At 63.3% G+C, this 225,633-nt stretch carries 220 protein-coding genes, 1 tRNA gene and 3 riboswitches (2 of these 224 only partly in view); of the genes, 131 read left to right on the top strand and 90 right to left on the bottom strand.

Going from position 1 to position 225,633, the window contains the following annotated elements:
- The 3 genes from QCE73_RS30695 to QCE73_RS30685 all read left to right on the top strand — a co-directional run.
- Positions 1–93, top strand: partial view of an IclR family transcriptional regulator gene (locus QCE73_RS30695; protein ID WP_309884865.1) — the 3' end only. Its footprint begins 690 nt before the window's first position; only the last 93 of its 783 coding nucleotides appear in the window; the start codon falls outside the window, past its left edge; it ends in the stop codon at positions 91–93.
- 818 nt (positions 94–911) lie between these two features.
- Positions 912–2,591, top strand: coding sequence for an FAD-dependent oxidoreductase (locus tag QCE73_RS30690; RefSeq protein WP_309884864.1), 1,680 nt, complete (start codon positions 912–914; stop codon positions 2,589–2,591).
- Positions 2,591–2,800: a DUF2783 domain-containing protein gene (locus QCE73_RS30685; protein WP_035503765.1), complete on the top strand. Its 210-nt coding sequence runs from the start codon at positions 2,591–2,593 to the stop codon at positions 2,798–2,800. The genes QCE73_RS30690 and QCE73_RS30685 overlap by 1 nt, the downstream gene beginning before the upstream one ends.
- Here QCE73_RS30685 and mobB read toward each other — a convergent pair.
- The gene (gene mobB / locus QCE73_RS30680) at positions 2,779–3,321 is read right to left on the bottom strand and encodes a molybdopterin-guanine dinucleotide biosynthesis protein B (protein WP_309884863.1); all 543 of its coding nucleotides are present in this window, start codon (positions 3,319–3,321) and stop codon (positions 2,779–2,781) included. The genes QCE73_RS30685 and mobB overlap by 22 nt on opposite strands.
- Before the next feature lie 172 nt (positions 3,322–3,493).
- On the opposite strand from mobB, the gene QCE73_RS30675 reads away from it, so the two are divergent.
- Positions 3,494–6,016, top strand: a complete 2,523-nt coding sequence (locus QCE73_RS30675; RefSeq protein ID WP_309884862.1) for an adenosylcobalamin-dependent ribonucleoside-diphosphate reductase — start codon at positions 3,494–3,496, stop codon at positions 6,014–6,016.
- A gap of 48 nt (positions 6,017–6,064) precedes the next feature.
- Here the strand turns inward: QCE73_RS30675 and QCE73_RS30670 are convergent, their stop codons facing one another.
- The 4 genes from QCE73_RS30670 to QCE73_RS30655 form a co-directional block, all read right to left on the bottom strand.
- Positions 6,065–6,214, bottom strand: a complete 150-nt coding sequence (locus QCE73_RS30670; RefSeq protein ID WP_187606148.1) for a hypothetical protein — start codon at positions 6,212–6,214, stop codon at positions 6,065–6,067.
- A gap of 33 nt (positions 6,215–6,247) precedes the next feature.
- Positions 6,248–6,619 carry a DUF4148 domain-containing protein gene (locus QCE73_RS30665; RefSeq protein WP_035503716.1) on the bottom strand — a complete coding sequence of 124 codons (372 nt, stop codon included), beginning with the start codon at positions 6,617–6,619 and terminating at the stop codon, positions 6,248–6,250.
- 188 nt (positions 6,620–6,807) lie between these two features.
- Positions 6,808–7,338 (bottom strand): GNAT family N-acetyltransferase, encoded by a 531-nt coding sequence (locus QCE73_RS30660; RefSeq protein ID WP_309884861.1) that lies wholly within the window; start codon positions 7,336–7,338, stop codon positions 6,808–6,810.
- Positions 7,339–7,359: 21 nt separating this feature from the next.
- Positions 7,360–8,370, bottom strand: coding sequence for a LysR family transcriptional regulator (locus QCE73_RS30655; protein ID WP_035503712.1), 1,011 nt, complete (start codon positions 8,368–8,370; stop codon positions 7,360–7,362).
- Between the two features lie 219 nt (positions 8,371–8,589).
- On the opposite strand from QCE73_RS30655, the gene QCE73_RS30650 reads away from it, so the two are divergent.
- From QCE73_RS30650 to QCE73_RS30630, 5 genes are all read left to right on the top strand, one after another.
- Positions 8,590–9,408 (top strand): alpha/beta hydrolase, encoded by an 819-nt coding sequence (locus QCE73_RS30650; RefSeq protein ID WP_035503710.1) that lies wholly within the window; start codon positions 8,590–8,592, stop codon positions 9,406–9,408.
- Positions 9,409–9,489: 81 nt separating this feature from the next.
- A complete protein-coding gene (locus QCE73_RS30645; RefSeq protein WP_309884860.1) occupies positions 9,490–10,692 on the top strand; it encodes an efflux RND transporter periplasmic adaptor subunit in 1,203 nt (400 codons plus the stop codon).
- Positions 10,693–10,723: 31 nt separating this feature from the next.
- The gene (locus QCE73_RS30640; protein WP_309884859.1) at positions 10,724–13,924 is read left to right on the top strand and encodes an efflux RND transporter permease subunit; all 3,201 of its coding nucleotides are present in this window, start codon (positions 10,724–10,726) and stop codon (positions 13,922–13,924) included.
- A 5-nt stretch (positions 13,925–13,929) separates the two neighbouring features.
- Complete coding sequence (locus tag QCE73_RS30635; protein WP_404989826.1) at positions 13,930–15,429, top strand: efflux transporter outer membrane subunit; 1,500 nt, start codon at positions 13,930–13,932, stop codon at positions 15,427–15,429.
- 174 nt (positions 15,430–15,603) lie between these two features.
- Positions 15,604–15,828 carry a hypothetical protein gene (locus tag QCE73_RS30630; protein WP_035503703.1) on the top strand — a complete coding sequence of 75 codons (225 nt, stop codon included), beginning with the start codon at positions 15,604–15,606 and terminating at the stop codon, positions 15,826–15,828.
- A 21-nt stretch (positions 15,829–15,849) separates the two neighbouring features.
- Here QCE73_RS30630 and ppk2 read toward each other — a convergent pair whose 3' ends face one another.
- The gene (gene ppk2 / locus QCE73_RS30625; RefSeq protein WP_035503701.1) at positions 15,850–16,746 is read right to left on the bottom strand and encodes a polyphosphate kinase 2; all 897 of its coding nucleotides are present in this window, start codon (positions 16,744–16,746) and stop codon (positions 15,850–15,852) included.
- A 256-nt stretch (positions 16,747–17,002) separates the two neighbouring features.
- On the opposite strand from ppk2, the gene lhpI reads away from it, so the two are divergent.
- Both lhpI and QCE73_RS30615 read left to right on the top strand, forming a co-directional pair.
- Positions 17,003–17,932, top strand: a complete 930-nt coding sequence (gene lhpI / locus QCE73_RS30620; protein ID WP_309884857.1) for a bifunctional Delta(1)-pyrroline-2-carboxylate/Delta(1)-piperideine-2-carboxylate reductase — start codon at positions 17,003–17,005, stop codon at positions 17,930–17,932.
- 115 nt (positions 17,933–18,047) lie between these two features.
- Complete coding sequence (locus QCE73_RS30615) at positions 18,048–18,359, top strand: hypothetical protein (RefSeq protein WP_035503697.1); 312 nt, start codon at positions 18,048–18,050, stop codon at positions 18,357–18,359.
- A 108-nt stretch (positions 18,360–18,467) separates the two neighbouring features.
- Here the strand turns inward: QCE73_RS30615 and QCE73_RS30610 are convergent, their stop codons facing one another.
- From QCE73_RS30610 to QCE73_RS30600, 3 genes are all read right to left on the bottom strand, one after another.
- On the bottom strand, positions 18,468–18,782 hold the full coding sequence (locus QCE73_RS30610) for an antibiotic biosynthesis monooxygenase (RefSeq protein WP_035503695.1): 315 nt from the start codon (positions 18,780–18,782) through the stop codon (positions 18,468–18,470).
- Positions 18,783–18,824: 42 nt separating this feature from the next.
- The gene (locus QCE73_RS30605) at positions 18,825–19,196 is read right to left on the bottom strand and encodes a DUF1428 domain-containing protein (RefSeq protein WP_035503693.1); all 372 of its coding nucleotides are present in this window, start codon (positions 19,194–19,196) and stop codon (positions 18,825–18,827) included.
- 79 nt (positions 19,197–19,275) lie between these two features.
- Positions 19,276–19,851 (bottom strand): histidine phosphatase family protein, encoded by a 576-nt coding sequence (locus QCE73_RS30600; protein ID WP_309884856.1) that lies wholly within the window; start codon positions 19,849–19,851, stop codon positions 19,276–19,278.
- Positions 19,852–19,898: 47 nt separating this feature from the next.
- Positions 19,899–20,025, top strand: a riboswitch (cobalamin riboswitch).
- 28 nt (positions 20,026–20,053) lie between these two features.
- On the opposite strand from QCE73_RS30600, the gene QCE73_RS30595 reads away from it, so the two are divergent.
- On the top strand, positions 20,054–20,287 hold the full coding sequence (locus QCE73_RS30595; RefSeq protein ID WP_035503688.1) for a CbtB-domain containing protein: 234 nt from the start codon (positions 20,054–20,056) through the stop codon (positions 20,285–20,287).
- 9 nt (positions 20,288–20,296) lie between these two features.
- A complete protein-coding gene (locus QCE73_RS30590; RefSeq protein WP_309884855.1) occupies positions 20,297–21,088 on the top strand; it encodes a CbtA family protein in 792 nt (263 codons plus the stop codon).
- A 27-nt stretch (positions 21,089–21,115) separates the two neighbouring features.
- On the opposite strand, the gene QCE73_RS30585 is transcribed toward QCE73_RS30590, so the two are convergent.
- The 5 genes from QCE73_RS30585 to QCE73_RS30565 form a co-directional block, all read right to left on the bottom strand.
- Positions 21,116–21,358 (bottom strand): DUF1289 domain-containing protein, encoded by a 243-nt coding sequence (locus tag QCE73_RS30585; protein WP_075583875.1) that lies wholly within the window; start codon positions 21,356–21,358, stop codon positions 21,116–21,118.
- Positions 21,355–22,653 carry a cobyrinate a,c-diamide synthase gene (locus QCE73_RS30580; RefSeq protein WP_309884854.1) on the bottom strand — a complete coding sequence of 433 codons (1,299 nt, stop codon included), beginning with the start codon at positions 22,651–22,653 and terminating at the stop codon, positions 21,355–21,357. Before QCE73_RS30580 ends, QCE73_RS30585 begins: the two co-directional genes overlap by 4 nt.
- A 5-nt stretch (positions 22,654–22,658) precedes the next feature.
- The gene (cobO, locus tag QCE73_RS30575) at positions 22,659–23,261 is read right to left on the bottom strand and encodes a cob(I)yrinic acid a,c-diamide adenosyltransferase (RefSeq protein ID WP_309884853.1); all 603 of its coding nucleotides are present in this window, start codon (positions 23,259–23,261) and stop codon (positions 22,659–22,661) included.
- 117 nt (positions 23,262–23,378) lie between these two features.
- Positions 23,379–23,579 (bottom strand): hypothetical protein, encoded by a 201-nt coding sequence (locus QCE73_RS30570; RefSeq protein ID WP_309884852.1) that lies wholly within the window; start codon positions 23,577–23,579, stop codon positions 23,379–23,381.
- Complete coding sequence (locus QCE73_RS30565; protein ID WP_309884851.1) at positions 23,554–23,979, bottom strand: cobalamin biosynthesis protein; 426 nt, start codon at positions 23,977–23,979, stop codon at positions 23,554–23,556. The genes QCE73_RS30570 and QCE73_RS30565 overlap by 26 nt, the downstream gene beginning before the upstream one ends.
- Positions 23,980–24,068: 89 nt before the next feature.
- A riboswitch (cobalamin riboswitch) is annotated at positions 24,069–24,325 on the top strand.
- Between the two features lie 119 nt (positions 24,326–24,444).
- On the opposite strand from QCE73_RS30565, the gene cobW reads away from it, so the two are divergent.
- From cobW to QCE73_RS30545, 4 genes are all read left to right on the top strand, one after another.
- Positions 24,445–25,530 carry a cobalamin biosynthesis protein CobW gene (gene cobW, locus QCE73_RS30560; RefSeq protein WP_309884850.1) on the top strand — a complete coding sequence of 362 codons (1,086 nt, stop codon included), beginning with the start codon at positions 24,445–24,447 and terminating at the stop codon, positions 25,528–25,530.
- A gap of 6 nt (positions 25,531–25,536) precedes the next feature.
- Positions 25,537–29,313, top strand: coding sequence for a cobaltochelatase subunit CobN (gene cobN / locus QCE73_RS30555; RefSeq protein ID WP_309884849.1), 3,777 nt, complete (start codon positions 25,537–25,539; stop codon positions 29,311–29,313).
- Positions 29,310–30,305, top strand: coding sequence for an AAA family ATPase (locus tag QCE73_RS30550; RefSeq protein ID WP_309884848.1), 996 nt, complete (start codon positions 29,310–29,312; stop codon positions 30,303–30,305). The genes cobN and QCE73_RS30550 overlap by 4 nt, the downstream gene beginning before the upstream one ends.
- Positions 30,306–30,424: 119 nt before the next feature.
- The gene (locus QCE73_RS30545) at positions 30,425–31,012 is read left to right on the top strand and encodes a VWA domain-containing protein (RefSeq protein ID WP_309885285.1); all 588 of its coding nucleotides are present in this window, start codon (positions 30,425–30,427) and stop codon (positions 31,010–31,012) included.
- Here the strand turns inward: QCE73_RS30545 and cobJ are convergent.
- The 4 genes from cobJ to cobG are packed head-to-tail and all read right to left on the bottom strand — an operon-like array spanning position 30,988 to position 35,240.
- Positions 30,988–32,640, bottom strand: a complete 1,653-nt coding sequence (cobJ, locus tag QCE73_RS30540; RefSeq protein WP_309884847.1) for a precorrin-3B C(17)-methyltransferase — start codon at positions 32,638–32,640, stop codon at positions 30,988–30,990. The genes QCE73_RS30545 and cobJ overlap by 25 nt on opposite strands.
- Positions 32,628–33,356, bottom strand: coding sequence for a precorrin-2 C(20)-methyltransferase (locus QCE73_RS30535; protein ID WP_238295252.1), 729 nt, complete (start codon positions 33,354–33,356; stop codon positions 32,628–32,630). Before QCE73_RS30535 ends, cobJ begins: the two co-directional genes overlap by 13 nt.
- On the bottom strand, positions 33,353–33,979 hold the full coding sequence (locus tag QCE73_RS30530) for a precorrin-8X methylmutase (RefSeq protein ID WP_309884846.1): 627 nt from the start codon (positions 33,977–33,979) through the stop codon (positions 33,353–33,355). The genes QCE73_RS30535 and QCE73_RS30530 overlap by 4 nt, the downstream gene beginning before the upstream one ends.
- Entirely contained in the window at positions 33,972–35,240 is a 1,269-nt protein-coding gene (gene cobG, locus QCE73_RS30525; RefSeq protein ID WP_309884845.1) for a precorrin-3B synthase, read from the bottom strand. The genes QCE73_RS30530 and cobG overlap by 8 nt, the downstream gene beginning before the upstream one ends.
- A gap of 63 nt (positions 35,241–35,303) precedes the next feature.
- Positions 35,304–35,493, bottom strand: a riboswitch (cobalamin riboswitch).
- 76 nt (positions 35,494–35,569) lie between these two features.
- Here cobG and cbiE point away from each other — a divergent pair.
- From cbiE to QCE73_RS30500, 5 genes are all read left to right on the top strand, one after another.
- Positions 35,570–36,781: a precorrin-6y C5,15-methyltransferase (decarboxylating) subunit CbiE gene (gene cbiE, locus QCE73_RS30520; protein WP_309884844.1), complete on the top strand. Its 1,212-nt coding sequence runs from the start codon at positions 35,570–35,572 to the stop codon at positions 36,779–36,781.
- Positions 36,782–36,787: 6 nt separating this feature from the next.
- The gene (locus QCE73_RS30515; protein ID WP_309884843.1) at positions 36,788–37,558 is read left to right on the top strand and encodes a cobalt-precorrin-6A reductase; all 771 of its coding nucleotides are present in this window, start codon (positions 36,788–36,790) and stop codon (positions 37,556–37,558) included.
- On the top strand, positions 37,555–38,280 hold the full coding sequence (gene cobM / locus QCE73_RS30510; protein ID WP_035503674.1) for a precorrin-4 C(11)-methyltransferase: 726 nt from the start codon (positions 37,555–37,557) through the stop codon (positions 38,278–38,280). Before QCE73_RS30515 ends, cobM begins: the two co-directional genes overlap by 4 nt.
- 7 nt (positions 38,281–38,287) lie before the next feature.
- On the top strand, positions 38,288–38,692 hold the full coding sequence (locus QCE73_RS30505; RefSeq protein WP_035503672.1) for a DUF4186 domain-containing protein: 405 nt from the start codon (positions 38,288–38,290) through the stop codon (positions 38,690–38,692).
- A gap of 162 nt (positions 38,693–38,854) precedes the next feature.
- Positions 38,855–40,897: an alkyl sulfatase dimerization domain-containing protein gene (locus tag QCE73_RS30500; RefSeq protein ID WP_309884842.1), complete on the top strand. Its 2,043-nt coding sequence runs from the start codon at positions 38,855–38,857 to the stop codon at positions 40,895–40,897.
- Positions 40,898–41,001: 104 nt separating this feature from the next.
- On the opposite strand, the gene QCE73_RS30495 is transcribed toward QCE73_RS30500, so the two are convergent.
- Positions 41,002–41,766 carry a TerC family protein gene (locus QCE73_RS30495; protein ID WP_309884841.1) on the bottom strand — a complete coding sequence of 255 codons (765 nt, stop codon included), beginning with the start codon at positions 41,764–41,766 and terminating at the stop codon, positions 41,002–41,004.
- A gap of 286 nt (positions 41,767–42,052) precedes the next feature.
- On the opposite strand from QCE73_RS30495, the gene QCE73_RS30490 reads away from it, so the two are divergent.
- From QCE73_RS30490 to QCE73_RS30480, 3 genes are all read left to right on the top strand, one after another.
- Positions 42,053–43,207 carry an OpgC domain-containing protein gene (locus QCE73_RS30490; RefSeq protein WP_309884840.1) on the top strand — a complete coding sequence of 385 codons (1,155 nt, stop codon included), beginning with the start codon at positions 42,053–42,055 and terminating at the stop codon, positions 43,205–43,207.
- 142 nt (positions 43,208–43,349) lie between these two features.
- Positions 43,350–43,523, top strand: coding sequence for a DUF1328 domain-containing protein (locus QCE73_RS30485; protein WP_035503665.1), 174 nt, complete (start codon positions 43,350–43,352; stop codon positions 43,521–43,523).
- Between the two features lie 116 nt (positions 43,524–43,639).
- The gene (locus QCE73_RS30480) at positions 43,640–45,502 is read left to right on the top strand and encodes a sigma-54-dependent Fis family transcriptional regulator (protein ID WP_309884839.1); all 1,863 of its coding nucleotides are present in this window, start codon (positions 43,640–43,642) and stop codon (positions 45,500–45,502) included.
- A 633-nt stretch (positions 45,503–46,135) separates the two neighbouring features.
- Here QCE73_RS30480 and eutC read toward each other — a convergent pair.
- Together eutC and QCE73_RS30470 are read right to left on the bottom strand one after the other, a co-directional pair.
- Entirely contained in the window at positions 46,136–46,906 is a 771-nt protein-coding gene (gene eutC, locus QCE73_RS30475; RefSeq protein ID WP_309884838.1) for an ethanolamine ammonia-lyase subunit EutC, read from the bottom strand.
- Positions 46,903–48,279 carry an ethanolamine ammonia-lyase subunit EutB gene (locus QCE73_RS30470; protein ID WP_309885284.1) on the bottom strand — a complete coding sequence of 459 codons (1,377 nt, stop codon included), beginning with the start codon at positions 48,277–48,279 and terminating at the stop codon, positions 46,903–46,905. Before QCE73_RS30470 ends, eutC begins: the two co-directional genes overlap by 4 nt.
- 140 nt (positions 48,280–48,419) lie before the next feature.
- Here QCE73_RS30470 and mnmH point away from each other — a divergent pair, with 140 nt between their 5' ends.
- On the top strand, positions 48,420–49,487 hold the full coding sequence (mnmH, locus tag QCE73_RS30465) for a tRNA 2-selenouridine(34) synthase MnmH (protein WP_309884837.1): 1,068 nt from the start codon (positions 48,420–48,422) through the stop codon (positions 49,485–49,487).
- 29 nt (positions 49,488–49,516) lie between these two features.
- A complete protein-coding gene (locus tag QCE73_RS30460) occupies positions 49,517–50,566 on the top strand; it encodes a permease (RefSeq protein WP_309884835.1) in 1,050 nt (349 codons plus the stop codon).
- 18 nt (positions 50,567–50,584) lie between these two features.
- Here the strand turns inward: QCE73_RS30460 and QCE73_RS30455 are convergent, their stop codons facing one another.
- The 3 genes from QCE73_RS30455 to QCE73_RS30445 are packed head-to-tail and all read right to left on the bottom strand — an operon-like array spanning position 50,585 to position 53,103.
- Positions 50,585–50,722, bottom strand: coding sequence for a hypothetical protein (locus QCE73_RS30455; RefSeq protein ID WP_187606183.1), 138 nt, complete (start codon positions 50,720–50,722; stop codon positions 50,585–50,587).
- Positions 50,700–51,701, bottom strand: a complete 1,002-nt coding sequence (cydB, locus tag QCE73_RS30450) for a cytochrome d ubiquinol oxidase subunit II (RefSeq protein ID WP_309884834.1) — start codon at positions 51,699–51,701, stop codon at positions 50,700–50,702. The genes QCE73_RS30455 and cydB overlap by 23 nt, the downstream gene beginning before the upstream one ends.
- Before the next feature lie 4 nt (positions 51,702–51,705).
- Positions 51,706–53,103: a cytochrome ubiquinol oxidase subunit I gene (locus tag QCE73_RS30445; protein WP_035503653.1), complete on the bottom strand. Its 1,398-nt coding sequence runs from the start codon at positions 53,101–53,103 to the stop codon at positions 51,706–51,708.
- A 350-nt stretch (positions 53,104–53,453) separates the two neighbouring features.
- On the opposite strand from QCE73_RS30445, the gene QCE73_RS30440 reads away from it, so the two are divergent.
- The gene (locus tag QCE73_RS30440) at positions 53,454–54,326 is read left to right on the top strand and encodes a neutral zinc metallopeptidase (RefSeq protein WP_309884833.1); all 873 of its coding nucleotides are present in this window, start codon (positions 53,454–53,456) and stop codon (positions 54,324–54,326) included.
- Between the two features lie 199 nt (positions 54,327–54,525).
- The gene (locus tag QCE73_RS30435; protein ID WP_309884832.1) at positions 54,526–55,428 is read left to right on the top strand and encodes a flagellar brake protein; all 903 of its coding nucleotides are present in this window, start codon (positions 54,526–54,528) and stop codon (positions 55,426–55,428) included.
- Positions 55,429–55,457: 29 nt separating this feature from the next.
- Here QCE73_RS30435 and QCE73_RS30430 read toward each other — a convergent pair whose 3' ends face one another.
- A complete protein-coding gene (locus QCE73_RS30430; protein WP_035503647.1) occupies positions 55,458–56,111 on the bottom strand; it encodes a DsbA family protein in 654 nt (217 codons plus the stop codon).
- Between the two features lie 65 nt (positions 56,112–56,176).
- The gene (locus QCE73_RS30425; RefSeq protein ID WP_309884830.1) at positions 56,177–57,517 is read right to left on the bottom strand and encodes an FAD-binding oxidoreductase; all 1,341 of its coding nucleotides are present in this window, start codon (positions 57,515–57,517) and stop codon (positions 56,177–56,179) included.
- A gap of 288 nt (positions 57,518–57,805) precedes the next feature.
- Between QCE73_RS30425 and QCE73_RS30420 the strand changes: the two genes are divergently transcribed.
- Positions 57,806–58,237 carry an OsmC family protein gene (locus tag QCE73_RS30420; protein WP_035503645.1) on the top strand — a complete coding sequence of 144 codons (432 nt, stop codon included), beginning with the start codon at positions 57,806–57,808 and terminating at the stop codon, positions 58,235–58,237.
- 39 nt (positions 58,238–58,276) lie between these two features.
- Here QCE73_RS30420 and QCE73_RS30415 read toward each other — a convergent pair whose 3' ends face one another.
- Complete coding sequence (locus tag QCE73_RS30415) at positions 58,277–59,215, bottom strand: LysR family transcriptional regulator (RefSeq protein WP_035503644.1); 939 nt, start codon at positions 59,213–59,215, stop codon at positions 58,277–58,279.
- Positions 59,216–59,347: 132 nt separating this feature from the next.
- Here QCE73_RS30415 and QCE73_RS30410 point away from each other — a divergent pair, with 132 nt between their 5' ends.
- The 11 genes from QCE73_RS30410 (at position 59,348) to QCE73_RS30360 (ending at position 68,318) form a co-directional block, all read left to right on the top strand.
- Complete coding sequence (locus QCE73_RS30410) at positions 59,348–60,193, top strand: fumarylacetoacetate hydrolase family protein (protein WP_309884829.1); 846 nt, start codon at positions 59,348–59,350, stop codon at positions 60,191–60,193.
- On the top strand, positions 60,190–60,933 hold the full coding sequence (locus tag QCE73_RS30405) for an SDR family NAD(P)-dependent oxidoreductase (RefSeq protein ID WP_309884828.1): 744 nt from the start codon (positions 60,190–60,192) through the stop codon (positions 60,931–60,933). The genes QCE73_RS30410 and QCE73_RS30405 overlap by 4 nt, the downstream gene beginning before the upstream one ends.
- 34 nt (positions 60,934–60,967) lie before the next feature.
- Positions 60,968–62,284: an MFS transporter gene (locus tag QCE73_RS30400; protein WP_309884827.1), complete on the top strand. Its 1,317-nt coding sequence runs from the start codon at positions 60,968–60,970 to the stop codon at positions 62,282–62,284.
- 282 nt (positions 62,285–62,566) lie between these two features.
- A complete protein-coding gene (locus QCE73_RS30395; protein ID WP_035503638.1) occupies positions 62,567–63,661 on the top strand; it encodes a calcium:proton antiporter in 1,095 nt (364 codons plus the stop codon).
- Between the two features lie 102 nt (positions 63,662–63,763).
- Positions 63,764–64,552, top strand: a complete 789-nt coding sequence (locus tag QCE73_RS30390) for an ABC transporter substrate-binding protein (protein ID WP_309884826.1) — start codon at positions 63,764–63,766, stop codon at positions 64,550–64,552.
- 73 nt (positions 64,553–64,625) lie between these two features.
- Positions 64,626–65,747: a M14 family metallopeptidase gene (locus QCE73_RS30385; RefSeq protein WP_309885283.1), complete on the top strand. Its 1,122-nt coding sequence runs from the start codon at positions 64,626–64,628 to the stop codon at positions 65,745–65,747.
- Between the two features lie 60 nt (positions 65,748–65,807).
- Complete coding sequence (locus QCE73_RS30380; RefSeq protein ID WP_035503632.1) at positions 65,808–66,275, top strand: RbsD/FucU family protein; 468 nt, start codon at positions 65,808–65,810, stop codon at positions 66,273–66,275.
- Between the two features lie 108 nt (positions 66,276–66,383).
- On the top strand, positions 66,384–66,533 hold the full coding sequence (locus QCE73_RS30375) for a hypothetical protein (protein WP_160147434.1): 150 nt from the start codon (positions 66,384–66,386) through the stop codon (positions 66,531–66,533).
- A gap of 140 nt (positions 66,534–66,673) precedes the next feature.
- Positions 66,674–66,997: a metalloregulator ArsR/SmtB family transcription factor gene (locus QCE73_RS30370; RefSeq protein WP_309884825.1), complete on the top strand. Its 324-nt coding sequence runs from the start codon at positions 66,674–66,676 to the stop codon at positions 66,995–66,997.
- Complete coding sequence (locus QCE73_RS30365) at positions 66,990–67,427, top strand: SRPBCC family protein (protein WP_309884824.1); 438 nt, start codon at positions 66,990–66,992, stop codon at positions 67,425–67,427. The genes QCE73_RS30370 and QCE73_RS30365 overlap by 8 nt, the downstream gene beginning before the upstream one ends.
- A 168-nt stretch (positions 67,428–67,595) precedes the next feature.
- A complete protein-coding gene (locus tag QCE73_RS30360; protein ID WP_309884823.1) occupies positions 67,596–68,318 on the top strand; it encodes a hypothetical protein in 723 nt (240 codons plus the stop codon).
- Positions 68,319–68,410: 92 nt separating this feature from the next.
- On the opposite strand, the gene QCE73_RS30355 is transcribed toward QCE73_RS30360, so the two are convergent.
- From QCE73_RS30355 to QCE73_RS30345, 3 genes are all read right to left on the bottom strand, one after another.
- Entirely contained in the window at positions 68,411–69,817 is a 1,407-nt protein-coding gene (locus QCE73_RS30355) for an NCS2 family permease (protein ID WP_035503626.1), read from the bottom strand.
- Positions 69,818–70,149: 332 nt separating this feature from the next.
- Entirely contained in the window at positions 70,150–71,883 is a 1,734-nt protein-coding gene (gene ggt / locus QCE73_RS30350) for a gamma-glutamyltransferase (protein ID WP_309884822.1), read from the bottom strand.
- A gap of 74 nt (positions 71,884–71,957) precedes the next feature.
- A complete protein-coding gene (locus QCE73_RS30345; protein ID WP_309884821.1) occupies positions 71,958–72,719 on the bottom strand; it encodes a glucose 1-dehydrogenase in 762 nt (253 codons plus the stop codon).
- 206 nt (positions 72,720–72,925) lie between these two features.
- Here QCE73_RS30345 and QCE73_RS30340 point away from each other — a divergent pair, with 206 nt between their 5' ends.
- Entirely contained in the window at positions 72,926–73,393 is a 468-nt protein-coding gene (locus QCE73_RS30340) for a VOC family protein (protein ID WP_309884820.1), read from the top strand.
- Between the two features lie 15 nt (positions 73,394–73,408).
- On the opposite strand, the gene QCE73_RS30335 is transcribed toward QCE73_RS30340, so the two are convergent.
- Entirely contained in the window at positions 73,409–74,308 is a 900-nt protein-coding gene (locus QCE73_RS30335; RefSeq protein WP_309884819.1) for a LysR substrate-binding domain-containing protein, read from the bottom strand.
- Positions 74,309–74,782: 474 nt separating this feature from the next.
- Here QCE73_RS30335 and QCE73_RS30330 point away from each other — a divergent pair, with 474 nt between their 5' ends.
- From QCE73_RS30330 to oxlT, 7 genes are all read left to right on the top strand, one after another.
- Positions 74,783–76,420 carry a peptide ABC transporter substrate-binding protein gene (locus QCE73_RS30330; RefSeq protein ID WP_051626934.1) on the top strand — a complete coding sequence of 546 codons (1,638 nt, stop codon included), beginning with the start codon at positions 74,783–74,785 and terminating at the stop codon, positions 76,418–76,420.
- A 19-nt stretch (positions 76,421–76,439) separates the two neighbouring features.
- The gene (oppB, locus tag QCE73_RS30325; RefSeq protein ID WP_035503621.1) at positions 76,440–77,360 is read left to right on the top strand and encodes an oligopeptide ABC transporter permease OppB; all 921 of its coding nucleotides are present in this window, start codon (positions 76,440–76,442) and stop codon (positions 77,358–77,360) included.
- A 10-nt stretch (positions 77,361–77,370) separates the two neighbouring features.
- Positions 77,371–78,261 (top strand): ABC transporter permease subunit, encoded by an 891-nt coding sequence (locus tag QCE73_RS30320; protein ID WP_404989825.1) that lies wholly within the window; start codon positions 77,371–77,373, stop codon positions 78,259–78,261.
- Positions 78,262–78,264: 3 nt separating this feature from the next.
- Complete coding sequence (locus QCE73_RS30315; protein ID WP_035503619.1) at positions 78,265–79,251, top strand: ABC transporter ATP-binding protein; 987 nt, start codon at positions 78,265–78,267, stop codon at positions 79,249–79,251.
- On the top strand, positions 79,244–80,227 hold the full coding sequence (gene oppF, locus QCE73_RS30310) for a murein tripeptide/oligopeptide ABC transporter ATP binding protein OppF (RefSeq protein WP_309884818.1): 984 nt from the start codon (positions 79,244–79,246) through the stop codon (positions 80,225–80,227). The genes QCE73_RS30315 and oppF overlap by 8 nt, the downstream gene beginning before the upstream one ends.
- 224 nt (positions 80,228–80,451) lie before the next feature.
- Complete coding sequence (locus QCE73_RS30305; protein WP_309884817.1) at positions 80,452–81,852, top strand: OprD family outer membrane porin; 1,401 nt, start codon at positions 80,452–80,454, stop codon at positions 81,850–81,852.
- Positions 81,853–82,195: 343 nt separating this feature from the next.
- On the top strand, positions 82,196–83,509 hold the full coding sequence (gene oxlT / locus QCE73_RS30300; RefSeq protein ID WP_238291339.1) for an oxalate/formate MFS antiporter: 1,314 nt from the start codon (positions 82,196–82,198) through the stop codon (positions 83,507–83,509).
- A 220-nt stretch (positions 83,510–83,729) separates the two neighbouring features.
- Here the strand turns inward: oxlT and QCE73_RS30295 are convergent, their stop codons facing one another.
- From QCE73_RS30295 to hmpA, 7 genes are all read right to left on the bottom strand, one after another.
- Positions 83,730–83,906: a hypothetical protein gene (locus QCE73_RS30295; RefSeq protein ID WP_309884816.1), complete on the bottom strand. Its 177-nt coding sequence runs from the start codon at positions 83,904–83,906 to the stop codon at positions 83,730–83,732.
- A gap of 158 nt (positions 83,907–84,064) precedes the next feature.
- A complete protein-coding gene (locus QCE73_RS30290) occupies positions 84,065–84,274 on the bottom strand; it encodes a hypothetical protein (RefSeq protein ID WP_309885314.1) in 210 nt (69 codons plus the stop codon).
- Positions 84,275–84,284: 10 nt separating this feature from the next.
- On the bottom strand, positions 84,285–85,514 hold the full coding sequence (locus QCE73_RS30285; RefSeq protein ID WP_309884815.1) for an NnrS family protein: 1,230 nt from the start codon (positions 85,512–85,514) through the stop codon (positions 84,285–84,287).
- Positions 85,515–85,521: 7 nt separating this feature from the next.
- Positions 85,522–86,466, bottom strand: coding sequence for a dicarboxylate transporter/tellurite-resistance protein TehA (gene tehA / locus QCE73_RS30280; protein WP_309884814.1), 945 nt, complete (start codon positions 86,464–86,466; stop codon positions 85,522–85,524).
- Between the two features lie 16 nt (positions 86,467–86,482).
- A complete protein-coding gene (locus QCE73_RS30275; RefSeq protein WP_309884813.1) occupies positions 86,483–86,893 on the bottom strand; it encodes a cupin domain-containing protein in 411 nt (136 codons plus the stop codon).
- A gap of 10 nt (positions 86,894–86,903) precedes the next feature.
- Entirely contained in the window at positions 86,904–87,341 is a 438-nt protein-coding gene (locus QCE73_RS30270) for a carboxymuconolactone decarboxylase family protein (RefSeq protein ID WP_035503614.1), read from the bottom strand.
- 204 nt (positions 87,342–87,545) lie between these two features.
- Entirely contained in the window at positions 87,546–88,727 is a 1,182-nt protein-coding gene (gene hmpA, locus QCE73_RS30265; protein ID WP_035503613.1) for an NO-inducible flavohemoprotein, read from the bottom strand.
- Positions 88,728–88,853: 126 nt separating this feature from the next.
- Between hmpA and norR the strand changes: the two genes are divergently transcribed.
- From norR to QCE73_RS30215, 10 genes are all read left to right on the top strand, one after another.
- The gene (norR, locus tag QCE73_RS30260; RefSeq protein ID WP_309884812.1) at positions 88,854–90,455 is read left to right on the top strand and encodes a nitric oxide reductase transcriptional regulator NorR; all 1,602 of its coding nucleotides are present in this window, start codon (positions 88,854–88,856) and stop codon (positions 90,453–90,455) included.
- Positions 90,452–90,619: a hypothetical protein gene (locus QCE73_RS30255; RefSeq protein WP_309884811.1), complete on the top strand. Its 168-nt coding sequence runs from the start codon at positions 90,452–90,454 to the stop codon at positions 90,617–90,619. The genes norR and QCE73_RS30255 overlap by 4 nt, the downstream gene beginning before the upstream one ends.
- Before the next feature lie 271 nt (positions 90,620–90,890).
- Complete coding sequence (locus QCE73_RS30250) at positions 90,891–91,502, top strand: c-type cytochrome (protein ID WP_051626938.1); 612 nt, start codon at positions 90,891–90,893, stop codon at positions 91,500–91,502.
- 12 nt (positions 91,503–91,514) lie between these two features.
- Complete coding sequence (locus tag QCE73_RS30245; protein ID WP_035503610.1) at positions 91,515–92,777, top strand: cytochrome c; 1,263 nt, start codon at positions 91,515–91,517, stop codon at positions 92,775–92,777.
- Positions 92,778–92,791: 14 nt separating this feature from the next.
- The gene (locus QCE73_RS30240; RefSeq protein WP_309884810.1) at positions 92,792–92,962 is read left to right on the top strand and encodes a hypothetical protein; all 171 of its coding nucleotides are present in this window, start codon (positions 92,792–92,794) and stop codon (positions 92,960–92,962) included.
- Positions 92,963–92,989: 27 nt separating this feature from the next.
- Positions 92,990–93,556, top strand: a complete 567-nt coding sequence (locus tag QCE73_RS30235) for a cupredoxin domain-containing protein (protein ID WP_035503609.1) — start codon at positions 92,990–92,992, stop codon at positions 93,554–93,556.
- Positions 93,546–95,171 (top strand): b(o/a)3-type cytochrome-c oxidase subunit 1, encoded by a 1,626-nt coding sequence (locus tag QCE73_RS30230; RefSeq protein WP_035503608.1) that lies wholly within the window; start codon positions 93,546–93,548, stop codon positions 95,169–95,171. Before QCE73_RS30235 ends, QCE73_RS30230 begins: the two co-directional genes overlap by 11 nt.
- Positions 95,168–95,977, top strand: a complete 810-nt coding sequence (locus QCE73_RS30225) for a c-type cytochrome (RefSeq protein WP_309884809.1) — start codon at positions 95,168–95,170, stop codon at positions 95,975–95,977. The genes QCE73_RS30230 and QCE73_RS30225 overlap by 4 nt, the downstream gene beginning before the upstream one ends.
- A 751-nt stretch (positions 95,978–96,728) precedes the next feature.
- Entirely contained in the window at positions 96,729–97,784 is a 1,056-nt protein-coding gene (locus QCE73_RS30220) for an NAD(P)/FAD-dependent oxidoreductase (protein ID WP_309884808.1), read from the top strand.
- Between the two features lie 2 nt (positions 97,785–97,786).
- A complete protein-coding gene (locus QCE73_RS30215; protein ID WP_309885281.1) occupies positions 97,787–98,491 on the top strand; it encodes an extensin family protein in 705 nt (234 codons plus the stop codon).
- A gap of 1 nt (position 98,492) precedes the next feature.
- Here the strand turns inward: QCE73_RS30215 and QCE73_RS30210 are convergent, their stop codons facing one another.
- On the bottom strand, positions 98,493–99,182 hold the full coding sequence (locus QCE73_RS30210) for an HD domain-containing protein (RefSeq protein ID WP_187606222.1): 690 nt from the start codon (positions 99,180–99,182) through the stop codon (positions 98,493–98,495).
- Positions 99,183–99,368: 186 nt separating this feature from the next.
- Here QCE73_RS30210 and QCE73_RS30205 point away from each other — a divergent pair, with 186 nt between their 5' ends.
- Together QCE73_RS30205 and QCE73_RS30200 are read left to right on the top strand one after the other, a co-directional pair.
- Positions 99,369–100,337 (top strand): DJ-1/PfpI family protein, encoded by a 969-nt coding sequence (locus QCE73_RS30205; protein WP_309884807.1) that lies wholly within the window; start codon positions 99,369–99,371, stop codon positions 100,335–100,337.
- A 138-nt stretch (positions 100,338–100,475) separates the two neighbouring features.
- Positions 100,476–100,982 (top strand): hypothetical protein, encoded by a 507-nt coding sequence (locus QCE73_RS30200; RefSeq protein ID WP_309884806.1) that lies wholly within the window; start codon positions 100,476–100,478, stop codon positions 100,980–100,982.
- 2 nt (positions 100,983–100,984) lie between these two features.
- Here the strand turns inward: QCE73_RS30200 and QCE73_RS30195 are convergent, their stop codons facing one another.
- A complete protein-coding gene (locus tag QCE73_RS30195; RefSeq protein WP_309884805.1) occupies positions 100,985–101,278 on the bottom strand; it encodes a hypothetical protein in 294 nt (97 codons plus the stop codon).
- Positions 101,279–101,507: 229 nt separating this feature from the next.
- On the opposite strand from QCE73_RS30195, the gene QCE73_RS30190 reads away from it, so the two are divergent.
- From QCE73_RS30190 to QCE73_RS30180, 3 genes are all read left to right on the top strand, one after another.
- A complete protein-coding gene (locus QCE73_RS30190; protein WP_309885280.1) occupies positions 101,508–102,125 on the top strand; it encodes an OmpW family outer membrane protein in 618 nt (205 codons plus the stop codon).
- A 203-nt stretch (positions 102,126–102,328) separates the two neighbouring features.
- Complete coding sequence (locus QCE73_RS30185) at positions 102,329–102,889, top strand: hypothetical protein (protein WP_035503603.1); 561 nt, start codon at positions 102,329–102,331, stop codon at positions 102,887–102,889.
- A gap of 16 nt (positions 102,890–102,905) precedes the next feature.
- Positions 102,906–103,304, top strand: coding sequence for a GFA family protein (locus tag QCE73_RS30180; RefSeq protein ID WP_309884804.1), 399 nt, complete (start codon positions 102,906–102,908; stop codon positions 103,302–103,304).
- Between the two features lie 8 nt (positions 103,305–103,312).
- Here QCE73_RS30180 and QCE73_RS30175 read toward each other — a convergent pair whose 3' ends face one another.
- On the bottom strand, positions 103,313–104,323 hold the full coding sequence (locus QCE73_RS30175; RefSeq protein WP_035503599.1) for a zinc-binding alcohol dehydrogenase family protein: 1,011 nt from the start codon (positions 104,321–104,323) through the stop codon (positions 103,313–103,315).
- 135 nt (positions 104,324–104,458) lie between these two features.
- On the opposite strand from QCE73_RS30175, the gene QCE73_RS30170 reads away from it, so the two are divergent.
- Positions 104,459–105,337: an NAD-dependent protein deacetylase gene (locus QCE73_RS30170; protein WP_404989841.1), complete on the top strand. Its 879-nt coding sequence runs from the start codon at positions 104,459–104,461 to the stop codon at positions 105,335–105,337.
- Between the two features lie 3 nt (positions 105,338–105,340).
- Here the strand turns inward: QCE73_RS30170 and QCE73_RS30165 are convergent, their stop codons facing one another.
- Positions 105,341–106,597 carry an aminotransferase class V-fold PLP-dependent enzyme gene (locus QCE73_RS30165; protein WP_309884802.1) on the bottom strand — a complete coding sequence of 419 codons (1,257 nt, stop codon included), beginning with the start codon at positions 106,595–106,597 and terminating at the stop codon, positions 105,341–105,343.
- A gap of 209 nt (positions 106,598–106,806) precedes the next feature.
- Here QCE73_RS30165 and QCE73_RS30160 point away from each other — a divergent pair, with 209 nt between their 5' ends.
- Positions 106,807–108,495, top strand: coding sequence for a methyl-accepting chemotaxis protein (locus QCE73_RS30160; RefSeq protein ID WP_309884801.1), 1,689 nt, complete (start codon positions 106,807–106,809; stop codon positions 108,493–108,495).
- Between the two features lie 7 nt (positions 108,496–108,502).
- Here QCE73_RS30160 and QCE73_RS30155 read toward each other — a convergent pair whose 3' ends face one another.
- The 5 genes from QCE73_RS30155 to QCE73_RS30135 all read right to left on the bottom strand — a co-directional run bounded on the left by QCE73_RS30155 (position 108,503) and on the right by QCE73_RS30135 (position 111,783).
- Positions 108,503–109,498: an MDR family oxidoreductase gene (locus QCE73_RS30155; protein ID WP_309884800.1), complete on the bottom strand. Its 996-nt coding sequence runs from the start codon at positions 109,496–109,498 to the stop codon at positions 108,503–108,505.
- Between the two features lie 59 nt (positions 109,499–109,557).
- On the bottom strand, positions 109,558–109,995 hold the full coding sequence (locus QCE73_RS30150; RefSeq protein ID WP_035503589.1) for a PRC-barrel domain-containing protein: 438 nt from the start codon (positions 109,993–109,995) through the stop codon (positions 109,558–109,560).
- Between the two features lie 169 nt (positions 109,996–110,164).
- Positions 110,165–110,380, bottom strand: coding sequence for a DUF2945 domain-containing protein (locus QCE73_RS30145; protein ID WP_309884799.1), 216 nt, complete (start codon positions 110,378–110,380; stop codon positions 110,165–110,167).
- A 55-nt stretch (positions 110,381–110,435) separates the two neighbouring features.
- On the bottom strand, positions 110,436–110,858 hold the full coding sequence (locus QCE73_RS30140; protein WP_309884798.1) for a DUF1810 domain-containing protein: 423 nt from the start codon (positions 110,856–110,858) through the stop codon (positions 110,436–110,438).
- A 10-nt stretch (positions 110,859–110,868) separates the two neighbouring features.
- Positions 110,869–111,783 (bottom strand): aldo/keto reductase, encoded by a 915-nt coding sequence (locus QCE73_RS30135; protein ID WP_309884797.1) that lies wholly within the window; start codon positions 111,781–111,783, stop codon positions 110,869–110,871.
- 227 nt (positions 111,784–112,010) lie between these two features.
- On the opposite strand from QCE73_RS30135, the gene QCE73_RS30130 reads away from it, so the two are divergent.
- Entirely contained in the window at positions 112,011–113,267 is a 1,257-nt protein-coding gene (locus QCE73_RS30130) for a glycosyltransferase family 9 protein (RefSeq protein WP_309884796.1), read from the top strand.
- On the opposite strand, the gene QCE73_RS30125 is transcribed toward QCE73_RS30130, so the two are convergent.
- The 3 genes from QCE73_RS30125 to QCE73_RS30115 are packed head-to-tail and all read right to left on the bottom strand — an operon-like array spanning position 113,227 to position 116,606.
- Positions 113,227–114,996 (bottom strand): chloride channel protein, encoded by a 1,770-nt coding sequence (locus tag QCE73_RS30125; RefSeq protein WP_404989824.1) that lies wholly within the window; start codon positions 114,994–114,996, stop codon positions 113,227–113,229. The two genes, QCE73_RS30130 and QCE73_RS30125, sit on opposite strands and share 41 nt — an antisense overlap.
- A gap of 19 nt (positions 114,997–115,015) precedes the next feature.
- A complete protein-coding gene (locus QCE73_RS30120; protein WP_309884795.1) occupies positions 115,016–115,426 on the bottom strand; it encodes a MarR family transcriptional regulator in 411 nt (136 codons plus the stop codon).
- Positions 115,427–115,451: 25 nt separating this feature from the next.
- A complete protein-coding gene (locus tag QCE73_RS30115) occupies positions 115,452–116,606 on the bottom strand; it encodes an HPP family protein (RefSeq protein WP_309884794.1) in 1,155 nt (384 codons plus the stop codon).
- A 208-nt stretch (positions 116,607–116,814) separates the two neighbouring features.
- On the opposite strand from QCE73_RS30115, the gene QCE73_RS30110 reads away from it, so the two are divergent.
- Positions 116,815–118,686 (top strand): DUF3857 and transglutaminase domain-containing protein, encoded by a 1,872-nt coding sequence (locus QCE73_RS30110; protein ID WP_309884793.1) that lies wholly within the window; start codon positions 116,815–116,817, stop codon positions 118,684–118,686.
- A gap of 3 nt (positions 118,687–118,689) precedes the next feature.
- Here the strand turns inward: QCE73_RS30110 and QCE73_RS30105 are convergent, their stop codons facing one another.
- Positions 118,690–120,642: an SUMF1/EgtB/PvdO family nonheme iron enzyme gene (locus tag QCE73_RS30105; protein ID WP_309884792.1), complete on the bottom strand. Its 1,953-nt coding sequence runs from the start codon at positions 120,640–120,642 to the stop codon at positions 118,690–118,692.
- A gap of 339 nt (positions 120,643–120,981) precedes the next feature.
- On the opposite strand from QCE73_RS30105, the gene QCE73_RS30100 reads away from it, so the two are divergent.
- The 11 genes from QCE73_RS30100 to QCE73_RS30050 all read left to right on the top strand — a co-directional run bounded on the left by QCE73_RS30100 (position 120,982) and on the right by QCE73_RS30050 (position 134,248).
- A complete protein-coding gene (locus QCE73_RS30100) occupies positions 120,982–121,422 on the top strand; it encodes a DUF4399 domain-containing protein (protein WP_035511122.1) in 441 nt (146 codons plus the stop codon).
- 39 nt (positions 121,423–121,461) lie between these two features.
- A complete protein-coding gene (locus QCE73_RS30095; protein ID WP_035511120.1) occupies positions 121,462–121,920 on the top strand; it encodes a DUF4399 domain-containing protein in 459 nt (152 codons plus the stop codon).
- Between the two features lie 331 nt (positions 121,921–122,251).
- Positions 122,252–122,551: a hypothetical protein gene (locus QCE73_RS30090; protein ID WP_035511118.1), complete on the top strand. Its 300-nt coding sequence runs from the start codon at positions 122,252–122,254 to the stop codon at positions 122,549–122,551.
- Positions 122,552–122,889: 338 nt separating this feature from the next.
- Positions 122,890–124,311, top strand: coding sequence for an efflux transporter outer membrane subunit (locus QCE73_RS30085; protein WP_081818359.1), 1,422 nt, complete (start codon positions 122,890–122,892; stop codon positions 124,309–124,311).
- 248 nt (positions 124,312–124,559) lie between these two features.
- The gene (locus QCE73_RS30080; protein WP_309884791.1) at positions 124,560–127,085 is read left to right on the top strand and encodes an FHA domain-containing protein; all 2,526 of its coding nucleotides are present in this window, start codon (positions 124,560–124,562) and stop codon (positions 127,083–127,085) included.
- The gene (locus QCE73_RS30075; protein ID WP_035511116.1) at positions 127,063–128,436 is read left to right on the top strand and encodes an HlyD family efflux transporter periplasmic adaptor subunit; all 1,374 of its coding nucleotides are present in this window, start codon (positions 127,063–127,065) and stop codon (positions 128,434–128,436) included. Before QCE73_RS30080 ends, QCE73_RS30075 begins: the two co-directional genes overlap by 23 nt.
- A gap of 73 nt (positions 128,437–128,509) precedes the next feature.
- Complete coding sequence (locus tag QCE73_RS30070; RefSeq protein ID WP_238213859.1) at positions 128,510–129,262, top strand: peptidylprolyl isomerase; 753 nt, start codon at positions 128,510–128,512, stop codon at positions 129,260–129,262.
- A 22-nt stretch (positions 129,263–129,284) separates the two neighbouring features.
- The gene (locus tag QCE73_RS30065; RefSeq protein WP_309884790.1) at positions 129,285–132,344 is read left to right on the top strand and encodes a peptidase domain-containing ABC transporter; all 3,060 of its coding nucleotides are present in this window, start codon (positions 129,285–129,287) and stop codon (positions 132,342–132,344) included.
- The gene (locus QCE73_RS30060; RefSeq protein ID WP_309884789.1) at positions 132,341–133,654 is read left to right on the top strand and encodes a sigma 54-interacting transcriptional regulator; all 1,314 of its coding nucleotides are present in this window, start codon (positions 132,341–132,343) and stop codon (positions 133,652–133,654) included. Before QCE73_RS30065 ends, QCE73_RS30060 begins: the two co-directional genes overlap by 4 nt.
- Positions 133,655–133,734: 80 nt before the next feature.
- Positions 133,735–134,013, top strand: a complete 279-nt coding sequence (locus QCE73_RS30055; protein ID WP_309884788.1) for a BrnT family toxin — start codon at positions 133,735–133,737, stop codon at positions 134,011–134,013.
- Complete coding sequence (locus tag QCE73_RS30050) at positions 133,991–134,248, top strand: BrnA antitoxin family protein (RefSeq protein ID WP_309884787.1); 258 nt, start codon at positions 133,991–133,993, stop codon at positions 134,246–134,248. The genes QCE73_RS30055 and QCE73_RS30050 overlap by 23 nt, the downstream gene beginning before the upstream one ends.
- A 6-nt stretch (positions 134,249–134,254) precedes the next feature.
- Here the strand turns inward: QCE73_RS30050 and QCE73_RS30045 are convergent, their stop codons facing one another.
- Together QCE73_RS30045 and QCE73_RS30040 are read right to left on the bottom strand one after the other, a co-directional pair.
- Complete coding sequence (locus QCE73_RS30045; protein WP_309884786.1) at positions 134,255–135,025, bottom strand: protein phosphatase 2C domain-containing protein; 771 nt, start codon at positions 135,023–135,025, stop codon at positions 134,255–134,257.
- A gap of 105 nt (positions 135,026–135,130) precedes the next feature.
- Entirely contained in the window at positions 135,131–135,460 is a 330-nt protein-coding gene (locus tag QCE73_RS30040; RefSeq protein ID WP_035511108.1) for a hypothetical protein, read from the bottom strand.
- Positions 135,461–135,905: 445 nt separating this feature from the next.
- Between QCE73_RS30040 and QCE73_RS30035 the strand changes: the two genes are divergently transcribed.
- From QCE73_RS30035 to QCE73_RS30025, 3 genes are all read left to right on the top strand, one after another.
- The gene (locus QCE73_RS30035; protein WP_309884785.1) at positions 135,906–136,406 is read left to right on the top strand and encodes a lecithin retinol acyltransferase family protein; all 501 of its coding nucleotides are present in this window, start codon (positions 135,906–135,908) and stop codon (positions 136,404–136,406) included.
- A gap of 37 nt (positions 136,407–136,443) precedes the next feature.
- Positions 136,444–136,692: a hypothetical protein gene (locus QCE73_RS30030; RefSeq protein ID WP_035511103.1), complete on the top strand. Its 249-nt coding sequence runs from the start codon at positions 136,444–136,446 to the stop codon at positions 136,690–136,692.
- Between the two features lie 189 nt (positions 136,693–136,881).
- Positions 136,882–137,976, top strand: a complete 1,095-nt coding sequence (locus QCE73_RS30025; protein WP_309884784.1) for a VOC family protein — start codon at positions 136,882–136,884, stop codon at positions 137,974–137,976.
- A gap of 33 nt (positions 137,977–138,009) precedes the next feature.
- Here QCE73_RS30025 and QCE73_RS30020 read toward each other — a convergent pair whose 3' ends face one another.
- Both QCE73_RS30020 and QCE73_RS30015 read right to left on the bottom strand, forming a co-directional pair.
- Positions 138,010–138,423 (bottom strand): cupredoxin family copper-binding protein, encoded by a 414-nt coding sequence (locus QCE73_RS30020; protein WP_035511099.1) that lies wholly within the window; start codon positions 138,421–138,423, stop codon positions 138,010–138,012.
- Positions 138,420–139,409 (bottom strand): metallophosphoesterase, encoded by a 990-nt coding sequence (locus QCE73_RS30015; protein WP_051627270.1) that lies wholly within the window; start codon positions 139,407–139,409, stop codon positions 138,420–138,422. Before QCE73_RS30015 ends, QCE73_RS30020 begins: the two co-directional genes overlap by 4 nt.
- Positions 139,410–139,717: 308 nt before the next feature.
- On the opposite strand from QCE73_RS30015, the gene QCE73_RS30010 reads away from it, so the two are divergent.
- The 9 genes from QCE73_RS30010 (at position 139,718) to QCE73_RS29970 (ending at position 152,776) form a co-directional block, all read left to right on the top strand.
- Positions 139,718–140,389, top strand: coding sequence for an RNA polymerase sigma factor (locus QCE73_RS30010; protein WP_187606250.1), 672 nt, complete (start codon positions 139,718–139,720; stop codon positions 140,387–140,389).
- Positions 140,379–141,119, top strand: a complete 741-nt coding sequence (locus QCE73_RS30005) for an anti-sigma factor (protein WP_309884783.1) — start codon at positions 140,379–140,381, stop codon at positions 141,117–141,119. Before QCE73_RS30010 ends, QCE73_RS30005 begins: the two co-directional genes overlap by 11 nt.
- A 417-nt stretch (positions 141,120–141,536) precedes the next feature.
- Positions 141,537–142,748, top strand: coding sequence for an ABC transporter substrate-binding protein (locus QCE73_RS30000; RefSeq protein WP_371882252.1), 1,212 nt, complete (start codon positions 141,537–141,539; stop codon positions 142,746–142,748).
- Positions 142,749–143,425: 677 nt separating this feature from the next.
- Positions 143,426–144,298 carry a branched-chain amino acid ABC transporter permease gene (locus QCE73_RS29995; RefSeq protein ID WP_035501820.1) on the top strand — a complete coding sequence of 291 codons (873 nt, stop codon included), beginning with the start codon at positions 143,426–143,428 and terminating at the stop codon, positions 144,296–144,298.
- Positions 144,299–144,308: 10 nt separating this feature from the next.
- Entirely contained in the window at positions 144,309–146,252 is a 1,944-nt protein-coding gene (locus QCE73_RS29990) for a branched-chain amino acid ABC transporter ATP-binding protein/permease (protein WP_309884782.1), read from the top strand.
- 691 nt (positions 146,253–146,943) lie between these two features.
- Positions 146,944–147,678, top strand: a complete 735-nt coding sequence (locus QCE73_RS29985; RefSeq protein ID WP_309884781.1) for an ABC transporter ATP-binding protein — start codon at positions 146,944–146,946, stop codon at positions 147,676–147,678.
- Between the two features lie 99 nt (positions 147,679–147,777).
- Positions 147,778–148,614 carry a shikimate dehydrogenase gene (locus QCE73_RS29980; RefSeq protein WP_035501823.1) on the top strand — a complete coding sequence of 279 codons (837 nt, stop codon included), beginning with the start codon at positions 147,778–147,780 and terminating at the stop codon, positions 148,612–148,614.
- A gap of 139 nt (positions 148,615–148,753) precedes the next feature.
- On the top strand, positions 148,754–150,679 hold the full coding sequence (locus tag QCE73_RS29975; protein ID WP_309884780.1) for a potassium transporter Kup: 1,926 nt from the start codon (positions 148,754–148,756) through the stop codon (positions 150,677–150,679).
- Positions 150,680–150,775: 96 nt separating this feature from the next.
- Positions 150,776–152,776, top strand: a complete 2,001-nt coding sequence (locus QCE73_RS29970; RefSeq protein ID WP_309884779.1) for an acyl CoA:acetate/3-ketoacid CoA transferase — start codon at positions 150,776–150,778, stop codon at positions 152,774–152,776.
- A 36-nt stretch (positions 152,777–152,812) separates the two neighbouring features.
- On the opposite strand, the gene QCE73_RS29965 is transcribed toward QCE73_RS29970, so the two are convergent.
- Positions 152,813–154,321: an amino acid permease gene (locus QCE73_RS29965; protein ID WP_309885278.1), complete on the bottom strand. Its 1,509-nt coding sequence runs from the start codon at positions 154,319–154,321 to the stop codon at positions 152,813–152,815.
- A gap of 444 nt (positions 154,322–154,765) precedes the next feature.
- Between QCE73_RS29965 and QCE73_RS29960 the strand changes: the two genes are divergently transcribed.
- On the top strand, positions 154,766–155,422 hold the full coding sequence (locus QCE73_RS29960; protein WP_035501829.1) for a peroxiredoxin: 657 nt from the start codon (positions 154,766–154,768) through the stop codon (positions 155,420–155,422).
- Between the two features lie 60 nt (positions 155,423–155,482).
- On the opposite strand, the gene QCE73_RS29955 is transcribed toward QCE73_RS29960, so the two are convergent.
- A complete protein-coding gene (locus tag QCE73_RS29955) occupies positions 155,483–155,956 on the bottom strand; it encodes a bacterioferritin (RefSeq protein WP_035501830.1) in 474 nt (157 codons plus the stop codon).
- 211 nt (positions 155,957–156,167) lie between these two features.
- Positions 156,168–156,878: a FadR/GntR family transcriptional regulator gene (locus QCE73_RS29950; RefSeq protein WP_035501832.1), complete on the bottom strand. Its 711-nt coding sequence runs from the start codon at positions 156,876–156,878 to the stop codon at positions 156,168–156,170.
- Positions 156,879–157,354: 476 nt separating this feature from the next.
- Between QCE73_RS29950 and QCE73_RS29945 the strand changes: the two genes are divergently transcribed.
- The 3 genes from QCE73_RS29945 (at position 157,355) to QCE73_RS29935 (ending at position 159,140) form a co-directional block, all read left to right on the top strand.
- A complete protein-coding gene (locus tag QCE73_RS29945; protein ID WP_309884778.1) occupies positions 157,355–158,248 on the top strand; it encodes a ketopantoate reductase family protein in 894 nt (297 codons plus the stop codon).
- A 106-nt stretch (positions 158,249–158,354) separates the two neighbouring features.
- Positions 158,355–158,669 carry a DUF4148 domain-containing protein gene (locus QCE73_RS29940; RefSeq protein ID WP_309884777.1) on the top strand — a complete coding sequence of 105 codons (315 nt, stop codon included), beginning with the start codon at positions 158,355–158,357 and terminating at the stop codon, positions 158,667–158,669.
- A 93-nt stretch (positions 158,670–158,762) separates the two neighbouring features.
- Positions 158,763–159,140, top strand: coding sequence for a DUF427 domain-containing protein (locus tag QCE73_RS29935; RefSeq protein ID WP_309884776.1), 378 nt, complete (start codon positions 158,763–158,765; stop codon positions 159,138–159,140).
- A 3-nt stretch (positions 159,141–159,143) separates the two neighbouring features.
- Here QCE73_RS29935 and QCE73_RS29930 read toward each other — a convergent pair whose 3' ends face one another.
- Positions 159,144–160,037 (bottom strand): LysR family transcriptional regulator ArgP, encoded by an 894-nt coding sequence (locus QCE73_RS29930; protein ID WP_309884775.1) that lies wholly within the window; start codon positions 160,035–160,037, stop codon positions 159,144–159,146.
- Between the two features lie 94 nt (positions 160,038–160,131).
- Between QCE73_RS29930 and QCE73_RS29925 the strand changes: the two genes are divergently transcribed.
- A complete protein-coding gene (locus QCE73_RS29925; protein ID WP_309884774.1) occupies positions 160,132–161,259 on the top strand; it encodes an aminotransferase class I/II-fold pyridoxal phosphate-dependent enzyme in 1,128 nt (375 codons plus the stop codon).
- On the opposite strand, the gene msrA is transcribed toward QCE73_RS29925, so the two are convergent.
- The 3 genes from msrA to msrB are packed head-to-tail and all read right to left on the bottom strand — an operon-like array spanning position 161,223 to position 164,324.
- Positions 161,223–161,936: a peptide-methionine (S)-S-oxide reductase MsrA gene (msrA, locus tag QCE73_RS29920; protein ID WP_309884773.1), complete on the bottom strand. Its 714-nt coding sequence runs from the start codon at positions 161,934–161,936 to the stop codon at positions 161,223–161,225. The genes QCE73_RS29925 and msrA overlap by 37 nt on opposite strands.
- Before the next feature lie 23 nt (positions 161,937–161,959).
- Positions 161,960–163,768 carry a cytochrome c biogenesis protein DipZ gene (locus tag QCE73_RS29915; RefSeq protein ID WP_309884772.1) on the bottom strand — a complete coding sequence of 603 codons (1,809 nt, stop codon included), beginning with the start codon at positions 163,766–163,768 and terminating at the stop codon, positions 161,960–161,962.
- 40 nt (positions 163,769–163,808) lie between these two features.
- Positions 163,809–164,324, bottom strand: a complete 516-nt coding sequence (gene msrB / locus QCE73_RS29910) for a peptide-methionine (R)-S-oxide reductase MsrB (protein ID WP_309884771.1) — start codon at positions 164,322–164,324, stop codon at positions 163,809–163,811.
- Positions 164,325–164,498: 174 nt separating this feature from the next.
- On the opposite strand from msrB, the gene QCE73_RS29905 reads away from it, so the two are divergent.
- From QCE73_RS29905 to QCE73_RS29895, 3 genes are all read left to right on the top strand, one after another.
- Positions 164,499–165,230, top strand: coding sequence for a response regulator transcription factor (locus tag QCE73_RS29905; protein ID WP_035501843.1), 732 nt, complete (start codon positions 164,499–164,501; stop codon positions 165,228–165,230).
- Positions 165,227–166,762 (top strand): HAMP domain-containing sensor histidine kinase, encoded by a 1,536-nt coding sequence (locus QCE73_RS29900; protein WP_309884770.1) that lies wholly within the window; start codon positions 165,227–165,229, stop codon positions 166,760–166,762. The genes QCE73_RS29905 and QCE73_RS29900 overlap by 4 nt, the downstream gene beginning before the upstream one ends.
- 976 nt (positions 166,763–167,738) lie before the next feature.
- Entirely contained in the window at positions 167,739–168,134 is a 396-nt protein-coding gene (locus tag QCE73_RS29895) for a hypothetical protein (RefSeq protein WP_309884769.1), read from the top strand.
- Between the two features lie 7 nt (positions 168,135–168,141).
- On the opposite strand, the gene QCE73_RS29890 is transcribed toward QCE73_RS29895, so the two are convergent.
- Positions 168,142–169,053, bottom strand: a complete 912-nt coding sequence (locus tag QCE73_RS29890) for a LysR substrate-binding domain-containing protein (protein ID WP_309884768.1) — start codon at positions 169,051–169,053, stop codon at positions 168,142–168,144.
- A gap of 120 nt (positions 169,054–169,173) precedes the next feature.
- On the opposite strand from QCE73_RS29890, the gene QCE73_RS29885 reads away from it, so the two are divergent.
- Positions 169,174–170,487: an MFS transporter gene (locus tag QCE73_RS29885; RefSeq protein ID WP_035501848.1), complete on the top strand. Its 1,314-nt coding sequence runs from the start codon at positions 169,174–169,176 to the stop codon at positions 170,485–170,487.
- Positions 170,488–170,540: 53 nt separating this feature from the next.
- Here QCE73_RS29885 and QCE73_RS29880 read toward each other — a convergent pair whose 3' ends face one another.
- Positions 170,541–171,233: a GntR family transcriptional regulator gene (locus QCE73_RS29880; RefSeq protein ID WP_309884767.1), complete on the bottom strand. Its 693-nt coding sequence runs from the start codon at positions 171,231–171,233 to the stop codon at positions 170,541–170,543.
- A 222-nt stretch (positions 171,234–171,455) separates the two neighbouring features.
- Between QCE73_RS29880 and QCE73_RS29875 the strand changes: the two genes are divergently transcribed.
- The 4 genes from QCE73_RS29875 (at position 171,456) to QCE73_RS29860 (ending at position 176,665) form a co-directional block, all read left to right on the top strand.
- Positions 171,456–173,000, top strand: a complete 1,545-nt coding sequence (locus QCE73_RS29875; RefSeq protein ID WP_309884766.1) for a Rieske 2Fe-2S domain-containing protein — start codon at positions 171,456–171,458, stop codon at positions 172,998–173,000.
- 66 nt (positions 173,001–173,066) lie between these two features.
- Positions 173,067–174,065 (top strand): PDR/VanB family oxidoreductase, encoded by a 999-nt coding sequence (locus QCE73_RS29870; RefSeq protein ID WP_309884765.1) that lies wholly within the window; start codon positions 173,067–173,069, stop codon positions 174,063–174,065.
- Positions 174,066–174,269: 204 nt separating this feature from the next.
- A complete protein-coding gene (locus QCE73_RS29865; RefSeq protein WP_309884764.1) occupies positions 174,270–176,075 on the top strand; it encodes an alpha/beta fold hydrolase in 1,806 nt (601 codons plus the stop codon).
- 164 nt (positions 176,076–176,239) lie between these two features.
- Positions 176,240–176,665: an organic hydroperoxide resistance protein gene (locus tag QCE73_RS29860; RefSeq protein WP_035501996.1), complete on the top strand. Its 426-nt coding sequence runs from the start codon at positions 176,240–176,242 to the stop codon at positions 176,663–176,665.
- 48 nt (positions 176,666–176,713) lie between these two features.
- Here QCE73_RS29860 and QCE73_RS29855 read toward each other — a convergent pair whose 3' ends face one another.
- A complete protein-coding gene (locus QCE73_RS29855) occupies positions 176,714–178,150 on the bottom strand; it encodes an aldehyde dehydrogenase family protein (protein WP_309884763.1) in 1,437 nt (478 codons plus the stop codon).
- 158 nt (positions 178,151–178,308) lie between these two features.
- Between QCE73_RS29855 and QCE73_RS29850 the strand changes: the two genes are divergently transcribed.
- The gene (locus tag QCE73_RS29850) at positions 178,309–178,710 is read left to right on the top strand and encodes a VOC family protein (RefSeq protein WP_309884762.1); all 402 of its coding nucleotides are present in this window, start codon (positions 178,309–178,311) and stop codon (positions 178,708–178,710) included.
- 65 nt (positions 178,711–178,775) lie between these two features.
- Here QCE73_RS29850 and QCE73_RS29845 read toward each other — a convergent pair whose 3' ends face one another.
- Positions 178,776–179,189: an H-NS family nucleoid-associated regulatory protein gene (locus QCE73_RS29845; protein WP_404989823.1), complete on the bottom strand. Its 414-nt coding sequence runs from the start codon at positions 179,187–179,189 to the stop codon at positions 178,776–178,778.
- A gap of 503 nt (positions 179,190–179,692) precedes the next feature.
- Here QCE73_RS29845 and QCE73_RS29840 point away from each other — a divergent pair.
- From QCE73_RS29840 to QCE73_RS29825, 4 genes are read left to right on the top strand one after another with little or no spacing between them, the layout of a single operon-like run.
- Positions 179,693–180,004, top strand: coding sequence for a DUF485 domain-containing protein (locus QCE73_RS29840; protein WP_309884760.1), 312 nt, complete (start codon positions 179,693–179,695; stop codon positions 180,002–180,004).
- Positions 180,001–181,674, top strand: coding sequence for a cation acetate symporter (locus QCE73_RS29835; protein ID WP_309884759.1), 1,674 nt, complete (start codon positions 180,001–180,003; stop codon positions 181,672–181,674). Before QCE73_RS29840 ends, QCE73_RS29835 begins: the two co-directional genes overlap by 4 nt.
- Positions 181,675–181,692: 18 nt before the next feature.
- Entirely contained in the window at positions 181,693–182,280 is a 588-nt protein-coding gene (locus tag QCE73_RS29830; protein ID WP_309884758.1) for a cytochrome b/b6 domain-containing protein, read from the top strand.
- A 3-nt stretch (positions 182,281–182,283) separates the two neighbouring features.
- Positions 182,284–183,249 (top strand): nitronate monooxygenase, encoded by a 966-nt coding sequence (locus tag QCE73_RS29825; RefSeq protein ID WP_309884757.1) that lies wholly within the window; start codon positions 182,284–182,286, stop codon positions 183,247–183,249.
- A gap of 48 nt (positions 183,250–183,297) precedes the next feature.
- Here QCE73_RS29825 and QCE73_RS29820 read toward each other — a convergent pair whose 3' ends face one another.
- The 4 genes from QCE73_RS29820 to QCE73_RS29805 all read right to left on the bottom strand — a co-directional run bounded on the left by QCE73_RS29820 (position 183,298) and on the right by QCE73_RS29805 (position 186,572).
- On the bottom strand, positions 183,298–184,230 hold the full coding sequence (locus QCE73_RS29820; RefSeq protein WP_309884756.1) for a LysR substrate-binding domain-containing protein: 933 nt from the start codon (positions 184,228–184,230) through the stop codon (positions 183,298–183,300).
- Positions 184,231–184,325: 95 nt separating this feature from the next.
- Entirely contained in the window at positions 184,326–184,664 is a 339-nt protein-coding gene (gene uraH, locus QCE73_RS29815) for a hydroxyisourate hydrolase (protein WP_035501861.1), read from the bottom strand.
- Positions 184,665–184,705: 41 nt separating this feature from the next.
- Complete coding sequence (locus tag QCE73_RS29810; RefSeq protein ID WP_309884755.1) at positions 184,706–185,230, bottom strand: hydroxyisourate hydrolase; 525 nt, start codon at positions 185,228–185,230, stop codon at positions 184,706–184,708.
- Between the two features lies 1 nt (position 185,231).
- Positions 185,232–186,572, bottom strand: coding sequence for an MFS transporter (locus QCE73_RS29805; RefSeq protein ID WP_309884754.1), 1,341 nt, complete (start codon positions 186,570–186,572; stop codon positions 185,232–185,234).
- Positions 186,573–186,860: 288 nt separating this feature from the next.
- Between QCE73_RS29805 and QCE73_RS29800 the strand changes: the two genes are divergently transcribed.
- A complete protein-coding gene (locus QCE73_RS29800) occupies positions 186,861–187,808 on the top strand; it encodes a LysR family transcriptional regulator (RefSeq protein WP_035501865.1) in 948 nt (315 codons plus the stop codon).
- A 109-nt stretch (positions 187,809–187,917) separates the two neighbouring features.
- Positions 187,918–188,451, top strand: coding sequence for a 2-oxo-4-hydroxy-4-carboxy-5-ureidoimidazoline decarboxylase (uraD, locus tag QCE73_RS29795; protein ID WP_309884753.1), 534 nt, complete (start codon positions 187,918–187,920; stop codon positions 188,449–188,451).
- 21 nt (positions 188,452–188,472) lie between these two features.
- On the opposite strand, the gene hpaC is transcribed toward uraD, so the two are convergent.
- Entirely contained in the window at positions 188,473–189,009 is a 537-nt protein-coding gene (gene hpaC, locus QCE73_RS29790) for a 4-hydroxyphenylacetate 3-monooxygenase, reductase component (RefSeq protein WP_035501867.1), read from the bottom strand.
- 292 nt (positions 189,010–189,301) lie between these two features.
- On the opposite strand from hpaC, the gene QCE73_RS29785 reads away from it, so the two are divergent.
- Positions 189,302–189,934 carry a response regulator gene (locus QCE73_RS29785; protein ID WP_309884752.1) on the top strand — a complete coding sequence of 211 codons (633 nt, stop codon included), beginning with the start codon at positions 189,302–189,304 and terminating at the stop codon, positions 189,932–189,934.
- Between the two features lie 8 nt (positions 189,935–189,942).
- On the opposite strand, the gene QCE73_RS29780 is transcribed toward QCE73_RS29785, so the two are convergent.
- The 5 genes from QCE73_RS29780 to QCE73_RS29760 are packed head-to-tail and all read right to left on the bottom strand — an operon-like array spanning position 189,943 to position 193,945.
- Entirely contained in the window at positions 189,943–190,686 is a 744-nt protein-coding gene (locus tag QCE73_RS29780; protein ID WP_309884751.1) for an SDR family oxidoreductase, read from the bottom strand.
- Positions 190,687–190,699: 13 nt separating this feature from the next.
- Positions 190,700–191,836: an amidase gene (locus QCE73_RS29775; RefSeq protein ID WP_309884750.1), complete on the bottom strand. Its 1,137-nt coding sequence runs from the start codon at positions 191,834–191,836 to the stop codon at positions 190,700–190,702.
- A complete protein-coding gene (locus tag QCE73_RS29770) occupies positions 191,833–192,351 on the bottom strand; it encodes a nuclear transport factor 2 family protein (protein WP_309884749.1) in 519 nt (172 codons plus the stop codon). The genes QCE73_RS29775 and QCE73_RS29770 overlap by 4 nt, the downstream gene beginning before the upstream one ends.
- Positions 192,352–192,355: 4 nt before the next feature.
- The gene (locus QCE73_RS29765) at positions 192,356–192,733 is read right to left on the bottom strand and encodes a hypothetical protein (RefSeq protein ID WP_309884748.1); all 378 of its coding nucleotides are present in this window, start codon (positions 192,731–192,733) and stop codon (positions 192,356–192,358) included.
- A 36-nt stretch (positions 192,734–192,769) separates the two neighbouring features.
- Positions 192,770–193,945: an acyl-CoA dehydrogenase family protein gene (locus QCE73_RS29760; protein ID WP_309884747.1), complete on the bottom strand. Its 1,176-nt coding sequence runs from the start codon at positions 193,943–193,945 to the stop codon at positions 192,770–192,772.
- Between the two features lie 187 nt (positions 193,946–194,132).
- Between QCE73_RS29760 and QCE73_RS29755 the strand changes: the two genes are divergently transcribed.
- The gene (locus QCE73_RS29755) at positions 194,133–195,599 is read left to right on the top strand and encodes an ATP-binding protein (protein ID WP_309884746.1); all 1,467 of its coding nucleotides are present in this window, start codon (positions 194,133–194,135) and stop codon (positions 195,597–195,599) included.
- 50 nt (positions 195,600–195,649) lie between these two features.
- Here QCE73_RS29755 and QCE73_RS29750 read toward each other — a convergent pair whose 3' ends face one another.
- Positions 195,650–196,150 carry an aromatic-ring-hydroxylating dioxygenase subunit beta gene (locus QCE73_RS29750; RefSeq protein ID WP_309884745.1) on the bottom strand — a complete coding sequence of 167 codons (501 nt, stop codon included), beginning with the start codon at positions 196,148–196,150 and terminating at the stop codon, positions 195,650–195,652.
- On the bottom strand, positions 196,147–197,430 hold the full coding sequence (locus QCE73_RS29745; protein ID WP_309884744.1) for an aromatic ring-hydroxylating dioxygenase subunit alpha: 1,284 nt from the start codon (positions 197,428–197,430) through the stop codon (positions 196,147–196,149). Before QCE73_RS29745 ends, QCE73_RS29750 begins: the two co-directional genes overlap by 4 nt.
- Before the next feature lie 159 nt (positions 197,431–197,589).
- Here QCE73_RS29745 and QCE73_RS29740 point away from each other — a divergent pair, with 159 nt between their 5' ends.
- A complete protein-coding gene (locus tag QCE73_RS29740) occupies positions 197,590–198,510 on the top strand; it encodes a LysR family transcriptional regulator (RefSeq protein ID WP_309884743.1) in 921 nt (306 codons plus the stop codon).
- A 2-nt stretch (positions 198,511–198,512) separates the two neighbouring features.
- On the opposite strand, the gene QCE73_RS29735 is transcribed toward QCE73_RS29740, so the two are convergent.
- From QCE73_RS29735 to QCE73_RS29725, 3 genes are all read right to left on the bottom strand, one after another.
- Positions 198,513–199,481, bottom strand: coding sequence for a PDR/VanB family oxidoreductase (locus tag QCE73_RS29735; protein ID WP_309884742.1), 969 nt, complete (start codon positions 199,479–199,481; stop codon positions 198,513–198,515).
- 110 nt (positions 199,482–199,591) lie between these two features.
- Positions 199,592–201,001 carry an MFS transporter gene (locus tag QCE73_RS29730; protein WP_309884741.1) on the bottom strand — a complete coding sequence of 470 codons (1,410 nt, stop codon included), beginning with the start codon at positions 200,999–201,001 and terminating at the stop codon, positions 199,592–199,594.
- A 102-nt stretch (positions 201,002–201,103) separates the two neighbouring features.
- Positions 201,104–202,411 carry an MFS transporter gene (locus QCE73_RS29725; RefSeq protein ID WP_309884740.1) on the bottom strand — a complete coding sequence of 436 codons (1,308 nt, stop codon included), beginning with the start codon at positions 202,409–202,411 and terminating at the stop codon, positions 201,104–201,106.
- A 436-nt stretch (positions 202,412–202,847) separates the two neighbouring features.
- Between QCE73_RS29725 and QCE73_RS29720 the strand changes: the two genes are divergently transcribed.
- From QCE73_RS29720 to QCE73_RS29670, 11 genes are all read left to right on the top strand, one after another.
- Positions 202,848–203,789, top strand: a complete 942-nt coding sequence (locus QCE73_RS29720; RefSeq protein WP_309884739.1) for a helix-turn-helix domain-containing protein — start codon at positions 202,848–202,850, stop codon at positions 203,787–203,789.
- A 263-nt stretch (positions 203,790–204,052) separates the two neighbouring features.
- Positions 204,053–205,183, top strand: a complete 1,131-nt coding sequence (locus QCE73_RS29715) for an amine dehydrogenase large subunit (protein ID WP_309884738.1) — start codon at positions 204,053–204,055, stop codon at positions 205,181–205,183.
- 9 nt (positions 205,184–205,192) lie between these two features.
- Entirely contained in the window at positions 205,193–205,750 is a 558-nt protein-coding gene (locus QCE73_RS29710; protein ID WP_309884737.1) for a MauE/DoxX family redox-associated membrane protein, read from the top strand.
- On the top strand, positions 205,747–206,391 hold the full coding sequence (gene mauD, locus QCE73_RS29705) for a methylamine dehydrogenase accessory protein MauD (protein ID WP_309884736.1): 645 nt from the start codon (positions 205,747–205,749) through the stop codon (positions 206,389–206,391). The genes QCE73_RS29710 and mauD overlap by 4 nt, the downstream gene beginning before the upstream one ends.
- A 39-nt stretch (positions 206,392–206,430) precedes the next feature.
- Positions 206,431–206,952 (top strand): methylamine dehydrogenase light chain, encoded by a 522-nt coding sequence (locus QCE73_RS29700; RefSeq protein ID WP_309884735.1) that lies wholly within the window; start codon positions 206,431–206,433, stop codon positions 206,950–206,952.
- Complete coding sequence (locus QCE73_RS29695; protein WP_035501899.1) at positions 206,949–207,434, top strand: cytochrome c; 486 nt, start codon at positions 206,949–206,951, stop codon at positions 207,432–207,434. Before QCE73_RS29700 ends, QCE73_RS29695 begins: the two co-directional genes overlap by 4 nt.
- The gene (locus QCE73_RS29690) at positions 207,431–207,895 is read left to right on the top strand and encodes a cytochrome c (RefSeq protein ID WP_309884734.1); all 465 of its coding nucleotides are present in this window, start codon (positions 207,431–207,433) and stop codon (positions 207,893–207,895) included. The genes QCE73_RS29695 and QCE73_RS29690 overlap by 4 nt, the downstream gene beginning before the upstream one ends.
- An 11-nt stretch (positions 207,896–207,906) precedes the next feature.
- Positions 207,907–209,412: an aldehyde dehydrogenase family protein gene (locus QCE73_RS29685; RefSeq protein ID WP_309884732.1), complete on the top strand. Its 1,506-nt coding sequence runs from the start codon at positions 207,907–207,909 to the stop codon at positions 209,410–209,412.
- A 10-nt stretch (positions 209,413–209,422) separates the two neighbouring features.
- Positions 209,423–210,637 (top strand): porin, encoded by a 1,215-nt coding sequence (locus QCE73_RS29680; protein ID WP_309884731.1) that lies wholly within the window; start codon positions 209,423–209,425, stop codon positions 210,635–210,637.
- A gap of 219 nt (positions 210,638–210,856) precedes the next feature.
- Positions 210,857–211,762, top strand: coding sequence for a catechol 1,2-dioxygenase (gene catA / locus QCE73_RS29675; RefSeq protein WP_309884730.1), 906 nt, complete (start codon positions 210,857–210,859; stop codon positions 211,760–211,762).
- A gap of 29 nt (positions 211,763–211,791) precedes the next feature.
- The gene (locus QCE73_RS29670) at positions 211,792–212,532 is read left to right on the top strand and encodes a DUF429 domain-containing protein (RefSeq protein ID WP_309884729.1); all 741 of its coding nucleotides are present in this window, start codon (positions 211,792–211,794) and stop codon (positions 212,530–212,532) included.
- On the opposite strand, the gene QCE73_RS29665 is transcribed toward QCE73_RS29670, so the two are convergent.
- A complete protein-coding gene (locus QCE73_RS29665) occupies positions 212,523–213,014 on the bottom strand; it encodes a nucleoside deaminase (RefSeq protein WP_309884728.1) in 492 nt (163 codons plus the stop codon). The genes QCE73_RS29670 and QCE73_RS29665 overlap by 10 nt on opposite strands.
- A gap of 44 nt (positions 213,015–213,058) precedes the next feature.
- Positions 213,059–213,967, bottom strand: a complete 909-nt coding sequence (locus QCE73_RS29660; protein WP_035501905.1) for a LysR family transcriptional regulator — start codon at positions 213,965–213,967, stop codon at positions 213,059–213,061.
- A gap of 135 nt (positions 213,968–214,102) precedes the next feature.
- On the opposite strand from QCE73_RS29660, the gene QCE73_RS29655 reads away from it, so the two are divergent.
- The 4 genes from QCE73_RS29655 (at position 214,103) to QCE73_RS29640 (ending at position 218,211) form a co-directional block, all read left to right on the top strand.
- Entirely contained in the window at positions 214,103–214,972 is an 870-nt protein-coding gene (locus QCE73_RS29655) for an NAD(P)-dependent oxidoreductase (RefSeq protein ID WP_309884727.1), read from the top strand.
- Between the two features lie 14 nt (positions 214,973–214,986).
- Positions 214,987–216,498, top strand: coding sequence for an aldehyde dehydrogenase family protein (locus tag QCE73_RS29650; protein WP_309884726.1), 1,512 nt, complete (start codon positions 214,987–214,989; stop codon positions 216,496–216,498).
- Between the two features lie 59 nt (positions 216,499–216,557).
- Positions 216,558–217,898, top strand: coding sequence for a DUF3100 domain-containing protein (locus tag QCE73_RS29645; protein ID WP_309884725.1), 1,341 nt, complete (start codon positions 216,558–216,560; stop codon positions 217,896–217,898).
- A gap of 94 nt (positions 217,899–217,992) precedes the next feature.
- Positions 217,993–218,211 (top strand): hypothetical protein, encoded by a 219-nt coding sequence (locus tag QCE73_RS29640; protein ID WP_035501909.1) that lies wholly within the window; start codon positions 217,993–217,995, stop codon positions 218,209–218,211.
- Between the two features lie 77 nt (positions 218,212–218,288).
- Here QCE73_RS29640 and QCE73_RS29635 read toward each other — a convergent pair.
- A tRNA-Val gene (locus QCE73_RS29635) sits at positions 218,289–218,365 on the bottom strand.
- Between the two features lie 279 nt (positions 218,366–218,644).
- On the opposite strand from QCE73_RS29635, the gene QCE73_RS29630 reads away from it, so the two are divergent.
- Positions 218,645–220,072, top strand: coding sequence for an ISNCY family transposase (locus QCE73_RS29630; protein ID WP_309884724.1), 1,428 nt, complete (start codon positions 218,645–218,647; stop codon positions 220,070–220,072).
- Positions 220,073–220,257: 185 nt separating this feature from the next.
- Here the strand turns inward: QCE73_RS29630 and QCE73_RS29625 are convergent, their stop codons facing one another.
- The 6 genes from QCE73_RS29625 to QCE73_RS29600 all read right to left on the bottom strand — a co-directional run bounded on the left by QCE73_RS29625 (position 220,258) and on the right by QCE73_RS29600 (position 225,001).
- Entirely contained in the window at positions 220,258–220,494 is a 237-nt protein-coding gene (locus QCE73_RS29625) for a hypothetical protein (RefSeq protein WP_035501910.1), read from the bottom strand.
- A gap of 61 nt (positions 220,495–220,555) precedes the next feature.
- Positions 220,556–220,804, bottom strand: coding sequence for a DUF1488 domain-containing protein (locus QCE73_RS29620; protein ID WP_309884723.1), 249 nt, complete (start codon positions 220,802–220,804; stop codon positions 220,556–220,558).
- A gap of 315 nt (positions 220,805–221,119) precedes the next feature.
- Positions 221,120–222,109 (bottom strand): dihydroxyacetone kinase subunit DhaK, encoded by a 990-nt coding sequence (dhaK, locus tag QCE73_RS29615; RefSeq protein WP_309884722.1) that lies wholly within the window; start codon positions 222,107–222,109, stop codon positions 221,120–221,122.
- Positions 222,110–222,130: 21 nt separating this feature from the next.
- A complete protein-coding gene (dhaL, locus tag QCE73_RS29610) occupies positions 222,131–222,760 on the bottom strand; it encodes a dihydroxyacetone kinase subunit DhaL (RefSeq protein WP_309884721.1) in 630 nt (209 codons plus the stop codon).
- 54 nt (positions 222,761–222,814) lie between these two features.
- The gene (locus QCE73_RS29605) at positions 222,815–224,665 is read right to left on the bottom strand and encodes a glycoside hydrolase family 15 protein (protein ID WP_309884720.1); all 1,851 of its coding nucleotides are present in this window, start codon (positions 224,663–224,665) and stop codon (positions 222,815–222,817) included.
- Between the two features lie 111 nt (positions 224,666–224,776).
- The gene (locus tag QCE73_RS29600) at positions 224,777–225,001 is read right to left on the bottom strand and encodes a hypothetical protein (RefSeq protein WP_309884719.1); all 225 of its coding nucleotides are present in this window, start codon (positions 224,999–225,001) and stop codon (positions 224,777–224,779) included.
- Positions 225,002–225,138: 137 nt separating this feature from the next.
- On the opposite strand from QCE73_RS29600, the gene QCE73_RS29595 reads away from it, so the two are divergent.
- Positions 225,139–225,633: the 5' portion of a Na+/H+ antiporter gene (locus QCE73_RS29595; RefSeq protein WP_309884718.1), read on the top strand. The gene runs 1,116 nt beyond the window's last position; only the first 495 of its 1,611 coding nucleotides appear in the window; the start codon lies at positions 225,139–225,141; its stop codon lies off the right edge, out of view.

Below are 225,633 nucleotides of genomic sequence, written 5' to 3'. Positions count from 1 at the left end.
TCGTTCGATGGTGCCTGGGATGGGGGCATCGCGAAGGCGCTGCACGCTTGTGCGCTGCGCGTGTCGAAGATGCTTGGGTTTGTTGCCGTTTGATTTTTGGCGAATTTTGAATGCGACTGTAGGTGTCGTGGGTTTGGTTTTCGCCGGATCCCGTGTTCGTGTCGGTCTATTGGCACTGCCCCTCCCCGGGGCGGGGGTCACTTTCTTTGCTGCTGCAAAGAAAGTAACCAAAGAAAGCAGCTCGTTCAGGCCCGCGGTCACACGCAGTTTGGCCATGCTTGCCAGCCCGCGGTGACACTCGCCTAAGTGTCGCCCTCGAAGGCCCTCCCGGGCTTGGCTCGCGCACGGTCTGACACATCGCACCGCTTCACTGACTGGTTCAGCACCAAATGGCTCCGGCCCGCTTCGCGGCCGACCGGTCAATCGGGTTTGCGCACGCTTCTTCGACGGTTTCCCTCGCATACCCCACGGCAGCGCGTAGCGCTGTGCCGATGCTCTTTCGTGCTGAACCAGCGCGCTGAAACGTTTCGGGCGGCAGACCGTGCGCGAGCCAAACCCGGTAAGTCCTTCGAGGGCGACACTTAGCCGAGGGCCATTGGCGGCTGGCAAGTGTGGCCAAACTGCGTGTGACCGCGGGCCTCGACGAGCTGTTTCTTTGGTTACTTTCTTTGCAGCAGCAAAGAAAGTGACTGCCGCCCCGCACAGGGGCAGAGCTAATAGACCGACACGAACCCGGGATCCGGCGAACCCACCTCAACCCGCAAACGAAACCACTCTACGGGTAAACCTAAATTCAACAATATAAAACCACTTGTACAATGATAAACAACTAACCCAGAGCGAAGAAATTCGCACCCGAGCTGAACGCGTCTTGCAAAGACGACAGAAGGCCCGACGATGGAGACGATCGAATGTCCGTGAACTACGCCAGTCTGCGTTTCGAATACGAGCGCGCACCCGAGCATGATGCGCCCGTGTCATCGCCATATCCTGTCGCCGTGATCGGCGCGGGCCCCGTCGGTCTTGCAACGGCGATCGAACTCGCGCAGCAAGGCGTGCGCACGGTGCTGCTCGACAACGACGACACGGTCTCGACCGGCTCCCGCGCCATCTGCTTCGCCAAGCGCACGCTGGAAATCTTCGATCGCCTCGGCTGCGGCGACAGGATGATCGAGAAGGGCGTGAGCTGGAATGTCGGCAAGGTCTTTCTGCATGACGATCTCGTCTACACGTTCAATCTCCTGCCGGAAACAGGGCATTCACGCCCCGCGTTCATCAACCTGCAGCAGTACTACGTCGAAGGCTTTCTCGCCGAACGCGCGATGGAGCTGGAGCAACTGCAATTGCGCTGGAAAAGCAATGTGACCGGCGTGACGCAGCATGAAGATCACGTCGAATTGCAGGTCGAAACGCCCGATGGCATCTATCCGCTCAAGGCACAGTACGTCGTGGCCGCCGATGGTGCCCGCAGCCCGATGCGCAAATGCCTCGGTCTCGACAGCCACGGCCGCACGTTCAAGGACCGCTTCCTCATCGCCGACGTGAAGATGAAGGCGCCGTTCCCGACCGAGCGCTGGTTCTGGTTCGACCCGCCGTTTCATCGGAATCAGTCGGTGCTGCTGCATCGTCAGCCGGATAACGTATGGCGCATAGATTTTCAGCTTGGCTGGGACGCGGACCCCGTCGCGGAGAAAGCGCCCGAGCGTGTGATTCCGCGCGTGAAGGCGCTGCTCGGCGAAGACGCCGAATTCGAACTGGAATGGGTGAGCGTGTACACGTTCTCGTGTCTGCGCATGGATAGCTTCAGGCATGGGCGCATCATTTTCGCGGGCGATTCTGCGCATGGCGTGTCGCCTTTCGGGGCGCGCGGCGCGAACAGCGGCGTGCAGGACGCGGACAATCTCGCGTGGAAGCTGAAACTCGTCGTGAACGGCGACGCGCCGCACACGCTGCTCGACACCTACGCATCGGAACGCGAATACGCCGCCGACGAAAACATCCTCAACTCGACACGCGCCACCGACTTCATCACGCCGAAGAGCGCCGTATCACGCCTCTTTCGCGACGCGACGCTCAATCTCGCGAAAGATTGCGCCTTCGCGCGGCGCATGGCGAACAGCGGACGTCTTTCGGTGCCGGCCGTGCTGCGCGACTCGCCGCTCAATACGCCCGATGCGGAAGGCGACACCTTCGATAGCGCGATGATTCCCGGCGCGCCGTGCGTGGATGCGCCCGTGCGCGTCGATGACCGCGATGCGTGGCTCTTGCCTCAGACCCACGGCGGCACGTTCACGGGCATCTATTTCTGCGGGCTGGGTCACGGCCCCGATGTCTGCGCGAAAAGCCTCGCCGCGTTAGCGAACGCGCCGTTGCCCGTGCGTGCGCTGATCGTCGTGCCGCGAGGCATGACCTGCAGCGTGCCGGGCGTGACCGTGATCGAGGATATGGAAGGCATGGTCGCGCATCGCTTCGATGCACGGCCCGGCACGTTCTATCTGCTGCGTCCCGATCAACACGTGTGCGCGCGCTGGCGCGCCTTCGATGCCGCATCGGTTACGGCCGCGGTAAAACGTGCAACCTGCAACGGATGATGAATCGTATGAAGCTCAATCTCGAACTGAATATCGCGGATCACGATGCGTTCTACGAGCGCCTCATCGATACGCACAACGGACTCTCCGACGAAGCGAGCCAGATGCTCAACGCAAAGCTCGTGCTGCTGCTCGCGAATCACATCGGCGATAACGATGTATTGAAGGAAGCGCTGGCGATGGCGCGTCACGGTCTCGCCGCGAGCTGATCCTTCAGCACGATGCCCACGCGTTCGCAGATGAACGCGCCGATGCTCGCGATGTCGTTCAGGTCGAGCATCGGCAAGCCCGACTCGATTGCGGCGGCATCGTCGGTTGCAATTGCAACGATCTCCACATCGGTCTTGTAGAGCGGATCGCGGCCCGCCGATGGACGCACGACTTCGAGCCGCGGCATCGCTTCACGCGCGAATCCTTCGACGATCACGAGGTCCGCGTGCGACAGGCGCGCAGCCAGCTCGGCAAGCGGCGGCTCCGCGTCGCCGTTCAACTCACGCACGATCGCATACCGGTACGGCGATGCGATCAACACTTCCCCAGCGCCCGCGCGGCGAAAACGCGCACTGTCCTTGCCCGGCGGCTCCAGTTCGATGGAATGATGACTGTGCTTGATGACGTTGACCGTGATGCCGCGAGCGCGCAGCCACGGCAACAGCGCTTCGATCAAGGTGGTCTTGCCCTGGCCCGAGCGGCCCGAAATGCCGAAGAGCGGCGGATGACGCGAGTTCATGCGTATGGTCGGCGGATTGCTTTGGTTTCGATCAGGCGAGTTTAACGGGTCGATGGCGAGCGCGGAGAATTCGCGCTATCGTCGGGCATTGCCTTTGCGGCACTTCACGCCGGCGCGCGCAACGCTTTTCCGACCCCATCGCGCGAGGCGCAGCAATCAAAGGATCTCCGACATGGCCGAAGACAATCCCAGCACCGCTCTCGCACCGCAGCAGTTCTCCATCGACGTGATGCTCGAAAAATATGCCAAGGGCGACGAGACGCGCGTCGAGGATATTTATCGCCGCGTGGCGCGCGGTGTCGCACTTGCCGAGCCGAAAGAGGCGCGCGCGAAGATCGAAGCGGAGTTCGTCGATAACTTCAAGCGCGGCGCGCTCGGCGCGGGGCGCATCATGAGCGCGGCCGGCGCGGGCATCGACGCGACGCTCATCAATTGCTTCGTGCAGCCCGTGGGCGATGCGATACAGAGCGTCGATGCCAACGGCTTGCCGGGCATCTACGTCGCGTTGCTGCAGGCGGCCGAGACGATGCGTCGCGGCGGCGGCGTCGGCTATAACTTTTCCGCGATCCGTCCGCGCGGCGCGCGCGTGCATTCGACGGGATCGGCGGCATCGGGTCCATGCAGCTACATGGACGTGTTCGATGCATCGTGCCGCACGGTCGAGAGCGCGGGCTCGCGGCGCGGCGCGCAAATGGGCATTCTCGATTGCTCGCATCCCGATCTGCTCGAATTCATCGCGGCAAAACATACGAAAGGGCGCTGGAACAATTTCAATGTGTCGGTCGCGGTGACCGACGAATTCATGCAGGCCGTCGCCGATGACGCCACCTGGCAACTCGTCCACAAGGCCGAGCCTTCGCCGGCGCAACGCGCGGCCGAGGACATGCATCAGCGCGAGGACGGTCTCTGGGTCTATCGCGAAGTGCGCGCGCGCGAAGTATGGAACACGATCATGCGCTCGACCTACGATGTCGCCGAGCCGGGCGTCGTGTTCATGTCGCGCATGAACGACGATAACAATCTGCGCGCGGTCGAATCGATCCGCGCGACCAATCCGTGCGGTGAACAACCGCTGCCCGCATACGGCTGCTGCAATCTCGGCCCGCTCAATCTCACGCGCTTCGTGCACGATCCGTTCGCGCAGATGCGCGGCGGCGCGCCGTCCTTCGACTGGGACGCACTCGCGCGCACGACGCGCACGCAAGTGCGCTTTCTCGACGACGTGCTCGACGTCACGCTCTGGCCGCTGGAGGAGCAGGCGCGCGAGGCGGCCGCGAAACGCCGCATCGGCGTGGGCTTCACCGGCCTCGGCGATACGCTCGTGATGCTCGGCCTGCGCTACGACGCGCAGGAAGGGCGCGACATCGCCATACGCGTCGCGCGCACGATGCGTGACGAGGCGTATCGCGCTTCGGTCGAACTCGCGAAAGAGCGCGGCAAGTTTCCGCTCTTCGATGCGAAGCGTTATCTGGAGGAGGGCACGTTCGCCTCGCGCCTACCTGATGACATCAAGAGCGCGATACGCGAGCACGGCATCCGCAACAGTCATCTGCTGTCGATCGCGCCGACAGGCACGGTGAGCCTCGCGTTCGCGGACAACGCATCGAATGGCATCGAGCCGGCGTTCTCGTGGACCTATCAACGCACGAAGCGCATGGCGGACGGCACGCGTCAGACCTTCCCCGTCGAAGATCATGCATACCGGCTCTATCGCGAGATGGGCGGCGACGTGAACGCGCTGCCCGACTACTTCGTCAGCGCACTGGAGATGTCCGCGCACGATCACATGGAGATGATGGCCGCGGTGCAACCGTTCGTCGATACGTCGATTTCGAAGACCGTGAACGTGCCCGCCGATTATCCGTTCGACAAGTTTCAGGATCTTTATTTCGAAGCATGGCGGCGCGGATTGAAGGGGCTCGCGACGTACCGGCCCAACGAGACCCTGGGCGCGGTGCTTTCCGTTACGCCCGCCGAAACGCCGAGCGATTCACCGGACCCCGAACTCGATCTCGATCCGTTGCGCATTGCGATCGATCATCGGCCGCGAGGGGAGTTGCCCGGCATCATCGAGAAGGTCGAGTATCTGACGCAGGCGGGAAAGAAGTCGCTTTATCTCGCGGTGTCGTTCATCGAAGTGACGGGGCGTATCGGCGGCGAGGATGTGACGATCGAGCGGCCCATCGAGTTCTTCATTCCCACGGGGCAGCGCGACGAATCGCAGCAATGGATCACGGCGACGATGCGTTCGCTCTCGCTCGCCGCGCGCGGCGGTTTCGCGGCGCGCACGCTGCAGGACATGCGCAAGGTGTCGTGGGATCGCGGGCAAGTGCGTCTCGGCGATGTCGAACGGCTCGACGGACATCGCAGTCCGCGCTGGCACGATTCGGAAGTCGCGGCGCTAGCGTATGCGATCCAGCAGATTCTTTATCGCCGCGGTTTTCTCGATGCAGAAGGAAACCAGGTACCGTCGCGCGTGCTTGCGCGCAAGCGTGCCGATAGCGCGCCGCATCCGGTAGCTGTAGCCGATGAACGCGAAGAGGTATCCGAGGGTATCGCGCGAAGCGAGATCGATTCGCATAGCCTTCCCCTGATGCACGGCCGGAAATGCGCGACGTGTGGTGCCAATGCAGTGATCCGCAAGGATGGCTGCGACTTCTGCACGGCATGCGGCGAAATCGGGGCGTGCGGTTGAGTTGAAGAAAAAAGGCGCGGACCTTTGTCCGCGCCTTTCATGTCACGCTCAGTGCGAGCGTTCAGTGCTCTCTTGCTTCGTCTCTTGCACAACCGCCGAGGTATGCGCGGTGTGTTGCGTGAACGGATGCCATACCGGCGTCAGTGCGGGAAGTTCGTCGAGAAGCGAGAACTGATCGAGTGATGTGTTTTCAAACATGATGACCTCTTGAATCTTCTTCTGACGGCGTGATCAGCGCGCCGTTACGTTGCCTTGCGTTGCCGAGCCGTTGGCATACTCGACGATCTCACGGTTGCGCGCTTCGGCCTGCGCGGCATCGCGTGCGCGTTGCTCGCTTTGCGCGGCGACGGCATCGCCCCACATGCTGCGTTCCGGATACGAGTTGCGGTTCAATGCCGGCAGAGAACCGTTCGAATAAGCGGCTACGAGTTCGGCGCGAACTTGTGCGCGCGTCTTCGGCGTATCGCTCGAAGTCGCTTGCGTTTGCGTCTGAACCTGATACGTGCCTGCGCGGCCGATGCCCTGGCCGCCTTCCGCGAACGCGGTTGTCGTGACAACAGCGGAAATGGCTGCGAGAGAGAACCCCGTGATGAGCTGCTTCATGCTTGCGACTCCTTTCATTCCGATGCGGCGTGCGGGCAAATGCGGATTGCAATTGGCGGATAAGCACGCTGCGTTAGGGATGAATGTAGTCGCGTGGCAGAGGCGGATAAATGCCGGATCAGCGAATAGATTTGTCGATTTCGGCGAATAATCGCGTGAAGGCTTGTGGGGCGGGCGTTTGCGGGCCGCTAAGCGAGTTGCTTATGGAAGAAAGTCGTGCCGCACAACGTGCCGTCGGGCATCAACGCATAGTTTGGTACGACGCCCACACGCTGCCATCCCGCGCGCTCGTAGAGGCGCTCGGCATCGCCGCCGGTAACGGTGTCGAGCACGAGAACCGACTTGCCCGCGGCGCGCGCCGCTTCGTCGGCGGCGATCAACAGATGCTGTGCAATGCCGCGTCGCCGTGCCCGACGCGCGACGAGCATCTTCGCAATATCCGCGCGATGCGGCTGATTCTCCGGCTGATCGGTGACGATCTGCACCGTGCCCAGCACATGCCCTTCGGCGTTCTCCGCAACGAGCAGGATACGTTCGTCACGCGCGACGCCGTGCATGACGCGTGTCCAGAAGTCGATAGCTGTCGCACGCGAGATCGGCAGCATGAAACTGATCGACGCGCCGCCCTCGACGCAATCGATCAGCACGTCCGCCAGCGCTTCCACATACCCCGATGCTTCATTCGCGCCGATGCGGCGCACGGTGATGTTTTCGTTCATCGTTGTTCTTGTTCAACGCCGCTACGCAATGACATCTTCGGTGCCCGCGACTTCCGGCGTGCCATGCCGCACGATCGTGGGCGATGCCGTGCTCGTCGGCAGGCAGCGCTCTTCCGCATCCTTCTGGCCTTGCAGAAGCGGGCAGCGTTCGAACAACTCGGCTGCCCAGTCGACGAACACGCGCACCTTCGGCGACAGATGCCGGTTATGCGGATACACCGCGGAAATGGGCATCGGCAGCGGATTCCATTGCGGCAGCACTTCGACGAGTTCGCCCGCGCGCAGATGCGGCAACGCCATGAAGCGCGGCACCTGAATGATGCCGACGCCCTTCAGCCCGCAACTCAGATACGCTTCGGCGTCGTTCACCGCGATCATGCCGCGCATCTTCACTTCGATGGTTTCATCGTCGATGACGAAGTCCATATCCATGACGCGTCCGGTGCGGCTCGAAAAATAATTCACCGCCGTGTGATTCTGCAAATCCTCGATCGTTTCCGGCGTGCCGTTGCGTTCGAGATATTGCGGAGCCGCCACCGTCACGCCCTGAAACACGCCGATGCGGCGCGCGACGAGACTCGAATCCTGCAGCGTGCCCACGCGAATCACGCAGTCGACGCCTTCCTGAATCAGATCCACCGGCTTGTCGCCGAAGCCCATCATCAGCTCGATTTCCGGGTAGCGCGTATGGAAATCGCATAGCTGCGGCATCACGATGAGCCGCCCGATCGCGCCCGGCATGTCCACGCGCAGCTTGCCGTGCGGACCCTTGCCGTTGTTCGAGAACGAGCCTTCCGCTTCCTCGATGTCCGCGAGGATGCGCACGCAGCGCTCGTAATACGCGGCGCCATCGGGCGTGAGATTGAGCCTGCGCGTCGTGCGCTGGAGCAGGCGCACGTTCAGATGCGCTTCCAGATTCTGGATGATGGTCGTGACGGAGGCGCGCGGCAGATTGAGCGTGTCCGCTGCGCGCGAAAAGCTGTTGGTGTCGACGACGCGGGTGAAGACCTGCATTGCTTGTAGCCGATCCATGTTCTCTCACCTTCTTTGCTTAGCGTCGCAACTATTTAAGCGAGCGCTAAAAAAATAGCCGGATAAACAATCGCAAGGGATAACCACGATTGTTCGGTGCGACCGAATTGTGTTGCCGGATTATAGGCATTTATTAAAAAAGGCGCGGACTCCAGAATTCGCAGCATCGCAACTCATGCGTGAAGGCCTTGCAGCACGGGCCATGCACCGAGAATAACCATGGCATCACTGTTGGATCTGGAGTCGAGCCCCCGTTTGTGCATCGAAGATGTGCACATCATGGGACACGCGCAGCCAATCACGCTGCGCAGCTATCGTCCCGCGTCGGATGGCACGGTGCTGCCCATCGTTCTTTACTTCCACGGCGGCGGTTTTATTCGCGGCGGACTCGATGACGCGGATACCGCCGCCGCAACGATCGCACGCGATACGCCCGCGTGGGTCGTATCGGTCGGCTATTCGCTCGCGCCGAAGTTTCCGTTTCCCGCCGCGCCCGAAGACGGCTATCGCGCGGCGCAATGGGCCGTCGCGAATGCCCGCGCGCAGCGCGCCGACCCGCAGCGTATCGGCGTCGCCGGTCACGACGCGGGCGGCAATCTCGCGACCTGCGTCGCGGCCATCGCACGTGATCGTGGCGATATTCGCATGTCCGCGCAAGCGCTGCTCGCACCGCTGCTCGATCCGAGCATGACGCGCCTCGCCGACGAACGCAAAGTGCTGTGCCCCGATTTCGAAGCGTGCGAATGCGCGCAATGGTATCGCGCGTATCTGCCGAATCCTTCGCAACGCCTGCATCCGTATGCCGCGCCGCTCGAATCGCGCCGTCTCGGTGGCCTGCCTCCCGCCATCATCGCGAGCGCCGAGCATGACTTGCTGCATATCGAAGCCGAGAAATACGCGGGCGAACTGATCGCCGCGGGCGTGCCGACCGAAGTCACGCGTCATGGCAAGACCTCGCATCAGGCGCTCGCGGCGCATCCCGATGCGCTCGCCGACGTCGTCGTGTTCTTCAGAAAACGGCTGGCGCGCGCGAAGTAAGCGCTGAACGTGAGCGCAAGAAACGGCACGCCACGCACGCACCACACAACAACAATCTCAAATCAACCGGAGCCTCTCACCATGTCTTTCACTCGCAAACGCATCTACGCCGCGCTAGGCGCGACGCTGATCATCGTTGGCGCGGGCGGATACACCGCCTGGCGCGGTCACGGCGATTCAGCGATGAACGAAGCCAAAGCCGCCGCCCACAGTCCGACCGCAACGGAAGTGGATGTAGCGGCCGTGGTGTCGAAGACCATCACCGACTGGCAGAGCTATTCGGGCCGTCTCGAGGCGGTCGATCACGTCGACATTCGCCCGCTCGTGCCGGGCACGATCGTCGCGGTGCATTTCAAGGATGGCCAGCTCGTGAAGAAGGGCGATGCGCTCTTCACGATCGACCCGCGTCCGTATGAAGCCGAAGTGGATCGCGCACAGGCGCAACTCGCGGCGGCGCAGGCGCGCAACGGCTATACGTCGACCGATGCGGCGCGGGCTGAACGGCTGCTCGCCGATAACGCGATCGCCAAGCGCGACTACGACGAGAAGCAGAACGCCGCGCGCGAGGCCGTCGCCAACCTGAAGGCCGCGCAGGCTGCGCTCGAAACCGCGAAGATCAATCTCGCCTACACGCATATCGTCGCGCCGGTCGCGGGCCGCGTGTCGCGCGCGGAACTCACGGTGGGCAACATCGTGTCGACGGGTGCGAATGCGCCGTTGCTGACGACGCTCGTGTCCGTGTCGCCGATCTACGCATCGTTCGATGTCGATGAACAGACGTACTTGCGTTATCTCGGCCGCGATGCGGGCAACGCGGTGCCGGTGTCGCTCGGTCTCGCGAACGAGGACGGCTATTCGCGCGAAGGTGTCGTCGATTCCGTCGATAACCGGCTCGATACGACCTCCGGCACGATCCGCGTGCGTGCGCGCTTCAACAACCCGGACGGCACGCTCGTGCCGGGACTCTATGCGCGCGTGAAAGTGGGCGGGGGCACGCCGCACCCGGCCGTGCTCGTGGAAGACGAAGCCATCGGCACCGATCAGGACAAAAAGTACGTGATGGTCGTCGACAAGGACAACCGCGTGCAGTACCGCGAAGTGACGATCGGTCAGACGCATGAAGGTCTGCGTGTCATTTCGAAGGGCCTGCAGCCGGGCGAGCGCATCGTCGTCAATGGCTTGCAACGCGTGCGTCCCAACGACGTGATCAAGGCCAACAACGTCGCGATGAACGATAGCGACGCTGCACCCGCGCCCGCCGTGAAGACGGCATCCACGCAGTGATGCGCGTCATCCGCAACAGACAGAATCCGTCATGAACATATCCAAATTTTTCATCGATCGTCCGATCTTCGCGGGCGTGCTATCGGTGGTCGTGCTGCTCGCGGGCATCATCGCGATGTTCAAGCTGCCGATCTCCGAGTATCCGGAAGTCGTGCCGCCTTCGGTCGTCGTGCATGCGCAGTATCCCGGCGCGAACCCGAAGGTGATCGCGGAGACTGTGGCCTCGCCGCTGGAAGAGCAGATCAACGGCGTCGAGGACATGCTCTACATGCAGTCGCAAGCCAATAGCGACGGCAACCTCACGACCACGGTCACGTTCAAGCTCGGCACCGATCCCGACAAGAACACGCAGCTCGTGCAGAACCGCGTGAACCAGGCATTGCCGCGTCTGCCGAAGGACGTGCAGCGTCTGGGCGTAACGACGATCAAGTCATCGCCGACATTGACGATGGTGGTTCACCTGAACTCGCCCAACGGCCGCTACGACATGACGTATCTGCGCAACTACGCGCTGATCAACGTGAAGGACCGGCTCGAACGTATCGCGGGCGTGGGTGAAGTGCAGTTGTGGGGATCGGGCGATTACTCGATGCGCGTATGGCTCGATCCGCAAAAGGTCGCGCAGCGTGGCATGACGGCGACCGATGTCGTCAACGCGATCCGCGAGCAGAACGTGCAGGTCGCGGCCGGCGTGATCGGCGGTTCGCCGACGCTGCCGAACGTGCCGCTGCAACTGAACGTGAATGCGCGCGGCCGCCTGCAGAACGAGTCGGAGTTCCGCGACATCGTGCTGAAGACGTCGCCGGATGGCGCGGTGACGCATCTCTCCGATGTGGCGCGCGTCGAACTCGCGGCATCGGAATATGGCTTGCGCTCGTTGCTCGACAACAAGTCGGCGGTGGCGATCGCGATCAATCAGCAGCCGGGCGCGAACTCGCTGCAGATCTCCGACGAAGTCCGCAAGACGATGAAGGAGCTGAAGGCCGACATGCCGGCGGGCCTCGAATATCAGATCGTCTATGACCCGACGCAGTTCGTGCGTTCGAGTATCGAAGCGGTGATCCACACGCTCGCGGAAGCGATCGCGCTGGTGGTGCTCGTGGTGATCGTGTTCCTGCAAACATGGCGCGCGTCGATCATTCCGTTGCTCGCGGTGCCGGTATCGATCGTCGGTACGTTCTCGCTGCTGCTCGCGTTCGGCTTCTCGATCAACGCGTTGTCATTGTTCGGGATGGTGCTCGCGATCGGTATCGTCGTCGACGATGCGATCGTGGTCGTCGAGAACGTGGAGCGCAACATCGAGTCGGGGTTATCGGCGAGAGACGCGACATATCAGGCGATGCGAGAGGTGAGCGGGCCGATCATCGCGATCGCGCTGACGCTGGTCGCCGTGTTCGTGCCGCTCGCGTTCATGTCGGGTCTCACTGGCCAGTTCTACAAGCAGTTCGCGATGACCATCGCCATCTCGACGGTGATCTCCGCATTCAACTCGCTGACGCTGTCGCCCGCACTCGCCGCCATGCTGCTGAAGGGCCACGACGAGCCGAAGGACTGGCTCACGCGAGGCATGGACCGCGTGTTCGGCGGCTTCTTCCGCGGCTTCAACAAGGTCTTCCATCGCGGCTCGGATGCGTACGGCAAGGGCGTGAAGAGCGTCATCAATCGCAAGGCAGTGATGATGGCCGTGTATGCCGTGCTCCTCGCCGGCGCCGTGCTGATGGGCAAGGTCGTGCCGGGCGGTTTCGTGCCCGCGCAGGACAAGGAGTATCTGATCAGCTTCGCGCAACTGCCGAACGGTGCATCGCTCGACCGCACCGAAGGCGTGATCCGTCAGATGTCGGATATCGCGCTCAAGCAGCCGGGCGTGGAAAGCGCCGTGGAGTTTCCGGGCTTGTCGGTGAACGGCTTCACCAACTCGTCGAGCGCGGGCATCGTGTTCGTCACGTTGAAGCCCTTCAAGGAGCGCGTGCATGACAAGGCGTTGTCCGCGAATGCCATCGCGGGCGCGCTGAATCAGAAATACGCGGGCATCAAGGGTTCGTTCATCGCCGTGTTCCCGCCGCCGCCGGTGCTGGGTCTCGGCACGCTCGGCGGCTTCAAGATGCAGCTCGAGGATCGCGGCGCGCTCGGCTATGCGGCACTCGCCGATGCAACCCAGGCGTTCATCAAGCGCGCATCGCAGACGCCCGAACTCGGACCGACGTTCTCCAGCTATCAGATCAACGTGCCGCAGTTGAATGTCGATCTGGATCGCGTGAAGGCGAAGCAACTCGGCGTCTCCGTGACCGACGTGTTCGACACGATGCAGGTCTATCTCGGCTCGCTCTACGTGAACGACTTCAATCGCTTTGGACGCGTGTATCAGGTGCGCGTGCAGGCGGATGCGCCGTTCCGTGCGAATCCGGAAGACATCGGCTTGCTGAAGACGCGCAACGCGAACGGCGACATGGTGCCTTTGTCGTCGCTCGTGAAGGTCACGCCGACGTATGGCCCCGAGATGGTCGTGCGCTACAACGGCTACACCGCGGCGGATATCAACGGCGGGCCGGCTCCGGGTTATTCGTCGGGGCAGGCGCAGGCGGCGGCGGAACGCATCGCGGCGGAAGTGCTGCCGCGCGGGATCAAGTTCGAATGGACCGATCTCACGTATCAGCAGATCCTCGCGGGCAACGCGGCGCTGTGGGTGTTCCCGATCAGCGTGCTGCTCGTGTTCCTCGTGCTCGCCGCGCTGTACGAAAGCCTGACGCTGCCGCTCGCGGTGATCATGATCGTGCCGATGAGCATTCTGTCCGCGCTGCTCGGCGTATGGCTCACCGATGGCGACAACAACATCTTCACGCAGATCGGTTTGATGGTGCTGGTGGGCTTGTCGGCGAAGAACGCGATCCTGATCGTCGAGTTCGCACGCGAGCTGGAGATGCAGGGACGCTCCATCGTGCAGGCCGCGATCGAAGCGAGCCGGCTGCGTCTGCGCCCGATTTTGATGACGTCCATCGCGTTCATCATGGGTGTGGTGCCGCTCGTGCTGTCGACGGGCGCGGGCTCGGAGATGCGTCACGCAATGGGCATCGCGGTGTTCTTCGGCATGCTGGGTGTGACGCTCTTCGGTCTGATGCTGACGCCGGTGTTCTACGTGATCCTGCGCAAGCTCTCTCGCACCGAGCACGTGACGGACAAGCACGGCTCGCATCCGCAGATGCGCGGTATCGGTGCCTCCTACGAGGCGCAATGAGGTCGATGATGAATAAGCTACATGTTTTATCGAGTCTGATGGCCACGCTGTTGCTGGTGGCGGGCTGCTCGCTCGCGCCCACTTACGAGAAGCCAGACGTCAACGCGCCGTCCGCATACAAGGAAACGCCGCAAAAGACGCTCGACGCATCGGAAGCGGGCACGTGGAAGACGGCACAGCCGTCGGAAGAGATGATGCGCGGCGAATGGTGGACGATCTTCGACGACGCCGCGCTCAACGATCTGGAAAAGCAGGCGCAGGACGCGAACCAGAACCTGAAGGCAGCGGCGGCGCGCGTGAAGGAAGCGCGCGCGATCAACCAGACGGCGCGCGCAGGTCTCTTCCCGACGCTCGATGCGGGCTTCGGCCCGACGCGCGAGAAGTTCTCGCCGGCGTCGCAATTCCTGCCCCCCGATGGCAACGTGCCCGCGCAGACGCTGTGGCGCGCGCAGGCGAGCGCATCGTATGAAGTGGATCTGTTCGGCCGCGTGGCGGACTCGGTGCGGGCCGCGAACGCCGACACGGAGCAGAGCGAAGCATTGTTCCGCTCGGTGCAGCTCGCGTTGCAGGCGGACGTCGCGCAGAACTACTTCAATCTGCGCGAACTCGATGCCGAGTCGGATGTCTTCACGCGCACCGTGCAGTTGCGCGAGGAAGCGCTGAAGCTCGTGCAACGCCGCTACACCGAAGGCGATATCAGCGAGCTCGATGTTGCGCGCGCGAAGTCGGAACTCGCGACGGCGCGCTCGGATGCGATGACGGTGCAACGTCTGCGCGCGGCATCGGAACATAGTCTCGCCGTGCTGCTCGGCAAGGCGCCCGCCGAGTTCTCGGTGGCCGCGAACCCGCTCAAGCCGGTGACGGTGCGCGTGCCGCCGGGGCTGCCATCGGCGCTGCTCGAACGTCGTCCCGATGTCGCGTCGGCGGAACGCGCGATGGCGGCGGCGAATTCGCGCATCGGCGTGGCGAAGGCGGCGTTCTTCCCGTCGCTGACGCTGACGGGCTCGGGCGGCTTCGAATCCGCGACGCTCGGCGATCTCTTCAAGTGGTCGAGCCGCACATTCCTGCTCGGGCCGTTCGCGGGCACGGCGCTGAATATCCCGATCTTCGATGGCGGCCGTCGCAAGGGCAATCTCGCGAATGCGCGTGCGGTGTATGAAGAGGACGTCGCGAGCTATCGTCAGCAGGTGTTGGTTGCGTTCCGCGAGGTCGAGGACAACCTGTCGGATCTGCGCATCCTCGAAGACCAGACGGCGACCCAGGACGATGCCGTGAAAGCGTCGGTGCGCGCCGCGCAGCTTTCGCGCACGCAGTACACCGAAGGCGCGGTGAATTACCTCGACGTGATCGACGCGGAGCGCACCGTGTTGCAGACGCAGCGCGCGTCGGTGCAGTTGCGAGGCACGCAGGCGGTATCGACGGTGAATCTGATCCGCGCATTGGGCGGCGGCTGGGGCGATGCGAAGCCTACGCCGGTGCCTGAGCCGAGTCTCGCTCAGAAGTGACGTGAACATGGCCCTGCACTGCGCAGGGCCTTTTCGTTAGTGCGCCCGCTGAAAAGAAAGCTCGACGAGACAAGCCCGATTGTTCGTCTCACGGAACATATGTCTTCACCTTCCGAGCGTTTATCCGCAGGGCTCCAATCCTTAAAATTCTATTCATGGGATAGGGAGCCGAAGATGAAAGACTTGATCGCAAAACAACTGTATCAGCCGGCGGTGGTGCTGCCACTGCTGCTGTTGACGCGCCTGATGGTCACGCTCGACTTCAATCTCGCGCAAGTGATGTTCGTGATGATGCTCAAGGGTTCGCAGCACGCATATCAATTCGCGCTGCGCCACACCGTGGCGCGTCAGCGCAGCAATGTCGCCGTGAAGCATGTCCCGTGCAACAACTGCTGCTGACGCACGCCGCGTCATCGAACCTCAATAGATTTCGGGAACGTACATTTCATCCGGCACCGGCTGGCGCAGATAATCGGGGTTGAACACGCGATCGGGCAGTTCGATAGGCTGGTGCTCGATCTCGTGATACGGCACCTGGCTCAACAGGTGATGAATGCAGTTCAGGCGCGCACGCTTCTTGTCGACGGCCTGCACGACCCACCACGGCGCTTCGGGAATGTGCGTGCGCTGGAGCATGACTTCCTTGGCCGCCGTGTACGCCTCCCAGCGGCGGCGGCTTTCCAGATCCATCGGGCTCAGCTTCCATTGCTTGAGCGGATCTTCGATACGCGCCTCGAAGCGCACTTCCTGTTCGTCGTCGGTGATCGAGAACCAGTACTTGACGATCTGGATGCCACTGCGCACCAGCATCTTCTCGAACTCGGGAACCGAGCGGAAAAATTCCTCATACTCTTCGTCGGTGCAGAAGTTCATCACGCGCTCGACGCCCGCGCGGTTGTACCAGCTTCGATCGAACAGCACGATTTCGCCCGCCGCGGGCAAGTGCGAGACATATCGCTGGAAATACCACTGCGTGCGTTCGCGATTGTTCGGCGCGGGGAGCGCCGCCACGCGGCACACGCGCGGATTCAACCGCTGCGTAATGCGCTTGATCGCGCCGCCTTTGCCCGCCGCGTCGCGTCCCTCGAACAGCACGACGAGTCGATGCCCCTTGTTCACGACCCAGTCCTGCAGCTTCACGAGTTCGCCCTGCAGACGGAACAGCTCGCGGAAATAGGTCTTGCGCAAGACCCGCTCTTCTTCCGAGAAGGTCGATTCGCCGTCCAGGAAGCGATCGTCGACCTCCATCTCGAACTCTTCGTCATAGCTGTCGATGATGTCGGCGTGGAAGCGGCGCTGTTTTTCCGTCTGATTCATGAAGGGCTCCGTGGGCGTTCTTGGGCTGCCGTCGTCATGATGACCGGTCGGCGTGGGCCGCGCGATTATGACGGTATTCGATGGCAGTCATATGACAACGGCCGATTCAGGCATTGTAGAAAGCGGCGCGCGCAGGCTCAAATCCGGTTGGCCGCTTTGTGACAAGGCGCCGCGCGCCGTTAGAATGTTCCGGCATTTCGATGGCATGCCGATGGCACAGTCAACCGCACCTCAACATCCACAGCGAGCGAACACGATGACCGCAACGATCCAGAGTTTCGACGAAGCCCAAACCGCGCGCCTCGTGCCTTATGACCGGCTCGTGGACACGCTCGCCGCGACGATGCTCGATTACGCGGCCGGCCGCATCGTGAGTCCGGAGCGCATGGTCGTGCCGATCGAGGGCGGCGTCATGCTGTCGATGCCCGCGAGCGCCGCCGATATCGCAATGCACAAGCTCGTGAACGTGTGCGCCGGCAATGGCGCGCGCGGCCTGCCGACGATTCACGGTCAGGTCACCGCATACGACGCCGCGACAGGCGTGCCGCAATTCATGCTCGACGGTCCCACCGTGACGGGGCGGCGCACGGCATCGGTGTCGATGCTCGCGATCCGCGCGCTTCACGCCGCCGCGCCGCGCGAAGTGCTCGTGATCGGCACGGGCAAGCAGGCGGCGTATCACGTCGAGGCGCTCGCCGCCGTTTATCCGGATGCGCGCATTCGCGTGCAGGGCTCGCGTCCCGGACGCGCGCGCGAGTTTTGCGCCGCGCACGCGTCGGCTTCGGGCAATCTCGCCGCGCTCGACGACGCCGCTATCCCCGATTCGATCGATATCGTCATCGCCGCGACCACGAGCAAGACGCCCGTCTACACGATGCCCGCGCGTGAGGGGCGGCTCGTGATCGGCGTGGGCGCCTTCACCGCCGATGCCGCCGAGATCGCCGCCGCGACCGTCCACGCGAGCGAGCTTTATGTCGATGACCTCGCGGGCGCGCGTCACGAAGCGGGAGACTTCATTCTCGCGGGCGTCGACTGGAACGCGGTGCATGCGCTCGCCGAAGCGCTCGCCGCGCCGAAGAAGGCCGAGCGTCCCGTAATGTTCAAATCGGTCGGCTGCGCGGCGTGGGATCTCGCGACATGTCGCGTCGCACGCGCGGTTTTGTCGGAGGAAAACGGCGCGCCCTGAAAGTTCGGTTGGAACGGTACTTGCTGACGGTTTGCTTAATGATAGAGGCGCAACGGCGTCACGAGATAAACGGCGCAGGCCATGCGCCAAAGCAATCGAGCCAGCGAACTGACCCATGAAAAGTCGATACGACAGCAAGTGGCACCCGTGGATTCCGGCGCACGACGACGGTGGCGAAGGTGCGGGCGCAAACCGAAAGGCGCTTCCGCACGCAAGCGCCTCGCCCCCCGCGGCTTACTTCATCTCCGTGCTGGAGCTTGCAACAGGCGAAAAACTCGGCAGCGACGAGCGGGTGCGCGCCGTCGCGATGCTCGAATCGCAATTCGGCGAGGGCCGGCCGCGCACGCTGAAAGAAGCGGTCCGTATTTGCGCCGCGGCGATCGATTCATCGACATTGCAGCGCATGGCGCGCGGCGCAAAGGCCTGAAAAAGGTCCGATAAAACGACGAATCCGAAGCGCGCTTTTTTCACACGCTTGTAAAACGCGCGTGTTCGCCGAAAAACGCGCGATCGTTCGAGCGCGCGCGTCGGCCTGTCATTTGACGGTCTGAATCACTTCGAAGCCTTCGAACTCCGGATGTCCGAGATAAAGCTGGCGTGTTTCGCCGCCGGCATTCCGATGCGCCGCGCGAAACGCGTCCGAGCGCGTCCAGTCCTCGAAAGCCGCCTGATTCGCCCAGATCGTATGGCTCGAATACAGGACGTGATCGTCCTTCACCGGGCCCTTGAGCAGATGAAACTCGACGAAACCCGGCACGTCCTTGAGATGCGTGTCGCGACTGGTCCAGAGGCGTTCGAAATCCGTCTCGGCGCCGGGCACGATCTTGAAGCGGTTCATGGCGATATACATGTCGATGCGTTTCCTTAACCGTAGAATCAAAAATTAAAACGATTAGCCGCGCTCCAGTTCGACGAGCGTCGTGAAGCCGCCGAAGAACATGCGCTGAGGGTCGAATGGCGGCTCGCCTGACTCCATCATCGACTTGAGGCGCGGGTCTTCCATCACTTTCGCATTGACGCTGTCGCGCTGCTCGCGCGACTCGTAGACGATATACGAGAACACGACGGTCTCGCCTTCCTTCTGTTGCACGCTCTGCGGAAACGACGTGAGCTTGCCGGGCTTGACGTCGTCGGCGATGGTCTCCACGAATTGCAGCGCGCCATGCTCCATCCAGATCTTGCCGGCGGCTTCGGCCATGGTGCGGTAGGCGTCGATCTTGTCGATCGGCACGGGTACGACGAATCCATCCACGTAGTGCGCCATCTGAGTCTCCTGAATCGGTTCGAAAGCGGACCGCGCATGCGATGCGCTGCTCGTTTGAGCGATTCGTAAGCAATGAAGTTCAGGCCGGCTGATGTGGCAATTCGGCCGTCCATGCTTCGGCCGCCGACGCGCGTTTGAGCACCGTGGTCGAGAGCGGCGCGAAGTTCATCCCGTACACGGATTCGAGCGGCATGCCGAGCGTATGCGCGAGCGCCACTTTCACGACGATCGCGTGCGTGACGACGATGCAGCGCTCGCACGCATTCAGGCCATCGATGAACTCCAGCCCCTGCGCGACGCGCACGGCGAGCATCGCGATGCTCTCGCCGCCATGCCCGCGCGCCTGCGGATCGGCGAGCCATGCGGCGACATGCTCCGGCTCGCGTTCGCCGGTTTCGCGTATCGACTGCCCGCGCCAGCGGCCATAGTCGAGGTCGTCGAACGCCGGAACGATGTCGAATGCATCCGCGAACCATGCTGCCGTCTGCCGTGCCACGGGCGCGGGGCCTGAAATCACGCGCGTATGGTCTTGCGGCCCCGCGAGGAGCGGCGCGAGCCGCGAGTGCCCGTCGTGCTCGGCGAGCTCGTCGCCGTTGGGAAAGTGGCCGGTTTTCATCGCACGCGTGGCCGCGTGACACAACAGAATGAGTTCCAAGGGATCGCCGGGCTATTCGGAATCGTTTTACTTTGCCGCCGATCATCATAGAATGGCAAGCTTGCAGTGCGAGGAAGCCGGTGCAAACCCGGCACGGTCGCGCCACTGTATGCGTTCGTCAGCGTGAAAGCGTTGCGCCGCGAGTCAGACCCCGCTGCAAGCTCTTCGTCAATCGGGACGCGCTTTTCCCTGGAGAACCATCATGAACGCTTCCAACACGCCGGTCTTTTCCGCTCCGGTTTCCCCGTCGCTCGACGCACCCGTGCCCATCCCGGTGCGCGAAGTGCTGCCGTGGGCCGTCTTCATCGGCCTTCTTTTGCTGATCGCCATTTATTTCGTCGGCGCGGAGCAGGGCGCAACGTCGATTTTCTCGGGCATGTACGTCCACGAATTCGTTCACGACGGCCGGCATCTGCTCGGCTTTCCGTGCCACTGAGGACGCGTCATGATTCGCACTTTGCTGATACGCGGCATGATCGCGGGGCTGGTCGCGGGCCTGATCGGCTTCGGCTTCGCGCGTGCGTTCGGCGAGCCGTCGGTGGCGCGCGCCATCGCGTTCGAGGAACAGCACGAGCATGCGCAAGCCGCGCATGAGCACGAACACGAGCAGGCCGACGCCGCGACTGGCGCCGCGCATTCGCACGATCACGGCGACGAGGAACTCGTCTCACGCGATACCCAAGCGGGCCTCGGCCTCCTGACGGGCGTGGCGGTGTTCGGCACCGCGCTGGGCGGTCTTTTCTCGCTCGTGTTCGCGTTCGCCTACGGGCGGCTCGGCGCATTGCGCGCGCGCGGCACGTCGGCGCTGCTGGCGTTGTTCGGCTTCGTGAGCGTCGCCATCGTGCCGTTCCTCAAGTATCCGCCGAATCCGCCGGCGGTCGGCAATGCCGAAACCATCGGGCCGCGCACGGCGCTCTTCTTCGGCATGGTGGCCATTTCCATCGCGGCGGCGGTGTTCGCCGTGTGGCTGCGGCGGCGCATGGCGGCGCAACATGACGGCTGGAACGCGACGCTCATCGCAGCGGCCGCGTATATCGTCGTGATCGTGGTGGCGCAGGTCGCGCTGCCGCGCATCGATGAAGTGCCTGCCGATTTCTCGGCTTCGCTCTTGTGGAACTTCCGGCTGGCCGCGATCGGCATTCAGGCGCTGATCTGGACGACGCTCGGTCTCGTGTTCGGCGCACTCGCCGCGCGTGAACTGGAGCGGCCGGCTATCAGGAGAATGGCCGCGGCTTGACCGGCTTATCCGGCCCGATCACGCGGCTCACTTCGCGCTTGCCGCACGCCGCGCGAGCAATGCGTCGAACAGATCGAGCTTCGCGGCATCGTCCATCGATCTGAAGGTCTTGATCTCTTCGCGGCTTCTGAAGCAGCCGAGGCATAAGCCCGTTTCGGGATCGAGCTTGCATACGTCGGTGCATGGCGAGCCGATCGGTTCCTGCGTCTTGGCGCGCTCGATCGTGAAGGCGAGATCGAGCGGCGTGCGGATGTCTTGCGTGGTCGTCATAGTGATTCGCCGCGAAAGAGCGCGGCGGCAGCGGCCGGATTCGACGGCCAGTAAGCGTGCATGTAGGTGGCCGTCACCGGACCGTGCCGATAAAGCGCTTCGCCCGATGTGCCTGTGGTCGCGTGCTTCGCTTCGAGGACGGCCTGCATCGGCGTGTGCAGCGTCGAGTAATGGAAGGTGTGGCCCGTCATCGCGCCGTGCATCGTGTCGATGCGCTGCATCGCGAGGCGCGACAGCTTGCGTTGCATCGCGGCATCGCCGGGGAGAATGCCGAGCATTGCGTGCCGCGTGCCTTCGATGTCCGTCAGCGTGTCGAGCAGATAGAGCATGCCGCCGCATTCCGCGACCACCGGTTTCTCTTTCGCGACATGCCCGCCGATCGACGCGCGCGTGCGCGCATTCATGGCGAGCGTCGCCGCATGCAGCTCGGGATAGCCGCCGGGAAGGTAGAGCGCATCGGCGTCGTGCGGTGCGGGTTCGTCGGCCAGCGGCGAAAACGTGCTGATGCGCGCGCCCATCGCGACGAGCAGATCGACGTTCGCAGGATAGACGAACGAGAACGCGGCATCGCGCGCAATCGCGATATGCATTCCGTCGAGCAGACGCGGAGGCGCAGGAAGGCTCGCATCGTCGAAATGAACGGACGGCGGCAATTCCGCGAGCGCGGTTTGCGCGATGGCATCGGCGGCGCGATCGAGCCGAGCGTCGAGGCCCGCGATTTCTTCCGGCTGCGTGAGGCCGAGATGACGCTCGGGCAGCGCGATATCGTCCGCATTCGACAGATGGCCGCAATAGCGCAGCCCGTCGGGAATGGTCTCCGACAGCATTTGCGCATGACGCGCCGACGCCACGCGATTCGCGAGCACGCCATGAAACGGCACGTCCGCGCGATAGCGCGCGAGCCCGAACGCGATCGCGCCGAAGGTCTGCGCCATGCCGTGCGCGCCGATCACCGCGAGCACGGGCACGTTGAACGCGACGGCGAGATCGGCGCTGCTGGGCGTGCCGTCGAAAAGACCCATCACGCCTTCGATGAGTATGAGATCGGCCTCGCGCGCGGCTTGTGCAAGCAATGCGCGGCACGCATCGAGCCCGACCATCGACAGATGCAGCGAATAGACGCGCGTGCCGCATGCGCGTTCGAGGATCATCGGATCGAGAAAATCCGGGCCGGTCTTGAACACGCGCACGTTCAGGCCACGGCGCGTGTGATGACGCGCGAGCGCGGCCGTCACCGTGGTCTTGCCTTGATGCGACGCGCTTGCGCCGATGAACAGAGCGGGGCAGTCGGGCATCGCGTTCAGAACTCGACGCCGCGTTGCGCCTTCACGCCCTGCTCGCGATAGGGGTGCTTGACGAGCCGCATCTCGGTGACGAGATCGGCGAGTTCGATCAGCGCATCGGGCGCGTGACGTCCCGTCACGACCACATGCAGCGTCGCGGGACGCGCCTTCAGCACGTCGAGCACTTCATCGAGCGGCAGATATTCGTACTTGAGCACGGCGTTCAGTTCATCGAGCACGACCATTTGATACTCGCCGCTTTCGATCATGCGCCGCGCCTCGTTCCAGCCTTTGCGCGCGGTGGCCATGTCGGCTTCGCGGTTCTGCGTGTTCCAGGTGTAGCCGTCGCCCATCGTGACGAAATCGCAATGAGCGATCGCGCCGAGGAAATCGCGCTCGGACGTATGCAGCGCGCCCTTGATGAACTGCACGACGCCGAGCTTCATGCCATGACCGAGCACGCGCACGGCCATACCGAACGCCGCCGTGGTCTTGCCCTTGCCGTTGCCGGTATTCACGATCAGAAGGCCCTTCTCGTGATCGGCGGCGGCCTGCTTTTTCTCGTGACCTTCCTTGCGACGTTGGGTCATGCGCAGATGCGATTCGGTATCGGTTTTCACATCGACTCCAGTGTGAACGGGATTGCGGCGGGTCTTTGCATGACGAAAGACGGCCGTATCGTACATCAGGTGGCGGCTGCGTTCGCGGCTTAATTCTGCGCTAACAGACGGTGGGCATCATGCACTCACGCACTCACCGACTTCAGGAGCAGAAAAATGGACGCGCTCTATCTCTATCTGGAACTCGTGGCGCTCATCGTTCTCGTCTGGCTCTGCCGCGACAAGTTCAGGCCCGTTGTCGCGAAGCCGCTCGCCGAAACCAAAGGCCCGCGGATGGCGACGAAGCCGGTATTCATGTTCCGTTCGCACCGGTTTCATGCGCCGCTGCGATCGCGACGGTTACGCCGCAATCGATCGTCTTTGGCACGATGAGCGTGCGCGCGTGGCCCGCAAGCAGCGCGCATGGCTCGCATACGCCATCGACGTGCAGATGCTTCGCTGCATGATGTGAAATCGCGGTGCGTGGCGCATGCGCGATTTCATCGGCGCTATAGAAGCGCAGCGGCAGGCCGTGACGCTCGCAGAACGCGAGCAAGCCCGCTTCATCCCTTTTCGCATCGATGCTCGCGACGATCGCGATCTCATCGAATCGATGCGTGCCCAGCGCAACACGCACCGCGTGTTCGATCGCGTCGACGCTCGTGCCTCGCCTGCAGCCGATACCGACCGCAAGCCGCATAGCGGCAGACGCATTCATGCGAGCAATGACGGATTCCATGTGCGATTCAAAGAAAGCGCGCCGCGCGGGCCAGCATTATGACACCGCGCGCGCCGCGTCATTTCTTGACGCTCGCGCCCGCCGCGCCTAGACTTTCACGCAGTTTTGGTGCTCGCGCGCGGATTCTCTCGCGCGCAGTTAAACGGGAAGCAGGGCGCGTTCCTTCGACCGATCGAGTGGACGTCAACCTGCGCTGCCCCCGCAACGGTAAGCGATTCCCCGTGCACGCGATGTTTCATCGCATGAACGGGAAGCCGGCTTCGAGGCCACTGCGCGTATTTACGCGCGGGAAGGCGAAGCGGCGCAATCGTCAGCCCGGATACCGGCCAGACTTTCACAGGGATCGCTGTCGCGGGGATGCGGCGCGGCCCATGATCCATCAAGCGTGCGTTTCCCATTTCATCCCGCGGCGTTGTCACGCATCGCGCGACACGAAGCGCTCGCACCTGAAGCCACGGAGCTACGATGCAAACCCGCAAGATCCCCGTCACGGTCGTGACCGGCTTTCTCGGCAGCGGCAAGACCACACTGATGCGGCATATCCTGTCCAACGCGCAAGGAAAGCGCATCGCGGTGATCGTCAACGAGTTCGGCGAGCTCGGCATCGACGGGGAAATCCTGAAGGGCTGCGGCATCGGCTGCGACGACGAAGCCGGGTCCAAAGACCGCAATCTGTACGAACTCGCGAACGGCTGCCTGTGCTGCACCGTGCAGGAAGAGTTCTATCCGGTGATGGAGCAGCTCGTCGAGCGGCGCGACAGCATCGATCACGTGCTGATCGAAACATCGGGTCTCGCATTGCCTAAGCCGCTCGTGCAGGCGTTCAACTGGCCGTCGATCAAGAACGCGTTCACGGTCGATGCGGTCGTCACCGTGGTCGATGGTCCCGCCGCCGCGAGCGGCCAGTTCGCGGCCAATCCCGTCGCCGTCGATGCGCAGCGCAAGGCCGATCCGAATCTCGATCACGAATCGCCGCTGCACGAGTTGTTCGAGGATCAGCTCGCGTCGGCGGATCTCGTCATCGTGAACAAGACCGATCTCATGGACGATGCAGCGCTGCAAAAAGTCGAGGCGCTCGTGCGTCCCGAGATTCCGCGCGAAGTGAAGATCGTGCCTGCGCAAATGGGCCGGCTCGATGTGCATACGCTGCTCGGTCTCGAAGCGGCATCGGAAGAGACGATTCATCTGCGCCACGATCATCACGGCTCGCCCGACGATGAAGGCCACGCCGATCACCATCACGACAAGTTCGATTCGTTCGTCGTTCAGGGCAAGGTCGAATCGCGCGAGCAGGCCATCGCGGCATTGCATGCGCTCGTCGAGCATCACACGATCTATCGCGTGAAGGGTTTCGCCGCGCTGCCGGGCGCTGCGATGCGGCTCGTCGTGCAGGGCGTCGGGCGTCGTTTCGACAGCTATTTCGATCGCCGCTGGCAAGCCGGTGAAGCGACGACGCAAAGCCGTTTCGTGCTGATCGGCGAAGACCTCGATCGCGACACGCTGCAACGCGCATTCGACGCGGCGCTCGCGAGCGCTGCCGTGCAGGCATAAGCAGCCATGCATCTGCTCCGCACGACACCGGGAGGCTTCGTCGACGATGCGCAAGGCGTCATGCGCATCGATCAGACACGCGCGCCGATCGTGGTGCTCAGTTCCGCCGACACGACGCTCGCGTTGCTCGCGAGCGTGTTTCCGCGTCTGGAAGCGGGCTTTCCCGAAGTGCGGCTCGCGAATCAATCGTTCCTGCGCCAGCCCGCGTCGGTCGATTTCTATATCGACGATGTGTTGCGTCACGCGAAGGTCGTGATCGTCGATCACCTTGGCGGCGAATCGTACTGGCCTTACGGCATCGAACGGCTCGTCGCGCTCGCGAACCAAGAGCAACAGATGCTCGCGATGTTTTCGGGCGATCTCACCGAGGACCCGAATCTCATCGGCAAAAGCACGGCGGATGCCCGGTTTTGCCGCGAGCTGTCGCGCTATCTGCGTGAAGGCGGCGCGCGCAATGCGGAAGAATTCCTGCGCACGATCGCGCATCACGCGTTCGGCTTCGGACGCGAGCCGCAGCCGCCGAGCCCGCTGCCTGCCGTCGCGATCTATCATCCCGAGCGCGATATCGCGACGATCGAAGACTGGCAGGCGCGCTGGACCGAAGGCGCGCCCGTCGCCGCTATTCTTTTTTATCGCGCGCATTTGCAGTCGGGCAATACCGCTGTATTCGATGCGCTCATCGAAGCGCTCGAAAAGGAAGGCATTAATCCGCTGCCGATCGCGATCTCGTCGTTGAAAGAGAGCATGAGCCGCGAAGTCGTGGACCGTTTATGCGCGGAGCATCGCGCATCGCTCGTATTGAACACGACGGCTTTCGCGGCGAGCGTGATCGGTGAAGACGAAGTATTCGAAGTGGCGGGCGATGCGCCCGTGCTGCAAGTCATCCTGAGCGGCGGCAATCGCGACGACTGGCAAAAGGACAATCACGGCTTGAATTCGCGCGATGTCGCGATGCACGTGGCGCTGCCCGAAGTCGATGGCCGCATCATCACGCGCGCGATCAGTTTCAAGGGTCTCGCGTATTACTGCAAGCACACGCAAGTGGACGTGGTGCGCTATCAGGCCGATGCGGAGCGCGTGCGCTTCGTCGCGGAACTGAGCCGCCGCTGGTGCAGGCTGCGTCATACGCCGAATGCGCAGAAGCGCATCGCGCTCGTGCTCGCTAACTATCCGGCGAACGAGGGGCGCATCGGCAACGGCGTGGGACTCGACACGCCCGCATCGGCCATCGGCATTCTGTCGATGCTCGCGCGCGAAGGCTATCGCGTGGGCGACATTCCCGCGAACGGCGATGCGCTCATCGCCGCGCTGACCGAAGGCGTGACCAACGATCCCATCGTGCGCGACTTGCGTCCCGCGCTGCAGAGTCTCGCGCTCGATGACTATCTCGACGCGTATCGCACGTTGCCCGCCGATGCGCGGGCCGCGCTGGAAAAGACCTGGGGCACGCCCGAAGACGATCCCACCATAAGACGCGGCCGCTTCATGATCGCGGGCTATCGTTGCGGCGAAGTCTTCATCGGCATTCAGCCTTCGCGCTCGCGCGAACGCCACGATTACGCGAGCTATCACGATGCCGAACTCGTTCCGCCGCATTCGTATCTCGCGTTCTATGTCTGGTTGCGTCTGCGCTTTCAGATGGATGCGATCGTGCATGTCGGCAAGCATGGCAACCTCGAATGGCTGCCGGGCAAGAGCGTCGCGTTGTCGTCGTCGTGCTGGCCCGATGCGATTCTCGGACCGATGCCGCATCTCTATCCGTTCATCGTCAACGATCCGGGCGAAGGCAGTCAGGCGAAGCGTCGCGCGCAGGCCGTCATCATCGATCATCTGATGCCGCCGCTCACGCGCGCCGAGAACTACGGGCCGTTGCAGGATCTGGAGCGTCAGGTCGACGAATACTACGAAGCGCTGATGGTCGATGCGCGGCGCGCGAAGCTGTTGCGCCGGTCGATCCTCGCGAACATCGTCGAGAACAGGCTGCACGAAGAACTCGGTCTCGATGCGCCGCGCGATGCCGTAGGCGAAGATGCCTTGCTCACGCGCGCCGACGCGTATCTCTGCGAGCTGAAGGAAGCGCAGATTCGCGATGGCCTGCATGTGTTCGGCGTCTCGCCGCAAGGCGTGCAGCGCCGCGATACGCTGCTCGCGCTCGGCCGCTTTCCGATCGGCGACGGGCAGGGCGCGAACGCGGGCCTCATCACGGCGATCGCGCGCGATCTGCAACTGCCCGCCGATTTCGATCCGCTCGATGCCGACTGGGCTGCGCCGTGGAACGGGCCGTGTCCGCGTGCGCTACTGGAAGTCAGCGATGCGCCGTGGCGTCATCAAGGCGATACGCGCGAGCGCCTCGAAGCGTTAGCGATGCAACTTTTGTCGGACGACGATGCCGCCGCGCCCGGTCCGCATGCATCGCTCGTGCTCGAACGTCTGCGCGGCGATGTGCTCGCGCGTCTGGATGCATGCGGCCCGCAAGAGCTTTTGCAATTGAAGCGCGGCCTCGAAGGTCGTTTCGTGCCGCCGGGTCCGAGCGGTTCGCCGTCGCGCGGCAGGCCCGACGTGCTGCCCACGGGCCGCAACTTCTATTCCGTCGATACACGCGCATTGCCGACGCAGGCGGCCTGGTCGCTCGGACTCAAGTCGGCGAACGCACTGGTCGAACGTCATGTGCAGGACCACGGCGATTTTCCGCGCGCCATCGGCCTGTCCGTGTGGGGCACGGCGACGATGCGCACCGGCGGCGACGATATCGCGCAGGCGTTCGCGCTCATCGGCGTGCGGCCGAAGTGGGCGGCGGGCAGCCATCGTGTGACCGACTTCGAGATTCTGCCGATATCGATCTTCAACCGGCCGCGTATCGACGTGACGCTGCGCGTATCGGGCTTTTTCCGCGATGCGTTCGCGAACCTCATCCATCTCTTCGATGCGGCCGTGCAGGCCGTCGCCGAACTCGACGACGAACCCGACGATATCAACCCGATCCGCACACGCATCCTGCGCGAACGCGACGAACTGATCGCGCGCGGCATCGAAGCGAAGGAAGCGCGGCGGCGCGCGGGCTGGCGCGTGTTCAGCACGAAGCCGGGCGCATACGGCGCGGGCTTGCAGGAGCTGATCGACGCAAGACAATGGCAGTCCGACGCCGATCTCTCCGCTGCCTATCAAAGCACGGGCGGTTACGCCTACTCGCAGACGGGCGATGGCGTCGAAGCGCGCGCGAGCTTCGGCACGCGGCTTTCGACGCTCGATGTCGTGCTGCAGAATCAGGACAATCGCGAACACGATCTGCTCGATTCGAACGACTATCACCAGTTTCAAGGCGGCATGGTCGCGGCCGTGCGCTATCTGTCGGGCGTGCAGCCGCACGCGTATAACGCCGATCACAGCAATCCCGCCGCGCCGCGCGTGCGCACGTTGAACGAAGAGATCGCGCGTGTGGTGCGTTCGCGCGTCGTCAATCCGAAGTGGATCGATGGCGTGAAGCGGCATGGCTACAAGGGCGCGTCCGAACTCGCCGCCACCGTCGATTATCTTTTCGGCTACGACGCCACCGCGCGCGTCGTGTCGGATCATCAATACGCGCTCGTCACCGATGCCTATGTGAACGACGCCGACACGCGCGAGTTCATCACGCAACACAATCCGCACGCGCTGCAATCTATCTGCGAGCGCCTGCTCGAAGCGATGCAGCGTGGCCTGTGGCAGGAACCCGCGGGCTATCGCGAGCAGGTCGAACGGCATCTGCTCGATGTCGAACAGTGCATCGAGGGCCGACAACATTGAATCAGAACACTTTCCCCTTTACCGCGCTCGTTGCGCAAGCGCCCTTGCAGCAAGCGCTTTTGCTCGCGGCAGTCGATCCATCGATCGGCGGCGTGCTCGTCAGCGGGCCGCGCGGCACGGCGAAATCCACGGCGGCGCGCGCACTCGCGGAGCTGTTGCCCGAGGGAAAGCTCGTGACTTTGCCGCTCGGCGCGAGCGAGGAACAACTGATCGGCACGCTCGATATTCAAAGCGCATTGCGCGATGGCGGCGTGAAGTTTTCGCCGGGGCTGCTCGCGAAGGCGCATCTCGGCGTGCTGTATGTCGATGAAGTGAATCTTCTGCCGAATCCGCTCGTCGATCAGTTGCTCGATGTCGCGGCGAGCGGCGTGAACATCATCGAGCGCGATGGCATTTCGCATCGGCATGACGCGCGCTTCGTGCTGATCGGCACGATGAATCCGGAAGAAGGCGAGCTGCGTCCGCAATTGCTCGATCGTTTCGGTCTCGCCGTGGAGATGAGCAATTGCTTCGATGCAGACGTGCGCCAACGCATCGTGAAGTCCCGGCTCGCATTCGATACGGATCCCGAAGCATTTCGGGCGCGCCACGAAAGCGAACAGACGTCGCTGGGCCAGCGCATTCATGCGGCGCGCGCGGCGCTCTCGTCATTCGATTTCGACGATACGGTTCATGCGCGCGTGAGCGAGCTTTGCATCGACGCGCATGTGGACGGCTTGCGCGCCGATATCGTGATGCTGCGCGCGGCGCGGGCGCTCGCTGCACTGGAAGGTGCAGCGAACGTGGCGGTCACGCATGTCGAGCGCGTCGCCGATGCGGTGCTGAAGCATCGACGGCGAGAGAGTCAATCGCCTTCGCGTGAACCCGCCTCGCGTGAATCCACGCCGCGCGATGCAGGCTCGGGTGAATCGGACTGGGGCGCGATGCCGCCGGAGCCGACGGGCATCGCGAAGGTCAAGCAAGTGAGGCCGCTCGCCGCAAAAAAAGCCTGAACCATCGAAGGCGCGACGCGGATGCCTTCGACGTGGGGCATCGCCTTCGATGGAACGAGTCGCGCACGAAAGGCCGCTACGTTGTGCGCGAGGGTGAAGAGAGCGCGTCGATCGACTGGATGTCGACGCTGCGTGCGAAGCGCTCGATGCGTCTCGACGCCCGGCATCTTCGCTATCGGCGCACGCAGGGCGAGGGCGCGGTGCTGCATTGCTTTCTGCTCGATTGCTCCGGTTCGATGCTCGCGGGCGAGCGGCTCGCGCGCGCGAAGGGGATGCTCGTTGCGTTGTTCGACCGGGCCTATCGCGAACGCGCGACGATCGCGCTCGTGTGTTTCGGTGGCGGACGCGCTGAAGTGCGCCGGCAACCGGGCGCGGCGCATTGGTTCAACGAGCGCTGGATCGCGCCGATCGGCGGCGGTGGCGGCACGCCGCTCGCGCTCGGGTTATCGAGCGCCGCCACGGTGCTCGAACGCGCGGCCAGGCACAGGCCGTCGCAGCGGCGCTGGTTGTGGGTGCTGACCGACGGGCGCACGAACGAGAAGCCGCAAGCGCCCGCGTCGGCCGACGAAATCGTCGTCGTGGATTTCGAAGAGGGTTCGATTCGTGCGGGACGCGGCAAGGCGCTCGCCCTCGATTGGGGCGCGCGATACATCACCGCCGATGCGCTGAGCGAAGGCGGCGATCACTCATACCATCGCGGCGTATAAACCCAGTCTCCCACCACACGCGTCGTCGATGAACCTACGATCACCATCGTCCGCATATCGACGTGTTCGCTTTTCAGTTCGCCCAGCGTGACGATGCGCAACGCTTCAGCCGGTCGCCCGATGTCTCTTCCCAACACGACGGGCGTGTGCGGATCGCGATAGCGCTTCACGATGTCGATCGCCCGGTCGAATTGCCAAGGCCGCGCTTTCGACAGCGGGTTATAGAACGCCATCACGAGATCGGCTTCACCCGCGTGTGCGATGCGTTTCTCGATCACGTCCCACGGCTTCAGGTTATCCGATAGCGACAGCACGCAAAAATCGTGGCCGAGCGGCGCGCCGGCACGCGCGGCCGTCGCGAGCGATGCCGATACGCCCGGCACGATCGCGAGATTCACCGCGCTCCATTCGGGATGCGCCGCGCGCCCTTCGTCGAGCGCTTCGAGCACGGCGGCGGCCATCGCGAACACGCCCGGATCGCCCGAGGATACGACGACCACGCGCCGTCCCTCGCTCGCGAGTTCGAAAGCGTGCCGCGCGCGCTGCAGTTCCTCGCGGTTGTCGGTCATGTGCACGCGCTGATCGTCGCGAAACGGTCCGGCCATGCGCACATAGGTTTCGTAGCCGAGCACGTCTTGCGCAGCGATGAGCGCGGCGCGCGCGGCCGGCGTCATCAGTTCCGCGCTGCCGGGGCCGAGCCCGATCACGGTCAGCGCGCCGCGCGCACGGCCGATCGATTGCGCATCGATGGGCGTATCGCTCACGTGCAATGCGATGCCTTGCGTATCGGCGTCGAACGGCGCGGCATCGCAAAAGCGCAGCGGTACGTTCAGCGCACGCGCGGCGTCTTCGAGCGAACGCCATGTCATGTAACGCACAGGCGCTGCCAACGCCGCGAGCGCAAGCGGCGATAACGCCTGCGCGCTCATCGCGGCACGTATGCGTTCGGCGACATCATCGTCATCGGACGATACTTCCGCGATCCACGCGAGCACGCAGCGCGGATGAATCACGAGACTGTCTTCGTCGTGCGTGGCGAGTGGCGTGATGCGCACGGCAAGACGTGCATCGTCGGCGCGGGGCAGGTCGGCATCGTCGAGCCAGGGCGCGTGGCCCTCGATGCGCGTGCTTTCGCCCGCGAGCAAATCCGACACGAAGCGCTTGCCCCGCTCGATATCCGCGAGCGCATAACCTTCGGGCGGCGCGAGCAGACATTGACCGAAGCGCAACTCGCCGCTCGTCGTGATCGCGGGCGCGATGGCGAGCGCATCGCCGATCTCGCGCGCCAGCACGTTCACGCCGCTCATCCCGCCGAGCAGCGGCACGACCGCGCTGCCATCCTGCGCGATGGCGAGCACGGGCGGTTCGGCGATCTTGTCGGCAAGCGATGACGCGAGCGCGCGAATCACGATGCCCGCCGAGCACAGCGCGACGATCGGCGTGCCCGACGCATACAACGCGCGCACGTGCGCGCCGAAATCGTCATACGCGATGTCCGCATTCACGCGGCTGGCGAGGCCATGAATGCGCGATTGTTCGAAGTTCGCCTGAATGCGCCGCGCCGTATCGAGCGCGCCCGCACCGAGGATGACGATCGCCATCGGCATGGAAGCACTCACGCGCGCCATTTTTTCCCCGGCACGACGAGCAGCGAGAAATACGGCGAGGCCATCGGATCGACTTCATCGAGCGGCACGATGCGCTGATTCGCCATCGTCGCGCGCTCGACATAGAGCGCGCGTTCATCGAGCCCGAGTTCGCCGAGCACGCGCCGCACTTTCTCGAAGTTGCGGCCGAGCTTCATGATGACGGCCGCATCCGCCGCTTCGAGACGGCGCTTCAGATCGTCTTCGGGCAATACGCCCGACAGCACCGACAGGCTCTGATTGCGATACACGAGCGGCACGCCCAGCACCGCGACGCCGCCGAGCATCGAGCACACGCCCGGCACGACATGCGCATCGAAGCGCGCAGCGAGACGGTCGTGCAGATACATGTACGAGCCGTAAAAGAACGGATCGCCTTCGCAGATCACCGCGACGTCGCGCCCGGCTTCGAGATGCCCGGAGATCGTGAGCGCGGCTTCGTCGTAGAACGCGCTGATGATCGTCTCGTAGCAGAGCGGCGGTTCGAGCGCCTCGGTCGTTACCGGATAGACGAGCGGCAGCCGCGTCTGGGTATCGTCGAGATGCGATTCGATGATGCCGAACGCATTGCCCTTCTTGCCCTTCGCGACGAAATAAGCGACCACCGGCGCGGCCTTGAGCAAGCGTAGCGCCTTCAGCGTGATGAGCTCCGGATCGCCCGGACCGACGCCCAGTCCATAAAGCCGCCCGCGCATCATTCGGCCTCCGAAGCAAGTGCGTTCACTGCCGCCGCCGCCATCGCGCTGCCGCCGCGCCGGCCGAGCAGGGCGACGAAGGGCACGCCGCGGCTATCGGCGGCGAGCATCGCCTTGGATTCCGCCGCACCGATGAATCCGACCGGAAAGCCGAGGATGAGCGCGGGCTTCGGTGCGCCCGCATCGAGCATGTCGAGCAGATGAAAGAGCGCGGTCGGCGCATTGCCGATCGCGACGATCGCGCCTTCGAGATGCGGCCGCCACAGTTCGAGCGCGGCCGCCGAGCGCGTGTTGTTCATCGCGCGGGCGCGTTCGGGAATCGATGGATCGTTCAATGTGCAGACGACACGGTTATCGGCGGGCAGCCGCGCGCGCGTGATGCCTTCCGCGACCATGCGCGCATCGCACAGAATCGGCGCGCCTGCCGCGAGCGCTTGCCGGCCGGCGATGCCAGCGCCGGAAGAAAAGCGCAGATCGCTCACGATATCGACCATGCCGCATGCATGGATCAGGCGCACCGCGAGCTTTTCCAGATCGGCGGGAAGGGCGGCGAGGTCGGCTTCGGCGCGGATCGTCGCAAAGGACTGACGATAAATCTCCGCGCCGTCGCGGATGTAGTCAAGCATCGGCATGGCTCCGGGCGAGCCGTTCGGCCGCCTCTTCGATGGTCAGATTGCTCGCGACGATGCGTGCGCCGCGATGCAGGTCATATCGTCCCGGCGCGACTGCATAGAGCGTCACGGGGACCGGATGCGCCGCCGCGCACGAACGCTCGCAGCCGCTTAAGTGCACCGCGCTTTCATCATGCGAGGGCAGCAGCGAAGCGAGGCGATGCGCGTCGGCTTTGGTATCGGCATGGCTTTTCGCGCAGCCATCGGAACCCGCGCACGCGATGAGGCGCGCGAGCGGATCGCGCGGGTCGGTCGCGAGGCCCAGCGCGTGAAGACGTTGCAGCACGTCATGCGCGTGATGCGCGGCGATGCCCGGTATCAGCACGCTTTGCCACGGTGTCATCGCGAGAAGGCCTTCGGCTTGCGTGTCGGCGATATCGGCGAGGGCTTCGAGCGTGGCCGCGTCGAGACGACCGAGGGGCGTTTGCGCGCCCGCGTACCACGTCGCGCGATACGGTTCGGCGTGAGCGCCGAGGCGCAAGGATGCATCGGCGGGTGCGCGTCGCCAGTGCTTAATGGCTGCGTCGAAATCGAATGTTTCGAGAAAGCGCGCGATGCCGACACGCGCGAGCAGATCGCGCATACGATGTTCGTCAGGCGTGGCCAGCGCGAGAAACCTGCGCAGCACGCCCGACACGAATGTCACTAGTTCGCTGCGATGAATCGCGCCGAGCGGACACTGTCGCATCGTTCCCGCGAAGCCGAATGCGAAACGCGCGCCATCGTCGATTGCAGAGAGCCACAGGTCGTGCGGATGATCGAGCATCGCGAGGCGCTCGCCGGCGTCGAGTTGGAGCGCGAATTTGGGCGACAGCGCATGCAGCGACGCGTCGGCCTGCATCGCGTCGATGATTTGTGCGGCGAGCGCACGCGTGGCGTCGCTTGCGAGCGGACTGAGCATCACGTTGCGGATGTCGTCGCCGCCTGAGCTCGACGGACCGAGGCCCGCGTCGAGCGCGATGTCGATCAACGCGGCGTGGGCATCGTCGCGGATGCCGCGCAACTGGAGATTCGCACGATTGGTCACCTCGATCACGCCCGAGCCGCAGTCACGCGCCGCCCGCGCGACGGCCCGCGCCGCGTGCGCGCTCAACACGCCGCCCGCAAGCCGCAGGCGCGCGAGCCCGCCATCGCGCGCGGGCACGATGCGCATCAAACCCGGGCACGCGGATGCGCGCGGCGCGGCGTTGAGCGATGAGCGGTTCAATGAAGTCAAAAGCGTGACCCGTTGGGCTTCGCGCGTAATGAGCGAACCGGTACACCCCGCCCGGTCGGCGTCGCGCGAATGCGATGAGTCGGCAGGTCTCTTGGCTGGCAGGTCTTCATTCGCGCCGGCCTTCCCGGTAAAAACCAGTGGCAGTGGAGCGCGGACTCGCTGCGTACAATTGCGGGGGCAGCCACAGTTTTCTGTGTTCCCTCTTAGGCCCTGGGTCTCTTCGACCCCGGGCACCGACGGACCTGTATTATGCCCGCTTTTATCGACCATCCAGGCGCTTCGGGGCAGCATCCTGAAGCGCATTACGAATCACGTGAAGGAGGCGGCGCATGTCGAACTGGCTGACCGTAGTGGGGATCGGTGAAGACGGCTGGCACGGGCTGTCCCGCGTCGCGCGCCGCGCGCTGCTCGACGCCCAGTCGATTCACGGCGGCGAGCGCCATCTCGCGTTCCTGCCGGCGCGCATCGCCGCGAGCCGCGTGCCGTGGCCGAAACCCTTTTCGCTCGATGCCGTGCTCGCCGGGCGCGGCGACGGCAAGACGCGCATATGCGTGCTCGCGAGCGGGGATCCGATGTGCTTCGGCGTCGGCGCGACGCTCGCGCGTGAAGTCGCCAACGGCGAGATGCGCGTCATTCCCGCGCCTTCGTCGCTGTCGCTCGCGGCGGCGCGTTTGCGCTGGGCGTTGCAGGACGCCGTGTGCGTGTCGCTCGTCGGGCGCCCCGTCGCGTCGCTGCTCGCGAGCCTGCATCGCGGCGTGCGCCTGCTCGTCTTGAGCGCGGACGGCGCGACGCCCGCCGCCGTCGCCGCGCTCCTGACCGCGCATGGTTTCGGCGCAAGCCGCATGACCGTGTTCGAGCATCTCGGCGGTGACAGGGAGCGTCGTATCGACGAGCGTGCCGACGACTGGCGCGAGCCGCTCGTCGCCGCGCTCAATCTCGTCGCGATCGAATGCCGCACGCATGCCGGGCACGCCGGGCCGCCGCTCACGCCCGGTTTGCCCGACGACGCATATCGTCACGACGGCCAGCTCACCAAGCGCGACGTGCGCGCCGTGACGCTCGCGCGCCTCGCGCCGCAGCCGGGCGAATTGCTCTGGGACGTCGGCGCGGGCTGCGGCTCGATCGGTATCGAATGGATGCGCGCGCACGGCGCGTGCCGCGCGATCGCGATCGAAGCGAACGAAAGCCGGCAGCGCCTCATCGAGCACAACCGCGACGCGCTCGGCGTGCCCGCGCTGCAACTCGTGAAGGGCGAAGCGCCCGCCGCGCTCGACGGCCTGAGCGCGCCCGACGCCGTCTTCATCGGCGGAGGATTGACCGTGCCGGGCGTGCTCGATGCATGCTGGGCGCGTCTGCGTCAGGGCGGGCGGCTCGTCGCCAATGCGGTGACGCTGCAAAGCGAAGCCGCGCTCGTCGAATGGCGCGCGCGGCACGGCGGCGAGCTGACGCGCATCGGTGTTGCGCAGGCGGAGCCGCTCGGCAGCTTCGATACCTGGCGTCAGGCGCTCCCGATCACGCTGTTGCACGCCAGCAAACCGTGATGCGTCATGCGTGAAGAAGCGCCGGGAAACACGAAGCGCGTGCTGCTGCTCGGCGGCACCGGCGACGCGCTCGCGATCGCGCGCGCGCTGCCGCCCGCGCATGTCTACAGTCTCGCGGGCCTCGGGCGTGTGCCGGGCGATCTGGCGTGCACGGTGCGCGTCGGCGGCTTCGGCGGCATCGACGGGCTCGTTCGCTATCTGCGCGCGGAGAACATCGCGCTCGTCGTCGATGCGACGCATCCGTATGCCGCGCAAATGAGCCGGCACGCTCACGACGCCTGTGCGCTCGCGGACGTGCCGCTCTGGGCGGTGCGCCGTCCCGCGTGGCAGCCGCAGCCGGGCGACGACTGGCGCGATGCGGCGGACTGGCGCGAAATCGTCGATCGGATCGCGCCGTTTCATCGGCCGCTTTTTACGCTCGGGCGCGAGGCGCTTGCGCATCTGCATGAAATACCCGCGTCGCAATTCTGGACGGTGCGCTGTCTCGAAGCGCATGCGGGCAACGAACGCGCGAGGATCATCGATGCCCGCGGGCCGTTCGATCCCGAAGGCGAGCGCGCGTTGTTCGATGCGGCGGGCATCGACGTTATCGTCAGCAAGAATAGCGGCGGGCGCGCGACCGAAGCGAAGCTCGCGGTGGCGCGCGAACGCGGCCTGCCGGTCGTGATGCTCACGCGGCCGTCGCTGCCAAACGCGCACACCACGTTCGACGATGCCGCGAGCGCGCGCGATGCGCTGCTGAACTGGCTCGACCGAATCCACCTATCCGAAACATGACGATCTATTTCATCGGCGCCGGACCGGGCGATCCCGAACTCATCACCGTCAAGGGACAGCGGCTCATTCGCGCGTGTCCCGTGATTCTCTACGCAGGCTCGCTCGTGCCGAAGGCCGTGCTCGACGGGCATCGCGCGACGAAGTGCATCGACACGGCGGAGCTCGATCTCGACGCCATCGTCGCGCTTTTACAGGACGCGCACGCGAACGGGCAGGATGTGGCGCGCGTGCATTCGGGCGATCCGTCGCTCTACGGCGCGATCGGCGAGCAGATCCGCAGGCTCGACGCGCTCGCGATTCCCTACGAAGTCGTGCCGGGCGTGACGGCGGCGGCGGCATCGGCGGCGGCGCTGAAGCGGGAACTGACGCTGCCGGGCATCTCGCAGACGGTGATCCTCACGCGCTACGCGACGAAAACATCGATGCCGGAAGGCGAAAGCCTCGCCGATCTGGCGCGTCATCGCGCGACGCTCGCGATTCATCTCGGCGTGCGGCATATCGAGCGTATCGTCGCGGATCTGGTGCCGCACTACGGCGCGGATTGCCCGGTGGCGGTCGTGTTTCGCGCGAGCTGGCCGGACGAGACGCGCATCGAGGGAACGCTCGCGGAGATTGCGTCGAAAGTGCGCGCGGCGGGCATGGAGCGCACGGCGATGATCATCGTCGGCCGCGTGCTGACCGCCGATGGCTTCGCGGATTCGACGCTCTACGCGAAGGACTGATCGCACGATGCGCGACCTCGACACCGTGTTCGATGCGCTCGCGAAATCGGCATTCCGGCGGCGCTTCGCGCTCGGCGTGCGCGAGGGGAAATATCTGCGCGAGAAGGGCGTCGATACGGTGATCGCGCAGGCGCATGAACTGATCGGCAAGCGGCTCGCGCCGCCATCGCCCTTGAACGACGGCAAGCAGACGCCGTTTCGCGGGCATCCGGTGTTCATCGCGCAACACGCGACGGCGACGTGCTGCCGTTCGTGCCTGGCTAAATGGCACGGCATCGCGGCAGGCAAGGCGCTCGACGACGCTGAGCGGCAACATGTCGTCGATGCGATCGCGCGCTGGCTGCGCGCGCAACCGCTGCCCGCCGCGAATGCCGCCGCGCCCGACAATCCGCAGCGGGAATTGCCTTTCTGACGCGTTTCTTTAGCGCGCCCGGTCCATCGCCGTCAAAGCTGCCGCGATGAAGGTCGTCCATATGCCCGCGCACGCGAGCGCGAGACTGAATACTGGCGGGCACTTTTGTGATATCGCTTGTCATGGTTGGCATGGGCTGAGTCCGATTCGATTGCTGCGGCAGTGAAGGCGAATCAGTCAGTTTTTTCCATTGAGGCGTCGGATACGTTTCCGCTGAGCTTCGCGACCGGAGATAAACGCATGTCTGTACCATCTCGTAAGAAAATTGCTTGCGCGGTTCTGACTCTGGCCTGCATTAGCGTCGGTAATGCGGCGCCGAATCCTGCCACCGATGCGACTCGAAAGGCCAATCAGGCAATAGCCGATTATTTGCCATTTTCGAATACGCAGGATTTCGATGATGCTCGCCACGGGTTCATCGCCGATCTTCCGAATCCGGTCGTCAAGGGGAGCGCCGGCAACACGGTTATCGATCTCTCGCAGTATGATTTTCTGAAGCAAAGCGGACCTGCTCCCGCGTCGGTGAATCCGAGCCTCTGGAGGCAATCGCAACTGCTCGCGATTCGCGGGCTGTTCAAGGTGGTCGATGGCATCTATCAGGTGCGCAATATCGACCTTGCCAACATGACATTCATTCGCGGCAAGACTGGCTGGGTCGTGATCGATCCGCTCACGTCCACGGAAACCGCGAAAGCCGCCCTCGACCTGATCAATAGCAAGGTCGAGAATCTGCCGGTCAGCGCGGTGATTTTCACGCACTCTCACGTCGATCACTTCGCGGGCATTCGGGCGATAGTGGATGAGAAGGATGCGCGCGCCGGCAAAGTGCCTGTGATTGCGCCGGATGGCTTCATGGAGGAAGCGGTAAGCGAAAACGTGTTCGCCGGCAACGTGATGAGCCGGCGCGCGTCGTACATGTACGGCAATCTGTTGCCGAAGGACCCGGAAGGCAACGTCGGCGGCGGCCTTGGGCTGACCACGGCGGCCGGCACGATTACCCTGTTCGAGCCGACCAAGATTATCGACAAGACAGGTGAAAAACTGACGGTCGATGGCATCGATGTCGTCTTTCAGATGGCGCCCGGCACCGAAGCGCCCGCCGAGATGTTGTTCTACTTCCCGCAGTTCAAGGCGATCTGTCTCGCCGAGGACGCGAATCACACGCTCCACAATATCCTGACCTTGCGCGGCGCAAAGGTGCGCAGCGCTCAGAAATGGTCGAGTACGCTGGATCAGACAATCGACTTATGGGGCGGCGACGCGGTGGTTTCATTCGGCAGTCATCATTGGCCGCAATGGGGTAACGGCCGCGTTGTCGAACATCTGGAAAAGCAACGCGACCTGTACAAATACATCAACGATCAAACGCTGCGCATGGCCAATCAGGGCCTGACGATGAACGAGATCGCCGAACAGTTCGTGTTGCCGGATAGTCTGGCGAAAGAGTTTTATAACCGCGGCTACTATGGCGATCTGAAACATAACGTCCGCGCTACGTATCAGCTTTATCTGGGATTCTGGGACGGCAATCCGGCCGACTTCAATCCGTTACCGCCTGTCGAAGAGGCGAAGCGATATGTCGAGATGGTCGGCGCCGACAAAATGATCGCGACGGCAAAGGCGGCATATGCCAAGGGCGACTATCGGTGGGCGGCGACAGTGGCGAATAAAGTGGTGTTCGCGCAGCCGAAGAATCAGGCGGCGCGCAATATCGAAGCGGACGCGCTGGAGCAATTGGGTTATCAGGCCGAATCGGGTCCGGCGCGCAACTTCTATCTGTCTGGCGCGCAGGAACTGCGCGGCGGCGTCAAGAAAATGGCGACGCCCAATACCAGTTCTCCCGACATTATTCGTGGCATGACCACCGATATGTTCCTCGACTTTCTCGCCATTCATCTGAACGGACCGAGAGTCGGTGACAAGTCTTATGTGTACAACCTGAAATTCCCGGACATCAACGCGCAATATGTCCTGACGGTAAAGAACGGCGTAATGAATTACAGCAAGGACAAGCAACTGGATAAAGTGGATGGCACCGTCACCCTGAATCGCTCGACACTCGATGACATAGCGCTCGGCAAACTCAAGCTGGGCAACCTCGCGGAAAGCGGCGACGTGACCATCGACGGAGACAAGGCGAAGTTCAAGGACATGCTGGGCAATTTCGACAAGTTCGACTTCTGGTTCACGATCGCGGAGCCTTGAGCGAGGCGTACCCGAATCACGGGTTGTTCAGGGATCGAGGTCATGCCGCATGACCGACTGTTTGACGCATAAAAGGACACGCGTCAAACGGTCTTCATTGCCGGTCAGTGCTTGCCGGAAACGCTTGCCGCGCTTGCCTTTCGCCCCTTCGCGCGCCGCGTGAGCATGTTCAGCCCCTCGACCAGCGCCGAGAACGCCATCGCCGCGTAAATGTAGCCCTTCGGCACATGCGTCCCGAATCCTTCGGCGATCAGCGTCATCCCGATCACGAGCAGGAAGCCGAGCGCGAGCATCACGATCGTCGGATTGCGCTCGATGAATCGCGACAGCGGGCCTGCAGCAAACAGCATCACGGTCACGGCGGCGATCACCGCGACGAACATGATCGGAATGTGCTCGGTCATGCCGACCGCCGTCACGATGCTGTCGATGGAAAACACGAGATCGAGCAGCAGGATCTGTCCGATCGCCGATAGCGGCGTCAGCGACTTGCCTGATTCGGCACCGGCAGAGCCGTCGGCGTCGTGCGTGACATGGTGGCGGATCTCGGTTGTCGCCTTCCACACGAGAAATACGCCGCCCGCGATGAGGATCAGATCGCGCCATGAAAAGCCGTGGCCGAATGCTTCGAAGATGGGCGTCGTGAGGCGCACGATCAGCGCGACCGTGCCGAGCAGGCCGAGCCGCATGATGAGCGCGAGCGCGATGCCGATGCGCTGCGTGCGCTCCCGGTGCGCCGGGGGCAGCTTGTTGGTCAGGATGGAAATGAAGATCAGGTTGTCGATGCCGAGCACGACTTCCATGACGACGAGTGTTGCGAGCGCGGCCCAGGCGGCGGGATCGGTGATGAGGGCGACGAGATAGTCCATGGTCCGGGAATGATTCGACAGGAGAGGGCGAGATATTAGCCTGATCGCCGTGGATAATGAAAGGAACTTGAAAACTTCATGCGAATCGAATCCACGGATGGGCACATGCTGCGCATCGCGTAGACGGCGTCGGCATATCGGTCACAAATACCGGAAATTAAACGTTTATTTGCGCTTGATCTGATGATGCGCTGCCGCATTACGGGTAAACTCCTATGCTTTCGTGCCGCGCGTCCGTGGCCGCCGTCCAACCTCCTGTCGCCGCAGGACACCGAACCGAATCCGCATGCAGGGAAAATCACAACGTCTCGTCGAGCTGGACTTCTTCCGGGGACTGGTGCTGCTCATCATCGTCGTCGATCATATCGGCGGGAGCATGGTGTCGCGCTTCACGCTTCATTCGTTTGCGCTGAACGACGCCGCCGAAGTCTTCGTGTTCCTCGGCGGCTTCGCCACGGCGACGGCGTATGTGTCGCTCGCGGCACGCCGCTCCGAAAGCGCGGCGCGAGTGCGCTTTCTCAAACGCGCGTTCGAGCTTTATCGCGCGTTCCTCGTCACCGCCGCGCTGATGCTCGCCGCATCCTTCCTGCTGCGGCCCTTTTTTGGTCACGCACCGAATCTCGCGCTGCATGACCTCGACAGTATGACGTCGCAGCCGCTTTCGTCGATCACGCAGATTCTCACGTTCGAACGCCAGCCGTATCTTGCCGCCGTCCTGCCGATGTACGCGCTCTTCGCGCTCGCCGTGCCGCTCATGCTGCCGCTCGCGCGCAGCAAGCCGTGGCTGCTGCTGGGCCTGAGCCTTGCGCTGTGGGCTTGTGCATCGCAGATCGGCGAATTCATGCCTTCCGTCGATGACAACCTCTGGGACTTCAATCCCGCCGCGTGGCAGTTGATGTTCGTGCTCGGCGTGCTGGCGCGCTGCCAGCCGGTTTACCAGCGAGTCAGCGCTAACCGCTTCGGCTGGATCGTGAGCGCGGGCGCGGTCGCATTGATCGCGGGCATGGCGTACTACAAGCTGCTCGTGCTGCCGCCTGTTCTGGATAGCGCCTTCAAGCGCGACCTGGCCGGACCGCGCGTGATCAATTTCCTCGCTATCGCGTGGATCGCCGCAAATCTGGCGCGCTACGGTGTCGTCAAGGCCGTGGCGCAGCGGCTGCCGTGGGTCGGCGCGCTGGGGCGTGACGGCATGGTGTCGTTTGTCGCGGGCACGGTGATTTCGCTCGTCGTCGATTCGATTCTTTTCACGCTGACCGACGGGCTTGTCAACGTACCGGCCGGACTTGCCGCCGATGCCATCGCGATCGGCGCGCTGCTCGCGGTGCCGCATGCGCATCGGCGGGTTTCGACCTGGCTCGGCGCGCGTCAACCTTCACCAGCGGCCGTACCTGCTGCTGCACGCGCGACTGTGGCGGCAGCCGCCGACAATCGGGGGCGCTAAAAGACGCTTTCGAAGCGGGCAGTTCACTGCCCGTTTTTCTTACGCTTAGTTCGCAACTAACGGTCTGATCGAACCGTCACCTTCGATCGGCGCGGCACGCGGCTTGCATGCACAAGTCAGCTCAACAAAAACCGGACCCGCCATGCTCAAGCTTGCCATTCTGTTCGCGATCATTTCCGTCGTTGCCGGCCTTTTCGGCTTTACCCGCGTGTCATCCGGCGCGGCGGGCATCGCCAAGATCTGCTTCTTCATCTTCCTGATCCTGTTTGTCGTGTTTCTCGTCATCGCGATTACGGCAGGCTCGCTCGTGCTGTAGTGCCGGGAAGCGCCGCGGGCCATCCGCGTGCTTCCTCGGATCGACCCGCGCGCCGCGACGGTGTTACATTGCCGCGAGAGACACGCTGGCGACAGTGAACCGAAAAGGAGGGGGCGATGCAGCATGCCATCGGCGCGGCCTTGCAGCCGGCGCAACACGACGTCATCCGTCATTCGCACGAGCGATCGGCCACGTTCGGCCTGTTCGAGACGATGCGCCCGGATTACGCCGTGCTGTCGGGCGCGGAACTCGCCGTCAAGCTCGGTGAAAGCCGCGCGCTCTTCGCGCACGCGCTGCCGGTGATGGAAACGCTGTACGCGCAGATCGCCAACACGCACAGCATGATCGCGCTGACCGACGCGAGCGGTCTCATCCTCCATTCGCTCGGCGACGACGATTTCCTCGCCCGCGCCGAAAAAGTCGCGCTGCGGGCGGGCGCGCTGTGGAGCGAGGCGCATCAGGGGACCAACGCGATCGGCACGACGATCGCCGAGCGCACCGCCGTCACCGTGCATGGCGACCAGCACTACTTGCGCGCCAATCATTTCCTCTCGTGTTCGAGCGTGCCGATCCTCGATCCGAACGGCAATCTCTCCGGCGTGCTCGATGTCACCGGCGACCGACGCGGCTATCACCAGCACACGATGGCGCTCGTGAAGATGTCCGGGCAGATGATCGAGAACCGCCTGATCGCGAGCGCGTTCGGCGACGGGCTGCGCATCCGTTTTCATAGCCGGCCGGAGTTCATTGGCACGTTGATGGAAGGCCTCGCCGTCTTCGATCTCGACGGCCGTCTCTTGTGCGCGAACCGCAGCGCGCAATTCCAGCTCGGGCTCGAACTGGGGCGTCTGCGTTCGCAGACGCTCGAAGCGCTGTTCGGCGAGCGCGTCGAAGCGCTCATCGCGTGCGCGGGTGAAGCGCCGTGCCGGCTCGAACTTCACAGCGGCGTCGTGGTGTTCGCGAGCGTCGAATTTCATGCGCGTCCGGCGTCGAATGTGGCGCACCCGGCGACCGCGATCGCCCTGCGCGAGCAAGCCGCGTCGGGCCTCGCCGATCTCTGCACCGGCGATGCGCAGATGAACGACATCGTCGCGCGCTTGCGCAAGGTCATCGGCAAGAACATCGCCATTCTGATCGGCGGGGAAACGGGCGCGGGCAAGGAAATGCTCGCGCGCGCGATTCACAGCGATTCGCCGCGTCGCGCGGGGCCGTTCGTCGCGGTGAACTGCGCGTCGTTGCCGGAGACGCTGATCGAATCGGAACTCTTTGGCTACGCGCAGGGCGCGTTCACGGGCGCGTCGAAGCGCGGCGCGACCGGCAAGATCATGCAGGCGAATGGCGGCACACTCTTCCTCGATGAGATCGGCGATATGCCGCTCGCGATGCAAAGCCGTCTGCTGCGCGTGTTGCAGGAGCGCGTCGTCGAGCCGCTTGGCGCGGCGCGCGCGGTGCCGGTCGATTTCACGCTCGTTTGCGCGAGCAATCGCAAGCTGCGGGAGTGCGTCGCGCAAGGGACGTTTCGCGAGGATCTGTATTACCGCATCAATGGCCTTTCGGTGACGCTGCCGCCGCTCGCCGTGCGGACGGACCTGCGTGAGGTCGTCGACAAGATGCTGCGTCAGGAGCGGTTTGCGGGACGCATCGTGGGCATCGATGACGATGTGCTCGCGCTATTCGCGCGTCATCCGTGGCCGGGCAACTTTCGGCAGTTGAGCAATGTGCTGCGCACTGCATCGGCCATGCTCGACGATCACGATACGCGGATCGGCGTCGAGCATCTGCCGCATGATTTTCTCGATGAGTTCGGGGAGCGGGTTCAGATCGATGATGTTTCGCTGCCGGCTGGCGGGGCGCGGCTTGTGGATATCGAAGCTAGCGCTGTGGCTGCGGCGCTTAAGGCGCATGGCGGTAATGTGTCGGCGACGGCGCGGGCGCTCGGCATATCGCGTACGACGTTGTATCGCAAGTTGCGGGTTTGATTGCGGCTTTAGCGCGCTCGTCGCCGGATCCCGGTTTCGTGTTGGTCTATTAGCGTTGCCCCTGTGCGGGGCGGCAGTCACTTTCTTTGCTGCTGCAAAGAAAGTAACCAAAGAAACAGCTCTCCCCAGCCTAAGCACTTCACACCGGCCGCGGCACAGACGATTGGCTGAATGGCCCGGCAGTAGCGAGTGCCCTCGAAGGTCTCGCGGTGCTTGGACCGCGCACGGTCTGACACATCGCACCACATAACAAACTGGTTCAGCACCAAATAGCTCCGGCCCGCTTCGCGGCCGACCGGTCAATCGGGCGCGCGCGCGCCCTTCTTCGGTTTCCCTTGCATACCCAACGGCAGCGCGAAGCGCTGTGCCGAAGCTATTTGGTGCTGAACCAGCGCGCTGAATTGTCTCGGGCGGCAGACCGTGCGCGAGCCAAGCCCGGTAAGTCCTTCGAGGGCGACACTTAGGCGAGTGCCACCGCGGGCTGGCAAGCATGGCCAACGTGCGTGTGACCGCGGGCCTAAACGAGCTGTTTCTTTGGTTACTTTCTTTGCAGCAGCAAAGAAAGTGACTGCCGCCCCGCACAGGGGCAGTGCTAATAGACCACCGCGAATACGGGATCCGGCACAAAAAAACCTATCCTCCAAGCACTCCATAACCCGCCGCAGGCAACGCCCCACTAAGATCCTTAAGACCAACGCCAGTAACCTTCACCCTGCGCGCTTCATTCAGCAACCACATCAGCTTGAACGCCGCGTTCGCGTAATCGAGCCCTTCCGGCCGCACGTTCGAGATGCAATTGCGCTCCGCATCGTGGCGGCCAAGACGCGGCGCGTAGGTCACATAGAGCCCGAGGCTATCGGGCGAACTGAGCCCCGGCCGCTCGCCGATCATCACCACGACGATCGTCGCCCGTAAAAGCTCACCGATGCGATCGCCCAGCGCGACCCGCGCCTGCGTCGCGATCACAACGGGCGCCACCTTCCAGCCGTCGAGCGTCCCGCGCAGATGCGCAAGCAACGGTCCGGCATGACGTTGCGCGGCAAAAGCCGACAAGCCATCGGCGGCGACAAAAACGAGTTCAGGCGCATCGCCGGTCGCGGCGGCTCGCGCGGTCAGGCGCGCAACGCTCGCATCGTCGAGCATCCGACCGAGGTCTGGCCGACGCAGATAACGATCCCGATCCGGCGCGGCGCTCTGCACATCGAGCGTGTCGAAACCGGCGGCGCGCAGTGTCTCTCCGAGCGCGGCGGTATCGAGCGGCTGATGCACCGCGTCGCGCGCCTGGGCATGCGCGAGTTCGAACGCGAGCAGGGGCGCGGTCGGCAGGCTGCTGCCCGCGCGGCCGAGCGCGATGCGCGCGTTGGTGAAGCGCCGCAGCGTCTCCCAGACATCGGCGTTCGTCATGAGTCGATCCATTCGAGCAAGGGTTGCGTGGACGCCGAAAGCAGCGAGCCCTGACCATCGGTGACGCGCATCTTCGCGAGCCACGCTTCGAATTCCGGCGCACGCTTCAGATTCAGCACGCGACGGATATAGAGCGCGTCATGAAACGACGTGCTCTGATAATTGAGCATGACATCGTCCGCGCCCGGCACGCCCATGATGAAGTTGACGTTCGCCACGCCGAGCAGCGTGAGAAGCGTGTCCATGTCGTCCTGATCGGCTTCGGCGTGATTGGTGTAGCAGACGTCGCAGCCCATCGGCACGCCGAGCAGCTTGCCGCAAAAGTGATCTTCGAGTCCCGCGCGGATGATCTGCCGGCCATCGTAAAGATATTCCGGACCGATGAAGCCGACCACCGTGTTCGTCAAAAGCGGCCTGAAGCGCCGCGCGACCGCGTAGGCGCGCGCTTCGCAGGTCTGCTGATCGACGCCATGATGCGCGTTCGCCGACAGCGCGCTGCCTTGTCCCGTCTCGAAGTACATGACGTTGTCGCCGACGGTGCCGCGCTCAAGCGACAACGCCGCGTCGTGCGCTTCCTCCAGCAGCGCGAGCGACACGCCGAAGCTCGCGTTCGCCCGCTCGGTGCCCGCGACCGACTGGAACACCAGATCGACAGGCGCGCCTTGTTCGATCGCCGCGAGCGTGTTGGTGACGTGCGTGAGAATGCACGACTGCATCGGCACATCGTAGCGCTGGCGGAAGTCGTCCATCATCGCGAGCAGCTTGCCGATGGCGGCGGGCGAATCGGAGGCGGGATTCACGCCGATCACGGCATCGCCGCAGCCGTAAAAGAGGCCGTCGAGCATGGATGCGGCAATGCCCTTCGGATCGTCGGTCGGATGATTCGGCTGCAGCCGCACCGACAGATGCCCGGGCAAGCCGATCGTCGTGCGAAATCGCGTGACGACCGGACGCTTGCGCGCGGCAAGAATCAGATCCTGGTTGCGCATCAGCTTGGAAACGGCCGCGGCCATTTCGGGCGTGACGCCCATCGTGATGCTTTCGAGCGCGGCGGTATCGGTGCTGTCGGCGAGCAGCCACTCGCGGAACTCGCCGACCGTCAGATGCGCGATCGGCGCGAAGGCCGCGCGCGAATGCGTATCGATGATGAGGCGCGTGACTTCGTCGTCCTCGTAGGGGACGAGCGGCTCGTCGAGAAACGCGGCGAGCGGCACCTGCGCGAGCGCCATTTTTGCGGCGACGCGCTCCTCCTCCGTCGCGGCCGCGATGCCCGCGAGCTCGTCGCCGGAGCGTCGCGGGCTCGCACGCGCAAGCAGCGTCTTCAGATCGTCGAAGCGATAGCGGCGCGCGCCGATCGTCTCGTGATAGCTCATCGCTTCCCCCGGATGGATCGATTGATGCACTTTAGCCGCTTCGCGCGCGCCGCGCCGCGCTCCAAAATGCGCCGCGAGGCTGAAATCCGTCCGCATGCGATAATTTTTCGCTTGATTCAGCCAGTCCGCGCCCGCAACCCGTGAAAAACCTGCTCGTTCCCATCGATCGTCTGAGCGATTTCGACGAAATCGTCGACGTCCGCACGCCGCTCGAATTCGCCGAGGATCGCATTCCCGGCGCGATCAACGCGCCCGTGCTCAGCAACGAGGAGCGCGTGATCGTCGGGACGATGTACAAGCAGGTGTCGCCGTTCGAGGCGACGCGTGTCGGCGCCGCGATGGTCGCGCGCAACATCGCGATGCATCTCGACACGATCTTCGCCGGCAAGCCGCGCAACTGGCGGCCGCTCATCTATTGCTGGCGCGGCGGAAAGCGCTCGGGCTCGATGACGACGTGGTTCAACATGATCGGCTGGCAGGCGCGGCAACTCGACGGCGGCTACAAAAGCTACCGGCGCGACGTGATCGAGCGGCTCGTCGCGCTGCCGGGACGTTTTCGTTTTATCGCGCTGATCGGGCATACGGGCAGCGGTAAGACGCGGCTCCTTAAAGCGCTCGACGCGGCGGGCGCGCAGACGCTCGATCTGGAAGCGCTCGCGGCGCATCGCGGATCGCTGCTCGGCGCGCTGCCGGGGTGTCCGCAGCCATCGCAGAAAGCGTTCGATTCGGCGCTCGTGCACGCGCTTTCCGCTTTCGATCCGGCGAAACCGGTGTTCGTCGAGGCGGAAGGGCGGCGCATCGGCGCGATCACGATGCCCGACGCCGTGCTCGCCAATCTGCATATCGCGTCGTGCGTGCAGGTGGAAGCGCACCGCGACGACCGCATCGCATTTCTGTTGCAGGACTACGGGCATCTCTTCGACGATCCCGCGTTCTTCAAGGCGCAGTTGGCGAAGCTCGTCGCGCTGCATAGCCGCGAGCGCGTGGCGCACTGGCATCGGCTGATCGATGAGAACGCGCGCGCCGCGCTCTTCGCCGAACTGATCGACCATCATTACGATCCTGCGTACCGGCGCAGCAATCAGGCGCTCTATACCGAACTGCCGCACGCGGCGCACGTGCTGTTCCGCCCGAACGACGCCGACAGCATCGATCAGGCGAAAGCCCTGCTCGCACAGCTTGCCGAGACGATGCCCGCTCTCGGCTGACCGAATTTCACCCCACGAACAATAAAGTTATGACCACGCTCCGACAACCGCGCGTCGCCCTCGGCTGGATGGTGTTTCTGCTGATCGCCGTCGTTGGCCTCTTCTACGTGAAATGGTTTCCGTACTACAACCGCGCGTTCGTCGCGGCGAGCCAGCATTCGATCGGCAAGTCCATTCTGATGGGCACGGCCGCCAGCGCGCCGGAGCCTTCGTGGCACGCCGCGCTCGACTACGCGATGGCCTACGGTAAGGCGATCTGGCAGGCGATGGTGCTCGGCCTTCTGCTCGGCTCCGCCGTGCAGGCGCTGATTCCGCCGCGCTGGGTCGCGCGCGCGCTCGGCGAGCACAACTTCGGCAGCGTCGTGAATGGCGGCCTGATGTCCTTGCCGGGCATGATGTGCACGTGCTGCGCGGCGCCGGTCGTCGCCGGCTTGCGTGCGCGTGAAGCGGCGCCGGGTTCGGCTGTGGCGTTCTGGCTCGGCAACACGGTGCTCAATCCGGCCGCGCTGGTTTTCATGGGCTTTGTGCTCGGCTGGCAATGGACCGGCCTGCGCCTCGTGCTCGGCGTTCTGATGGTATTCGGCCTGGGCTACGCGGTGAATCGCATGGTCACGCCGGCGCAGGCGGCGGCGTCGCGTCAGACGCTCGCGAAGCTGATCGAAGACGATGAGCCCGGCACTGCGTTTTCACGCTGGATCAAGATCCTCGGCCGCATGACCTTGCGGCTCGTGCCGGAGTACATCGTGCTCGTGCTGCTGCTCGGCGCGGCGCGCGCGTGGCTCTTTCCGCATATCGGGCCGGATATCGGCAACGGCATGCTGTGGATCGTCGTGTTTGCCGTCGCGGGCACGCTCTTCGTGATTCCGACCGCGGGCGAGGTGCCCATCATTCAGGCGATGCTGTCGCTCGGCATGGCGACGGGCCCGGCCGGTGCGCTCCTGATGACGCTGCCGCCCGTCAGCGTGCCGTCGCTCGCGATGCTCGCGCGCTCGTTCGCGCCGCGCGTGCTGGCCTTCGTTGCGGTCGCGGTAGTGGTGTTCGGAGTCGTGAGCGGGCTGATCGCGGCGGCGTGGTTCTGAGCGCGCGGGCGTCGCGCATCAATGAATCGCCGCCCCCGCCCTGATCAGCAACTTGAACGGCAGCGCGAGCAGCATCGTGCCGCCGACGCCCGCCATCCACAACGCGACGAACCAGAAAATCTTCCGCGCGCGCTCAGTGGTAGTTATGTTCGCCATGACGCACCTTTCCTCTGAAGACCCAATAGCCAAACGTCGTATAAGCGACGATCACAGGCAGAATCACCGCCGCGCCGACGATCGTGAAGAGCTGGCTCGAACGGGGCGCGGCCGCGTCCCAGAGCGACACGCCCGGGAAAATCTCGTGCGGTGAAATGCTCGCGACGAGTCCCGCGTAGCCGAGCAGCACGAAGCCGAGCGCCATCGCGAACGGACGCTTCTCGTGACGCGACTGAATCGAGCGGCGCATCGCCCACGCGCATGCCGCGACGAGCATCGGCACCGGCAGCAGGCGATAGAACAGCGGCGAATCGAACCAGCGCGACGCGATGCCCGCATCCTGCAGCGGCGTCCAGATGCTGACCACCGCGATCGTCGCGAGCTGCAAAACGGTCAGCGGCCATACCACTCGATACATCCGCCGCTGCAGATCGCCTTCGGTCTTCGCGATCAGCCAGCATGCGCCGAGCAGCGCATAGGTGACGACGAGCGCGCCGCCCGTGAAGATCGAGAAGGGCGAGAACCAGCCGAAAGGATCGCCGGCGAACCGGCCATCGGCGACGGGAATGCCGCCGAGGAATGCGCCGAGCGCCACGCCCTGAAAGAACGTCGCGCCCGCCGATCCGCCGATGAACGCGAGGTCCCACATCGGCTTCGTGCGTTGCGCCTTCGCGCGGATCTCGAACGACACGCCGCGGAAGATCAAACACACGAGCATCAGCACGAGCGGCAGATAGAGCGCGGAAAGCACGGTCGAGTAGACCATCGGGAAGGCGGCGAAAAGTCCCGCGCCGCCGAGCACGAGCCACGTCTCGTTGCCGTCCCAGACGGGCGCGACGGTGTTCATCATCACGTCGCGATCATGCAGGTCGGGAAAGAACGGAAAGAGTATGCCGATGCCGAGGTCGAAGCCGTCGAGCACGACGTAGAGGAACAGGCCCAACGCGATGATCGCGGCCCAGGCGAGTGTGAGGTCCATATTCTTATGCTCCCTCGATGGACTGTTGCGGCAGGCTGAGCGGAGCTCGCGCGCTGCCGTCGGACGGTTGCGCGGGCGAGCCCGGCAACGCGGGACCGTGACGCAGAAGTTTCAGCAAGTAGTAGATGCCGGTGCCGAACACGATCGTGTAGACGATCACGAACGCGAGCAGCGACACGCCGACTTGCTGCGCAGTGACGGGCGATACGGCATCGGCCGTGCGCATCACGCCGTAAACGACCCACGGCTGTCGCCCGGCTTCGGTCGTGACCCAGCCCGCGAGCAGCGTGATGAATCCGGTCGGGCCCATCGCCAGTGCAAAGCGATGGAACCAGCGCGCATCGAACAGCCTGCGCTTGCGATGCAGCCACCACGCGGCGATCGACATCACGATCATCAGCACGCCGAGACCCGCCATCACGCGAAAGCTCCAGAAGACGAGCGTCGAGTTCGGGCGGTCTTCCTTCGGAAATTCCTTCAGTCCGCGGATTTCGCCATCCCAGCTATGCGTGAGGATCAGGCTGCCGAGATGCGGAATCGATACGGCATACTTAGTAGTTTCGGCTTCCATGTCTGGAATGCCGAAGAGATTGAGCGCGGTGCCGCCTTTCTCGGTGTCCCAGATGCCCTCGATCGCCGCGATCTTCGCCGGTTGATGCTCGCGCGTGTTCAGGCCGTGCGCATCGCCGACGAGCGCCTGAATCGGCGTCAAGGCGAGCAGCAGCCAGAGCGACATCGAAAACATCTTCCTGATGGCCGGATCGCGCCGGCCTTTCAGCAGATGCCATGCGCCGGTCGCGGCGACGACGAGCGCCGCGACGATGAACGCCGCGATCGCCATATGCGCGAGCCGATACGGAAACGACGGGTTGAAGATGATCGCCCACCAGTCCACCGGCACGACATGATCGCCTTCGATGCGAAAGCCCTGCGGCGTCTGCATCCAGCTATTGGACGCGAGAATCCAGAACGTCGAGATGATCGTGCCGATGGCGACCATCAGCGTCGCGCCGAAGTGCGCCTTCGGACCGACCTTGTTCCAGCCGAACAGCATGATGCCGAGGAAGCCCGCTTCGAGGAAGAACGCGGTCATCACTTCGTACGTGAGCAGCGGCCCGGTGATGGGACCGGCGAAACTCGAAAAGCCGCCCCAGTTGGTGCCGAATTCGTACGCCATGACGACGCCCGACACGACGCCCATGCCGAACGCGACGGCAAATACTTTCGACCAGAAGAGACACAGCTCCTTGTAGACCGGCTTGCCGGTTTTGAGCCAGGCGCCTTCGAGCACCGCGATGAAGCTCGCGAGTCCGATGGAAAGCGCCGGAAAGATGATGTGGAAAGAGACGGTGAACGCGAACTGGATCCGCGCCAGATCGAGTGCTTCGGGAGTCGAATGCATGATGACTTGTGCCTTGAAGTTCACACCCAGACGTGTAACGGGACGGAGCTTAGCGCTATTTCGAGAAAGTGTTGCGCTGCGTCAGTGAATCTGCATTGCGCGCAAATGCCGCAGTGACAAGGGTTTGGCGGCGCTACGAGGTTGATTCATCGGCTATTTTGAGATGCCGGGATGATGCGGTGCGGCAAGGGCGCGCATACGCTTTCGCGACAATCGACCGCACTGATCGCATCCGTGCGATGAACCGACGAGAAAGATCTTTTACGTTGCAATGGCACGAGACGTGCGATGGGCGCGGGTACCATAATGCTTTTGACCACGCGCATCGCGCGGGTAGAAGGAGAAGGATCATGCGCCTCGATGACCAGTCAGAAAGTCAGAACGTGGAAGACCGGCGCGGCGGAGGCGGCTTTCGGGTCGGCGGCGGGTCGCTCGGTATCGGGACGATCATCGTGGCGCTCGCGGCCTCGTATTTCTTCGGCATCAATCCGATGACGATCATCAACGGCGCGCAGGTGTTGCAGGGCAACGCGCCGCAACAGCAAGCCGCGCCGCGCAACGCGCAACCCGCAACCGACCCCGGTGCCGTGTTCGTGCGCCGCGTGCTCGGCAATACGGAACAGACCTGGCAGCACATCTTCCGGGCGCAGTTCAATCAGGACTATCCGGCGCCGAAGCTCGTGATGTTCTCGGGCGCCACGCAGACCGCGTGCGGAACGGGACAGTCGGCGATGGGCCCGTTCTATTGTCCCGGCGATCGCAAGGTCTATATCGATCTGTCGTTCTATCGCGAGTTGCGCGATCGCTTCGGCGCGAGCGGCGACTTTGCGCAGGCCTACGTGATCGCGCATGAAGTCGGGCATCACGTGCAGAACGTGCTCGGCATCATGGGCAAGGTCGATCAGGCGCGTTCGCGGATGACGCGCGAACAGGCAAACGCTTTGTCGGTGCGCGTCGAGTTGCAGGCGGACTGTTTCGCGGGCGTCTGGGCCGCCGTCGCGCAACGCGACAACGCGAAGCTGATCGAACCGGGCGATTTCGAGCAGGGGCTGAATGCGGCGGCCGCGATCGGCGATGACCGTCTGCAACAGCAGTCGCAAGGGCGTGTCGTGCCCGAGGCGTTCACGCACGGCACGAGCGAGCAACGCCAGCGCTGGCTGCGGCGCGGCATGTCGTCGGGCGATGTCGGCCAGTGCGACACGTTTTCGGCTCGTGCGCTCTGAACGGAAGGGCGCAGTTCGCTGAAAGTGTTATCTCAATAAAACTTTTATGCGCATAAACCTGGACGCGTCGCTGGGCGGTAGGAAGTCCACGTCGCGTCAAAAATATAAGTGCGCTAACGTAAAAGTTGCCATTCAGTACTTGACGGCAAACTCGGCAAGCATGACGATTGCGGGAAATACTTAAGAATCGTCCGATGAGATGACCGAAGAAACCGTCGAAGACGCGCGCCAGTTGCTGGTTCGCCTCCAAGCTTCCGAGATTCCGCTCAACGCCCGTCTGGAGTGGCCGATCGTCGCCGCCGATGGCGCGTTGCTCTTCGACGCGGGCGCCGTCGTACCGGACGCCCAGTCGCTCGAATTCATGTTTCGGCATTTCGAGCCGCACCGTGCGATGCGGGAGCCCGCGCCGAGCGTGCCCGACGCAGATGCCGCCACGGACGGGCCGCTGACGCTCGAGGACATCGGACTTACCATCGGCGCGCGGGTCGGCTTGCGTGGCACCGGCGGCACGGGCTCCGCGATGTACGCGAGCCGCGTTATCGGTTTCTCGACGCCGCGCCGCAACGGAGAGCGCTCGCTATTCGTGACGCAACCGTTGATGGCGGGATTCGATCCGCTCGATCTGACGCTCGGCGAGCAGGTCGATCTGGTCGCGCTCACGGGGCGGGGCGTGTTCCGCTTCGCCTGTACCGTCGATGCAACCTGTCGCGAGCCGTTCAACTACGCGGTGCTATCGGCGCCGGGCGCGATCCGCAGACTGCGCACGCGCAAGTTCGCGCGTATGCCGACGCGTCTCGCCGCGCACTTCGTCGCCGATGGCGCGCCGCAAGCCGGCCAGCAACTGGGCCGTGTCAGCGACATCAGCCCTTACGGGATGTCGTTGACTGTCGCGAATCCGGCCGCGCACGTGGGCGATCGTCTGCAACTCGCGTTTCAGTTCAAGACCGATGGCGTCGATGTGAAGATCGACACCATCGCGATCGTGCGCCACGTCGGGTCGGTCGATCCGGTCGATGGCAGTGCGGCTTACGGGCTCGAATTCGAATCGCTGGAGCCGTCGCAGCGTATCGCGTTGAAATCGTTCATGGCCGAGCACAGCTAGGATCGCGCGACGGCCGGTTCCGAGCCGGTTCAGACGCCCGGAAAACCGTCCGGAAAAAGCCGCCCGACGGCTGCTTCGAAATGCTCGATCGGCGCGGCGCCACGCAGCGCGATCGGCGGCGGCGCTTCCTGGCCGGGCGCGGGATCGCGCGAGAGCACCGCAAACGGCACGCCGCCCACGCCCAGCTTCTTCGCGAAATCTTCGTCTTCGATCACGAGATCGGTGTACGTGCCGTCATCGAGCGCCTCTTCGAGCAACTCAGGATCGACGCCGCAGGTCGCTGCGATATCGAGCAGCGAGTCCGTATCGCCGATGTCGATGCCTTCCTCGAAATACGCCTTGAAGATCGCCCGATGCACGACATCGTAGCGGCCCGATTCGCGCGCGAACATGGCCGTCTCGAAGGCCTTGCGGCTGCGCGGCGTGACCGGCGGCATGCGCATCAACACGCCGCGTTCTTCAGCGAGCGGGCGGACCGAGTTTTCCCAGATTTCGACGAGCTTTTCGTCATTGGGATCGACCAGCGGCGTGGGCTCGGGGCGCAGCTCGAACGCGTGCCAACGAATCTCGACCGCATCGCCGTACGCATTGCGGAACTGATCGAGCACGGGCGTCTCGAGATAGCAGAACGGACACACGAAGTCGGACCAGACGTCGATATAAAGAAGAGACGTGGATGCCATGTAAGCCTCAAGCAAAACCGGTATGTTATCGCGTGCCGACGGGCGGCGCGCGCATGTGCGACCGATCAGAAGCCGCCGTCGATCTCGATCTTGCTGCCATCGAAGAACCGTGACAGACGAAACGCACGCGGATCGACGAGCGGTGCGTCGTTCGCGACGAGGTCCGCCATCAGCTTGCCCGCGGCCGGACCGATACCGAAGCCGTGCCCCGAGAAACCCGTCGCGATGAAGAGTCCGGGCCGGTCATCCACGCCGGAAATGACCGGCACGGCATCGGGCGTCACGTCGATATAACCGGCCCACGCCTGTTCGATGCGCAATCCGGCAAGCGCCGGAAAGAGCTTGCGGAACTCCGCGAGCGCGGCTTCGTTGAAGGACTCGACGGGCGCGGGATCGAGCGTGCGCTGGCTCTCGAAGACCGTCGGCCGATCGAGCGGCCAGCGGCGCGGCCGGCGCAGTTCCTCGAAAAAGCGCGCGTTCAGTCCCAGCTTGATCGAGCCGAGCTGACTCTTCAGCGCGGGCAGGAATCTGGCGAGCAGGCGAAAACTGTCCGGCGCGATGTCGTGATAGCTGTGAAACGCGTTGGCGATGGTGTAGCCGCCGTCGAGACGTTTGCGGTAGCCCATTTCCTGATTGCACGCGCTCACTTCGGGGCCGTCCTCCAGCGCGGACGTACGCATCACCGACGAGCGCACCATGAGTTGCGGCACATCGACGCCGATGCTGCCGGCGAAATAGCGCGTCCACGCGCCGCCCGCGACGACCACGCTCGCGCAGCCGATGCGTCCGTATTCGGTGACGACGCCGCTGATCGCGCCGCCGCTCGTCTCGATGCCGCGCACCGCGCAGGGCGTCAGCACTTTCACGCCGCGTTCGCGCAGCGCGGCGGCCATCGCGGGCACGGCGCGTTGCGGCTCGGCGCGGCCATCGCTCGGTGTGTAGATGCCGCCCGCGAAGCGCCGCGCGGTGCCCGACATCAACGTGCCGGTTTCATCCGCCGAGACGATGCGCGAATCGAGCGCGTCGCGGCCCACGAGCGCCACGGCACGCGCGAGCCACGCTTCGTGATCGGCGAGCGCTTTCGCATCGTCGGCGGCGTAGAGGATGCCGCATTCGCGAAAACCTGTGTCGATGCCGAGTTCGGCATCGATGCGTCGCCAAAGCGCGAGGCTCCTGAGACTCAGTTCGAGCTCGCGCAAGTCGCGATGCGTCGCGCGGCACCAGCCCCAGTTGCGGCTCGACTGCTCGCCCGCGACGTATCCCTTTTCGCATACGGCGACCGACAAGCCTTTCTCGACGAGCGCACGCGCGGTGCTGATGCCGATGATTCCGCCGCCCACGACGACGACATCGACGTGATCGGGAAGCGTGCGGTCTTCGGGAATGCGTTCTGTTGGTGGACCCATGTGCTGTGCGCCTTACGCCTTTTCGATGAAATTCGCGGGTCACAGGATGCTAAGTGAATCGATTATTTTTGACCATACGAATCGGCATAACCTGAACGACATAAGCCCGTTCGCAGCCTCCCTGCGCCCGCCCGCGCGATCCGCTACGATGAACAACGACGCGCTCGACGTAACCGCCTGGCCGATGCCGGGCACGGCGCATGCGGTTCATCGAGACGTGCAACACACGTGCGCCGACGTCGCGCGGCGCCGGTCATCGCAGTTCCACTTCATCTCTGGAGAACTCTCGTGCAAAAGACAGCATCGGCAAAATGGAGCGGCGGCATCAAGGACGGCAAGGGTTTCATCTCGACGCAAACCGGCGTGCTCAACGAAGCGCCGTATGGCTTCAAATCGCGCTTCGAGGAAGGTCCGGGCACGAATCCGGAAGAACTGATCGGCGCGGCGCATGCGGGCTGCTTCACGATGGCGCTCTCGCTGCAACTGGAGATGGCCGGCATGAAGGCCGAAAGCCTCGAAACGAAATCGACGGTCACGCTGGAAAAAGACGGCGAAGGCTTCACGATCACCGCGTGCCAGCTCGATCTGAAGGCGAAGATTCCCGGCGCGGATAAAGCCGCGTTCGACAAGGCCGCTCAGGCCGCGAAGGAAGGCTGTCCGGTGTCGAAGCTCTTCGCGGGCAACGCGAAGATCACGTTGAACGCCGAACTCGTTCAGTAATCGGTCAGGCAGTCGAGCAGGAAGGCGCGGACGGGCACATCACCCGTCCGCGTTTTTTTCGCGCGTCAGTTCCTCGATGATGAGCCGTGCAGGCGCCGGCAACGGCACGCCTTTCCTCGTCACGACGCCATACGGCTCCGTGCGCGAGCGCACCGCGATTGCGAGCCGCCTCGCGAGCCCGTGTTCGGCGAGAAAGCTCGCCATGTCGAGCGGCATCATCGCGACGAGCGTGGGGTCGCGTTGCAGCAACAGAACGGTCGTGATGGTCGATGCCGTTTCGACAGGATGCGAGGGCAGCGGCAGTCCCGCTTCCTTGAACTCGCGCTCGTAGAGGCTGCGGATCGGCATGATGGCCGGATAGACGATCCATCGGCTCGACGCGAGTTCGCTCAGTTCGACACGCGGCGCATCGACGAGCGCATGCGCGACGCCCGCGACGATCGCGAGCGGCTCATCGCGCAATTCGACGTAGTGGTATTGATCCGGCTGGCGCGCGACGCTCGCCCGGCAGATCGCGACATCCAGCCGTCCCTGATCGAGCAGCGCCAGAAGCCGTGCGCTCGTGTCTTCGACCACTTCGACGGTCAGCGCCGGCTGGCGTTCGCGCAGGCGCGCGAGGGCATCGACGAGCACGCCCGACACCGCGCCCGTGATCGCGCCGATCGCGAGCCGCCCGCCCGTGCCTTGCAGAATCCCCGCCATTTCCTCGCGCAAATGCGCGACGTCCATGTGAATCAGTCGCGCGTAGCGGATCACGCAGCGCCCGAGTTCGTTGGGCTGGATGCCTTGCGCCGAACGCGTGAAGAGCGTCGCGCCGAGCGTGGCCTCGATCTCGCGCAGCGATTTCGTCGCGCCTGGCTGCGTGAGCGCCATTTCGTCGGCGGCGCGATGCAGCGAGCCGTGATCGTCGAGCGCGATCAGAAGGCGCAGTTGCTTGAGCCGCAGGCGCGCGGCGATGGAATCGGCATTCGGCAGCATGACTGAAAGCGGCTAGGGGACTACGAGAAGATAACGGAAAGTTATCGCGCCGGCAGCAGCTTTCATTATTCAGGCCCGTGCGGCTTGTCTACATTGTGGGCTTCTGCTCAACCGTCAGGGAAACAACGACTCATGAAGCTGCTTCGATACGGCGCGCCCGGCCGGGAAAAACCCGGCGTTCTCGATTCCAGCGGCGCGATCCGCGATTTGTCCGGCGTGATCGGCGATATTGCCGGCGACGCGCTCCTGCCCGAATCGCTCGCGCGCCTCGCGAAACTCGACCCGTCGACGCTGCCGCTCGTGCCTTCGTCCGAGCGTATCGGGCCGTGCGTCGGGCGCATCGGCAAGTTCATCTGCATCGGGCTGAACTATGCCGATCACGCGGCGGAATCGAATTTGCCCGTGCCTTCCGAGCCGGTCGTGTTCAACAAGTGGCTGTCGGCGGTTGTCGGCCCGAACGACGACGTGCGCATTCCGCGCGGCTCGAAGAAGACCGATTGGGAAGTGGAACTCGGCGTCGTGATCGGCAAGGGCGGCGCGTACATCGACGAAGCCGATGCGATGAGCCACGTCGCCGGCTATTGCGTGATCAACGACGTGTCCGAGCGCGAGTATCAGATCGAGCGCGGCGGCACCTGGGACAAGGGCAAGGGCTGCGACACGTTCGGCCCGATCGGCCCGTGGCTCGTCACCACCGACGAAGTGCCCGATCCGCACAAGCTGCCGCTCTGGCTCGAAGTCGACGGCAAGCGCTATCAGAACGGCAACACCGCCACGATGATCTTCAAGGTCGGCGAAATCGTCGCCTATCTGTCGCGCTTCATGAGCCTGCAACCGGGCGATGTCATCTCGACGGGCACGCCGCCGGGCGTCGGCATGGGACAGAAGCCGGAAGCGGTCTATCTGCGCGCGGGGCAGACAATGCGCCTCGGCATCGAAGGACTGGGCGAACAACGGCAACGGACGGTGGACGCATGAACCGCTACGACTTCACGAATCGCGTGGCCGTGGTGACGGGCGGCGCGCAGGGCATCGGTTACGCGGTGGCGGAGCGTCTGCTCGAAGGCGGCGCGCGCGTCGCGCTGTGGGATCGCGATGAAGGCGCGTTGGCCGAGGCGCGCGCTCGTCTGGGCGACGTGCAAACCGTGCTCGTCGATCTGACGGATCGCGATGCGGTCGCCAAGGCCACGTCGCGCACGCAGGAGCGCTTCGGGCAAATCGACGTTCTCGTGCACAGCGCGGGCATCGCGGGCGCGAACGCGACGGTCGCGGACTACGCGCCGGAAGAATGGTCGCGCGTGATCGACGTCGATCTGAACGCCGCGTTCCACGTCAATCAGGCGATCGTCAGGACGATGATCGCGCGCGGCTACGGACGCATCGTCAATATCGCGTCGATCGCGGGCAAGGAAGGCAACCCGAACGCATCGGCGTACAGCGCGGCGAAGGCGGGCGTGATCGCATTGACGAAGAGCCTCGGCAAGGAAACGGCGGGGCTCGATATCGCGGTGAACGCCGTGACGCCGGCCGCCGCGCGCACGAAGATTTTCGATCAGATGAAGCAGGAACACATCGACTACATGTTGTCGAAGATTCCGCGCGGGCGCTTCGTCGAGGTGAAGGAGATCGCGGCGATGGTCGCGTTCCTGGCGTCCTCCGAGAACTCGTTCACGACGGGCGCGGTGTTCGATCTGTCCGGAGGACGCGCCACTTACTGACATCGCAGCATCCAGAAAAATACAAGGAGACAACGTGGATTCCATCGCCGCCCCGCGCGACGTCGCGCACGACGACGCCCAGATTTACCGCAAGGTGTTCTGGCGTTTCGTGCCGCTCTTCGTCGCGTGTTTCGTGTTCTCGTATCTCGATCGCATCAACATCAGCTTCGCGAAGCTGCAGATGCAAAGCGAACTCGGTTTCTCCGACGCGATGTACGGCTTCGGCGCGAGCGTGTTCTTCGTCGGCTATTTTCTGTTCGAGGTGCCGAGCAATATCGTCTTGCATCGCGTCGGGGCGAAACGCTGGATTGCACGCATCATGATCACGTGGGGCATCGCGTCGGCGTGCATGATGTTCGTGCATACCGAAACCTGGTTCTACGTGCTGCGCTTTCTGATCGGCGCGCTCGAAGCGGGCTTCGTGCCGGGCGCGCTGTACTTCTTCACGAAGTGGTTTCCTTCGTCTCGGCGCGGGCGCATCAATTCGTTCTTCATGGCGTCGATCGCGCTGTGCGGGATCATCGGCAGTCCGCTGTCGGGCGCGATCATGAAGTTCTGCGACGGTCTCAACGGCATGCCCGGCTGGCAATGGCTCTTTCTGCTCGAAGGCATTCCGTCGGTGCTGCTCGGCTTCGTCGTGCTAGCTTTCGTCGATGACGACGTCGATCACGCGAAATGGCTCGATGCCGACGAAAAGCGCGCGCTGAAGGCGCAACTCGCACGCGATCCGAAAGTCGGCGAAGTGCATTCGCTGAAGGCCGCGTTCAGCGAGCCCGTCACGCTCGTGATGGCGCTCATCTACCTGTTCCTCGCGATGGGCATCTACGGTCTCGTCTTCTGGATGCCGCAGCTCGTCAAGACGGCGGGCACGAGCGATCCGTTCAAGATCGGCCTGATTTCGATGCTGCCATACGCGGTCGCGGGCATCGGCATGATTCTGATCGGCAGACACTCGGACCGCACCGGCGAGCGGCGCTGGCATCTCGGCGCCTGCGCGCTCGCGGGCACCGTCGGCTATGTGCTGTGCGGCTTCTTTCCGGGCAATACCGTGATGCTCGTGATCGGCCTCACGATCGCGGCGACCGGCATCATCACGTCGCTCGGGCTGTTCTGGATTCTGCCGACGCGCTTTCTCACCGGCATCGCGGCGGCGAGCGGCATCGCGCTGATCAATTCGGTGGGGCAGTTCGGCGGCATCATCAGCCCGTACATGGTCGGCAAGGTAAAGACGATGACGGGCAGCGCGACGCCCGGCCTCTATGCGATCGCGTTCGCGTGCCTGCTCGGCGCGATGCTGATCGTATGGGGTCTGCCGCGCCGTCTCTACTTCCGGGAAAGCGGCGGCGAGTGACCGCATCCGGCGCGCAGGGCCGTTCTTTCGAGCGGCCTTGCGTGCAACCAGCCGCCTAAGCCACCACTCTTCGACCATTGCGCGCGTGCATCCACGCACGCGGGCGAGCGCGCGACGCCGCGTTTTCGCTATCATGCCGATGGTCTGCGGCCCTTTGTCACGGTAATCTCTCCGCACGCGCGGCGCCCGAGCGGGTCCGATTCATTCGGCGCGTTTTTGCAGACCTTGCGGTTACATCGCATGAGCCGACGATCCCATTCACCCGATCCGCCCGGAGCGCCGATGAAATTCAAGCTGGACTGGACCCTCGCCACCCCGATTCTCGCGCTCGTCGTGCTGGCCGGCGCCGCGTTCATCCACAACACCGCGATGATCGTGCTCGCGGCCATCGCGCTCGCGTTCGCGGTGTTCGCGGCCGTGCATCACGCGGAAGTGGTGGCGCACCGCGTCGGCGAGCCGTTCGGCACGCTCGTGCTCGCGATCGCGGTCACGGTGATCGAGGTCGCGCTGATCGTCTCCGTGATGCTCTCGGGCGGCCCCGAAAAGGCCGGACTGCCGCGCGATACCGTGTTCGCGGCGATCATGATCTGCGGTTGCGGGATCGTCGGCCTGTGTCTCCTGATCGGCGGCTTGCGGCATCACGTGCAGGATTTTCAACTGCAAGGCGCGGCCGCCGCGCTCGCGATTCTCTGCGCGCTTTCCGTGCTCACGCTCGTTTTGCCGAATTTCACGAGCACCGTTGTCGGTCCCGCGCTCTCGACATCGCAACTGATTTTCGTCGGCGTGATCTCGCTCGTGCTGTACGTGACGTTCGTGTTCGTGCAGACGATCCGCCATCGCGATTACTTCCTGCCGTTCACGCCGCCGATCGCCGCCAACACGCCCGACGAAGACGAAGCGCCGCACGCGCCCCCGCCCAGCAACGGCGAGGCGTGGCTCGCGCTCGGCTTTCTGATGCTGTCGCTCGTGTCGGTGGTCGGGCTCGCGAAGCTGCTGTCGCCGGCGGTCGAGGCGGGCGTCGCGGCGGCGGGCGCGCCGGAAGCCGTGGTCGGCGTCGTGATCGCCGCGCTCGTGCTGCTGCCCGAGGGTCTCGCCGCCGTGCGCGCGGCGCGCCTGAACCGGCTGCAGACGAGCCTGAATCTCGCGCTCGGCTCGGCGCTCGCGAGCATCGGGCTGACGATTCCGACGGTCGCGGTCGTGTCGATCTTCATCGGCCAGCCCATTTCGCTCGGGCTCGCGCCCAAGGAAATCGTCATGCTGGCGCTCACGCTGATCGTGTCCGTTATCACGCTCGGCACAGGGCGCTCGACCGTCTTGCAAGGCGTCGTGCATCTCGTGATATTCGCGGCTTTCCTGTTTCTTTCGGTCGTGCCTTGATGGGCGTCGCGCGGCGAGCCGTGGGCGTTTGATACCATTCACGGTTTTTCGCGCGTTTGCGCGCGATGTTTCGCCGTCTCATCGAAAGTCCCGAAGGAAAACATGTCATTCAAGAAGTCCGCATCGCTCGCGATGCTCGCCGCACTCGCCGCCGTTTCGTTCTCGGCGCACGCCAAAGAGATCACGCAAATCCGCTTCGCCGTCGATCCCTCCTATCCTCCGTTCGAATCCAAGCAGGCCGACGGCAAGCTCGCCGGGTTCGATATCGACCTCGGCAATGCGCTCTGCGCGCAGATGAAGGTCAAGTGCGTGTGGGTCGAAAACAATTTCGACGGCATGATTCCCGGCCTGAAGGCCCGCAAGTTCGACGCCGTGCTGTCCGACATGGGCATCACCGAAGAGCGCCTGAAGCAGATCGACTTCACCGATCCGCTCTACGACACGCACGCACAACTCGTCGCGCGCGCGGGCTCGGGCATCCTGCCGACGCCGCAGGCGCTGAAAGGCAAGCGCGTCGGCGTGGAGCAGGGCACGGTGCAGGAGCGTTACGCGAAGGTGAAGTGGGAGCCGCAGGGCGTGACCGTCGTGCCTTACGCCGATGAGGAACAGGTTGAGGCCGATCTCGTCGCGGGCCGCATCGACGCGATGTTCACCGATGCCGCGCAAGCCGCCATCGGCTTTCTGAAGAAGCCGCAGGGCAAGCCGTTCGCGCTCGTCGGTCCGATCGTGGCAGACCGCGCGCTCATCGGTCCGGGCACGGCCATCGGCCTGCGCAAGGGCGACGCCGATCTGAAGAACGGCCTGAACAGCGCGTTTGTGGAGATCAAGAAGAACGGCACGTTCAAGCGCATCATGGCGAAGTACTTCGAGACGGATATCTCGATCCAGTAAGCGCCGTTCGATGTACTCGACCGAAAAGGCATCGCTCGCGGTGCCTTTTCTTTTCGACGAGAGATTTTCGAAGATGCAGATTCATCAACATCCGCTCGTCGGCGCGTCGCTTGGCACCGGGCGGGCGATCACGAGCTACCGGTTCGATCCGCAAGACGGCGATTCGCCCACGGTTTATATCCAGGCATCGCTGCACGCGGACGAGTTGCCCGGCATGGTCGTCGCGTGGTACTTGAAGCGGCGCTTCGCCGAACTGGAAGCGACGGGGCGTCTGCGTGCGCGCGTCGTGCTCGTGCCGGTCGCGAATCCGGCAGGCCTGAATCAGCACTGGTTCGGCGCGCAGATGGGCCGCTTCGAGATGGGCTCGGGTCAGGACTTCAACCGGCGCTTTCCCGAGATCGGGCCCGAGCTGGCGTTGCAACTGAAAGACCGTCTCGGCGATGACGAAGCGCACAACGCGCGCCTCATCCGCGCAGCGCTTTCCGACGCGCTCGCTACGCGCAAACCCGCGACCGAACTGGAGTCGCAGCGGCTCGAACTGATGAAGCTCGCGTGCGATGCGGATCTCGTCATCGATCTCCATTGCGACTGGGAAGCCGTCGCGCATCTTTATACGACGCCCGACGCGTGGCCCGCGATCGAGCCGCTCGCGCGCTATCTCGGCAGCGAGGCGCAACTGCTCGCGGATGTGTCGGGCGGAGAGCCGTTCGACGAGGCGTGCACGGCGGCGTGGCGCTATCTGCGCGGCGCATTCGAAGGCCGCTTTCCGATTCCGATGGCGACGAAGTCCGTCACGCTCGAATTGCGCGGCGTGCGCGACGTGTCGCACGAGATGGCCGCGCGCGATGCGCAGGCGATCGTCGATTATCTGACGCATATCGGCATGATCGCGGGCGCAGCGCCGGAACCGCCGCCGCTGCGCCATCCCACGACGCCGCTCGCCGGGTGCGAATACGTGCACGCGCCGGTGTCGGGCGTGATTCTGCATCGGCGGGAGATCGGCGAGACGGTGCGCGCGGGCGACGTCATCGCCGACGTGCTCGATCCGCTCGATGACCGGCTCGTGCCGCTCGTCGCGCAGACCGAGGGCGTGCTGTACGCGCGGCACTGGACACGATTCGCGACGGCGGGAATGCTGGTCGCGCGCATCGCGGGCAAAGACGCGGCGCGGCAGGGCGACTTGCTCGTGCCCTAGCGGCGCTGCGCGGTTACCATGGATTCGAAACCGGCCTTACTTCATGGAGAACAAGAAAACATGCTGAAGAACATCGATCCGCTGCTCAACCCCGATATCCTGCACGCGCTCTGCGCGATGGGTCACGGCGACGAAGTCGTGATCTGCGACGCCAACTTTCCCGCCGATTCCGTCGCGCGTCAGACCGTGCTCGGCCGCGTGCTGCGGCTCGATGGCGTCGGCGCGCCGCGCGCGGTGCGGGCGGTGCTGTCGGTGATGCCGCTCGATACGTTCGTCGATCATCCTGCCGAGCGCATGGAAGTCGTCGGCGATGCGGCCGCGCTGCCCGCCGTGCAACACGAAGCCCAGCGCGAGATCGACGCCGCTGAAGGTCGCGCGGTGCCGTTCGCATCGGTCGAGCGCTTCGCGTTTTACGAGCGCGCGAAGAAGGCGTATTGCGTGATCGCGACGGGCGAAACGCGCGGCTACGGATGCTTCATCTTCAAAAAGGGCGTGCAACTGGCGCCGGATGCGCCACAGCAAAACTGACCGACGGCCTAGGGATTACCCTGTTGCTTTTTTGAGAAGATGTTGCAATGCAGCGTAAAAGGCGTATAGTCAGGGTTATCCCTTAGCTACTTACCCTGAGAGCCGCTCATGAAAACCACCGCTCAACAATCCCTGCTCGTTTCGTTCGGTTCCTGGCTGCGCGCGTCGAAGGCTGCGGTGCGTCGCGAGTGGAATCGGGCGCTGCAACTGCACCTCCAAAACTGCGAGATTCTCGTCGAATCGTATCGCCGCAAGTAAGCCGCGCGCGACAGCATCCCGGTCAGGAGCATCGACAACGCCCCGGAAGCGAAAGGCTTCCGGGGCGTTGTCGCATGTGCGCGGCGATTTCATCGAATCGAGCCGCTTGACATGCAACCAAATGGTTGCATAATGCGTTCATGGATGACGATTCGGTTTTTCGCGCGCTCGCAGACGCCAGCCGCAGGCAATTGCTCGACCGCCTTCGCCAAACCAACGGGCCGACGCTCGGTGAACTGTGCGACGGCCTTCGCATGACGCGTCAGGCCGTGTCGAAGCATCTCGCGATACTCGAGGCGGCGAATCTCGTGTCGACGCAGCGTCACGGCCGCGAGAAGCGTCATTTCCTCAATCCGGTGCCGATCCACGAGATCGCGCAACGCTGGATCAGCAAGTTCGAGCGTCCGCGTCTGGACGCTTTGTCCGACCTCAAACGCACGCTTGAAGGAGACGATCATGAGTAGCGACACGTTTGTGTATGTGACGTACATCCGCACGACGCCCGGGAAGCTATGGGAAGCCTTGACGACGCCGGAATTCGTGAAGAAATACTGGTTCGGCATGCATCAGGAATCCGACTGGCAGGCCGGCTCGTCATGGAAGATGCTGTTCTCCGACGGGCGCGTCGCGGATGCGGGTGAGGTGCTCGAAGCCGAGCCGGGCAAACGCCTCGTGCTCAAATGGCGCAACGAGTTTCGCGAGGATCTGAAAGACGCGGGATATTCGCGCTGCACTTACGAACTGGAGCAGCAGGGCGAAGCGGTCAGGCTCACCGTCACGCATGTGAGCGACAGCAAGCCGTTCATCGAGGCCGTGTCGGGCGGATGGCCGAAGATTCTGTCGAATCTCAAGTCGTTGCTGGAAACGGGGCAAGTGGCGCTCGTCAGCAAGTAGTCGTGCCGCCTTTGCGTAAGCATATCGAAAATTGACAGAAAGACTGGATTCGTGAGGATTCCTCTCAGAGATAATCGTGCCCGTTCGCGCGAGCGAACGATCTCGACTCCATGCCGCCGCCTCAAGGGGGCGGCATGACAAAAAATCTCGAACAAGAGGGCGCACACGATGTATTTCCTGAGCAAGCTGGAGAGCGGCTATTTGCAACTCGTCAGAATCATCTTTCTGGTGCTGGCGACGCTGGCGTTAATCGTCGCGGTGGTGGCTGGCGTGCCGGCCATGATGAATTACAACGCCAAGGCCGTGGCCGTGCCTGCGGATATATCGGTCAACGCGTCGGCGTTCAGTCTGGGAGACGCTGAGCCGGCCTCCGGTCAGCCCAATACCGACGCCGCGCCGACGGACCCGGCGGAAAAGGAACGAGCCGCGCTGCTCGATGGTCTGCACGCCGTGCTGCTCAAGCATGGAAAGAGTCTCGTGGGGACCGGATTTACCTTGGAGAAGAGCGACCTGCAGGGAGTCGTCGGTTCATGGATGGACGATACCGATCGCGGCGCAAACTTCGGGAAGGCGCAAACGAAGTATCTGGACGATGTGCTGTCGCGCGCGGACGTAGGCAAGAAAGTCAACGGCTCGCAAGACCAATTCTTCTCGGTGGTGAGTGCCGCGATCACGCAGTTCACTTTGGCGTGGGAGGCGCAACACGCGGCCATCGAGTCGAAAAAGGCTGCGGCAGAGGTAGATGCTTCCGCCAAGCGTATTTCGGCACTCCAGTCGCTCAGCGTGGTCGCCGGTGCGACGGGCCTCTTCATTACGCTGGTGCTGTCGCTGATCATGTTCCGTGTCGATCGCAGCATTCGCAAGTTGGCCGGCACGCGCGTCGCTGCCTGACCGGTTCCCGGGCTTCGAAAGCAAAAACGGCGCGCTGTCCTTCCGGACAGCGCGCCGTCTGCATTTTCAGGCGCCAGAGTTGGCGCCGGCGATCAGATCGCCCAGCCGCCGAGATAGAACACGGCGAGCACGACCGCGATCGCCACCGTGCCGACGTTCAGCTTGCGCCATTCGCCCGCCACGATGCGGCCGATCACGAGCGTGGTGAAGCCAAGCATGATGCCCGTCACGATGTTCGCCGACAGCACGATATACACCGCGCAGACGAGGCCGGACATCGTGTCGACGGTATCGTCGAAATGCAGCTTGCTGACATTGCCGAGCATCAGCAGACCGACGTACATCAGCGCGGGCGCCGTCGCGTAGGAAGGCACGAGCGCGGCGAGCGGCGAGAGGAACATCACCACGAGGAACAGCACGCCGACGACCGCGGCCGCGAGGCCCGTCTTCGCGCCCGCCGCGACACCCACCGACGATTCGATATACGCCGCAGCCGGCGCGCCGCCGAAGCACGCGGAGAAGATCGAACTCAGCGAATCGGCGGTCAGCGCGCGGCCGCCGTTGATGATGCGGCCGTTCTTGTCGATCTGGCCTGCCTGACCGGCGACGGCGCGGATCGTGCCGGTCGCGTCGAACACGGCGGTCATCACGAGCGCGAGCACGCTCGGCAGCACGGCCATCGACAGCGCGCCCTTGATGTCCATCGCGCCAATCAGCGATGCATGGCCCGGCGCCGACAGCGACGGCAGCGCGAAGATGCCGTGAAAGCGCACGGACGGATCGAAGATCAGGCCGATCGCCGACAGACCGACGACGACGAGCAGGATGCCGCCCGGCACGCGCCGACGCTCCAGACCGAAGATCGCGGCCAGGCCCAGAACCGACATCAGCACCGGAAAGGCCGTGATGTGCCCGAGCGACACCGGCATGCCGGGCGCGGGATTCTTGACGATCAGGCCGACATCGTTCGACGCGATCAGCAGCAGAAACAGGCCGATGCCGATGCCCGTGCCGTGCGCGACGCCCGTCGGCAGATTGCGCAGGATCCACGAGCGCACGCCGGTGACGGAGATCGCCGTGAACACGATGCCCATCAGGAACACCGCGCCGAGCGCGATGGCCGGCGTGAGGCCCTTGCCGAGCACGAGGCCGAAGGCCGTGAACGCGGTCAGCGAAATCGCGCAGCCGATCGCGATCGGCAGGCGCGCCCAGACGCCCATCAGAAGCGAGCCGAATGCGGTGGTGAGACACACGGCGACGAACACCGCGCTCGTGTCGAAGCCTGCCTTGCCGAGCATGCCCGGCACGACGAACACGGAATAGACCATCGCGAGGAAGGTCGTGACGCCCGCGACGATCTCGCGCTTTTCCGTGCTGCCGGTTTGCGAAATGCCGAAGTAGCGATCGAGAAAGCCGCCGCTGGCGGCCTGAGTGCTTTCGTCTCGTTCGGTGGAGGTGATATCGATGTCGCCAAGCTGCTGGGCGGGGGATTCCATCATGAGCTGCTCCTTTATCAGCACGCTGAAACGGCAACCGTGCACCGCGCTCACTGCACGCGGTCACTGCGGGGCCATCGTCAGGGTCGTCTCGTATGTAGTTCTGGATGATGCCGAGTGACGTGCACTTACGGCTGCACTCGGTCAGGACAGAGACTAGGGGAACAGAACGCGGGGTCCAATCCCATGAAAAACATGCCGGTCATGCCGAGGGGCTTATATGCCGCGAAACCCGCATGGGGCGGGGCTTCGGCAAGACCGGCGAGGAGCCGGACTAGGGCAAACGCTAGTCCGGTCCGAGCCGCTATTTTACTTGCTCGCCGTTGTGCGGCGCATTACCGGATGACGCGTGACACGCCACGTCCGCGCGGGTCGGACATCGGTTCGGGCTTGTCGCCGTCGATGCGGATCGCCTGAATGTCGCCGTTGAAGCCCTGCATCGTGAACTTGTAGCCCTTGTCCTCGAGCTGCTTGATCACGTCGGCGTCGAGCTGATGGTACGGCTCCTGGAAGATCGTGTTCGGCGGCAGCAACTGATGATGGAAACGCGTCGCGCCCACGGCGTCGGCGAGCGGCATGTTGAAGTCGTACACGTTCGTGATGACCTGGAAGATCGACGTGAAGATGCGCGATCCGCCCGGCGTGCCGATCACCATCGCGACCTTGTCGTCCTTCGTGAGGATGGTCGGCGTCATCGACGAGAGCGGGCGTTTCTTCGGCGCGATGGAGTTCGCATCGCTGCCGACGACGCCGAACATGTTCGGCACGCCCGGCTTCGACGCGAAGTCGTCCATTTCGTCGTTGAGCACGATGCCCGTGCCTTCCGCGATCACGCCCGAGCCGAAGTAGCCGTTGATCGTGTACGTGTTCGATACCGCGTTGCCCCATTTGTCGACGACCGAGAAGTGCGTCGTCTCCGCTTTCTCGGGCATCGACGTGCCGAGTCCCGGCTGCACGCTCTTCGTGTCCGAAGGCGTGTCGGGATTCACTTCCTGCGCGCGCTTCAGGATGTAATCGTCGTTGATGAGCTGCGCGACCGGCACCTTGTAGAAATCGGGATCGCCGAGATATTGCGCGCGGTCCGCGAAGACGCGTTTCTCGATTTCGGCCACGAGGTGAATGTACTGCGCGGAATCGAGCGGCACGTCCTGGAACTTGTCCTTGATATCGGCCTTCATCTTCAGCAACTGCACGAGGCCGACGCCGCCCGAGCTCGGCGGCGGCGCGGTGATCACGCGATAGCCGTTCCAGCTCGCGGTGATCGGCTGACGCCACACGGCCTTGTAGTCCTTCAGGTCGCGCGTGGTGATGAGGCCGTGGCCTTCCATCGACTTGGCGATCAGATTGGCGGTTTCGCCTTCGTAGAAGCCTTTCGCGCCTTTATCGGCGATGCGCTGCAGCGTCATCGCGAGGTCGGGCTGCTTGAACACCTGGCCTGCCTTCATGCCGCCGAAATACAGGTCGAAATTGGTCTTGCCGGCGAATTCCTTCGAGGCGTCGTCGCGGCGCTTGACCAGTTGATCGTCGACTTCGAAGCCGTCCTGCGCATACTTGATGGCGGGCGCGAGCACCTGCTTCCACTTCAGCTTGCCGAAGCGTTTCTGCGCTTCCCACATGCCGTCGACCGTGCCCGGCACACCGACCGCGCGATGCCCGTAGAGACTCATGCCCTTGATGACTTCGCCCTTGTCGTCGAGGTACATGTTGCGCGTGGCCGAAAGCGGCGCGCGCTCGCGATAGTCGAGGAAGTACGGGCGATGATCGACGTAGAGCGTCATGAAGCCGCCGCCGCCGATATTGCCCGCCTCCGGATACGTGACGGCGAGCGTGAAGGCGATCGCGACGGCCGCGTCGACCGCATTGCCGCCCTGCTTGAAGATCTGCTCGGCGGTGTCGGCGGCGTACTTGTCCGCGACGGCGACCGCTGAGGCGTTCAGCACGGCCGGCTGGGCGTCGGCGGTTTTCGCATAGGCCGGCGCGGTCTCGACGAATCCCGCCGTCAAGAGCGCCGACGCGACGATGGCGCCGAGCGCGAGGGACCGGATGCGCGGTTCTTTTTTCAAAAGCATCTCCTGTATCTCCTTTGTTACGTGCGACGAAAGACTCAGACGCTTTATATACCACGAGCGCCGCGATGCAACGATCAGGGCATCAGTTGCCCGCCGTTCACGTCGATGATCTGCCCCGTCACGTAGCGCGACATCGCCTCGGACGCGAGATAGAGGAACGCGCCGCTGCAATCGTCGGGCTCGCCGATGAAGCCCATCGGGATCGACTTGCGGAACGATTCGAGTTGCTCGGGCGTCGTGAAGCGTTCCTGGAACGGCGTCTGAATCACGCCAGGTGCCACCGCGTTCACGCGGATGCGGTCCGCCATCAGTTCCTTCGCCATGCCCTTTGTGATCGTGCTGACGAAGCCTTTCGATGCCGCGTAGAGCAGCGCGCCCGGGCCGCCGCCGTTGCGCGCCGCCACCGAGGTCACGTTGATGATCGAGCCGCCGCCGCCCGAGCGCAGCGACGGCAGCGCCGCGCGCGTGAACGCGACCACCGAGCGCGCGTTGATGTGCATGATCTCGTCGAAGAGCTCGTCGCTCGCGGATGCGATCGGCTCGCGCTTCACGAGGCTGCCCGCGTTGTTGATGAGCACGTCGATCTTGCCGAAGGCATCGACGACCTGCGCGACGGCGGCGTCGATCGCCTTCGAATCGCGCACGTCCGCACCGACCGTGATCGCCGTGACGCCGAGCGCGCGCACGTCTTTCGCGACTTCCTCGGCCTTGTCCTTCGAACTGTTGTAGTGCACCGCGACATTCGCGCCGTACTGCGCGAATGCCCGCGCCGCCGCCGCGCCGATGCCGGTGCTCGCGCCGGTAATGAGGATCGATTTGCCTTTCAGATCGTGCATGAGTGCTCCGTGTTGATTGGATTTGAAGCGACTGCGACAAGCGAGAGTATGAAGCGAAGCGCGAATGCGCGTTCGCGGCGAAGCCGCCGGAATTGGCCGACAGCATGCCCGAGACGCGGGGCCGGATCAAGGCCGGGCACCATCGGTGGAACATGAGTGTCGAAGGGGACGCGGGCAGGGCGTCCGCGATATTTCAGGAGACTGACATGACCTCGCAAGTCGAACCGATTCCGCATGACCGTCGCGGCGTGATTCCGTACATGGCAGTGGCGGGCTGCGCCAGCGCCATCGACTTCTACACGAAAGTGTTCGGCGCGACGGAAACGTTCAGGATCGAGCAGCCGGACGGACGCATCGGTCACGCGGAGTTGTCGATCGGCGGCAACGTCATCTATCTTTGCGACGAGTTTCCCGATTACGGCACCGTGGGGCCGCTCTCGGTCGGCGGCACGCCCGTGATGCTGCATCTCTACGTGACGGACGTCGACGCGGTCGCGCAACGCGCCGCCGACGAAGGCGCGACGATCCTGCGCCCGGTCGAAGACCAGTTCTACGGCGACCGCGGCGGCAAGCTGCGCGATCCGTTCGGGCATGTCTGGTGGATCGGCACGCACATCGAGGATGTGTCCGCCGAGCAGATGCGCGAACGCGCGAGGAAACTGTTCGGCGTCTGAATTGCGCGCGGCGCGTCAGTCCGCGCCCAGAGGAACGGCGTCCAGCGCATCCTCCGGCGCATCGAACGAATAATGCTCGGCGACGCGCTTCACCGAATCCCGGAACGATGCGACGAGATCCGAGCGGATTCCGCTGCTCGGATACGACAGCACGTATTCGTACTCGATGTCGGTCTCGAACGGCCGCACGACGACGCCGTGCGCGCGCCACACCTTCGCCGCGAACGGCTCCACGATCGATATGCCGAGACCGCCCGCGACCATCGCATAGCGCGTGTGGGCCGTGTCGGTGAAGACCGTATAGCGCGGCCGGTCCTCGGTGGATGAAATGAGCGATTGTTCCGCGTCGTAGGGCTGCCGTGAATTCGGCAGCCAGCCGATCAGCTTCTCGCCGCGCAAATCGGACGGCCGCACGATCTTCTTTTTGGCGAGCTTGTGCGTGGCGGGCATCGCGCAGGACGCGCGCGCCTTCAGCAGCGTCTCCACCTCGATGCCCGCGACCGCCGGAAACGCGAGGCTCAGCGCGATATCGGCCTTGTGGTTCTGCAGGTTCACGAGCACTTCGGGCACCTTCACCGAATCGACCTTGATCGGCACGCCGGGATGCCGCTCGGTGAAATCGGCGAGCACGGGCGGCAGAAGGGTTGTCGCGAGCACGGGCATGCACGCGACCGTGAGGCCATCGGACGCTTCCTCGCGGATCATGGCGGCGACCTGCTTCAGACGCTCCAGCCCGAGAAAGTTCTCTTCGACGGACTTGTAGAAGCGCAGGCCGGCGGTCGTCGGATTCAGACGGCCGCCGACGCGCGAAAACAGACTGAAACCGAGATCGGCTTCGAGATCGGCGATCAGGCGGCTGATCGCGGGCTGCGTCACGTGGAGTTTTTTTGCTGCGCCGACACTGGTGCCGGTCATGATGAGGCTGCGAAAAGCCTCGATCTGGCGAAAACGGATCATCTTTCGGACGGCATTGAAGCGACTGTTAACGGCGACGCAATCTTATAGGAAACAAGCACTTGCTGCCTTAGCCCTATTCGTGCGCAGAAAGTCGCAAAGTGCGCCGATCCAACAAATTGAACGACTATTCGAAAAATTTAGTGTCTATAAGCACATGTGAGTGGCATCCGTCTTATTGATGCGAAATACTCGCCGCCAGCCTGAAGCGCGAATGAAAGCGTCCGCGTAAGAATTATCGTCGGATGCGCGATGCGTGCGTGCAATCGCCGCAGCAACGCGACAGAAACAAGAAAGCTTTTCGTTAAATTTGCGCGGTTCGAGATCGATTTGTTTATTCCATTTGCGATAAACAAATCGATGCATGTAGGACTCCGAATCTGCGCAAGTAAAACGAAAGCAAAGATCGACAATCGAGACAAAAGAGGATTCCCCATGACGTTGCTTTCCGTTCCGCACGTATCGCTCCAGCGCACGAAGCTGGCCGCCGCCGCAGCGCTGCTCGCGCTCTCCGCACTGAACGCGACGGCCGCCATCGTGCCGTCCGGCGTCGCGCTCGCCGCGAAGCAGGAACTCGTGCGCAACAACGGCTCCGAGGTCGAAACGCTCGATCCGGCGCTGGTCGAAACCGTGGTCGCGGCCAACGTCTCGCGCGATCTGTTCGAGAGCTTGACCGCCACGGACGCGGACGGAAAGGTGGTGCCGGGCGTCGCGGAAAAATGGGAACAGAAGGACTCGACGACCTGGATCTTCCATCTGCGCAAGAACGCCCGCTGGTCCAATGGCGATCCCGTCACCGCAAACGATTTCGTCTACGGCTGCCAGCGCTTCGTCGATCCGAAAACGGCGTCGTCGTATGCGAACGTGTTCGGTCCGTTCCTGCTGAACGGCGCCGAAATCGTCGCGGGCAAGAAGCCGGCGAGCGCGCTCGGCGTGCGCGCGATCGACGCGAACACCATCGAAGTCAAGACGGACGGCCTCGTGCCGTTCCTGCCCGAACTGATGTCGAATCCGAATCTCGGGCCGGTCCATCGCGCGACGGTCGAGAAATTCGGCAAGGACTGGACGAAGCCGGGCAATCTCGTCAGCAACGGCGCCTTTCAGCTCAAGGACTGGCAGGTCAACAGCAAGCTCGTGCTGACGAAGAATTCGAACTACTGGGACAAGACGAACGTTCAACTGACGCAGGTCACCTATCTGCCGGTCGAAGACGAGAACACGGACGTCAAGCTGTTCCAGTCCGGCGAGAACGACATGACGTATCAGTTGCCCACTGGCACGTATGCGAAGTACAGCCAGCAATTCCCGAAGGACATCCGCAACTCGCTGATTCTCGGCACGCGCTATTACAGCTTCAATAATCGCGATCCGCTGCTGAAGGACGTGCGCGTGCGCAAGGCGCTTTCGATGGTCATCGACCGCGATCTGCTCGCGCAGCGCGTGACCGCCGACGGCCAGACGCCGCTGTACGGCCTGCTGCCGAAGGGCGTGAGCGGCGCGGAAGTATCGAACTACGAATGGTCGACGTGGCCGATGGCGAAGCGCGTCGAGGAAGCGAAGAAGCTGCTGGAACAGGCGGGCGTGAAGCCGGGCACGAAGCTGAACTTCGCGATGAACACGAGCGACTACAACAAGAAGATGGCGATCTTCGTCGCGTCGGAATGGAAGACGAAGCTCGGCCTCACGATGGACATCGAGTCGATGGAGTTCAAGGTGCTGCTGAAGAAGCGTCATGGCGGCGACTATCAGATCGCGCGCAATGGCTGGGTGGCCGACTACAACGACGCGACGACCTTCCTCACGCTCGTGCAATGCAAGTCGGAGCAGAACGACAACTTCAGTTGCAGCCCGAAGGCCGACGCGCTCATCAAGGAAGCGGCCGCAACCACGGATCTCGCGAAGCGCACGCAGTTGCAGACGCAGGCGGCAAAGATCGTGATGGACGACTACCCGATGCTGCCGCTGCTGCAATACGGCTTGCCGCGTCTCGTGAAGAGCTATGTCGGCGGCTACTCGCTGAAGAATCCGATGGATCATTACGGCAGCAAGGATCTCTACATCGTCAAGCACTGACGCACAGGAGAAATCGCTCATGTGGTCCTACACATTGCGGCGCGTGCTGCTCACGCTGCCGACGCTCCTGATCGTCGTGACGGTCTGCTATCTGCTCTTGCACGCGACGCCGGGCGGTCCGTTCGACGGCGAGCGCAAGGTGTCCGCCGAAGTGCTCGCGAACCTGCAGGCGAAGTACCACCTCGGCGAGCCTTTGTGGAAGCAGTATCTGTTCTATCTCGACGGTCTTCTGCACGGCGATCTCGGCGCATCGTTCCGCTATGCCGACTGGAGCGTGAACGACCTCGTGCTGCGCGCGCTGCCGGTGTCGCTCGCGATCGGAGGCGTATCGATGCTCCTCGCCATCGTGATCGGCGTCGCGCTGGGCGTCGTGGCCGCGCTGCGTCGCAACAGCATCGCGGACTACGCGCTCATGCTCGTCAGCAACGCGGGCAACGCGTTCCCGTCGTTCGTGCTCGGGCCGGTGCTGATCCTCGTGTTCGCGATCCTGCTGAAGTGGCTGCCCGCGGGCGGCTGGAACGACTTCCAGTTGCGCTACATGGCGTTGCCCGTCGCGCTGCTCGCGATGATCAATGTCGCGACGGTCGGCCGCGTGACGCGTGCGAGCCTGATCGAAGTGCTGAATACGAACTACATCCGCACCGCCCGCGCAAAAGGATTGCCGATGCGCACCGTCGTCCTGCGTCATGCGTTGAAGCCGACGCTGATTCCGGTCGTATCGGTGATCGGGCCGCTCGCCATTTCGTCGATCACGGCGGCGGTCGTCACGGAATCGGTGTTCTCGCTGCCGGGCATCGGCAAGCTGATCGTGAACGGCGCGGCCAATCGCGATTACACGCTCGTGCTCGGCCTCGTCGTGCTGGTCACGGTGGTGGCGGTGCTGCTCAACCTGCTGGTCGATCTCGCGTATGCGTGGCTCGACCCGAAGATCCGTTATTGAAGGGCGCGCGATGAAATCTGCTTCTCTTGCACCGATGCTCGAAAAGGCGATCGCGGGCCGCAGCCCGTGGCAGGACGCGCGCGCGCGTTTCCTGCGCAACAAGGCCGCCGTCGTGAGCCTGATCCTGCTCGTTCTGATCACGCTCGCGTGCATCGTCGGGCCGTGGCTCCTGCCGAACGAGTTCGACTCCACCGACTGGAACGCGACGAGCGTCGCGCCCACGCTCGCGAACTGGCATCTCTTCGGCACCGACGATACCGGCCGCGATCTGCTCGTGCGCTGCCTGATCGGCGGGCGCGTCTCGCTGATGATCGGCGCGCTCGCCACGCTCACGTCGGTCACGCTCGGCATCGTGTGGGGCGCGATCGCGGGCTTCGTCGGCGGACGCATCGACAACGCGATGATGCGCATCGTCGACATGATGTACGCCATTCCGTATCTGCTCATCGCGATCCTGATGGTGACGCTGCTCGGCCGTGAGTTCTATCTCGTCGTCATCACCATCACGATCTTCTCGTGGATGGACATGGCGCGCGTCGTGCGCGGCCAGACGCTCTCGATCCGCTCGAAGGAGTATGTCGAGGCGGCGCGCGCGATCGGCGTGCCGACGCGGCGCATCATCGCGCGGCATGTGGTGCCGAATCTGCTCGGCATCGTCGCGATCTATACGACCGTCACCGTGCCCGCCGTCATTCTCACGGAATCGGTGCTGTCGTTCCTCGGACTCGGCGTCCAGGAACCGATGACGAGCTGGGGCGTGCTGATCCAGGACGGCGTCGGCGTGATGGAATCGTCGCCGTGGATTCTGCTGTTCCCGGCGGCGTTGTTGTCGATCACGCTTTACTGCATCAACTTTGTCGGCGACGGGCTGCGCGACGCGCTCGATCCGAAGGACAGGTGAGCCATGCCGCTACTCGAAGTCAATGATCTGCAGGTCGAATTCAGCACGCACGACGCCAACGTGCGCGCCGTGAACGGCGTGAACTTCACGCTGGAAGAGGGCGAGACGCTCGGCATCGTCGGCGAATCGGGCTCGGGCAAGAGTCAGAGCGTGCTCGCGATGCTCGGCCTGCTCGCATCGAACGGGCGCGCGCGCGGACGTGCGATGTATCGCGGCGAAAATCTCATCGGCATGTCGGATCGCGCGATGAACCGCATCCGCGGCAATCGTCTTTCGATGATCTTCCAGGACCCGATGAGCTCGCTCAATCCGTATCTCACGATCGAGCGGCAGATGACGGAAGTGCTGGAACTGCACAAGAACGTCACGCGCCGCGAAGCGAAGAAGCGCGCGATCTCGATGCTCGAAGCCGTGCGCATTCCGGAGGCGGCGCATCGCATCGGGCAGTATCCGCACGAGCTGTCGGGCGGCATGCGCCAGCGCGTGATGATCGCGATGGCCTTACTGTGCGAGCCCGAAGTGCTGTTCGCCGACGAGCCGACCACCGCCCTCGACGTCACCGTGCAGGCGCAGATCCTGCAACTGCTGCGTAACCTGCAACACGACTTCGGCACGTCGATCGTGTTGATCACGCACGATCTCGGCGTCGTCGCCGGGCTGTGCGAAAAGGTGATGGTGATGTACGGCGGCCGCGTGATGGAGCAGTGCGATGCGGCCACGCTGTTCGCGAAGCCTTCGCATCCGTACACCATCGGCCTGTTGCGCGCACTGCCGCGACTCGATCACGATGGCGGCGAACTGACCGGCATTCCGGGCAATCCGCCGAACATGGCGCATCCGCCGGCGGGCTGTCCGTTCCACGAGCGCTGCGCCGATGCCAGCGACGAATGCGCCGTCGATGCGCCCGCGCTGAAGGCCGTCAGCGCTGGATGGCTGCGGGCCTGTCATCGTCCGGTTCATCAAGTCACGAAGGAAACGAGCCATGTCTGACGCGACGATTCTCTCCGTGCGCGACATGCGCGTGCATTTTCAGGTGAAGCCGAAAAACCGCCTGCCGTGGGCGCCGCACCGCACGCTGAAGGCCGTCGACGGCGTGAGCTTCGAGCTGAAGGCGGGCGAGACGCTCGGCGTCGTCGGCGAATCGGGCTGCGGCAAGTCCACTCTGTCGCGCGCGATCCTGAACCTCATTCCCGCGACGGCTGGCGACATCGTATGGATGGGCGCGACGCTCTCGGGCGCATCGGCGCGCGAATGGCATCGCGTGCGCGGCGACGTGCAGATGATCTTTCAGGATCCGCTCGCGTCGCTCGATCCGCGCATGACGGTCGGACAGATCATCGCGGAGCCGCTCGTCGAGCATCGGCCCGGCATGGACAAGCAGGAAATCGATGTACGCGTGCGCGCGATGATGGCGAAGGTCGGCCTGCGCGAGCAGATGATCAACCGCTATCCGCACGAATTCTCGGGCGGGCAGTGTCAGCGCATCGGCATTGCGCGCGCGCTGATCGTCGAGCCGAAGCTCGTCATCTGCGATGAACCGGTGTCGGCGCTCGATGTGTCGATTCAGGCGCAGATCGTGAATCTGCTCAAGTCGCTGCAAAGGGAGATGAAGCTCGCGCTGATCTTCATCGCGCACGATCTCGCCGTGGTGCGCCACATCTCCGATCGCGTAATGGTGATGTACCTCGGCCGCGTGATGGAACTCGCGGAGAAGCATGCGCTCTACGACACGCCGCGCCATCCGTACACGCGCGCGCTGTTGTCGGCGGTGCCGGTGCCCGATCCGGCGGTCGAGCGCGCCAAGACCGTGCAGATTCTGTCCGGCGACATTCCGAGCCCGATCGATCCGCCTTCGGGCTGCGTGTTCCATACGCGATGCCCGATGGCGCAGGCGCGTTGCTCGCACGAAGTGCCGGCGCTGCGTGCGCTCGGGGCCGATTCATCGGCGGCGTGCCTGTTTGCTTGAATGGCGACTCGCGCCAATTAGAAAACCAACGATATTCGAGGAAGACACCCGCAATAAATAACGTCCGATAACCGGAGCGGCCATGCGCCGCTCATCCCTTGCTTCGTTTGCTGATCCGCCTGTACGCCTCGACGCTTTTTCGCGTCGCCGGGCGGGGCGTTTTGCAATCCTTAGTTTCGATCAAGCCGTTAGCAGTTGAATCAATATAAGTGGAGACTTTTTTCGTGAAAAAACAAAAACGCTCACTCGCGCTATCGATTTTGTTGTTCAGCGGTTTCATGGCCGCCGCAGTTATCGCGCATGCCGATGAAACCGATACTCAGCCGCCTTCGCGTCACACCGAAGCGCCGCCGGATTCGCCGCCCGACACCGGGGCGGATGCGCCTGTGAGCAGCCAGGCAAAAGCGAAAGGCTTCATCGAGGATTCGCACTTCAACGTGCTGATGCGTTCCTTCACCGAGCATGACGAATTCAAGGGCGCGGGCAAAAAGGACGCGTGGGTTCTGGGCGCGCAAGCGGTGTTCGAATCGGGCTATACGAAAGGGCTGATCGGGCTGGGCGGCGACGTCTCGCTCTTCGGCGCGTTCAAGCTGAACGGCGGCATGGGGGCGGGCAATCGCGTTCACGTCGGCACGGACGGCGGCGGGTCGAATCAACTGGCGTGGGCCTATCCGGGCGTGTGGGATGTGAAGGCGCGCGTGTCGAACACCGTGCTCAAATACGGTCAGCAACTGTTCGACAATCCGTTCCTCGTGCCGCACGACAACCGCGCATTGCCGCCGACTTATCGCGGCTTCTCGCTGGCAAGCGACGAGATCAAGAACCTCACGCTGAAGGCGGGCACGGTGGACGGCGTGCTCGCGCGCGGCATGACGACTGTTACCGGTCTCACGACGGAATACGGCGGCACGCATATCTCGCGATTCACGTACTTCGGCGGCGACTGGACGCACGGCGACGATACCGCGGTCTCGCTCTATGGCAGCGTTGCGAACGACGTGTGGCAGCAGTACTACCTGACGGCGACGCAGAGCATCGGCGATCCGAAAAGTGTTCGCTGGACGGGCTCGTTGAACTACTACTACACGGGCGCGATCGGCGACAAGCGGCAAGGCTCGATCAACAACAACGCGTATTCGCTGGCGCTTGCCGGCACGCACGGCGCGCATACGGTGCAGGTCGCCTTCCAGCAGATCGTGAGCGATCAGACCTTCGACTATATCGGTCAGTCGGCGGGCGATTATCTGTCGAACTCGCTCGATGTGGACTACAACCAGCCGCACGAAAAGTCGCTGAGTCTGTCGTACTCGCTCAACATGAAGGAGTACGGCGTACCGGGTCTCAAGTTCACGATGTGGGGCGCGTATGGCTGGGATGCCGATGGCAGTGCGATGGCCAACGGCGGCACGGCGCAGGCAGCCAACTATCTCGTCAACGGTCAGCCGATCCACGGTACGCACTACGAAATCGGCGTGATTCCGAGCTACACGATCCCGGACGGCAAGTTCAAGAACACGTCGGTCAAGTTCTACTACATGCACCATCACAGCAACAGCGCCTACTATCCGGACGGCACCAGCGATGTGTATCGCCTGATGGTCAACGTGCCCGTGAACGTCTTCTAAGACTGTCGAACGCATAAAACTCGAACCATACAAAAATACCCCTTTACATTACGTTTAACTTTCATTTATAAAGAGGATGCGTGCTGCGGATTGCCATGTCTCGCCACGCTCATCGCCCGGCAGGCCTGTCTCTGCCGGGCTTTTTTTCGTCTGTTCAATCTGCGTTCACTGCAGCTTTCATGCGCTTACGAAGTGCGATTTCCTAAGTGAAAACCCCGTCATTTCTTTCGCTTGACTTACTTGATATATCACATACTGTGTATATGCGACGCAGCATGCACCGCGTCGCGGGAGGCGTCGTTCGACGTCCAAGTACACAAGGCAATTTGCCAAGGAGACAGGCATGGGAATGAACCAGATGGGCCGCGATGAAAAGGCGTCGCGCCTGGCGTCGCCGTGGGTGCAGTTGGTTTTCGGTGTGATTTGCATGGCGATGATCGCGAACATGCAGTATGGCTGGACGCTCTTCGTCAATCCGATCGACGAGAAGTACCACTGGGGCCGCGCGGCCATTCAGGTGGCGTTCACGATTTTCGTCGTGACGGAGACATGGCTCGTGCCGGTGGAAGGCTATCTCGTCGACAAGTACGGGCCGCGTCCCGTCGTGGTCGGCGGCGGCCTCCTGTGCGCGATCGCGTGGGCGCTCAACTCGGTGGCGTCGTCGCTGCCGCTCCTGTACTTCGCCGCGGCTGTCGGCGGCGTCGGCGCGGGCGCGGTGTACGGCACGTGCGTCGGCAACGCGCTCAAGTGGTTCCCGGCGCGGCGCGGACTGGCCGCGGGCATCACGGCCGCCGGCTTCGGGATGGGCTCGGCTGCGACTGTCGTGCCGATCGCGCACATGATCAAGTCGAGCGGCTATGAAGCGACGTTCCTCTGGTTCGGTCTCGGGCAGGGGCTCATCGTGTTCCTGCTCGGCATGGCGCTCTATGCGCCGCCCGCGCAGATGATCGCGTCGGTGAAGAGCGCGGTGAAGGCGGCCGTCTACAACGCGAGCCCGAAACAGGTGCTGGCATCGCCGATCTTCTGGGTCATGTACCTGATGTTCGTGATGATGGCCGCAGGCGGCCTGATGGCGACGGCGCAGCTCGGCCCGATCGCGAAGGACTTCGGGCTGCACGATTCGCCCGTGTCGATACTCGGTCTGACGCTGCCCGCGCTGACCTTCGCGCTCACCATCGACCGCGTGCTCAACGGCCTGACGCGACCGTTCTTCGGCTGGGTGTCGGATCGGATCGGGCGGGAAAACACGATGTTCATGGCGTTCGCGATCGAAGCGGTGGGCATCGTCGCGCTGTCGAAGTACGGGCACGATCCGGTGGCGTTCGTCGTGCTGACCGGCATCGTGTTCTTCGCGTGGGGCGAAATCTATAGCCTCTTCCCGGCAACGTGCGGCGATACCTTCGGCCCGAAATTCGCGGCGACGAACGCGGGTCTGCTCTACACGGCGAAGGGCACGGCGGCGTTGCTTGTTCCGTTCTCGAGCGTCATCACGTCGATGACGGGAAGCTGGCACGCGGTGTTCATGCTCGCGGCGGGCATGGCCGCGATATCGGCGCTGCTCGCGCTCTTCGTGCTGAAGCCGATGCGTAACGCACATTCGCAGAAACATGCGCGCGCGGCGTCGCTGGACATGTCGTACACGACAGTGAAGGAATGATGGCGAAGCCGTAGTGTCGGCTGGACGGGCGACCCGGCGTGTCGCCCGTTTTCTAGTTATCGAGCTCGCGCTTTCCGCGGCTTGCGACTGATGTGCGGCATGTGACGCCGCGTGCGGATGCGCTTTTGTCTTGCCGCCGGCAGGTGGTCTCCTCGCTCTCTTATCCCCGTGATTCGAGCGATCCTGCGGCAGCAGGATGGGCGTTCAGCGCCGTCGCGGACTACGGCGACGCGCGAAACGAAAGCAGATGACGACGCGGATTCGACGCGCCTCGAAGCGTGGCGCAATACGCGAGGCGCGGCACGCGTGTGTCGATGCTGGCGACCCACGCCCGGAATGCCAGCGCGCACGCCGGCGACACGAGAGCGAGAAGAACCAGACTTGCGTGAGCCTTCATGCTGTCTCCAGTCGATGTCGGCTTCAGATATCGCCGACGGTTGCCCAATGAACGTAGTGTCGTCGCGAAGGGCAAGCAGGCAAACCCGGCTCGCGCGGGGAGTCCGCGATTATTCAGGAGATAGACGATGCGAGCCCCGCATGTGGAGGGGCGGCGAATCAGAAGCGGGTGCCGACGCTGCAGCCGCCGAAACCGCCGCCATTAGTAGCGAAGCCGCTGCAGCCGAAAAGGCCGCAGCCGGAAAGCGTAAGTGAAGCGGCGTTGAGCGTCGCCGCGGCGCAAAGAAAACGAAGGTGCTTCATGGTGACATCGGAACCGGAGAACGGAACGCGATTCTCGCGGAACCGCCGTATCCCGATGTCAAACAATGTCGCCGATTCAACCCGGCTTGCCGTCCGCGCGCGGCTTCCAGAGCGGCGCCGCGTAAGCCGCGACGTAGAGCGCGAACGCGAGCACCCAGCAGATGCCCGCAGCGAAGATCCACGTCGAATGCCAGGCAGGCACGCAGAGCGGCCCAAGCACGCGCAGCGCGCCCGCCGCCATCACGAGCGCATAGCACGCGACATCGCGCTTGTCCGCGACGAGCGGTCGTCCCGTATGCCCGCGCGCGGTGCGTGTGATCATCGCGATGATCGCGCCGCCGATCGCGCCGGCCGCGAACGCATGCATCGCGAGGCTATGGGGCACGCGCGTCCATCCGAGGGAGGACAGCGCGAGCAGCGCGAAGCCGAGCGGCAGCCATGCGTAGGCGAGATGCAGGATCGCGAGAATCGGCCGTCCGCGCACCGCGTACGAGCGCCAGCCGATCATCCGCGCGAGATGCACGGCGCACGCCAGCAAGGCGAGCGGCGCGACGATCGCGCCATCGAGCGCGAAGGCATCCGCGAAGAACGCGGCGAGCGTGAGCGGCGCGAGCGTCGATTCGACGATGCGCCAGCGCCGCGCGACGAAGCCGGGAATCGCGTTGGCGGTGAACATCGGGATCACGCGGCCGCCGATCACGCTGACGAGCAACACGACGATGCCCGCCGACGCATACACGGCGCGCATCGAGAGATCGGCGCGCGCGTCGAATGCAAAGCCATGAAACGCGGCGTTGAGCGCGCCGAACGCGAGCAGCACGACGGCGAGAAAATAGTTGCGTCGGTTGCCCGCCTTCACGAGCACGCGCAGCAACAGGAGCGCGGCGACTGGCAGAAACGCGCTATCGACGATCGCAGCCGGCAGCGCGGGGCCGCTCCACACGAGCACGCGCCCGGCGAGCCACAGCAGCATGAGCGCGGCGAGCGTCGCGCCTTTCGCCGTGTCGCGTCCGGTCCATGCGCGCACGGCGGTCAGCAAAAAGCCGACGATGATCGCCGCCGCGAAGCCGAACACCATTTCGTGCGCGTGCCAGCCGATCGGGTCCGCGCGCAGCAGATAGCCGCCGAAAATCGGCACGCCCGACAGCACGAGCAGCCACACCGTCAACGCGAGCGCGCCGAACGCCGCGCCGCACAGATAGAACGGCCGGAAGCCGAGATCGAGCAGCGCGACGCGCCGCCGATGATTGGGATCGCGCCTAAGCGGCGCCGCGACGAAAACGGTGTTGGGTTCTGCGATCTTCATGACGTCCTCACGATGAAACCGTCGTGCGCGCGAGCGCCAGGCACGCGAGCGAGCGCACGCACAAATAACCGATGAAAAGATTCGCGCCGACGAACATCGGCAATGCGAGCGCGTGCGCCACGGGCACGCCGGCGAGCGCGAGCTTCACGCATGCGAGCGTCCCCGACGCCACGCCGAAGCTGTACGCCCACCACGAATACGCGAACGGCTGCGCGCCGAGCCACGATTTCAGCCGCAAGCCGACGAGCAACTGAAAAATCCCGTAGCCGAGCAGCATGACGAGCCAGCGATCCGTCGAGCCAGGTTCGATGGCCAGCACGGCCGCCGCGCACACGACCGGCGGCGCGAACTGGATGCCGACGAGCGGGCGTTCTGCAACCGGCACCGGCTCGCGATGCCACAGCCTGCGAATCACGAGCGGTTCGAGCGCGAGCCACGAGAAGACGCCCGCGCCGAGCAGCAGCCACGCCCAGTCGGCGGCGCCGAGCGCGCCAAGCGCCGCCGCGCCGGTGAAGTTGCCGGCGACGGTCGGCAGATAGATCGTCGGCGCGGTATCGGCGATTTCGCGGCCGCCTTGCCACAGCCTGCCCGTATGCCACACGGCGAACGCGAGATGCCACGCGATGCCCGCGATCGTCAGAAGCCACGCGAGCGGCCGCGAATACGGCAGCACCGCCTGCGCGATCAGGAACGTCGAAATGCCGATGAGCGCGGGCGTCGCGCCGCCGACCGGATGCGCGAATTCATCGGCGACGCGCGCCGGATCGCGCAGCGCATGCGCGCCGTACGCGAGCACGAGCGCGCCCCACACGAGCGTCGCGGCGGCGAGCACCGCTTCGCCCGCGACCGCCGGCGCGTGCCACAACCGCACCGCGACGCGCCACGATTGCCCGAGCCCGGACAGGCCGAGCACGATGCTGAAGAGCGAAGCGGGGACGCGGGCACGGTTCACGATGTCATCGCCTCGATCAGTGCGGAATCGGCTGCTTGACCGGATCGTTCTCGCCGACGATCGCGAACACGAGCAGCTTCGCCGGCTTCGTCGCGCTCGCATTCTTCGACACGATGTGATGCGCGCCCGGCGGCTCGTACCACGATTGGCCGGGACCGTACGTCTTCGCAGCCGAGCCTTCGAGCTGCGAGGTCACATGGCCTTCGAGCACGTAAGCGAAGATCGACCCCGGATGCATATGCGCTTCCGACGCCTGTCCTGGCTTGTAGGAGACGGTCGCCATCAGCACGTTCTTGCCGGCCGCTTCGGGAATGGCCTGCTTCATCACCGGCGCGACGACTTCCGCGCCCGTCGTGTCGTGCGCGCCGGCATGCGCCGCGCCGATCATCAGCGCGGCCGCCAGAACCATAGACTTGCGTATGCTCATGTCGATGTCCTCACGCAGGGGTCTTGCGGAACGCGATAGCGAAGCGGTTCCAGCTGTTGATCGCGGAAATGAGCAGCGTCAGGTCGACGATTTCCTCGTCGCTGAAGTGCGGCTTCACGGCTTCCCACACGCTGTCGGGCACGTGGTCGTGCGACACCAGCGTGAGCGCCTCGGTCCAGGCGAGCGCCGCGCGTTCGCGATCGGTGAAGAACGGCGTCTCGCGCCACACGACCACCGTCGCGAGACGCCGGTCCGTTTCGCCGCCCTTGCGCGCATCGGTCGTGTGCATGTCGACGCAGAACGCACAGCCGTTGATCTGCGATGCGCGCAGGCGCACCAGTTCGGTCAGCGATTTTTCGAGCGCCGACTTGGCGATACGCTCTTCGACGCCGACGAGCGCCTTGATCGCGGCGGGATTGGCTTTGTAGAAATCGAGACGGGGTTGCATGGAAGTATCCTCTTTGCTTGGGTTCGGGAAGTGCGCCAGAGCGGCGCGGCAAGAGAAGATTAGGCGTCTGAGTGGCTTTTTTAAATGACCGGTTTTCGAAAATTTCAGGTGACCACTCAGCGTCGCGTTTCGCCGATTCGAGGCGCGCAAAAAAACCGCGGACGATCACGCCGCGGTTCGAAAGGCGCAGCCTCACGCGCGCAATCAGTCGAGCGCCGCGGCGGGGCCGAAGAACTCGTAGCGGCTCTGCGCCTCGGGCACGCCGAGCGTCTTCAGATGCTTCTTCACCGCCTTCATGAACGCCTTCGGGCCGAGAAAATACGCGTCGACATCGCGGTTTTTCGGCAGCCACGTGTCGAGCAGCTTTTCATCGACGAAACCGATGCCGTGCGCTTCATGATCGCCGTCGCGCTTGTGCTCGTAGCAGTAGAAGCGCTTGAGCTGCGGATGACGCGCCGCCAGTTCTTCGATGGCCGCACGGAACGCATGCACGCCGCCGTGCCGCGCCGAGTGGATGAAGTGCACCGGGCGCTTCGTTTCGAGCGCCGCTTGCAGCATCGCGAGCGTCGGCGTGATGCCGACACCGCCGCTGATCAGCACGAGCGGCTTCTCGCCCTGTGCGAGCTTGAAGTCGCCGGCGGGCGGATAGAGATCGAGCACGTCGTTCTGCCGAACGTTTTCGTGCAGAAAGTTCGACACTTTGCCGTTCGGTTCGCGCTTCACGCTGATGCGATATTCGCGGCCGTTCGGCGCGGCCGAGAGCGAATAGTTGCGGCGCAGTTCGTCGCCGTCGACCAGCACGCGCAGGCCGATGTACTGACCCGGATGGAAGTCGAGCAGCGCGCCGCCGTCTTCGGGCACGAGATAGAACGACGTGATTTCGTCGCTTTCCTGTTCCTTGCGGGCGACGACGAAACGTCGCGTGCCGCGCCATCCGCCCGGCGCGTTTTCGCGCTCGCTGTAGATGCCTTCCTCGAGCCCGATCAGCAGATCGGCGAGTTGCCCGTACGCGGCGGCCCATGCCTCGATGACGGCGTCGGTGGCGATTTCCTCGCCGAGCACTTCGCGGATCGACTTGAGCAGGCAGCTTCCGACGATCGGATAATGCTCCGGCAGGATGTTCAGCGCGACGTGCTTGTTGATGATCTGGCCGACGAGGCCGCCGAGCTTCTCCAGTTCGTCGATATGGCGCGCGTACATCAGCACGCCGTTGGCGAGCGCACGCTGCTGCGCGCCGCTTGCCTGATGCGCCTGATTGAACATCGGGCGCACTTCGGGGTATTCGGTGAGCATCTTGTTGTAGAAATGCGTGGTGAGCGCCTCGCCGCCGCTTTCCAGAAGAGGGACGGTTGCCTTGACGATGGCACGGTGTTCGGCTGACAGCATTCTTCGGTTCCTCGTTGTGATGAAAGGCGAAAGCGGGCGCTTTCGCGTCGAAATTCTTCGGCTATTTCTCATACACGAACCGTGCCAGAGTAGAATCGTAGCTAAATCAATCGCTTATTGAGATTCATGGTCGATTCGACTCTAGTCCAAAAGACTACAGAAGTAGTCGCAATGACTTCGCGAGTGTTGCTCGACGCGCTCGTTCCGCTGATCGAGGACCTGTCGAGCGAGATGCCCGAGACCGAGCGCTACCGCCGCTTGCTGCACACGCTGCGCGCGCTCTTTCCCGGCGACGCCACCGCGCTGCTGCGGCTCGACGGCGACACGCTGGTGCCGCTCGCCATCGACGGTTTGTCGAGCGATACGCTCGGCAGGCGCTTTCGCGTGAGCGAACATCCGCGATTCGCGCGCATCCTCGCGCAGGAGGCGCCGACGCGCTTCGCCGCCAGCTCCGATCTTCCCGATCCCTACGACGGCCTCGTCAAGGGCGTGAGCGGCCATCTCGAAGTGCACGACTGCCTCGGTTGCCCGCTCCTCATCGACGGGCGCGCCTGGGGCCTGCTGACGCTCGACGCGCTCGATCCGGCGCGCTTCGACAACATCGACATGGCTTCGCTGCAGGCGTTTCTCAGCCTCGCGGCGGCGACGGTGCGCGTGGCCGAGCGCATCGATACGCTCGCGAAACGAGGCGAGGCCGAGCGTCAGCGCGCGGAGGTCTACCGGCAGGCGAGCGGGCCGCGGCGGCGCGAAATGATCGGCAGCAGCGGGCCGCATAACCGCTTGCTGGAGGAAATCGCGATCGTCGCGTCGAGCGAACTGACCGTGCTCATCACCGGCGAGACCGGCGTCGGCAAGGAACTCGTCGCGAGCGAGATCCACGCGCTGTCGCCGCGCGCCGACAAGCCGCTCGTCAGCCTGAATTGCGCGGCGCTGCCGGATACGCTCGTCGAGAGCGAGTTGTTCGGGCACGTGCGCGGCGCTTTCTCGGGGGCGTCGTCGGACCGGCGCGGCAAGTTCGAGCTCGCCGACGGCGGCACGCTCTTTCTCGACGAAGTGGGCGAACTGCCGCTGCCCGTCCAGGCGAAACTTCTGCGCGTGCTGCAGAACGGGCAGTTGCAGCGCATCGGTTCGGACAACGAGCACAAGGTCGATGTGCGGCTCATCGCCGCAACCAATCGCGATCTCGCCGAGGAAGTGCGCGAAGGGCGCTTTCGGGCGGATTTCTATCATCGCCTGTCGGTGTATCCGCTCGTGGTGCCGCCGTTGCGCGAGCGCGGACGCGATGTCCTGCTGCTCGCGGGTTACTTTCTCGAAGAGAACCGCTCGCGCCTCGGCCTGCTCAGCCTGCGCCTTTCCGCCGACGCGCAGGCCGCGCTGCTCGCGTATCGCTGGCCCGGCAACGTGCGCGAACTGGAGCATCTGATCGGGCGCAGCGCGTTGAAGGCGCTGGCGGCGCATCGGGAACGTCCGCGCATCCTCACGCTCACCGCCGCCGATCTATCGCTCAATGGCGACCGCGTGATGGCCGCGGACAGCGCACCGCCGGCGCAGGCATCGCCGTTGCCCGCGCCAGGCACGGATTTCCGCGACGCGGTGACGGCCTACGAGCGCTCGCTCGTCCTCGACGCGCTGAAGCGTCACAACCAGAACTGGGCGTCGGCGGCGCGCGAGCTCGGTCTGGATCGCGCGAATCTCAATCGGCTCGCCAGGCGTCTCGGCCTCAAGTGAACGGCATCACGTATCTTGAAATGATCGCGCCGATCGTTCAAAGCCGCGATCCGAAAACCTTAGCCGATGGCACTCAAGCAATTTACTGTCTCAAAAAAATGCGTTTCATTGTTCAAACGCAAAAAACATTGAGTTGTGTCAAGCGCGTCGGCGTCGTGCATTGAGACAATCGCCAAGCTGGGAAAAACGGGCGCTCTCTTCTAAGATCAGAAAAGCCAAGCGCAACCCATCGGCACCAAGAACATCGCAGCGCCCTGAAGAACCGCGTCGGATGCATGCCTCACACGTCCGGCAACTCGAACACGGCAAATCGACAACGGGGGTTACGTGCGAAACGTGGCAAAGCTCTGCGGTTTCTTTTTATCCGCGCTTTTCGCGTTTTTCAGCTTCGGCGCGTTCGCGGCGGACGCGGCACTCGAACGCGCGCCCGATACCATGCAGGCCCGTGTGATGGGCTGTGCGGCCTGTCACGGCGCGCACGGCGAGGGCACCGACAACGACTATTTCCCGCGTCTGTCCGGCAAGCCCGCCGGATATCTGTACAACCAGCTCCTCGCGTTTCGCGACGGCCGGCGCAAGTATCCGCCGATGAACTACCTGCTCGCGTATCTGCCCGACGCGTACCTGAAGCAGATCGCCGATTACTTCGCGAGCGAGCGCCCGCCGTTCGCGCCGCCCGCGCCCGTCAGGGTCGATGCGAAGACGCTCGATCTCGGCAAGACGCTCGTCACGAAAGGCGATGCGTCGCGCAAGGTGCCCGCCTGCGTAAGCTGCCACGGCGCATCGATGACGGGCATGGAGCCCGCGATCCCCGGCCTTCTCGGCCTGCATGCCGACTACATCAGCGCGCAACTCGGCGCGTGGCGTTACGGCACGCGCTCGACCGTCGCGCCGGACTGCATGGGGCAGGTCGCGAAGCTGCTGAACGACCGCGACATCACCGCGATCGCGGCGTATCTCGCGTCGCTGCCCGCGCCGTCGGACCCGGTGCCGGTCGCTGCCGGCTCGTTCAAGATGCCGCTCGCGTGCGGCAGCGTCCATAACTAACGAGGACCCGACGTGCTCCGATTTCGACATTTCCGAGCGCTGACCGTCGCGGTCTTCCTGGCGGCGTGCGCCGCGCCGATCGAACACGCTGTGGCGCAAGGCGCGGACGCGGCCACCGTCAAGCGCGGCGAATATCTCGCGCGCGCGGGCGACTGCATCGCGTGTCATACGGTGCCCGCGGGCAAGACATTCGGCGGCGGCCGCCCGATGGACACGCCCTTCGGCACGCTCTATACGCCCAACATCTCGTCGGACAAGGAGACGGGCATCGGCAAATGGACCGCCGAAGAGTTCTACACGATGATGCACACGGGCAAGTCGCGCGACGGCTCGCTGCTCTATCCGGCGATGCCCTTCACGTCCTATACGAACGTCACGCGCGCCGATTCCGATGCGATCTACGCATTCCTGATATCCACGCCGGCGGTGCATCAGCCGAACCGTCCGCACGAGCTGCGCTTTCCGTTCAATCATCGTGAGCTTCTGCTCGGGTGGCGTTCGCTTTTCTTCAGGGAAGGCGTGTATAAGCCCGATGCGTCGCAGTCGGTCGAATGGAATCGCGGCGCCTATCTGGTGGAAGGTCTGGGACATTGCTCGATGTGCCATACGGCCATCAACGCGCTCGGCGGCAACGTGAAATCGAAGGCGTTCGAAGGCGGCCTGATCCCGATTCAGAACTGGTACGCGCCTTCGCTCACGTCGAACAAGGAAGCGGGGCTGGGCGACTGGAGCCTCGACGACATCGTCGGTCTTCTGCATGCGGGCGTATCGAATCGCGGCGCGGTCTACGGGCCGATGGCCGAAGTCGTCTACGACAGCCTGCAATATCTGACAGAGGAAGACGTGCGCGCGATGGCCGTCTATCTGAAAGCGCTGCCCGCGCGTTCCGGCGATAAATCCGCGCCGCCGAGCCAGGCGGTCGCCGAGGAAAAGACGAGCCTCTCGCCGCTCGGCAAGAAGATCTACGACGCGCAATGCGCCGAATGCCACGCCGCGCAGGGCCAGGGCAAGCCGCCCGATTTCCCGCCGCTCGCGAACAATCAGTCGATCGAGATGAACTCGGCCGTGAACCCCATCCGCATGGTGCTGAACGGCGGCTATCCGCCCGGCACCTTCAAGAACCCGAAGCCCTACGGCATGCCGCCGTTCGCGCAGTCGCTCTCGGATGTCGAGGTCGCGGCGGTGGTCACGTATATCCGCACCGCGTGGGGCAACCACGGCGCGCCGGTCACCGTGAAGGAAGTGAACGAGCTGCGTTCGGCGCCACTTTATTGAGCATCGACGACACCATGACCGAAGACCCGAATGAAATCGCGAACAAGGACGCGAAGCTCGACGAAATCGTGAAGCGCGGCCCATCGGGCGCGATTGCGCTCGCGGGCATCTCGACCGCGATCGTGATCGGCCTCTGGTTCGTCTTCTACTTCGCCGTGTTCCTGCCGCGTGGCGTGATTCAATGATTCGCAAGGTTCATTAAGGCATCGCATATGGCCATCAATCCAAGCTCGCACGATGTCGCCGAACGGGTCGAACGGCGCTGGGCGATTCTCGTTCTCGCGATCGTCGTCGTGCTGGTCGGCATGGTCGTCTACACCGGCCTGCACTGGGCGATGATGCCGCCGTCGCGCGTCGAGACGATTCGCCCCGAAACGCTGCACGTATCGGGCGAATTCATCGAAAGCAACCTCGGCACCGCGCCGGAGACGGACGGCTCGGTGACGGTGCGCATCGTCGCGCAGCAGTATTCGTTCACGCCGCAGTGCCTTGTCGTGCCCGCGGGCGTGCCGGTGACGTTCCGCGCGACGAGCTCGGATGTCGTGCATGGCTTTCTGATCACCGACACGAATATCAATTCGATGCTGGAGCCGGGCTACGTCTCGACGTTCAAGACGACTTTCGACAAGCCCGGCGAGCATCTGATGCCGTGCCACGAGTACTGCGGCACCGGGCATCAGAACATGTGGGCGCACGTGAAGGTGGTGGACCGCGCCGAATTCATGCAGATGGCCGACAAGATGCCGGCCAATTCGCGGAGAGTGTCCTGTGTTCAATAGCAAGCGCCTCGTACTCGCGCATTTCTGGCTGGCGTTCATCGCCTTCGGCGTCGCGCTCTTGCTCGGCGCGTGGCAGATGCTCGTGCGCAGTCCGCTGCATCCGTGGCTGCAGAATCCCGAGCTCTACTATCGCTCGGTGACGGAGCACGGCACCGTGATGGGCTATGCGTTCCCGACGCTCATCGCGATGGGCTTCGGCTACGCGGTCAGCGAACTTGCGCTGAAGCGCCCGCTCGTCGGGCTGCGCTGGGCGTGGCTCGGCTTCTGGCTCGTCGCGATCGGTGCGGTGACGGCGACGGTGCCCGTCGCGATGGGCCTCGCGTCGGTGCTGTACACCTTCTATCCGCCGATGATCGGCAACGTGTTCTATTACGTGGGCGTCGTGTTCGTGGTGGTCGGCTCGTGGGTGTGGGTCGCGCTGATGTCGGTGAACCTCGCGTCGTGGAAGCGCGAGAACCGCGGCAAGCCGGTGCCGCTCGCGATGTTCGCGACCGTGGCCGGCGCGTATCTGTGGGGCTGGACGGCGGTGGGCGCGGCGATCGAAGTGCTGTTCATGATCCTGCCCGTGGCCATCGGCTGGAAGTCGACTATCGACGCGGGCCTCGCGCGCGTGTTCTTCTCGTGGACGCTGCACGCGATCGTCTACTTCTGGCTGATGCCGGCGTACATCGCGTACTACACGATCATTCCGCGTGCAATCGGCGGCCGTCTCTACAGCGATTCGATGGCGCGCATCTCGTTCATCCTGTTTCTCGTCGTGTCGATGCCCATCGGCATTCACCACCTTTTCGCCGATCCGCAAGTCGGCTCGGGCTTCAAGTTCATGCACTCGGTGTTCACCGCGCTCGTCGCCGTGCCGACGCTGCTGACCGTGTTCACGATCAGCGCATCGGTGGAGATCGCGGCGCGGCTGCGCGGCGGACGCGGGCCGCTCGGCTGGATCAAGGCGCTGCCGTGGGACAACCCGATGATGCTGGCCGTCGCGTTCTCCTTCGTGATGCTCGGTTTCGGCGGCGCGGGCGGGCTCATCAACATGAGCTATCAGCTCGACTCGACGGTCCACAACACGCAGTGGGTGACGGGGCATTTTCATCTGATCTTCGGCGGGGCGATCGTCATCATGTACTTCGTGATCGCCTACGATCTGTGGCCGCATCTGACGGGCCGCGCGCTGCAGAGCGTGAAGCTGATGCGCTGGCAGTTGTGGCTGTGGTTCATCGGCATGATCGTGCTCACGTTCCCGTGGCATTTCGTCGGCATTCTGGGGATGCCGCGACGCATGGCGTTCTACGACTACAGCGATCCGGCGATCGCCGCGCAGGCGCTCTCGGTGGTCATTTCGGTGGTGGGCGGGCTGATTCTGGTCGTGTCGGCGGTGCTGTTTTTCATCGTGCTGATCAAGGCGCATCGCGCGCCGCAGACGGCGATCGAGGAATTCCGCTTCAGCCGCGCGGTGCATGAGCCGCGCACGATTCCTGTGGCGTTGAACAGTTTCGCGCTGTGGCTCGTGCTGATGATCGGGCTGACGCTCGTCAACTACGGCTATCCGATTGCGCAGTTGCTCGCGCGCTCGGACACGGCGGTGCCTGCGGTGCCGATCGGAGCGCAGCGATGAGCGACGAACGCCTCTTCACATTCCGCAACCGCTGGTTCGCCGTCAGCGTATTGGGGACGATCGCCATTGCGGTGGTGTCGGCGCTGATCGGTTTCGTATGGCTGCCCTCGGTGCATCGCGACGCGCCATTCACCGGCATCTGGAATGCGATCTGCAGCGCGGCGGGCGTGCCGCGCGACTGGTATGAGGGCGGCACGGCCGTCGAGCCGAAGGTGAAGCTCACGAGCGTCGAGGTCACGCCGCAGTTGCTCGTCAACGTGAGCGCGAATTCGGTCGGACGCGGCGCGACGCTCGCCTTGCGGTGCACGATGTGCCACGGCGAGCGCGGCATGAGCGACGCGAATTCGCCGAATCTCGCGGGGCAGTATGCGTCGGTGATTTACAAGCAGTTGATCGATTTTCAGAAGGGCGCGCGTAATAGCGCGGTGATGTCGCCGATGGCGATGAACCTGAGCGATCAGGATATGCGCGATCTCGCGGCTTACTACGCGAGCCTGCCGCGGCCGCCTGCGCAGCGCAAGGTGAGCGAGGCGCTCGCGCCGTCGATCGTCGCGCATGGGGCGCCGATGCGTAATGTCGTGCCATGTGCGGTTTGTCATGGAGGCATCGATAGCAAGGCGGGCAGCCCCTGGCTCGATGGCTTGCCGGCGGCTTATACCAAGTCGCAGTTGGTTGCGTTCGCTAACGGCACTCGGACGAATGATATCGATGGGGTGATGCGCAATGTTGCGCGCAACATGACGTCGGAGGAGATCGATGCTGCGGCGATGTATTACGCGAGGGAGTTGAATGCGAATGTGAAGTGAGGGGTTTTTGGGGGAGGTTGCTTGTGCTTCTATGGAATCCTGATTTCGTGTCGGTCTATTAACACTGCCCCTGTGCGGGGCGGCAGTCACTTTCTTTGCTGCTGCAAAGAAAGTAACCAAAGAAACAGCTATCCCCAGCCTAAGCACTTCACACCGGCCGCGGCACAGGCGATTTGCTGAATGGCCCGGCTGTAGCGAGTGCCCCCGCAAGCAGACAAAGACTTGGACCGCGCACGGTCTGAAACATCGCACCACACAACAAACTGGTTCAGCACCAAATAGCTCCGGCCCGCTACGCGGCCGATGGGTCATTCGGGTCTGCGTGCGCTCCCTCTTCGACGGTTTCCCTTGCATGCCCAACGGCAGCGCGTAGCGCTGTGCCGGAACTCTTTCGTGCTGAACCAGCGCCCGAAAACAACTAGCGCGGCAGACCGTGCGCGAGCCAAGCCCGATTGGGCCTTCGAGGGCGACACTTAGGCGAGTGCCACTGCGGGCTGGCAAGCATGGCCAACGTGCGTGTGACCGCGGGCGGTGAGAAGCTGTTTCTTTGGTTACTTTCTTTGCAGCAGCAAAGAAAGTGACCCCCGCCCCGGGGAGGGGCAGTGCCAATAGACCGACAAGAAAACAGGATTCCCCGAAAAAAAATCGCCGCTAAGCAAACAGGGACTTCATTGCCCGAACGAAACGCTTTCTGTATCGTGGCCCGAAGAATGCTGAAAATTTCAGCAAAGCCAAGGAAAGCAAACCCGAAATGGACCCTCAAAGCGAAGCGATAAAAACCGACGTATTGATCATAGGCGCAGGCCCGGTAGGCCTATTCGCCGCCTTCGAGGCAGGCGTGATCGGTCTCACATGCCAGATCGTCGATACGCTCGGCCGCATCGGCGGGCAATGCATCGAGCTCTATCCCGACAAACCGATCTACGACATCCCCGCGATCCCTTCCTGCACCGCCCGCGAGCTCGTCGATCGCCTGCTGGAGCAAATTCGCCCCTTCGACGTCCCGATCCATCTCGACCAGCGCGTGCAGTCCGTCACACAGCGCGAGGACGATCATCGCTGGACGGTGACGACCGAACGCGGCATGACGTTCGACTGCGCCGCAATCCTGATCGCCGCGGGCAACGGCGCGTTCGTGCCGCAGCGGCTGCAATTGCCCGAAGCCGCGGCGCTCGAAGGCAAGGACGTGCACTACAGCGTCTCGCGCGCGGCCGATTTCGCGGACAAGTCAGTCATCGTCGCGGGCGGCGGCGATTCGGCGCTCGACTGGGCGCTCGCGTTGAAAGGCATCGCGAAGAAACTCACACTCGTGCATCGGCGCAACGGCTTCTCGGCCGCAGCGAACTCCGTCGCGACCATGAAGCGCGCAGTCGAAGCAGGCGAGATGGAGTTCGTCGTCGGCATGATCGAATCGCTCGATGCGCCCGATAACACGCTGCGCGGTGTGCGCATCAAGCAGGTGGAAGGCTCGACCGATATCGCCGTGGACAAGATCGTCGCGCTCTACGGTCTCGTGTCGGAGCTCGGGCCGATCGCCACGTGGAATCTCGATGTGCGCGGCGGACGCATCGGAGTGGATACGTCGAACTATGAATCGTCGCGGCCGGGCATTTTCGCGGTCGGCGATATCGCCAACTATCCGAACAAGCAGAAGCTCATTCTGTCGGGCTTCCATGAAGCGTCGCTCGCGTTGCGCAAGGCCTATTCGTATGCGTATCCCGAGAAAAAGCGCGTGCACGTGCATTCGAGTTACGACGCGAAGCTCGCCGAGCGCGTGAACGCCGCGCACGCAACCGACGACGCTTGATCGTGCGCATCGTCGCGTGGCTGTTGCTGGCATCGCTCGCCGGCGCGGCGATGGTCGGCTACGCGATCTATTCGAGGCGCATCGCGCTGCCCGAGCGCTACGATCCCTTCGCACCGCTCGACGTGCGCGCGCCGCAAGGTCCGCTCACGCGCTTCAGGTTATGGCGCACGATGCACGACGCGCAACTCTGCGACGCCGCGCTCGCGCGCTCCGGTCTCGTCTATCGCGAGATGGCCGATGCAACGGGGCAGGGCGGTTGTGCGCTCAAGGACGTGGTGCGCGTCACGCAGACTGACGACCTGCGTTTCAGTTCGCCGTTTCTCGCGACGTGTCCGCTCGCGCTCGGCATCGCGTATTTCGAGCATCAGTATCTTCAGCCCGCAGCGCTCGCATTCTACGGCGAGCGCGTCGCGCGCATCGAGCATGTCGGGAGCTATGCGTGCCGCAACGTGAATCATCAGCAGGACGCCGCGCTGAGCCAGCATGCGAGCGCGAACGCCATCGATCTCACGGGCTTCGTGCTGGACGACGGACGCCGCATCACGCTCGCGCGCTGGGACGATGCGGCCTCGCCCGACGGACAGTTTCTGCGCCGCGTTCACGAAGGCGCGTGCCACGCATTCGCAACCACGTTAGGCCCCGATTACAACGCGCTGCACGAGACGCACTTTCACGTCGACATGGGACCGTATCGAATCTGCCGCTGAATCACGCGTGACGATGCGCCGGATCGCGGCACGTCGCGTGATCGTGAGGCTGATCGTTCCATGCCGAACCCAAGATGATGCTGCAGAAATTCAGCCGCCTGTAGTTCGGGTCCTTCAACGCGAGCACATCGGCCTTGACGTTGCCGAAGGTCGATTCGGGCTTGCCGATCGTGCCTTTCGCGAATGCATCGATGATGCCTTCCTTGAAGTTCGTCTCGCGCGGATGCGCTGCAACCACGAGACGCCGCTGATCCGCGCTGAATTCATCGTAGGCGAGACCGAGCACATCCATCTCGACGCCCGCCGTGACGAGCGCGACCACCGGCTTCTTGTACTGCGGAATGCCGGGCGTCGTATGCAGCGCGATCGCGTCCCACACCTGCTCGATCTCGTATTCGCCGATGCCATGCTGACGCAGAAAATCGCGCGCGGCGTTCGCGCCATCGACTTCGAAGCGATCGTGCGCGCTGCTGTACGCTTCGGTCAGACCCATGTCATGGAACATCGCGCCGATATAGAGCAGTTCGGGATCGTATTTCAGTTGCTTGCGTTCGCCCGCGAGCGCGCCGAACAGGAACACGCGGCGCGAATGGTTGTAGAGCAGATCGGGTTCGGTATCGCGCACGAGTTGCGTGGCTTCGCGCGCCATCTGGCTGTCGGGAATCCTGATGCCTGCGATGATTTCGCTCATGAGTATGGCTCCGTGATAAGGGTCGATCGAAGACGCGAATGCCTGTGCGTTGCTAAAATCGCGCAGCGCGTCGGATGCCTTTAGTCTCGTCAAAACGCCTTCACGTCTCAATCGAAACGACGCGTCGAAGCCTGCCAGGCGCACGCCGTCTTCTGCCATGCGCGCTCATCACGGACCTTCCATTCGATGCGTACAGTTGCGATCGCAATCTTCCAGGGCGTGCAGGCGCTCGATGTGGCCGGTCCCGTCGATGTATTCGCGGAAGCGAACGGCTTCATTGCGCCGTCGAGCGCGTATGAGATCACGCTGGTCGGTCCGGAAGAGCGCATCGTGCGCGCATCGAACGGCACGCGGCTCGTCGCGGATCTGTCTTTCGATGAAGCGGATCGACGCTACGGCACCGCGCTCGTCGCGGGCGGCCCGGCGCTTCCCGTCGATGATCCCGATCCCCGTCTGACCGCCTGGCTCGCCGATGTCGCTTCGCACTGCGAGCGCTACGGCTCGATCTGCACGGGCGCTTTTGCGCTCGGACACGCGGGCCTGCTCGATGACCGCGATGTGACCACGCACTGGCAGAACGCGCCGCGCCTCGCGGAGCGTTTTCCGCGCGCACGCGTCGAGCTGGATTGCATCTACATGCGCGACGGCAGGCTCGTCACGTCGGCGGGCGTGACGGCGGGCATCGATGTCGCGCTCGCGCTCGTCGCCGAAGATCACGGCGCGCAGGTCGCGCTAGCGGTCGCTAAGCGCCTCGTCGTGTTCGCGCAGCGGCGCGGCGGCCAGTCGCAGTTCAGCCCGTATCTGAGCGCGCCCGCCGACGAAACATCGCCGGTCGCGAAAGTGCAGGCGTATGTGATGGAGCATATCGGCGAGCGGCTGTCGGTCGCGCAACTGGCGAACGTCGCCGGCATGAGCGAGCGCAACTTCGCGCGCGCCTTCGTGCAGCTCGCGCAGATGACGCCGCATGAGTTCGTCGAACGCGCGCGCGTCGACGCGGCCCGCAATGTGCTCGAAAGTAGCGAGACGCCGCTGAAAACCGTCGCCTACGATTGCGGCTTCGGCACGGCGGATCGCATGCGGCTCGTGTTCACGCGACGGCTCGGCGTGTCGCCGAACGACTATCGGCTGAGTTTTCGCACACGCTTCACGAAGTGACTCGCACGATCGCGCGCCGACGTGTCACGCCGAGTTCGTTAAAATTCGTGATGAACGCGGCACGTGCGGCAGTGCGTGCGCGCCGCAGAATCCACCCTCGACATATCGGAACAGCGAATGACGAATCATGAGACCGCCATGCAAGATCCCTACGAACGACGCGCTTTGCTGCTGCACCTCGGCGACGTGCTTGAGTCGGTGTTTTGCCTGAGCCAATGCGCCGACGAATACGCGAGCATCGGCGAAGCGGTGAAGGGCAACGACGCGCTTGCAGGCTTTACGCTGCTCGGCTTCATCGACCCGAAGACGGCGCCGCGCGATTTCATCCGCCGCGCATCGGGCGCGTTCTTCGTGTGGCCGAAAGCGCTGCTGGACGAAACGCTCAATCGCGCGCTGCTCGCCAACACTGTGAAGCACGATCTCTTCGCGGACAACGCGAAGGGCTGGGATGCGTACGTGGAAGAGCGTCGCAAGGAAGTGCCATGGTTCGGCGAAGCGTTGCCGGAGACGGCGGAAAGCGCGGAGCCTGCGCATGCGGCGAAGGCGCAGGCTCCCGCGCCGCAGAAACAAAAGGGCAAGGCCAAGTCCGAGAAGCCATCGCGCTATTCGACGTGGCCGTGGCCCGACAAACCCACCGACGCGTAACCTTATTGCTTCTTGCCCATGCCGCTTGCGCCCGCATCGAAGCCGATCCCGTTCGGCCGGTCGGGCGCGGCGCCTTTGCCCGATGACGTCTTGCCCGGACGCGTCTTCAGCGCATCGCTCGCGTTTGCGGCCGCAGTCGCAGGTGGCGTGACGTTTTTCTCCTGATACGCGGGCGTGCTGTCGTATTCGAGCTTGTTCGGTTTTTGCGGCGCTTGCTGAGCGCTCGCCACAACGGCCAGCGTGCCGCCGAGCAGAATCCCCGTCATGCGCCCAAGTGTGCCGAGTGTGGGTCTCATCTGCTGCCTCCCTTTGTAGCTTGTACTTTCCCTTCTTCTAGCAAAGTGCGGACCCGCCGGTTGCGGCGTTCGATCGCACGGTTGTCCTTGCTCAAGCCTTGTCGCCGTTGGCTGCGCGCGTGTGCTCACGCCTTGAGCGCCGTCAATGGCGTGTGCGCGCCCGCCCGCGAGAATCCCCGTCTTTAACGTGGGAAAGCTAGAAATGAAGACAGTCTTCGGGGCAATGGTGATGGCATGCGCGTCCTTGTTTGGGGGCGTGGCGCACGCGGCGGACGATGCATCGTCGAGTGATTCGATGAGCGGCATCCACGCCGGCGATGTGCTGGTGCGTCTGCGCGCAATCAGCATCCAGCCGGATGTGCACGCGGGCGGCGCACTCGGCACGCTCGGTGTCGATGTGAACAACGCGATCGTGCCCGAACTCGACTTCACCTACATGATCCGCGACGAGATCGGCGTCGAACTGATTCTTGCCACGTCGCGGCATCAGGTGACGTCGAATATCGGCGGGCTTGGCGGCGTGAACGTGCTGCCGCCGACGCTGCTCCTGCAATACCACTTCAATCACGCGGGCCGTGTGCGTCCGTATGTCGGCGCGGGGGTGAACTACACGGTTTTCTATAACGACAAGCTGAAGGCGGGCGACACGCCGGTGTCGATCAGACACAGCAGCTTCGGCCCGGCGCTGCAGGCGGGCGTCGATGTGCAGGTCGCGAAGAATCTCTTCGTCAACGCGGACCTGAAGAAGATCTGGATGCGCACGAGCGCGTCGGCGGACGGCGCGGATCTCGGCTCGCTCAAGATCGATCCGTGGGTCGTCGGTATCGGCGTCGGCATGAAGTTCTGACGCGCGCGTTGTCCCGGCGAGTGTGCGCCGCCCCGCGTTCCGTCTGGAAATTGGCGGAAGATACCGGTGCTTCTGGCGTGGACGGTTTCGCGGTCGCGGTATCCTTTGCAGCAGGCCCGGCGCAGACTCGCGCCGCTCGCGCATGCGCGAACGGTGCGTGAGCTGCAACGACTAATAAAACCGCATCGGGGAACTGCAAGCCAATGAGACCTTCCACTTACGCGGGAATCGCTCTGCTCGCGGCGTGTGGCGCCGCTGCCGCGCAACAGCCGCTCGCCCTGCCCGGACGCAGCCAGAGCGCGTGGCAGCAATCGGTCGATAACGCCGCCTGCTACGGTTATGCCAATCAGACGACCAAGGTGAACGTCGCGCGCGAGCCACAGACGCCGCCACGCGACGCCCAGCGTGAAACGCGCGTGCTGACGCCGCCGCGTCCGCTCGAACCGCCTTTGCCGGCGGGCGCGTCGGGTGCGCTCGCGGCTTCCGCTGCCGCGCCGGCATCGGGCGCTTCGGCGGCGATCGCGGCATCGAGCTTGCCGCCGGGGAGAGTCTCGGGTGCGTCCGGATTGCCCGGCGCGTCCGGTCCGATGCCCGGCATGCCTGCGGTGCCGGCATCGATGGCGGCTGGCGCGTCCGGCGCATCGGATGCGATCTACGGCGGCGACATGAAGATGCCGCCGCTGCCGCCGCCCGAACCGCCGATGACGCGCTACTGGCGAGCCTACAGCGAGTGCATGCAGAATCGCGGCTACTTCACGCGATGAACCCTCGCAGCGCCGCATGAACGCCCAGCCGATCCACGAAGGCGGATGCGCATGCGGCGCGGTGCGCGTGCGTGTCGTGGGCGAACCGAAAGAAGTGAATCTGTGCCACTGCATGACGTGCCGGCGCATTCACGGCGCGCCGTTCGGCGTCTATGCGATCTTTCCGCGCGACGCGTTTCACGTCACGGGCGCTACGGTGGAATGGGAGAGTTCGACGACAGGCAAACGGCATCACTGCCCGTCGTGCGGCTCGCCGGTCTATCTGGCGTTCGACGGTGTCGATGAAATCGAAGTGCCGACCGGCATTTTCGACGAGACCGGTCTTTATCCGCCGCAATACGAAATCTGGTGCAAGAGCGCCGAGCCCTGGCACGACGCGCAAGGGCGGCCGCGCTTTGCACGCGGCGCGCCCTGATCAAACCATCAGCACTCGACGATCGCCTTCACGACGCCCGCCTTCGGATCGAGCAGCGACGCGAATTGCTCGGGCACATCGCTCAACGTCAGTCGATGCGTGTTGAGCGCATCGGTGGGCACTTCGCCCTTGCGCATCGCCGCGAGCACGGTCTCGAAGTCCTCGGGCGTCGCGTTGCGGCTCGCGAGCAGCGTCGCCTCGCGCTTGTGGAACTCGGGATCGGCGAACGAGATGCGATCCGGCACGATCGACACCAGCACGTACTTCCCGCCGTGCGCGATGAACTCGAAGCCGCGTTCCATCGCGCGCGAATTGCCGGTCGCGTCGAAGACCACATCGAAGAATTCACCGTTCGTGAGCGCCGACAGCGCCTGCTTGTCGTGCTCGCCGATCTGCACGGTGGCGTCCACTTTCAGCTCGCGTTTGCAGAACGCGAGGCGGTCTTCGCGCGTGTCGAGCGCGGTCACGTTCGCGCCGCGCAGACGCGAGAACGTGATCGCCGCCATGCCGATCGGACCCGTGCCGACGACCAGCACGCGCTGACCCGGCTTCACGTCCGCGCGGCGCACGGCGTGCGCGCCGATCGCGAGGAATTCGATCATCGCGGCCTGATCGAGCGTGACGCCCTCGGCCTTGTGAACGAATTGCGCGGGCAGATTCAGATATTCGGTGAACGCGCCGTCGCGATGCACGCCGAGCACCTGGATGTTCACGCAGCAGTTGGTCTTGCCCTGACGACACGCGATGCACTCGCCGCACGACAGATAGGGCATCACGTAGACGGTGTCGCCGGCCTTCAGGCCGCTCGCCGGGTCCGCTTCCTCGATCACGCCGGACAACTCGTGGCCCATCACGCGCGGATAGGAGAGATAAGGCTGATTGCCGGTGAAGATGTGCAGGTCGGTGCCGCACACGCCGACGCGCTTCACGCGCAGCAGCACTTCGTTCTCGCCGCGCCGCGGCTTCTCGCGCTGTTCGGCTTTCAGGGTTCCGGGCGTTTCGCAGATGACGGTCAGCATGCTTTTGTCTCGTGGTGTCTTTGGAGTGGGGCGTTCGACAATCTAACGATGCCCGTCGATTTGGTCAAGCCAATTTCGATATCGAAAAAGTGGTAAGGCCAGAATCGCGGCCAGCGGCGCGTGCGGTTTCGCCTTATATTTCCACCAGAGCGAACCCCGCAAAACACGCAAAAAGGACGGCACGTGCAGCAGCTTCATGAATTCGTCGAGCGGCATCCGCGGCTTTTCGTGCTGTCGGGAGCGGGCATCAGCACGGAATCGGGCATTCCCTGTTATCGCGACCGCGAGGGCCAGCGCACGGGCCGCGCGCCGATATTGCTGAAAGATTTTCTCGGCTCCGATTACGCGCGCCGCCGCTATTGGGCGCGCAGTCTCATCGGCTGGCCGGTCGTGCAGAACGCGCAGCCGAACGCCGCGCATCACGCGCTGCGGGCGCTCGATGCGCGTTCGCGGGTGCATCGGCTCGTCACGCAGAATGTCGATGGGCTGCACATTCGTGCGGGCAATCCCGATGTGATCGAGTTGCACGGCAATATCGGGCGGGTGCGCTGCATCGAATGCGGCGAGCGGCATACGCGTGCGGCGGTGCAGCGCATGCTCGAAGCGGCGAATCCGGATTTCATCGGTTATACCGCGCCCGCGGTGCCGGATGGCGATGCGCATATCGAGGATCTCGACTTCGCATCGTTCGATGTACCCGGCTGCACACGCTGCGGCGGCGTGCTCAAGCCCGACGTGGTGTTCTTCGGCGAGAGCGTGCCGCGCGTGCTCGTCGACGATGCGGCGCGCTCGCTCGAAGCCGCCGACGCGATGCTCGTCGTCGGCTCGTCGCTGATGGTGTATTCGGGCTATCGCTTCTGCGAGTGGGCCGCGAAGAGCGGCAAGCCGATCGCGGCGATCAACATCGGCAAGACGCGCGCCGATGCGCTCCTCGCGCTGAAAGTCGAAGCGCCGTGCTCGGAGGCGCTCGAACGATTGATCGAGCGCCTCGATGCGCGGCCGGTGGCGGGCTAGCGGCTACTTCGATTCGCGCGACAGCGCTTCGATGCCTTCGAGCAGGCGTTGCGCATCCGACATGCGCGAGAACAGGGCGGGCGTCACGCGCACGACTTCGCCCGAATCGGGACCGGGGCGCGTCACTGTGAACACGCCGAAGCGCTCGCGCAGCGCGGCGACGATCGCATCGCAGCCTGCTTTCGTCGCGCGTCCGTGCAGCCGGAAGCCGGTGATGCCGGCGGTCATCGACGGATCGTCCGGCGTCATGATCTGCACGCCGGGCAACTCGCGCGCGGGTTTCGCCCAGGCATCGCGCAAGGCACGCAAACGCGCTTCCTTCGCCATCGACCCGATCGCCCGATGCACATCCAGCGCCGCCGGCAGCGTGAACCACGCGGCGAAGTTCGGCGAGCCGGTGTGCACGCGCGCGCGGATATCGTCGGCGGGCCAGGTGCGGTCGCCGAAATACGGATCGATCGACGCGACATGTCCCTTGCGGATATAGATCGCGCCGCAGCCGAGCGGCGCGCCGATCCACTTGTGCAGATTCAGCGCGGCGAACTGCGCGTTCAGGTCGGGCACGTCGAAATCGAGCTGGCCCCACGAATGCGCCGCATCGACGATCACGTCCGCGCCGGCTTCCTTCGCCATCGCCGATATGTCCGCGACCGGCAGCACGAGACCCGTCGCGAAGCACACATGCGAGAGCAGCACGAGCCGCGTGCGCGGGTGCGCGCTCAAGGCCTTCGCGTAGGTTTCGAGAACGGCTTCGCGCGTCGCAGGTTCGGGCATCGTGATGCGCACGGGCGTGACGCCGCGCCGCTCGCGCAGCCATTCCATCGCGTCCTTGCCGCAGGGGTAGTCGAGATCACTGTAGAGCACGGTGTCGCCGGGCGCGAGGCGGTTGTAGCCGCTGATGAGCGCGAGCAGCGCTTCGGTCGCATTGCGCGTCAGCTCGATTTCCTCGACCGCGCAGCCCATCTCTTTCGCGACGCGCTCGCGCAAGCCCTGATACAGCGTCATCAGATGCGGACGGATCAGCAATGTCGTCTCGTGGTTCACGCGCTCGGTCCAGTGATGAAACATCGCCTTGACCGGCTCGGTCATCGCACCCCAGAAGCCGTTCTCCAGATTGATCAGCGCATCCGATTGCCGCCACAGTCCGCGCACCGCGTCCCAGTAATTTTCATCGGTGGCGAGGTTGACACCCGGCGTGGGCGGCAGCGCCGCGAGCGCGGCTTCGAATTCGGGTGTGCGGTAGTCGAGGATATCGGGCATCTTTCTGAGCGTTTCGTAGAGGAGAGGAAATAGTTACTCGAAGCGTTGATGGTGCATGGTAATGGGATTACCGATCGGCTTGGACAAAGTGCAGACTATTTGCATCTTTTCCCTTCAGAGCAAATGCGGCGGGGCCGTAATCAGCAAGAAGAGCGTCGAGATGGCGCCGCTATGTCCCCCTGAACGGACCCTGAGAGAGAACCCAAAACATGAACCTCAAGAACATCACGATCAAAAATAAGTTGGTCGCTGGATTCGGTATTCTGGCTGTACTGGTCGTGCTTGTGGCAGGTATGTCCCTGCGCGCGCTGTCCGTCGCGACGGACGGCTTCGCGCACTATGTGAACGGTATCAACGCGCGAGCCGACGTGGCCAGTCAGATTCGCGCGGCTGTCGACCGCCGCGCGATCGCCGCGCGCAATCTCGTGCTCGTCACCAGGCAGGCCGACCTCGATCTCGAGAAAGCCGATGTCCTGCGCGCGCACGAAGACGTGAAGGCGCGTCTAAAGCAGCTCAACGACATGATCGCCGCCGCGACCGACACCAGCGAAAAGGCGAAGAGCCTCGTCGCCGAGATGGGACGCGTGGAAAGCTTATACGGGCCGGTCGCGACGAATATCGTCGGACTCGCGCTCGCGGGCAAGCGCGACGAGGCGATCCAGAAGATGGACGACGAATGCCGCCCGCTGCTCGCGCAACTGGTGAAGGCCACCGACGATTACGCGACCTACACCGCCTCGCGCCGCGAGGACATCGTGCGCGCGGACGCAGCCAGCTACGAGATGCAGCGCAACGTGCTGGTCGCGCTCTGCGCGGCGGCGGCGCTCTTCGCGGTCGCTGCGGGCATCGCGATCACGCGCTCGATCACGACGCCGATCGGCGAGGCGGTCGGCATCGCGCAGACGGTGGCGCGCGGCGATCTGACGAGCCATATCGTCGCCGAAACGAAGGACGAAACCGGCGACCTGCTGCGTGCGCTCGCGACGATGAACGCGCGTCTCACCGAAACCGTTGGCCGCGTGCGCGAAAGCAGTGGCGCGGTCGGCGGCGCGGCGAAGGAGCTCGCGACCGGCAACACCGATCTGAGCCAGCGCACCGAAGAACAGGCCGCGTCCTTGCAGGAGACGGCGGCGAGCATGGAAGAGCTCACGTCCACCGTGCGTCAGAACGCCGAGAACGCGCAGCAGGCGAGCACGCTTGCGTCGAATGCATCGGATATCGCGAAGAAGGGCAGCGATGTCGTCGGCCGCGTGGTCGAGACGATGAACGGCATCAGCGACAGCTCGGGCAAGATCGCGGAGATCACGGGGATCATCGAAGGCATCGCGTTCCAGACCAATATTCTCGCGCTCAACGCAGCCGTGGAAGCGGCGCGGGCGGGCGAGCAGGGCCGCGGCTTCGCGGTCGTCGCGAGCGAAGTGCGCAGCCTGGCGCAGCGTTCGTCGACGGCGGCCAAGGAGATCAAGGAACTGATCACGGATTCCACCGCCAAGGTGCGCGACGGTTCCATGCTGGCAGGCGAAGCGGGCACGACGATGGCCGAAGTGACGCAGGCCGTCGCGCGCGTGACGGACATCATGCAGGAGATCGCGGCGGCGTCGTCGGAGCAGGGACGCGGCATCGAGCAGGTGAATCAGGCCATCACGCAGATGGACGAAGTCACGCAGCAGAACGCGGCGCTCGTGGAGGAAGCGGCGGCGGCTGCGTCGTCGCTGGAAGAGCAGGGACGCAGGCTCAACGAGGCGGTGGCGTTCTTCACCGTGGACGCGCAAACGCCGACGTTCACACGGGCCGCGCCGAGCGTGGCGCGTGCGCCGGCTGCGAAGAAGCCCGCGCCTCGCGTCGCTCAGGTTGCAGCCGCGAAGCCCGTGAGCGCCGACGGCTGGAGCACCTTCTGACGCGGGTTCAGGCGTTCACATCGACGATCACGCGCCCCTTCACTTCGCCGCGCAGCAAGCGCGCGGCGACCTCGGGCGCGTCGGCGAGAGGAATGGCGGTCGCGACGCTTTCGATGGTCGCGACCGGCACTTCATCGGCGATCGCCTTCCATGCCGCGATGCGCCGATCGCGCGGCACGTAGACGCTGTCCACCCCCAGCAGAGCGACGCCGCGCAGGATAAACGGCGCGACCGACGCGGGCAGATCCATGCCTTGCGCGAGCCCGCACGCCGCGACCGCGCCGCCATAGCGCAAGCTCGCGCAGACATTCGCGAGCGTATGACTGCCGACGCAATCGACGGCCGCCGCCCAGCGTTCCTTCTGCAGCGGCTTGCCGGGCTCCGAAAGCGTCGCGCGTTCGACGATATCCGCCGCGCCCAGCGCGCGCAGCCGCTCGGCTTCCTCGGGACGGCCCGTCGATGCGATCACGCGAAAGCCGCGCTTCGCCAGAATCGCGACGGCAAAGCTGCCGACGCCGCCGTTCGCGCCGGTCACGAGCACGTCGCCGTCGTTCGGGCCGACGCCGTATTTTTCCAGCGCCTGCGCGCACAACATCGCGGTATAGCCGGCGGTGCCGATGGCCATCGCCTGGCGCGTCGTAATGTTTTCGGGCAGCGCGATCAGATGATCGCCCGGCACGCGCGCTTTCTGCGCGAGCCCGCCCCAGTGCGTTTCGCCCGCGCCCCAGCCGTTCATCACGACCTTGTCGCCGGGTTGGTAGTCCGGATGCGAACTCGTTTCGACGACACCCGCGAAGTCGATGCCCGGCACCATCGGCCAGGTGCGCACGACCGGCACTCGGCCGGTGATCGCGAGGCCGTCCTTGTAGTTGAGCGTGGAGAACTCGACGCGCACGAGCACGTCGCCGCCATCGACGGACGAAGCCAGGCGCGATTCGTCGATCGACTGAATGGACGCGACCGTGCGGTCGTCCTGTTTGTCGAGCATGAGGGCTTTGAACATCGGCGGTTTCCGGTTGAGGTCAGGCAAAAGAGGCGGCGCGCGGCCGCCTCCGGTCAAGCTTAATGATGCTCGAATTCCGCGCGCGGCTTCGGCGTCGGCTTCACCTTGTTGTACTGGAACTCGGGCAGCGCCTTGATCGCGTCCTTGGTTGCGCCCGCGAGCACGAACTGGCCGTTTTTCACATCGAGCTGCTCGATCGGAATCGCGACATCGTGGCGCGCCACGCCGAGGAACTTGTTCGCCGCGATGATCGCGAACGAAACGGACTTGTCCGGCGCGACGATGATGTCATTGATCACGCCGACGCGTTGTCCCTGATCGTTCACGACGGGCTTGTTGAGGATGGATTTTTTGACGCTCCAGCCATCGATGATGGCCGTCGATACCTCGACCGATACGCCGAGCGGTTGAGCGCCCGCGACCTGGGCAAACGATGCCGTGGAAGTCAGGCCAAGTGCCGACGATGCAACGAGCAGTGCCACGAGTTTCGATTTCATTGGTTCGATTCCTCAAAGGATTGGGCAAACCGGTTCAATGGAAATGCGCGATTCAAGCTTCCAGCGCGGTAGAAGTTTGAACGTTAATCGTGGTTTCTGCAGGAACGGTGCCGGGTTGCGCCGCGCGCACTGCATTAGTGCGAACGTGCGGCGCGTGGCGTTTGCGGATTCAGTGCGTGAGACGCGTGAGCGCGTCGGCTTTATGCACCGCGCGCTTGCCGCTCTTGTCGCTTTCGACCTCGAAGTGCGGATCGTCGTGCGACGCGTTGACGGTATGACCGTCGAGCGTCGTGCGCTCGGTGACGATGCGCACGATATGCCCGGTCGTCTCGCCTTGCGGCGTGTTCCAGCGGACGTGATCGTGCAGCTTGAAGGATCGGCTCATGGCGCACGCCTCCTGAAGAATGTGGACGTTTCAGCAGACGCAACCGCCATGCCCGTCATTGAAGACGCGACAGCGTGGCTTCGTCCCCGCGACCTTCGAAATAGCGGCGCAGTGCTTCGTTGAAGACATCGGCGTCGTCGGCCGTGTGCGCGAACAGGGTCATCGACGAATGAAATTTCATGTCGTCCGGATAGCCGAAGATGTCGCTGACGCTGCGCCCCTGCACGCCGTTGACGATGCGCGTCAGTTCGACGAGCCGCGCGCCCAGCACGGGATGCGCGAGATACGCGCGGGCTTCGTCGCGCGATGAAATCGCGTAGTGCTGCGCCATCGCGCTGTGCCCGAGGCCGGCGATCTGCGGGAACACGAACCACATCCAGTGCGTGCGCTTGCGGCCGGCGGAAAGCTCGGCGCGCACGTCGTCGATGACGCTTTCCTGCGCGTCGACGAAACGCTGAAGATCGTAGGGATCGCTCATGGTTTTCTCCTTACGCGACTGCATCGGCGATGCGCTGTCTCATCGCCGCGTCGGGATAGATGCCGATGCCCGCGCGCGCGTTGTCGATCATGTATTCGCGCCGTCCCGTGCCGGGAATCACGCAGGTCACGGCGGCGTTGCCCAGCACGAATTTGAGCAGAAGCTGTGCCCACGACGCGCAGCCGAGTTCCTGTGCGAAGGCGGGCAAGGGCCGGTTGCGCAGGCTCGCGAGCAGCGAGCCGCCGCCGAACGGCTGATTGACGATCACCGCGACGCCGCGCTCGGCGGCGAGCGGCAGAAGGCGCGCTTCGGCGTCGCGGTCGTTGGCGGCGTAGTTGATCTGCACGAAATCGATGCGCTCCGAGCGCAGCACCGCCTCGACCTGCGGGAACGCGCCGGACGTGTAGTGCGTGACGCCGATATAGCGGATCTTGCCGGCGGCTTTCCAGTCGCGCAGCGTGGCGAGATGCGTGCGCCAGTCGAGCAGGTTGTGAATCTGCATGAGGTCGATGCGATCGGTCTGCCACAGGCGCATCGACTGCTCCATCTGCGCGATGCCGGCCTCGCGTCCGTCGGTCCAGACCTTGGTGGCGATGAACGCCTTGTCTCGCGTATGCGATTGCGCGAGCAGCGCGCCCGCGACGGCTTCGGAGGAACCGTACATCGGCGATGAATCGATCACCGAGCCGCCCGCCGCAAAAAGCACGCGCAGGACTTCGGCAAGCTCGCGGCGGCGCGCTGCGTCATCGTCGACATCGAAGGTGCGCCAGGTGCCGCAACCGACGACGGGCAGAGGCTCGCCGGTCGAAGGGATGGGACGCTTCTGCATGAGCGGGGCGGGCGGTTCGGCGGCCTGGGCCGATTGAGCCGATCGGGCGGCGAGCGCGGCGGCGGTCACGCGGAGAAAGTCGCGGCGAGTGGTCATGAGCGGTGCGCGCAGATCGCGCGATTCGGCGGGCGGAAGGGCATGTCGCGAGTTCCTCCTCGAAGGCGTTCCATTCGATTCTTTCGCTTCCGGAAAAGCACGATGACGCAATTTCGTTTCCATCCCCGAGCCGCTGCGCCTACCTTGAAGTTACGCATTTTTGCGGTTCGGACGCCTGGAAGAATTAGCATAGCCGGCCGTCTCCGGCGATCTCAGTTCGTAACATCATGACCCATTCGAATGACCTGCAACACATGGAGCCGCTGGAACTGATCCGCACGCTCCGAAAGGCCGGCCGCGCCGGCGAGGCGCAAGCCCTCGCGACGAAGTTGTCGGCGTCCGGCGATCCCGGCTGCCATATCGGCCAGCTCGGTATCGACCTGAGTTTCGCCGGCCTGCACGCCGAAGCCGAAAAGCATCTGGAACGCGCTCTGGCCGACAAGGCGCTGTCTCATTTCAATCGCTATCTCATCAGCGAAGAGCTTTCGATCGTGCAATTCATCCTCGGCAGGTTTCACGAAGCGAACCAGCGACACCGCATGATTCGCGGCCCCGCTTACGCCGACGCCTTCTATCGCCTCGTTCTGGGAGAGCATCCCCTGTGGCAGGCCACACCGCTGGAAAAACTCCTCGGCATGGAGGAACCCGTCGCGGGCATGCGAATTTACGTCCACTACGAAGGCGGGTTCGGGGACTTCGTGCAATTTTCGCGCTACGTCGATCTGCTGCTTCGCGACGGCGCGCGGGAAGTCGTCGTGGAGCATTTCCCGGGATGGGATGAGGTTTTCCGGCACAGCGATGCGGTGCCGTTGACGTTGGCCACGGAGGAACAGCGCGCGATCGGACTCGAACGCTGCGATCGCTTTACCTTCGGCTTTAGTCTCTACGCGCGCTATCAGCGCTCGCCGTACTTTCCGGCTGAGAATCCGGCGGCGCGTATCGCCATCGATCCGGCCAAGAAGTTATCCGACGAGGCGAGCGCGCTGCTGAGCGACGGCACGAAGCGCCCGAAAATCGGCCTGATCTGGCAAAGCGCGAGCGGCGTGCGTCAGGAGCCGTATCGATCGATTCCGCTCAGCCGTCTCGAATCCATGCTGTCGAACCGCGCCTGCCGTTTCTACTCGCTGCAGGTAGGCGAGATCAGCGAAGCAGAGCGCGCCGTCATGCACCGCCACGGCGTGACCGACATGGCGCCCTGTCTCTCGACCTTCGGCGACACCGCCCGCGTGCTCGAAAAGCTCGATCTGCTCGTCACCATCGATACGGGTTCGGGGCATCTGGCCGGTGCGCTGAATCGACCGGTGTGGGTGCTGCTGTCGCAGGCATGCGATGCGCGCTGGCTCGACTGTCAGCGCTTCACGCCGTGGTATCCGTCGATGCGTCTCTATCGACAGACCGAACTCGGCAACTGGACTCAGCCGCTCGCCGACCTGCAGGCCGACCTCAGTGCTTTCTCAACGCAGGCGTTCGCCGAAAGCCCCTGAATCGCTCGCGCCGATGTTCCTCGTCGAAGTGCGCGCGCGCGGGCTTGACGAGATCGCTGCGCGACACGATGCCGACGAGTTTTAACGACTGCTTGTCCGCGACCACCGGCAGGCGTTCCAGTTCGTGCACGGCGAGGCGCGTCGCGGCGAGGCGGCACGGTTCGCCCGGCAGCGCGAAGACCGGCGCCGCGGCCTGAAGCCGCTGCAATGCCTCGCCGATGCTCACACCCGCCTGCGCTTCGTTCAACGTCCCGAGCGCCGCTCGATCCAGCATCCCGACGAGCACGCCGTCACGCACGACCGGATACGCGCGATGCACCTGATGCGGCCCGAAGTGCTTCGCGAGCACGTCGGTGAGAGGCGTGGCGGCGTCGATCGTCAGCACGTCGCGCGTCATGACTTCATCGACGTGATGACGCTCCAGCGGATCCACGCCGTACTCGCGATAGATGTGATAGCCGCGCCGCGCGATCTTCTCGGTCATGATCGAGCGTTTCATCACGACGGTCGCGAAGCCGTGCGCGACGAGCGTCGCGGCGAGCAGCGGCAGGAGCGCGTTCGCATCGTGCGTGAGGCCGAACGCGAAGACGATCGCGGTGAGCGGCGCGCCCAGCGTCGCGCCGAGCGTCGCGGCCATGCACACGAGCGGCCAGAGCGCGGCGTCGTGGCCGGGGAGGATCGCGCCGAGCGCGGTGCCCAGGCCCGCGCCGAGCATCAGGAGCGGCGCGAGCACGCCGCCCGACGTGCCCGAGGCGAGCGCGACGACCCAGATGATCGCCTTCACGGCGAGAATCGACAGCGCCACCTTGATCGCGATGTGCTGATGCAGCAGGTCGCCGATCACGTCATAGCCGACGCCGAGCGCGCGCGGCTCGATGTATCCGCCGATGCCGACGAACACCGCGCCGATCGCGGGCCACCACATCCAGTGGATCGGCAGCTTGCCGAACACGTCCTCGAGCTTGTAGAGCGCCGCCGACAGCCCCGAGGCCAGCGCGCCCGACAGCAAGCCGGCGACGAGACACGAAAGCAGCGAAATCATCTGCGGCGGCTGGGTTTCGAGCGGAAAGAGCGCGCCCGTGCCGAATACCGACGCGCGCGCGAAACCCGCGACGGCGCACGCGAGCGCGACCGGCAGAAAGCTGCGCGGCCGCCATTCGAAGAGCAGCAGCTCGACCGCGAGCAGCACCGCCGCGACCGGCGTGCCGAACACGGCGGTCATGCCCGCCGCCGCGCCCGCGACGAGCAGCGTCTTGCGCTCGGCGGCAGTCACGTCGATGCATTGCGCGATCAGCGAGCCGAGCGCGCCGCCCGTCATGATGATCGGGCCTTCCGCGCCGAACGGCCCGCCGCTGCCGATCACGATGCCCGACGACAACGGCTTCAGAATCGCCACTTTCGGCGACATGCGGCTCTTGCCGAAGAGAATCGCCTCGATGGCTTCCGGAATGCCGTGGCCGCGAATCTTCTCCGAGCCGAAACGCGCCATCATCCCGACGATCAATCCGCCGATCACCGGAATCGCGATCACCCAGGGTCCGAGCGTGTTGAGCGCGGGCGAGCGATCCTCGATCGAGAACGTGCCGAAGAAGAACAGGTTCGTGAAGAGATGGATGAGCCCGAGAAGCACGACGGCCGCGAGCGTGGCGACACCGCCGATGATCGCGGCGAGCCCGCAGATCCTGAGCAGCCGGTCGTTGACCGAAAAGTCGCGTTTGTGATGGTCCATGATCAGTGCTCCAGGTGATTCAGAGATCGATGCTCGGCACGCGGAACGCGCCTTCGAGCGACTTCAGCTCCGCGCGATGCAGCGCGGCGAGCCGTTCGAGCACGTCTTCGCCGCGCGCTTCGAGATGCACCCGCACCTGACGGCGATCCTCGTCGCTCGGCGCGCGGCGCACGAGCCCGGCCGCCTCGCAGCGCGTAACGAGCGCCACGACGCCGTGATGATGCGATTGCAGCCGCTCCGCGAGTTCGCCGACCGTCGCCCAGTCGCGGCCCGGATAGCCCTTGATGTGCAGCAGCAGCAGATATTGCAGCGGCGTGATGCCTTCGCTCTGTGCGGCGTGTTCGGAGAAGCGCTCGAAGCGGCGCATCTGATAGCGGAATTCGGATAGCTGTTCGAAGTCCGGTTTGTCGAGCGTGCGAGGGGTTTTCATCGGATTCCAGTCAGCGCGGGGCGGTTCAGGCGCTCTTGCGTTCGCCCGCGAAAGATTGCCGATAGAGCCCGGAGATCAGGTCGGTTTCGGTGACCATTCCGGCAAGCTCATCGTGCGCGCCGACCACAGGAATATGGTGGTGTCCGAAGTGCGCGAACATCGGCACCAGTTCGGCGATCGCGGTGCCCGTCTTCACGGTGCGGACGTCCGTCGTCATCAGCGCGGCGACGAGCGGCGGCGTCGTCGACGGGCCGCGCATGAGTCGCTCGATCGCGCGCTTCATGCCCTCGACGATGCCGCCGCGGCGCACCGGCGCCAGGTCCGCGCGCGTGACGATGCCGCACACGCGGCGTGTCGCGTCGATCACCGGCAGCGCCTTCACCTGATGCCTGTCGATAAGCGCGAGCGCCGCCTGCGCGCTCGTATCGGGCGTCACCGACACGATCGCGCGCGACATGATGTCCGCGCACGTGAACTCCGTGAAACGGCGCGCGTAGGCCTGCAACTGCGTCTCGCGCAGGAGCGCTTCGAGATCGTCCGGATCGACGTCGAGCATTTCGCTGCGCCGCGACAGCACGGCTTCGAGATCGGCGCGCGTGAACGAGGCGGCGTCGGGCGGCGCGTTCGCGGGTTTCGGCGCGGCGTGGCCGTGCGGATAGCGATGGCCCGTCAGCGCATGAAACACGATCGCCGACGACAGCAGCGCCGCCGACTGGATCGCCACCGGCGCGAACACGAAGCCGAAGCCGAGCGCATGAATCGACGGTCCGCCGAGCACGGCGGTCAGCGCGACCGCGCCCGACGGCGGATGCACGCAGCGCAGCGCGAACATCGCGCAGATGGCGAGACAGACGGCGAGCGCAGCGGCGTCGATCGGATCGTGGATGAGCATCGCGCAGGCGACGCCGACCGTCGCCGACACGAGGTTCCCGCCGATGATCGACCACGGCTGCGCGAGCGGACTCGCGGGAACGGCGAAGAGCAGCACGGCGGAGGCGCCCATCGGCGCGATGAGAAACGGAATGGCCGCTGCGTCGCCGACCAGGAGATGCGCGAGGCCGCCCGTCAGCGCGATGCCGATCAGCGCGCCCAGACCGCCGCGCAGCCGCTCGGTCCAGCGCAGCGTGACAGGAGCGGGGAGAAAGCCTTGCAGCCAGCGAAGCAATACGTTACGCGACACTTTTTCAGCGTTCCGGAAGAGTCAGTGGAGGGTCACACTGGCCGGCCGGGTCGGTGGCGCGAGAGCAAGCGTGCGACAGTCTCAAATTATATCGCAATATGATACAAATTGTCGCGCGTTTCGTTTTGTCGCGGCCGAACGGTCATGCGCGACGGGCGGCGTCCTCCTGTACGATGAACTTTCCCTCCTGCGGCGCGGGCACTTCCACATGTTTCGTCGCTTCATTTCCGATCTGGCGTGCGTCATCGTCGGCGTGTGCGCGTGGTCGTGCGCCGTTGCCGCGACGGACGACGATCCTTCGACCGTCGTCAGCGACGTCCACGAGTTCGTCGTCGCCGCCGATGGCTCGCTGACCGAAGACGACGCCGCCGTGCTGCGCGCGAACACGTCGGCGGGCGTCGACGAGATCGCGCAGCGCTACGTCTGGTACGACAAGAGCGTGTCGAAGGTGGATATCGTCGAGGCCTATTCGGTCGATGCGAACGGCGAACGCCACGACGTCACACCGGATCAGATCCGCGACATCCAGGAGCCGCGCTCGGCGGGCGCGCCGACGTTTCAGGACGCGAAACTGCGCGCGGTGATCTTTCCGGCAGTGGGCATCGGCTCGACGGTGCATCTGCGGTCCCGCAAGAGTCAGGCGGCGGCGGTGATTCCGGGGCAGTTCAACTATTACGTCGATCCGGGGCCGAGGCCCGTGCTGCAACAGCGGCTCGTCTTCGATCTGCCGGCGGACAAGCCGCTTTATGCCGACGCGCGCGGTTACATCGCCGAGCCGCCCGTCACGGAAAACGGGCGCACGCGCTATGCGTTCGTCTACCGGCGCGATCGTATCGCGCGCATCGAAAGCGGCTCGGTGGGCTATGCGCAGTACGGCGATCGTCTGATGGTCACGACCTTTCCCGATTACGCGAGCTTCGCGAAAAGCTATCGCGAAGCGGCCGCCGATCCGGGCGCGAGCGATCCCGCCATCCGCGCGCTCGCGCAATCGCTCACGAGCCACGACGCCGACGACCGCGCCAAAGCCAAAACGCTCTACGACTGGGTGCGCCACTCGATCCGCTACGTCGCGATGTTCATCGGCCAGAGTCCCGCCGTGCCGCATCGCGTGACCGACGTGCTCGCGAACCGCTACGGCGATTGCAAGGATCACGTCGCGCTCTACGGCGCGCTGCTCGATGCCGTCGGCATTCGCAACGAGCCGGCGCTGATCGGCCTGGGCTCGGTCTATACGCTGCCGTCGGTGCCGGGTTACGGGTCGGGCGCGATCAATCACATCGTCACGTGGCTGCCCGATCTGAACCTGTATGCGGACAGCACGGCGTCGAGCGTCGAGTTCGGTTTTCTGCCGCTCGCCGACATGGATCGTCCCGCGCTGCTCGTGAACACCGGCGCGCTCGCCCGCACGCCTGCGACCCAGCCGCTCGCGCGCACGGCGCGTCTGCAGATCGAGGTCGCGCCGCAGGGCGAGGCGAGCTTCGCCTACTGGGTGGAGGACGCGGGATGGAGCGCCGAGATCGAGCGGATGAACCTGCGGCTCGCGAATGCGCAGCGGCGCGACCAGATCGCGGCGGACCGGCTGCGCTTCACCAATTTGCGCGGCGCGGGCGCGCTGACGACGAGCGAGGTCGAGGCCAGCGGCGGCCCGGGCGCGACGACGCTGCGCGGCGCGCTCGCCGCTCGCGTCTGGCCGAGCGGCCCGACGGCGCTGCCCGCGCTTTCGAGCCTCTCGGGCGGCATCGCGACGGCGACGCGCAACTGGCTCGCCGAGCGCACGCGCACGCAGCCGTATCTGTGCATCGGCGGGACGTTCGACGAAGTCTCGCAGATCACGCTGCCGAAGACGATGCGCGTGACCGAGGTGCCCGCCGATCAGGATCTGACGAGCGACTTCTTTCGCTACCGCTCGCGCTATCTCTTCGATCCGTCGACCAATGTCGTGCAGATTTCGCGCACGCTGGAAGCGCGCTTCGGCAAGCAGGTCTGCACGCCCGACGATTTCCGCGCGGCGCTGCCCGCGCTCAAGACGATCGAGCGGGATGCGCAGGCGCAGATCATCGTGAAGGCCGCTGGCCGATGAAGCTCACTCCATGTCCCGCGCGACGCGAAAGCCGTTCTGCGACTGTCGCACGCTCGAACTGTATTTGAAGCGCGTCGCCGACTGCATGTAGGACGCGCCTTCGCGCCACGAGCCGCCGCGAATCACGCGCACCGAACACGAAGGATCGTCCCACGCGCGGCCATCGACGGGCGCGCTCTTGTACGAGCTATGCCAGCAGTCGGCGACCCATTCCCAGACGCTGCCGTTCATGTCGTACAGGCCATAGGGATTCGCCGCGAACGATCCGACGGGCGTCGGCGCGTCGGGTTTGTACGGATCGCCGCAATCCTTGCAATCGGCCGTGCCTTTCTTCATCTGATCGCCCCACCAGTAGGTGGACTGCGTGCCGCCGCGCGCCGCGTATTCCCACTCTGCTTCCGTCGGCAGACGATACGCCTTGCCGCCCACCTTGCTCAGCCATTTGACATAGACCTGCGCGTCGTCCCAGCTCACGTTGCGCATCGGCGCATTGCCGGGCGGCGTGCCCGACTCGCCTTCCGCCGCGACGCGCGTGCACGCGCCCGCATCGACGCAGGCGTTCCATTGCTCGACCGTGACTTCGTATTTGCCGATGGCGAACGCGCGCCCGATCGATACCCGGTGCGGCGGCTTCTCGGCGGGATCGTCGTTGTTGCTGCCCATCGTGAAGCTGCCGGACGAGAGCGGAATCAGGACAGGGCACGTCGGGCAATCCTTGATCTCGCCGCCGCTTGCCGTCTTCGCCGCGGGCTTGGTGGTGATGGCGGCGGGCGGCGCGGTCACCGCGGCGGCGGCGGGCGCGGCCGGCACGCTCGGGCGCGGTTTTTCCGGCGCGGTAGCGGTGGCGGCGGCCGGCGCGGATGGCGGCGGCTTGGGCGCCGGTGCGGCGGGCGTCGCGGTCGCAGCCGGTGGCGCGGCCGGCGCGGATGCCGCCGGTTTCGCATTGCCCGCCGCGTGCAGACGATCGATGCGCGCCTTCGCGAGCGCGGCGAAACGGCCATTCGGATACGCCTTCAGATACGCTTCGTAATCGCTCGGATAGGTGCTGTCCTTGATCGATTCCCAGAACGTCAGTTCGTACTGCTCGTTGCTGTCCTTCGGAAGGATGCCGCGCGTGCGCACGGCGTTGGCGGAATCGGCAGGATCGATGGCGTTCGCGTCCGCGATGCGCATGTTCGTCGATGCATCGGCGATCGCGAAGCCCGCATCGAGCGTCGATGCGAGCCACGGCCGCTGTGCGCCGCGCGATGCTCGCGCGACGTCCGATGCCGCCGCCGCGAAAGTCGATGGCGTCACCGATGCATCCGCGCCCAACGCACGCAGAAGCGCCGCGGTATAGCGCCCGTTGCGTTCGCTTTCGGCAGCGGCGTCTCCAGGCGCGGCCGCATACGCGACGAGCGTGCGCGGCGGCAGCGTCCACGTCCGCGCGTTCGCTTTTTCGAAGGGATCGGTGAGGCACATGTCGAGCACGACGATGTTCGCCGCGCCCGGCCGAGCGCGCGTCATGCGCTCGACGATGTCCTTCGCGGAGAGCGTGTCGCGCACGAGCGTCGCGGGCCGCTGCTCGCGAGCGTCGAGCGGCACGAGCAACGCATCGCCGCCCGCCTGCAATCCGTGACCGGCGAAATAGACGAGCGCCGTGTCGTTCTGGCCGAGCCTCGTGGCGAATGCATCGAGGGCCTGCCGCATCGCGGCTTCATCGAGATTCGTGCGCTGCGTCACGTCGAAGCCGAGTGCGTCGAGTGCCGCGGTCATGTCATGGGCATCGCGCGATGCGCTTGCGAGCGGGTGATCGACATAGTCTGCATTGCCGATCACGAGCGCGAGATGTCGGGGCGCGTGTGCGGCCGTCGCGATAGAAGAGGAAGACAGCGCTGCGACCGAAGCCGCATTCGCTTGCGCGGGCGGCAGGCCGATAGTCAGCAACACGCCCGCGATAAGAAGAGTTCGCCACATATTCACACCCTGTCCGTCCGGCTTTGAGTGGAGGGCATCGCGTTGCATTCGCGCTCGATGCCGAGGCTTGGGGCGAGGTCCGCGCCCTGTGTGGGTCCAGCACCAACAACGATAGCACGCGCTCACGCAGCGCTTAATCCCCTGAAGGGAGGTATCCGTCATGAGGGCCGGCCCGCACCCCTCTGCACGTATCTTTTTTAAACGTTACGTCCTAATCTAAAAGCCAACGACGGTGCATCACGCAACCCGCATCTCGCGCCGAGCACGAGCGTTCGCGCGTGCAAGGCACGATTCCCTGGCCCATCCGCGAGGCCTTTCAACGAGAGAGGCGTGCATAACATGCTGAGAAGAACCGTGCTTGGCGCGCTGGCTTCCCTGGCCGCTCTGGCCGCCGATTCGTCGTTCTCCGCCGCCGCGCGTGCGCGCACGCCAGCGCCGCCGAACGCCGAGGCGTACATCATCTGGCCGCCCGACGGCGCCGTGATTTCGGGCGGCAAGCTCTGGGTGCGCATGGGCCTGCGCAACATGGGCATCTGTCCGAAGGGCGTCGATCTGCCGAACGTGGGGCATCACCATCTGCTGGTCGATGCGGATCTGCCGCCGCTCGATCAGGAGATTCCGTCCGATCGCAATCATCTGCATTACGGTGCGGGCGAAACCGATGCGCGCCTCGAACTGCCGCCGGGCAAGCACACGTTGCAGTTGCTGATGGGCGACTACAACCACGTTCCGCACGATCCGCCGGTGTATTCGAAGAAGATCACGATCACTGTGAAATGAGCTGTGAAATGAGCCGTGCACTTGCCGAGGGCACATGACATGAAAAAACGATCCGCCGACGCGCTCGCGTTCTCGCGTTCGCTCCTCGTCGCCGTCACGCTCGCGACGGCGATCGCCGCGCCGTGCGCGTTCGCCGGGCCGACGCCCGCGCCCGCCAACGCCTATGCGTACATCGGCTATCCGAACGACGGCCAGACCTTGCCCGCGGGCAAGCCCTTCAAGGTCTGGTTCGGACTGCGCTACATGGGCGTCGCGCCGCGCGGCGTGAAGTTTCCAAACACGGGGCATCATCATTTGCTGATCGACGTTGACTTGCCGCCGATGGATCAGGAGATTCCATCGGATCGCAATCATCTGCACTACGGCGCCGGTGAAACCGAAACCATGCTCGAGCTTCCGCCGGGCAAGCACACGATTCAGCTTCTGATGGGCGATGACAAGCACATACCGCATAACCCGCCCGTCTATTCCAAGAAGATCACGATCTACGTCAAATGAATCCGGGCGCCGCGTGAGGCACTGAGCGGCGCCTTTCCCGGTTTCTTCCATCGGCTTCGAGTCCGCGTGTGTATCGCGGAGGGAAACATTCGTCCTTGCTCCGGATGAGGTGTCGCTCGTGAACCGACAGTGCAACACGGAAGTGTCGGACAGACAGCATCACGATGGCCGATATGAAGACGACACGCGAATCGACGAAAGCCTTGCGCAGCAACGAATCCAGCGAAAGGCTGCCGATACGCGACGCGATTGGCACACCCTATGCATTACATGGTTGCGAGCGACAAGTCGCTCGAAGCCACCACCGAATGCGCGACCCAAGGAGAGCGAAATGAAGACGCTGACCATCAAGGACCTTCCCGTCACAGCAGAACTCGACAGCCGCGCGATGTCCGCGGTGCGTGGCGGCTATGCGACCTTGTTCCCCGGCTATATCTCGATGAACGGGGCGACGCTCTCGATGCCGTTCAACCCGCAGCAGATCATCAACCAGACGCAGACCACGTTCAATCAGAACGGCAGCAACATCGCGTTTGCCGAAGCGCTCAAGTCGCAATCGACGGTTGCGCCGACGCAGGAAGCGAAGAACATCGCCAACGTCAACTTCGGCGTGGCGGGCAATCTCGCGTAAAGAGATTGTCGCGAGGAATGAATCGAATGCCGATGCGGTAAGCATTCAAGCAGTCAGCAGTAAAGGCGGGGCATGGGGAGCTCTGCTGTAACACCGCCCGCGACATCGGGCGCTGCGGATCGGCCGGGGTCGCATCCTGCCGGACCGCGTCACGAAATGCGCGACGTGCCACAGAGCACGCGCGCGCCACGTGACTTTACCCGTATGGAGTCGCGGCGCGCCGTGTGATTTACTTGAAGAACACAACGGCCGGCGCCGCGCTTCTCACCCTTCAAACCGACCGTCGGTGCGCGTTCACCGGGAGCGAGATCGTGCGAGCCTTGTTGCCATCGTTGCGCGTGACCATCAGGCGCGAGTGGGCCGTGCTGCCGGGGCTGATTGCCGCCGCGTTGCTATCCGGCTGCATCGACGTGAAGGTGCCGACGTATCAGCGGCCCGACACGCCGGAGAAGACAGCCTTCACGAAGATCGATGCAGCGAAGGTCGCCGCATCCGACACGATCCAGCCCGATTGGTGGAAGCAGTTCCACGATCCGACGCTGGACGCGCTGGTCGAGAAGGCAATCAGCGGCAACTTCGATATCAAGGTGCTGGCCGCGCGCATTCAGGTGGCGGGCGCGCAGATCGGCGAGGCACGCGCGGGCGCGTTGCCGTCGATGGATCTGGGCGCCGGCGCGAGCTTCGAAAAGACGACCGGCCAGCAGTTCTCGAAACAGTACAACCTGGCGACACAGGTGAGCTGGGATATCGACATCTGGGGTTCGGTCGAGAAGGGCGTGCAGGCCCAGAAAGCCGAATTTCGCGCCACCGAAGCCGACTGGCGCGCGGGCTATCTCGAACTCGTCTCTCTGGTCTCGACGACCTACTTCCAGATTCTCCAGTTCGACGATCAGATCGCCCAGCAGCAGCAGACCATCACGACGAACCAGCAGATCCTGACGATCTTCGAAGGCATGCAGAAGAACGGTCTCGTGCCGAAGACGCAGGTGCTCACGCAGCGCGCGGAACTCAATCGTCTGACGCGCGAGCTGCTGGAACTGCGCCGCTCGCGCGATCTCGCCAACAATGCGCTCTCGACGCTGATCGGCGTGCCCGCGGGCGAATTCAGGATGCCCGACGGCAAGCTGCAAAAGCGCGTGCAGATTCCGCCGGTGCCGGGCGGCCTGCCGTCGCAGTTGCTCGCGCGCCGTCCCGATCTGATCGCGGCCGAGTATCGCGTGCTCGAAGCCTACGACCTCGTCGGGCAGGCGAAGCTCGCGCAACTGCCGACCATCAACCTGACCGGGCGGGCCGGTTCGGCGAGTTTTCAGCTCACCGATCTGCTGAAGATGTTCACGTTGAGCTTCGTGCCGAGCATCAATATCCCGATTCTCGATCCGGCCGTGCGCGCCCACGTGAAGACGACCGAAGCGCAGACGGCGGTCGCCGAACAGCAATATCGCAGCACGGTGATGAACGCGTTCGAGGAAGTGGAAAACGCGCTCGTCAATCTCGATTCGCATACGAAGCAGCGCGTCGAGTTGCAGCAGGAAGTCGATCAGTTGACGGTGGTCGCCGCGCAGATCGACGCGCAGCTGAAAGAGGGCGTGATCTCGCAACTCCAGGTGTTCGAGACGGAGCGCACGCTGCTCGCGGCGCAACTCGCGCTGCTCGCGAACCATCAGCAGATTCTGTCCGACACGGTGACGCTCTATAAAGCGCTCGGCGGCGGCTGGCCGATGGTCGATGTGCAAAGCGCGAGCAAGGACGAGACGAAGTGAAGCGCTCCATTAATATCGATGAACGCATTCATATGAATGACTAACGATCGTTTCATATCGATGGCCATTTGCGTGACGAACCGGTGCCGCACGATTGACTACGACGATGCAGGACTTAAACTCTCAACAGCCGCCGGTTACGAATGACTTCAATAACGGCGCGGTCCAACCTGTCCATGCGCCCGACGTTGCCGGGCATTCCTCTGGCGCGTCGGCGGCAGCGGCTGGACGTACCTCGTGACATGGACATGGCTCAAGGCTTTTCCGTGGCGGAACAACCGCCGAGCGTGGGCGAGGCGTTCGACGTCATTCTGAAGCCCATGCCGCATCCCGAGCTTGCCGGCGAGCTGGCGGACAGGCTGACGGAAATCCGCATCGACGAAAATCTCTTCGCGATCGGCCGCGCCGAAGCGCCTTTCGATACGAGCCCGCCCGAAGCCGTCGCGCAGCTCTCGCGCCGTCACGCGCGCATCTTCATCGAACACGGTTTCGTCTATATCGCCGATCTCGCGAGCAAGAACGGCACCGCGGTGAACGGCACGCCCGTGCGCGATACGCCCGCACGCGTGCGAAGCGGCGACATCATCTCGTTCGGCAGCCGGCTGTCGTATCGCGTGCAGTTCGCGCCGCGCACGCGGCGTATCAATGCGCCGAAGCCCATCGGCATCACGCTCACGCCGCAGCGCGACGATCTCGGTCTTCATCCCGTCGAACTCGCGCAATTTCCGTTTCTCGTCAGCAAGACCGACGAAACGTTTTCGCGCTATCGCGAGCAGTATCCGCATCAGGTTAACTACGTGTCGCGGCGGCATGCGCATGTGTTCATCAAGGGCGGCGCGCCGTTCGTCGAGGATCTCGGCAGCACCAACGGCACCTTCGTGAATGGCGAGCGGCTCGGCGCATCGGCGGTCGAGCTGAAGAATGGCGACACCGTCGCATTCGGCGGCACGCACTTCGCGTACACGGTGCATCTGCACGGCGAGGAGAGCGAATCGACGCTCACGGAAATGGTCGCGCAGGTGGAGGCGCAGGCTCACGACGACGAACACGACAGCGACAAGACGACCTTCGTCGGCTCGGCGCATTCGTTCCTGGATATCTTTTGCGTCGATCAGGCCGCCGCCCGCGAGGACGAAGTCAACGAAGAAGCGCAGCCCAAACCCGCCGACGAAAGCCGTCATGACACGCGCGCCGCGAAGCGCGGCAAGTTCGCGCTCTTCGTGGCCGAATTGCATCGAGTGCTCGCAAGCGACGACCAACGCGCCGCGCGTCGCACGCGCATCATCGTCGGTTGCTTGCTGGCCGCGCTCGTCGCGGGCGGCGCGGCGCTCTACTTCATCGGCTCGCCCGAGCGTCAGGCGAAATCGCTGATGGCGCACGGCGAATTCGGCGAGGCCGCGAGCGTTTCGAACGACTATCTGAAGACGCATCCGAAAGACGCGCAGTTCGCGTCGATGAACACCGAGGCCGTGCTGAAGTCGAACGTGCCGCGCTGGCTCGCCGCGTTGAAGAAGGGCGATTTCGCGAGCGCGGACGCGATCATCGCGCAGATGAGAACGCTCGCCGAGCACAACGCCGATGTGCATTCGCTCATCGACGAACTGCAGTGGATCGGCAAGCTGGAAAGCTTCGTGATGGCCCGCGGCGGCGCCGAAGCGCCGATCCGCATGTATGCCGACGAGCCGCGTATCGGCGCGATCCTGAAGCATTGGGAAGCGGATGCGGCGGGCCATCAGCGCGATCTCGACCGCATCGCGGGCTACGTGCCCGAGTTTCGCGATCCGTACGCGCTCGCGCTGAGCCATCTGCGCAAGCTGCAAAGCGACGATTCGGTGTATCTCGCGGCCATCGAAAGGCTCAATGCGAGCATCGTCAAGAGCCTGGGCCAGGACGATCCCGATGCGATCGGCGCGACGCTCAAGGAATACGCGGACAAGTATCCGCGTCTCGCGGGCCTCGATCGCGTGCGCGCCGATCTCGACAGCTATGCGGGCCTGCGACGCAGCCTCAGCGCCGGAAGCCTCGCGCCGCTCGCGGGATCGGTGAGCAAGGCGAATTTCTCGACGCCGCCGTTTCAGGAAAAATTCGGCCAGATGCGCGCGAGCCAGTTGCCGCCCGCCGACGTGCTCGCGCAGTACGCGACGGTCGCCGAGGCATGGAGCCGCGGCCAGAGTGCGCAGGCGATCGACGCCTTGCAAAAACTGCCGCAAGGTTCGTGGTCGCCTACCGTGCAGAAGGAACTCGCGCACAAGAAGGCCGTGGCCGCGCAGTTCGCCGATTTGCAAAAGGCGCGCGGCTCGAAGGGCTACGAAGAAGCGTTGCTGTCGTTCTACGAAACGCTCGATCTCGATAGCGACACGTTCTATGCGAAGGCCGTCGCGCCCGACGTCGCATCGCTGAAAGACAAGGCGACCGCGCGCGCGCAGACGCTGATGACGCAGGCGCAAACGCTCTGGCAGCAGTATCGGACCAATGGCGGCATCGGCGGGTCGCAGCGGCTCGAATCGGGCGTGTCGGATACGTTCAGGACGCAGGCGCGGCTTTTGTCGGACGCGCAGGATGCGGCCACGCGCGGCATGCGCATCTTCAGGCAGGTGAAGGCGGACAGCGCGACGGCGAAGTGGACCGCGCTCGCCAATGAGATCGACACCGAAGCGGATTTGCAGCGACGCTCGCTGCAGGATCTGCGCATGGTGCTCGAACCGGGACTTCTCAATACCAAGCTGAGTCTGATCGGCGGAGGCACGAGCAGTGAAGAGAGACACACACCTTAAGCCGTTGTCGGAGGCGCTCGGAGAACACGGTGCCGAAGGCATCGCGATTCTCACGGCCGAACCGCTCGGGCTCACGAAAGGGCTCGTCTATGCGATGGTGGCGCTCGTTGCATCGGCGCTCGTCTGGTCGTTCGTCGGCCATGCGGACGTGATGGTCAGCGCCCAGGGCACGCTCGCGCCGGAATCGGAAGTGCGGCGCTTCTATACGCCGATCGATGGCGAACTGGCCGATCTCTATATCGCCGAAGGGCAGCCCGTGCGCAAGGACGATGTCGTCGCGCGCCTGAACGCACGCGGCGCGATCGAGGCCGCGAGCAACGCGCTCGAAGCGCAACTGAAGCTCGACGACGCCGAGCGCGAATGGAAGCAGTTCCCCGAGAAGAAGCTGCTGATGGAGCGCAAGATCGCCGCGCTCAAGGATCAGATGGACGTCGAGGAGCATCAGCATCAGCAGCGCGTGGCCGAAGGCACGAGCAAGCTCGCGGAAGGCCAGAAGGCGCAGTTGCAGGAAGCGCGCAGCACGCTGGAAAACGCACGCCGCGCGCGCGATGCGGCGAAGGTGGAGTACGACCGCTTTCAACGTCTGCTCGCGCTGCCGGGTGGCGGCGGCGTGGCCGAAACGCAGGTCGATGCGAAACGCAATGCCTATCTCGAAGCGGACGGCGCGTATCGCGTGGAGCAATCTCGGCTTGCGGAACTGGACTTCCGCCTGAGCCACGATTTCACGCAGGCGAAGCGTCAACTCGAAACGAGCGGTCAGGAAGCGACGAGCCTGCGGCTGCAATACGAAGCCGCGATGCGCGAAGTCGCGAGCACCGAAGACAAACTGCGTCTGCAACTACAGACGGCGCGTCTCGTCGCGGATGCGGCCGCGCGCATCAAGTTCGAAAACATCGACAAGGATAATTTTCTGCTGATTCTCGCGCCGGTGTCGGGCGTGGTCACCGATGTGACATCGACGCAGCCCGGCGACAAGATTCAGGCGAACACGCCGCTCGGCGGCATCGCGCCGGCGAATGCGAAGCCGGTGCTGAAGATCGAGATCGCCGAGCACGACCGCGCGTTCCTGCGCGAAGGGCAGCGCGTGAAGCTCAAGTTCAACGCGTTTCCTTATCAGCGCTACGGCGTGATCGAAGGCACGCTCGCGTTCATCTCGCCCGCGACCAAGCCGAGCCCGACGACCAAGCAACCCGTCTATGAAGGACGCGTGACGCTCGATCGCGATTCCTATCAGGTTGCGGACACGAAGTATCCGCTGCGTTACGGCATGACGGCGACCGCTGAAATCGTGGTGCGCGAGCGGCGCCTGATCGACCTCGGGCTCGACCCGTTCCGTAATGTGGCGGGATAAGGATGGGGGGTTACACGAGCGCCGCAACGCGGACATGATGCGCAATTCAACATAGAACCGAACGGAGAACGAGATGACGGCGATTGTGCGTATCGACGACGAAGTGGTCGACGTCGGCGAATTCATCAGGTTATTGAAGCTGAACGGCCAGTTCGACGGACTTATCGAGCAACTCGTGCGCGACAAGCTGACCGTGCGTGCGGCAAAGAAGTCGGGCGTGGCCGTGAGCGACGAAGAAATCCAGAACCGCGCCGATCAGTTCCGCCGCATTCGCGGGCTGCATCGCGCGGCGGACATGAACAACTATCTCGATGCGCTGCACGTGAGTCTCGACGAGTTCGAGGTCTATATCACCGACACGCTCTATCAGGAAAAGATGCTCGACAAGGTGGGCACCGAGCGCGAGATCGAAGAGTATTTCCAGCTCAACTCGCCGAAGTTCGACAGCATCGAAGTCAGTCATATCCTGCTCGATACCGAGGGCAGCGCGAAGGAGATGATCTCCTATCTCAACGACGATCCCGACAGCTTCGCGGAGATGGCGCGCGAGCATTCGCTTGCCGATACGCGCAACGAAGGGGGCGTGATCGGCCGGGTGATGCGCGGACAGATGAAGCCGGAGGTCGAGGCGAAAGTGTTCAACGCGGAAGTCGGCGATCTGCTCGGGCCATTCATTTCCGCGGATGGCGCGTCGTATGAAATTTTCGCGGTGACGGCGAAGTATCCCGCGAAACTCGACGAAGACGTGTCCGCGGAAATCCGCCGCCTGCTGCGCGAAGACTGGATGCTGACGCGCGCGCAGGAGCATGTCATCGAAGCACGCTGACCGACGGGGAACGCGATAGAACATGGACGCTCCATCGAGCCTTGATTCGCCCGCCGACTTTCTTTCGTCGGTCGAGATTCTTTCGCCATTCACGCGCGAGGAGATCGAACACCTGGCGGCGAATGCCGAGTCGCGCCGCTTCGGCTTCGGCGAAACCGTGTGCAATGCGGGCGATGCGGCCGACGGGCTCTATATCGTGAAGGCGGGCTCCGTGCGCATCTTCACCGAGGAGCACGGCAAGGAAATCAGCATGGGGGTCAAGAAGGAGCGCGAGACCTTCGCCGATATCGCGATGCTGCGCGACTACCGGCACGAGTCGTCGGTGCGTTCCTCCGGCAAGACCGAGCTCCTGTATATCCCGCGCATCGCGATCGATCCGGTGATCGCGAAGAATCCCGCCGCGCTCGCGTTCGTGACGAGCTACGTCGCGATCAATTCGGCGGGCGGCTTCGTCGCGAAGCTCTTCGATCTGCGCGGCAAGCTCGACAAGGCGGAACTCGAAGAATGCGTGCGCAGTGTCGGCGTGAAGCGCGTCGGCGAGGGCAAGGAGATTCTCAAGCAGGAATCGCGCGACGACCGGCGTCTCTATGTCGTGCGGCAGGGCGAAGTGCGCATCGTGCGCGAAGAGGGCGGCGCAAAGCATGTGCTCGCGACGCTCGGTCCCGGCGAGATCTTCGGCGAGAAGGCCTGCGTGATGCGCCAGGAGCAGATGGCTTCCGCCATCGCGAGCGCGGATACGCGCCTGCTCGTGATCCCCGAGAAGACGGTGCATTTCATCATCGAGCGCAACGTGAAGCTGCGCGAAGTGCTGGAAGAACGCATCCGCTTCACCGAGCGCGAATTGCAGCGCCAGAAGAAGCTCGCCGAGCGCCGCAAGCTGCCCGCGATGCTCGATCTGCACACGAAGCCCGAGCTTGGCGAGCGCGTGATCAAGCGCTTCGCGTGGGTCGAGCAGGCCGAGGAGATGGATTGCGGCGCGGCCTGTCTCGCGATGATCTGCCGCCACTACGGCATCAACATGACGCTCGGCAAGCTGCGCGAGCTCGCCAACGTGACGACGTCCGGCGCGACGCTCGATTCGCTCGCGCGCGCGGGCGAATCGCTCGGCTTCACAACGCGCGGCGTGCAGTGCACGTTCGAATCGCTGCGCGGCTTCGAGATGCCGTTCATCGCGCACTGGGAGGGCTATCACTACATCATCGTCTACGGCGTGTCGAGCGAGAACGTGTGGGTCGCGGACCCGGCGATCGGCTTCAGGAAGATGACGGTCGGCGAGTTCGAGCGCGGCTGGAGCGGCACGTGCCTGCTGTTCACGGCGGGGCAGGATCTCACGCAGAAAGCGGTTTCGCGCTCGCCGTGGCTGCGTTTCGTCGGCTATCTGAAGCCCTACAAGAAGATCCTGCTGCATCTCTTTCTCGCGACTTTCGTGATTCAGGTGCTGGGCGTGATTCCGCCGCTCATCATCCAGAACATTCTCGACGGCGTGATCGTGCATCAGAACGTGAGCCTGCTGCATGTGCTGATCGGCGGCCTCGTCATCGCGAGCCTGTTCACGCAGTTGATGACGACGATACGCGCGTACCTTGCGAACTTCATGGTCCGCAACATGGACTTCGCGATGATGTCGCAGTTCTTCAAACACACGTTCTCGCTGCCGTTCGGTTTCTTCGCGAAGCGCAAGACCGGCGACGTGTTCGCGCGCTTTCAGGAGAATCACACGATCCGCGCGTTCCTCACGGAATCGACGGTATCGACCGTGCTGAACCTGCTGATGATCTTCATCTACTTCACGATCATGTTCCTCTACAACGTGAAGCTCACGTTGCTGCTGATCGCGTTCGTGATCCCGATGATGGTCCTCACGGTCGTCGCGACGCCGCGCATCAAGCAGAACGCACGCGAGACGTTTTCCGCGGGCACGGATGCGCGCTCGTATCTGATGGAAGCGCTCGGCGGCGTCGAGACGGTGAAGGGCATGGGCATCGAGCGTCCGGTGCGCCTGAAGTGGGAAAAGAAGTATGCGAAGTCACTGGAAGTGCAATACAAATCGCAGCGCTTCAATATCGCGGTGGGCCTGTGCAGCCAGTTGCTGAACGCGGCGACGACCATCGGCGTGCTATGGGTCGGCGCGAATCTCGTGCTTGCGCGCGAACTGACGATCGGGCAACTGATCGCGTTCAACGCCTATATGGGCAGCGTGCTCGCGCCGCTGATGGGACTCATCAACCTGTGGAGCCTCTTGAACGACGCGGGCGTCGCGATGGAGCGACTGGGCGACGTGCTCGACATCGAGCCTGAACAGAAACCCGAAGACATGCAGCAGCGCGTGATGCTGCCGGACCTGCAGGGCGACATCAGCTTCAACGGCGTGTACTTCCGTTATGGCGACGGCGACGCGCCCTACGTGCTGGAAAACATCAGCTTCGATGTGAAGCCGGGCGAACTGATCGCGATCGTCGGACGCAGCGGCTCGGGCAAGACGACGCTCGCTAAACTGCTCGTCGGTTTCTATGCGCCGAGCGAGGGCAAGATGACGGTGGATGGCTACGATATCAACGTCGTCGACAAAGGCTTCTTTCGCGCGCAGATCGGCTATGTGATGCAGAGCAATCTGCTGTTCTCGGGGACGATCGCCGATAACATCGCGAGCGGCGACGAAGCACCCGACAGACGGCGCATCGAGGAAGTCGCGAAGATGGCCGATGCGCATGCGTTCATCGTGAAGATGCCGCTCGGTTATGAGCAGGTGGTCGGCGAGCGTGGCGTGGGGCTTTCGGGCGGACAGATCCAGCGGCTATGCATTGCGCGCGCGCTGTATCACGACCCGCGTCTGCTCGTGTTCGATGAAGCGACATCCGCGCTCGACACGCAATCGGAAAGCAATATTCTCGGCAACATGCAGGAGATACTGAAGGGACGCACGGCGGTGATCATCGCGCACCGGCTGTCGACGATCATGCGCGCCGACAAGATTCTCGTGCTGTACGAAGGCGGCATCGTCGAGCAGGGCAAGCACGACGAACTCGTCGCGAGAAAAGGCATGTACTACCAACTCGTGCAAAAGCAACTGAGCGCAGCATGAAAATACTCGACCAACCGGAAAGCGATGCAAGCGCGCCTGCGTCATCGGCGATTTCGTATGCGGGGCTCATCGAGAAGATCGAGATTCTGCGCTCGACCCTCCGATGGACCTCGCGTCTCGAACGGCCCGAAATCGAAAAGCTGCTGCGGCAGGCGAGCACCTTGCGCGACGAAGTGATGCAACTGTCGCACAAGGAGCGTTTCGTGCAGGCGGCGGCCGCGGAGCCGAAGCGCGATCTGCCGCCGGGCGCGCGGCGTCAGGCGCTGATCGAACGCAGCTTCGTGTTCGAAGGCACGTTCGGCGATAACCCGAAGCTGCTGGAAGCGCTGGAAATCGCGGAAAAAGCCGCGCCGACCGATCTCCCCGTGCTGATCGACGGCGAGAGCGGCACCGGCAAGGAACTGATGGCGAAGGTCATTCACGCGAACGGCTCGCGCGCGGACAAGCCGTATATCTCGGTGAACTGCGGCGCGATTCCGGACAACCTGCTGGAGTCGGAATTGTTCGGGCATCGCAAGGGCGCGTTCACGGGCGCATCTAACGATCGTAAGGGCAAATTCGAAAGCGCGCATACGGGCACGATCTTTCTCGATGAGATCGGCGAGCTGCCTTTGTCGGGGCAAGTGAAACTGCTGCGTGTGCTCGAAGCGCACGAGATTCAGCGCGTGGGCTCGGATGAGCCGATCGCGGTGGATACGCGCATCGTCGCGGCGACGAATCGCAACTTGCGCAAGTTCTGCGACGAGGGGCGCTTTCGCGAGGATCTGTTTTATCGGCTGAGCGTAATTCATCTGCCGCTGCCGGCGTTGCGCGAGCGGCGCGACGAGATTCCGCTCCTGCTTGCCTATTTCGGCGATGAAGCCGCCGCGACCCTGAAGCGCAGACCCGTGAAGCTGTCGCCGAGGCTGCGCGATTTCCTGCGCAACTACGACTATCCGGGCAATATCCGCGAGCTGAGGAACGTGCTGTATCGGGTCGCGTGTCTTGCGGGCGATATGGCCGATATCGAACATCTGCCGGTCGATATACGGCCGAAATCATCGCTCTCGCTGGCGATGGGCGGACCGGCCGCGAGCGGCAACGGCATCGCGACGGCGAGTTCGCTCGCGGAAGCGAAGCGCGTCGCAAGCGACGAGGCGGAGCGCGCGTTTCTCGAACGCGGGTTGCAGGAAACCGGCGGAACGGTCGCCGAGCTTGCGAGACGGTATGAGATGAACCGGTCGCATCTGCAGATGCTTTTGAAGAAGCACGGGCTGCATTCGAAGGAGTTTCGGGCGGCGGCGCAGAAGAACAAGGAGGCGGGGGGATAGCGGCCTGGCCATCCAAAGCAAGTTGACGTCGTGTACTGTTGGAGTCAAAATGTACATACAAACGTCAATACAGGTGGTGTGTGCATTTCGAATGGGATGAAAAGAAAAATCAAACCAACATTCGAAAACACGGAATCGATTTTCAAGATGCAGTCGACGTATTCAATCACCCGGTGCTGACGTGGCCCGATACGCGGGAAGCGTACGGAGAAGAGCGCTGGATAGCGCTGGGCTGGATGAAGGAGCTGGTAGGCGTCGTGGTGTATGTCGAGCGATATGCGGATGTGGTCCGTATCATCTCGGCGCGCAAGGCAGCCAGACACGAGGCGAGAAGATATGAGCAAGAAATCGGGAACTGACTGGAAGAAGTTGGCGAAGATGAAGGACGCCGACATCGATTTTTCCGACATGCCGGAACTCGATGATTCGTTCTTCGAGCAGGCGGAACTGCATGTGCCGCCCAAGCAAGCCGTGACGATGCGGCTGGATGCCGACGTGCTGGAGTGGTTTCGCCAGCAGGGAAAGGGATATCAGACACGTATCAACCGGCTTCTGCGCGCCTATATGCAGACTCAGCAAAGGCGTCATTCCTGAACGCCCCTAAATCGACGGATTCACCTGCGTCTTGTCCGGCGCCATCAGGTCCTCCACGTGCGCGACGACGACCGAAATATTGTCGCGCCCGCCGCGCGCCAGTGCGATCTCCAGCAGCCTTTGGGCCGCCATATCGCAATTGCCGGGCGCAAGCTCGTTCATGATCTCCGCCTCGCTCACCTCGTTCGATAAGCCATCGCTGCACAGCAGAAACGTATCGCCATCGTGCAGGGCGAGCGTGTTTTCATCGAGTTCGAGCACGTCGAGCGCGCCGACCGCACGCGTGATCAGATGCTGCGCCGGATGATGCAGCGCTTCCTCCGCCGTTAGCTGGCCGCGCGCCTTCAGCTCCTCGACATGGCTGTGATCGCGCGTGAGCTGCACGAGCCGTCCCTGACGGAACAGATAGATGCGGCTGTCTCCGGCCCACACATAGCCGCATGCGCCGTCGCGTGCCGCGAGCAGCACCACCGTGCTGCCGATGCGCGAAACCATCCGCCGCGCCGCCTCCGCGCGCAACTGGTCGTTCACGTCGAGAAGCCGCGTGCGCGCATCCGCGATTACGCCCGGCAGGTCGTTCGACGCCGACACACGGGCCAGGCTCTCGATCACCATCCGGCTCGCCAGATCGCCGACCGCGTGTCCACCCATGCCATCCGCGACGGCCCATAAGCCGCGCTCGGGGGCATCGAGCAACGCGTCCTCGTTGATCTGCCGCACGCAGCCGGTGTCGGTGCGGGCGGCGGAAGTCCATCGAAACTCGGTGTTGAAGGTCACGGCAACCTCCGGAATGCTGGATGGCGCGGCGTCGGGCGCGCGTCGCGGACGGTCCCGCTCATTGTGTACCAACGCGCGCCCGAAGCGAATCTTGATCTGCACCGTTCAACCCGCGCGATTCCCCGCCACCGAATTCGGGTTGACCGTGAGCGTCGCGCCGTTCCCCGTGTTGCTGACCGCGACGTTCTGAAACTGATTGACCATCTGGCCGACCGAAATGTTGGTGATGTTGTTGGTGACCTCGTAGACATTGTTGGTGACATCGATGAGGTTCACCACGGCGCTTCCCGCAGCGCCGCCGCCCGACGGGCGATCGACATACGGCGTGATCCAGCCGTACACCCAGGGCGCACCGCCGCCGCCACTGATGGCCGACATCGCCGCGTGATCCAGCTCGCGGTCGTATTCAAGATCGGTGACGGTGATGGCGCACATGTCGTTTCTCCGGGATGGGCCTGTGAGCAGGACGTAGCAGTCAATGCAAGGCTCATGCCGACGCACACGCGCTTTAGCGTTTTTCCGCGCGTGCCGCGTGGGACGGCGTTTCGGCGAAATCGGCCGAAACGCGCGCAAAGGCATCCGTTGGGTCGCCGCCAACAAGCGCTGTTGGCGCAGCAGCGACCAACCAACATACGCAGGCGCGTCCCACGCTCGCGGGCTTCTGCCACGAAGCTGCGTGTTCTGACGCACGCAGCCCAACAAACATCCCCCGAAACTGTTGGCCGATCCAGAACACAAGGGCATTGGGAATCGGTCGTAAATTACGGTTAATTCAATAAAATCAGTTACTTATAGAAGCTGGCAAGGAAGATGCAAATGACATGGCAACCCGGCGCCAGACAAACACTTGGCGCCAAGCAAAGAAGAATCGGAGCCAGCCATGTCAACCAACCAACAATCCGGACTGATCGACCAGCAAGCCGCTTGCGGTTTCTCGCTCGACGACGAACCGGCGCTCGGCACCGAACTCGTCACGCGCCGCTCGGGCTACGAACACCACGGCATCTACGCCGGCAACGGCATGGTCATCCACTATGCCGGCTTCGCGAAGTCGCTGCATCGCGGCCCGGTCGAGGAAGTCTCCGTCGAGCAGTTCGCCGCCGGCCACGAAGTCACGATCCGTCAGAACCCGGCCGCGAAGTTCGTCGGCATGGAAGCGGTGGGCCGCGCACGCAGCCGCCTCGGCGAAGACCAATACCACCTGCTGACCAACAACTGCGAGCACTTCGTCACGTGGTGCCTCGACGGCCGCGCCCGCAGCCGTCAGGTGCAAGCGTGCTTCGTGCATCCGCGCGCCGCGCTTCGCGCCGTGTCGGGACTTTTTCGCGCCTATGTCGCCGCCGAACGCCGCCGCCGCATGAACGCGGCGCTCGCAGCCTGAACCGCACGTCTTGCCGATCGATTCCGAGGAGACCATCATGCAAACCATCGAAAATTCGCTGCACTGGGCCGTCGACAAATGGCTCGCCCCGACACCCGCGCGTCCGGCACGTGTCGTGCGTCTGTGCCGCTCGCATGTCACCGGCGCGCGCTATGTTTGCATCGAGGCAGAGCATCCGGGCGGCCCGCTCGCGATCATCTTCTTCCGCCACGACGACGGCACCTGGAACGTGTTTCCCCCGCAGGCGAAGCGCCCGTCGATGAGCGCGCAGCGCCTCGCCGCCTGAGCGCATACTGAATGCGTACGATGGGCCGGGGCGCGTCGGGCTGCCCCGGCTTTGACACGGCAATCCCGCTGCCGCTACTCTAGGCGCACCCAGGCGGCCATTCGACGAAGCCGCCGGGTCGCACGGATGCGGCAGGTCGTGGTAGTTTTGCGTCCGTGAACCAGATCGTACATTTTCGAGGTATTGCCGATGACCCAGCCCGACTCTTCTTCCTCCGCCCGCGCGACGCCCGATTCCATCCTCGGCGACAATCCGCTCGGCATCGCGGGGCTGGAGTTCGTCGAGTTTTCCAGTCCCGATCCCGAGGGCCTCGCCAGGCTCTTCGAGACGCTCGGCTTCGTTGCCGTCGCGCAGCATGTCAGCAAGGCGGTGACGCTTTTCCGGCAGGGCAGCATGAATTTTCTGCTGAACGCCGAGCCGGATTCGTTCGCCTCGCGCTTTGCGGAGTCGCATGGGGTGGGCATCGCCGCGATCGGCATTCGCGTGCTCGATGCGCAGGTCGCCCACGAGCGCGCGCTCGAATACGGCGCGTGGGATTTCGAAGGCGAGAAGATCGGCCCGAACGAACTCGCGATTCCGGCGATCCAGGGCATCGGCGATTCGCATATTTATTTCGTCGATCACTGGCCGGGCAAGAACAGTGGCGAGACGTCGATCTACGACATCGACTTTCGTCCGATCGCCGGCGCCAGTCCGGACCCGAAGAGCACCGGTCTGCTGGAAGTGGATCATTTCACGCAGACCGTCGGCGCGGGCCGCATCCAGGAATGGCTCGATTTCTACCGCGAGGTGTTGCACTTCTCCGAGATTCATCAGGTGCACCCGGACTGGCATGTGTCGCAGGATTCCGCGGTCACGCTGTCGCCGTGCGGCTCGATCCGCATTCCGGTCTATGAGGAAGGCACCTATCGCACGGACCTGATGCAGCAGTATCTGCCCGATCACGAAGGCGAGGGCGTGCAGCATATCGCGCTCGCATCGGCCGATATCTTCGCTTCCGTCGATGCCTTGATGGCGCGCGGCGTGCGCTTCCTGCAGCCGCCGCCGCGCTACTACGACGAGATCGACGAGCGGCTGCCCGGCCACGGCCTCGACATCGACGAGATGCGCACGCGCGGCATTCTCGTCGATGGCGAGATTCTCCCCGGCGGCACGCCGCAGCTTTTCCTGCAGACCTTCGTCGAGCGCCAGCCCGGCGACATGTTCTTCGAAATCGTCGAGCGGCGCGGGCATCACGGATTCGGCGAAGGCAATCTCGCCGCGATCGCGAAGGCGCGGGGCTGACCGAACAATTGCATGCGCCACGCCGGGCCGCGCTCATTGCACGACGATCGTCCCCGTCATGTGCGGATGCAGCGAGCAGAAGTACTTGTACGTGCCCGGCTTGTCGAACACATGCGAGAAGCTCTCGCCGCTGTCGAGCGGATCGGACTTGAAGCTCTTTCCTTCATCGGCGACGGTGTGCAGCATGTCGTCGTGATTCACCCACGTCACCTTCGTGCCGACCGGCACGGTGAGGGCCGGCTGGCTGAACGCGAAGTTGTCGATGGAGATGGTCGGCGCGTTGGCCGCCGCGACCTGTTGCGCGGGCTCCTGCGCACAGGCCGACGGAATCGCGGCGCTGATGACACCCTTCACGACGAGCGCGAACGCGGCCTTGCGCAGGAACTTGCCGGCGAGCGGACGGAGATTGGCGGGCGAGACATAGCTCGCGATCATGGCGGCGTTCATGACTGCGCGGCGGCAAGCGCCGTGTCGGTGATGGCCAGTTGCGAGCGCCCGGCGATATGCGTGACTTCGCGCAAGCCGAGCATCGTACGCAACTGCTCCGCGGGCACCTTCATCGGTCCGGGCCCGGACGGCGCGCCCGGCGCGGGTTGCGGAAACGCTGTCGACATCGCCGAATAGAAACGCATCTCTCCCTCCACTTTTTGCGCCACCTGATGGACGTGGCCATTCAATACCGTCACCGAGCCGAAGCGCTTGAGCAGCGCGAGCGCCTGCGCGCTGTCGTCGGTGCCCCAGCCCCATTGCGGATACAGCGCCCACAGCGGGATGTGCGCGAACACGACGATCGGCGTGCTGCTCGATTTGCCCTGCAGGTCGGCCTTGAGCCACGCGAGTTGCGCATCGCCGAGAAAGCCGAGGCCGCCGCCCTTCAGGTCGATCACGTTGGTGAGGCCGATGAAATGCACGCCGCCCTGATCGAAGCTGTACCAGTGGCGCGTGCTGTCCTTGCCGTACTGCCCGGAAAAGCGCTCGAAGAACGGATTGCCGTCCTCGACCAGCACGTCGTGCTCGCCCGGCACGTAATGCACGTCCATGCCGGCCTTGTTGATGATCTGCGTGGCCGTGTCGAACTGGCCGGGCTTCGACATGTGCGTGATGTCGCCCGTGTGGATCATGAAGGCGGGGCGCGTCTTCATCGTGCTCACGCGGTTGACCGCCTCTTCGAGCGTGCTCGTCGGCTCGGTGTTCGGATCCTTGTTGAAGCCGATATGGCTGTCGCTGATCTGCACGAAGCTGAACGAACTCGTCTTCTCCGCAGCTTCCGCCGATGAAATCAGGCGCGAGACGGGCACGCCGCCGCTCACGGTCCAGATGACGCCGGCGCCCGCCCAGGCCATGCAGGAGAGGGCGGTGCGGCGGCGCTTGCCGTGCTCGTCGAGTTCGTCGCGTTCCTGCGCGGGCGGCAGTGCGGTCGGGTCGGGTTTCATGATGGGGTCCTCTGAGGATTGCGGCCGCGGTTCTTGTCATTCGAATCGGCAAAATCGCGCCCACGGCGGCTCGATGCATGGGCGCGAGGCCGGCGACGTACGCTTCGTTCGGGCGAGGTCGCTTGGGCATCCGTCCATCGAACCGGTGAAGACGGCGGGATATTCCCGCTATATTTTTTTGAGTCGCTGCTGCAAACGGGAATAAACCGTCCGCGAGAGGAGTAACGGTGGGGAAGGCGCGAGAAAGCGATGCCGGGCGCGCCCGAACGATGTTTTCCGAACGTGGTTGTCGAAAGGAGACCCGCGCGATGTGGCCAAGCAGGTCGAAAGAAGACAAGTCCGGGCGCCGCGGCCAGGCGGGCGCCGAGGCGGTGCACGCGCGCTTCGAGGCGACGGTGATGCCGCACCTGGACGCCGCGTACAACCTCGCGCGCTGGCTGTCGGGCAGCGCGACCGACGCCGACGATGTCGTGCAGGAAGCGTATCTGCGCGCGTTCCGTTTTTTCGGCGGATTCGAGGGCGGCGAGGAAGCGAACGCGCGGGCTTGGCTGCTCGCGATCGTGCGCAATACGTGGTTCACGGAATGGCGGCGGCGCGTGCAACTCGCGGACGCGACGCCCTACGACGAGGAACTGGGTGGCGACGAGGCGTTGCCGGGCTGGTCGGAGGAAGGCGCGGCCGATCCGGAGACGCTCGCCGTGCGCCGCGACGAAGTTCATCTGGTGCATCGCGCGCTGGAGGCGCTGCCGATCGCCTTTCGCGAGGTGCTGGTGTTACGTGAGCTGGAAGACATGAGTTACAAGGAAGTCGCATCCGTGACGGGCGTGCCGATCGGCACGGTGATGTCGCGGCTCGCGCGCGGCCGCAAAATGCTGGCGGGGGCGGTTCGCGCGGCTCAGGGCGGGCAGGACAAGCCGAGCGTGCGGCTCGTGCGCCGTGCCGGACCGGGACATTCAGAGGAGTCGGGAAATGGAAAATAACGACACCGCCTCGCTCGATACGAGGCTCACCGATGGTTCGCTCTATCAGCGCGCACCCGTGCATCTGCGCGCGCAAGTGCTGGCGCGTGTGCGGGAGGAAGCCGAACGGGACGCCCGCACACGCTTGCCGGAGCGCGCGGCGAAGCGCGGCTGGAGCAACCTGTTCGCGGCGCCCTGGCCGTTCTTCGGCGGCGCGTTCGCGGGCGCGACGCTCTCAGCGCTCGTGCTCGGCGCGATGCTGTGGTTCCAGGCCGCGCCGCTCATGACGGGCGTGGCGGGCGCTTCGCCGATCGCGCAGGAGATCGTGTCGAGCCATGTGCGCGCGTTGATGTCGGACCGTCCGATCGACGTGCTCTCCAGCGACAAGCACACGGTGAAGCCGTGGTTCAACGGCCGCATCGACTATGCGCCGCCGGTGATCGATCCGGCGGGGCCGGGCTTCGCGCTCGTCGGCGGGCGGCTCGATTACATCGATCATCGGCCGGTGGCGGTGGTGGTGTATCGCTACCTGAAGCATCCGATCGACGTGTACGTGTTTCCCGAGCGCAAAGGCGACGTGAAGAGCGAGACGAACGACAAGGAGTTCTCGCCGGTCGTCACGCAGTCCGACGATGGTTATGCACTCGCGCGCTGGAACCATGACGGCATGACGTTCTGGGCCGTCACCGATGCGTCGGGCGCGGTGCTGCGTCAGTTCGCCCACGCGATCGAAACCGGCGCGCCGCGCTAAAGCGGTGCATGGCGATAAAGCGCTTATTCGCTGAAAGAACCTGAGAGTGCGCAAGGTTGCGCGCGGTGATCCTCCGGGGACGCCGCGCGTTTTTTTATGCGCGGCCTTAAGCGTATACCCGCTGTCTCTTCGCTTTCACGAAGCTCTGAAAACGCTTCGGGATGCTGTCCAAATCCTGTCCGCGCAATGCTTCTTTAACGCTTATTCCATGCCGTGCACGCTTACGATGCGTCAGGTGTGGGCTAACGCTCGTGCTCTTCGGGTATGTCCGAATATGGTCATATCCTTACATTTTTCTACACTCGCTCACAGCCCATGTAATCGATAACGCGCAATGCATTTAAAAAGCGTTGCAGGCTTTTCGCGCGATGCATGGGACTTTCAAAAAACGATCAGGCGATGGAGACACACATGGGTATGAAGATGAAGCTCATCGCGAGCACGCTCGCGTTCGGCGTTTTCTCGATGGCGCACGCGGCGGACCCGATCAAGATTGGCGTCGATGGTCCGTTTACGGGCGGTTCGTCTTCCATGGGTGTCAGCATGCGCGACGGCGTTCGTCTCGCCACGGCGGAAATCAACAAGTCCGGCGGCGTGCTTGGCCGCCAGATCGTGCTCGTCGAACGCGATGATGAAGCGAAGAACGAACGCGGCGTGCAGATCGCGCAGGAGCTCATCAACAAGGAGAAGGTCGTCGCGGTTGTCGGCTATATCAATACGGGTGTGGCGCTCGCGTCGCAGCGCTTCTTCCAGGAAGCGAAGATTCCCGTCTTCAACAATGTCGCGACCGGCACGGTGGTGACGAAGCAATTCGACGATCAGCCCGATAACTACGTGTTCCGCAACGCGGCCGCCGACCGCATCCAGGCGCCGATGATCGTCGAGGAAGCGGTGACGAAGCGTGGCTTCAAGAAGGTCGCGATTCTCGCCGATTCGACGAACTATGGTCAGCTTGGCCGCGAAGATCTTGAAAAGGCGCTGGCCGCGAAGGGCGTGAAGCCCGTGGCCGTCGAAAAATTCAACATCAAGGACGTCGACATGACGGCCCAGTTGCTGAAGGCGAAAGAAGCGGGCGCCGAAGCGGTGCTGACTTACGGCATCGGGCCGGAGCTTGCGCAGATCGCGAACGGCATGTCGAAGCTCGGCTGGAAGGTGCCGTTGATCGGCAGCTGGACGCTTTCGATGGCGAACTATATCGACAATGCCGGTGCGAACGGCGAAGGCGCGCGCATGCCGCAGACCTTCATTCAGGAAGCGAATACGCCGAAGCGCAAGGCCTTCATCGATGCGTACCTGAAGGAATTCAAGCCGAAGAACGATCGCATCGATTCGCCGGTGTCGGCGGCGCAAGGTTATGACTCGGTGTACCTGCTTGCGGCGGCGATCAAGCAGGCCGGCACGACGGACGGTCCTAAGGTGAAGGAAGCGCTCGAAGGCCTTAACACGAAGGTCGAAGGCGTGGTGATGGTCTACGACAAGCCTTTCTCGAAGGGCGATCACGAAGCGATTTCGCCGAATGTGCCGGTGATCGGTGAGGTGAAGAGCGGCCGCGTGATCTATGCGTATGACGCCGACAAGAAAGGCGGCGGGACTTTGCGTAGCAAGCAGGCTACTACTGCTTCTAATTGACGTTGCCGTTGTTTTTAGGGGCTTTGCCGGTGGAATCCTGATTTCGTGTCGGTCTATTGGCACTGCCCCTCCCCGGGGCGGGGGTCACTTTCTTTGCTGCTGCAAAGAAAGTAACCAAAGAAAGCAGCTTCTCACCGCCCGCGGTCACACGCAGTTTGGCCATGCTTGCCAGCCCGCGGTGGCCCTCGCCTAAGTGTCGCCCCCAAAGGCCCACTCGGGCTTGGCTCGCGCACGGTCCGACAAGCTGGTTGTTTTAAGGCGCTGGTTCAGCACCAAATAGCTTCGGCACAGCGCTACGCGCTGCCGTGGGGTATGCGAGGGAAACCGAAGAGGGAGCGCGCGCGCGCCCGATTGACCCATCGGCCGCGAAGCGGGCCGGAGCTATTTGGTGCTGAACCAGTGTGTTGTGCGGTGCGATGAGTCAGACCGTGCGCGGTCCAAGCCCTTGTCTGCTTGTGGGGGCACTCGCTATTGCCGGGCCATTCAGCCAATCGTCTGTGCCGCGGCCGGCGTGAAGTGCTTAGGCTGGGGAAAGCTGTTTCTTTGGTTACTTTCTTTGCAGCAGCAAAGAAAGTGACCCCCGCCCCGGGGAGGGGCAACACAAATAGACCGACAAGAAAGCAGGATTCCACGAAAGCATAAGCGCACCAACCCCAACCGCCCAAAAACCCCCCGCGATGATCCTTCTGCAACTCATCTACAGCGGCATAGCCCTCGGCATGATCTACGCCGTGATCGCATTCGGCTATCAACTCACCTTCGCCACATCGGGCACATTGAACTTCGGCCAGGGCGATGCCCTGATGCTCGGCGCGCTCGTCGGCCTCACGCTCGTCTCCGCAGGCGTCAACTACTGGCTGATGATTCCGCTCGTATGCCTCTTCGGCCTGATGCAAGGCGCGTTCGTCGAGCGCATCGGCGTGCGGCCCGCCATCAAAATCAAGTCCGAATTCGGCTGGATCATGTCGACGATCGCGCTCGGCATCATCTTCAAGAACGTCGCGGAAAACGTATGGGGCCGCGACGATCTGCGCTTTCCGTCGCCGCTGCCCGAAGCGCCGCTCAAGGTGTTCGGCGCAAACGTGCTGCCGATGGAACTGCTCGTCGTCGGCGGCGCGCTCGTGATGATGCTCGCGGTCGAGTTCTTCAACCGCAAGACGATCTTCGGCAAGGCCGTGGTCGCGACCGCGAACGATCGCGATGCGGCGTCGCTCATGGGCATCAACACCGGGCTCGTCATCACGTTCTCGTATGCGCTTTCATCGCTGACCGCTGCATTTGCAGGGGTTTTGATCGCGCCGCTCACATTGACGGGCGCAACGATGGGCGCGGTGCTGGGCCTCAAGGCCTTCGCCGTCGCGATTATCGGCGGCTTGTCGAGCGGCATGGGCATCATCGTCGGCGGGATGATTCTCGGCATCGCGGAAACGACGACCGGATTCTATATTTCCACCGGCTACAAGGACGTGCCGGGACTCGTGCTGCTCTTGATCGTGCTCGCGGTCAAGCCCGCAGGTCTCTTCGGCAAGATGGCGATCAAGAAAGTCTGAGGCGGCGACGATGAAAGCAAAGAACTGGATTGCAGCGATCGCCGGACTTGCCGTGCTCGCGATTTTCCCGGTGGTGTCGGGCAATCCGTATTACATCCACCTCGTCGAAACCATCATGATTTACGCGATCCTTTTGTTCGGGCTCGATATCGTGGTGGGTTATACCGGGCAGGTGTCGCTCGGTCATGCGGGTCTGTTCGGCGTGGGCGCGTACACGGCGGGCGTGCTGTTCATGAAGCTCGGCATGCCGTTCTATGTGACGGCGCCGCTGTCGATTCTGGTGACGGCCGGCTTCGGCGCGATCCTCGCGTTGCCCGCGCTGCGCGTGTCCGGCCCGTATCTCGCGATGGTGACGCTCGCGTTCGGCACGATCATCCAGATCCTTATCAACGAGATGGATTTCCTGACGAACGGCCCGATGGGCCTCAAGATCCCGAAGCCGATGTTCGCGGGTCACAGGCTCGACGAAGTGCAGTACTACTGGCTCGTCGCGGCATTGCTGGTCGTGTCGCTGATCGTCGTGCATCGCGTGCTGAAGTCGCATCTCGGGCGCGCGTTCGAGGCGTTGCGCGATAGCCCGATCGCATCGGATTGCATGGGCGTGTCGGTGTATCGCTACAAGGTCTATGCGTTCGTGATCAGCGCGGGCTTCGCGGGACTTGCGGGGTGTCTCTATTCGTATTCCGAGCAGTACATTTCCCCGAACACGTATAACTTCGAGCTGACGATCCTGTTCCTGCTCGCGATCATCATGGGCGGGCGCAAGACGCGCACGGGCGCGATCATCGGCTCGACGGTGATCGTGATGTTGCCCAAGCTGCTCGACGATATCGCAAACTTTCGCGTCGTCGCGACGGCGCTGGCGGTCGTCGTCGTCGCGGGCGCGGTGCTCGCGCTCGTGCGCAAGACCACGACGCCGCAGCGTGTGGCGGTGCCGGTCATCGGCACGGCGGGTCTCGCGGTGTTTTCGTTCTGGATCGAAGCGCTGACCGACTGGCGCCTCACCATCTTCGGTCTGATGATCCTGCTCGTCGTGTATTACCTGCAGGACGGCATCGTCGGCTTCGTGCGCAAGACGCTGAACCTCGGCCGCGTGCGTGTGACGAAGGTCGATACCGATGAACTCGCGACCCAGACGCGCCAGGACGATGCGGTGGCGGCGGTCGGCACGCAGGGCGCGGATACGATCCTCGATGTGCGCGGCGTGCTGATGCAGTTCAGCGGCCTGAAGGCGTTGAACGACGTGAACCTGACGGTGAAGCGCGGCACGATCCACGGCCTCATTGGACCGAACGGCTCGGGCAAGAGCACGATGATGAACGTGCTGACGGGCATCTATGTGCCGACGGCGGGTGCGATCGAATACGAAGGGCAGTCGCTCGCGGGGCGGACGTCGTCGAAGATCGCGCTGTCGGGCATTGCGCGGACGTTTCAGAACGTGCAGCTCTTTGGCGAGATGACGGCGCTGGAGAATGTGCTCGTCGGCTTGCATCACACGTTCGAGTCGAACTTCGCGGATGTCGGCGTGATGAGTCCGCGATATCGACGTGAGGAACGTGCGGCGCGTGAGCGTGCGTTCAACATGCTGCGCTTTGTCGGGCTGGAGAATGCGGCTGCGGAGGAAGCGCGGAATTTACCTTATGGCAAGCAGCGTCTGCTTGAGATAGCTCGTGCTCTGGCGCTCGATCCGCAATTGCTTTTGCTCGATGAACCAGCGGCGGGGTTGACCGCGCCGGATATTCGCGAACTCGTCGCGATCATTCGCAAGGTGCGCAATCATGGGATTACGCTCGTTCTGATCGAGCATCATATGGATGTCGTCATGAGTGTTTGCGATACCGTTTCCGTGCTGGATTTCGGGCAGAAGATCGCTGAAGGGAAGCCTTCGGAGATTCAGGCTAATGAGAAAGTTATCGAGGCTTATTTGGGTGGGCAGGCGGCTCAGGTTGCTTGATTTTGGGGTTTTTTCGCGTCGCCGGATCCCGGTTTCGCGGTGGTCTATTAGCACTGCCCCTATGCGGGGCGGCAGTCACTTTCTTTGCTGCTGCAAAGAAAGTAACCAAAGAAAGCAGCTCGTTCAGGCCCGAGGTCACACGCAGTTTGGCCATGCTTGCCAGCCGCCGATGGCACTCGCCTAAGTGTCGCCCCCAAAGGCCCAATCGGGCTTGGCTCGCGCACGGTCTGACGAGCTAGTTGTTTTAAGGCGCTGGTTCAGCACCAAATAGCTCCGGCACAGCGCTACGCGCTGCCGCTGGGTCTACAAGGGAAACCAACGGAATACATGTGCGGTGCATTGAGTTTGAGACATCAGCAAAGAAGCCCACGCGCACCCGATTGACCGGTCGGCCGCGAAGCAGGCCGGAGCTATTTGGTGCTGAACCAGTGTGTTGTGTGGTGCGATGAGTCAGACCGTGCGCGGTCCAAGCCCGTGTCTGCTTGTGAGGGCACTCTCTAGCGCCGGGCCATTAGGCCAATCGCCTGTGCCGCGGCCGGTGTGAAGTGCTTAGGCTGGGGATAGCTGTTTCTTTGGTTACTTTCTTTGCAGCAGCAAAGAAAGTGACTGCCGCCCCGCACAGGGGCAGAGCAAATAGACCGACGCGAAATCAGGATTCCACGACAAATAGCCTAAAGCGAAAAACCCCCAAATGCTGACGATAAAAAACCTCCACGCCGGCTACGGCAAAGTCAAAGTCCTCCACGGCATTTCGCTAGACGTGCCAAAAGCGAAGGTAGTCACGCTGATAGGCTCCAACGGCGCAGGCAAGACCACAACCATGCGCGCGATCTCCGGCATGATCAAACCGACCGAAGGCGAAATCACGATGGGCGTCGGCAACAACGCAAAGCGCATCGACTCGCTCGAGTCGCACAAGATCGCGCGTCTCGGGCTCGCGCATTCCCCCGAGGGGCGTCGCGTCTTCGCGACCATGTCCGTCACCGACAATCTGCTCCTCGGCGCATTCCCGCGTCTGACATGGTCGCGTCCGAAAGGCGACGTCAACGCCGATCTCGAACGCGCGATCGATCTGTTCCCGCGATTGAAAGAGCGCCGCAACCAGCTCGCAGGCACGCTATCGGGCGGCGAACAGCAAATGCTCGCGATGGCGCGCGCCATCATGCTCAACCCCGACCTCGTGCTGCTCGACGAACCATCGATGGGTCTCGCGCCCATTCTCGTCGACGAAGTATTCCGCATCATCGAGCGCCTGAAAGCCGATGGCGTCACGATGCTGCTCGTCGAGCAATTCGCCGCCGCCGCGCTCAACGTCGCGGATTACGGCTATGTGCTGGAGAACGGCCGCGTCGCGACACACGGCCCGGCCGAGCAGTTGCGCAACGATCCATCGGTTAAGGCCGCGTATCTCGGCGCGAGTCACTGACACCTCGAACAAATGCCGCACTGCGGCAAGCGAAGCCGAACTATCATGGTGACGGGCGCGCGCAAACATGCGCACGCGACATCCTCACAAGGAGCTGCCATGATCAGCGGCAAGACCACTCTGATTGCCCACCTCGGCTACCCGACCGAAGCGTTCAAGGCGCCGATGATCTACAACCCCTGGTTCGACAAACAGAACATCGACGCCGTCGTCGTGCCGATGGGCGTCAAACCCGAGGATTACGTCGCGTTCCTGCCGCATCTTTTCAAGCTGACCAACATTCGCGGCGCGCTCGTCACCATGCCGCACAAGATCACGACCGTCGGCCTGATGGATGAAGTCAGCCCGACCGCGCGCATCGCCGGGGCCTGCAATGCGATCCTCAAACGCCCCGACGGCACGCTCGTCGGCGATCAGTTCGATGGCGCGGGCTTCGTTCGCGGTGTCGAACGCAAGGGCCGCAAGCTCGCGGGCACGAGCGTGCTCGTGCTCGGCAGCGGCGGCGTCGGTTCGCCGATCGCGGCATCGCTCGCGGCGGCTGGGGTCGCAGAGCTCGCGATCTTCGATACCAACACGGCTTCGGTCGAAGGGCTCGCGTCGCGCTTGCGGGAGCACTATCCCAAGCTGGTCGTAAGAACGGACACGAAAGATCCCGCCGGCTTCGACGTGATCGTGAACGCGACGCCGCTCGGCATGAAGGAAACAGACCCCTTGCCGTTCGATATCGAGCGCATCGCGCCGGGCACGTTCGTGGGCGAAGTGGTGATGAAGTCGGAGTACACGCCGCTCTTGCGCGCGGCCAAGGACAAGGGCTGCGCCGTGCAGGTCGGCACGGACATGCTTTTCGAAATGATTCCGGCGTATCTGGAGTTCTTCGGCTACGGCACGGCCACCGCCGATGATTTGCGCGCGGTCGCGCAGATCAAATATGCGTAAGGAAGCTTGCGCGGACATAACCGCGCTTCGTTCCTATACTTTGATCGACATAGCTTCGATCGACACAGCAACGCAGACGCTCATCCTCTGACAAATAGGCCGTCCCACGCGGCGGCCCGGAAAAAGGAAGGGAGGAATCATGGGATCGACTGCACCCGGCGTTCCGGCCGACGACAAGCACGCGCCCGAGCCGCACGGCCACCCGGCGTTGCTGGGGCTCTCGCTCGCGGCGCTCGGCGTCGTCTACGGCGATATCGGCACGAGTCCGCTCTATACGCTCAAGACCGTGTTCGATCCCGCAGGCGGATTGCCATTGCAGCCCGCGAACGTGATCGGCATCGTGTCGCTCATCTTCTGGTCGCTCACGATCATCGTCTCGCTCAAATACGTGACGCTGATCCTGCGCGCCAACAATCACGGCGAAGGCGGCATCATGGCGCTGCTCGCACTGGCGGCGTCATCGGTCGAATCGAAGAAGCGGTTGAAGCACGTGCTGTTGCTCGTCGGCGTGATGGGCGCCGCGCTCTTCTATGGCGATGGCGTCATCACGCCGGCCATTTCCGTGCTGAGCGCGGTGGAAGGGCTCGAAGTGGCCGCGCCGGGATTGCAGCCCTATGTCGTGCCCGTGACGCTCGTCGCGCTGATCGCGCTCTTCGTGATGCAGAAGCACGGCACATCGGGCATCGGCGCGGTGTTCGGGCCGGTGATGGTGCTGTGGTTCGCGATACTGGCGGTGTCGGGTGTCGTGAACATCAAGGATGCACCGCATATTCTTGTCTCGCTCAATCCGCTCGAAGGGCTCGCATTCTGCCTGCATCACCGCTGGCTCGCGTTCGTCGCGCTCGGCGCGGTCGTGCTTTCGCTCACGGGCGCCGAAGCACTTTATGCCGACATGGGGCACTTCGGCTCGCGGCCGATCCGCCTCACATGGTTCGCCGTCGTCTTTCCCGCGCTCGCGCTCAACTATCTCGGTCAGGGCGCGCTGCTGATCGCGGACCCGGGCGCCTTGCAGAATCCGTTCTACCGGCTCTTTCCGTCGTGGATGCTCTATCCGATGGTCGTGCTCTCGACCATCGCGACGGTCATCGCATCGCAGGCCGTCATCTCCGGCACCTATTCGATGACCAAGCAGGCCATGCAGCTCGGCTTCCTGCCGCGCATGAGCGTCGTGTACACGTCGGCGAAGGAGATCGGGCAGATCTATGTGCCGGGCATCAACTGGACGCTCCTGCTCGCGGTGGTCGCGGCCGTGCTGGGCTTCGGCTCGTCGACGGCGCTCGGTTCCGCATACGGCATCGCCGTCACCGGCACGATGCTCATCACGACGGTGCTGACGTTCTTCGTGATCCGCTACGCGTGGCACTACAACTGGGCGCTGTGCGTCGTCGCGACCGCCTTCTTCTTCGTCATCGACGCGATGTTCTTCTCGGCGAATTGCCTGAAGATCGCGGAGGGCGGCTGGTTCCCGGTCGCTATCGGTCTCGTGATGTTCACCGTCATGGCGACGTGGGGACGCGGCGCGCAGATGATGATCCAGGAGGCTCGCGTGCGCGCCGGCGCGACGCCGCTCAAGCCCTTCCTCAAGAGCCTCATCGCACGCGCGCCCGCACGCGTGGAGGGCACGGCGATATTCATGTCGAACGATCCCAGCGGCGTGCCGCATTCGTTGCTGAACAACCTCATGCATAACCGCGTGCTGCACGAACACACGGTGTTTCTGACGGTCACCACCGAGCCGGTGCCGTGGGTCGAGGAGGCGCGCCGCGTTTGTATCGAGACGCTCGGCAACGGCTGTTTTCAGGTGACCGTGATCTATGGTTTCAAGGACGAAGTCGACCTGCCTGCCGCGCTCGAAAAATGCCGCTCTTCGGGCCTCAAGTTCGATCGCGCGACGATTTCGTATTTCCTTTCGCGCGCAACCGTAGTGCCGACGCCGGGCACCGGCATGGCCTTATGGCGCGAACGCCTCTTCGCGATCATGCTGCACAATGTGGGCAACGTAGCGGCCTATTTGCGATTACCGGCCGATCGCGTGATCGAGCTCGGCGCGCGGGTCGAAATATGACGGCGCAAATCGGCTGATTTGCGTGCATCCGACGCAAGCGGGCGGCCGCGGATCGCGCGAGACTCACGACAAGACATGCGGCACACAGGAGACGCCATGACCGCCAGCAGCCCGCCGACCCGCCATCCTTTCCCCTCTGCCGCGCGCCTCGTCGAGCGCGGCAAGATCGTCTCCGCGCGCGAGGCGGTGCGCCTCATTCGCTCGGGCGATACGCTCGCGACGAGCGGTTTCGTCGGCATCGGCTTCGCGGAGGAAGTGGCGATCGCGCTGGAGGAACGCTTCGTCGAAGGCAGCGATCCGATCGCGGATCTGACGCTGGTCTATGCCGCGGGTCAGGGCGACGGCCGCACGAAAGGCCTCAATCACCTGGCGCACGAAGGCCTGATCAAACGCGTGATAGGCGGCCACTGGGGACTCGTGCCGGGCCTGCAGAAGATGGCGATCGAGAACCGCGTCGAAGCGTACAACCTCCCGCAAGGCGTGATCTCGCAACTCTTTCGCGATATCGCCGCGCATCGGCCCGGGCAGCTCTCGACGGTCGGCCTCGGCACCTTCGTCGATCCGCGCAACGGCGGCGGCAAGCTCAACGCGCGCACGACCGACGATCTCGTGCGGCTCATGCATATCGACGGCACGGATTATCTGTACTACAAGACCTTTCCGATCGATGTCGCGATCGTGCGCGGCACGACAGCCGATCTGAACGGCAACATCACGATGGAAAAGGAAGCGCTGACGCTCGAAGCGCTGTCCATCGCGATGGCCGCGCGCAATTCGGGCGGCATCGTGATCGCGCAGGTCGAGCGGCTCGCGGAATCGAACACGCTCAATTCGCGTCATGTGAAGATTCCCGGCGTGATGGTCGATTGCGTCGTGGTCGCGAAGTCCGACAATCACTGGCAGACCTTCGGCGAGCAATACAGCGCGGCATTTTCGAGCGAGCTGCGCGTGGCGGCGAGTTCGGTGCCGCCGATGGCGCTCACGGAACGCAAGATCATCGCGCGGCGCGCCGCCTTCGAATTGATGGCCAACAGCGTCGTCAATCTCGGCATCGGCATGCCGGAAGGCATCGCGAGCGTCGCGAACGAGGAGCAGGTGATCGACCTCTTCACGATGACGACCGAGCCCGGCGTGATCGGCGGCATACCGGCGGGCGGCCTCAACTTCGGCGCGGCCACGAATACGCAGGCGATCATCGATCAGCCGTATCAGTTCGATTTCTACGATGGCGGCGGCCTCGATATCGCGTTCCTCGGTCTCGCGCAGGCGGACGCCGACGGCAATCTCAACGTGAGCAAGTTCGGGCCGAAGCTGGCCGGCGCGGGCGGCTTCATCAACATCAGCCAGTCGGCGAAGAAAGTGGTGTTCGTGGGCACGTTCAACGCGGGCAAGCTGGATGTCGCTATCGGCGACGGCAAGCTCAGGATTCGCCGCGAAGGCGATTGCCGCAAGTTCGTCGCGGCCGTCGAGCATCGCACGTTCAGCGGCCGTTATGCGGCCGAGCGCGGGCAGACCGTGCTCTATATCACCGAGCGCTGCGTGTTCGAACTCACGGACAAGGGCCTCGCGTTGACAGAAGTCGCGCCCGGCATCGATATCGAGCGGGATATCGTCGGGCAAATGGGCTTCAGGCCGATCATGGATACGGCGCCGCGTCTCATGGACGAACGTATTTTCCGCGACGCGCCGATGGGTCTGCGCAATGTGCTGCTCAGGCTCGATCTGTCGGAACGCTTCAGCTACGACCCGGAAAAGAATCTCTTCTTCATCAACTTCGAAGGCCATGAAGTAAAGAGCCTGAGCGATGTCGAAGCGATACGCGTCGAAGTCGAAAAGCAATTGGCGGCCATGAGGACAAAGCCGCACGCGATCGTGAATTACGATAACTTTTCCATTCGGCCCGACATGCTCGACGCCTATTCGGAGATGGTGACGAAGCTCGTCGATGGCCTTTACGATCGCGTGACGCGTTATACGACGAGCAGCTTCCTGCGCCTCAAGCTCGGCGACGCACTGAAGCGCCGCGGCGTCGCACCGTATATCTACGAAAGCCCTGAAGAAGCGCGCGAGCACGAATCGAAACGCGCGTCCGAATGACAATGGGCCGCGTCGAGCGGCCCATTGCATTGCATGTCATCCACGCGCGGTGTGCTTCGGCGCAGTCTCCTGCTGATTGCGCAGCCTGCTATGGCGTATGCCGTAGCCGAAGTAGATGACGACGCCGATCGCCATCCATACGATGAGCCGTATCCACGTATCGGCGGGCAGTCCGGACATCAGGAAGAGCGAGGACAACGCGCCGAGCGGAGCGACGACATACACCGCGGGTGTCTTGAACGCGCGCTCCAGATTCGGCTGCGTGATGCGCAGCACCAGCACGCCGATGCACACCACCATGAACGCGAACAGCGTGCCGATGCTCACCAGTTCGCCGACGAGCCCGATCGGCAAAAGCCCCGCCAGAATCATCACGATGATGCCGGTGATGATCGTCGTGATGTAGGGCGTCTGAAAGCGCGGATGAATCTTCGATGCGAACGGCGGCAGGAGGCCGTCTCGCGCCATCGAATAGAAGATGCGCGGCTGCGACAGCAACAGCACGAGAATCACCGACGTGAGGCCGAAGATCGCGCCCAGCTTGACGATGGGCGAGAGCCAGCGCATGCCGATCGCATCGACGCCGACTGCGATCGGATCGGCCACGTTGAGCTTGTCGTAAGACACGATGCCCGTCAGCACATACGACACGAGCACATAGAGGATCGTGCAAATCGTGAGCGAGCCGAGCAGGCCGATCGGCATGTCGCGTTTCGGGTTGCGCGTCTCCTGCGCCACGCACGATACCGAATCGAAACCGATATAGGCAAAGAACACGACTGCCGCGCCGCGCAGCACGCCGCTCATGCCGAACACGCCCGATTCGCCGGTATTCGGCGGAATGAACGCGCCGGTCGGGTTTTGCGCGGTGACCCAGTGGCTCTTGTCCACGAACGCGATGCCCGCGGCGATGAACGCGAGCACGATCAGCACCTTGATGATGACGATGAAGCTGTTCACGCGCGCCGACTCGCGTATGCCGACGACGAGCAGCATCGTGATGAGCCCGACGATCACCATCGCAGGCACGTTGAGAATCGCGCCGACGTGGCTCCAGCCGTGACCGGGATCGTAGGCGAAGGGCGCTTTCGCGAGCTGCTCCGGTATGTCGATGCCGAGCGAATGCAGAAAGCTCACGACATAGCCGGACCAGCCGATGGCGACCGTCGTCGCGCCGACCGCGTATTCGAGGATCAGATCCCAGCCGATGAGCCACGCGATCAGCTCGCCCATCGTCGCATAGGCATACGTGTAGGCGCTGCCGGAAACCGGCACCGTGGACGCCATTTCGGCATAACAAAGTCCCGCGAGCGCGCAGACGATCGCGCCAAATACGAACGACAGGATGATCGCGGGCCCGGCGTTGGTCGCGGCCGCGTGGCCCGTCAGCACGAAAATCCCCGCGCCGATGATGCAGCCTATGCCGAGCAAGACGACATCGAGCGCGGTGAGCGAACGCTTCAGCGTGTGGCCGCCGTGTTCCTGAAGCACTTCCTCGGTTTCTTCCGCTTCGCTTTGCAGCGTAGCAACGGACTTTCTTTGCATGACGGTCACGATCGCCTCCTGTGCGGCGGCAGCGAGGCCGCGCCCGGTGGCGCGGCGAAGTCTGTCGCCCGTTCAAGTGCGGGATGATGCACACGCCGCTTGCTTCACACCTGCACGTTCGTTCTGACGTATTGCCGTTTCGTGATAGCAGATTTTGCCGGGGAATTCGAGCGCTGCTGAGCGATGCGCGTGCAACGACGCGTTTTGCGAGTACGTTCGTGCACGGCGAGCGGCTTGCAGCAGGAAACGTGCCGCGCCGGCAGCCGATCATCGCTGCGCTGGCGCGGCGCAAGACCCCACAACGGTCAAGGACATATGCAGGCGGCTTAAAGCACGGATGCGCGGCGAACTATAATCAGTTGCACAGTTGCGATTTTCAACCCGGAATCCGTTCCTGTTGCTCGCGGAACGTTCACCGGACTTTCCTCACGTGGAGAATTTGATATGGCTATACGCATTGGTGATGAAGCCCCCGATTTCACGGCGGAGACGACCGAAGGCACGATTCGCTTTCACGAGTGGATCGGCGACAAATGGGCGATCCTGTTCTCGCATCCGAAGGACTTCACGCCCGTCTGCACGACCGAGCTCGGCTACATGGCCAAGCTCAAGCCCGAGTTCGACAAGCGCGGCACGAAAGTGATCGGCCTCTCGATCGATCCGGTGACGAATCACTCGCAATGGGCCAAGGATATCGAGGAGACGCAGGGCACCGCGGTCAACTATCCGATGATCGGCGACGCGGATCTGAACGTCGCGAAGCTCTACGACATGATCCACCCGAATGCGAGCGGCGCGAATCCGCGCACGGCAGCCGACAACGCGACGATCCGCGCCGTGTTCATCGTCGGTCCGGACAAGAAGGTGAAGGCCACGTTCACGTATCCGATGAGCGCGGGCCGCAACTTCGACGAAGTGCTGCGCCTGCTCGACGCGCTGCAACTGAACGCGAAGCACACGGTCGCGACGCCGGTGAACTGGAAACCGGGCGAGGACGTCATCATCCCCACGTCCGTATCGGATGACGACGCGAAGAAGAAGTATCCGGACGGATTCAAGACGCTGAAGCCGTATCTGCGCACGGTGGCGCAGCCGAAGTAACGCACGCGCAACTGAAACCGGACGCCGGCCGCACACGCGGGCCGGCGTTTTTATTTCAGCTCAGTTGTGCCCCGTGCGGCGTTCGGGCGACGTTTCGACTTCGCCCGGCTTGCGCAGCATCTTGTCCACTTCGCCCGCGTGCATCTCCTCGGTTTCGATCATCTGCCGCGCGTATTCCTCCAGCGCGACGGAGCGGCCCTCGACGAGCGTCAGCAAGTCGCGGTAATGACCGAGCGCGACGTTTTCCGCCTGCAGCGATTCGCGCAGGATCGTCGCGATGTCGAAGGTGTGATTGTCGAGCAGCGGGCCGATTGCAAGCGATGGATAGGCGCCGAGCGTCGTGATCCATTCGCCGGCCTGATGCGCATGCACGAGCGATTCGTCGGCCTGCGCGCGCAGCCACGACACGATCGGAATGCGTCCGAAGCCGAACACGAGAAACGAATAGTGCGTGTAGCGCACGACGCCCGCCAGTTCGGATTCGAGAATCCTGTTCAGGACGCCGACGACCTTTTCCTTTTCGAGCTCTGCCATTCTTGCCTCCGTTTTTCCAACGCCAGGCGCTCCGCAGGACGGAGAGGCCATGATTCGTCGCATGCCGCGGCATCACTCATTGTAGTCACGCGCACGGCGCATGCGAGGCGAAACTGCGGCTGGAGGCGCGCAAGATATGCGCCCGGAACGGCTATGGAGGCGATGCAGGCGGCCCTGCGGCCGCGGCACCGGTAAGGCGGAAACACTGCATTCAGGCGATTTCTTCGATCCAGAGCGCAGCCGTGCGTGCCAGCACCTGCGACATGGCTGTGCGCGCGCCGTCTCCATCGGCGGTTTCGATAGCCCGCACGAGCCGGCCGTAATCGCCGAGCTGCGAGTCGGGCACGCGCGGCAGCGCATGCGGCTGCGCGCGCAAGGCAGCCTTCATCGTCCGGATGCCGACGCGCACGACGCTGCCCATCTGGCGCAGCACTTCGTCGCCGCTTGCATCGACGATAGCGGCCTGTAGCGCCTCTTCCGCGGCGGACTGAAGGGGTTCGGAGGGACTCGCGTGCAAAAGCCGCTGATAGGCCGCATTGATGGCGATGCGCTGGTGCCGGTTCGCGCGCGTCGCGGCGAGCGCGGCGGCGGGCGGATCGACGAGCGCGCGGAACTCGATCAGCCTGCGTATGCAGTCCGGGTCATGCAGCGCGCGCATGCGCCACTCGGCGACCTCGGGATCCATGATGAGCCATTCCCGCGCGGGCTTGATACGTGTGCCCGTCTTGGGTCGCACGTCGAGCATGCGGCGCGAGATGAGAATGCTCAGCGCCTCGCGCATGATGGTCCGGCTCACGCCGTGCTGCTTCGAGAGGATGACTTGTGGCGGCAGCACGTTGTCCTGGTATTCGCCGCTCACGATGCCCGCTACGAGCTGGTTCACCACGCGTTTGACGAGCGATGCTTCATAGCCATGATTCATGTTTTTGTTCTCGTGATAACGCCCACGCCTGTGGCTTCTCGCTCCTCGTCGCCGAGTGGCAGAGCCAGCGCTTGTCTAAGTTCACGGCGTGTCGGTGCACCGCGCGGGCGAACATTCGCGCGCAGCGCTTCCCCCCCGGCACGCCGTGTATTTGGTCCCCGGATTCAGCTATCGATGCGGTATGAGCCGCATACCCCGCAGCGGTCGGCATTGTTTGGACAGCATCGTCGATCCGCTGAAAGAAGCGTATCTCCGCGTGGCCTGTTTTAACAATATGGTGCACCGCTAATTCGACTGACTATCGTGCGTCCGCCCACAAAATCGTGCGGGCACGCAACACGGCGCGAATCGCCCGAAATGCGCAAGCGTTTGCGCGTCGTCGGTTATGCGAAGCATCGAACACAACGGCCGATGCGGTAGCCATGTGTTATTTTTGCGAGCCATAGCAACGCAACGAAACAACGAGGAAACGAAACATGAAAGTCGCCGTCATGGGTGCGGGCGCGGTCGGTTGTTACTACGGCGGCATGCTCGCGCGCGCGGGTCACGAGGTCGTGTTGATCGCGCGGCAGCAGCATGTCGAAGCGATCGAACGCGATGGCCTGCGCCTCGACACACAGCATTTCGACGAGCGCGTGCGCGTGGCCGCGAGCACCGACCCGAGCGCGGTGAAGGGCGCGCAACTCGTGCTCTTCTGCGTGAAGTCCACCGATACCGAGAGCGCTGCAAAGGCGCTCGCGCCGCATCTCGAACACGATGCGTTGCTGCTCTCGCTGCAGAACGGCGTGGAGAATGCCGAACGCCTGCGCGAGTTGCTGCCGCAGGAAGCGGCGGCCGCGGTCGTGTATGTCGCGACCGAGATGGCGGGGCCGGGGCACGTCAAACACAACGGGCGCGGCGAGCTCGTGATCGAGCCGTCGACGAAAAGCGAGGAGGTCGCACGTGCGTTCGTCGAGGCGGGCGTGCCGACCGAAATTTCCGACAACGTGCGCGGTGCGCTGTGGGCCAAGCTCGTGCTGAATTGCGCGTACAACGCGCTGTCCGCGATCACGCAGTTGCCGTACGGAAAGCTCGTGCAGGGCGAGGGCATCACGCGCTCGATGCGCGATGTCGTCGACGAATGTCTCGCGGTGGCGAAGGCCGACAACGTGACCATTCCCGGCGACGTCGATGCCGCCGTGCGCCGCATCGCCGAAACGATGCAGAACCAGTATTCGTCGACGGCGCAGGACGTGGCGCGCGGCAAGAAGAGCGAGATCGATCATCTGAACGGGCTGATCGTGCGGCGAGGCGAGGCGCTCGGCATTCCGACGCCCGCGAACCGCCTGCTGCATGCGCTCGTCAAAGCGATCGAAAGCAAGGCCTCGTAGCGCACGATTCGCAGGTGTGTGAGGGCAAGGGCGGGCACGGCCGATGCTGAGTTATGCAGCACGCACAGAAAACACCGTGCGTAGCCCAACACACCGGAGGTTCACCATGAAATCGTTCGTCAAGGCTGTGGCCGTCGCCGCTGTAGTGGTGGCGCCGGCGCTCTCTTTCGCGCAGACCGATTCGTCGCTCACGCGCGCTCAGGTGAAGCAGGATCTGCGGCAGGTCGAAGCGGCCGGCTATGATCCGTCGCGCTCGGATCAGAGCTCGTATCCGTCGGATATCCAGGCCGCTGAAAGTCGCGTCGCGCGCCAGAACGGTGCATACGGCGGGACAAGTGCCGGCAGATCGGCTTCAGGCACGCGCAACATGATTCCGCCCCTGAATGACGACGGCACGAAGCCGGTTTATTTTGGCCGTTGATGAGGACGCGGCCGGGTTCTGCGCGTTCGGCGCAACGGCGCTACCATCGGTTCTTCCATTCGCTCTATCGCGTTCATGCGCAGGAAGACACTCATGGATAAAGCCGTCAAGATTCCCGGCCCCGATCATCCGATCACGGTCGAACCTAGCCCGATGCACGTGATCGTGAAGGCGGGCGGGCATGTCATCGTCGATACGACCAGGGCGCTATCCTTGCGCGAGGCATCGTATCCGGAGGTGCTGTATGTGCCGCGCGAAGACGTGGACATGACGAAACTCGAACGCACCTCGCACGCTACTTATTGCCCTTACAAAGGCGAATGCAGCTATTACAGCATCCCGTCGGGTGGACAAAAAGCCGCCAATGCAGTGTGGTCCTATGAGATGCCATACGACGCGGTTGCATCGATCAAGGATCATCTGGCGTTCTATCGCGATCGCGTCGATTCATTCGAAACTCGCGACGCCTGACACTCAATCGAGCAAGGTCTTGGCGCGGTGCTTGAGCATCGCGCTGAAGTCGTCGAGCCAGCCGACCGACAGACGCCAGCTTTGCCAGTAAAGGTCAACATCGAGGCGCGCGCCGGGCGACACTTCCACGAGCGCGCCACTTTCGAGTTGCGCCGCGACAAGACCTTGCGGACACATACCCCACGCAAGCCCGGACGTGCACGCGCGCACGAAGCCTTCGCCGTGCGGCACGATATGCGCGGGCGGCTCGATATCCACGCGGCTTACGCGTTTGACGAAGCGCTTCTGCAATTCATCCTTCTCGTTGAAATTGACGCATGGCGCGCGACGCAGCGCGTCACGTGTCAGTCCGTCAGCGAAATAACGCGCGAAATACGCGGGTGAGCACACGGCGCGATATCGCATGCGCCCGAGTTTCACCGAGCGCCAGCCGGGTACGGGTTCGGCCAGCGTGGTGATCGCGCCTTGCACGTCGCCTTCGCGAATGCGTTGCGCGGTGTGGTCCTGATCGTCCACGACGAGATCCAGCATCAGTTCGCGCTCGATGCAGAAGTCCGCAGCGGCGTCGATGAACCAGGTGCTCATGCTGTCGTCGTTCACCGCGATGCGCAGCTTCGCGCGCCGCTCGCTCGGCGCGCCCGGCAAGGCCGGCATCCGCCCGCCGAGTTCCGCTTCGAGCAATTGCACGCGTTCGGTGTGGCGACACAGCAGCGCGCCCGACGCCGTCGCCTCGCACGGCTGGCCGCGCTTGACGAGCAGGCTGCCGACGCGCTCTTCCAGCAGTTTCACGCGCTGCGAAACCGCCGACGGCGTGACGTTGAGATCGCGCGCGGCGCGCTCGAATGACCCCGTGCGCACGACGGCGAGCAACGCATCGAGCAGAGCGTAGTCGAGCATTAGCGTTCCTTAATCGAAATTAGAAAGTTTAGCTGTTTGAATGCGCGTTCAACGCGCAGACTACGGCTTTCCTCGATCCCGATCAAGCGACGCCATGCAACCGAATCCCTTCAAACTCGAACGTTATTTCGCGCGACATGAATTCACCGCGCGCCACTTGCTGTGCAGTTCCGATCCCGAATCGATGTCGATCGGCGAATTGCTCGCGTACGAACCCGATGCGATCGACGGATTGCGCGATACCTGGCTCGGCTATACCGAGTATCCCGGCGCGCCCGCGCTGCGACGCGAACTCGCGACGCTGTACGAGCACATCGATGCGGATGACATCATCGTGCACACGGGCGCGCAGGAAGCCATCTATTCGTTCATGCACACGATGCTCGCGCCGGGCGATCACGTGATCGTGCATATGCCGGGCTATCAGTCGCACTATGCGGTGGCCGAGGCGATGGGCGTGAGTGTATCGCCGTGGAAAGCGCGCGAGGAGGCGGGCTGGGCGCTCGATCCGGACGAACTCGACACGCTCGTCACGCCCGCCACGCGCGCGCTCGTGATCTGCGCACCGCACAATCCGACCGGCTATCTGCCGTCGCGCGAGGTGTTCGATGCGATCGTCGCGTTCGCGCGCAGGCATGGACTGTGGCTCTTCAGCGACGAGGTGTACCGCGGTCTGGAGCACGATCCCGCCGATCGCCTGCCCGCTGCGTGCGACGTGTACGAGCGCGCGATCTCGCTCGGCGCGCTTTCGAAGACGCATGGGCTCGCGGGTCTGCGCCTCGGCTGGATCGCGACGAAGAGCACGCAGGTGCTCGAACGCATGAGCACGTTCAAGGACTATCTCACCATCAGCAATAGCGCGCCGAGCGAGTATCTCTCGACGATCGCGGTGCGCCATACCGATGCGCTCATCGAACGCAATGTGTCGATCGTGCGCGCCAATCTGCGCGTGCTCGACGATTTCTTCGCACGTCACGCGGACCGCTTCGAGTGGCATCGTCCGCGCGCGGGCACCATAGGCTTCGTGCGTCTGAAACGCGGGCACGCCGGGCAGTTCTGTGCCGAACTGCTCGAACGCACCGGCGTGCTGCTGCTGCCTTCGACGCTCATCGATCACGGCGACGCGCATGTGCGGCTCGGTTTCGGCCGACGCAACATGCCCGAGGTCGTCGGGCTTCTCAACGCTTATCTGGAAGCGACCGCCACGAGCACAGCATCCTGACGATACGCGCCCGGATACATCTGCTTCAGATTCGCGACTTTCGGCAGATCGTTGATCGCGATATACGGGCTTTCCGGATGCTCCGTCAGGTAGTTCTGGTGATAGCCTTCGGCAGGATAAAAGCCCTTGTAGTCTTCGACCTTCGTGACGATCTTGCCGCTGTACACGTGCGCCTTGTCGAGTTGCGCAATATACGAATCGGCGATCTCGCGCTGCGCCGCGTTCGTCGGAAACACCGCCGAACGATATTGCGTGCCGTGATCCGGGCCTTGATAGTTCAGCTCCGTCGGGTTGTGCGCGACGGAGAAGAATATCTGCAAGAGCTTGCCGTAGGACACCTGCGCCGGATCGTAGGTGATGCGCACCGATTCCGCGTGACCCGTATCGCCTTCGCTGACGCGATCGTATTGCGCGGTATCGGCCGCGCCGCCCGCATAACCCGACATCACTTCCTTCACGCCGCGCACGTGCTGAAACACGCCTTGCACGCCCCAGAAGCAACCGCCCGCGAACACGGCGGTTTCCGTATGCACCGCGCCCGCGGTTTCGTCGTGCGCGGGTGGCGGAATCTTCACGGCGGCCTCGCTCGAATGCGCGACGCGCTGCAATGCGAACGCGCCCGCGAACAGCACGGCCACGCTCGCGGCCTTGAACGTCTTGCTGGTGGTCTTGAACATCTTTGCTCCTCGATGAGTCTCGTTCAACCGAACGTGAACGCGTACGCTTCGACCCCGGGGTCGAGAAATTCGATCGTGAACGTGCGATCCGCGACGGTGCCCGTCTGACGCACGAGTTGATAAAGGCGCTGCTCGGTCACGGTGCCGCTTCCGTCGGCCTGCACGTCGCTGCCGTGCGAAGCGCCCGGCGCCGCGCCGTCGATGCTCACGCGAAAGCGCACCGGCTTGCCGTCCTTCGACGGTCCGAGCACGAGATGCAGGTCGCGCGCATGAAAGCGATAGACGATGCGGCCCTTCGTGCCTTCGAGCGTCGCATGTTCCGCGCCCACTTTCCACGGACCCGCGAGTCCCCAGTCGTTCACGTCGAGCGCTTTCGGCGCGGCATAGTCGTGGAGGCGATCGCGCGTTTCGCCGCCCGGCGACATGAACTGCTCCGCGCGCTCGTAGCCGATATACGTCTCCGGCGAACGCATGTCCGTGTTGTCGGCCTGCATCATCGCGCCTTCGCCGATGGCATCGTCGGCGCTCTTCGACGTCATCGACATGGAAGGCGCTGCGCCGTGGCCCGCTTCGGCGAGCAGTTGCTGGATCACATGCTCGGAGTGCGCATAGTCGCCTTCGCCGAAGTGGTGATAGCGGATATTGCCCTGCGCATCGATGAAATAGTGCGCCGGCCAGTACTGATTGTTCAGCGCGCGCCAGATCGCAAAGTTGTTGTCGATGGCGACAGGATAGTCGATGCCGAGATCGTGAATCGCCTGCTTCACGTTATCGACGTTACGCTCGAATGCGAACTCCGGCGCATGCACGCCGATCACGACGAGTCCCTGATCGCGGTACTTCTGCGCCCAGGTCTTCACATACGGCAGCGTGCGCAGGCAGTTGATGCACGAGTACGTCCATACATCGACCAGCACGACCTTGCCGCGCAGCGCTTCCTTCGTGAGCGGCGGCGAGTTGAGCCATTGCACCGCGCCATCGAGCGACGGCAGCGTGCCTTCGACTGGCAGCGGCGCGGGGTTGGCCGACTTCGGCGGCTCGGTGCTCGCGCGCATCATCGCGCCATTGTTTGCGGGCTTTGCGGACATCATCATCGCGCCATTGTTTTTATCCGAGAGCTTGTCGACGAGCTGCTGTTCGATACCGGAGGTCGCCACCGTCGATACGCGAGCGAGCACGCCGGTATCGAGTCCGAGCGCGATCGCGACGACGCCGAGCAGCATCGCCGCGCCGATGCCGCGCCGCACCCATTCGCCCGCGCCCAGCGAGCGCTTCATCGCGGCGAACACGCGCCCGCCGATCAGCAATGCGACCGCGAGCGAGGTCGCCGCACCGGCCGCATAGGCGAGCAGCAGCAGCGTGGTGCCGGCGCTCGCGCCGTTGAGCGCGGCACCCGTCAGCACGAGGCCCAGGATCGGGCCCGCGCACGGCGCCCACAGCAGGCCCGTCGCGACGCCGAGCACGAACGATCCGCCGAAGCCCGGCTTGCCGTCGCCGCGCTGAGCGAAGGCGGTAAGGCGATTGCCCGCGCTGACGAGCGGATGCATCACGCGCTCGGCGACGCCCGGCAAGAGCAGCGTGAGGCCGAACACCGCGAGCAGCACGATCGCGGCCCAGCGGCCGTATTGATTGGCCTGCGTGACCCAACCGCCGCCCACGGCCGCGAGCGTCGCGACCACGGCGAACGTCAGGCCCATGCCCGCGAGCAGAGGCAGGCCGCTCTTCACGAACGGCTGGTCCGCGCGCGAGAACACGAAAGGAAGCACGGGCAGGATGCACGGACTGAGAATCGTCAGCGCGCCGCCGAGATAGGCAAGGACGATAAGCAACATGATGTTGTCGAGTCGGGGTTGATCGTGGTGTGAGCGCGGTTCAGGCCGCGCCCGGCGTGAAAGTCATCGCGACGCCGTTCATGCAATAGCGCAGGCCCGTGGGCCTCGGACCGTCGTCGAAGACGTGGCCCAGATGACCGCCGCAACGCCGGCAATGCACTTCCGTGCGCTCGACGCCGAACGAGCCGTCGATGCGCGTCGCGACCGCATGATCGAGCGGCGCCCAGAAGCTCGGCCAGCCGGTGTGACTATCGAACTTGGTGCGCGACGAGAACAGCGCCAGCTTGCAGCCCGCGCAACCGAACGTGCCCGCGCGATGCTCGTCGTTGAGCGGGCTGGTGTACGGCCGCTCGGTGCCTTCGCGCCGCAGCACGTCGAATTGCACCGGATTCAGCAGGCGGCGCCATTCGTCCTCGCTATGGACGATTTCGAAGCGTTCCTGCGACGGCGCTTGCGGCCCGGAACCGGCCGCGAGCGCGCGCAGGCGTCCGCCCAGCGCGAACGCGGCGGCGGCGGCCGCGGTGCCCGTCAGGAGAAAGCGGCGGCGGGTTTGCATGATGCGTGCCTCGTTTTCGAGTGGAATGCCTGCATCGTAGTCGCGCGCGCATCCCCGAGTCCTCACCGAAAGTTAAATTAAATGTGATACTTCGGCGCGCGCTTTTCTGCACAATGGCACAGTCGCCCGGCCATTTCATCTATGGATAGGGCGAGCATCATTCGACATTCGCTCATGGATCATCCGAAACGCATTCTGATCGTCGAAGACGACATGCATATCGCCGATGTGCTGAGTCTCAACCTGCGCGACGAGCGTTACGAAGTCGTGCATAGCGCCGATGGCGCCGAGGGCTTGCGCCTGCTGGAGCAGGGCGGCTGGGACGCGCTGATCCTCGATCTGATGCTGCCCGGCGTCGATGGCCTCGAAATCTGCCGCCGCGCGCGGGCCATGACGCGCTACACGCCGATCATCATCACGAGCGCGCGTTCCAGCGAGGTGCATCGCATACTCGGTCTCGAACTCGGCGCGGACGACTATCTCGCGAAGCCGTTCTCGGTGCTCGAACTCGTCGCGCGCGTGAAGGCGTTGCTGCGCCGCGTCGATGCGGTGGCGAAGGACTCGCGGCTCGACACGGGGCGCATCGAGGTCGCGGGCATCGCGATCGATCCGCTCGCGCGCGAAGCATGGGTCGATGGCGCGCGCATCGAGCTCACGCCGCGCGAATTCGATCTGCTGTATCACTTCGCGCGTCATCCGGGCAAGGTGTTCTCGCGCATGGACCTGCTCAATGCGGTGTGGGGCTATCGGCATGAAGGCTACGAGCACACCGTCAACACGCATATCAACCGGCTGCGCGCGAAAGTGGAGAAGGACGCCGCCGATCCGAAGCGCATTCTCACGGTATGGGGCCACGGCTACAAGCTCGCGGCGCAATCGCCCGAAGGCAAGGACGCCGCGCCGTGAAGCTCACGCTGTCTCAACGGCTCTTCGCGGTGTTTTGCGTGCTGCTGCTCGCGTGCTGCGGCGCGTCGGCGTGGCTGCAAATCCGCGCGAGCGATCTGCGCGAGAAGGAGGTCATCCAGAGCCTCTCGCGCGAGCTCGCGGCGCACATCGCCCATGACGGCGCGCTCGCCGGTGTGAACGGTTTCGACGCGCCCGCCGTGCGCCGTCTCTTCAGTCAGTTGATGGTGGTGAATCCGAGCGTCGAGGTCTATCTGCTCGATGACACGGGCCGCGTGCGCGCCGACGATGCGCCGCCGGGGCACGTGAAGCGCGATCGCGTCGATCTCGCGCCGGTGCGTCAATTTCTCGATGGCGCTCCGTTGCCGATCCTGGGCGACGATCCGCGCAGCGACGACAAGCGCAAGGTGTTCAGCGCCGCGCCGCTCGCCGCGCCCGGCAAGCCGCCGTTCGGTTATGTCTATGTGGTGCTGCTCGGCGAGGAGCATGACGCGCTGGCGGCGAAGGCATCGGCGAGCGCGGTGTTGCGCACCACGCTCGCATCGATGGGCCTCGTCACCTTGCTCGGGCTCGTCGCGGGCGTGGTCGCGTTCGGGCTCGTCACGCGGCCGCTGCGACGGCTCACCGAAGCGATGCGCAAATTCGACGCGCGCGGCGCGCCCGCGGAACCGCCTTTGCCGTCGATGCAGAGAGCAAGCGCAGCCGACGTGCGCGAGAACGAACGCGACGAGATCGTCGTGCTCGAAAGCGCGTTTGCGCAGATGGCCGAGCGCATCGGCGAGCAATGGCGCGCGCTTGGACGACAGGATCGCGAGCGTCGCGAGATGGTCGCGAATATCTCGCATGATCTGCGCACGCCGCTGTCGTCGCTGCATGGCTATCTGGAAACGCTGTCGCTCAAGTCCGACACGCTTCCCGATACCGACCGGCGACGTTATCTGTCGATCGCGCTTGCTCAGAGCGCGAAGGTCGGTCATCTCGCGCAGTCGCTGTTCGAGCTCGCGAAGCTCGAACACGGCATGGTCGCGCCGGAAGCCGAACCCTTCTCTTTGACCGATCTCGTGCAGGACGTATTCGAGAAGTTCGAACTGTCCGCTCAGTCCCGGGGCGTGCACCTGAATGCGCAGATCGCGCCGCGCTTGCCGAGTGTCGTGGCGGATCTCGGCATGATCGAACGCGTGCTCACCAATCTGCTCGACAACGCGATTCGTCACACGCCCGCGCAAGGCACGGTGGACGTGACGCTGGCACATGGGCGCGAACATGCCGATCGCGTCGAGGTCACGGTCAGCGACACCGGCACGGGCATTCCGCCCGCAATGCGGGAAGCGCTGTTCCAGCGTCCGTTCGCTTCAGGTGGCGCGCATCGTGGCGGACTTGGCTTGCTCATCGTGCAACGTATGCTGCAACTGCACGGCAGCCAGATTCGCATGATCGATACGGAAGGCGCGGGCACGACCTTTCGCTTCGACCTGCCCGCCGCGGTCGCGCAGACCGGCGACGGCGCGCCGCACGTGCACGGATGGCGCGGATAAAAAAAAGCCCGACATTCCTGTCGGGCTGAATGGGATGGTCATCGCCTGCGCCTGATCGCGCCGTTGGAATGCGCGTGCGGCGTTGCCCGGTCTGACCATCCGCGTGGACGTTCGAGTGAAAGCCGATTCGCAGCGGGCTGCAAGGCAGCGGTATCGAACCGCAATGCTGTCGGCGTCATGCGATACGTTTTAGGCTCATAGCCTTAAACCAGTCTTAAGGACTGTGCCGTGCGTAGGGCCGTGCGTTAGGGCGTCACGCCAGACAAGGCAATCGTTGCGCATTCGCTTAAGTGCGTTCTCTAAAGCGGCTTAATCGTTTCTTTTAGCGTTGCTTCCCGCTGCATTGCGAATACGCCAGGCTCGAAACTACGCAGAATGACAGCCACGTGAAAAAGCGCAGCGTTCTTCCATGCGGAAACTTTTCTTGGTTTCCCGCAATATGTTTGCTAGCATGTAATCGGGTCACAGCCGCCATGTGAGCTTTCGGTCAAAAGTACGGCGCTGTGGCGTGGGATTCAATAGGGCCCATCGAGGCCAATTATGAGTAAAGCGCCCAAGATTGGCGCTTGCTATTGTATTGCCCGTACCATCGTATTTCGTCAGTCCACTGCTGCGCAGGCGGCCGTGTGACATCGTGCGGGACGTCGCCGTGCATTGCGCAATACCTGATAAGCATCGACGTTTAACGTATTTCGCATTCTTGGCTACTTGCGCTGTTTCTTTTGGCGCGGGAAATAAAAACGCCTGGCTTTTATAAAACGTATTTAGCCGAAGTTTCGAAGACAGTGTGCTTTAGCGTAGCTGCGTTGTGCAACACATTTATAAAGATGCACACGAAGCGACGTCGCGCAGTAGCGAGCGTCGCGCTTATCTCTTGGCGTCGCAGGTGATTTCCAGGCAACCGGTTACCGTCATCGATTTTTAGTGACGGTGGAATGTCGCACGCATACGATCCGCGCACAATGCGGGAGGACATGTGGAAACGGAACTCAGTCAACGGCTTGCGAAAGCGTTATGGCGTTGTGCCGCGCACGGGCATGTGCTGACCTATCAGCGTTTTCATGCGCAATGCGACAAGAGCGTGCCTTTGCCTCAGCGCTACGCCGCGCTGGAATCGGCGATCAAGACGCTCGGCGATGTAAGCAACCTCGACTACGGCGTGCTCATGGCGCTCGACAACGGCCTGCCGGGCGCGGAGTTCTTCCAGCGCTATCTGCGTTATCGTCATGGGGAATACGTGATGCAGATGGGCGATCCGAAATATCAACGGCAGACCCTCGCGCGCAAGCGTACGCTCGTCGCGCGCGAACGCGATCGCGTGTATGCCCATGCACGCACGATCGAAGAGGAAAGGGCGAAACAGGCGGCGTAGCCGAAAATCATGCCGCGGCCTCGTCCGTTTCCCCGAGGCCGGCCTGCGCCAGCACCCACTCGCAGAAACATTTCACTTTCTCGACTTCGCGTTCCTTGACGCGATAGGAAAGAAAGTGCGTCTCTTTGGCGAGCGGAGCGAACACACCCGCGCCCAGCTCGATCAGATCGCCGCGCGCAAGCTCGCGCTCGGCGAGGCGCGTCGTTTCCAGCGCGACGCCCATGCCATCCACCGCCGCCGATATCGCGAGCGCCGCACGGTCGAACGAAGGGCGCGGCCCGCGCGGCATTTCGAGGCCGTTGAGCGCGAACCATCCCGGCCATGTCACGCGGCTCAGTTGCGAGTCGATCAGCGTCATCCTAGCGATCTGCTCCGCAGCCGGCACGCCATCCTTCAACAGCGAAGGCGAACACATCGGGATGATGCGCTCCGTGCCCAACGCGCGCGAGACGACGCCCGGACGCTCATGCGCAAAGCCATACGAGATGGCGACATCGACCTCGCGCGCGCGGACGAGATCGGCGGGCTCCGCGTCCGATGACAAACGGATCGTCACGTTCGGATGCGTCTGCATGAATGCAGGCAGACGCGGTCCGAGCCATTTCACCGCGAAGCTCGGCGCGCAGTGAACGGCGAGCACTTGCGCGAGCGGATCGAGCGTCACTTCGGCGCATGCGGCTTCGATCACATCGAACACACGTCCGAGGCTCTCATGCAGACGCCGGCCTTCGGATGTCGTCTCCACACGCCGGTTGCGCCGATGAAAAAGCGGCCTGCCGAAATACTGTTCGAGTTCCTTCACCTGATGGCTGATCGCCGATTGCGTGAGATGAAGCTCGCTTGCGGCAAGCGTAAAGCTTTCGAGCCGCGCGGCGGCTTCGAATGCGCGTAGGAGGACGAAGTTAGGGATGCGCCTCATGGAAACACCTTATGCATGAGCCCTCGTCATGGTTCTATGAACAGGCATCGTTTGTCTTTCGGGTGCGAGGTGACGAACATGTGAGCGATCAAGACGCATCACATAACCAGGAGACAGAGCATGAGTTCCCACAGTCCGGTTGCGTATCTGACGGGCGACGAGTCGTCCACGTATGCGAAGGTGACATGGCGTCTGCTGCCATTTCTTTTCGTGTGTTACCTCTGCGCGTATCTCGATCGCATCAACGTGAGCTTCGCCAAGTTGCAGATGCTCAACGACCTGCATTTCAGCGAGGCCGTCTATGGCGCGGGCGCGGGCGTGTTCTTCGTCGGTTATCTGCTGTTCGAAGTGCCGAGCAATCTCATTCTGCTGCGCGTGGGCGCGCGGCGCTGGATCGCGCGCATCATGGTGACGTGGGGCGTCATCTCGGCGGGCATGATGTTCGTCACCACGCCGACGAGCTTCTATGTCATGCGCTTTCTGCTGGGCGTTGCCGAGGCGGGCTTCATTCCCGCGATCCTGCTCTATCTCACGTACTGGTTTCCCGCGTCGCGCAGAAGCAAGGTCACGGCGCTTTTCATGACAGGCATTCCGATGTCCGGCGTCGTCGGCGGTCCGCTGTCTGGGTGGATCATGACGCATATGAGCGGCGCGCACGGCATAGCGGGATGGCAATGGCTCTTCCTGCTCGAAGGCATTCCGACAGCGATCTTCGGCGTGGTCGCGTACTTCTATCTCGACGACAAGGTGGCCGATGCGAAATGGCTCAGCGATTCGCAAAAGGCCATGCTCGAAGCCAATCTGCGCGACGAAAAGCCCGCTCATGCGCTGCATTCCGTGCGCGACGGTCTGCTGCATCCGAAGGTGTTGTTGCTCTCCGTGACTTACTTCTTCTTCACGATGGGCCTCTATGGCGTGAGCTTCTGGCTGCCGACGCTCGTGAAGGCGAGCGGCGTCACCGATCCGCTCAACATCGGCCTGCTCGCGGCGATTCCCTATGCGGCTGGCGCGATTGCGATGCTCGCAGTCGGCCATAGCTCCGACAAACATGGCGAGCGCCGCTGGCATCTGGCGGGCGCGGGCTTCGTCGGGGCGATCGGACTGTATCTGAGCGTGGTCTATGCGCACTCGACGCTCTTCGGCATGATCGGCCTCACGCTCGCGACGATGGGCGTCGTCACGACCATCTCGCAGTTCTGGGTCCTGCCTCCCGCGATTCTCAGCGGCGGCGCGGCGGCTGCGGGCCTGGCGCTCGCGAATTCCGTCGGCAGCATCTCGGGCGTCGTGAGTCCGTGGGTCATCGGCGTGATCCAGACGCATTCGGGCTCGACCGGCAGCGGCGTGCTGGGTCTCGCGGCGAGCTGCGTGATCGGCAGTCTGCTCGTGTTCGCCGTGCCGGCCGCGCTCGTGAACAGCCGCCGCCGCAACGATTGAAGAACGCGCGCAGGGAAGGACGGCCCCGTGAAAGCGGGGCCGTTGGTCTGTCATCACGTCGCGCCCGCTTCCCGGTCGCGCTGCTCGCTCAGCACGAGGCCGAGCCGCTCGACGAGGTTCTTGCGCGCGTTCGCGGTATGCAGATCGGTGAGTTCCGCGGCGCGCTGTCCGTCGCCTTCGGTGATGGCGGTGGCGATGGCAGCATGTTCGTCCCAGATCGATTTGCGTTGTCCCGATGCCTGGAGCACGGCGCCCATCACGCGGCGCAGATGGACCCAGTGCGTCTGCGCGGTCTCGGCGATCAGGGGATTGCCCGACGCTGCATAGATCGCGTTGTGGAAGGCCATGTCGGCATCGATCATCGCTTTCACGTCGTCGCTCTTCGAGGCGCGCCTGCCGTTGGCAATGATCGATTTGTCGATCTTCGCTCCGCGTTCGGCGGCAAGGCGCGCGGCGAGCGAATCGAGCGCGCCGCGAATCTCATAGAGATGACTGATCCACGCGGGATCGAGCGGGGTCACGAGCAGACCGCGTCCGGGGGCATCGACGACGAGGCCGTCTTTCTTCAAGAGACGCAGCGCCTGAAGAACGGGCGAGCGCGAGACGGCGAGCTGCTCGGCGATCTCTTCCTGCGTGATGCGCGTGCCGGGCGCGAGCGAACCGGAGCTGATGGCGTCGAGCAGCACCTTGTAGACCTCGTCCACGTAGTCGGTGCGAGCCTGAAGCTTGAGAAGTTTGGCGGGCATGATATCGGCCGTAATTTCTGGATACAGAATACGGCAAGGTTACAGCGCGCCGGTGCGGCGCGTCAACGCGCATCGTCGCGGCGGCTGACCGCATTCAGGTTTACCCATAGAGACAAGGCCGCTTCACGTCGCTAATCTTTGTATACAGAGTTCGGAGTTCGGTAACCGAAATACAGGACTCAGGCATCAATTCATTCAACCCCACTCGAAACAGGATCTCCCATGACCATCAAATCGGACAAGCTGGAAGGACAGAAGAGCAGCGGCGGCCCGGCCGCGACAGTCAAGAAGCTGGTGCCGTATGGCGGTTACTACGTGAACAAGGTGCCGGGCCACGATCCGGAGCTGACGGAAACCGGACCGGGCACGCCGATGGGCGAGTACATGCGCGCCTTCTGGCATCCGGTCTGCATGTCGATCGAGCTGACCGACACGCCTCGCTTTCTCAAGATTCTCAACGAAGAACTGGTGGCGTTCCGCGACGGCAGTGGGCGGATCGGCCTGCTGCATGCGCATTGCGCGCATCGCGGCGCATCGCTCGAATACGGCGCGATTCAGGAGCGAGGCATCATGTGCTGCTATCACGGCATGGTGTTCGACGTGGACGGCGCATGTCTACATGTGCCTTTTCCGAAAGGCGAGGAGAAGGAGGCGGAAAAGTACGCCTGCTCCATTCGTCAGGGCGCGTATAAGGCGGTCGAGCGGCACGGTCTCGTGTTCGCATATATGGGGCCGCCCGAGAACGAGCCGCCGTTTCCCGAGTGGGAAGGCGATTACACGGTGATGCCCGGCGACGAGCTCGTGCCCTATAGCAACTTTCAGCATTGCAACTGGCTGCAAGTACAGGACAACGCGGCCGATAACTTTCATCCGACCGCATTGCATGCGGCAAAGAACGTGGTGAAAGGACAATTCCAGGGCACGACATTCGATGAAGTCGGCGCAGCCTCTATGGAAGTGGCGCCCGACATGCACTTCCAGCCGGTCCAGCAAGGCCGCAGCCTCGCGTGCGCGGGTGCGCGCCGCGTCAACAAGGACCGCTTGTTCATTCGCGTTCAGCATCAGGTGTTGCCGAATCTGAGCCTGCATGCCTATACGTCGGAAGACGGCTCGCAGAAAAAACTTTTCAGCCGCTTCCATATCATTCGCTGGACGGTTCCCGTCGACGATGAAAACAGCAAGATGATCGGCTGGCGCGTGATGGGTCCGGGCATCGATACGCGCGGCGTCGGCAAGAAGGAACTGGTGGGTTACGAATCGATCGATTTTCTCGACGGCCAGGTCGCGATGCGCCGTCCCGAGCGCTTCGGCGATTACACGATCGAGGACATCGTGCCGATTCCGACGAATCATCGCGAGCGCGCGAACTACAAGCAGGCCCAGTACGCGCCCGGCGACTACGAGGCGATCATCAGTCAGCGGCCGGTCGCGGTGCATGCACTGGAAAATCCGACGAAATTCGATGCCGGTGTCTTCGTGTTTCGCAAGATGCTGCGCGATGCAGTGCGCGGCTCGAACCCGGCCGCATCCGCGCAAAATTTCGCGGAATGGTTTCGCGAGAACGCGGGCGCGCCGAACAGCTTCTGCTCCGGCAACGTGTTCGAGATTCCTGAAGGCGAAACCGTCGAGGAAGAAGTGGTGCGCCGCCGCAAGGTGACCAAGCAGATCGTCGCGATTCTCGCGGAAAGCGAGCAGTTCAAGGGCGCAGCGCGCGCCGCATTCGTACGCGAGCGCTTCGAGGAACTCGAGCAAACGATGAAGCAATAACGCGGGCGACGCGCGGGCGCATTGCGCGCTCGCGATGCCGGAACATCGATTCGAGGAAATACGATCATGTCGACACAACCCATCTCAACTGATGCGCATGAGCACACTTTGAAACTGCTCGTGCGTCAGGTCCGGTTCGAAGGCCGGGGCATCAATTCATATGAACTCGTCGATCCGGAAGGCGCGCAATTGCCGTCTTTCACGGCGGGCGCGCATATCGACATTCATCTCGCGGACGGCGTCGTGCGGCAATATTCGATCAGCAATGCGCCGCGCGAACGACATCGCTATGTGATCGTAGTATTGCGCGATGAGCGCGGACGCGGCGGATCGAAGGCGCTTCACGATCAATTGCGCGTGCAGGATATCGTGCGCGTGAGCCGGCCTCGCAATAACTTTCATCTCGTCGACGGCGCGCGTCGCGTGTTGCTGATAGCGGGCGGCATCGGCGTCACGCCATTGAAGGCGATGGCGCATGAACTCGACGACGCGGGCGTCGATTACGAAATGCATTACTGCGCGAAAGATGCGCGCAGCGCCGCGTTCGCCGAGGAATTCGAGCCGATGCGCGCGAGCGGACGCCTGCATTTTCACTTCGATGGCGGCGATCCTTCGGCGGGCCTCGATATCCGCGATCTGCTGAACACGCCGCGCGAAGGCGAGCACGTCTATTACTGCGGTCCGGGCGGCTTCATGAAAGCGTGCGCGGACGCGGCTCAGCATTGGCCGACAGGCACCGTGCACTTCGAGCACTTCAAGGCGCCTGAACGCGCTCCAGGCGAACAGGCCGCCAACGATGCGAGCGATAGCTTCATCGTGCGTATCGCGAGCACGGGGCAGGAGATCGAAGTCACGAAAGACGAGAGCATTGCCGAAGCGCTGGCCGGGGCGGGCGTGGCGATGGAAACGTCATGTTGCGCAGGCTTGTGTGGAACGTGCAAGGTGCGCTATCTGCAGGGCGAGGTCGAACACAACGACTGCATTATGAGCGACGAAGAGAAGGCCGACTTTCTCACCGCATGTGTATCGCGTGCGACGAGCAGGCTGCTCGTTCTCGATCTCTGATCAACTGAATGGACCGACGACGAGGTCGGTCAACCTGTCGTCATGCGGGCAAATCTTCTGAAACGCAATGAGCGGCAGCGAACACAAGCTATGCCATTCGCGCCAAGACATAGTTCGTTTGCACATATTCGCCCTGCCGGACAGCGTTACGCAGGAGCCGCTTAATATAATCGTCTCAATACCTCGACACGAGGATGAGATCGCATGAGACCGGTTGCATTCGGGAACCGTTTCGGATGGCTGCACGCGGGGAGTGGCACACGTGGCGTGGTGCTGTGCAACACATATGGCCACGAATACGTATGGACATACAGCGGCATGCGCCAGCTCGCGGACGCATTAGCCGCGCGCGGCATCTGGGTGTTGCGCTTCGACTACCGAGGCACGGGCGATTCGGCCGGCGCGGATCTCGCCCCCGATCAGTTCGAATCGTCTGTGGAAGATATCAACGCGGCGGTCGATTGGTTGAGGACGTCCGCTGGCATCGAACATGTCACGTTGTGCGGTTTTCGCGTCGGCGCGGCATTCGCGCTTGCTGCGGCACTGCGGCATCCCGTCGACGAACTCGTGCTGCTCGCGCCCGTCACGAGCGGCCGCGTATATATGCGCGAGTTGGGCATCGTGCGCAAGACATGGCTCGAACTGCTTGCACCGCCTTTGCGTCAAATGCAGCAAGACGATGTATCCCTCAACGTGCTTGGTCAGGTCTATAGCAAGGCGTTCGCCGACTCGCTGAAGGCGATCGATCTCGTCGCGAGTCTGAACGGCGCAACAGCGGCGCCTGCGCGTCGTGCGTTGATCATGAACGTCAGGACCGGCGGCAACGATCCGTTGCGCGACGCCCTCGCCGACAAGGGCGTCGAAGCGGAGGCCCGCCCGTTCGAGGACTTGACCGGATTCATTCAGGAAACCGCCTTCAACACATTGCCGCGCGCCGCTTTCGCCGAGGTCGTCGCGTGGATCGCGGGCGGCGCTGCGCCGGTTTCACAAGCGGCGTCCACGGTCGATGCCGATGGCTGGCCCGCGCTGAGGATCGACACGCCCGAGGCGATCGAACGTCCGGTGCGTATCGGCGAGGAAGGGCTTTTCGGCATCTTGTGCGAGCCGCGTACGGGCTCGCCGCACGGGCCGGTCTATCTGATCGCGAATACATCGGCGAGCGCGCGCGTGGGCGATAGCAGGTTATCGGTGCGCATCGCGCGCGAGCTTGCGCGACGCGGCGTGGCATCGCTGCGTTTCGATGCGCGCGGCCGCGGCGATAGTCCTGCCGCGCCCGGCGAGGTGCAATCGGATACGGCATTCGGGCGCATCTACAACCAGATCGCCACCGACGACACCGCGGCCGCGGCACGCTGGCTCGCGCGGCAAGGCTATAAGTCGATCTTCGCGTTCGGCGTCTGCTCCGGCGCATATCACGCGCTCAAGGCGGCACTCGTCGAGAAAGCGATCAACGGCGTCCTCACGGTGAATCTGCCGACGTTCAAGCGGCCAGCGGACATCGCGCCCGATGGCCTGCGTCAATCGACGCGCAATTCCATGGCGGGTTATGCATTCTCGATGCTCGATCCGCAGAAATGGAAAGCTATCCTGCGCGGCGAAAAGCAATTGACGCGTGTACTGCGCTTTATGCTCGGCTATGCGATGACGCGCGTGCGTTCACGTATCGTCGATGTTCTGAGGCTCGATCGCCTGAGTCAGACGCCGCCCGAACTCGCGACCGAGCCCGCTGCGGTCATGCGCGCGCTCGATGCAAAGGGCGTGAAGACGGTGCTCGTCTATGGCGCCTACGATGCGGGCATGGATTTGATCGCCGCGCACTTCGGCAAGCAGGGCGCGCGACTGTCGCGTTATCCATCCGTGCGCATGATGGTCTATACGGATCTCGATCATTCGCTCTTCATGACCGCCGGTTCGACGCAGGTTGTCGCCCTGTGCGAGCGCATCGCCAAGGAATCGAATTCACCCGTCGCCGATTCGGCTTTGCCGCGCGAGGAACCCGTCGTGCTGTGATTCGCGGCACCGCACGTCAGCGAGTTCGCCCCGTCTTGGGTATCCTTCGATACTGGAACCCGCCCCTTCGCGGGCAGTGTCCCATCGGGAATCCATGTCAGCGGAGTTCGCACGGCGCGTTTGCGTCGCGCGAGCCGCTCAACACAATGCACAGGAGTCTGGCGATGTCGATTGAAAAGGTTCTATACCGTGCGCATGCTCATGTCACCGGCGGGCGCGACGGCCGCGCAACCGTGCCCGAAAGCAATCTGGATCTCAGGCTGACGACGCCGAAAGAACTCGGCGGCGGTGGCGGCGATGGCACCAATCCCGAGCAACTCTTCGCCGCGGGTTATAGCGCGTGTTTCATTGGCGCGATCAAGTTCGTCGCCGCGCGCGACAAGATCACGCTGCCGAAAGACGTGGCGGTAGACGGCAGCGTGGGAATTGGACAAATCCCGAACGGCTTCGGCATCGAAGTCGAACTGAAGATCTCGTTGCCGGGCATGGATCGCAGCGAGGCGCAGGCGCTGGTCGACAAGGCACACATCGTGTGTCCTTATTCGAACGCGACGCGCAATAACATCGACGTCAAATTGACGCTGGCATAAACACATCGTGCGTTCGAGCGTTCTTTCCAGCGGACGCTCGAACGCAGATCACCATGTTTCGCGCATTACCATCAGGCGCGTTTCGGTCATGTCCTCGATCGCATAGCGAATGCCTTCCCGGCCGAGTCCCGAATCCTTCACGCCGCCATAAGGCATGTTATCTACACGGAAAGAAGGCACGTCGTTGATCACGACGCCGCCAACTTCGAGCGAGTCCCACGCCTCGTGCGCATGCGCGAGCGAATCCGTAAAAATGCCCGCCTGCAAGCCGAAATCGCTGTCGTTGACGGTGTTGAGTGCGTCATTGAAATCATCGAATTTTTCGAGGATCGCGACAGGCCCGAACGCTTCCTTGCGATAAAGATCCGAATCTCTTCCGACGTTTTCCAGCAGCGTCGCTTCGAACATCGCGCCTTCCACCTTGCCGCCCGCGATGATTTTCGCGCCTGCCGCCACCGCGCTTTCCATCCATCCGGCGAGCCGTTTCGATTCCGACTCGGAAATCATCGGTCCGACGAAGGTCTTCTCGTCCTTGGGATCGCCCATTCTGAGCGACTTCGTTTTCGCGATCAGCCGTTCACGCAACGCCTCGTATAGCGACGCGTGCACGAGAATTCGCTGCACCCCAATGCAACTTTGCCCGGATTGATAGAAAGCGCCGAACGCGAGCCGATCGACGACATAGTCGAGCTTGCCGCCCTGATCGCTATCGACGATCGCGGCCGCATTTCCGCCTAGTTCCAGAATGACTTTCTTCTTGCCTGCTTTGGCCTTCAGATCCCAGCCGACGGCAGGCGAACCGGTAAAGGAGAGAAGCTTGAAGCGCTCGTCGGTCGTGAACAGATCGGCGCCGTCGCGATGGGCCGGCAGTATCGAGAATGCGCCTTTGGGGAGATCCGTCTCCGCGAGCACTTCGCCGATGATCAACGCGCCGATCGGCGTGCGGCTCGCGGGCTTCATGACGAAGGGCACGCCGGCGGCGATAGCGGGCGCGACCTTGTGCGCGGCAAGATTCAAAGGGAAATTGAAAGGCGAAATGAAGGAACAAGGCCCAATCGGCACGCGCTTTACATAGCCGTGATAACCCTTGGCGCGCGGCGAGATTTCCAGATTCAGTATTTCGCCGTCGATGCGAACCGACTCTTCCGCCGCGACCTTGAACGTATCGATGAGACGCGTGACTTCGCCGCGCGAATCGTTGATCGGCTTGCCGGCTTCGATGCACAAGGCCATCGCCATTTCATCGGCTCGCTCGCGAAAGCGTTTCACGCAATGCTCCAGTACGGCCTGTCGTTTGAACGGAGGAAAGGCGCGCATCTCGGGCATCGCGGCGACCGCGAGACCGATCGCCTTGTCGATGGCTTGCGCATCCGCCAGCGCGACGCGTGTCGCGATTTCACCGCTGAACTTGTCGGTCACTGCCAGATCGGTATTGGCGGCAACCGGCTCGTTGGCGAGGTAATACGGATAAGTTGACTTCAGCATGAACGCTCTCCTGTCGGGACGCGTTGTCGATATCAACCAGATTACCGCTTAAATGCCGTACGTGCAGGCGAGCAGGTTCTGCGGAATGAGATAGCATGCGAACGGAATCGAACGAAGCGTGCCGTCACGCTTCACATGTCCGACATGCGGAGGAAACGATGCTGACATCTGGAATCGATCACGTGGGACTCACCGTGCGCAATCTCGACGCGACGCGAGATTTCTTCGTTCAATGTCTCGGCTGGCAGATCGCCGGCGAGCGGCCCGACTATCCGGCCGTTTTCGTATCGGACGGAAAGCTGCTGGTTACGCTATGGCAGGTGAAAGACGAAGCGGCGCCAATAACATTCGACCGGCGAAAGAATATCGGGCTTCATCATCTCGCGTTGCGCGCAACGGACGAAGCCGCGCTCGCGACCATTCTCGAACGCGTGTCGGCGTGGCCTGGCGTGACGGTCGAATTCGCGCCGGAACAGCTAGGGGCAGGGCCGAAACGCCATATGATGATTTACGAACCGGGCGGTATTAGGATCGAATTCGATTTCGATCCTCGCGTTTAGTTCAGACACGACTGCAAGCGAAACGGCGGCGTCGTCAACGAACTCCGCCGTTTGCGGATTCACCGTCAGGCGATCAGGAATGGCGTACGGTCTTCGATGGACGCGAGCCACGCGGGTGCGCGGCCGCGACCACTCCACGTTGCGCCCGATTGCGGATCGCGATAAAGCGCGGGTTGAGGACCGCGCGGTTGACCCTTTCCGTTGCGCTTGACCGTAGCTTGCGCCTTTCCTTTAGCCTTCTTTGCCGGCGCACTCGCGCCAACCGCGAACTTGCTGCGGTCCTTGGCATTGGCAATCCAGCCGGGTGCGCGTCCGCGGCCGCTCCAGGTCGCGCCGGTTTTCGGATCCTGATAAGCGACCGTGCTTTGTTTTTTTGCCGCGGTCGGGCGACCCGCTTTCTTGCGAGTACCCGAATACTGTTCGATGTCCGAGACGGTCAATCCGTGGCTTGCCATCAATTCATGAATCTTTTGCAGCACGCTTTCGGATTTTTTGGCGATGAGCGCATCCGCTTTCGCTTGAAGTGCTTCGATACGTGCCTGAATACTTTCTAGCGTTGACATGACTTACCTCTAAAAGATTGTCATTTGAACTATGCCACGTACATGCGCGACGCGCTAGAGGAGATTCGTGTTAATACATGGCAAATCAGATTCGCGAAACGCGCTTTAGAGAGATAAGTGGTGCGACACGCATTGCGAATTTCATTGCCTTCCAGTCAAGAAATCCCGAAGCTGCTTTCAATACCTTTCTTTAAAGCGCCAGCCTTTCGAGTTCTTTGAGCGCAATGCCGAGGATCGATCAAACGATCGCAAAGTCCGACCGGCCAAACCGGCAGACTTCATCAGAAATGATGCGTGCGATCATCAATCATCATTTTACATGAGCGCACGCGGCACCTATCTTGTCGATAACAGCAAAGAAACGCACCCGGCGACCGCCGGACATGCGACATAACGTTCTGAAGATAGGAGACACTGTGATGACCTCGCTTTCCGGCCAGGAACTCTGGCTGACGCCCGCCTTTAAACGGCTCGTTTCCCGTCGCCGCAGATTCGTTGCGCGCCTGACGTTCGGTACGCTGGTGCCTTACTACGCATTCGTCCTGGTGGCCGGGTTCGCGCCGAAAATGCTCTCGGCAAAGATGTTCGGCGCGAGCGTCATCACGACCGGCTGGACGATCGGCGTATTGCTCATTGCAGGAACGTGGCTCCTCACGGGTCTTTACATCCATCGCGCGAACGGAGAATTCGACGCGCTCACCAACGAGATCCTGAACGGAGGCGCGCAATGAATCGTCGCGTCCCAAAGGGCATAGGCTTGCTGAGCGTATGCGCCACGCAATCCGCTCTAGCCGCGCCCGAAACGATCGGCCACGTGCAAAGGCAGCCGCTGAATCTCACGGCGATTTCAATGTTTCTCGTTTTCGTCGTCGCAACGCTCGCTATAACGTGCTGGTCTGCATCGAAGACGCGTTCCATGAAGGATTTCTATAACGCGGGAGGAACGATCACCGGCTTTCAGAACGGTCTAGCCCTTGCGGGCGATTACATGTCGGCGGCGGCACTGCTCGGTCTCACGAGCATGATTTTCTTCAACGGCTATGACGGCATGATTTACGCGGTGAGCTTTTTCGTCGCGTGGCCGCTCTTGATGTTTCTGTTCGCGGAAAGAATCAGGAATCTCGGACAGGTCACCGTCGCCGACATCGCGTCATTCCGCCTCGATCAGCGAAGAATCCGGACGATGACGGCGTTCGGCTCGCTCACCGTCGTCTGTTTCTATCTCGTGGTTCAGATGGTCGGGGCAGGGCAGCTCATTCAGCTTCTTTTCGGCCTGAGTTATGACCAGGCGATCGTGATCGTCGGTGCGTTGATGGCTATCTATGTCACGTTCGGCGGCATGGTGGCGACGACGTGGGTGCAGATCATCAAGGCCGTGCTGATGCTCTTCGGCGCGACATTGCTTGCATTCCTGGCGCTTCGGCAATTCGGCTTCTCGCTCGATACGATGTTCGAGCAGGCGATCAAAACGCACAAGAACGGCATCGGCATCATGTTGCCGAGCAAGCTCGTCGCCGATCCGTTCGCCATGCTTTCATTGTCGGTCGGTCTCGTATTCGGCACGTCGGGATTGCCTCATATCCTCATGCGCTTCTTTACCGTGCGCGATGCGAAGGAGGCGCGCAAGTCGGTATTCGTCGCAACGGGCTTCATCGGCTATTTCTTTCTCGTGGTTGCGTTGCTCGGCGTGGCGTCGATCGCGATCGTCGGGCGCAATCCGCTCTTTTATGAGGGCGGCGTCGTCGGCGGAAAGCTGATCGGCGGTTCCAACATGCCCGTGATGCATCTAGCGAAGGCGCTCGGCGGCGATCCGGCACTCGGCTTTCTATCCGCCGTAGCATTCGCGACGATTCTCGCAGTCGTCGCCGGCCTCACGATGGCGGGCACGTCCGCGATCTCTCACGATCTCTATGCGATGGTCTACAAGAAGAACAAGGCCACCCCGAAAAGCGAAAAGCGCGTTTCGCGCGTGGCGTCGATAGGCATTGCATTCGTCGCTATCGTGCTTGGCATGGTGTTCAAGGATCAGAACGTCGCGTTTCTCGTCGCCCTGACGTTCAGCATCGCGGCTTCGGTCAATTTCCCTGTACTGACGCTCGCTATCTACTGGAAAGGACTGACCACGCGCGGCGCACTGATCGGCGGAATCGCCGGGCTCGTGAGCGCGATTTCGCTCGTCGTGTTATCGCCCGCCGTGTGGGTCAAGGTGCTGGGGCACGCGGCGCCGGTCTTCCCGTACGACTACCCGGCGATCATTTCGATGAGCATCGCGTTCTTTTTCATGTGGCTGGGCTCGGTCACGGACCGCCGCGCGCAGGCCAACGAAGAACGACGAAGATTTCACGACCAGTCCGTTCGCGCTCAGACCGGCATCGGCGCGTCGGGCGCGGTGAGTCATTGATCCTCGAAAGGAGTTGCCATGAGTTACGTTCGACAAGATGTCACATCGGGACAGCCGATACGTTTCAAGTTCAGAGATAACGGCCTCGGGTTTTCGCCGATCACGATCGCGCTTCACTGGATGATCGCGTTGCTCATGCTGTCGATCATCGCATCGAAGATCGTCGGGATGGTAGAGCCTGCAAGCGAGTCCGCGCGTTTCGTCAATCTGTGCGGGACGCTGTTGTTTCCGCTATCGGTCTATCGCTTCTGGGCGCGCATCACGTCGTGGCATCCGTTGCCCGTCGGCACGCCCAATCCGGTGGAAGTGATCGCGAGCCGATCGGTTGCCGTCGCGCTGGCTTTGGCGATGGTGCTGCTGCCAGTCGCCGCGTGGCTCGGGAAATCGAGCGCGGGCGTGCCGATCGGGTTGCCGGGCGGATTCACCGTGCCGCCGCTCATGAGCCCGCATGCGGCCGCCGCGCATGTATTCAGTGTGCTCTTCGATATCGGCACGGGCGCATTCCTGTGCGGGCTCGCCCTTCATATGTTCGGCGCTTTCAAGAACCATTTCGTGTTGAAGAACGATTCCCTCAAGCGAATGCTTGGCAAGCATGTGGAGCTCTGAACCATGACTGCAATCAATCGAAAAGGACAGGCGAACGGAATTGCCGCGCTTTGCGGCGTCAGATATCCGATCTTCCTCGCGGGCATGGCGGCGATCTCCGGTCCCGCGCTCGTCGCTTCAGTGGCAAACGCCGGCGGCATGGGCACGATCGGCGGGCTGAGGCTGCCGCCGCGCGCATTGCGCCGCTGGATCAACGAAACGAGAGCCCTCACGGATAAACCTTTCGGCGTGAACCTCGTGCCCTCGTTCGGCGGACCGGATGTATTCGAGGCGCAATTTCAGGTCGTGCTGGAAGAAAAGCCGAAGATGCTTTCGCTTTTTTATGCGGAAGCTTATCCGGATATGATCCGGCGCGCGAAAGATGCGGGGATGATCGTGATGGTTCAGGTCGGTTCGGTCGAACTGGCGCGCCGCGCCATCGACAATGGCGCCGATATTGTCACCGCACAGGGCAGCGAAAGCGGCGGGCATCTGAATCGCGGGACGATCGGCTTGCTGTCCTTGTTGCCGGGAATAGTTTGCATGGCGGGAGACATTCCCGTGCTGGCGGCCGGCGGCATCACGAATAGAAGCGACGTAGAAACCGTGATGAGCATGGGCGCGTCGGGCGTGCTGGTCGGCACGGCGTTCGTGGCCTGCGAAGAATCCAACGCGCATCCGCTTTACAAGCAGAAGATCATCGAAGCGACCGTCGACGATACCGAATACCGCACCGGCTATTCGTTCGGCTGGAAATACGGCACGCCGCACCGTGTCATGCCGAACCGGGACAGATGGAATCTGCTGCGATTCATCGGCGGCGGCGCACGTGTCATCGACAAGCCGAAAATGGCGCGGAAGTTATCGCTCTATGCGGGGCAGGGCGTGGGCAAGATCGATCGTGTCATGCGGGCTGCGGAGCGTGTGGCCGAACTTGCCGAGGGTCTGATGTTCGAGCCCGAGGAAGCATTGCAACTACGTTACGCGTGATCGAATGTGACTGCGCCCACGATGCAATTCGGGCGCAGTCATTCTCGCTCATACGCTTGCGTTATCCGCGAGCGAAAGCTCGGATTCGACATTCGATGCCTGTGATCCATTGCTGAGCTGCTCATGTGTCAGCGCGAGCAAGGCCGATAAAGCAGGCGTCACCACCGCATCCTGATTGCGAATAAAGACGGTCGTCACATTGGCGAATGCGGATGGCAATTCGTGGCATCGAACCGAGCGCCGGCTGCCATGACGTTCGACCACCGCCTTCGGCAAAAGCGTGATGCCCATTCCCGCCGCGACACAGGACATGATTCCGTCGAGCGTGCCTAATTCCATGACTTGTCCCGGAATGAGGCCCGACTGATAAAACCATTGTTCGAGCGTCGAACGATAAAAGCAGCCTGTTCTGAAGACGAGCACCGTTTGCCGCGACATCGCTTCGACAAGCTGATCCAGCGAACGGAACTGGACGCTGCTCAGCAACGCGAGTTCTTCGCGAAAGACTTCTTCCTGATGCAACGCGGCGTTCTGATGAAAGCCGCCGACGAAAGCGCCATCGAGCCGATGATTCTCCACCGCTTTGATGAGCTCGCTGGTCGTGCCGGTGACGAGCGAAAGCTGAACCTGCGGATACTTCTTGTGATACTTGGCGAGCACTTTCGGCAAGCGAATAGCCGCGGTGGTTTCCATCGAACCGAGACGCAGCGGTCCCTTCGGTGTGGTGGCGTCGAGCATCGCGCTGCGGCTTTCGTCCATCAGTTGCAATACGCGCCGCGCATAGCCGAGAAACGTGTGGCCGGCGGATGTCAGCATGACGCCGCCTTTCGAACGCACGAACAATTGCTGGCCGAGTTCGCTCTCCAGTTCCTTGATGCGCATCGTGACATTCGACTGAACATTGTGCACTTTCTCTGCCGCCGCGGTGAAGCTGCCGGTTTCAGCCACGGCGCAGAAGATTTTCAAGTGTCGCAGTTCCATCGATACGCCCCTTTAATCATCACGAATGATGAAGCATCAGCGCTTCCATTCTGATCGATGATAGGTGGCGTGTAAAGCAATCCGCGCAATGCGATTCAGCTTCCGCGATAGGTTCCGAAACTCCAAGGCGAACATAGAAGCGGCACGTGATAGTGCTGCGCCGCATCGGAAAGCGTGAAACGCACCGGCACGACATCAGCGAATACATCGGGCGTCTTGAAGTAATCGGCTACCCAGAAGCGGAGTTCGAAATCGCCTGCACGCGCTTGTGCGGCCGGCAGGATCGGCGAGTCCGTGCGTCCGTCGCGATTGGTGCGCGTGCGCGCGAGCAGCGTCGGCGGCTGGGTGGCGACGTCGAACAATTCGATCTGCATGCCGGCAGCGGGCTGGCCGAGCGCGACGTCGAGTACATGGGTGGTGATGCCTGCGGCCATGATGTGTCTTCTCCTGATCTCGCGTTTCGTTTGCGCTGTGTTCAACTGCCGCGGTAGTAGTTGTAGCTCCACGGCCCGAATAACACCGGCAGGTGAATGCGCTGATTGATATCGATGATGCGAAAGCGCAGCGGGATCTTCGAAAGAAACATCGGCTGCGGCAGATTCGCCTTGCGCGCGGCGAAGTATTCGTCCGCATGCAGCAGGAGCTCATACGTGCCCGCGCGATAGGTATCGCCGATCAAGAGCGGCGGCTCGCTGCGGCCGCTCGCTGCAAGCGTGATCGTTTGCAGAAGCTTCGAGCGTCCGTCTTCGATCGCGAACAAGTCCACGCGCATGCCCGCGGCGGGCGTGCCGTGCCACGTGTCGAGGCCGTGCATCGTGAGGCGCGGGCTCAGGCCATCCTGTTGCACCGGACCCGTCGTCTGATTGGGTGCAGGCGACGTCGGCGTATCGGCGGCCAGCGCGGTCTTCGCCATCAACATGCTGCCGCCCAACGCGACCGATTGCAGGGCAAAGCGGCGGCGGCTCACATCGAAAGCCGGGGAAGAGTCTTTGTCGCGCATGTCAGGCCTCTTGTTTGTTGCCGAGCTTGCGGATGCCGATGATCACGAGCACCGCGGCCAGCACTTCGATGACGGCCACGAGATAGAGACCGGTCGTCAACTTGCCCGTCGCGTTCTTGACGAGTCCCATCACATAGGGCGCGCCGAAACCCGCGAGATTGGAGACGGAGTTGATGAGCGCCACGCCGATCGCCGCCGCGCTGCCGGCCAGATAGCGGTTGGGCAATTGCCAGAACACGGGGATCGCGCTCATCGTGCCGATCAGCGATGCCGTCATGGCCAGCAACGCGATAACCGGCGAAATCTTGTCGAAGCCCATCAGCACGGCGAGCAAGGCCATCGATACGCCGCCGACGATCGCCGCGCCGCTGAAGTGCCAGCGCACATCATTGCTGCGGTCCGAGTGCGCACCGTTGATGATCATGCCGGCCGCGCCGCACAGATAGGCAAGCGCCGCGATCCAGCCGACGGCCATCGGCGTGCCCACGCCTACATCCTTGATGACGGTCGGAATCCAGAAGGTGAGCGTCGAATTCGCGCACAGCAGGCAGAAGAAGATCGCGATCATCAGCCACACCTTGCGATTCGTGAAGAGCGAGCGCCAGTCGTGGCCACGCTCGCCCATCGCGGCGTTGTCGCGTTGCAGTGCATCGAGCACGACACGCTTTTCATCGGCGGTCAGCCAGCCTGCTTCCTCGGGCTTGTCGGTCATGTAGAAGTACGCGAACACACCGGCGAGCACCGACGGAATGCCTTCGATGATGAAGAGCCACTGCCAGCCGTGCATGCCGTGCACGCCGCCCATCGACGTCATGATCCAGCCGGCGAGCGGACCGCCGAGCACACCCGCGATCGCCGATGCCGACATGAAGGTGCCGAAGGCGCGCGCCCGCCGCTGCGACGGATACCAATACGTGAGATAGAGAATGACGCCCGGATAGAAGCCCGCTTCGAAAGCGCCGAGCAGGAAGCGCAGGATATAAAACTGCGTGGGCGTGTTGACCTGGGTCTGCAACATGCAGATGACGCCCCAGCAGATCGTGATGCGCATGATCGTCTTTTTCGCGCCGATCTTCTGCAGCAGCATGTTCGACGGCACTTCGAACAGAAAGTAGCCGATAAAGAATATGCCCGCGCCGAGTCCATAAACCGCTTCGCTGAAATGCAGCGAGTCCAGCATCTGCAGCTTGGCGAAGCCGATGTTCACGCGATCCAGCCACGCAAGCACCCACAGTACGCCGAGAAACGGCAAGAGCCGCCATGAGACCTTGCGATAGACGCTCGCTTCGGCGCTTTCGGCCTCGCTCGCGAAAACCGGCATCTCCTGTTTGATGAGCGACATGGTTTCTCCTTTCCAGTCGGTTTGCGGCGCACGGACAAGGTCGTGCGTTCGGTTGGAAGCAAGTATAGAAACGGCCAAAAAATCGGTAACGGGGGGCGGCCCAATAAGCCCCATAGCAACGCGTATATGGGCTGAAAAGCCTTATGTGGAGCGGCTTCGCGCCATTTTTCGCAGCGCTTTTTCGTACCTATGGATTACCCTAGCGAGGCTTGCGTGAAGCGGTTCCCGCGATGCCGGCTGGCAGAATAACGTCGCGGCGACGCGAACCATCGAGACACGGAACTCACCATGAATCGCACCGACGATCCATTCGATACCTATCTGCTGCGCGTGCTGTGCACGCTGATCGGCGAGCGCAGTGTGTCGCGCACGGCCATTCGTATGAACCAGTCGCAGCCGGCCATCAGCTCTGCGCTCAAGCGGCTGCGCGCGATCTTCAACGACCCGTTGCTCACGCGCGAAAAGAACGTGATGGTGCCGACCGAGCGCGCCATTCAACTGGCGCAAAGCGCGCAGGCCGCATTGAGCGCGCTCGATAACCTGCTCGTATCGGACGATCATTTCGATCCGGCGACCACCGAGCAAAGCTTTACCGTGGGCATGCCCGACTATCTGGCGCCGCCCTTTTTTGCGCATGTCGTGCGCGAATTCAGGCGCGCCGCACCACATGCGCGCCTCGTCGCGGTGCCGCTCTCGGCCGCATTCAACTATGAACAGGGGCTATCGGAAGGCTCGCCGGATATCGTCATCGGCAACTGGCCCAATCCTCCGGAGCATCTGCATTTGTCGGTGCTGCTCGAAGACGAGGTCGTATGCGTTGTTGCCCGCGACAGCGTCCACGCGCAATCAGGCAAGTTCGATGCCCAGGACTACCTGAGCGCGTCGCATATCGTGCCCACGCCGTATTCGCGCGATCAGCGCGGCGTCGTCGATACCGGGCTCAGCACCATGCGCGTGCATCGCGACAACCGCGTGAGTTGCCCGTACTTCAATCTCGCGCCGAGCCTGATTCCGGGCACCGATCTGATTCTCACGACAGGCCGGCACTTCGCCAACTATCACGCGCAGCATCTGCCGCTCGCCGTGCTAGATGCGCCGATCGAATTTCCATTCATGCGGTTTTATCAGCTATGGCATCCGTCTCGACATCGTTCGGCTTCGCACGTGTGGTTGCGCGGCATGCTGACGGCGGCCGCGCAGGAGTTGCGCGCGCTGCGTGACATGAATCGCGATTAGCGCTATCGCGTTCTGTTATGCGGTCAATAGGATCGGGTGTCTCGCCGCCCGATCGCGCGCTTCCTATACTCGGCACGAATCGCCATCGATGCCCTATAGGAGAGCCGTCATGTCACAGTCGATCAATCTCGAACCGGTCAATGCGTTCGATCACGCGACCTTCGTCGGCGCCTTCTCGAGCGTGTTCGAACATTTTCCGCAGGCAGCGGAGGGCGCGTGGAGCGCGCGTCCATTCGCCTCGGCCACGGCATTGCACGACGCGATGATGAATGTCATCCGCAGGATGGACGACAAGAGCCAGCGCGCATTTCTGAACCTGCACCCGTTGTTGTCCGGCGCGAACATTCGTGCGGGAACCATGACGGCGGATTCGGACGCCGAGCAAAAGAGCGCCGGGCTCGATGCGATGTCGGCCGAGCAGGAAGCATCCCTCGATCGTCTCAATGCCGCCTATCTGGAGCGGCACGGGTTTCCGTTCATCATCTGCGTGCGGCATTACACGCGCGAAGGCATCTTCAGCGCGCTGGAACGGCGTATCGGGCGCAGCACGCAGCAGGAGCTGGATGAGGCGCTGGCACAGATCGCTTCGATCACGCGTGCGCGCCTGAACGCGCGTCTCTGCGCGCTGCCTGCAACTATCTGACGCGGCAACGGCGCTAACTTTTCATTGCGTCGCGCACACGCGCGGCACGCGATGAAAGTTGCGATCGAAATAAATCAGGCTGTCGCCATCGTCGCGCACGCGGATCGCGGTCGCTTCGACGAACATCACCGAGTGCGATCCCACTTCCTTCGCCTCGACGATGGTGCCCTGCAGGCTCGCCAGCGCATCGCGCAACACCGGCACGCCGTTCACGCCTTCGTCCCATACCGGCAACGAGAAGCGTTCTTCCATCGAAAGTTGCGTGAGACCGGCGAAGTGTCGCGCGATCTGTTCGAGATGACCCGGCAACACGTTCACGCACACATTGCGATTGTTCACGAACGCGGCATGCATTGCGCTCGACCGGTTGATGCAGACGAGCAAAGTCGGCGGCGCATCCGTGACCGAGCACACGGCGCTTGCCGTGATGCCGCAGCGGCCATGCGTGCCCGTGGTGGTGATGACATTCACCGCAGCGCCGAGATGGGCCATGGCCTGGCGGAACTGCTTGCGCACCTGATCGATATCGGTGAAGTCGGGGCGGGGCAGCGCGGACATAGGAGCGTCTCCAGTTCGTTTCATGTTTAACGTTGTGTATAGCAAACCGTGAATCAAGCGTACGCGCTGAACCGCACAAAGAACATCGGCACGAGCCGCCGACATGCCCGGCGTGGTTACCGAACGCACTAAAGCTTTTACCTATCGCGTGTCATCGAAGTAAAGAATGGACTTTCGCGGCGCATTTCGGCTGGTTATCATGGCTGTTCCAATAAAACGAGACCCTGCGACGAGACAGCCGAATCCCCCGGCGCGCACGGTCCCTGAAGCCCGCATCGAAAGAGCCATCGCAATGAATTCTCCCGCTCCCGTGGTGTATATCGTCGACGACGACAACGGCATGCGCACCTCGCTCGCGTGGCTGCTCGAATCGGTCGGCGTGAAGTCGGAAGGATTCGCGAATGCCGCGGATTTTCTGCGTGCCTTCGACGTGAGCCGCCCCGCGTGCCTCGTGCTCGATGTGCGCATGCCCGAGACGAGCGGTTTCGACGTGCAGGCCGAGCTCAACCGTCGCGGCGCGACCTTGCCGATCATCTTCGTGAGTGGTCACGGCGATATCCCGATGTCGGTGCGCGCGCTTCAGCACGGCGCGATCGATTTCGTCGAGAAGCCCTATAACTCGCAGCAAATGCTCGATCGCGTGCAGCGCGCCATGAAGCTCGCGACGCAGCGCCATGCGAAAGATCAGCGTCAGCGCGAACTGCGCGAGCGCGTCGAATCGCTGACCGCGCGCGAGAAAGAAGTCTTGCGCGGTGTGATCGAAGGCAAGGCGAGCAAGCGCATCGCCGCCGATCTGTCGATCAGCGTCAAGACCGTCGACGTGCATCGCGCGAGCATCAAGGACAAGCTGGGCGCGGCATCCATCGCCGCGCTCGTGCGTGATGTGCTCGAAGTATGGAGCCCGCCCGGCGACGAACCGGCGTGATACGCGCGCTAACGCATGTACAGGCCGCCGTTCACGTCCCAGCATGCGCCGTTCGCAAAATACGCGTCGGGTGATGCAAGCAGCACGGCAACGTCGGCAATGTAATCTGCCGAGCCCAGACGTCCCACCGGAATGCCCGCGATAACCTTGTCGAGCTTATCGGCGGGCACGCTCTCATGGACGATAGCCAGATCGAGCGGGCCGGGCGAGATCGCATTCACGGTCACACCATGTGCCGCGAGATCGCGTGCGAATACCTTGGTCAGCGTGATCGCGCCGCCTTTTGCGGCCGCATAGTGCGCGCCCGTCGCCGAGCCGCCGTTCTGTCCCGCAAGCGATGCGATATTGACGATGCGTCCCGCGCCACGATCCGCGAAATAGCGGCCCAATACCTGACAGCCGAAGAGCACGCTGCGCAGATTCACGTCGATGACCTGATCGAACTGCTCGGCGGTGATCTCCATGACCGGCACGACCTTCGATGCGCCCGCATTGTTGACGAGCACATCGATACGTCCCCAGCGTTCGTGCACGGCGTCACGCGCGCGTTCGAAGTCCGCTTTCGATGTGACGTCGAGTTCGAGTGCGAATGCGCTGCTTTGATCGGCGCTCAACTCCACTGCGAGAGACCGGGTTGCTTCGATGGCGATATCGGCGAGTGCGACCTTGTAGCCCGCGGCATGAAAGCGGCGCGCGACCGCGGCGCCGAGGCCACGCGCTGCGCCCGTGATGAGCGCGATTCTGTTCGACATGTTTGAGTTCCTTTTATTGAGCGAGCGCGGCTTCGACATGCGCGGCGACCGCGCATACCTTTTCGTCCGCGCCCTTGCGCCCGACGATCTGCAAGCCGGCCTTGAGCGACGAACCTTCGACCGGAAGAGGAAGGCTCAATGCAGGATGCCCGCTCAGATTGAACGGCCTGATCAACGACGACATTGCAATCACCGGCGTTCCCGCGCGCGCGGCTTCGAGCGTGATCGGAAACGCGGGCAGCGTGGGGAGCACGAGCACATCGACATCTTGGAGCGCGCGATCCACGGCCGCTGTGAAGATTCGCCTGACGTTCTCCGCAGCGTCGAGATCGGCCGGCGTGGTTTTCGATGCAAGACGCAAACGGGCGTCGAGATCCGCGCCGAGCTTGCCCGTCTCGACGAGATAACCGAATGCCTGCCACGTCTCCGCGTTGATGACCGCGAGACCGGCGGAGAAGGCATCGGCCATCGACGCCAGTTCGATGCCGCGTGACGCGAATCCCGCGCGACGCACGGCGTGCTCGACCGCTTTGCGGATACTCGCATCCGCATCGACGGCAACGATGCCGACACGCGCCTTCGATGCATCGCGTCGCGCGATGCGCGCATCGAACGAAGGATCGATCGCGGTCATTGCATCGATCAGCACGCGCATGTCGCGCGCGAAGGGTCCCACGCAATCGAGCGTGGTTTCGACTGGCGCCACGCCGAGACGCGACACGCGACCGAAGGTGGGCTTCAATCCGGTCACGCCGCAGCATGCCGCGGGGCCGCGCACCGAGCCGCCCGTATCGGTGCCGAGCGCGGCATCGACGAGCCCGAGTCCGACAGCCGAAGCCGAACCGCTCGACGATCCGCCGGGAATCCGCGTTGCGTCTTGGGGATTCTGTGGCGTGCCCTTGAAGTCGTTGATACCGGTCATGCCGAATGCAAGCTCGTGCATGTTGGCCTTGCCCTTGATCCGCCAGCCCGCATCGAGCAGACGCTGCACGACTCCGGCATGTTCGGTGGCGGCGGGTGCATCGGCGAGCGCGCGGCTTGCAGCCGTGGTCGGATATCCCGCGATATCGATGCTGTCCTTGATCGCAATGGTCGGTGCATCGGCATCGTCGTGCAAGTACAGATCGAATTCGCTGATGAATGCGCTCATGCGTGCGTCTCCTTGCGTGGATTCACTTGCCAGGGCGCGTCGAAGAGACGCTCCGTGCGGAAATGGCGGATCAGCCACGCGTTGTTTTCACCGCGTGGAGATGGCGCGAAATCGATTTCCAGCCGCGCGGCGATAAGCTCGGCCTTTGCATCGACATAACCGGATGCTTGCAACATGATCCATCGTCCCTTGACGATATCGCCCATAACCTCGATATGCTCGGACGTCAGAAAGTGCACATTGCTGGCGAAATGCGGCGTCGGCGGCAGATAACGTTGCAGCATTTCGACGATCGCCGCTCGTCCCTGCAGACGCCCGAACTTCTTCGCATACTGTGGCCCGATGCCTTCCCACACGGCGTCATCGGTGAAGAGCGCGGCGAGCGCTTCGCCTTCGAGCGGTGCGCAAGGCACATCGCATAGCGCCATATAACGCGCGATGGTCTTGCGCACTGCGTTCTGCGCCTCCAGCGTGGCAAGGCGCGTGAGCAATGCGTCGATGTTGGCTTGCGTCATGGCGTCAGGCGTTATTGGCTGTGGCCGGCGGCACCGTCAACGCACGTCCGACGCGTGCCTCGATTTTTCCATAGCGCCACAGGTTGTAATCGCCGACGGGCGTCGTGCGATAGAGATTGCACACGGCGACAGCCGTATCGAAGTCGGCGACATCGGCCATGATGTAAAACGTCCACGGTGCGCCATCGGATTGTCCGACGACGAGGCGGTCGTCATCCATCACGCCCAGCACGCGCACGTTCTCCATAGCCTCGATGGCGGATAGCATCTTGCCGTAGGCTTGCCATACTTCTGCAATCTGTTCGCGCGGCAAATCGAAGAAGTTCTGGGTTACGCCGCAGCAGAACAGCACGCGCAAAGGAAGATTTCGGTTTTCGGTCATGAAGCGTTACTCCTCTTGTTATGCGATGAAAATGGATCAGAGATAGCCGGGAATCGGCGGCACGCCGACGAACACGGCGCCCGCGCCGTCGTAGTTGCCTTCGCCGAGGAATGCGTGTTGCGTGACGACCATCGCGTCGCGCATCAGGCGTTGCAAAGGATGCGTGCGATAAATCGCCATCGTGCCGCCCAGACGATACGCACGATTCACTACGTCCGCGCCTTCACGCGCGATCTGCGTTGCGGCCAGGCGCAACAGGCTGACCTGTTCCGGAGAGACTTCATTGCCCGCGAGAATGGACTGCCATACGCTGTCGGTCGATTCGTAGAAGAACGCGCGCGCAGAGCGCAATTGCGCTTCCGCTTTTGCAAGTTCGATACGGTAATAGGCGCGATCGGCGAGTTGCGGCGCGCCGGTCGTCGTCTTGCGGCCGCCCGCCATATGATTCGCGACGTCGAGCGCAGCGCGCGCGAGACCGAGGTTCACGACGGCGAGCACTTGCGCCGCATACGCGATGGTCGGATATCGATAGAGCGGTTCATCGATCGTCGATACGCCGCCGCGCACGAACGTCCAGTCTTCGGCGACGAACTGATCCGTCACGCGCAAGTCGTGACTGCCGGTGCCCTGCATGCCGACGACGTTCCAGTTCTCGACGATCTCCACCTGCTCGGGACGAAACACGGCGGTGCGCGGCTTGCCCGGCGCTTCGCCCGGCTTGCCGGTGCCGATGCCGACACCGAGCCAGTCCGCGCCCTTGCAGCCGCTCGCGAACTTCCACGTACCGTTCACGCGATAGCCGCCCGGCGCGGGTTGTGCGTTTTGCACGGGGAAGAGCCCGCCCGCGAAGACCTGATCGGGCCCGTCCGCATAGATCGCGGCCTGGGTCGCGACCGGCAACGCGGCGAGATAGAGATTCGCGGAACCGAAGCTCGCGACCCACGCGGCGGAGCCGTCGGCGACCGCGATGCGCTCGATCATCTCCAGGAATTCGCCGGGGGCGCGCGCATCGCCGCCGAAACGCTTCGGCGTCGCTGCACGATAGATGCCCGCGCGCTTGAGCTTTTCGATTACATCGCGCGGCACGTGCGACAGCCGGTCGAATTCGTCGCGGCGCTGGGCGATTTCGGCGATCACATCGTCGAGCGTGATGGCATCGGTTTGATTCGACAGATCGTCGCGGATAGCGAAGGCAGTCGCGGAAGCTGACATGGGTAAGTCTCCTTTTCGTTCGTTTTGCATTGATCTCAGTCTAGAAACGCAAAAAGACCGAAGCAATTGGGAAGGCGAGCGTGCGATTCAGTGAAGCACCCCGGTCTTCTAAAGAAATCTTTAGCGACGCGCGGGGCGCGCCGATGCTATGGTTTGTGCTGGTACTGTCTTTTCCCCGCACCTCGACATGAACTTTCCCGCCGAAGACGATTTCCGCCGGCTGCTCGATGCATTGACGCAGTGCGTGCTTCTTCACGATGCGAAGACGAAGGCGATCGTCTGGGCGAATCGCGCGGCGTGTATCGCACTCGGCTTTTCGGTCGAGGAACTGCTGCCGCTCAAGGCGCACGACATGACTCGCGACGACATCAGATATCGTCGTGAAATCGCGGTGAATGCGATGGACCGCTCGATTACCGAAGGTCCGCAAAGTTATGAATGGTGTTATCGATCGCGAGCAGGCGTCGATATGTTGTCCGAGGCGATCGCGACTTATGTGCCGCTTGCCGGGCGCGCGGTGGTGATGGTGCAGTTTCGCGATATCAGCGCGGAAGAAGCGATGCGCCAGAAGCTGCGCCGCTATGAAACGCGGCTGCGCGAGTACATGCAGGATCTGGGCGAGGGCGTTGCGGTGCTCACGCCGCGCGGCAAGGTGAGCTTCATCAGCGAATCGGGACGGCGCGTGCTGGGTGTCGCGAGCGATGCACCGTTGGGCGTCGCGCTCGACTATTGCACGAGAGAAGATCGCGACCGGCTGATCGCTCAGTTGCGCAGCGCGACGCGGCAGCAATCGACACCCGCGCAGCGCTATGCGATCACGCGTCGCGACGGCGCGAAACGATGGCTGCGCATCACGTGCAGGCGAATCGATATCGAGGATGGCACGCTGGTGCATTTCCGCGATATCACCGATGAAGTCGCGATAGAGGACGCGCGCCGCAACGAAGCGCGCATGCTCGAATACGCGGGACGAAACAACGCAATGGGCGAGATGGCGACGGCAATCGCGCATGAATTGAGCCAGCCGCTTGCCGCCGTGCGCAATTTCATCGAAGGCGCGATTCAGCGGCTCGCGCAGCCCGATTCCATCGATAGCGCGATCTGGGGTCTGCGCGCAGCGGATCGTCAGGCCGAGCACGCGGCGCATATCATCAAGAGCGTGCGCGAGTTCATCGTGAAGCGAGAGCCTGTCGAAGCACAGGCGGATCTTCGCGACGTGCTCGCGGATGTCGCGTACTTCATTCAATTGCGCGCGCGAGACGAGGGCGTGACGCTCACGATCGAGCAATGGGGCGAGCCGTTGCCGGTACGTTGCGAACGCGTGCTCATCGGTCAGGTGATCCTCAATCTCGCGTTCAACGCCATCGAAGCATTGAGCGCCGCGAAATCGTCGACGGAGATCGTTACGCTCGCCACCTCGATGAACGGTGACGCGGCCGAACTTCATGTGATCGACAACGGACCGGGCGTGCCCGACGATGCGCTCGAACGCCTGTTCGACGGCTTTTCTTCGTCGAAGGCTGGCGGCAATGGCATTGGCTTGTCGTTGTGCAAGAGCATCGTGTCGCGACACGATGGCCGTATCTGGGCGCAACGCGCAGCAGGCGGCGGCCTCGAATGCCGCTTCGCGCTGCCCCTGTCTCATCGCGCATGATCGACGGACAGGCACGCATCGGCGCGTATGCATCGATGCGTGCGCCGCGCTCAAAGCAGGAAGCCGATCGCGCTCAGCGCTTCGGTCGAATCGATCAGGCGAATCACCTTTTCGAGGAGCTTCGGCTCGCCGCTCCCCATGCTGATCTTGTGCGTGAGATCGGCGGCGAAGATCGTCGACACACCGCGCTTGTACGCGACGATGACTTGCGACGACTTCACTTCGACAACGTCGGCGCTATCGCTCGACAACGTGAAGCGCGATACGGTGCGCACCGTTCGGGCCGCGTCGGATGCGGACGCCGAATAACCCGACGTCATGCGCTGCACGCGCAGTTCGCGCATGTGCTGGTCGTCGTAGGCGTAGTTCAGGGTGGCGGCGAAGTCGGTCGCGTTCGGATCGATCGGCACCACATAGAAGCCTTGCGAGTCCCACAGATCGAGCCACGCGCGGTAGTCGCGCCGATCCAGCAGTTCGGCTTCACGCCAGATGAATTCGATCGCGCGCGCGAACGTCCGTTGAGAGAAGAGTGCGTTGCGATCGTCCATCATGCCTGCTCCATCATTGCGCGCCATTGTTTGTAGGCTTCACGCATGCCGGTTTCGTCGGTGGCATGCGCAGTCTTTTCTCCGTTCGGTGCGGTCGTTTCGCGGTTCAGGCCGCGATTGACGAGGATCGGCACATCGGGGCCCGCGTGCGAGCCGCGCTGCACGCGTTCCCATGCTTCGGCGTCGTCGGGGCTGCCGAAACCGAACGGACCCTGGAAGTGTTCGTGAATGCGCAGACGCACGCGATTCGCTTCTTCCGGTCCGCCATCCATCGCGAGTGCGACGTGGCGAATCTCCGTTTCGTCGGCGGAAACGGGACGCAGCACACGGAAGAACGCCATCGACAGCGCGAGGTTCGGAAACAGATTCAGATTGAAGCCGACGCCCATCAGCGAGCGCACGATACGGCGCACTTCCTCGGGCGTATGTTTCTCCGCCAGCGTCGCGGCCAGATCGTTGAAGCGTTCCGGCAAGGGTGCGCCGTCATCCTTGTCGAGATCGACGATTTCGGGCACCAGCACGGCGAGGCTATGGCCGTTGCCGAGCGAGCGGCAGAACGCGTCTTCGCTCGTCATGAAACTCGTGATGGCCGCGGCGGTTTCGTCGTCGATGGACTTCATCCACGATTTATGCACGACGGGAAAGTGATAAAGATCCGTTGTGTTTTCGAGCTGGATTTTCCAGTTACCCTTGAACTTGAACTTATGCTCGCCGTTGGCCTTGATCGGATAACCCGCGCCTTGCTTCATGAAAAGATCGATCCACGGCTTTGCACCGCCCAGAAAGTCTTCGAGCGGTTCGATAGCTTCGTTGAAGCTCGCGAAGATCAAGCCCTGATAAATCCCGACGCGCAATTTCTTGAGCGGCAGATCGCCTTTCTCGCAGACGCCTTCATAGCCATCGCCGTAGGGCAGGGCACGCAGCGTGCCGTCGAGCGCGTAAGACCAGCTGTGATATGGACACGTGAAGCCCTTCGCGTTGCCCTTGTGCTCTTCGCAGACGGTTGCGCCGCGATGACGGCAGCGGTTTTGCAGCACATGCACCGCGCCGGTCTTGTCGCGCACGACGATCACGGGCTGGCGGCCGATGGTCGTCGTGACGAAATCGCCGGGTTTCGGCAATTCGCTTTCATGCGCGACCCAGATCCACGTTTTATAGAAAATGCGTTCGAGCTCGGCCTCGAAAAGATCCGGATCGTAGTAGAGCGAAGGCGCGATGCGGTCGGCTTGGGCACGGCGGCCGAGCGCGCTCGTGTCGATGATTTGGGTTGTCGGCGTACTCATCGGTTCGATGTGGGGTGAGGTTGATCGGCTAACACTAGGATGGCGATGACGATCGGCACATCCTCTCGTTGACATCAGTCTCGCTTTGCGAAGATCATGCGTCAAATCGATTAAAAAACGGGTGCTGGATAAATCCGGCCGATATCTTGAGAGTTCCCGATGAATTCCCTCGACCATGTCGATCTCAACTTGTTGCGCGTCTTTCAGGCGATCGTGGAAGAACGCAGCCTCACCAAAGCCGGCGAACGGCTCGCGCTCTCGCAACCAGCCGTGAGCTATTCGCTGGGCCGTCTGCGCACGCTTTTCGATGACACGCTTTTCATTCGCACGCGCGCGGGCATGCAGCCGACGCCCGTAGCGCTGGAACTCGCGGAGATCGTCGGACGTGCGCTCGATACCGTGCGCGAGGCTTTGCGCTTTGCCGAGCGTTTCGATGCATCCACGAGCAGTCGCACGTTTCGCCTGTCTCTTTCGGACGCGGGAGAAATGGCGTATTTGCCCGCGATCTGCCAGGCGCTGCACGAGGCCGCGCCACGCGTGAAGCTGCTGGTCGAGCCTTTGCCTGTGGAAGATATCGAGGAAGCATTGCGTTCGAGCCGGCTCGACTTCGCGATCGGCAATCTGCCTTCGCTCTTGCCGCGCACGCGTCACGCGCTGCTTTTCGAGGAAGCGTATGTGTGCATGACGAGAAAGCGCGAAGGCTTGCCCGCAGGAGAGACGTTGAATCTCGGTCAGTTTCTCGCGGCGTCGCATGTGCAGGTGCGATCGCTCGAACATAGTCACCATGCGCTCGACGACGCATTGCGAGCACAAGGTGTCGGGCGCAATATCGCACTGGCGCTGCCGCATTTCGTGGCCGTTCCCGGCGTGCTCGCGGTGACCGATCTATTCGCGACACTGCCCGAGCGGCTCGCGCATATCCTCAATCGCAACGAGGCGTTCAGGATCTATGCGTTGCCGGTTCAATTGCCGAAGGCGGCCGTGACCATGCACTGGCACGAGCACTTTCACGAGGACGAAGGCATCGCGTGGATGCGCGGCCTGATGACCGACATCCTCGCGGGCTTCGAGAAGCTATGAGTTCAGAGGTCGAGCACGAGAACCGGCGAGCGTGAACGCGACACGCAACAGCAGATCACGCTGTTGCTCGCGCGCTCCGCCTTGCTCAGACAATGATCGCGATGCTCGGGCTCGCCGCTCACGACATCGACCATGCAGGTCCCGCAGACGCCTTCGCCGCATGACGTATCGACTTCGATGCCGATCGACGCAAGCGCATCGACGATGGACGTGGCGGCATCGACGCGCACGGTTTGACCTGTGCTCGCGAGCTGAACATCGAAGGTATCGAGCGATTCATCCGTCGCGGCTTGTGGCTCGGCCTTGAAGCGTTCGAGATGAATGGCGCCGGCGGGCAAGCGCTTTTGCGCAGTATCGACCACGACATCCATGAACGGCGCGGGGCCGCATGTATAGACGTGCGCGTCTTTATCCGCGTCGCCGATGCAGGCATCGAGTTCATCGGCGAGCACTTCGCGTTCGACACCGAAATGCAGCCTGACATGTCCGTCGAACGGCGCGCGTGCGAGGAGCGGCAAGAACGCCGCATGGGTGTCGCTGCGCGCGAAGTAATGCAGCGTGAATGGCGCACCGATAGCGACGAGACGATACGCCATCGAAAGCAAAGGCGTAATGCCGATGCCCGCGCCGATCAGGATATGCTCGCTCGCGCTTGCTTCGAGGCGGAACAGATTGCGCGGCGCGCCGATCGACAACTCGCTGCCGATGCTGACTTCGTCGTGCAACGAACGCGAGCCGCCGCGCGATTGTTCCTCCTTCTTTACCGCGAAGACATGCGAATCGCGGCAAGCCGGATCGCCGCACAGCGAGTACTGGCGCGTGATGCCGGACGGGCTCGTGACATCGATATGCGCGCCGGGCTCGTAGGCATCGAAGGGCTGGCCGTCGAGGCGCGAGATGCTGAACGAACGTACGCCGTGGGCTTCTTCGCGCAGCGCGTCGACGCGAACTTTGAAGGTTTGAGCTTGCATGATGCTGCCTTTCCAGTGTGTCGAGGGGACGATGCATCGAGCGTAACGCCCCTCGTCGGATAAGCAAAATAGATTAAAAAGTGCAGGTCACATCAATTCGACGGATATCTTCAGGCCGTCGTCGCAGCGCCCGCCGGCATCTTCTCTGGCGCTTGTTCTTCGGCAATGGTGACGCGAACTTCGCGCGCTTCACGCTCGAGACTCGCGCGATATTGCCTGCATCCGACGTAGAGCAGCACGACGGCCAGCACGATCGCCACGGCGTTGATGACGGCCATCGAATCGCCGACCGCCAGTGGCGAGCCGAACACCTTGTCGGTAATGAGCGCGACGAGCGTGGTCCCGAGACCCAGTCCGATCAGATTCGACACGAGCAGGAACATCGCTGAAATCTGCGCGCGCATCTGATTGGGCGCGAGCGCCTGCATGGCGGCGGCGGAGGTCGGCAGCGGGAACGACGCGAAGAACATCGCCGCGACGAGCCATGCGAGCGACGCGTTGAGGCTCGTCGTCTGCGTGAATGCGATAGCCGGAACCAGCATGCAGGCCGCGCCGATCCATGCAGCGCGCATGGGCGCATCGCTGCGGCCGCGACGCAGCAGCCAGTCATTGAGCCAGCCGCCGCAGAACACACCCGTCGTGTTGGCAAGCAGCATCACGATGCCGAGCATATAGCCCGTTTCTACAGGCGTGAGGCCAAAACGGCGCATATAGAACGCGGGCGTCCAGCCCATCAGGCAATAGAGGCCCATCGCATAGAACGAGAAGCCGACGTAATGACAGAAGAACGTCTTGCGATGGCTCGCGATGAAACGCAGCGCATCGCCCATTGCGACGCGTTTGACGTTGCCCGCGCCGTCTTGCGCGAGCCCCTTGCGCGCGGGATCACGCACCGTGAGCAGGAAAACGAACGCGACGAAGAGGCCGGGCAAACCGACGATGAAGAACGTCAACTGCCACGCGCGCAATTCGCCGATGAGCGGCAACGTGAACACGCTCGCGTGCTTGAGCAGCGCGATCACATATCCGCCGACGAGAAACGCGATGCCGCCGCCAATAAACGAGCCGAGCGAATAAATGCCGATCGCGCGGCCTATCTTTTCCTTGGGAAAGTAATCCGCGATCATCGAATACGTGCCGGGCGAGAGCGCGGCTTCGCCGACGCCTACGCTCATGCGCGAAGCGAACATATGCACGAAGCTCTGACTGAGCCCGCACGTCGCCGTTGCGACGCTCCACAGCGCGATGCCCGCCGCGATGATGCGCGGCCGCGCGAAACGATCGGCGAGATAGGCAATCGGCATGCCCATCACCGCGTAGAAGAGCGAGAACGCAAAGCCATGCAGAAGGCTGAATTGCGTGTCGGTGAGATGCAGATCGCGCTTGATCGGCTCGATCATGAGCGCGAGCACCTGACGGTCGATGAACGAGAAAACATACGCCAGCATGCAGATCACGACGACATACCATTCGTATGTATGGCGCTTGCCTTTTGGCTTCGGGGTATTGGGGGAATGCATCGTGTGTCTCCGATGAATGCGGTTCTCTGGGCGTGCGCAGGCATTCGCGCGGGCAAGCGCCGCGCGAATGGCAAACGAATGAAACGGAAGGAAAGACGCGGGTTATCGGGCGCGCGTCTCGTGCGTGTACTTCAACGTGACGACGGTCACGAGTGCGAGCGCGATGAGGAAAACGGAGACCGGCCAATACGCGTGATAGCGCGCGAGCAGCGCCGTGGCGATGAGCGGAGAAAGCCCGCCCGCGAAGATCGACGCGACCTCATGGCCAAGCGCGACGCCCGAGTAGCGCACTTCGGTACTGAAGAGCTCGCCGACAAGCGAAGGCAGCGTGCCGATCATCGCGCCATGACATACCGCAGTGCCCAGCACGAGCGCGAGCCAGATCAGCGGCGTCGAATGCGTATTGAGCAGCCAGAAGAAGGGGAAGGCCATGAATGCGAGCGACACCGCGCCGATCATGTACACCGGCTTGCGGCCGATGCGATCGGAGAGCTTGCCCCACAGAAGCATCGCCGCCATTTCGACGATCATCGCGATCATCACGCCGGTAAGCATCGTCCAATTGTCGATGCCCGCATATTTGCCGTAGACGAGCGAGAAGGCGAGAAAGATATAGGCGCCGCCATTCTCGGCGACACGCAATCCCATCGCCATCAGGATTTCTTTCGGATGGCGTCTGATGACTTCGATAACCGGCATGTGAGAAGTCTTGCCCGCACGATCCGCGTTTTCGAAGTCACGGCTCTCGGGCAGGTTATGCCGGATATATACGCCGAGCGCAAAGATCAGAATGCTCGCGAGAAACGGCAGACGCCAGCCCCATGAGATGAACTGATCGTGCGGCAAAGCCTGTACGGCGAGAAACGCGCCCGACGAAAGCACGAAGCCGCCGCCCACGCCGAGCTGGCTCCACGCCGCGTAATAGCCGCGCTTTTCGGGCGGTGCGCTCTCGCTGATCATCAACACGCCGCCGCCCCATTCGCCGCCCGAAGCGACCCCTTGCAGCAGCCGAAGCGCGACGAGCGCGGCAGGGGCCCATAGCCCTACACGATCATAAGTGGGCAACAAGCCGATGCCGAAGGTCGCGAAGCCCATGATGAGCAGCGTCCATACGAGCGACGCGCGCCGTCCATATCGATCGCCGATATGCCCGAACACGATGCCGCCGAGCGGTCGTGCGACGAAGCCCATCGCGAACGCGGCGAATGCGCCGAGCGTTCCGACGAGCGGATCCGCATTCGCGGGAAAGAACAACTGGCCGAACACGAGCGCGGCGGCCGTGCCGTAGACGAAGAAGTCGTACCACTCCATCGCATTGCCCGCGACGGAAGCGACGACGATCCGGCTGAGCGCGCGATCCTGCGTTGCGGCGGGGCGGTCCGCTGAAGCCTGGGAGTGAACGGAAGACATAGGGGCTCGCTTGGGGAATGAGGAGGCGTCGATGCTTTCGAAAGGCTTCGTTTCGCAGGCAGTGTCGATGTGACAGATATCCAGGTCAAATTCGCCGAAAAGGGCGTCGGCTATCAGTGCGGCAAATATGAAACCGCATCAGCGGGTTTTATCGATGAATGCGCTTTTGACTGATTTGCCGCGCCGGATGGGCGAGCGCAGACTTCCGTTCACGCAATCCACCGTGCGCGCAGGCATCCGGCGCGTGTTCTAAAGTAATCTCTGAAGTGCGCGCGACGCTCGCGTGCGCCTACGCACGCGCGCGCCCGTTTTTCAATCGTGCATTCTCAGCATTGCGCAACAAGCGACAGGCGAGAACAATTAGAAAGCTTGACGCCAAAAAATCGAGAACCTATAAGCAGTCGCATCGATGCCGACGCAAGTAGCAGGAGGAGGGATGTACGCCAACTTTGAAACCTTCGAGGACGCCGACCGCCACGCGCACGCGCTGACAGGCTGGGAACAGCGTTACGACCAGGTGGGCGAAGGCGCGTTTCGCAGCACGGTCAAGCAGGTTTCGGTAGCGGGCGTGCAGGTCTTTCAGGAATCCGCGAACGTTCGTATCGTTCAACGCGGGCAACTGCCGGCGGGATTCGTCACGTTCGGACTCGTGCTCGGCGGCGGCGCACCATTTTCGTTTCAGGGCGTGCGTGTCGACGAAAACGCGCTCGTCGTCGCGCCCGGTAACAAGGAATTCCTGTTGCATTCGCCACCCGACATGTCGATGCTCGGGGTGGCCGTCGATATGAGTCTGCTCGCGTCGGCAGCGGATGCGGCGGGCATCGATGTCCGGGACGAAATTCTCAACCGGCACGTGCTGAGCATCCCTGGCGCGGCCGGCGCGCGTGCGGGAAAGCGCATCATCGCGGCGGTCGAGACGGTGCTCGCGCACTCCGATCCGTTTTCATCGGACGATGGCGCGCAGCGATTCACGCACACCGTGACGGAAAGCATTCTGGATCTGCTGACGTTTCATGTGCCCACGCGCGAGGACCGGCTCACTTATGCGTGCCGCTCCGATGTCGTGCGTCGCGCGCATGAACTGGTGCTTGCGCGTCCCGAGCAGCCGATTTCGGTGCTGGATCTGTGCGAGAAACTGCGCGTGAGCCGGCGCACCATTCAGAACAGCTTTCAATCGGTCACGCAGATGAATCCGGTGAGTTATCTGCGCGCCGTGCGTCTCGCGCAAGTCAGACGGCTCCTGACGACGACATCGCCAAACGAAATACCGGTGCGCGAAGCCGCGATGCGCTGGGGTTTTTCCAATCTCGGCCACTTCGCGAGCGATTACAAAAGCCTGTTCGGCGAACTTCCCTCTCAAACGCTGCGCACTCGCTGATTCAGCACTGACACATTCCCTCCATGCCGATTGCAGGCCGCATTGCCGCGGTTTGCAATCGGCTTTTCTCTTTCCGAAGCCAGCTTTGCAAGCGGCCTGAACACGCGCATTGCGCGCGTCTCTGTCGGCTCCCTTTCGAATGCTCCATTTCGGCACGCACGCGCTGCCGGTTACGAAGTGCTCTTTTTTATTGTCGTCTTTAGAGTCAATTCGACGATAACTAAGGAGGAGCACAGATGAAGCTGAGACGGCTGGCCACCGCCATGGGGGCCTTATTCTATGGATTGCTTGCGTGTCAGTCGCACGCGGGCGCGGCCGAAAAGCCGGAAGAACTGACGGTGGCGAAGGTGCCGCCGTATAGCCCGCATCGCGTGTTCGTGACGGATGTCTCGTTTGCGAGCATGACCGATGCGCGGGTTCATGTGTTCGACGGCGACACGAAACGCTTCGTCGGCGAAATCGACGCCGGCTTCGCTCCGGGTTTCACGATCTCGCCCGATCACAAGACGAGCTATGTCGCGACGACGTACTTCGCGCGCGGCAGTCACGGCGCGCGTACGGATGTGGTCGAGATGATCGATAACACGACGCTCGACGTGACCGGTGAAATCGTGATCCCGGCCAAGCACGGTCAGACCGTGCCGACGCCTTACCTCACGAATCTCTCTGAAGACGGCAGCCGCCTGTATGTGTCGAACATCACGCCGTCGACCTCGGTAACGGTCATCGATACGGCCGCGAAGAAGGTGCTCGGCGAGATCGATACCGATGGCTGCGTGCTCGCGTATCCGACCGGCAACGATCGCTTCTCGGCGCTGTGCGAAAGCGGCAAGGCGCTCACCGTCAGGCTCGATGCCACGGGCAAGGAAGCGAGCCGCAAGCTCTCCGACGCGTTCATCGATGTCGATCACGATCCCGCGTTCGTCAACGCCGTGCGCGATGGCAACAAGTACGTGTTCACGACCTTCCACGGCAATGTGCGCACGGCCGACTTCTCGGGCGATGCGCCGGTATTCGGCACATCGTGGTCCTTGCTGAGCGATCAGGAGCGCAAGGCAGGCTGGCGTCCGGGCGGTCTGCAGCAGACCGCGCTGAGCACGGCGACTCATCGCCTGTACGTCGCGATGCACAAGGGCGCGGACGGCTCGCACAAGGATCCTGGCACGGAGATCTGGGTCTACGACACCGAGAGCAAGAAGCGCGTGGCGCGCTGGGATCTCGCGAAGCAGAAGATCGACCCGCTGCTCTCGATTCAGGTCAGCACCGACGACAAGCCGCTCTTCTACGGCCTTACGCCGACCTCCGATCTCGTCGTGATCGACGCGGCGACCGGCAAGCGCCAGCACGTCGAAAAGCAGCTCGGCACGACGTCGACGCTGTTGCTCAATCCGTGAGGTGACGCGATGATCGATCCCGTCATTCTCATGGTGTGCATCGCGTCCGCGACGATCATCGCGCTCGCGAGCGCCGCGCCGAAGTGGCGCGAGCCGGCGCGTTTTCGCGCGTCGCTCGAAGCGTTCGCGTTGCTGCCGTCGTTCGCGCTGACGCCGTTGTCGTTCGCGTTTCCCGCGCTGGAAACGGCGGGCGCAATCGGCCTCTTGTTCGCCGATACGCGCACGGTCAGCGCCCTCGTGCTGATCGCGTTGTTCACGCTCTTCGGCGCGGCGCTCGCGATCAACGTGTTGCGTGGTCATACCGATATCGATTGCGGCTGCTCGGGCTTCATCGCGGCACGCGCCACGGAACGCGCGCCCAAGTCCATCGGCTGGTGGCATGTATCGCGCGCCCTGACGCTGGCCGCGCTCGCAGCCGTCGCGCTCGTACCTTCTACTGCTCGCGCGCTCATCGGCTTCGACTACCTGAGCGCAGGCGCCTGCACGTTATTCGCCGTCGCCGCGTGGTTCACGCTCGACGTGCTGCTGGTCAATCTTCCCAAGCTCGATTCTCTGAGGAATTCATGATGCAAACCGCCCTGATGATTTCGGCCGCACTGTCGTGGGCCGCTTTGCTCGCGCTCGGCGCGATCTGTCTCGCACTCGTTCGCCAAGTCGGCATTCTCTATGAACGCATGATGCCAGCTGGCGCACTCATGATCGACAAGGGTCCGGCAGTCGGCACCATCGCACCGGTGTTCGAACTCGGCGATATCGCCGGCCGCGCGGTGAAGGTCGGCGGCCTGTCGAACTCGAAGCGCAACACGCTGGTGTTCTTCCTCTCGCCGACGTGCCCGGTCTGCAAGAAGCTGCTGCCCTTGCTGCCGTCGATCCAGGCACGCGAAGGCAATACGGACATCGTGCTCGCAAGCGATGGCGAATTCGACGAGCATTCGGCCTTCTATCGCAAGACCGGTCTTTCGCAATACCCGTATGTGCTGTCGCAGGAACTCGGCCTTTCCTATCAGATCGGCAAGCTGCCTTATGCCGTGTTGCTCGACGAAGAAGGCAAGGTCCGCGCGAAGGGTCTCGTGAATACGCGTGAGCATCTGGAAAGCCTGTTCGAAGCGAAGGAACGCGGTGTCGCTTCGCTGCAGGAGTTCGTGCACGGCAAGCATGACGATCACGCGCATCACGATCATGAAGGTCAAGTCGGGCAGCACGCCTGAAGACGCCAATAAATCATTCATTCCTACAGGTGAGCGTCCATGAAATGGCTGGATTCATTCTTCGAACATAAGGCGCGCGGCGTCGCGCAGCGCAGCTCGCGGCGCAGTGCGATGGCGAAGCTCGGCAAGGTGCTGGTCGGCTCGGCGATGGTGCCGCTGCTGCCGGTGGATCGGACCGCGTATGCGACGGAGCCGAAGAAGCCGGGCGCATCGACAAGCGACGATCCGACGAGCTGCGACTACTGGAAGTATTGCGCGATCGACGGCTGGCTTTGCAGTTGCTGCGGCGGCACGTCGAGCAGTTGCCCGCCGGGCACGACGCCCTCGCCGATCACGTGGATCGGCACATGCCGCAATCCGCACGACGGCTCGGACTACATCGTGTCCTACAACGACTGCTGCGGCAAGACGAGTTGCGGACGTTGCTTCTGCAATCGCAATGAACGCGAAAAGCCGCTCTACAAGCTGTCGCTCAATAACGATATCAACTGGTGCATGGCGAACGGCAATTCGAATTACCACTGCTCGGTATCGGTACTGTTGGGAGCGGCAACGCAATGAAGACGGCAAGTGTTTTGATGGCGGCGCTCGCCGCCGGTGCGATGAGTCTTGCGCCTCAGGCATTCGCGCAAACGGTGCATTATCCCGGCGGCAAATCGACATTCGACGGCAAGTGCGCCGTCTGCCATCAGGCGGGCGGCAAGGGCATGGACGGACTCGCGCCGCCGCTCGTCGAGTATCCGGGCAAGTATGCGGGATCGCCCGATGGCCGTTCCCAATTAGGGCACACCGTGCTCTATGGCATGTTCGGTCCGATCAAGGTCAAGGAGAAGAGCTACAACTTCAAGATGCCGAGCTTCGCATCGCTCTCCGATGAAGAGATCGCCGACGTGCTGAACTACGTCGTGTTCGATCTGAACGCGGAGCATGGTTCGGCCAAGCCTTTCGACGTCGCCGAGGTCAAGGCATGGCGCGCGGGGCCGCTCGATCAGACCGCCGTGCATCAGCGTCGCGATGCGGTCGTGAAGGGCCTCGGGCTATGAAGCCGCGCGCGGTCCTCGTGGCTGCAGCGCTTCCCGCGCTCTTCATGGCGGCCGCACCGCAGGCGCAGGCGCAGGAGTACGACGCGCCGCGCGCGCGTCAGGACTGGGTCCTCAATTGCATGGGATGTCATACCGCCGATGGCTCCGGCATCCCCGGCAAAGTGCCCGCGTTGCGCAACTCGCTCGGTCACTTCGTCTCGTTGCCCGAGGGCCGTCAGTTCGTGATGCGCGTGCCGGGCGCGGCCAATTCCGCATTGAACGATGCCGAGCTCGCGAACGTCCTGAACTGGCTGCTCGCGACGATGAACGAGCAATCGCGGCCCGCATCGTTCAAGCCCTATACGGCGGAAGAAATCGCGGCGCATCGTCGTCCCGCGCTCACCGATGTCGCGCGCACACGCATGAAGCTCGTGAAGGAATTGCAGGAGAACGGCGTCGACGCCGTCCCCGAACACTACTAGGAGACACCTTGATGAATAACAGCCAGCATCTCGCGATGCTCGAATCGACGCGCGCGTTCGTCGCATCGGCAAAGAAAATGTTGATCGACGGCGCATGGGTGGAAAGCGCAAGCGGCGCGACGCTCGACGTGATCAATCCCGCCGATGGCGAACTGCTCGCCCGCGTGCCGAGCGCCGACGAAACCGATGTGGATCGTGCGGTGCTCGCCGCGCGCCGCGCATTCGACGACTCCGCGTGGTCGCGCATGAAGCCGACCGATCGCGAACGCCTCTTGCTGCGCGTCGCCGATCTGATCGAAGCGAATGCGCGCGAGCTCGCGGAAATCGAATCGCTCGACAACGGCAAGCCGGTGACGGTAGCGCAAGGTCTCGATGTGTCGATGGCCGCGCAATGCTTCCGCTATATGGCGGGCTGGGCGACGAAGATCGAAGGCAATACGATCGAAGCATCGATTCCGTATAGCCCGTCGAACGATTTCTTCGGCTATACGCGCAAGGAAGCGGTGGGTGTCGTCGGCGCGATCATTCCGTGGAATTTCCCGCTGCTGATGGCTTCGTGGAAGCTCGCGCCCGCGCTTGCGACGGGTTGCACCGTCGTGCTGAAACCCGCTGAAGACACGCCGCTTTCCGCATTGCGCCTCGCGATGCTGATCGAAGAGGCGGGCATCGAGAAGGGCGTCGTGAACGTCGTCACGGGCCTCGGCCGCACGGCAGGCGCAGCGCTCGCGCGGCATCCCGGCATCGACAAGATCGCGTTCACGGGTTCGACGCCGACCGGCAAGGCAATCGGTCACGCGGCGCTCGACAACATGACGCGCATGTCGCTCGAACTCGGCGGCAAGTCGCCGGTGATCGTGCTGCCCGATGTCGATATCGACAAAGCGGCGGAAGGCGTCGCCAATGCGATTTTCTTCAACTCGGGACAAGTCTGCACCGCGGGTTCGCGCGTCTATGTGCACGATAAGGTATTCGATCGCGTGATGGAACGCGTCGCCGCCATCGCTCAATCCTTGCCGATGGGTCCGGGCCTCGATGCATCGACGCAGATCGGCCCGCTCGTGTCGGCGCGGCAGATGGATCGCGTGCTGGGTTATATCGAAGCGGGACGCGATGAAGGCGCGCGTGCGATCGCGGGCGGTGCGCGCAAGGAAGGCGCGGGATTCTTCGTGAAGCCGACCGTGCTCGTCGATACGGATCATTCGATGAAGGTCGTGCGCGAGGAAATCTTCGGGCCGGTGCTCGTCGCGATGCCGTTCAGCGATATCGACAGCGTCGTCGCGAAAGCGAACGACACGCCGTACGGACTCGGCGCGAGCATCTGGTCGAACAACCTCTCGGCAATTCACAAGCTCGTGCCGCGCATCAAGGCGGGCACCGTGTGGGTCAATTGTCATTCGCTTCTCGACAACGCGATGCCTTTCGGCGGCTTCAAGCAATCGGGTTTCGGGCGCGAGCTCGGACGCGCGGTGATCGACATGTACACCGAAACCAAGTCGGTGCTGATCAACTACGCGTGAGGACGCTCGCATGACAACTAAAACAATCGCGCGGCAGCTCGTTTCGACGGCGGCGCTCGCCGTGTGCGCGAGCGCATCGGCGCAAAGCACGGTGACGCTGTACGGCACCGTCGATGCCGGGCTGACCTACACGAGCAATCAGCAAGTCACCAACGCGGATGGCAGCGTCAGCTCGGGGCATAACTTCGCATTCTCGGGCGGCAATCTCGTGCCTTCGCGCTTTGGCTTGCTCGGGGTGGAAGATCTGGGCGGCGGCCTGCAGGCGAAGTTCAACGTGGAGAACAGCTTCTATACCGGAACGGGCGGGCTGGTGCAGGGCGGAGCGCTGTTCAACCGGCAGGCCTGGGTGGGGCTGGCGCACGAGCAATTCGGCACGTTGTCGCTCGGACGCCAATACGATTCGTATTCGGATTTTCTCGGCCTTTACGTGTCGAGCAATTCATGGGCGACGCTCTATGGCTCGCATATCGGCGACGTCGACAACCTGAACGAAGCGTTCAACTTCAACAACGCGATCAAGTACACGAGTCCGGACTGGAACGGTTTCTCGTTGGGCGGCACGTATAGCCTCGGCGGTGTGGCCGGCGATTTCGCGCAACGGCGCGGCTATTCCGTCGCGGCTGCTTATACGCGTTTGCCCGTTTCCATCAGCGCGGGCTATCTGAACCTGCGTAATCCGCTCGATGCGGCTTTGGGCGGCACGAACGGTTACATCGGTGATTTCGCCTGCTCGAATCCTTCGGCGCTCTATTGCCAGTTGCAGAATGCCGAAGCGCTCAAAGCGTATGGCGCGGGCGCATCTTATGCGATCGGGCCTGCGACCATCGCGCTGACCTATACGCATACTCGCCTCGAGCATAGCCAGTTCTTCGCGGATAGCGCGAATCCGCAAGGCCGCGACATCGCATTCGATATCGGCGAGGTGAACCTGACTTACGCGGCCACGCCATTCCTGCAACTGGGTCTCGCCTACATCTATAACAATGCGAAACCCGACGGCAGTTCATCGACGCGTTTTCATCAGGTGAACCTCGGCGCGAATTACTCGCTTTCGAAGCGCACCGCGCTCTATGGTGTCGCGATCATGCAGAAGGCGGTGGGAGCGGGACTCGGCATCGATCCCGCGACGGGCGGCCCGGCGAATTACGCGCAGATTCCCAATCTGCCCAACTCGAACAGCGACCGGCAACTGTCCGTGACGGTCGGCATACGGCATAACTTCTAAATATTTCCGAGGGCGTGCGTTGACCCGGCCGGGATGATTCCCCGCCGGGTTTTTTTCGTTTGCGTGTTCGTTCGATCGATCAATCTTATGGATGCGAGTCGGCATATATGGTTGATTTGACCGATATATCGGTGTCGTTTAATTTCGTTGAGTGCGTCTATCGCAATGCATCGATCATCGAAGCACCCCCACACATACCGACTCTCGGAGACATCGAAAATGAACAGAGCAACCATCGACGCGCTGCTGAAAAAAATCAACGACAGCGCCACGAATGAAGGCAACGCACGCACGAAAGCAATCGTGAACCGCATCGTGCGCGATCTCTTCTACACGATCGAAGACCTCGACGTTACCCCGGGCGAGTTCTGGGCCGCGCTGAATTATCTCGGCGAAACGGGACAGAGCGGCGAGTTCGGCCTAATCGCCGCGGGCCTCGGCTTCGAGCATTTTCTCGATGCGCGTCTCGACGAAAAGGAAGCGAAGGCCGGTCTCGAAGGCGGCACGCCGCGCACCATCGAAGGGCCGCTCTATGTCTCGGGCGCGCCGGAATCGGTCGGACATGCGCGACTCGACGATGGCACGAGCCTCGGCGAAACGCTCGTGATGCGTGGCCGTGTATTGACGAAGGACGGCGCGCCGCTCGCGAATGCATTGGTCGAGGTGTGGCACGCGAATCATCTCGGCAACTACTCCTACTTCGACAAGTCGCAGTCCGCGTTCAACCTGCGCCGCTCGATTCGCACCGATGCCGACGGCCAATACGCATTCACGAGCGTCGTGCCGGTCGGCTATAGCGTGCCGCCCGGCGGCAAGACACAGCAATTGCTCGATCAGCTCGGCCGGCACGGTCATCGTCCGGCGCATATTCACTTCTTCGTGTCGGCGCCGGGTTATCGCAAGCTGACGACGCAGATCAATATCGAGGGCGATCCGTATCTGTGGGACGACTTCGCGTTCGCGACGCGCGACGGGCTCGTGCCCGAAGTGAAGAAAGCCGAAGGGGCCGAAGGCAAGCCGTACGGTGTGGAAGGACGCTTCGCGCTCATCGATTTCGACTTCACGCTGTGCAGCGAACGCGACGACGTGCCCGGCACGGAAGTGGAGCGCGTGCGCGCGGCGTGAGCATCGGCGATCGTTGATACCATTGCCGCATGAACAACGAGCTCGATGTAGACGCCGATCTATTGGGCGTCGATGGGTGCAAGGCGGGCTGGTTCGTCGCAAGACAATGCGGACGTAGCGGGATCATCACGACGAACGTCGTCGGCCACTTCGATGACCTGCTCGAATGGGAGCGGGCGCATGCTGTCGTGGCCGTCGATATCCCAATTGGACTGGCCGCGAATGGCGCCCGCGCATGCGACACGCTCGCCCGCAAGCTGCTCGGGCGCCCTCGCGGAAGCTCGGTGTTTTCTCCACCGACACGCGCAGCACTGGCCGCATCGAACTATCGCGAAGCATGCGACATCAACCACGCCGCATCGGGAAAGCGAATTTCCATTCAGGCCTTCCATATTCGCGACAAGATCGCTGAAGTCGATGACATGCTGCGCACGCGTGCGGGCGCAGCGGCGCGCGTATTCGAAGTGCATCCCGAACTGAGCTTCATGCATTTGCGAATGGAGCAGGGCGGGCCGGCGCACGGCCTGCACGAAAGCAAGGCGCACGCGCCGGGATTTGCGCTACGTCACGCGTTGCTCGTGCAGTGCTTCGGCAGCGCAGTCGACACGGCGCTCGCCGCGCGCAATCGCGCGCAGGCTTCGCGAGACGACGTGCTCGACGCCTTCGCCGTGCTATGGAGCGCGCGCCGCATCGCATCGGGAAAAGCATTCCATCTGCCCGAAGAGATTCAAACCGATGCGGCGGGCATACCCATGACGATCTACTGCTGAGCGCCGGCCTTTCGATAATGCGCCACGTGAAGCGCCTTGATGCGTTCGGCGAATTCATCGACGGGACCATCGACGACGGTATCTTCGATAACTTCCTGAATCGCCAGCGCACGCACGCGCCCCGGCTTCGCGCCGAGTTCGGCACGCCAGCGCGTGAACTGTTCTGTCGATGCCGCATAGACGATGCGCCCCAGCCCGACCCACGCATGGGCCGCTGCGCACATCGGGCAATGCTCGCCGGACGTGTACACGACCGCGTCCTTGCGTTCGGCTTCCGGCACGTTCTGCGCCGCCCATTTCGCGATTTCGAATTCCGGGTGCCGCGTCTGATCGCCGCCGCTCACGCGATTGCGGTCTTCGAAAAGCACGCGCCCGTCCCTTGCGACGAGCATCGAGCCGAACGGTTCGTCGCCATTGTCGAGCGCCTCTTGCGCCAGTTCGATGCAGCGGATCAGGTGCTTCTTGTCGGTATCGTCGATCATGCCGTGTCCTCCTTGTTTGACTGCACGATCACGATGCTAACGGACTAGCGAAACGCCCGCATCTGCGCGGTCATGAGTTGCAGCATCCGGTTCGACGCAACCGATAGCCTGCGTCCGGCGCGCGTGACGAGATGGGCTTCGGCATCGGCGAGAATCGGATGCGTGATGTCGATGGCGAAGAGATCGCCGGCTTCCATCTCGCTCGTCACGGCGAACGCGGGCAGCACGGTGATGCCGAGCCCCGACTTGACGAACTGCTTCAGAATGGCGATGGAGTTCGTCGTCACGACCGGATCGAGCTTCAGCTTCTCTGCATATTCGACAGCCTGCAGCATCTGCCGCGTGCCGTACGACGCGTGCGTCACCGCGAGCGGATGCTGCGCGAGTTCCTGCACGCTCATCGACTTGCGTTCCTTGCGCGGAAAGTTCGGGCCGACGATCGCCATCATCGGCTGTCGCTTGATCGCGCGCGATACGAGCTTCGGCTCCTGCGGCGGGTTATAGACGAGGCCGATCTCGCCTTCGTCCTCGGAGATCTTGCGGATCACATCGTTGGTGCCGCCGAGATCGAGGTTCACCTTGATGCCGGTGTATTGCTTGCAGAACTGCTGCATCGGCCCCGACAGAAGATCGGATACGAAGCCTTCGCCGAGCACGATATTCACCTGGCCCGTGCGCAATCCGCGCAACGCCTGAAGGCGCGAGAGCAGATCGTCGCGATGCGCGAGCTGCTCGCGAAAGTATTCGATCACGCATTGCCCGGCTTCGGTCGTCTTGACGCCGCGCGCGTGCCGTTCGACGAGCGCCGCGTCCAGTTCCTTTTCCAGCAGGCCGATTTGCCGGCTGACCGCCGATGGCGCGACGTTGAGATAGTCGGCCGCCGCGCGGATGGTCCCGCAGCGCACGGCCTCGAAGAAATAGACGATGCGGCTGTCGGTGAGGTTATCGGTCATCGGAATCGAGTGTTCTAAAAATCAGAACACTTCCAATATTGGCGTTGATTGATTGTACGGCTTTCACGACCGAAGATGACAGGAACGCGGACCGGCTGCCCGAAGCACGGCGCGCATGAGAAGGAGAATTCGCTGATGAAGACGGTAGGTGTGATTGGTCTGGGAAACATGGGGCGCGGCATGGCGCGCTCGGCCAGACGCGGCGGGTATCGCGTGCTCGGTTTCGATGCCGCGCAAGGCGTGGCGGAGTCGCTGCAACCTGACGGCATCGAGGCGCGCGCGTCGATTGCGGCCATCGCGAGCGAAGTCGACGTGCTGATCCTGTCGCTGCCGACATCGGCGATCGTCGAGGAAGTCGTGCTCGGGAAGGACGGCGTCGCATCGAACGGGAAAGCGGGGCTGATCGTCGTCGATACAACCACCGCCGATCCAGCCAGCACGAAGAAGGTCGCGGCCGCGCTCGCGGAATGCGGGATCGGATTCGTCGATGGCCCCGTGAGCGGCGGCCCGAAAGGCGCGGCAACCGCCACGATGACGATGGTCCTCGGCGGCTCGGAAGCTGACGTCGCCGCGGTCGAACCGATCCTCGCGGTGATCAGCGCGAAGCGCGTGCATGTCGGGCCGGTCGGCGCGGGTCACGTGACGAAGATCATCAACAACATGCTGACGGGCGTGCATCTGCTTGCGGCGAGCGAGGCGGTGCGTGCGGCGAAAGCGTCGGGCGTCGATCCGGAAAAGCTCGTCGAGGCGCTCAACGGCGGCTCGGGCCGCAACAGCGCGACGCTCACCAACTATCCGACGTGGATCTTCAACGGCAAGTTCGACTCCGGCTTCACGATGAAACTCATGCGCAAGGACGTGCGCCTCGCGATGGCCTTGCTCGATGGCGTCCACGAGAATGCGCCGATCGCGAAGGAAGCGGGGCGCCTGTGGGCGGCGAGCGAGGCGAGCATCGGCGACGCGGAGGATTTCAATCGCATCGTGCAGTTCATCGAATCGAAGTAAGGGAAACAAAAAAAATGGAATACGACGCAGCAGAACAGCTTCTCGCGGCATTCAAACATTTCTTTCCGGACGCGAAGACGATCGGCTCGTATGTCGGTGGCGAACTGATCGAAGGCGCGGGAGAAGCCATCCAGCTTTACGACGCCGCCACCGGCAAGCCGAGTCTCGCGTATAAGGACGGCGGCGCGGCCGTGGTCGAGCAGGCGGCGGCCTCGGCCACGCGTGCGCAAAAGCAATGGTGGGCGCTCACCCATGCGGCGCGTGGCCGCGTGATGTTCGAGATCGCCCGCGAGATTCGCAAGGAAGCGGAGCAGATCGCGCGGCTGGAATCGCTCGGCTCGGGCAAGCCGATCCGCGATTGCCGCGGCGAAGTCGGGAAGGTCGCCGAGATGTTCGAGTACTACGGCGGCTGGGCCGACAAGTTCTATGGCGACGTCATCCCCGTGCCGACTTCGCATCTGAACTACACGCGCCGCGAGCCGGCGGGCACCGTGCTGCAGATCACGCCGTGGAACGCGCCCGTCTTCACGTGCGGCTGGCAGGTCGCGCCCGCCATCTCGATGGGCAATGCGGTGCTGCTCAAACCGTCGGAGCTCACGCCTTTCACATCGATCGTGATCGGCCTGCTGGCTGAGCGCGGTGGTGCGCCGAAGGGTCTCATCAATGTGCTCGCTGGACTCGGGCAGACGGTCGCGCAAGCGGCGATCGCGCACAAGGCGGTGAAGAAAGTCGTGTTCGTCGGCTCGCCGGCGACGGGCGCGCGCATCGCCGAAAGCGCGGCGAAACGCGTGCTGCCTTGCGTGCTGGAACTGGGCGGCAAGTCGGCCAATATCATCTTCGCCGATGCCGATCTCAAGCGCGCCGCGCTGACCGCGCAGGCGGCGATTTTCGCGGGCGCGGGGCAAAGCTGCGTCGCGGGTTCGCGCTTGCTCGTGCAGCGCTCCGTCTATGACGAATTCGTCGCGATGGTCGCCGCGGGCGCGAAAAAGATCAGAGTCGGCGCACCGCTCGACGATGCGACCGAAGTCGGCCCGATCAATAATCGCAGGCAGTACGATCACGTGATGTCGATGATCGGCAAGGGCATCGCCGATGGCGCGACGCTCGCGGCCGGCACGGCCGAGCGCTCGGATGCGGGCTACTATGTCGCGCCGACCGTGCTCGCCGGCGTAACCAACGACATGGACGTCGCGCGCACGGAAATCTTCGGGCCCGTGGTGGCGGCGATTCCGTTCGACACGGAAGAGCAAGCCGTCGCGATCGCCAACGACACCGACTTCGGCCTAGCGGGCGCGGTATGGACCAACGACGTCGCGCGTTCGCTGCGCGTCGCGAGCCAGGTCGATGCGGGCACGTTCTGGGTCAACGGCTACAAGACGATCAACGTCGCGTCGCCGTTCGGCGGTTATGGTCTGAGCGGCTACGGACGATCCAGCGGCGTCGAGGCGCTCTACGAGTACACGCAGACCAAGAGCGTGTGGGTCGAAACGGCAAAGGATCCGGCCACGACGTTCGGCTATCTATGACCAAAAACGCCCGGGCGTCGCCATGACGGCGGCGTCCGGGCAATCAAGGGGAGAAGGGAATGCAAAGCACGTTGAGCGCGGATCGCGCGGAAGGAAGCGGCCTCAGAACCGCGAAGCTCTTTTTCTATGCGGCGGTCATTCTGTTGATCGCGGAGTTCATCGGGTCGTTCACGTTCAGGATCGGCCCGGGCAAGGTCATTCTGCTTCCGATGATCTGGGCGCTGTTGCTCGGCGCCGCGCTCGGTCTCGTCTCCGAGCGCTGGAAAAGCCCGGCGCGGCTCGACGTGCGCAGCCAGTTCTATGCCGCCGCGATTTTGCAGCCCGCGCTCCTGCTGTTCGTCGCGAAGCTCGGCCTTCTGGTCGGCAGCGCATTGCCGAAGCTCGCCGCGGCAGGCTGGGCGCTCGCGTTTCAGGAACTCGGCCACTTCGTCGGCACGATCCTGCTCGGCTTGCCGCTCGCGCTTCTGCTCGGCATCAAGCGCGAGGCGATCGGCGCGACGTTTTCGGTCGGGCGCGAGCCGAGTCTCGCGATCATCGGCGAAAAATACGGCATGGATTCCGCCGAAGGTCGCGGCGTGCTCGCGGAATATCTGACGGGCACGGTGTTCGGCGCGGTGTTCATCGCGATCTTCGCGGGCTTCGTCGCGAGCCTGCACATCTTTCATCCGCTCGCGCTCGCGATGGGTTCGGGCGTCGGCTCGGGCAGCATGATGGCGGCGGCGTCCGGCGCGATCGCCGCGCAGCAGGACCCGGAGACGGCGAAAGCCGTGCTGACGTTCGCGGCGGCGAGCAATCTGATCACGACGACCATCGGCACGTACTTCACGCTCTTCATCTCGCTGCCGATGGCCATATGGGGCTATCGGCTGCTGGAGCCGCTCATCGGCCGCAAGACCCGCGCGTCGAGCACGGGCGACGCGGCTTCATCGGCGCCGAAACTGGGCGACGTACAGACCGAGGCGCCTCATCTCGGCTACGGCGGCAAGATGCTCGCGTGGGGCGCGACCGCGTTGATGGCGCTCGTCGCCGACTGGATCACGCACGGCACGACGCCGCTGCAAGGCCTGCCCGGCATGGCGGTGATGGTGCTCGCGACGATCGTCGGCGACGCGATCGCGCGGGCGACCGGGCGCAAGATTCCGGCTGTGTGCTGGGTGTCGATCGTCGCGATGTTCCTGACGTCGCCGTGGTGTCCGTGGGGCGCGCAGATCGCGACGGCGAGCGCGCAGAACGACTTTCTCGGGGTGACGACGCCGATGCTTACTTTCGCGGGACTGTCGATCGCGAAGGACATTCCGGCGTTCAGAAGGCTCGGCTGGCGCATCGTGCTGGTGTCGTTCGTCGCGAATGCCGGGACGTTCCTGGGCGCGGCGCTGGTGGCCCAGCTCTTCCATATCTGAAGCCGGTTTGAAAGCCTGGAAACGATCTACGGCGGCGGGCAGGGCGGTATAAAATCGAGATGTACTTCTCTCGCGCTCGAATGCGCCCGCCGCCATGGATACTCCCTCGGGCAAAGAAACTTCCCGCAAGCCGATGTCGCCTCGCACGCTCAATGTGCTGACGGCGCTCATCGGCATCGCCACGCTGGCGCTGGGTGTCGCGTGGCTGATCTATACGTGGATCGTCCATCTCGAGATCCCGTATTTCGCCATTCCGCTCGTGCTTACCGTGCCGGTGATCGTCGCGGTGGCGTTTCGAAATTGCTGGGACTGATGCGCCGCTGAATTGCGGTCGAGGAAATGAAAACGCACCACGGCGATAGGGATCGCGGTGGTGCGTTTGAATGTCGCTGGTAGGCTCGATTGGACTCGAACCAACGACCCCCACCATGTCAAGGTGGTGCTCTAACCAGCTGAGCTACGAGCCTACGGAAGCCGCGAATTATAGGGGAAACTTTCGCGTTGTGGGGGTTTTTGGGCGAAATTTTTTGATCGGGGGTTTTGCGGGGCGCTTTCTCGACAGTCGGATGTCGGTGTCCCTTGGAAGTTATGGATGACCGATCAGCGCGTTGATGATTTTACATAACAAAAATTATCGAACTTTTGGATGTAGCGGCAATATCCTAATGTCGTGTTCTAGCTATTTACAGATGTCGGGTTTTAACCGGTGGCAAGCTGGCAGCTGATCGTCCAGCGGGAGCCCAGTCATGTCACCGAACCCACCTGTGAGCTTGACCATGCGCGAATGGGGCAAACTGAAGGTTATCGAGGCGGTAGTCCAGACGGGTTTGAAGCCCGGACGCGCGGCTGAGCGCTTGGGCCTGTCGGTACGCCAGATCGAGCGGCTGGTGGTGCGCTATCGTGAGCACGGAGCGCAAGGCGTGGCGTCGGGCAAGCGCGGCCGACCGGGCAATCGCAAGCTCGACGATGCCTTGGCGCGGCGCGCCGTGAGTATTATCCGAGAGCGCTACGCCGACTTCGGCCCGACTTTGGCGCGCGAGAAGCTCGAGGAATGCCACGGCATCCGGCTGGCCAAGGAAACGGTGCGGCATCTGATGACGGACGCGGGTCTGTGGGTGCCACGCCGGCAACGCCCACCGAAGGTCTATCAGCCGCGCGCCCGGCGTTCGTGTCTGGGTGAGTTGATCCAGATCGACGGCTGCGAGCATCGCTGGTTCGAGGAGCGTGCGCCGCAATGCACGCTGCTGGTGTACGTCGACGACGCCACCAGCCGGCTGATGCTGCTGCATTTCACGCGCAGCGAGTCGACCTTCAGCTATTTCGAGGCCACGCGTGCCTACATCGAGCGCTACGGCAAGCCAGGCGCGTTCTACAGCGACAAAGCCACGGTGTTTCGCAACGCAACCGCAGGCAAGACGGGCCACAGCATCACGCAATTCGGTCGCGCGATGTTCGAGTTGAACATCGACACCTTCTGCGCCAACTCGAGCCCGGCCAAGGGGCGCGTGGAACGCGCGCATCTGACCTTGCAGGATCGTCTGGTCAAGGAGTTACGCCTGCGCGGCATCAGCACGCTGGAGCAAGCCAACGCGTATGCGCCCTGTTTCATGGCCGACTACAACGCGCGCTTTGCCAAGCCACCGCGAAGCGACTATGACGCGCATCGTTCGCTGCGCACCGACGAGAGTCTGGAACGGGCGCTGACGTGGCGCGAAGCGCGACGGGTCACCAAGACGCTCACCGTACAGTACGACCGCGTGCTGTATCTGCTGGACGATACCGACGCAAACCGCGCGCTGATCCACCGTGACATCGAGGTGTGGGAGTATCCCGACGGGCGCACGCAGTTGCGGGCCGGCGAGCGGGCGCTGGTATGCCGGCAGTACGACCGTCTCACCGAGGTCGATCCGGGCGCGATCGTTGAGTGCAAGCGTCTCGCGCACGTGCTTGAGTTGGCGCAGGCGGTGCAGGCTCAGCGCGACAACCGCAGCATTGGCACGGCGCCCTCGCGCACGCATCGCGGCGCGGAGGTACGCACGCCACGCCGCGCATCCGGCACGAAGAAACAGCGCGAGCTCACGCAACAGGACCTGGAGGCAACGATGAAGGCGCTGCATGAACACAAACGCGGTGCCGCGTCAGCAAAAGACAGCTCAGCGGTCAATAAACGGTGAAGTCCATGCACCCGCGCCCTGCCCGTTCAACCTCGCATCTTCAACACCGTGTGAGCGCAAAATCCTTGGATAGATACGACATCTGTATTTAGCCCGCACCCCGACATTTCAATCTGGCCGTGACATGAATTTATGATAAGGGTTACTAAGTTCGTGCTCCAAGCCAACAACGGCGAATAATGAAATCACTCATCCGGCCCAAGCAGCACGTCGATCGCCGCTTGCCCGGCGATCTCGGCAACCAGGTAAGCCCATCGTTCCGTGAACGGCCCGTTGCGCAGCGGTATGCGGCCTCCTCGCGCGCCCAGTACGCCGAGGTTGGTGCCGCCTTTGATCTGAAAAATCACGTTGAACGTTTCTTCATCGGCCGGCGTCAGTTCGACGTGAATCTCGAACCCGCGATACTCGATCACTCGCTGCATGAAAGACAATACCTTGATCGGTTTGCACAGCCGTCAGCGGCCAGACAGGACCGAAGCCTCATCAGATCGCATATCGATTCTGCGGGCCACGAACGTATCGCTTTTGCGCGATTTCAAGCAGCTTTTCGCGGCATTCGTCGAATGCCACGAGAAACGACCGTTCATCGGAACCGAGCGCCGGTTGCAAGCCTTTGAGCGTTGCGCCGCCGACCTCGAACGTGATCTCCCGCGACTCGTCGTAACCCCAGAAAAACACGCAATGCCTGGCGGCATCGTAGCTTCGGCTCGGATTCGGAAAATGAAGCGCCATAGTCAGCCTCGGCCTTTCATGGCGTTGGCGGAAACCGCCACTTGCTTGCGGTGGAATCGATGAGCGCATAGCTGATGCGCCTCTGGTCCGCCCGGTTCGCGTCTTCGGTTTTGAGCGTGAGAAGCCGGGCCTGACGCTCCCGGTTATAAGCACTCTCATTTGCCGCGAGAGGGACTGCTTTCTTTATATCTAATCGCATGACTACCTCTGAGAGACCGGTCCACGTAGTGAGACCGGCCTGCTCACTATATACCCTTCCCGCCGCGCGAACTCCTTTTATTACGATGTCCGATGACCACGCCACGCTATCGATGCTCACATGCCCCAACGCAATCCCGCCGTATGCACCGGACTGTCCCAATGTTTCATCATCTCGTCATCGAGCGCGCAGAGCGTGATCGACGCTCCCGCCATTTCCAGCGATGTCGTCAGCGCGCCCACGTGAGAGCGCGCCACGTTCAACCCGCGCCCATCGAGCCACGTCCGCGCCGAGTTGTAGAGCAGATAGAGTTCCGACAACGGCGTGCCGCCCAGCCCATTGACGAGCAGAAGCAACGGCGCATCCGCCGCGGGCTTCAGGTCATCGACGATCGCCGCGAGCAGTTCATCCGCGATCGCGTTCGCCGTCTCGAACTTCGCGCGTCTGCGTCCCGGCTCGCCATGAATGCCCACGCCGATCTCGATTTCATCGTCGCCGAGCGTGAAGGTCGGCCTGCCCGCGGCGGGCACCGTGCAGCTCGAAAACGCCACGCCCATCGACGCGATCCGCGCCGTCACGCGCTCGCCGAACGTCCGGCAGGCCTGCAGATCGGCGCCCGTTTCCGCGAAGCTGCCGACGAGCTTCTCGACGATCACCGTGCCCGCGACGCCGCGCCGTCCTGTGGTGAAGCTGGAGTTCTCGACGGCGACATCATCGTTGACGAGCACCGACGCGTTCGGCATCTCGCACAACTCTGACGCCATCTCGAAGTTCATCAGGTCGCCTGAATAATTTTTCACGATGAACAGCACGCCCGCGCCCGTGTCCGCCGCCTGGGCCGCGGCCATCATCTGGTCGGGCGTGGGCGATGTAAAGACCTGTCCGGGGCACGCGGCATCGAGCATGCCGTGCCCGACGAAGCCGCCATGCAGCGGCTCATGACCCGATCCGCCGCCCGAGACGATCGCGACCTTGCCCGGCTTCGGCGCCTTGCGCACGATGTAGAGCGGATCGAAGCTGACCGTCACGAGGTCCGCGTGCGCCGCGGCGAAACCCGCGAGGCTTTCGCTCAGATAGTCATCGACGCGATTGATGAATTTCTTCATGTCCCCTGCTCCTTTTTGTGTTCAGGCATCGCCTTGCGCAAGCCGCGCACAGACGGCTTCGATCATGAGCTGGCTCGATCGCGCGCCCGGATCGATATGGCCGCGCGAGCGCTCGCCGAGAAACGACGCGCGCCCTTTCGTGGCGAGCATGTCGCGCGTCGAAAGCATGTTTTCTTTCGCGATGCGCGGCAGTTCTTCCAGCACCTCCTGCTTCGAAGCGAGCGCATCGGCCATTGCGGTGAAGCGTTCGGCGACGGGAATCAGCACGTCCATCATCGTCTTGCTGCCGATGCCCGTCTTGCCACGTTGACCGACGGCTTCGACGCCCGCCTCGAACGCGCGCGCGAAACCGGCGACGCCGGCATCGTCGGTGGATGTTTTCGCCATGCCCGTCAGCATCGAAAAGAAGAGCGGGCCGGACGAGCCGCCGACCGTCGACAGCACTTTCGTCGCCGCGAGCTTGAGCGCGGGCGCGAAGGCTTCGGCTTCGATCTGCGCGCGCATGGCGGCGAGCGCATCCATGCCGCGCAGCAGGTTGATGATGTGATCGCCGTCGCCGATCGCCTGATCGAGCGATGCGATTTCGTCGGCATGTTCCTTGAGCGACGCATGCGCCGCGTCGATGCACGCCATGACCGTCTTGCCGTTCATCCGACTGTCCTCCGTTCACGCTCAGAGTGAGCTGAAAGGATACACGCAGATCGGTCAGGTCCAGGGCACATGCACGCGGTCGAGATTCCGGTCGAGCTGGTACGCCGCGCTGATGAGCGCGAGATGCGTGAGCGCCTGCGGAAAATTGCCGAGCGCCTCGCCGCTCGTCGCCACTTCTTCCGAGAAAAGGCCGACGTGATTCGCATACGCGAGCATCTTCTCGAAGACGAGCCGCCCTTCGTCCACGCGACCCGCGCGCGCGAGCGCCTCCGCATACCAGAACGAGCAGGCGGAGAAGCCGCCTTCCGTGCCGGGCAGGCCGTCGAGCGTCGAGCCGCGCGTATAGCGGAAAATCAGCGGATCGACGCGCAAGTCGCGACCGATCGCATCGAGCGTGCCGATCCAGCGCGGATCCTTCGGGCCGATGAAGCGCACGAGCGGCATCATCAGCGCGGACGCGTCGAGCGTGGCCGAGCCCGGCGTCTGCACGAAACTCTTGATGTCGTCGTTCCAGAATTGTTCGTGAATATCGCGATGAATCTCGTCGCGCGTCTTGAACCAGTTCGCGAGCGGCGCGGGTAGCGAGCGCTTCTCGGCGAGGCGCAACGCGCGGTCCAGCGTCACCCAGCACATCAGACGCGAATGCAGGAGCGCGCGCGTGCCGTTGCGGAACTCCCAGATGCCGTTGTCGGCCTCGCGCCAGTGCTCGACGACATAATCGACCGTGCGCGTCACGTGCCGCCAGCCATCGTAGGAAATCGCCGCGCCGTACTTGTTGTACAGGTAGACCGAATCGAGCAGCGCGCCGTAGACATCGAGCTGCATCTGATCGCGCGCCTCGTTGCCGACCACGACATTTCCCGGCACGTCGCCCGCGAGGCTCGTCAATGCGGTTTCCGCGAGCGCATCGGCGCCATCGACCGAATACATCACGCGCAACTGGCCGTGCAGGCTGCAATCGCGGCTGCGCTCGGCGATCCATTTCATGAAGCGTTCCGCCTCGCCGGTGTAGCCGAGGCGCAGCAATGCGTACACGGAGAACGCGGCGTCGCGTATCCAGGTGAAGCGGTAATCCCAGCGGCGCGAGCCGTCCTGCGCCTCGGGCAGGCCGAATGTCGGCGCGGCGACGATCGCGCCAAATTCCTCCGAGCTCAGGAGCTTCAAAGTCAGCGCCGAGCGCAGCACGACCTCACGATAGCGCCCGCGATACGTCGAGCGCGACGACCACGCCTTCCAGTAATCGATGGTGTCGGAGAGGATCGCATCGTGATTCGCTTCGATATCGGCAAGCCCGTGCGCCTCGCCGAGCGCGAAGCACGCGCAGTCGCCCGCCTCGAAATCCAGCGTCGCGCACGCGCTCTGCCCGTCGATTGCGAGCGGCACGTTCGCGATCAGGCGCACGGGCGGCGAGCCATCCGCGCCGATGAAATCGACGCCCTTCTCCACCGCCTGCGCCGTGTGCGTCGCGCGCGCGTAGTCGAAACGCGGATCGCAGCGCACGTTGAGCGTCATCCGCCCATACACGAGCCGCACGATGCGCAGCACGCAGTTCGGCACTTCACCGGCGCGGGCTGCGTTCGATGCGACCGGCATCAGATCGAGCAGTTCGCACACGCCTTCGTCGGTCATGAAACGCGTGAGGAGCACATTCGTTTCGGGCAGATACATCTGCTTGACGTTGGCGCGGCGGTTCGCATGAGGCGTGCGCGGCGTGATCGAAAAAGCGCCGCCGCGTTCGCTATCGAGCAGGCCGGCGAAGAGCGTGGGCGAGTCGATGCGGGGAAAGCACATGAAGTCGATCGCGCCGCACAGCGACACGAGCGCCGCCGTCTTCATGTTGCCGATCATGCCGCGCCCGTCGACGGGCAGCGCGGCGGCTGGAACCTGCTCTGGATGGTGTCCCATCGCGATATGCTCCCGACGTGCCTCTATTGGCATCGTCAGACGGCGAGCAAGGCATATTCCTGTCGCGCGTGACAGGTTCCGGTACCTGCGACAAAGACTGGACGCCGCGTATCAGCGCGCGGCGGTTCGATCGCCCTGCGCGGTTTCGGGTTGTTTCGGCGCGTTGCCGAAGCCCGCAGCGCTCGCCGCGCCGTCCTGTGCGGCGAGCGCGGAAGGCGTCGGCACGGGCGCGTCGGCGTGACGAGATTTGCCGAAGCTCGCGATATAAAGCACGGCCGCCACGGCGACGCCCACCAGCACCGCCGCCACCGCCACGCCTGACGACTTTCGTCTCATTTTCCCTTCCTTTCAGATACGATGACCCCGGCTTGCGGCCCGGCCCCGCGTCGATCGTAGCAGCGCGATGCGCGGCATCTGCGTGGGCCGCCGCGCATTTCAGCGCAAGAACTCACCGCACAACCCGAGGACAATTCATGCACGCCGCCACGGCATTCAATCTGGTGCTCGTCTCGCTGATCGCGATCATCGCGCTCGAAGTGCTCGCCAAGCGCTTGCGCTTGCCGCCCGCGGCTGCATTGCTCGTCGGCGGCGTCGCGATGGCGTTCGTGCCGGGCCTGCCGCATATCGAGCTCGACCCGGAGCTCGTGCTCATCGTGTTCCTGCCGCCGCTTCTGATGTACGGCGCGTACTTTTTCGTGTGGGACGACTTCAAGCGCAATCTGAGCGGCATCCTGCTGCTCGCGATCGGCGCGGTGGCGTTCACGACGCTCGTCGTCGGCATCGCGGTGCATCTTGTCGTGCCCGAGCTGCCGTGGGCCGCGTGTTTCGCGCTCGGCGCGGTCGTCTCGCCGCCCGATGCCGTCGCCGCCAAGGCCGTGCTCGAACGCGTCGCGCTGCCGCGTCGTCTGATGGTGCTGCTCGAAGGCGAAAGCCTGCTCAACGATGCGGCGGGCCTCGTGCTGTTCCGC

Origin of the sequence: Caballeronia sp. LZ029 (assembly GCF_031451275.1) — a bacterium.
Classification (GTDB): domain Bacteria; phylum Pseudomonadota; class Gammaproteobacteria; order Burkholderiales; family Burkholderiaceae; genus Caballeronia; species Caballeronia jiangsuensis.
Note: the sequence above shows the minus strand (reverse complement) of the source record. Positions and strands in the feature narration are given on the sequence as shown.

Coding starts and splice junctions, on each gene's coding strand:
- QCE73_RS29820 (WP_309884756.1), bottom strand. CDS start 184,230: ATGGAACTGCGACACTTGAAAATCTTCTGCGCCGTGGCTGAAACCGGC.
- QCE73_RS30205 (WP_309884807.1), top strand. CDS start 99,369: ATGCGTACAGTTGCGATCGCAATCTTCCAGGGCGTGCAGGCGCTCGAT.
- QCE73_RS30155 (WP_309884800.1), bottom strand. CDS start 109,498: ATGTTCAAAGCCCTCATGCTCGACAAACAGGACGACCGCACGGTCGCG.
- QCE73_RS29905 (WP_035501843.1), top strand. CDS start 164,499: ATGGATCATCCGAAACGCATTCTGATCGTCGAAGACGACATGCATATC.
- QCE73_RS30330 (WP_051626934.1), top strand. CDS start 74,783: ATGACGTTGCTTTCCGTTCCGCACGTATCGCTCCAGCGCACGAAGCTG.
- QCE73_RS30035 (WP_309884785.1), top strand. CDS start 135,906: ATGTCAACCAACCAACAATCCGGACTGATCGACCAGCAAGCCGCTTGC.
- QCE73_RS29605 (WP_309884720.1), bottom strand. CDS start 224,665: ATGGGACACCATCCAGAGCAGGTTCCAGCCGCCGCGCTGCCCGTCGAC.
- QCE73_RS30440 (WP_309884833.1), top strand. CDS start 53,454: ATGCGCCTCGATGACCAGTCAGAAAGTCAGAACGTGGAAGACCGGCGC.
- cobW (WP_309884850.1), top strand. CDS start 24,445: ATGCAAACCCGCAAGATCCCCGTCACGGTCGTGACCGGCTTTCTCGGC.
- QCE73_RS29825 (WP_309884757.1), top strand. CDS start 182,284: ATGACTGCAATCAATCGAAAAGGACAGGCGAACGGAATTGCCGCGCTT.
- QCE73_RS30635 (WP_404989826.1), top strand. CDS start 13,930: ATGATGAATAAGCTACATGTTTTATCGAGTCTGATGGCCACGCTGTTG.
- QCE73_RS29720 (WP_309884739.1), top strand. CDS start 202,848: ATGTACGCCAACTTTGAAACCTTCGAGGACGCCGACCGCCACGCGCAC.
- oppF (WP_309884818.1), top strand. CDS start 79,244: ATGTCTGACGCGACGATTCTCTCCGTGCGCGACATGCGCGTGCATTTT.
- QCE73_RS29925 (WP_309884774.1), top strand. CDS start 160,132: ATGCAACCGAATCCCTTCAAACTCGAACGTTATTTCGCGCGACATGAA.
- QCE73_RS30655 (WP_035503712.1), bottom strand. CDS start 8,370: ATGGATCGGCTACAAGCAATGCAGGTCTTCACCCGCGTCGTCGACACC.
- QCE73_RS29695 (WP_035501899.1), top strand. CDS start 206,949: ATGAAGACGGCAAGTGTTTTGATGGCGGCGCTCGCCGCCGGTGCGATG.
- QCE73_RS29655 (WP_309884727.1), top strand. CDS start 214,103: ATGAAGACGGTAGGTGTGATTGGTCTGGGAAACATGGGGCGCGGCATG.
- QCE73_RS30580 (WP_309884854.1), bottom strand. CDS start 22,653: ATGCCCGACTGCCCCGCTCTGTTCATCGGCGCAAGCGCGTCGCATCAA.
- QCE73_RS30105 (WP_309884792.1), bottom strand. CDS start 120,642: ATGTGGCGAACTCTTCTTATCGCGGGCGTGTTGCTGACTATCGGCCTG.
- QCE73_RS30495 (WP_309884841.1), bottom strand. CDS start 41,766: ATGGACTATCTCGTCGCCCTCATCACCGATCCCGCCGCCTGGGCCGCG.
- QCE73_RS30585 (WP_075583875.1), bottom strand. CDS start 21,358: ATGACGACCACGCAAGACATCCGCACGCCGCTCGATCTCGCCTTCACG.
- QCE73_RS29885 (WP_035501848.1), top strand. CDS start 169,174: ATGAGTTCCCACAGTCCGGTTGCGTATCTGACGGGCGACGAGTCGTCC.
- QCE73_RS29680 (WP_309884731.1), top strand. CDS start 209,423: ATGACAACTAAAACAATCGCGCGGCAGCTCGTTTCGACGGCGGCGCTC.
- QCE73_RS30070 (WP_238213859.1), top strand. CDS start 128,510: ATGACGGCGATTGTGCGTATCGACGACGAAGTGGTCGACGTCGGCGAA.
- QCE73_RS29850 (WP_309884762.1), top strand. CDS start 178,309: ATGCTGACATCTGGAATCGATCACGTGGGACTCACCGTGCGCAATCTC.
- msrA (WP_309884773.1), bottom strand. CDS start 161,936: ATGTTCAAGACCACCAGCAAGACGTTCAAGGCCGCGAGCGTGGCCGTG.
- QCE73_RS30130 (WP_309884796.1), top strand. CDS start 112,011: ATGACCCATTCGAATGACCTGCAACACATGGAGCCGCTGGAACTGATC.
- QCE73_RS30665 (WP_035503716.1), bottom strand. CDS start 6,619: ATGAAGCAGCTCATCACGGGGTTCTCTCTCGCAGCCATTTCCGCTGTT.
- QCE73_RS29650 (WP_309884726.1), top strand. CDS start 214,987: ATGGAATACGACGCAGCAGAACAGCTTCTCGCGGCATTCAAACATTTC.
- QCE73_RS30690 (WP_309884864.1), top strand. CDS start 912: ATGTCCGTGAACTACGCCAGTCTGCGTTTCGAATACGAGCGCGCACCC.
- QCE73_RS30610 (WP_035503695.1), bottom strand. CDS start 18,782: ATGTATATCGCCATGAACCGCTTCAAGATCGTGCCCGGCGCCGAGACG.
- catA (WP_309884730.1), top strand. CDS start 210,857: ATGAACAGAGCAACCATCGACGCGCTGCTGAAAAAAATCAACGACAGC.
- QCE73_RS29805 (WP_309884754.1), bottom strand. CDS start 186,572: ATGTCGCTCATCAAACAGGAGATGCCGGTTTTCGCGAGCGAGGCCGAA.
- QCE73_RS29975 (WP_309884780.1), top strand. CDS start 148,754: ATGGGATCGACTGCACCCGGCGTTCCGGCCGACGACAAGCACGCGCCC.
- QCE73_RS29620 (WP_309884723.1), bottom strand. CDS start 220,804: ATGGCGCTTCATTTTCCGAATCCGAGCCGAAGCTACGATGCCGCCAGG.
- QCE73_RS30025 (WP_309884784.1), top strand. CDS start 136,882: ATGACCCAGCCCGACTCTTCTTCCTCCGCCCGCGCGACGCCCGATTCC.
- QCE73_RS29760 (WP_309884747.1), bottom strand. CDS start 193,945: ATGTCAGCTTCCGCGACTGCCTTCGCTATCCGCGACGATCTGTCGAAT.
- QCE73_RS29880 (WP_309884767.1), bottom strand. CDS start 171,233: ATGCCCGCCAAACTTCTCAAGCTTCAGGCTCGCACCGACTACGTGGAC.
- QCE73_RS30020 (WP_035511099.1), bottom strand. CDS start 138,423: ATGAACGCCGCCATGATCGCGAGCTATGTCTCGCCCGCCAATCTCCGT.
- QCE73_RS30040 (WP_035511108.1), bottom strand. CDS start 135,460: ATGTGCGCCATCACCGTCACCGATCTTGAATACGACCGCGAGCTGGAT.
- QCE73_RS29950 (WP_035501832.1), bottom strand. CDS start 156,878: ATGAATCATGGCTATGAAGCATCGCTCGTCAAACGCGTGGTGAACCAG.
- norR (WP_309884812.1), top strand. CDS start 88,854: ATGGTCGATTCGACTCTAGTCCAAAAGACTACAGAAGTAGTCGCAATG.
- QCE73_RS29800 (WP_035501865.1), top strand. CDS start 186,861: ATGAATCGCACCGACGATCCATTCGATACCTATCTGCTGCGCGTGCTG.
- QCE73_RS30460 (WP_309884835.1), top strand. CDS start 49,517: ATGACCACGCTCCGACAACCGCGCGTCGCCCTCGGCTGGATGGTGTTT.
- QCE73_RS30140 (WP_309884798.1), bottom strand. CDS start 110,858: ATGAGCGATCCCTACGATCTTCAGCGTTTCGTCGACGCGCAGGAAAGC.
- QCE73_RS30165 (WP_309884802.1), bottom strand. CDS start 106,597: ATGCCCGATATCCTCGACTACCGCACACCCGAATTCGAAGCCGCGCTC.
- QCE73_RS29715 (WP_309884738.1), top strand. CDS start 204,053: ATGGGGGCCTTATTCTATGGATTGCTTGCGTGTCAGTCGCACGCGGGC.
- dhaL (WP_309884721.1), bottom strand. CDS start 222,760: ATGAACGGCAAGACGGTCATGGCGTGCATCGACGCGGCGCATGCGTCG.
- QCE73_RS30360 (WP_309884823.1), top strand. CDS start 67,596: ATGTATTTCCTGAGCAAGCTGGAGAGCGGCTATTTGCAACTCGTCAGA.
- QCE73_RS29995 (WP_035501820.1), top strand. CDS start 143,426: ATGATCCTTCTGCAACTCATCTACAGCGGCATAGCCCTCGGCATGATC.
- QCE73_RS29740 (WP_309884743.1), top strand. CDS start 197,590: ATGAATTCCCTCGACCATGTCGATCTCAACTTGTTGCGCGTCTTTCAG.
- QCE73_RS30590 (WP_309884855.1), top strand. CDS start 20,297: ATGATTCGCACTTTGCTGATACGCGGCATGATCGCGGGGCTGGTCGCG.
- QCE73_RS29685 (WP_309884732.1), top strand. CDS start 207,907: ATGAATAACAGCCAGCATCTCGCGATGCTCGAATCGACGCGCGCGTTC.
- QCE73_RS30065 (WP_309884790.1), top strand. CDS start 129,285: ATGGACGCTCCATCGAGCCTTGATTCGCCCGCCGACTTTCTTTCGTCG.
- QCE73_RS29660 (WP_035501905.1), bottom strand. CDS start 213,967: ATGACCGATAACCTCACCGACAGCCGCATCGTCTATTTCTTCGAGGCC.
- QCE73_RS29730 (WP_309884741.1), bottom strand. CDS start 201,001: ATGCATTCCCCCAATACCCCGAAGCCAAAAGGCAAGCGCCATACATAC.
- QCE73_RS30120 (WP_309884795.1), bottom strand. CDS start 115,426: ATGAAAACCCCTCGCACGCTCGACAAACCGGACTTCGAACAGCTATCC.
- QCE73_RS30630 (WP_035503703.1), top strand. CDS start 15,604: ATGAAAGACTTGATCGCAAAACAACTGTATCAGCCGGCGGTGGTGCTG.
- QCE73_RS29645 (WP_309884725.1), top strand. CDS start 216,558: ATGCAAAGCACGTTGAGCGCGGATCGCGCGGAAGGAAGCGGCCTCAGA.
- QCE73_RS30005 (WP_309884783.1), top strand. CDS start 140,379: ATGGAAAATAACGACACCGCCTCGCTCGATACGAGGCTCACCGATGGT.
- cbiE (WP_309884844.1), top strand. CDS start 35,570: ATGTCGAACTGGCTGACCGTAGTGGGGATCGGTGAAGACGGCTGGCAC.
- QCE73_RS29775 (WP_309884750.1), bottom strand. CDS start 191,836: ATGAGCGCATTCATCAGCGAATTCGATCTGTACTTGCACGACGATGCC.
- QCE73_RS30210 (WP_187606222.1), bottom strand. CDS start 99,182: ATGAGCGAAATCATCGCAGGCATCAGGATTCCCGACAGCCAGATGGCG.
- ppk2 (WP_035503701.1), bottom strand. CDS start 16,746: ATGAATCAGACGGAAAAACAGCGCCGCTTCCACGCCGACATCATCGAC.
- QCE73_RS30640 (WP_309884859.1), top strand. CDS start 10,724: ATGAACATATCCAAATTTTTCATCGATCGTCCGATCTTCGCGGGCGTG.
- QCE73_RS29960 (WP_035501829.1), top strand. CDS start 154,766: ATGGCTATACGCATTGGTGATGAAGCCCCCGATTTCACGGCGGAGACG.
- QCE73_RS30180 (WP_309884804.1), top strand. CDS start 102,906: ATGAACGCCCAGCCGATCCACGAAGGCGGATGCGCATGCGGCGCGGTG.
- QCE73_RS29945 (WP_309884778.1), top strand. CDS start 157,355: ATGAAAGTCGCCGTCATGGGTGCGGGCGCGGTCGGTTGTTACTACGGC.
- mauD (WP_309884736.1), top strand. CDS start 205,747: ATGATGCAAACCGCCCTGATGATTTCGGCCGCACTGTCGTGGGCCGCT.
- mobB (WP_309884863.1), bottom strand. CDS start 3,321: ATGAACTCGCGTCATCCGCCGCTCTTCGGCATTTCGGGCCGCTCGGGC.
- QCE73_RS30435 (WP_309884832.1), top strand. CDS start 54,526: ATGACCGAAGAAACCGTCGAAGACGCGCGCCAGTTGCTGGTTCGCCTC.
- QCE73_RS30370 (WP_309884825.1), top strand. CDS start 66,674: ATGGATGACGATTCGGTTTTTCGCGCGCTCGCAGACGCCAGCCGCAGG.
- QCE73_RS30190 (WP_309885280.1), top strand. CDS start 101,508: ATGGCATGCGCGTCCTTGTTTGGGGGCGTGGCGCACGCGGCGGACGAT.
- QCE73_RS30570 (WP_309884852.1), bottom strand. CDS start 23,579: ATGAAACCGGTGCGAACGGAACATGAATACCGGCTTCGTCGCCATCCG.
- hmpA (WP_035503613.1), bottom strand. CDS start 88,727: ATGCTGTCAGCCGAACACCGTGCCATCGTCAAGGCAACCGTCCCTCTT.
- QCE73_RS30670 (WP_187606148.1), bottom strand. CDS start 6,214: ATGTTTGAAAACACATCACTCGATCAGTTCTCGCTTCTCGACGAACTT.
- QCE73_RS30380 (WP_035503632.1), top strand. CDS start 65,808: ATGCTGAAGAACATCGATCCGCTGCTCAACCCCGATATCCTGCACGCG.
- QCE73_RS30200 (WP_309884806.1), top strand. CDS start 100,476: ATGCAAGATCCCTACGAACGACGCGCTTTGCTGCTGCACCTCGGCGAC.
- QCE73_RS30530 (WP_309884846.1), bottom strand. CDS start 33,979: ATGCTTGACTACATCCGCGACGGCGCGGAGATTTATCGTCAGTCCTTT.
- QCE73_RS30285 (WP_309884815.1), bottom strand. CDS start 85,514: ATGAAGATCGCAGAACCCAACACCGTTTTCGTCGCGGCGCCGCTTAGG.
- QCE73_RS29980 (WP_035501823.1), top strand. CDS start 147,778: ATGATCAGCGGCAAGACCACTCTGATTGCCCACCTCGGCTACCCGACC.
- QCE73_RS30415 (WP_035503644.1), bottom strand. CDS start 59,215: ATGCTGCCGAATGCCGATTCCATCGCCGCGCGCCTGCGGCTCAAGCAA.
- QCE73_RS29870 (WP_309884765.1), top strand. CDS start 173,067: ATGTCGACACAACCCATCTCAACTGATGCGCATGAGCACACTTTGAAA.
- QCE73_RS30445 (WP_035503653.1), bottom strand. CDS start 53,103: ATGCATTCGACTCCCGAAGCACTCGATCTGGCGCGGATCCAGTTCGCG.
- cobJ (WP_309884847.1), bottom strand. CDS start 32,640: ATGGCGCGCGTGAGTGCTTCCATGCCGATGGCGATCGTCATCCTCGGT.
- QCE73_RS29625 (WP_035501910.1), bottom strand. CDS start 220,494: ATGCAGCGAGTGATCGAGTATCGCGGGTTCGAGATTCACGTCGAACTG.
- dhaK (WP_309884722.1), bottom strand. CDS start 222,109: ATGAAGAAATTCATCAATCGCGTCGATGACTATCTGAGCGAAAGCCTC.
- QCE73_RS30515 (WP_309884843.1), top strand. CDS start 36,788: ATGCGTGAAGAAGCGCCGGGAAACACGAAGCGCGTGCTGCTGCTCGGC.
- cobM (WP_035503674.1), top strand. CDS start 37,555: ATGACGATCTATTTCATCGGCGCCGGACCGGGCGATCCCGAACTCATC.
- QCE73_RS30050 (WP_309884787.1), top strand. CDS start 133,991: ATGAGCAAGAAATCGGGAACTGACTGGAAGAAGTTGGCGAAGATGAAG.
- QCE73_RS30615 (WP_035503697.1), top strand. CDS start 18,048: ATGAAAAGTCGATACGACAGCAAGTGGCACCCGTGGATTCCGGCGCAC.
- QCE73_RS30125 (WP_404989824.1), bottom strand. CDS start 114,996: ATGGACCATCACAAACGCGACTTTTCGGTCAACGACCGGCTGCTCAGG.
- QCE73_RS29990 (WP_309884782.1), top strand. CDS start 144,309: ATGAAAGCAAAGAACTGGATTGCAGCGATCGCCGGACTTGCCGTGCTC.
- QCE73_RS29965 (WP_309885278.1), bottom strand. CDS start 154,321: ATGCAAAGAAAGTCCGTTGCTACGCTGCAAAGCGAAGCGGAAGAAACC.
- QCE73_RS30685 (WP_035503765.1), top strand. CDS start 2,591: ATGAATCGTATGAAGCTCAATCTCGAACTGAATATCGCGGATCACGAT.
- QCE73_RS30340 (WP_309884820.1), top strand. CDS start 72,926: ATGACCTCGCAAGTCGAACCGATTCCGCATGACCGTCGCGGCGTGATT.
- QCE73_RS30545 (WP_309885285.1), top strand. CDS start 30,425: ATGTCGACGCTGCGTGCGAAGCGCTCGATGCGTCTCGACGCCCGGCAT.
- oxlT (WP_238291339.1), top strand. CDS start 82,196: ATGGGAATGAACCAGATGGGCCGCGATGAAAAGGCGTCGCGCCTGGCG.
- QCE73_RS30505 (WP_035503672.1), top strand. CDS start 38,288: ATGCGCGACCTCGACACCGTGTTCGATGCGCTCGCGAAATCGGCATTC.
- QCE73_RS29725 (WP_309884740.1), bottom strand. CDS start 202,411: ATGTCTTCCGTTCACTCCCAGGCTTCAGCGGACCGCCCCGCCGCAACG.
- QCE73_RS29985 (WP_309884781.1), top strand. CDS start 146,944: ATGCTGACGATAAAAAACCTCCACGCCGGCTACGGCAAAGTCAAAGTC.
- QCE73_RS29745 (WP_309884744.1), bottom strand. CDS start 197,430: ATGAGTACGCCGACAACCCAAATCATCGACACGAGCGCGCTCGGCCGC.
- QCE73_RS30220 (WP_309884808.1), top strand. CDS start 96,729: ATGGACCCTCAAAGCGAAGCGATAAAAACCGACGTATTGATCATAGGC.
- QCE73_RS30000 (WP_371882252.1), top strand. CDS start 141,537: ATGAAGATGAAGCTCATCGCGAGCACGCTCGCGTTCGGCGTTTTCTCG.
- QCE73_RS30160 (WP_309884801.1), top strand. CDS start 106,807: ATGAACCTCAAGAACATCACGATCAAAAATAAGTTGGTCGCTGGATTC.
- QCE73_RS30095 (WP_035511120.1), top strand. CDS start 121,462: ATGAAAAAACGATCCGCCGACGCGCTCGCGTTCTCGCGTTCGCTCCTC.
- QCE73_RS30030 (WP_035511103.1), top strand. CDS start 136,444: ATGCAAACCATCGAAAATTCGCTGCACTGGGCCGTCGACAAATGGCTC.
- QCE73_RS30250 (WP_051626938.1), top strand. CDS start 90,891: ATGCAGGCCCGTGTGATGGGCTGTGCGGCCTGTCACGGCGCGCACGGC.
- QCE73_RS30100 (WP_035511122.1), top strand. CDS start 120,982: ATGCTGAGAAGAACCGTGCTTGGCGCGCTGGCTTCCCTGGCCGCTCTG.
- cydB (WP_309884834.1), bottom strand. CDS start 51,701: ATGGACCTCACACTCGCCTGGGCCGCGATCATCGCGTTGGGCCTGTTC.
- QCE73_RS30315 (WP_035503619.1), top strand. CDS start 78,265: ATGCCGCTACTCGAAGTCAATGATCTGCAGGTCGAATTCAGCACGCAC.
- QCE73_RS30430 (WP_035503647.1), bottom strand. CDS start 56,111: ATGGCATCCACGTCTCTTCTTTATATCGACGTCTGGTCCGACTTCGTG.
- QCE73_RS30110 (WP_309884793.1), top strand. CDS start 116,815: ATGTTTCGTCGCTTCATTTCCGATCTGGCGTGCGTCATCGTCGGCGTG.
- QCE73_RS29755 (WP_309884746.1), top strand. CDS start 194,133: ATGAACTTTCCCGCCGAAGACGATTTCCGCCGGCTGCTCGATGCATTG.
- QCE73_RS30375 (WP_160147434.1), top strand. CDS start 66,384: ATGAAAACCACCGCTCAACAATCCCTGCTCGTTTCGTTCGGTTCCTGG.
- QCE73_RS30345 (WP_309884821.1), bottom strand. CDS start 72,719: ATGCACGATCTGAAAGGCAAATCGATCCTCATTACCGGCGCGAGCACC.
- QCE73_RS30145 (WP_309884799.1), bottom strand. CDS start 110,380: ATGAGCCGATCCTTCAAGCTGCACGATCACGTCCGCTGGAACACGCCG.
- QCE73_RS30425 (WP_309884830.1), bottom strand. CDS start 57,517: ATGGGTCCACCAACAGAACGCATTCCCGAAGACCGCACGCTTCCCGAT.
- QCE73_RS29785 (WP_309884752.1), top strand. CDS start 189,302: ATGAATTCTCCCGCTCCCGTGGTGTATATCGTCGACGACGACAACGGC.
- QCE73_RS29875 (WP_309884766.1), top strand. CDS start 171,456: ATGACCATCAAATCGGACAAGCTGGAAGGACAGAAGAGCAGCGGCGGC.
- QCE73_RS30080 (WP_309884791.1), top strand. CDS start 124,560: ATGGCTCAAGGCTTTTCCGTGGCGGAACAACCGCCGAGCGTGGGCGAG.
- QCE73_RS29780 (WP_309884751.1), bottom strand. CDS start 190,686: ATGTCGAACAGAATCGCGCTCATCACGGGCGCAGCGCGTGGCCTCGGC.
- QCE73_RS30060 (WP_309884789.1), top strand. CDS start 132,341: ATGAAAATACTCGACCAACCGGAAAGCGATGCAAGCGCGCCTGCGTCA.
- QCE73_RS29735 (WP_309884742.1), bottom strand. CDS start 199,481: ATGCAAGCTCAAACCTTCAAAGTTCGCGTCGACGCGCTGCGCGAAGAA.
- QCE73_RS30270 (WP_035503614.1), bottom strand. CDS start 87,341: ATGCAACCCCGTCTCGATTTCTACAAAGCCAATCCCGCCGCGATCAAG.
- QCE73_RS30320 (WP_404989825.1), top strand. CDS start 77,371: ATGAAATCTGCTTCTCTTGCACCGATGCTCGAAAAGGCGATCGCGGGC.
- QCE73_RS29890 (WP_309884768.1), bottom strand. CDS start 169,053: ATGAGGCGCATCCCTAACTTCGTCCTCCTACGCGCATTCGAAGCCGCC.
- QCE73_RS29770 (WP_309884749.1), bottom strand. CDS start 192,351: ATGACGCAAGCCAACATCGACGCATTGCTCACGCGCCTTGCCACGCTG.
- QCE73_RS30235 (WP_035503609.1), top strand. CDS start 92,990: ATGGCCATCAATCCAAGCTCGCACGATGTCGCCGAACGGGTCGAACGG.
- QCE73_RS30365 (WP_309884824.1), top strand. CDS start 66,990: ATGAGTAGCGACACGTTTGTGTATGTGACGTACATCCGCACGACGCCC.
- QCE73_RS30390 (WP_309884826.1), top strand. CDS start 63,764: ATGTCATTCAAGAAGTCCGCATCGCTCGCGATGCTCGCCGCACTCGCC.
- QCE73_RS30335 (WP_309884819.1), bottom strand. CDS start 74,308: ATGACCGGCACCAGTGTCGGCGCAGCAAAAAAACTCCACGTGACGCAG.
- QCE73_RS30595 (WP_035503688.1), top strand. CDS start 20,054: ATGAACGCTTCCAACACGCCGGTCTTTTCCGCTCCGGTTTCCCCGTCG.
- QCE73_RS29855 (WP_309884763.1), bottom strand. CDS start 178,150: ATGCTGAAGTCAACTTATCCGTATTACCTCGCCAACGAGCCGGTTGCC.
- QCE73_RS30410 (WP_309884829.1), top strand. CDS start 59,348: ATGAAGCTGCTTCGATACGGCGCGCCCGGCCGGGAAAAACCCGGCGTT.
- QCE73_RS30535 (WP_238295252.1), bottom strand. CDS start 33,356: ATGATGCGCGGGCGGCTTTATGGACTGGGCGTCGGTCCGGGCGATCCG.
- QCE73_RS30195 (WP_309884805.1), bottom strand. CDS start 101,278: ATGAGACCCACACTCGGCACACTTGGGCGCATGACGGGGATTCTGCTC.
- QCE73_RS29955 (WP_035501830.1), bottom strand. CDS start 155,956: ATGGCAGAGCTCGAAAAGGAAAAGGTCGTCGGCGTCCTGAACAGGATT.
- QCE73_RS29835 (WP_309884759.1), top strand. CDS start 180,001: ATGAATCGTCGCGTCCCAAAGGGCATAGGCTTGCTGAGCGTATGCGCC.
- QCE73_RS30395 (WP_035503638.1), top strand. CDS start 62,567: ATGAAATTCAAGCTGGACTGGACCCTCGCCACCCCGATTCTCGCGCTC.
- QCE73_RS29840 (WP_309884760.1), top strand. CDS start 179,693: ATGACCTCGCTTTCCGGCCAGGAACTCTGGCTGACGCCCGCCTTTAAA.
- QCE73_RS30660 (WP_309884861.1), bottom strand. CDS start 7,338: ATGAACGAAAACATCACCGTGCGCCGCATCGGCGCGAATGAAGCATCG.
- QCE73_RS29700 (WP_309884735.1), top strand. CDS start 206,431: ATGAAATGGCTGGATTCATTCTTCGAACATAAGGCGCGCGGCGTCGCG.
- QCE73_RS30565 (WP_309884851.1), bottom strand. CDS start 23,979: ATGGAATCCGTCATTGCTCGCATGAATGCGTCTGCCGCTATGCGGCTT.
- QCE73_RS29630 (WP_309884724.1), top strand. CDS start 218,645: ATGTCACCGAACCCACCTGTGAGCTTGACCATGCGCGAATGGGGCAAA.
- QCE73_RS29600 (WP_309884719.1), bottom strand. CDS start 225,001: ATGAGACGAAAGTCGTCAGGCGTGGCGGTGGCGGCGGTGCTGGTGGGC.
- QCE73_RS30645 (WP_309884860.1), top strand. CDS start 9,490: ATGTCTTTCACTCGCAAACGCATCTACGCCGCGCTAGGCGCGACGCTG.
- QCE73_RS30175 (WP_035503599.1), bottom strand. CDS start 104,323: ATGCTGACCGTCATCTGCGAAACGCCCGGAACCCTGAAAGCCGAACAG.
- QCE73_RS30225 (WP_309884809.1), top strand. CDS start 95,168: ATGAGCGACGAACGCCTCTTCACATTCCGCAACCGCTGGTTCGCCGTC.
- QCE73_RS30015 (WP_051627270.1), bottom strand. CDS start 139,409: ATGAAACCCGACCCGACCGCACTGCCGCCCGCGCAGGAACGCGACGAA.
- QCE73_RS29830 (WP_309884758.1), top strand. CDS start 181,693: ATGAGTTACGTTCGACAAGATGTCACATCGGGACAGCCGATACGTTTC.
- QCE73_RS29865 (WP_309884764.1), top strand. CDS start 174,270: ATGAGACCGGTTGCATTCGGGAACCGTTTCGGATGGCTGCACGCGGGG.
- QCE73_RS29935 (WP_309884776.1), top strand. CDS start 158,763: ATGGATAAAGCCGTCAAGATTCCCGGCCCCGATCATCCGATCACGGTC.
- QCE73_RS29915 (WP_309884772.1), bottom strand. CDS start 163,768: ATGTTGCTTATCGTCCTTGCCTATCTCGGCGGCGCGCTGACGATTCTC.
- QCE73_RS30150 (WP_035503589.1), bottom strand. CDS start 109,995: ATGAAATCGAAACTCGTGGCACTGCTCGTTGCATCGTCGGCACTTGGC.
- QCE73_RS30385 (WP_309885283.1), top strand. CDS start 64,626: ATGCAGATTCATCAACATCCGCTCGTCGGCGCGTCGCTTGGCACCGGG.
- QCE73_RS29640 (WP_035501909.1), top strand. CDS start 217,993: ATGGATACTCCCTCGGGCAAAGAAACTTCCCGCAAGCCGATGTCGCCT.
- QCE73_RS30090 (WP_035511118.1), top strand. CDS start 122,252: ATGAAGACGCTGACCATCAAGGACCTTCCCGTCACAGCAGAACTCGAC.
- uraH (WP_035501861.1), bottom strand. CDS start 184,664: ATGGCCGCAGGCATCACCACCCATGTACTCGACGTCGCGCTCGGCCAG.
- QCE73_RS29750 (WP_309884745.1), bottom strand. CDS start 196,150: ATGATGGACGATCGCAACGCACTCTTCTCTCAACGGACGTTCGCGCGC.
- eutC (WP_309884838.1), bottom strand. CDS start 46,906: ATGACGAACGCCGATGTCTGGGAGACGCTGCGGCGCTTCACCAACGCG.
- QCE73_RS30605 (WP_035503693.1), bottom strand. CDS start 19,196: ATGGCGCACTACGTGGATGGATTCGTCGTACCCGTGCCGATCGACAAG.
- QCE73_RS29765 (WP_309884748.1), bottom strand. CDS start 192,733: ATGACCGAAAACCGAAATCTTCCTTTGCGCGTGCTGTTCTGCTGCGGC.
- QCE73_RS30355 (WP_035503626.1), bottom strand. CDS start 69,817: ATGATGGAATCCCCCGCCCAGCAGCTTGGCGACATCGATATCACCTCC.
- QCE73_RS29860 (WP_035501996.1), top strand. CDS start 176,240: ATGTCGATTGAAAAGGTTCTATACCGTGCGCATGCTCATGTCACCGGC.
- QCE73_RS30185 (WP_035503603.1), top strand. CDS start 102,329: ATGAGACCTTCCACTTACGCGGGAATCGCTCTGCTCGCGGCGTGTGGC.
- QCE73_RS29810 (WP_309884755.1), bottom strand. CDS start 185,230: ATGCGCGACAAAGACTCTTCCCCGGCTTTCGATGTGAGCCGCCGCCGC.
- QCE73_RS29710 (WP_309884737.1), top strand. CDS start 205,193: ATGATCGATCCCGTCATTCTCATGGTGTGCATCGCGTCCGCGACGATC.
- QCE73_RS30675 (WP_309884862.1), top strand. CDS start 3,494: ATGGCCGAAGACAATCCCAGCACCGCTCTCGCACCGCAGCAGTTCTCC.
- oppB (WP_035503621.1), top strand. CDS start 76,440: ATGTGGTCCTACACATTGCGGCGCGTGCTGCTCACGCTGCCGACGCTC.
- QCE73_RS30240 (WP_309884810.1), top strand. CDS start 92,792: ATGACCGAAGACCCGAATGAAATCGCGAACAAGGACGCGAAGCTCGAC.
- QCE73_RS30010 (WP_187606250.1), top strand. CDS start 139,718: ATGTGGCCAAGCAGGTCGAAAGAAGACAAGTCCGGGCGCCGCGGCCAG.
- QCE73_RS30275 (WP_309884813.1), bottom strand. CDS start 86,893: ATGAGCATACGCAAGTCTATGGTTCTGGCGGCCGCGCTGATGATCGGC.
- ggt (WP_309884822.1), bottom strand. CDS start 71,883: ATGCTTTTGAAAAAAGAACCGCGCATCCGGTCCCTCGCGCTCGGCGCC.
- QCE73_RS29940 (WP_309884777.1), top strand. CDS start 158,355: ATGAAATCGTTCGTCAAGGCTGTGGCCGTCGCCGCTGTAGTGGTGGCG.
- QCE73_RS30480 (WP_309884839.1), top strand. CDS start 43,640: ATGCAGCATGCCATCGGCGCGGCCTTGCAGCCGGCGCAACACGACGTC.
- QCE73_RS30490 (WP_309884840.1), top strand. CDS start 42,053: ATGCAGGGAAAATCACAACGTCTCGTCGAGCTGGACTTCTTCCGGGGA.
- hpaC (WP_035501867.1), bottom strand. CDS start 189,009: ATGTCCGCGCTGCCCCGCCCCGACTTCACCGATATCGATCAGGTGCGC.
- cobN (WP_309884849.1), top strand. CDS start 25,537: ATGCATCTGCTCCGCACGACACCGGGAGGCTTCGTCGACGATGCGCAA.
- QCE73_RS30405 (WP_309884828.1), top strand. CDS start 60,190: ATGAACCGCTACGACTTCACGAATCGCGTGGCCGTGGTGACGGGCGGC.
- QCE73_RS30455 (WP_187606183.1), bottom strand. CDS start 50,722: ATGGCGAACATAACTACCACTGAGCGCGCGCGGAAGATTTTCTGGTTC.
- QCE73_RS29690 (WP_309884734.1), top strand. CDS start 207,431: ATGAAGCCGCGCGCGGTCCTCGTGGCTGCAGCGCTTCCCGCGCTCTTC.
- QCE73_RS29970 (WP_309884779.1), top strand. CDS start 150,776: ATGACCGCCAGCAGCCCGCCGACCCGCCATCCTTTCCCCTCTGCCGCG.
- QCE73_RS29670 (WP_309884729.1), top strand. CDS start 211,792: ATGAACAACGAGCTCGATGTAGACGCCGATCTATTGGGCGTCGATGGG.
- QCE73_RS30135 (WP_309884797.1), bottom strand. CDS start 111,783: ATGACCACTCGCCGCGACTTTCTCCGCGTGACCGCCGCCGCGCTCGCC.
- QCE73_RS29930 (WP_309884775.1), bottom strand. CDS start 160,037: ATGCTCGACTACGCTCTGCTCGATGCGTTGCTCGCCGTCGTGCGCACG.
- msrB (WP_309884771.1), bottom strand. CDS start 164,324: ATGCAAACCCGCCGCCGCTTTCTCCTGACGGGCACCGCGGCCGCCGCC.
- QCE73_RS30485 (WP_035503665.1), top strand. CDS start 43,350: ATGCTCAAGCTTGCCATTCTGTTCGCGATCATTTCCGTCGTTGCCGGC.
- QCE73_RS30470 (WP_309885284.1), bottom strand. CDS start 48,279: ATGAGCTATCACGAGACGATCGGCGCGCGCCGCTATCGCTTCGACGAT.
- QCE73_RS30295 (WP_309884816.1), bottom strand. CDS start 83,906: ATGAAGGCTCACGCAAGTCTGGTTCTTCTCGCTCTCGTGTCGCCGGCG.
- lhpI (WP_309884857.1), top strand. CDS start 17,003: ATGACCGCAACGATCCAGAGTTTCGACGAAGCCCAAACCGCGCGCCTC.
- uraD (WP_309884753.1), top strand. CDS start 187,918: ATGTCACAGTCGATCAATCTCGAACCGGTCAATGCGTTCGATCACGCG.
- QCE73_RS30650 (WP_035503710.1), top strand. CDS start 8,590: ATGGCATCACTGTTGGATCTGGAGTCGAGCCCCCGTTTGTGCATCGAA.
- QCE73_RS29665 (WP_309884728.1), bottom strand. CDS start 213,014: ATGATCGACGATACCGACAAGAAGCACCTGATCCGCTGCATCGAACTG.